This is a genomic window from Flavobacterium sp. (genome assembly GCF_039595935.1).
Classification (GTDB): Bacteria; Bacteroidota; Bacteroidia; order Flavobacteriales; family Flavobacteriaceae; genus Flavobacterium.
This window is the reverse complement of the sequence record NZ_JBCNKR010000006.1, coordinates 980,414-1,211,099: the sequence shown is the minus strand read 5'-3', so window position 1 is coordinate 1,211,099 and position 230,686 is coordinate 980,414. Positions and strand designations below refer to the sequence as shown.

Below are 230,686 nucleotides of genomic sequence, written 5' to 3'. Positions count from 1 at the left end.
GTCTTGTCAGCCATTTTCCTTTTTCAGGATCTATGCCCAAATATTTCAAAACTTCACTTCCGAAGTGATTATCGTTTCGTTTAATTTTTCCGAAAGTAGAAAACTGTCTTAAAAAAACACCTTCAACTCCGGTTCTTTCGTTTAAAACAGTAACCGCTGCCGTATCAATATCCTGATCAATAGGTATAAATCCACCGGGTAGAGACCATATCTCCCCGTGCGGAACTTTTATCAAAAGTACCTTTAATTGATTATCATGAAAACCAAAAATTACGCAGTCTATAGAAAGTCCCGGTTGGTAATTTTCATTATTTTCTATAATAGATTTCAGCATTATAATTTTTATTAAGTATGCAATTTACTCCAAATTTTAAAAATTGATATACATTTTCATGAAACTGTTCTTTTAAATCTTTCAAATTAACAGAAATGCTATAAAGTGTACAAATCACAATTTTAGTTAAAATTACAAAATGAATCGAAAAAATAAGTACATTGCGTCATAATAACACATTTGAATATCAAATTGTTAAAATCAATATTTTAAGAAAGAAAAAGATTACATATTTATAATTTTGCGCTTTCTTTTAAAAATGAATGTTAGAATGTAATGAATGAGATTATGAGCAATCCACTAAAAAATATTAACAAAAAAATCAGAACCAAAATCTGGACTTCTTTCGGATTTGTTTCTAAGACTTATCTTTTAGAAGCTTCATTAAAATATAGTGAGGAGCAGGAAAGAATTTTCAACCAAATGATTGTTGAAACAGAAGCAAAAGATAAAAAAGCAAGACGTGAAGCTTTTGACAAAGCTTTATATGCCTCATATAAAGGAATTGGCGCTATGGATTTTATAAATACGGTTTTGAAATAATTCGAAACCTTCATAAAATCCATAACGCCAATTGTAATTGACATTCTATATTATTGTACTAATTCAAAATCTGATTTTAGTTTAATATCTGCTGACGAAGCTCCAATCATTACTTCAAAATCTCCCGGCTCAGCTGTCCATTCTAACTTATTATTGTAGAAAGAAAGTTTTTCTTTATCAATTGTAAATTCAATTGTTTTTGTTTCTCCCGCATTTAATTTCACTTTTTGGAAATCTCTTAATTCTAAAACCGGACGTACAACTGATCCAAATTTATCTTTGATATACAACTGAACCACTTCATCTCCGGCAGCTTTTCCAACGTTTGCTAATTGAAATGAAACTTTAATTGTTTCGTTGCTTGTGATTTTTGTTGAAGATAATTTCAATCCTGAGTAATCGAACTTAGTATAACTCAAACCATATCCGAAAGGAAATTTAGGAGAGTTTTTTAAATCGATATAAGCAGAAACATAGTTTTTTGAATCTTCGTTTTTAGCTGGTCTTCCTGTGCTAAAATGATTGTAGTAAATAGGAATCTGCCCTACTTCTCTTGGGAAAGTAATTGGTAATTTTCCTGACGGATTGTAATCTCCAAATAAAACATCAGCGATCGCATTTCCTGCTTCTGTACCTAACCACCAAGTATATACAATCGCCGGAACATTATCTGCTGTCCAATTGAAAACTAATGGTCTTCCTGCATTAATTAAAACAACAACCGGTTTTCCTGTTGCCTGAATTGCTTTTACTAAATCTTCCTGAACGCCTGGTAAATGAATATCGCTTCGGCTTTTTGCTTCACCGCTCATATCGTGTCTTTCACCAATACTTAAAATTACAACATCTGCTTGTTTTGCAGTTTCAACAGCTTCGGCAAAACCATCTTTATTATCTCCGGTAATGTCACAACCTTTTGCGTAAAGTAATTTTGTGTTTTTACCTACTTTGTTTTGTAAACCATCCCATTGCGAAACTACCCATTTATCGTAATTTACATCTGGAAGTTCAACAGACCAGAATCCCATATTGGCTTTGTATTCTTTTACCATTGGACCAATAAATGCGATTGTTTTTACATCTTTAGAGAGTGGTAATGTTTGATTTTCGTTTTTCAATAAAACGATACTTTTTTGTGCTACTTCACGAGCGGCTTTTCTGTTTGCCGGATTTGCTAAAACTTTCTCTGCTCTTTTATCATCAGAATATCGGTATGGATCGTCAAATAAACCTAATTCGAATTTCTTGCGAAGAATACGTTTTACTGCATCATCAACTAAATCAATAGAAACTCTGCCTTCTTTTATTAATTGTGCTAAGTTGTAACGGTATGCGTTACTTTCCATATCCATGTCACTTCCGGCAGTAATGGCAGAGTAAGCAGCTTCTTTAAGATCTTTTGAATACCCGTGAGCTACCATTTCTCCAATAGATCCCCAGTCAGAAACTACAAATCCCTGAAAATTCCATTTTCCTTTTAAGATATCTCTTTGTAAATGTGCATTTCCAGTTGCAGGAATTCCGTTTAAATCATTAAAAGAATTCATAAATGTTGCTGCTCCGGCGTCTAAAGCGGCTTTAAAAGGCGGTAAATACGTTTCAAGAAGCATTCTTTCGCTCATATCAACTGAGTTGTAATCTCTACCTCCAACTCCGGCTCCATAAGCTGCGAAGTGTTTTACGCAGGCCATAACCGAGTTTAAATCTCCTAATTTATTTCCCTGAAAACCTTTTACTCTTGCATAAGCAATTTTAGAACCTAAGTAAGTATCTTCTCCGGCACCTTCCATTACACGTCCCCAACGCGGATCACGGCTAATGTCTACCATTGGTGCAAATGTCCAGTGAATTCCGTTTGCAGAAGCTTCTTCTGCTGCAACTCTTGCTGCTAACTCTATAGCTTGCAAATCCCAGCTTGCCGCTTCGGCTAACGGTAATGGGAATGTTGTTTTGTAACCGTGAATAACGTCCTGACCAAACAACAACGGAATTTTAAGACGCGACTGCATCGCCAGCTCCTGATATTGTCTGGTATATTTTGTTCCGATGATGTTTAACATCGAACCCACTAAACCTGCTTTAATTTCGGCTTGTTTATTAGGGTTTATTGTAATTGGTCCTGTTGCCTGATTATCTCCGGTGTATTGATTAAGCTGACCAATTTTTTCTTCAATTGTCATTTTTTTCAACAGATCATTTACTTTCTGATCTATTGTCTGCTGCTGGGCTGTCGCAAAAAGCGAGACCATCAACAAGGCAAATGTGGTTATTTTTTTCATGAATTTAATTTTGGTTACCAAACGTAGGTTGCTACTGCACCTGCGTTTAGAGTAGTTGAAGTTTGTTTTTGATTGTATTTAATATTGAATGTTTCTACAGAAGTTCCGTCATTTTCTACAATCAGAACGATTTGTCCCGATGGCGTTTTGAAAGCTGCATTGTATAAATTTCCTGCAATATTACTTCCAATTCTCACAGAACCTTCCGGTATAAATTTAGAAGCATGTCCAATAATATAATACCCTACTTCACGCTTAACGTTTTGATTTTGGTCAATCATTAAAGCTCCTTTACAAGTTGAACATCCGCCTGGTGTAAATGGTTTGTAATATTCATCATTTGCCAATCCCCATGACAGAGCATTTTTACTCCAGTTACGCATTGAACCAATTACCACATTTTTTACACTCCATTTTAAATCATTTTCAAAACTGCTTCCTGATCCTGTATATTGTTCTGTAAAATATAAATCTTTGTTTGGAAATTCATTATGAACTGTGGTTAAAGCGCTGATATCGCCTTCGTATAAGTGAAAAGCTGAACCTGCAACAAACGGATTTGCTTTTGCATTTCTTAAAATTGTCAAAGGATATTCCGGTTTATTACAGTTGTGGTCATAAACTATAATTTTGGTTTTGATTTTGGCTTTCGCGAAAGCGGGACCCAGATGATTTCCAATAAAATCTGCCTGCTGCTCTGCCGGCATAAACATACTTGGGTTATTTCCCGGATGCAATGGCTCATTTTGTGGTGTAATCGCATCAATAACAATTCCGTGCGATTTCATTGCCTGAATATATTTTACAAAATATTCAGCGTAAACTCCGTAATATTTTGGCTGTAAACTTCCACCTTTTGAGCTTCCGTTGTCTTTCATCCAAACAGGCGGAGACCATGGAGAACCCATTATTTTTATGTTTGGATTTATTTTTAAGATTTCCTGTAAAACCGGAACTACGTCATTTAAATCCGGACCTAAATTAAAATGTTCCAGATTTAAGTCAGTTTGTCCTTCCGGCATATCATCATACGAAAAAACTTTTTCATTCAAATCTGAAGCTCCAATACTTATACGCAGATAACTTAAACCAATTGCATCATTTTTTCTGGAAAACAATTCCTGAAGCAATGCATCTCTTTTTGCTTTATCCAGTTTTAAAATCGCCTGTGCGCTTCCTCCTGTTAACGAAAATCCGAAACCTTCTATGGTTTGAAATTTTTCTGAAGGATTTACTTCAATGGTTGGGTTTGAATTAGTTTCTGTACTAAAAACTAAATCCTCTTGTTTTTTTAGTTTTGAAGTTTCATCAGTAGTTGTAATCCATGATTCTGCTTTTCCAGAATTGGATGCAACACTTTTTGAAGATCCGCATTTTATCTGCACAGCTATAAGCGGCAGTAAAAGGAGGATTTGAAGTTTTTTGTTGATGTTTTTCATTTTTAATCTATTTCTATTAAAACAGGTAAATGATCTGACGGATATTTTAAATCTTTAGAATCACTTAAAACTGCATGTTTTTGAATTGTAAGTCCGCTATTTTTTGAAATAAAAATATAATCCAGTAATAATGTAACGGGTTCATTATGTTTGAAATCATTAAATGTTCCTGATGGCCCAAAAGGTTTTTCTTTTGAAACATCTTTGGTATCATCCATTACTTTTTTAATTTCTTCAATTTGCGGCGTATTAGGTTCTGAGTTGAAATCACCCATTAAAAATGCCGGGTATTTCTTTGTGTTTAGTTCGTTTATTTTTTTCAAAACTAGCTGAACGCCCTTTACTCTTGCTTCATTCCCCATATGATCTAAATGAAGATTGAAAACCCAAAACGTTTTTTTCGTTTTTAAATCTTTAAAAAGTCCGTAAGTACAAACTCTGTTGCAGGCTGCATCCCAGCCTCTTGAAACTACATTTGGCGTTTGTGACAACCAAAATGTGTTTGATTCTAATACTTTAAAACGATCTTTTTTGTAATAAATCGTGCAGGCTTCTCCTAATCCTCCTTCTTCTCTTCCTATCCCAAATTTGTTATAATCTGGCAGAGCCGATGCAATATCTATTACCTGATTTGGTGTTGCTTCCTGCACTCCAAAAATTTCCGGACTATAAAATTGTATTTGAGCAGTGAAATAATCTTTTCGTTTTGGCCAGGCATTTTCTCCATCCGAAGCAACATCTAAACGAATGTTGTAGGTCATAATTTTTAAGTTCTGACCATAAAATGAAATGCTTACAAAAAGTAAGAATACTACTAAAATAAATTTATTTGTCTTTTTCATAATTTTTAAAATTTTAATCCGTAAAGCTAGTGCTTATATAGCTTTACAGAAAAAAAATAGTTTAAAACTTATGTTAATTATATACTCTCACGTAATCAACTTCAAAAATTGCGCTAGTGAAATTAGGGTCAACTGTTCCTCCAAAATTTCCTCCCATTGCTAAATTTAAAATCAGGAAAAAGTTTTGGTTAAATGGTGTTGAAGCCGAGTTTACATAAGTGTAAAATAAATTATCGTCTACATAAAACTTAATGCTTTCTGCACTCCACTCTGCTGCATAAATATGAAATTCTGTCGCTGAATTTGGAACTGTTATTGTTTTTGTATCAGGTGTATTTCCTGAACGTCCCGGCGAATGCAGTGAAGAATGATTTACGTCTGGATTGTTTCCAACTGATTCTAAAATATCAACTTCTCCGCATAACGGCCAGCCCGCTGTATCAATATTGTCTCCCAACATCCAGAAAGCAGGCCAGGTTCCGCCGCCAACAGGCAGTTTTGCACGGACTTCGGCACGACCGTATTTGAATGAAAATTTTCCTTTTGTAAGCATTCTTGTTGATGTATAGTGGCTTCCCATATACTCTTCTTTGATTGCTTTTATTTTTAGAGTTCCATTTGAGATAAATACATTTTCAGGACGTGATGTATAATATTCTAATTCATTATTTCCCCATCCGTCTCCGGTTCCGGTATTGTACCCCCATTTTGAAGAATTTGGAGCTCCGTCTACATCAAATTCATCTGACCAAAGAATTTTTCTGGCTACATAAATATTTACAGAAGATGTAGAACTAATAAATTGCCCTCCGGCATTGTAAGCCGAAACAATGATAGAATATGTTTTTGTTCCCGAAGCTGTAAAAGTATAGCTAAAATCTCCGCTTGTAATTTCTTTTAGCTGATTGTCTATTAAAACTTTATATGAAATGGCATTTGCTGCATTGATTTTTAAGTTTACTTTTCCGCTTCCATCTCCGTTAGGATTTGCCGCCGTTTTACCCACAACTTCTACCTGAACAGAAAGATTGGATGGAGCAGGATTTACCGGAGTATCATCTGAACTGTCATTTCCTCCACTGCAGGATTGAAAAATCAGCAATAACATAAATGCCAAAATTCCAGTTTTATTGATTATATTTTTGATGCTTTTCATAACTTATTATTTTTTAGAAACACTTTTTTTACCGTTCAAAAAATCTAAATAATTCAAATTGAATCCGCCTTTATCAAAAACTACTTTTATTTTATTTTCTCCTGATTTTAATTCAACATCAGATAAAATAATCGTTTTCCATTTATCATTTCCGCCAGTTGCAGGCAATGTTATTGTTTTTGATTTTTCTCCATTTGAAGTTTCTAAATGAAGTTGTCCTTCTGCACTTTCGCTTGAGTAACGAATTGCCACGTTGTATTTATTTTCTTTTTTTACCTGAGCAGTAAATTGCAGCCATTCTCCATCTTCAATAAATGAAACCTGATAACCATTTGATCCGGCATCTTTACAAGGCAGAATATCAACTCCGTCGTTGCGCATTACGTTTCCTTTATTCCACTGATCAAAAGTTCCAGTTGCAACTCTGTAATTCACAAAATCTTTATCAGAATAAGCAAAACCGTTTGTTCCTAAATCATATTGTGTTGCAATGATTTTTCCGGGAATTATGTGATTTTTGTAGGCTTTTGTATCGTTTGTCTGAACTTGTCTAAACATCGCATCGATTACGTCTGGCTTAACAGTTACGTTTTGCATTTTATAGTTGTCAGCCATTTTCATTAATGCTTTTTTCGAAAATTCTGGTGATGGTTTTGCTCCGCCATCTTTCCAGTATTTCAATAAAACATCATATTCCGGAATTTTGGTTACCGAGGTTACACCTGCAATATTTTCGATTTTTTTCATTGGCCAAAATGCCCATCCAATATTGTTGGTTTCTACTAAAGTCAAAGCATCTTTAAACCAAACGTTTGAATTTTCGCCGCTTTCTCCTAACCAAATCGGAACGTTATATTGTGTTCTGTAATCCAGCATTTTCTGGATTGATTCTTTGTCGTTATGATTCCAGTATTTATGAAAACTCAACGCCATGTTTTCATCCCATAAAGGGAAAATCCCGTTGTAATTATTTCCCCAGCAGTTTCCTTCGATAATTACTAAGTGATTAGTGTCGACTTCGCGAATTGCTTTTGTAACTGCAACCATTAAGTCTCTTAAAGGTCCGTTTGAATTTTCGTCGCAGCCATTTTTATTAGATCCGGTAAAACCCCAGTTTGGTTCGTTGATAATATCATAACCGCCAATCCACTGACTGTCTCTGTAACGAGAAGCCAGTTTTTTCCATAAAGCGATCATTTTTTTCTGATTGGCTTCACTCTGCCATAATGATGGTTTTGTGGTATCATAATCCGAAATTGCCGCATCGTTTCCTTGTCCGCCCGGTGCTGCATGCAAATCTAAAATTAAATAGATTTTGTTTGCTTCACACCATTTCAATAAATTATCAGTCATGGTAAAACCTTCTTCCATCCAGGTGATTTCACCATTTTTTTCCTGCTCAATTGGCGGAGTATAAAGGTTATAATGCATTGGAAGACGAATCGAATTGAATCCCCATTTTGCTAACGAATCAATGTCTCTTTTTGTGATTCCATTAGCTTTGTAAGCGGCATAAAATTCTTTCGTTCCTTGTTCACCAACAACGTCCTGAATTTTTTGTTTTATTTGATATTGCGGACTTGCAAAGGGCTGTGTTTGCAGCATATACCCTTCTTGAACCATCCATCCGCCAAGGCCAAGACCTCTTAAGATGATATTATTTCCGTTTCCATCAACAATTTTTTGTCCGTCTCTATGTAAAAATCCCTGTCCGAAAATTGTAAATGAAAATAAAAGCTGCAATGCTACTATTACTTTTTTCATTTGAAAAACTTTTTATTTCCGGTTAATTATTTCCACGTATAAGTTCCAACAGATCCTCCTCCTAAGGTAGTAGTTACCCATTTATCATTGAACTTGATATTGAAAGTTTCGGCTGTTGATCCGTCATTTTCTACAATTAAAACTTTATCGCCAGAAGGTGTTATAAAAGCAACATTTTGTAAGTTTCCGCCTGAAGTACTTGAAATTCTAACAGATCCTGCAGGAACAAATTTTGATGCATGTGCAATAATGTAATAAGCTACATTACGCTGGAAGCTTTCGCTGGAGGCTACTGTTAAAGCACCTTTACACATTGAACAACCACCATTTGTATGAGGTTGAAAAGCACCATCATTTGCTAAATTCCATTCTAATGCATTTTTGCTATAGTTACGCATTGAACCGATTACTACATTTCGAACGTGCCATTTTAAATCCCCTCCAAAATCACCTGCTGATGATGTCCATTGTTCTGTGAAATACACATTTTTTGTTGGATAAGAATTATAAACATTGCTAAGTGCACTGATATCTCCTGCATATAAATGGAAAGCCGATCCGTCTACAAATGGAAAAGCATCGGCATCAGCCAAAATTGCTTTTGGGTAGTCTGGTCTATCACAATTATGATCGTAAGCAATAATTTTTACACTTAGGTTTGCAGCTTTAAAAGCAGGTCCTAGATTATTTTTAATAAAGTTAGCCTGTTCTGCTGCTGACATATACATACTTGGGTTGTTTCCGTCATGTAATGGTTCATTTTGAGGAGTTACGGCGTCTATTGTAATTCCTTCAGCTTTCATTTGCTGAATGTATTTTACAAAATATTTAGCGTAAACATCATAATATTGTGTTTGTAATTTTCCTCCAACAAAACTGTCTTTGTCTTTCATCCAAATCGGCGCTGACCAAGGTGTAGCCAGAATTAAAATCTTTGGGTTAATTGCCAGAATTTCTTTTAAAAGTGCAATTACTCCTGCTTTATCTTTATCTAAACTGAATTTTGCTAAAGTTAAATCTGTTTCTCCGGTTGCAAGATCATCATAAGTAAAAGGTTCTGCATTTAAGTCAGATGCTCCGATACTTATTCTAAGATAACTTACTCCAATTGAATTAGCGCCTGTACCAAATAATTCCTGTAAAAGTGCGCTTTTTTTAGCAGCCGTTAATTTATTAATTACGTCAGCACTTCCTCCAGTTAATGTGTATCCAAAACCGTCAACTGTTTGATATTTTTGAGAAGCGTTAACTTCTATGTTTGTATACATGTTTACTGCTGTTCCAAATCCTAGTGTTCCGGTTTGCTTTGCCAGCAATACGCTTTGATCTCCTTTTGTCAACCAAAAATCAACATCATTTGTTACTACAACCGGTGGATTTACCACTGGTGGATTTACTACAGGATCTACGGCATCGTTTGAAGAAGAGCATCCTATTTGTGAAAAAACTGCTGCTGAAAAGAACAGTATTTTTATAGTGTTTTTAATGTTTAGTTTCATTTTAATAGTTTTTTAGGTTCAGCATTTAGTATACAATAGTTTGTATAGCGTGTGCCGGAATAGTTATAGTATTTTGTTTATTGTGGTTTATTATGGTGTAAACAATCTCATTATCTGATTGGTTCATGACAATTGTAACTACTTTGTCATCAGAATTTTTAAAAGATGTGCTTATTAGTTTGTTATCGCTAACAGTCTCCAATATTCTTTTTGCTTTTGGCTGAATGAATTTTGAGAAATGTCCAATGTAATAGTACATCGGTGTATAGATTAATTCGTCTTTTGTTGTATCAGCATGAATTGGTGAAAAACAAAAATTTCCAACATGATTTGGTCCTCCGTTTTGATCCAGAAGAATATTCCAGTCTGTCCAACCAACGGTTCCATTATTAAAATCGTTGATCATGTTAAGTCCGTATCTTTCTGCATTTCCCCAAAACTGAAATCTTGAAGCATCAAATTTTTCGATACAGCCTTCTGTAAAAAGTAAATTTTTATTTGGAAAAACTTTGTGAACTTCACCTACTGCTTCAAATTTAGGTGTACCTCCATTCCATGTTTCATACCAGTGAAATCCAATTCCCCATGCGTATTTTGAAACTGCAGGGTCAGAAAAAACAAGATTGGCTCTTTTGGTTAGCATGTCTCCGCGATTGTGATCCCAGATAATTACATTTTTAGAACTTAATCCTTCTTTTTCTAAAGTTGGCCCAAGAAAGTTTTTTAGAAAATCTCTCTCCGCCTCGGGAGTATATATGCAAGATTCCCATCTTTGTTTTGCCATTGGCTCATTTTGAATCGTTAATCCCCAAACCGGAATTCCTTCTTTTTCATAAGCTTTTATAAATTTGACATAGTAGTTTGCCCATGACTGAGCAAATTCAGGCAACAAAACGCCGCCGTGCAAAATATCATTATTGTCTTTCATGAAAGCTGGGGGACTCCATGGACTAACAAATAACGTTAATTTCCCGCCGGCTGTTTCAATTGCGCTTTTTATTAATGGAATTCTATATTTTCGATCGTGATCAATGTTGAAGGTTTTTAAATCTTTATCACCTTCGGCTACATAAGTGTAACTGTCACTGCTAAAATCGCAGCTATGAATATTTGTTCTTGCTAGTGTATAACCAATTCCTTTGTTTTTATCGTAGTAAGCAGTTAAAAATTCCTGCTGTTTTTTTGGAGATAGTTTAGCAAAAACTTCTGCGCTTGCATCTGTAATGGCGCCGCCAATTCCTAAAAAAGTCTGATCTGTTTTTTCCGTATCTAAAGTAATAGAAACTGATGATTTTGTTTGTTGTGATGAAGTATTTGAAATTAAATTATCTGATAATGATAATCTCAAATTGGTATTTTCGGCTGTAGTATAAACCTTAATTTTGTTGTTTGTTTGGGATGCAGAAACAGTTGATCCGTTTGCAGTTTTTGATGTTGAACAACTTACTTGCAAAATTATTATTGAAACTAATAAGATTCTATTGATGGTTTTCATTGTTACTTCAAAAAGCATTTGAAATTAAAAAAATTAAGGGCTGAATTGGATGATTCAAGCCAGCCCTCTTCTGTTAACTCAAAAAATATTAATAAACAAGCGTTTGTATAGCATGTGCAGGAATTTTAACTATTGTTTTTTCTGCCGCTATTATCAAATTATATGTAATTTCTTTATCTGTTTTATTCATTACGATTGTTGCCATTGTGCCATCAGTATTTAAAAACGATGTGCTTAAAAGACCGCTTCTGCTTACTGCAGAACTTACTCTTCTGGCATTTAAACGAATGAATTTTGAAAAATGTCCAATGTAATAATATGATGGTGTGTAAATTAATTCTCCAGTTGTTGTGTCAGCATGGATTGGTGCGAAACAGAAATTTCCAACGTGATTTGGTCCTCCATTTTGATCTAACAAAATATTCCAGTCTGTCCATCCAACAGTTCCGTTATTGAAATCATTGATCATAGAAATTCCGTAACGTTCTCCGTTACCCCAAAACTGATATTTTGCAGCATCGAATTTTTCAACACATCCTTCTGTAAACAAAAGCTTTTTGTCTGGATAAGCCTCATTTACTTTTCCTACGTTATCAAACATTGGGTCTCCTCCTGACCAGTTTTCATACCAGTGAAAACCCATTCCCCAAACATATTTTGCTGCTTCAGGATCAGAATAAATTACGTTTGCTCTGTAATTCATTAAGTCACGATTGTGATCCCAAACGATGATTTTTTTATCTCCTAGTTTTTCTCTTTTTAAAGTTGGTCCAAGGAAATTTTTAATAAAATCTCTTTCAGCTTCAGCTGTATAAATACAAGACTCCCAAGTTTGAACCGCCATTGGTTCATTTTGAGTTGAAGTTCCCCAAATCGGAATTCCTTCTTTCTCATATTCTTTTATAAACTTCGCATAAAAGTTTGCCCAGGTTTGATAATATTCAGGTAATAATGTTCCGCCTTTTAATACGTTTCCGTTGCTTTTCATAAAAGCATTTGGAGACCAAGGCGCTGCATATGTTAATAATTTTCCTCCGGCAGTCTGGATTGCCTGCTTAATTAACGGAATACGAAATTGTCTATCATGATCAATAGAAAACGTTTTTAATTCTTTATCACCTTCTTTGATATAAGAGTAGCTTCCACTGCTAAAATCAGAGCTCTGTATCGTGGTTCTTAGCAAAGAATAGCCAATTCCTTTTTGTTTATCGTAGTAGGCATTTAAGAATTCTGTTTGCTTTTCTTTTGAAAGCTTAGCAAAAATTTCAGCACTCGCATCAGTTATTGCACCTCCAATTCCCATAAAGGTTTGAAACTTTTTCGTCGGTTCTACAAAAACAGAAATCTCCGTTTCAAGAGGCTGTTTTGATGCTGAAAAAGTCAGATTATCTGTTGATGTTAATCTTAGGTTTGAGTTTTCAGCGGTTGTATAAACCGTAATTTTTTTTCCGTTGGTTGTAAATTCTTTCTTTGCTTTTGTCTGCTGTGCAAGAGCAGAAACTGTGAACAAAAAGCATAGAAACTTTATAGTATTTTTTTTCATTCTATTTCCTTATTTTTTTAATTCTAAAAAGAAGTTTTTTTCAGAAACTCATTTTCTGACTGCGTAAGGATTTAAAAATAGCCCATACTCATAATGATTATGGGCTATTTACAACCAAACTTAAACTTAACTTAAACTTTTATTTTCCTCTCATTTCAATTCTGCTCACAGTAATTCCATCTTTTGTGAAAGTGTTACCACCAGAACGAATTACTAAATAAATTTTGCCTGTAGTGTCAAATTTTACAACATTTGAAACAGAAGCCGTGGCGTCGTTTTTAACGCAGCCTACTGAAGAAAGTCTACCTGTAAAAGCTGCTTTTGCACAACCATCCCAAGTACTTAGACCCATTACTTTGTTGTCTTTGTATTCAACACCATCTTTAGGTGCAGATTTACCAGCATATACTTCAAACCATGTTTCATCTGATCCGCTTGGACAAGAAACCAACATATCAATCGTATACTCTTTGTCTTTTACAACATCAATTGCCTGATAAATTCCTTCTTGAGCCCATCCTCCAGGAGAATGTATTGTCGCAGTTCCATTACTAAATGACCAAAATGCGGCACCAGTAGTACTTAACTTTGCAGATGACCATTGAGCAATATCTGCAGCATCATTAAAGAATCCTCCTTTAACTAAATTTGGTTTAGAAGGATCGGATGTTGCCACTACAATATCATGAGAAACATTAGCTGTAGCACCTCCTGCAGCAATAGCTGTGTGAGTAACTGTATAAGTTCCGGCATCCGGTAAAACAATTTCTTCAGTCATTTTGCCCATATAGGCTCCATACCCGATATTCCATTTAGATGAAATAACTCCATTTTCTTGAGCAGTTAAAAGATAAGTATTAACTTTTCCTGCAACAGGAGTAACTGTAAATGAAGCATCAACATTTGTTGCTGTTAAACCGTTATTAGCAGGATCATCGTCACAGCTAGTAAGCGAACCTAATGCTATAGCAAGCATCAGGTAAGCACCTCTTTTTAAAATTATACTTAGGTTCATTTCTTTTTGGTTTTTGGTTAGATAGTTGTTTTTTTTATTGGTAGTTAGGGTTCTGTTTCAATTTAGTCCCTGTTAACTCTACATAAGGAATTGGGAAAATCTCATCAGTACCAGCATTGAATCCTCTGTCAGATAATGCAGCAGCAGCATCTCCCCATCTTACTAAGTCAAAGAATCTGTGTCCTTCTCCAGCAAGCTCCATTCTTCTTTCATTTTTAATTGCTGCTAATGTTACAGGAACAGAAGCAAGACCAACTCTAGCTCTTACTGCATCTAATAAAGCCTGAGCTCTAGCTCCAGTAGCACCTAGTGCTTCAGCTTCTAATAAGTAAGTATCTGCTAATCTGATAACATATGAGTTTTGTTTGTAGTTCAACTCAGCAGCTCCACCACCTGTACGTACATCTGTTTTTCTCGGTAAAAATTTATTCAAGAAATAACCTGTGTCTTGGTAACCAGGAATATAATCTGCTTTTCCAGCTGCTTTTAAAGCTTTTAAATCAAAAATAGTAGCTGCAAATCTTGGGTCATTTTTCATTGCATCGTAAAGTTTTTGTGTAGGTACACTGAAACTCCATCCAGAAGGAAGATCCGCTGCAGTAGAGTTTGCAGGTCTAGAATAACCTCTAGGCCCAACCATTACGTTTAATGAGTTTCCTTCATCTCTTCCAGAACCCCAGAATCCCCAATCAGAGTTTCCTGCACTAGTGTGAGACACTTCAAGAAGTGATTCAGCATTAAATTTATTAGCAACTACCCATAAATCATCGAAATCTGCTAATAAGTGATTTCCATATTGATTTGGCTGTCCAGGTGTACCGTTTACCTGAGCAAGAATAGCAGCAGCTTCTGCATTTTTCCCGTCATATAAATACACTTTCCCAAGGATTGCCTGAGCAGCTCCTCTTGTTAAACGACCTGATCCTGTAGCTGCATCAACTGTAGTTGGTAAAGCAGGAATAGCTTCAACTAAATCTTTTTCGATTTGAGCGTAAACAGCTGTTGGTGCAGACTGCTCTACATTTAACATTGTTGAAGTTGTAAGAGGCTCAAGAATTAATGGAATGTTTTTGAACATTCTTACTAAGTTGAAATAGTATAATGCTCTTAATGCTTTAGCTTCACCTGTGAATCTAACTTTTAAAGCATCAGACATATTAACTCCGTCCATTTTAGATAACAAAACGTTTGCTCTGTAAATACCTTGGTAGTGATCATTCCAGAAACTTCCCGGAATGATTAATGAAGTTAATGAGTGAGTTGAGAAGTTTTGAATCCCCTGACCATCAGAAGCTCCACCACCTCCAGCGTAGAAATCATCTGATCCAGCATTCATCATTGCAACCATGTTTTCAAAACCACCTGTGTTTTTTCTCAAAGGATCGTAAACCCCAACAAGAGCTGATGTAGCCTGTTGCTCATCTTTGTAGTAACTAGTTGATAAGAAAGATCCTTTTGGTTCTATACTTACGAAGTCTTCAGAACAAGCTCCTCCTAAAGCAGCCAAAGCTACTACAGCATATATATATCTAAATTTATTTTTCATGATTCTTTAATTATTAAAATTGTACGTTCGCTCCAAGCATGAATGTTCTTGCTTGTGGATAAACACCTCTGTCTACACCAAATACCTGACCTCCAATTTCTGGATCGTATCCTGTATATTTTGTAATAGTGTATAAGTTCTCACCTGTTAAGTAGAAACGAATTTTGTCTGCTCCAATTTTTGTAGAAAGATTAACTGGAAGAGTATATCCTACCTGAACAATTTTCAAACGAGCATAATCTCCACTTTCTAAATAGAAATCAGACATTTTGCTGAAGTTACCGTTACTATCATTGTTAGCAAGTCTTGGGTAGTCATTTGAAGTTCCTTCTCCTGTCCAACGACCTAAAGCTTCTGTTTGATAGTTAGCATTCAAGATATCTAATCTGCGTAATCCCTGGAAGATTTTGCTTCCTGCAGCACCTTGAACGAATGTCATAAAATCAAATCCTTTGTAATCTAAGTTTAATGTTAAACCGAAAGTATATTTAGGAATACTTGTTCCTAAGAATTGTTTGTCATCATCAGAAATAGATCCGTCACCATTTGAATCAACCCAACGGAAATCCCCTGGTTTAGCATTTGGCTGAATTAAACCTCCTGCAGCATTTGTATAAGCATTGATCTCAGCTTGATTTTGGAAAATTCCTGCTGTTTTGTATCCGTAGAATTCATTGTATGAATGACCTACCTGAGTTCTTGTTACAGGCCCCATAGATTGGAAAGAAGCGTCTCCAATAATGAATTGATTGTCTTTACCTACGTAAGTAATTTCATTTTTCAAGTAAGCTACGTTTCCGTTCACTCCTAAGTTAAAATCACCTAATTTTTTCTTCCAGCTTAATTCAAACTCCACACCGCTGTTGTTCATATCAGCAACGTTTGCCCATGGCTGTTCTGCAACCCCAACATATCCTGGAATTACAACTGGTCTTAAGATACCTGTTGTTTTCTTTTTATAGAAGTCTAAAGTTACAGTAAAATCATTAAATAATCTTGCATCAAGACCAATACTTGCCTGAGAAGTTTCTTCCCATTTCAAATCAGGGTTGTCAAGAGTTACGTTAGCATAACCTGTAGTAATAGCACCAGTGTTTCCGAAAGAATAGTTATAACCTCCTGATACTAATGAAATATATCTAAAGTCAGCTACCTGATCGTTACCTACAATTCCGTAACCTCCTCTAAGTTTTAATGTATTAACTACATTGTTTTCTTTCCAGAAACCTTCTTTTGAAACTACCCATCCTAAAGAGAATGAAGGGAAAACTCCAAATTTATGATTTTCTCCAAAACGAGTTGATCCATCACGACGAATAACCCCTGTTACAAGATATTTCTCCATATAATCGTAGTTTAAACGACCAAATAAAGAAGTTACTTTATGCTGAATGAAATCATCTGTAGCACTGTTTCTGTCTGCTTGTGGAATATCAAATTTGAAAGAAGCATCTTTATAACTTGTAATAGGTAAACCAAACATTGTAGCTCCTACATATCCACCAATATTGTCAACATAAGATCCCTGACCAGCTAAAACGCTTACGTTGTGATCTCCAAATTTGTTTGAGTAAGTAATAACGTTCTCTATGTTCCAGTTGAATGATTTGTTATTGTTTTGGTAATAACTGTTTTTAAGAACATTCACGTTTGCACTTAAGAAATATACAGGAGTAAATCCTTGGTCTCCCCAGTATGAAAGTTTACCTCCTAATGTAGATCTAACTTTTAAATGTGGAGTAATAAGAGCTTCTAAGTAAGCATTACCTACGAAATCATCAGACCATCCATATCTTCCTAATCTTGTTTGGATGTATCCTAATGGGTTTGTCATCTCCTGACCAACAACGCTAGAAATTCCATAAGGATTTCCGTTTGCATCGCGAACTACAGGGTTTGTAGAGTAAGGAGCAGCATTTGCAACAGCAGGATCTGTAACTACAATTGGAGTTAATGGATCAAGGTTGATAGCAGAACTTAAAGGACCTCCAAACTCACTGTTTGTATTTCCGATTCCCACAGTTTTTTGTCTTGTATAACCAAAAGTCTGTCCGAAATTGAAATATTTAGAAATTTTATGAGAAGAGTTTAAACGGAAATTCTTTTTAGTATAGTTAGAAATTTCTGTTGCAACGATACCTTCTTGATCCTGAATACCAAATGAAGCATAGAAAGTAGAGAATTCTCCACCACCACTAATACTTAATTCGTGAGTGTATCTGAAAGCGCTGTCATTAAAAATAGCATCTTGCCAGTTTGTTCCTTTACCAAATGCAGCTGGGTTAGAATATAAAATTCCTCCTCCATCAGCAACTGATTTTTCGTTCATAATAGTAGCATACTCAGTAGCATTCAATAAATCTAATTTTTTTGCTGGAGAAGATACACCTGCAAAACCATTATAGTTTACTGTAATTTTTCCTGATTTACCTTTTTTAGTTGTAACTAAGATAACCCCAGTTGCAGCACGTGTACCATAAATAGCAGCAGACGCAGCATCTTTAAGTACCTCAATAGACTCAATGTCTGACTGATTTAAGTAACCAATTCCACCAGCATCAACAACGTTACCGTCAACAACCCAAAGAGGATTATTTCCACCGTCACCAAAAGTTGTAATACCACGTACACGGATTGTAGATCCTGCACCTGGCTGACCTGAACTTGAAGCGATAGTTACACCGGCAACACGCCCTTGTAATGCTTGTTCAACTCTTCCGTTTGGCACTTTCTCTAAATCAGCAGCTTTTACACTAGAAATTGCACCTGTAACTACTGCTTTCTTTTGAGTTCCGTAACCTACTACCACAACCTCATTTAATGATTGTGATTCTGGCTTTAATTGAATTGTAATTTTTGTTCTTCCGTTTACAGCTTCAGATACTGTAGCGTATCCTATAAAAGTAACTGTCAAAACTCCGTTTGAAGGCACTTGAATTTGGAATTTCCCGTCAAAATCTGACGCCGTCGACTTTGTTGTACCCTTTAATACAACAGTTGCGCCCGGAACCGGCATTCCACTCTCATCGTTTATCATTCCATTTACCGTGACATCCTGAGCCACAGCTATAACCGAGAATAACAAAGACGAAACACAAAAAATAAGTAATTTTGTTAATTTCATTTTTCTAAAAATTTTGGTTAATTAATTAGTAATTTGATGCAATAATAATGTTATTTTTTTACTATCAGCATTTAATTTTCCTTACAAAAACACATCAAACTAAAATTTTATACATTACAAAAACACATCATTTTTTTTATAAAAATTTGATTTACAATATTTTAAAAATAAAAAATAAGATGTTATCAAAATGTTAATTGCAAAAATAAACACTACAATTATATAAGATTGCTTATTTTTATGAACGAAATGCTTTTCTACAACGTGATAGTAGTGTAAAAAATTTCGTAAACACCTATAAACAAACGATTTACCAATAAAAAAATAAAAAAATTCGAATAATTAATGAAATTAGCAAAATCATATTTTTATATTACTTTTTTTACATTATTCACAATATCATTTTTTGGCCAGGTAAAAAACATCGGCCTGCCAGATGTAAGAAATTACAAGCGAAATGAATATAAAGGAGGAACTCAAAACTGGAATATCGATCAGGATAAAAACGGAAATCTGTATTTTGCCAATAATAATGGACTTTTACAATTTGACGGGGCATCCTGGAGAAAATATCCTCTGCCAAATCTAACTTCTGTCAGATGTTTAAAAATTGATAAATCCGGGAAAATTTTCGTTGGGGGTTATAACGAATTCGGATATTTTGAACCTAATAATAAAGGAAAACTTCAATACACCTCTTTAGCTAAAAAAGTAGACAAGAATAAAATCAAAATAATTGACTTTATCTGGAAAATACATTCATTTAATAATCAAACTATTTTTCAGTCATTTGCCAGAGCTTATATATTTACAAATGGCAAATTATCTATCCTAAAAGCACCTAAGCGATTTCAGTTTTCATTTGTTGTAAACAACAAACTCTATTTTCAAGATGTTGAAAAAGGAATTCTAGAATATAAAAACGGCAAACTTTATACTCTGCCAAATACGACAAGCTTAAACAATACCGAAATCTGGGCCATGTATTCTATCGGAAAAAACAAGACTTTAATTATCACGCTTGAAAAAGGATTGTTTATATATGAAAACAATATTGTTAAACCATGGAATACAGAAGCTAACAGCTTTGTAAAAAAGAACAACTCCTTAGGAGGGGTAATTATAAATAACAAATTCATCGTTTTAAATTCGGTACTAGACGGAATTGCCATCAGTGACTTTGATGGAAAAATAATTCAGCATATTAATAGAAAAAAAGGGCTTCAGAATAATACGGTTTTAACTTCATTTATTGACAACAAAAACAATTTATGGCTAGGACTTGATAACGGTATTACTTTCGTTAATGAAAGCTCTCCCTTTACTTACTTTGGTTTTAGCTATGATATTAGTACCGTATATGCATCAGTCATTCATCAGGGCAATCTTTACGTTGCAACGAATCAGGGTGTTTTTTATCACGCCTGGAACAACAGTTTCAAAGAAGATGTTTTTAAACTTGTTGAAGGTACAACCGCACAGTCATGGAATGTACAGGTAATAGATAATGAATTAATTTGCGCCAACAATAGAGGTGCTCTTATTATTAGAGGCGGACAAGTAACCAATATAATAGATTCTAAAGGATATTTTGGCTTCAAAAAAATCCCTAATCATGATGGCTTTCTTATTGGTTCGAATTATGACGGATTTGCGATTTTTCAAAAAACAGCTAATGGTTTTGTTTACAAAAATCAAGTCGCAGGTTTTGATAAATCTTCCAATAGTTTTGAACTGGATCAGTCTTATTTATGGCTTAAAAAAGATGAATCTATATATAGAATGACTTTAAGCGAAGATTTAAAACGATTTTCAACCATCAAAAAAATAGATCAATTAACTCCAAAATACAAGAACATCGGCAGCCTCCAAAAAATTGACGGTCGAGTGTATTTTCAAACTAATAATCATTTTTTTAAATATTCTACAGAACAGGAGATTTTTTATGAAGACAAGAACATGAGTAGTCTTTTTAAAAACATTCCTGTTATAAATGCATTAAGCGAAGATTCACAATCTAATTTATGGTATGCGTATGATGAATCTTTAGGAGTTTTAATGAAACAAAATAACGGATATAAAAATATTGTTGCGCCTTTCTCTAATCTTACAGGTAACTTGGTAAGCAATTATTTATCTGTAAATACAATAGATTCTAAAAATATTTTCATTGGATTAACAGATGGTTTAGCACATTATGATTCTGAACTATTAAACAACTTTGTTACGAAACCAAGAGCTTTTATCCGCAGTTTTTCATTTCCGGGTGACACTATAATTCTGGGAAATAACCAAAGTAAAAAAGAAAATATACATATACCGTATTCTTCAAACCATGTCCGCTTTACATTTTCGTCTCCAACTTATGAAAATTTGGAAAACGTTCAATTTTCGTATCAGTTAGAGCCTTTTGATGACAAATGGAGCAATTGGTCGACAATTTCTATAAAAGAGTATACAAACTTGCGAGAAGGTGATTATGTGATGAATGTAAAAGTGAGAAACAGCTACGGAGTACAATCTGAGCCATCGACAATCTCGTTTACAGTTTCTCCGCCTTGGTACAGACACTTTTTAGCTCTGATATTGTATTTTATTCTATTGATAATTGCAATTTATGTTACTTCTAGCAGAATCAAAATGAAGATTAGAAAGAACAAATACTATGAAACAATAGAACAAAGAAGACTTTATCTTGAAAAAGAGTCCAGAATTAGGCAGGAACAATATGACCTTGAAAAAGAAATTGAAAAATTGAAGAATGACAAGCTTCAGATTAAAATCTTAGCAAAAGATAAAGAACTAGTAAATAATTCATTACAAGTTGTAAAGAAAAATAAAATCTTAAACGGGATTATTCACAAACTAAAAGAAATTGATATCGAAGCTTTAGACGATTCAACAAAATTCCAGGTTAGCAAACTGAATAAGAGCATTGTAAAAGAGGTAAATACAGATAAAAGCTGGAAAGATTTAGAAAAACACATCAAAAACGTGCATTTTGAGTTCTTAAAACGCTTAAAAGAAAAATATCCAACTATTTCTCCTCGCGAACTCGATTTATCGACTTATTTATTAATGAATATGTCAACAAAAGAAATAGCCGAGATTATGAATATTTCGACCGGCGGCGTTGAATTAGCCCGTTATCGTCTTAGAAAGAAACTCGGTTTAAACAAAAAAGAAAACCTGATTGGTTTCTTAATGAGTATATAAGCAAAAGGCCTTCTGTAACAGAAGGCCTTTTTTATGAAATATATTCTAAAGTTCGTTCAAGAGCCATTCCTCTTGAACCCTTTATCAATATCGTATTATCTTTAAAGTTTATTGTTTTTAAAAATTCTGCAAAAGCATCAAATGTCTCAAAAAATATAACCTTGTCGTTTTCGATTTTATTTTCGTAGAATGATTTCCCAATTAAATAGCAAATTGATTCAGTTTGACCTAATAAAGAATCAACAATAATTTTATGTTCTTGTTTGCTTTCATCTCCTAGCTCAAACATATCACCAAGAATCATTATTTTATTTTGATTTTCTAATTGCAGAAAATTAGTAATTGCCACAGCCATACTACTAGGATTTGCATTGTATGCATCAAGAATAATATCATTAGAACCTTTTTTTAACAATTGAGATCTATTATTCTCCGGAATATAATTTTCAATTGCATGTTTTATAGCACTTTCATCGACCTCAAAGTATTTTCCAATCGCTGCAGCCGCATTAATATTATTAGCATTATAAAGTCCAATTAAATGTGATTTAATCGCAAAATCATTGTAATTAATAACCACAAAAGGATTTGCCTGAATATCTTTAATATTCAAATCGGCATTTTCTTTATTAATGCCAAAAGTAAAAGACTTGATACCGTTTGATCTTTCGATTTGTATGGGATCTTCAAGATTTACAAAAGCAATTTTATTGTTTTTTGTCAAATATTGATACATTTCGCTTTTGCCTTCAATAACACCCTGAACACCTCCAAAACCTTCTAAATGTGCTTTCCCAAAATTGGTAATATATCCGAAATCCGGCTGGGCAATTGCACATAAAAATTCAATTTCTTTTTTATGGTTCGCCCCCATTTCAACGATTCCTATTTCAGTTTCTTTTGTAAAAGAAAGCAAAGTTAAAGGAACACCAATATGATTATTTAAATTTCCAATAGTAGCTTTGGTTTTAAACTTTTGCGACAAAACAATGTTTATAAGCTCTTTTGTGGTTGTTTTTCCATTGCTTCCGGTAAGAGCAACAATAGGCAGTTTCAAATAATTACGATGGAATTTTGCAAGTTCCTGAAGCGTTTCTAAGCTATTATTAACCAAAATAGTTCTTTCATCTATAAAATAAGAATCATTGTCAATAATAACATACAAAGCACCTAAATCAAGTGCCTGCTGAGCAAAAGTATTGGCATCAAAATTTTCGCCTTTTATAGCAAAAAACATAGAATCTTTTTCAATTTTTCGTGTATCAATCGAAAGAGATCTGCATTTTAAAAACAAGTTATGAATTTCCTGAATATTCATTTATAAATTATTTATGGAGTATAAAAATAGAAAAAAGCAATAAAAAAATTCCAAATTCCGTACTGAAATATTCAGCTTTTGGAATTTGGAATTTTTTTAATTGAAATTTCTAAATCTTAATTTCTTGGTGATTTTCTTCTTTCAGTTTTAGCACCTACTCTAGACATTGCACATCTAAATCCAATGTAATCAGTTGCCATATCTTGAGGGAAGTATCTTCTTTGAGCCGGATCTAACCAGTAAGCTCTGTCTCTCCAAGAACCTCCTTTGTAAACTCTTACTTTATCATCGATTAAAGTAGTACGTTTACTAGAGTTATCATATTTTCTAATCATTTTACCTAAACTGTCAACAGTTACATTGTGTTTAGGAGAGTTGTACATAGCCTGATCTGGTTTTGGACCTGATTCAGAATCTCCAAAGTCAAAGAATCTTGAAGATTGTTTATCACCATCTCTATAGTTGATGTTGTCGCTTGTACTAAAGTTTTGTCTTAAGTAAGTTTCCTGCTCGTCAACCGGAACCTGAGCAATTTCTCCAGGAAGGTTTCTAGCGATAACTTTACCGTTACTTAAAGTATCGTATTTGATTGAAGCAGTAGTAACGATTTCAATTTTACCATCTTTACCAATTTTGTTTTTAGCATATTGGTTACCTCTATAGTAGTTAAAGTCGTTAGCTTCGTTATCAATAATAGGTCTGTAAACATCGGCAACCCATTCTGCTACGTTACCTGCCATATCGTAAAGACCGAAATCATTTGCAGCATAACTTTTTACTTTATTAGTGATATCAGCACCGTCATCAGACCATCCTGCAATTCCACCGTAATCACCGTTTCCTTGTTTAAAGTTAGCCAATTGATCCCCTTTGTTTTTACGTTTAGCTGAACGTGTATAATCTCCAGACCAAGGATATTTCTTTTGTCCTTTGTAAATATTGTATTCTCTTTGTCCTACATCAGCAGCAGCAGCATATTCCCACTCTGCTTCGGTAGGAAGTCTGTACTCAGGTAAGATAATCCCTGAAGAACGTTGTGCGTACACATTTTTCTCTTCAACAGCACCATCTTTTCCAGGTTTAGTTCTTTTTCCTGATGGGTTTTTCTTTAAAACTAATTCCTCATTTCCTCCATAAGTTGAAGTTGGAGAAGCTACATAAGTTTCAGTATTAAATATACTTTCTGCACTTACATCCTGAGTTTTAGCACCTTTTTTAAGATATCCGTTTTTCTCTAAAACAGCCTCGTTTACACGGTCTGTTCTCCATTTACTAAATTCAACAGCCTGAATCCAGTTAACACCAACTACTGGGTAATCAGCATAAGATGGATGTCTTAAATAGTTATTAGTCATCGTTTCGTTGTAACCTAAACGATTTCTCCAAACTAATGTATCTGGCGATGCACCTTCGTAAATATTCTTGTAATTTTCTTCTGTTGGAGGGAAAACTTTCTTTAACCACTCTAGGTATTCTAAGTACATACCATTGGTAACTTCGGTTTCATCCATGTAGAATGATTGAACGTGTTGCTGAGTTGGCGTGTTATTCCAATCGTGCATAACATCATCCTGTACTTTACCCATTGTAAACGTACCTCCTTCAACAAAAACTAAACCAGGTCCAGCCTGTTGTTTTTTTCCAGCATTTCTAGCAGCTGTTCCATTCTGACTATCTACATCCCAACCTGTTGCTCTAGAAGCATGGCTCGAACTCGATTTTTTGCTACAACTAGCCGTGCCCAACATCAATACCATTGACATCATTAATTGCAAGACTACAATTTTGTTTACTTTCATACTCATTCTTAGGTGATAAATTTAGGTGCTGCAATATAATAATTAACATTTAATTAGCAACATCTGTTCTAATAATTTTATTTAGCTGTTTTTTACCAGAAAATAACCTTTAGTTACGAACGCAAAAATATACTTTTTATTATTTACTGTAACATGAAATACTATATTTTTACTTACTAATTTTTTTTTAATTAAATTTCGGTTTTTAAACTAATGAAACACACCGTAATCCTATACCTATTTCTAATTCCAATCTTATCATTTTCCCAGATAAATGGGAGCTTTACGCTCGATTGGCAGACCAAAAAAGAGATGAATTACGGCGACAACAAAATCATTATTCCGTACTTTTCAGGAAACGCATTTCGCTTCGACATTACTAAAAAAAGTATCAGTCTGCTGCTTAATTTGAATCAATCCAGCGTTGCAGGCAACAGTTTAATCGAAATTACAAACGTCAATTTTGAGTCAATTTCAAGAGCTGATTTAGGGGATTTAGCAGTAGAAAATATCCCAAATAAGCCAAATGAATCTCTAAAAATTACCACTTCGAGAGACAAAAAACAGTTATTTCTTAATCTTTTCCCAATTATTAAAGACGGAAATGGTTTCAAACGCATACGATCTTTTTCTTACAATATCAGCAATTCAGCAGCAAAAAGCAGTTCATCTATATATCAAAAGTCAGCAGTTATTTCAAACTCTGTTTTAGCCTCTGGAGACTGGTATCGATTTTATGTAGAAAAATCAGGTGTTTATAAAATATCAAGATCTTTTCTACAAAGCCTTGGATTTGACCCGGGTAAAGCAGATCCAAGAAAGATTAAAATTTACGGAAACGGAGGCAGAATGCTCCCGCTTGTTAATAACACCTATTATCCGGAAGATTTAATGGAAAATGCTATCCAGATTATTGGAGAAAGCGACGGAACTTTTAACAATGATGATTACATTCTTTTTTATGCTGAAGGCGTCGATAATTGGAACAGCGAAAGCCAGACAAACCTGAACCTTTATAGCAATAAGTCATATTATTATATTACGACAGCAGGAGGTGACGGAAAAAGAATTTCAAATTTTAATCAACCAACCGGAAACAGCACATTAGAACTCAATACGTTTGATGACTATCAATATCATGAAATTGACCAGACCAATATTGTACACTTAGGCCGTCAGTGGCTGGGCGAATCTTTTGATATTAATCAAGAACAGGATTTTACTTTTAGTTTCCCAAATCTTGACACTTCTGTACCTGTGAAAATTGAATTAAATGCCGCTTCGGCTGCTTTTACCCCTACTTCATTTGCAATTTCTGCTAACGGACAAAATATTGGAACTTTAAATTTCGCAAGCTTAAGTGCTAGTTCAGAAATCAAATATTTAACGCAAAAACTACCCGTAAACACCACATTTACAGGAGCAGAAAGCATTACTATTAAATTAACTTATAATAATAATGGAGTTCCCGGCTCAAAAGGATATTTAGACTACATCAATCTAGTCGCAAAAAGAAGACTTCTCGGAACCGGAAAACAATTCAAATTTCAATATAATTTAGCAGGTTCAACAACAGGAATTGCCAATTATACTGTCGCAAATGCCTCGGGAATTTCTCAAATTTGGGACATTACAGACCTATATAATGTATTAAAAATCGAAAATGCGAATCAGACGTCTTTTAGTTTTAAAGCTAATCTGGGCGAAATCAGAACTTATGTCGCAATAGATGCCGCAGATTATTACACGCCTTTAAAAGAAAGCCAGTCTAAACTTGTGAATCAAAACTTAAAAGGTACTCTTTTCAGAAACAATCAAAACAGTTTTCAGGATATCGATTATGCTATTATAACACCGAAAGTTCTGGCTTCTCAGGCCGAAAAACTGGCTGTTTTTCATCGCAGTAATTCAAATTTAAACGTAAAAGTTATTTCTTTAGAAGATATCTATCAGGAGTTTTCATCTGGAAAACAAGATATTGCAGCTATTAGAAACTGCGTTAAATACATTTACGACAATGCTTCTTCAACCGATAAAAGAATAAAATATCTAAATTTATTTGGAGACGCTTCTTACGATTATAAAGATCGTGTTTCGAACAACACGAATATTGTACCTATATATCAATCCTTAACCAGTAATTCTACAGGCGAAGCTTCATTTGCATCTGATGACTTTTTCGGACTTATGGATGCTAATGAAGGAATTGTTGCTTATCCTTTTGACGGAATTGATATCGCCGTGGGCCGAATGCTGGTTTCAGACAATTCGCAGGCTCAGGAAATGGTGAATAAAGTTTTAGAATATCATGATACAAAATCTTACGGCAACTGGAGAAACAATTTCGTTTTATTAAGCGATGATTCAGACCAAAGTTCTGATGCTTCATTACAAGCACGTCAAAATAACCTAGCTGATGTTATCGCCACCGAAAAACCTTTTTTAAATGTTGATAAAATCTTTTTAGATGCTTACACACAAGAAGCTTCTGCCGGAGGATCAAGATATCCAAAAGCAAGAACCGACTTTTTTAACGCTTTCGAAAAAGGTGCTTTAGTTTTTAATTATTTAGGTCACGGAGGTGAAGACGGACTTGCCGGCGAAAGAATTTGGGAAAAATCAGACGGACAAAACCTGAATAATCAATACAAATACCCATTATTTATTACCATTACCTGCGAATTTTCAAGATTTGACGACCCTACACGTCCAACTGCCGGCGAATATACATATTGGAATCCAAAAGGCGGGGCCATTTCTATGTTAACTACTATTCGTGAAATTGGCCAGTTCAATGCCGAAAATTTCAACGATAGCTTAAGCAAAAACCTGCTATCTTATGACTCAAATCAATATAATAGTATTGCTGAATCTCTTAGAATTTCAAAAAATGAAAATCCAAGTTCTGCCAGTAATGTTGTTGTATATATAGGAGACCCTGCTTTGATGTTAGCAATCCCGAAACCACGAATTAATTTAACGAAAGTAAACGATATTGTGATTTCGAAGCCAATTCCGGATTTTAAATCACTATCAAAAATTAAAATTTCAGGAGAAATAACAGACGAAAATAATGTTCTTTTAAGTAATTACAACGGTGAACTTGCAACTGCTATTTTCGACAAAATGATAACTACTTCGACACTAAATAATGATGGATATAGCCCTGCAATGTCATTCAAAACCCTAGGAGAAACAATATTTAGAGGCAATGCTTCTGTAACCAACGGCCAGTTTGAATTTAGCTTTGTTGTTCCAAGAGATATCCGCATACCTGTCGACAACGGACGCATCAGTTTTTATGCTAAAAAAAATCAAACACTTGAAAACCAAACGGGTTATAATAACACCATAAAAATTGGAGGAATAAATGAAAATGCACCTCAGGACAATATAAGTCCAAAAGTTAAGTTATATATGAACGATGAAACTTTTGTGTCCGGAGGAATTACAAATGCATCGCCTTTTCTTTTGGCATTTTTAGAAGATGAAAATGGTATAAATACTGCCAGCGGAATTGGTCATGATATTATAGCAGTTCTGGATGGAGACGTGAGCAATCCTTATATTTTGAATGATTATTATCAAACAAAATTAGATGATTATACAAACGGAAATTTACGTTTTCCGCTTAGAAATTTATCTGCAGGACTTCATACAATTAGTTTTACGGCATGGGATGTTTATAACAATCCCGTAACAAGCGAAATACAATTTGTGGTTATAGGCGACGAAGAATTAAAGTTAACACACGTTTTAAATTATCCGAATCCTTTTTCAACCTACACACAGTTTTGGTTTTCGCACAACAGACCTTATGAACCTTTAGATGTACAGGTTCAGGTCATGACAATTACAGGAAAAGTGGTTTGGACAAAAAACCAAATCATTACAACAGAAGGTTTTTTATCCAGAGAGATAACATGGGACGGAAAGGATGATTTTGGAGACCGAATTGGAAAAGGAGTTTACATTTATAAACTCACTGTAAGGTCTAGTTTAACAAATAAAAAAGCAGAAAAATACGAAAAATTGGTCATTCTATAAAAATATATATATTTGTAACATAAATACCATTAAGTCCCAAAAATGAGAAAAATATCACTTTTACTAATTTGTTTATTAGTCATTTCCTTCGCAAAAGCCCAAAATATTGAGCGCCCTATTACAACAGGAGTTCCTTTCTTACTAGTAGCAGCTGATGCGAGAGCTGCAGGTTTAGCAGATCAAGGCGTTGCCACATCATCAGATGTTTTTTCTCAACAATGGAATCCGGCAAAATATGCCTTTGCAGAAGACGCACAAGGGCTTTCTATCAGCTACACACCTTATTTAACCGATCTTGCGAATGATATTTCACTTGGTCAGCTAACGTATTACAACAAAATCAATGAAAAAAGTGCTTTTGGAGCAAGTTTCCGCTATTTTGGTTTTGGAGGAATCGAATTAAGAGAAACAGGCGACCCTAACGAAGCAACCAGAGAAGTAAGTCCAAACGAATTTGCTCTAGACGGATCTTACTCACTAAAATTAAGTGAAACATTCTCGATGGCTGTTGCGGGGAGATATATTAGGTCTAACCTGAAAATTCCTTCTGGAGAAGTAGATGCTTCTGCAGCAAGTTCTTTTGCTGTTGACGTGGCTGGTTTCTATCAATCAGAAGAAATCGCTTACCAGGATTTCAACGGAAGATGGAGAGCTGGTTTCAATATTCAAAACTTAGGACCAAAAATCAGTTATGATAATGACGATTTAAGCTCAAACTTTTTACCGGCTAATTTAAGACTAGGTGGTGGCTTTGATTTTATATTTGATGACTATAACAAACTTGGGGTAAGTGTAGAGTTTACAAAACTTTTAGTTCCAACTCCTCCGGGACCCGGAACTCCGGTTGACGCAAACGGAGACGGCGATTTTACAGATCCGGAAGATATTTCACAATCAGAAGCAGACGCAATTAGCTATAATAAATATAAAGACACGGGCTGGGTAGAAGGAATTTTTAAATCATTTGGAGATGCACCTGATGGTTTCAGTGAAGAATTAAAAGAAATAACGTATAGTGCCGCTGCTGAATATATGTATCAGGACTCTTTCGCAATGCGTTTAGGATATTACCACGAAAGCCCAATGAAAGGAGCTAAACAGTTTTTCTCTTTAGGAGCAGGTTTTAAATACAATATCATGAGAATTGATGTTTCGTATTTATTTTCAGCATCAAAAGTTAAAAATCCTTTAGAAAATACACTTCGTTTCTCTTTAACCTTTAACTTTGGCGACAAATACGAAACGTACTAAATAAAAAACATACAAAAACAATTACAATCCAAATTTCTGAAGTTTAGAAATTTGGATTTTTTTTCCCCTATAAAAATGAAAGAAATAAGCATTACATCGTCATTTACCATTTACGACAGCATCAATGAACTTTCAAAAGATATTCAGGATTTAATGAATCAGGCTGTTCAAATTCGTAAAAAAGCCTATGCGCCCTATTCACAATTTAGAGTTGGTGCCGCACTTCTTCTTGATAACGGACAGGTAATTCTAGGTTCAAATCAGGAAAACGCTGCTTATCCGTCGGGATTATGCGCAGAAAGAACGGCGATTTTTTATGCAGGAAGTGCTTATCCTGAAGCAAAAATTTTAAAAATGGCTATCACAGCAGCTTCAGACACGAATCAAACCAAAGCACCTATTCCGCCGTGTGGTTCTTGCCGTCAGTCAATTGCAGAATATGAAATAAAGCAGGATACCCCTATCGAAATTTATTTTATGGGAGAAATTGGCGAAGTTTACAAATCAGCATCCCTAAAAAATTTACTCCCTTTTATGTTTGATAAAAAGTTCTTGTAAAAAAAAGCCAAAAAGTATCGTTTAAATTTTAGTTCTTAAATGTAATGTCTTATTTTTGCATCCCGACCTTTCGGGCGCAAATTTGTGGGAGGAAACTATTTTGCGGTAAAGGCACAATAATCGATAACACAAACAACTTTAGCAAAAGAAAGAATTCAGATGAAAGAAGTTACAAAAGAGGTATATTTAAAGTGGTATGAAGACATGCTGCTTTGGAGAAAGTTTGAAGACAAACTTGCAGCATTATACATTCAACAAAAAGTTAGAGGTTTTCTACACCTATATAATGGTCAAGAAGCTGTATTAGCGGGTGCATTGCACGCTATGGACTTGACGAAAGACAAAATGATTACTGCTTACAGAAACCACGTGCAGCCAATTGGTATGGGAGTTGATCCTAAAAACGTAATGGCTGAACTTTTAGGAAAAGCGACAGGAACTTCTAAAGGTATGGGAGGTTCTATGCACATTTTCTCTAAAGAACATGGTTTTTATGGCGGACACGGAATCGTGGGTGCTCAAATTCCTGTAGGAGCTGGTATTGCTTTTGCAGATAAATATTTCAACACAGGCGGTGTTACCTTAACTTATTTTGGTGACGGAGCTGCCAGACAAGGTTCTTTACACGAAGCTTTCAACATGGCAATGTTATGGAAACTTCCAGTTGTATTTATCGTTGAAAACAACGGTTATGCAATGGGTACTTCTGTAGAAAGAACTGCAAACCACACTGACATCTGGAAATTAGGTTTAGGTTACGAAATGCCTTGCGGACCTGTTGACGGAATGAATCCTGTAAAAGTTGCTGAAGCAATGCATGAAGCTATGGAAAGAGCTCGTCGTGGAGACGGACCAACTTTCCTTGAAATGAAAACGTACCGTTACAGAGGACACTCTATGTCTGATGCTCAATTATACCGTTCTAAAGAAGAGGTTGAAGAGTACAAAAAAATCGACCCGATTACACAAGTTCTTGATGTAATCTTAGATCAAAAATATGCTACAGAAGCAGAAATCGAAGTAATTGACCAAAGAGTTAAAGACTTAGTTGAAGAATGTGCGAAATTCGCTGAAGAATCTCCATATCCAGACTTACAACAATTATACGATGTAGTATACGCACAAGAAGACTATCCATTTACACCTCATAAATTATAATAGATCATGGCAATTAAAGTAACTATGCCTCGTTTGAGCGATACTATGACGGAAGGAACGGTAGCAACATGGCTTAAAAAAGTAGGCGACAAAGTAAGCGAAGGTGATATCTTAGCTGAAATTGAAACAGATAAAGCAACAATGGAGTTCGAATCTTTTAACGAAGGAACTCTTTTACATATCGGAATTCAGGCTGGAGAAACTGCTCCGGTTGATTCATTATTAGCCATCATTGGTAACGAAGGAGAAGATATTTCTGCTCTTTTAGCTGGTGGTGCTGCTGCTGCCGAAGCTCCAAAAGCGGATGCTCCAGCTGCTGAAGCAAAAACTGAAACTGCTGCTCCTGCAAAAGCTGCAGCTGAATTACCAAAAGGTGTTGTTGTAGTAACAATGCCTCGTTTGAGTGATACAATGACAGAAGGTACAGTGGCAACCTGGTTGAAAAAAGTGGGCGATACTGTAGCTGAAGGAGATATTTTAGCCGAAATTGAAACTGACAAAGCTACTATGGAGTTTGAGTCTTTCAATGCCGGAACATTATTATACATCGGAATTCAGGAAGGAAACACTGCTCCTGTTGACAGTTTATTAGCTATCATTGGACCTGCAGGAACTGACATCTCTGGAATCGCTGATAACTTTACTGCCGGAGGCGCTGCAACTGCTAGTGCTCCTGCTGCAGAAGAAACAAAAGCTGCTCCTGCTGCTGCACAAGCTACAGAAGCTGTTGCTGAAACTTCTTCAAATGGAGGAAGAATTTTAGCTTCACCATTAGCTAAGAAAATTGCTTCTGACAAAGGAATTCAATTATCACAAGTTAAAGGATCTGGAGAAAACGGACGTATCGTAAAAAGCGATATCGAAAACTTTACTCCATCTGCACAAGCACAAACTACAACTTCTGCACCAGCCGCTAAACAAGAAACTGCTGCTCCTGCTGCAAAAATATTTGTTCCTGCGGGAGAAGTTTACACAGAAGAGATCAAAAACTCTCAAATGCGTAAAATCATTGCTAAACGTTTATCTGAGTCATTATTTACAGCTCCTCACTACAACTTAGTGATCGAAGTAAGTATGGACGAAGCTATGCAGGCAAGAACTGCTATCAACAGCGTTCCTGATACAAAAGTGTCTTTCAACGATATGGTAATCAAAGCTTGTGCTTTAGCATTGAAAAAACACCCAAAAATCAACTCTACCTGGAAAGAAGATGCTATCATCATCAACCACCACGTAAACATTGGTGTTGCTGTAGCTGTTGAAGACGGATTAGTTGTTCCTGTATTGAAATTTACTGATGCCATGAGTTTATCTCAAATTGGCGGCGCAGTAAGAGATCTTGCCGGAAGAGCTAAAAACAAAAAACTTGGGCCACAAGAAATGGAAGGAAGTACTTTTACAGTATCTAACCTTGGTATGTTTGGTATCACTGAATTCAATTCAATTATCAACCAGCCAAACTCTGCCATCCTTTCTGTAGGCGCAATTGTTGAGAAACCAGTAGTTAAAAACGGTCAAATCGTAGTTGGAAACACAATGATGTTATCATTAGCTTGTGATCACAGAACAATTGACGGTGCAACTGGCGCTCAGTTCTTACAAACATTAAAACAATACATCGAAAGTCCAGTTACAATGTTGGCATAATTCAGCTTTGTCAGTCTGAGCGAAGTCGAAGACACACAAAGCCGATCGAATGTAATTCATAATTAAATCCCGTTTTGTTTATTCAGAACGGGATTTTTTGTTTAATTTTCATCCTCAAATTCAAAAACTCACAAAATGAAGAAACTAGTTCTTGCCGCTTTGTTTCTGACGGCTATAGCCTGCCAGAAAAAAGAAAGTACAGAAAAAACTACTGCTATTGTTGATGAACACAGCTATTCTAAACCAGAACTTGCTGTTGCAAAACATCTTGATCTTGATATCAAAGTCGATTTTGACACTCAAACCATTTCAGGAAAAGCGTCATGGACTATTGATAACATCAGCAAAGGAAATGAGATAATCTTCGACGAAAACACTTTAAATATTACCAAAGTAACTTTAGGTGATGACGAAAAAGAAACAAAATTTGAGCTTGGAAAAGATGTCGAATTTCATGGAAAACCGCTTCATATTACAATTGAGCCAAATACAACTAAAGTAAATATTTACTACAACACAACTAAAGATGGTGTTGCATTACAATGGCTAAAACCAGAACAAACGGCAGACAAAAAGAAACCTTTTGTTTTTTCTCAGGGAGAAAGCGTTTGGTCACGTACGTGGATTCCTTGTCAGGATTCGCCAGGAATTCGTTTTACTTACAATGCAAAAGTTACAGTTCCTAAAGATTTATTGGCGGTTATGAGCGCAGTAAATCCACAGAAGAAAAACGATACTGGCGTTTACACTTTCAAACAAGACAAAGCGATTCCATCTTATTTAATGGCTATTGCCGTTGGAGATATCGAATTTCAAGCTATCGACAAGAGAACCGGAGTTTACGCAGAACCATCAATGCTGAAAAAATCGGCTTGGGAATTTGCCGAGCTTGGCAATATGGTCAATGCCGCTGAGAAATTATACGGACCATACAGATGGGGACGTTACGATGTATTGGTTTTACCTCCAAGTTTCCCTTATGGCGGAATGGAGAATCCAAATTTAACTTTCTTAACTCCGGGAGTAATCGCAGGAGATCGCTCTCTGACAAGTTTATTGGCGCATGAATTAGGCCATAGCTGGAGCGGAAATTTAGTTACAAACGCTACATGGGATGATATTTGGTTAAACGAAGGTTTTACTACTTATGTTGAACACAGAATTGGCGAAGCTATTTTTGGAAAGAAAGAATTTGACATGCAAAACGTTATTACCAACAAAGACCTGGTTGACAACGTTGCCGAATATGGTGATACAAATCCTGACACAAGATTAAAAGTAAGTCTTACAGGGAGAAATCCTGATGATGGTATCAGCCAGATTCCTTACGTTAAAGGATATTCATTTTTAAGAGTTATTGAAAACGCTGTGGGACGTGATAAATTTGATCCGTTTATTAAGAATTACTTCGATTCTCATGCATTTCAATCTATTACAACAGAAGATTTTGTTAAGTATTTAAACGAAAATCTTATTAAAGGAGACAAAGCTTTAGCAGATAAAATCCAATTAGACAACTGGATTTACAAACCGGGAATTCCGTCAAATATTCTTCCTGTAAGTTCAGCAGAATTTGATGCTATTGACGCGATTCAAAAAAGCTGGAGAGAAACCGGCGTTACTGGTTTAAGCAAAAAAATCACAACTACTGCCGAAAAACAGCATTTTATAGATCATCTTCCTGCTGATATTACAGCAAAAGAAATGGAAGCAATTGATAAAGAATTCAACTTTACAAAAGGTGGTAATTTCATTATCAAACGTCAATGGTTTGTTCAGGCAATTCGTCATCAGTACAAAGCTGCCGATCCGGCAATTGAACAATTTTTGATTGGAATCAGCAGAACAGGATCTGTAATGATGCTTTATAAAGAAATGGTTAAAACTCCGGAAGGAAAAGTTTGGGCTAAACAGATTTTTGACAAAGCAAAATCTGGTTATCATGCGACAACTATTCAGGCAGTTGAAGGTGTTTTGAAATAAAAAACAACCACAAAAATTCCGTTTACAATTTTATATCCCGTAGGGATTACATATCGGTAGAAAAAAAATGCGATCGTTCCTATTGTCCCATCAGGGACTATACATTACAGCGAATAGTTTAGTCCCTGACGGGACAAATAATCATAATGCATAATATTTTTTCTACCGATATGTAATCCCTTCGGGATAAATCATAATTATTTAATCCCCGATTACGAATGTAAATGGGGATTTTTTCATTCAAAAAACTATCCAGGGAAAATTATCCATCACATAGCGTACATTCTCCATGTTCTAAAATCTGTAATCGTCGCACCTTTGTAATGTTAAAAGACAATAACAAATAACAACATTAAAAATTAAATAAGATGGCACGATTAACAGCATTAAACCCAGAAGAAGTAACAGGAAAAACTAAAGATTTATTCAACGCAGTTCAGGCAAAATTAGGCGTTGTACCTAACATGATGAGAACAATGGGAAATTCTCCAGCGGTTCTTGAAGGATATTTAAATTTTAGCGGTGCATTAAGCCACGGAAAATTAAGTGCCAAAACAGGAGAATTAATTGCTCTGGCCGTTTCAGAAAGTAATTCATGTGATTATTGTTTAGCTGCTCACACTTTCATTGGAGAAAAATTAATAAAAGCAGATCCTGAAGTTTTAAAAGCAGCAAGATTAGGAAATTCTGCCGACGCAAAAACAGAAGCAATTTTACAATTAGCCAAAACATTAATCAGAAAATATGGTTTAGTAAACGACGAAGATGTAAACAAAGCTAAAAACGCAGGAGTTTCTGATGCTGAAATTGCAGAAACTATCGGACATGTAGCTTTAAATGTTTTAACAAACTACTTTAACAATACAGCAAATACAGTAATTGACTTTCCGGCTGTTTAATTAAAAGTTACACAATCATCATAACAAAAAACAAGCTATAGAGATAGTTGTGAATTCATTTCATGACTATCTTTATATTTTCAAAACCAAAACAAAATTATGAGTTCTCAAAATGTTTTCACTTTAATAAATCCGCAGAATGGCAATCTAGCATTCAAAATTCTTCCTTTTGATGATAACAGCCATTTTGATCATTTACAGCGAAACAATTATTACTCTTTAATTTGGGTCACAAAAGGAAACGGTAAAGTAAAAGCCGATTTTGCAGAACATCATTTTGAAGAAAACTCTCTTCTCGCCTTTTCTCCTTATCAGCCTTTTATGCTTTGCGTAAACGAGCCAATTGAAGGAATTGCCATTCATTTTCATCCTGACTTTTACTGCATTCACATGCATCAAAAAGAGGTTTCATGCAATGGCGTTTTGTTCAATAATATCTATCAGCCGCCTTATGTTCAGGTTCCGAAACAAGCAGAACAGACATTTAAAATGGTGATTGAACAAATGAAATCCGAAATTCAGAATGCAGAATTAGCTCAATATGAATTATTGATTTCATACTTAAAAATCTTTTTAATCACAGCTTCAAGATTAAAAACAGAACAGCTGGAAGAAATAAAATCATTTAAAGACTCAAAAGAACCTGTAATTCTTCAAAATTTAAAAGACGCAATCGAACTGAATTTTAAAACTAAACATTCAGCCGGAAATTATGCCGAATTATTAAATATTTCTCCTAAAGCATTAGCAAAAATATCCAAGAATTATTTCAATAAAACCTTAACCGATTTAATTTCGGAACGAATCATTATTGAAGCCAAAAGAGAATTGTACCTGACTAATAAAACGGTAAAAGAGATTGCTTACGAATTAGGTTATGATGACGAACATTATTTCAGTCGTTTTTTTAAAACCAATGCAGACGTTTCACCTCAAATTTATCGGGAAACTGTTGGTTTTGGCAAAATGGACACTTAAAGTTTGCAGTCGCAGTTTTCAGTCGCAGTCCGCTGATTACTGTAAACTGTTACTTATTACTTGTTTTTTGCTTCAATCCATTTTGACATGTACATGGTGCTTTTAAACGCATGATGTTGCAGCAAATTTCCCATAAAATTATGCAGACGATGGCTTGTTGAATCAACTAAGAGCGAATTCACCAAATCAATTAAAGTATCCGAATATTTATCTTTCTGATAACATTCATTAATAATAGCAATACCGTTTTTTTGAGCTTGTTTCCAAAGATTTTCATTCTGATAAAGCAAAACCGCTTTTTCAGCATATTCCTTCGGATTATCTTCAATACAACCATTCCAGGGCAAATCAGCATGCATCGCCTCAGAACCAATTGAAGTTGTTACACTTGGAGTTCCGCATTGCATCGCTTCTAATAATTTCCCTTTTAAACCAGCTCCAAAACGAATTGGCGCCAAAACAATTCTTGCTTTTTTAACAATTTCATTTGCATCTTCTGCCCTTCCCATGATATAAAAACCATTTTTAGGCTGATGCAATTGTAAAACTTTTTGCGACGGATATGCGCCGTAAATTTCTAAAACAGCTTCTGGAAAATCCTTTCTAATAAGTGACCAAATTGCTTCTTTTAAATACTGAACCGTATTCCAATTAGGTTCGTGAAGAAAATTTCCAATGAAAACAAAATTCTTACGATCTTCAAAAGATGGAAGTTCCTGAAGATCATTTTCAGTCATTTTTTCAACTAAAAAAGGAAGATAAAACAGTAAATCTGAGTTTATTTTAAAATTTTTCGTCAGGATATTCATTTCAAATTCAGAAATAATCAAAGACAAATCACATCTTAAAATACTCGCAATTTCTCTTTTAGCAACTTCTTCAGATAATAAATCAGGAATTTTAAACTTTCTGTTTTCTTTAAAAGCTTTTTGACGTGCTGTTCGCAAACAATGTAAATCCTCAGTGTCAAGAATTCGAATTGCTTTTGGACAATGCTCTGTCACTCTCCAGCCAAACTGTTCTTCAATCATAAAACGATCAAACAAGACAACATCTGGATTTAATTCAATTACAAAATCATCAAAACTGGATGAATTTAGTTCGATGCTTTTTTTGATTACTCCATTTTCAGACAAATCAACCATAAAATCACTATCCTGAGCCGCGCTTGCAAATGTAATTTCGAATCCATTTTCTTTAAAAATAGAAATTAACTGCATCATCCTTCCTCCTGCTGCTGAAGAATTTGGCTCCGGCCAGACAAACCCAATAATTAAAAGTTTTTTTAGCTGATTCATCGTAATTGGTTTCAACTTACAAAATAATGCTTTTTTCCGCGCAATCACACGAGATTTCCTGATTTTTAGTAATAAAAAACACTAATTTTGCAAGAACTAAATGCTGGGAAATTATGTTGGGATTAAAATTAGCTACAGACCCTCGCTGGGTCAATATCGTTGAGTCAAATATCGAAGAAATTTTAACGGATCACGCCTGGTGCGAACAAAAAGCAGCTTCAAATGCTATTAGTATCGTAACCTATAACTCTGAAATCGAAGAATTAGTAACCGAAATGCTTGTTATTGCAAGAGAAGAATTAGAGCATTTTCAAATGGTTCATGACATTATAAAACAACGCGGTCTTACTTTAGGACGCGAACGAAAAGATCATTACGTTAATGAACTTTTTAAATTTATGAAAAAAGACGGAAGCCGACGCGATGCGCTTTGCGACCGTTTATTGTTTTCTGCCATGATCGAAGCCCGAAGCTGTGAGCGTTTTAAAGTACTTTCTGAAAATATAAAAGACGAAGAACTGGCTAAATTTTATCGTGATTTAATGATTTCTGAAGCTGGTCACTACACCACTTTTTTAGGTTTTGCCAGAAAATATCAGGACAATATAGACATCGATAAACGATGGAAAGAATGGATCGAATATGAAGGTTCTATTATTACCAATTATGGTAAAAGTGAAACCGTTCACGGATAAACTGTACTCTCTATTTTCATTCTATTTTATATTAAACACCACAATTCGTTATGACAAAAAGTAAATCCAGATCAATCGTATTTAAAATTGCGAAGTATTTAGGGATAACTTTCGCTGTTATTTTAGGATTATTATTTTTAACGCCAATTGTTTTTGAAGATCAGATCAAAGAACAGATCAAAAAAACGGCCAACGAAAGATTAAGCGCTGAGCTTAACTATTCTGATGTTTCAGTTTCATTTTTTCGCCATTTCCCTTCTTTAACCTTAACCTTAGACAATTTAAGCTTAAATGGCTCTGCACCATATAAAACCGAAAAGTTTATTACTGCAAAAGAAGTTTCTTTTGGGATAAATGTTGCCAGTTTAATTTTTAGTAAATCGGTAAAAATTGACCAGATATATTTATCGGATTCTTTTATAAATGTAAAAGTGAATCCAAACGGAGAAGCGAATTATAATATTTACAAATCTCAAAAACAGGCTTCAAAATCTAAAGACAGCAGCGATACTGCTTTAAAACTAGAGCGAATCGAAATTTTAAACAGTAAAATTATTTACGATGATCAATCTACAAAAGTACATTTTGATGCATTAGGTTTTAATTATCTGGGAAAAGGCGATTTAAACAAAGCCGTTTTTGATTTATATTCGAAGGCAAAAATTGAAAAGCTAAACATTATCTATGAAGACGAACCGTATTTAATGAACAAAAAAGTCGATGCTGATTTAATTACAAAAGTAAACATCAACTCTTTGTCTTTTTTCTTCCAGCAGAACAACCTTAAAATCAATCAGCTTTTGGTCGATTTTAAAGGAAAATTTGACATCTTGAAAGATGGCTATAATATGGATTTTGTTATAAAATCAGACAATAGCGATTTGTATCATGTATTTACTGCTTTTCCGCCAAAATACATTACCTGGCTTTCTAAAACAGAATTAAAAGGAAACACCAATCTTCTTTTTACTTTAAAAGGAAATTACATCACGTCACAAAACATTGCACCCGATTTGAATTTGGATGTAAAAATTGACAACGGATTTGTCAATTATGAGAAAAGTGCTTTTCCGGTTTCAAATTTGAATTTAGATGTTAAAACAAAAGTTCCGTCATTAAACCCTGATCTTTTAACAGTTGATGCTAAAAATGTTTCTTTAAACATCAATCAGGATTATTTAAAATCAAAATTCTTTATAAAAGGCGCCAATACTCCTGAAATCAATGCCGATTTTAAAGCTAAAATGGACCTTGCTAAATTAACAAAGGCATTAGGAATTCCGGATGTTGAATTAAAAGGATCGCTTGCGGGAGATATTCAGGCGAACGGTAAATACGATCAAAAAAACAAACTTTTCCCTATTACAAAAGGAGTTTTTGATTTAGAAAACGGATATCTAAAAACGAAATATTATCCAAACCCAATTACGAATATTGTTATTAAATCTAAAATCGACAATCAAAAAGGAACTTTTGACGACTTAAAAATTAAGCTAAAACCAGCTCAGTTTACCTTTGAAGGAAAACCGGTTTTTGTAGAAGCTGATTTAAGTGATTTTAATGATTTAACGTACGACATTAAAGCCAAAGGCGAACTGGATGTAAACAAAATCTACAAAGTGTTTTCTCAAAAAGGATTGGATTTAGACGGTTTTATTAAAGCTGATTTAGCTCTTAAAGGAAAACAAAGTGACGCCGAAAAAGGAAATTACAGCAAATTAAATAACAAAGGAACTCTTGAATTAAGAAACATTGGGGTAACTTCAGAATATCTTCCTAAAAAGTTCATTATTAAAGAAGGGATTTTCAAAATCAATCAGGATAAAATGTCTTTCAATAACTTTTTGGCCGCATACGGGCAGTCTGATTTTAAAATGAATGGCTACCTGCAAAATGTTTTTAATTACGCAACTACAAATACAGGCGTTTTAAAAGGCTCTTTTAAAGTTTCTGCGAGATATATTAATGTAGACGAGTTTATGTCGAATACAACAACAGATGCATCTGTAAACAAAAGTTCTGCTCCAAAACCAGAAACAAAAAATGAAGCCAAACAAACAGGCGTTATAATTATCCCGACAAATTTAAACTTACAGTTGCTGGCAAATGCTCAAAAAGTAAATTTTGACAAACTGAATCTTCAAAATGCTACAGGACATTTAACTATGAATAAAGGTAAATTGACGATGCAAAATACTGGCTTTAATTTAATTGGCTGTAATGTTGTTATGAATGCCAATTATCAAGCTGTAACACCTCAAAAAGCAAATTTCGATTATACAATTAAAGCATCAGACTTTGATATTAAAAGAGCTTATAACGAGATCGAAGTTTTTAGAAAAATGGCGAGTGCCGCCGAAAAAGCGCAGGGAATTGTTTCTTTAGATTATCAGTTAAAAGGCCGCTTAAACGGAAATATGGAACCCGTTTATCCTTCATTAGTTGGTGGTGGTGTACTTTCTGTAAAAGATGTAAAAGTGCGAGGCTTGAAAATGTTTAATGCCGTAAGCAAACAAACAAGCTCTGAATCGATGAAAAATCCTGACGTTTCAAAAGTTGACATCAAAAGTACGATCAAGAATAATATCATGACCGTAGAGCGTTTTAAATTTAAGTTTGCCGGCTTTAGACCAAGAATCGAAGGAACAACAAGTCTTGACGGAAAACTAAACTTAAAGATGCGTTTAGGATTACCTCCATTTGGCATATTCGGAATTCCGTTAACCGTTACCGGAACTCAGGATAATCCTAAAGTAAAAGTAGGACGTAAAACCGAGGATTTGGAGGAAACTAAGGATACTGAATAGAAATTTCTATTTTTTTAAATTACAAAATTTAAAACTTCAAATTCCAATTTAAAAATACACATCGACCTTTGTCAAAGTTTAAAACTTTGACAAAGGTTTTTTTTCTTGCCTAAACAGAAACCCGACAGGTTTTAAAAACCTGTCGGGTTTAGAAACAAAAAACTATACAAATTCTAATAAAACAAAAAACCCGATCTTTTCAGAACGGGTTTTTTATAAAAGTAAATCTTTATAAAATATTAAGCCTCGAATGGGATAATAGATACATAAGATTTGTTATCTCTTTTCTTTTGGAACTTAACAACTCCATCAACTTTTGCATGCAAAGTGTGATCTTTACTAATGTAAACGTTTTCACCTGGATTGTGTTTTGAACCTCTTTGTCTAACGATGATGTTACCAGCAATAGCAGCTTGTCCACCATAAATCTTAACGCCTAAACGTTTTGATTCTGATTCTCTACCATTCTTCGAACTACCGACACCTTTCTTGTGAGCCATGACGTATGAGTTTAAATATTGTTATTATTCTTTAGTAGCTTCTTTCTTTGCTTTTGGAGCTGCTTTTTTAGCTTTTGGAGCTTCTACTTCTTCAGTAGCTGTTTCTTCTGCTACAACCGCTTTTTTAGCTGCTGCTTTTTTAGTTCCTCCTGCTGCAGTAATACCTTCAATTACAATTTGTGTAAGATATTGTCTGTGACCATTTCTTTTTTTGTATCCTTTTCTTCTTTTCTTTTTGAAAACGATAACTTTATCACCTTTTAAGTGTTGTAACACTTTAGCTTCTACTGAAGCACCTTCTATAGCTGGGGCGCCTAAAGTTACATTTCCGTTGTCATCTAATAAAAGAACTTTGTCAAAAGAAACTTTTGAACCTTCTTCGTTAGCTAAACGGTGAACATAAACCTTTAAGTCTTTGCTTACTTTAAATTGTTGCCCTGCTATCTCTACGATTGCATACATACCAAATTGATTTATTGATTTTTAAGGTTGCAAATATACAACTAATAATTTACTGTGCAATCTCTTGCAATAAAAATATTTACAGCCCTTTAACCACTGTTTTTCAAGGCTTTTTTAAATTTATCAAAGCTATTTAGGGGTAAAAGATTGTTAAATTGCGTTCAAAACAAAGACAAATCGCTAAATGCTAATTAAAAAAAGTTATTTTTGATGTAACAAAATCAACTCTTTTCTACCTATCCTATTTACAGGTACTATAATTTTATTAATCTTTATGAAAAATTCAATAATGATGTTAAGTGCAGCACTAATGCTTGGCGGAGTAGCTCATGCTCAAAAAGTAGTTTTTGAAGAATACAATTTAGACAATGGCATGCATGTTATTCTGCATAACGACCCATCAGCTCCGGTAGTTATTACTTCTGTAATGTACCATGTTGGTTCAAAAGACGAACGCCCGGACAGAACTGGTTTTGCACATTTCTTCGAACATTTATTATTTGAAGGCACTCAAAATATAAAACGCGGCGAATGGATGAAAATCGTAACCGCAAATGGAGGCGTTAACAATGCTAATACATCTGACGACAGAACGTATTATTACGAAGTTTTTCCATCAAATAATTTAGAATTAGGTTTATGGATGGAATCTGAAAGATTAATGCATCCAATTATTAATAAAATTGGAGTTGAAACGCAAAATGAAGTTGTAAAAGAAGAAAAAAGAATGCGTTACGACAATCAGCCTTACGGAAACATTCTTCCGGAAGTTAAAAAAAATATGTTCAAAAATCATCCATATCGCTGGACAACTATAGGTTCTATGAAAGATCTTGATGCGGCAACTCTTGAAGAATTTCAGGCATTCAATAAAAAATTCTATACACCAAATAATGCGGTTTTAGTTGTTGCCGGAGATTTTGATAAAACGAAAGCAAAAGAATGGATTCAGAAATATTTTGGACCAATTCCGAAAGGGGAAGATGTAAAAAAACAAACTTACGTTGAAGAACCTATAACTCAAACCATAAAAGCAACTTATGAAGACCCGAACATTCAGATTCCGATGGTTGTTGCTTCGTACAGAACGCCTTCAATGAAAACCAGAGATGCCAGAGTTTTAGACCTGATTTCATCTTATTTAAGCGATGGCAAAAGCTCAAAATTGTACAAAAAAATTGTTGATGACAAAAAAATGGCACTTCAAATTGGAGCTGTTGGTTTTAGTCAGGAAGATTACGGAACTTATATATTATATGGTTTGCCAATGGCACCAAATACTACCGCCGATATTTTAAAAGAAATGGATGAAGAAATCGTGAAAATCCAAACCGATTTGATTTCTGAAAAAGATTACGAAAAATTGCAAAACAAATTCGATAATAACTTTGTAAATGCCAATTCGAGTGTAGAAGGAATTGCCGAAAATCTGGCTTCGTATTATCTGCTTTATGGAGATGTAAATTTAATTAATACAGAAATTGATATTTACCATTCAATTACCAGAGAAGAAATCAGAGAAGTGGCAAAAAAATATCTAAACCCAAATCAGCGCTTAATTTTAGATTATGTTCCTTCTTCAAAATCTCAAAACTAAGAATACCGAATCATGAAAAATCTACATAATTTTTTAATCATTTTATTCCTAACTGGAATTATGCAAGCACAAGATCGTCCACAACCAAAACCAGGAAATCCACCTGTAGTTAATATTAAAAAACCTCAAACCTTTGTTTTGGCAAACGGTATGAAAGTTCTGGTTGTTGAAAACCATAAATTACCCCGAGTAAGTTTTAATCTTACTTTAGACAATGCTCCTTTTACCGAAGGAAATAAAAAAGGCGTTGACGAATTAACAAGCAGTTTAATTGGTAACGGAACTAAAAAAACGACAAAAGAAGCTTTTAATGAAGAGATTGATTTTTATGGTGCCAACATAAACTTTACTTCACAAGGAGCTTTTGCCAGTTCGCTATCCAAATATTCAGGGCGAGTTTTAGAACTTTTGGCAGAAGGTGCTTTACAACCTAATTTCACACAAACTGAATTCGATAAAGAAAAAGCAAAATTACTTGAAGGGCTTAAAGCCGATGAAAAAAGTGTTCCTGCCATCGCAAATCGTGTAGTTGATGTTTTGGCTTTCGGAAGAAATCATCCTAACGGTGAATATCTTTCTGAAGAAACAGTAAAGAATGTAACACTAGAAGATGTTCAAAAAAATTACGCCACTTATTTTGTTCCTGAAAACGCTTATTTAGTTGTTATTGGTGATGTAAAATTCAAAGAAACAAAAGCTTCGGTTGAAAAACTTTTTGGCGGATGGAAAAAACAAGCCGCCCCAAAAAACACATATCCAAATCCGGAAAATGCTGCTAAACTTCAAATTGATTTTGTAGATGTTCCAAATGCCGTTCAGTCTGAAATTGCACTGGTAAACACTGTAAATTTACGAATGAGCGATCCTGATTTTTTCCCGGCTGTTGTTGCAAATCAAATTTTAGGAGGTGATTTCAACAGTTACCTAAACATGAATCTGCGCGAAAAAAATGCGTGGACTTATGGAGCAAATTCAAGTATTGGAGCAAATAAATATGTAGGCAAATTTAAAGCTTCATCGGCTGTTAGAAATACAGTTACAGACAGCGCTGTTGTGCAGTTTATAAAAGAAATTAAAAGAATTCGCACCGAAAGAGTTGATCCTGAAGTTTTAAGAAATGTAAAAGCCGGATACATTGGCCGATTTGTAATGCAGGTCGAAAAACCTCAGGCCGTAGCACGTTATGCTTTAAATATTGAAACTGAAAAACTTCCGGCAGATTTCTATGAAAAATATATTCAAACAATAAATAATGTAACGGCCGATGATATTTATCGCGTTGCTAACAAGTATTTTTTACTTGACAACATGCGAATTGTAATTGTTGGAAAAGGTTCTGATGTAATTACCGGTTTAGAAAAACTTCAAATTCCGATTTATTATTTTGATAAATACGGAAACCCGGTTGAAAAACCTGTTGTTAAAAAAGATGCTCCAACAAATATTACAGCAAAAACTGTTTTTGAAAATTACATCAAAGCTATTGGAGGCGAAAAAGCAGTTTCAGCTGTAAAAACGCTTTATATGAACGGAACTACAACTATTCCGCAAGCTCCTACTCCGCTTACTTTTACATCTAAATTAGATGCTAAAGGAAAAATGATGGTTTCGCTTTCTATGGGAAGTATGAATTTAATGAAACAGGTTGTAAACGAAAAAGGTGCTTATATTGAGCAGCAAGGCCAGCGAAAAAATCTTGAAGGCGAAGACCTTAAAGATATGAAAGCAAACGCTGCTCCATTCGAAGAATTGCAATTATTAGTAAAAAGAACTGATTTAAAAGTAGACAGTATCGAGCCTATTAACGGAAAAGATGCCTATGCTATAAAAGATGGTAAAACCACTTATTTCTATGATGTAAAATCGGGATTGAAAGTAGCAGAATCTAAAGTTCGCGAACAAGGCGGAAAATCAGTTACGCAAATCACAAATTTTAACGATTACAGAGAAGTAAAAGGCGTAAAAGTTCCTTTTAACTTAGTTCAGAATATTGGTTTTGAATTGGATATTAAAATGTCTGATATTAAGATAAACGAAGGAGTTTCTGAGGCAGATTTTTTATAAAGGTTCAAAGTTACAAAGAAACAAAGGGACAAAGGCTCTGAGAGACTAAGCTGCTAAGGTTCTAAGATTTTTTTTCATAGGCTTTGTCAAAGTTTAAAACTTTGACAAAGCTTTTTTATATTACATCCTATTTTGTCAGGCTGAGCGTAGTCGAAGCCCCGCGCTAGTTGGCAAACCCTTCGACTTCGCTCAGGGTGACAAACTAACTCATAACTCATAATTCAAAATCACTTCTTAGCCGATAAATAAACTCCAATTAAAATAACAAAAGCACCAAAAAACTGAATCGGAGTAAGCATTTCATTATCTAATAATCCCCAGAAAAAAGCAACAATCGGAATTAAATACGTTACTGATGTTGCAAAAACTGGAGACGAAATCTGGATAAGTTTAAAGAACAAAACATTAGCAATTCCGGTACCTAAAACACCTAATATCATGACAAAGAAAATAGAATGCTGCGTAACTTCAAAAGTTAGTTTTTGAGAAATATCTGTTGTGCTTAAAATAATCAACGCCGGGATTAATAAAACAGTAAAGTTTCCTGTTGTAATACTTACCGAATTCAAATCAGGAAGATATCTTTTAATCAAATTGACATTTATAGCATAACAAAGAGTCGCTATTACAACTAAACCCACATAATAATAGTTTTGTCCCGGATGTGCTGATGCTCCGCTTAAAACCAGAAGCAAACATCCGATTAAACCAATAAAAACACCCAAAACCTGTCGTTTTTGAAATTGGATTCCAAAAAAGATAATTCCTAAGACCAAAGTGTTTAAAGGCGTAAGCGAATTTAAAATGGCAACAATTGAACTGTCAACTTCAGTTTCTGCGATAGCAAAAAGATAAGCCGGCGTAAATGTTCCAAAAAAAGAAGTCAAAGCCACAAATCGCCATTGACGGGCCGTAATCTTTTTTAAACTTTTAAACCCAACTATCAATAAAAATAAGGCTGCAAAAATGATTCGGAAAGAACCCACCTGAATCGCGGTTAAACCAACTAATCCTCTTTTGATTAAAATAAAAGAACTTCCCCAAATTAAGGACAATACAAGCAAGTAAGCCCATTTTAATTGTTTTGCATCCATATAAATTATTTTACTGCAAATTTGTACTATTTTTATGAACTGACCTCTCGTTTTTTATTAATTTTGCAAACATTCTAGTACACAATTATTCAATTAAATTTATAGATAATGAAATTCACAAAAATCATAGCTTCATTAGCAATTGCAGGTTTAGTATTTGTAAGCTGTAAAAAAGAAGAAGATAAAAATCTGGCTAATATCAAACCTTTAGAAACTGCTTCTAAAGAACATAAAGCAATCGCTGCTGAAAATGTACAAACGGCAAGTTTTGAAATCGAAGGTATGACTTGCGCGATGGGATGTGCCAAAACTATTGAAAAAAAATTATCTGATTTAGAAGGAGTTGAAAAAGCTGCTGTAGATTTTGACAAAAAAACGGCAACAATTACTTTTGACAAAACAGTTCAAAATCAAGAATCTTTAACTAGAATCGTTCAGGAAACCGGAGACGGTAAAACATATAAAGTTTCGAATTTTAAATCTTAAATTTTAAACTTTGATAATCATAAAAAGGCATTTATATTTGAATGCCTTTTTTAATTTATATTTGTCGAAAACTTACAAAATCAAGTACATTTAAGAAATGATGTGACAATTCTTAAACTTAACTTGATGTTTGCATCTGCATGAAATCTAGCTGGTAAATTTTAAAAAATGAATAATAATTTAAATGTAGAGATTTTTAATAAAGGAGTATTAAAATCTAAATGTGATTATGTATTTATTGATTATTATTTTGATGATGATGACAATAATGAAGTCTATTTACTTTATTTATATAATGTAAAAAATATAATGCCCTGGAATTTAACAAAAGGTGAATCATTTATTATTTCTTCAAAATTGATACGACATGATCTAGAAGTTCAGGACATTTCGTTTTTAAAAATTACTCCTTTACACAATAGAAATTTTGGAATCACAAATAATATAGAAATTGAATGTACTATAGACTTTGATTTTTACGACGAATCTAATTTAACAGCTAAAGAATATAATCAAGATGTGATAGATCTTTATTTCTTTTGGGATAACGATAAAGATTTTTTGAAATATCGAAAAAACCAATTGTTATATACTAGAGCTGCATTACGTTATTCGGGAGTTCCTCAGTATATACCAAATGATAAACATATAGTAATTGATGGCAATTCTATTTCCGGAATTTTTGATTTATATAATAATTTAGCCGAACAACTTTTAGGAAATAAAACTTATATCGCTAGTACACTAGATGGTTTACAAGATTCATTGGTAGTTTCAAATATTGACAAAAATTCAAACACGAACACAATTGAATTATTAAATCATGATATTTTGAAAAAAACTTTAAATGTTCGATTAGACGACTATTTGGAAATTTTTATTGAAATTTTAAAAAGCTTTGGTTTTAATATCATAATGAAAGATTAAAATTGAATTCTTTTGTATTATTTCCATTTCAGAGTTTCCATTAAACGCTGCATATCATTTTTAATATAACTTGCTGCAGGCATAATCGAATCGAAATTTGGTTTTGCATAAAAATAAACCGATCCGGTTATAAAATGTTTTGTACTATCGGTAACATAAAACTGAGAGTTTGTCGCAGCATTTCCGTCAACCTTATAAAACATTCCGTAAACCTTTTTTTCAGGGTTTATATACGGTTGTTCTAAAATATCATCGGCTTTTATTACGTGTTCGTAAGTTAGTTTTTGAGCGTCTTTTAAAAGTTTTTCAATATTGCCATTAACAGGTTTATAGGTCAAATAAATAGTGGCTTTCATTTTTGGATACGTTATTGCAAATCCGCAGTTTTTTTCGCCTTTTATAATTGCTCCTTCATTCATTTCAAAAGTAAAAGGACAGGTATTTTCAAAATTTGCATATTTTGCCTGCGGATAATCCAATCTGAGAAAGCCGGCTGGTTTTGGCAGCACTTCATCTTTACAGCTTACCACTGTTAAAGTCAGCAAAATTGCCATAACCGAAATCATTCTTTTAAACATTATTCTATTGTTACTTTAATTTGTTTTACACGCTTTTTATCAACGGTTTCTATTGTAAAAACACAATTTTCAAAAGCTACTTTTTGATCTTTTTTCGGGAAATTCCCTAAAATTTCTAAAATAAATCCAGCCAGGGTTTCAGCTTCACCTTTGTGAGATTCAAAAACATCTTCATCAACATCAACAATTCTGTAAAAATCTTTTAGGTTTATTTTCCCTTCAAAAAGAAAATTCTTTTCATCTATTTGGGAGAAATTCAAATTCTCATCATCAAATTCATCACTTATATCACCTACAATTTCTTCAATTACATCTTCTAAAGAAACCAAACCTGAAGTTCCTCCATATTCATCTACAACAATGGCCAAATGGCTTTTTAAACTCTGAAAATCTTTTAATAAATTATCCAGTTTTTTATTCTCAGGAACAAAAAACGCTTCTCTTATTATCGACGCCCAGTCAAAATTGTCTTTATCAATATGCGGCAACAGATCTTTTACAAACAAAACGCCTTCTATCTGATCAATATTATCTCTGTAAACCGGAATTCTCGAAAATCCTTTTTCGATTATTTTAGGATAAATTACAGCAAAAGGTTCTGTTATTTCTAATGCAAATATATCAATCCTTGGACTCATAACCTGCTTTGTATCAGTATTCCCAAAAGAAACAATTCCTTCTAAAATTTTCTGTTCTTCTGTTGATGTTCCTTCAGAATCTGTTAGTTCCAGCGCCTGAGAAAGCTGATTGATAGAAAAATTATTCTTTTGTTTTCCTAATTTATTGTGCAAATATAGAGTAACGCTTCGCATAGGCAAACTTATTGGCGACAGTAATTTGTCTAAAATAGAAATGGAGTACGCAAAACGTTTGGCAAACTTTATATTATTTCGGCTCGCATAGACTTTTGGCAGCACTTCTCCGAATAATAAAATGAGAGTGGTAACCAGAATTACTTCTAAAATAAATTTTAAAACCGGAGATTCTACGCCGGCAAAAATATTTCGGCCAATAAACGAGAACAGAATAACGACGCCAATATTTAAAAAATTATTGGCGACTAATAAAGTTGCTAAAAGTTTTTTGGGTTTATCTAAAAGATCAGAAATAATTTTCCCTTTAGAGAGATTTTCCTGAATCGTATCGTCGATGTCTTTTTGAGATAAAGAAAATAGTGCGACTTCTGCACCTGAAACAATTGCCGACAAAAACAGCAAAATAAATATTCCGACAAAACCAATTATTAAATTGATGTCTAAAGTTGTGGTAAGAAATAAACTGGGCTCCGGGTCCAAATTACATAAGATTAGTTAAACAATCAAAAAGGCAGGTCGTTTATTGGCAAGCCTTCGTTTGGTGCATCAAAGTTAACATTTTTTGCAGGTTCCTGATCGTGGTTCGGTTTGTGATTTACAGTATCTTTTTTGGTAGTCAGAAAAGTAAATTCTGTAACCTGAATCTCTGTTGTATATTTTGTAGTTCCGTCCTCAGCCTGCCACTGCCTAGATTTGATACGTCCTTCAACATATATTTTATCCCCTTTAGAAAGGTATTTTTCGCAAATTTCGGCTGCTTTGTTGCGTACAACTAAATTATGCCACTCTGTAGAAGTTATTTTTTCATTGGTCGACTTGTTAATATACACTTCATTTGTAGCCAGCTGAAAGCGCCCAATACAGTTCCCTCCATCAAAATAATGCATTTTTACATCATCGCCTAAATGCCCGATAAGCATGACTTTATTTAATGTTCCATTCATAATTAATAGTGGTATTTCTACCAAAGATACATTTTTTTAGCAATTTATTTCCTGCTTTTCTATAAAATTATAAATTACGATAGGAAAAGGAAAGGTTTTCAAAGTTTTAAGATCAATTCCATTTTCAATCACTTCTTTTATTTTTATTTTCCAAAATTGAATATGAAGATGCTGATGCGAAAGCTTATGAATTATAGTTTCTTCACTGCATTCTTCTACACCTATTATAGTATAAGAAGAAAACAGACCATTTTTTAATTCTTTTGCGACATAATCAAAATCAACAATTTCATTAGTCTCCAAAAGCGGAAATTCGTAGAGATTGTGCCAGATTCCTTTTGCTGTTCTTTTTTGGATACTGGTATTTCCTAAAACATCTTCGAGAATAAAATAATTAAAAAATCGATTGGTAACCTTTATTTTCTTAGACTTTACAGGCAATGAATTCACTTTCTTTTTCTGTAATGCCAGACAACTGCTGTTAAAAACACAAATTGAACAATTAGGATTTTTAGGCACACACTGCAACGCTCCAAATTCCATAATCGCCTGATTAAAAACAGCCGGATCATCTTTTGACATTAATTCAGAAGCCAATTGGGTAAATTCTTTTTTTGTGGCCGGAAGCGCAATATCCGATTCAATATCAAAATAGCGCGAAAGAACCCTAAATACATTTCCGTCTACCACAGGAACGGCTTCATTATAAGAGAAAGAAGCGATTGCGGCGGCCGTATATTCTCCTACTCCTTTTAAATTAAGAAGGTCTTTATAAGTAGAAGGAAAGTTCCCATTTAGATCATTAGCAATGTGTTGAGCCGTTTGATGCAGATTTCGGGCACGGGAATAATACCCTAGTCCCTGCCAAAGTTTTAAAACCTGTTCTTCAGATGCATTTGCGAGATCAAAAACAGTTGGAAATTCTTGAGTAAAAGCAAAAAAGTAAGGCATTCCCTGCACAACTCTGGTTTGCTGCAAGCATAATTTCTGAGAGCCAAATATGGTACGGATTGGTCGTTTTTCGCCATGGAAGATCCCTTTTATTTTGTAAATACCATTTTATCAGCGTGTTATGAAAATTCATCTCGAAATACTTAAAATGCAAAAGTAAATGTTTATGTAATTAAAATTTAACGAATTAGCTTGATTAATTCTTTTTTTAATTCCTATATTTGCAAACTCAAAAAAATAGTACACCATTTATAAAATTAAATAGGAAAGAAAATGACGAAAGCAGATATCGTAGCAAAAATTTCAGAGAAATTAGGTCTTGAAAAAGGAGATGTTCAAGCAACTGTAGAATCTTTTATGGAAGAAGTTAAAATTTCTTTAGAAACAGGAGACAATGTTTACCTAAGAGGTTTTGGTAGTTTTATCGTTAAAACCAGAGCTGAAAAAACTGGTAGAAACATTTCTAAAAACACTACAATTAAAATTCCAGCACACAACATCCCTGCGTTTAAACCTGCAAAAGTATTTGTAGAAGGAGTTAAAACTAACAACGAAGCAAAATAATATTAATTAACATAAATCTGACACGATATGCCAAGTGGTAAAAAAAGAAAGAGACATAAGGTAGCTACTCACAAAAGAAAGAAAAGAGCGAGAGCTAACCGCCACAAAAAGAAAAAGTAGTTTTAAACTACTTTTTTCTTTTTAAACGTTCATTGAAATTGAAAAAAGATAAAAGAGAAAAGAAAATAGAGATAGACGACGAAAAATCTATTCTCTTTACTCTATTCTCTACTAATCTTCTTTCACCGGGTTAATACCTGTTAAAAATATTGTTTAATCCATCTGTAGATAAGATTTTAGATTTTAGATTTCAGATTTTAGATTTTTATTAAGTCTATATTCTATACTCTATACTCTATTTTCTGAAAAAACAGATAAAAATTTACAGTGTGAATAAAGAGTTAATCATTAGATCTAGTTCTGAAGCCGTAGATTTTGCCTTATTAAAAGATGGAAAACTAATTGAATTACACAAAGAAGAAGAAAAAAGCAACTTTCAGGTTGGTGATATTTTTATCGCCAAAATCAGAAAACCAGTTGCCGGACTTAACGCTGCTTTTGTGAATGTAGGTTTCGAAAAAGATGCCTTTTTACATTATCACGATTTGGGTCCAAATCTAGCTTCTCAGCTGAAATTCATAAAACTTGTAAGCGCAGGTAAATTAAAAGATTTCTCCCTAAAAACCTTTCAGTTTGAAAAAGAGATTGACAAAGATGGCATCATTACTGATATTTTAAGTGCCAATCAATCTGTCTTAGTTCAGGTAGTTAAAGAACCTATATCGACCAAAGGCCCAAGAATAAGTGCTGAGCTTTCTCTTGCCGGAAGATTTATTGTTCTAGTTCCTTTTTCTGATCGCGTTTCTATTTCTCAAAAAATAGAAGACAAAAAAGAAAAGGATCGTCTAAAAAAACTTGTTCTATCGATCAAACCTAAAGGATTTGGTGTTATTGTTCGTACAGTAGCCGAAGGCAAAAACGTAGCCGAATTAGAAAAAGATTTGCAGAACCTGCTTGGCAGATGGTCTGCAATGTGTAAAAAATTACCAACTGCTCATCATCCATCAAAAGTATTAGGAGAGCTTAACAGAGCTTCTTCGATATTAAGAGATGTATTTAATGATACCTTCAGCGGTATTCAAATAGATGATGAAGAGTTGTTCCACCAAACGAAGGAATATCTGCAGGAAATTGCACCTTCAAAACAATCAATTGTCAAGTTTTATCAATCAAATGATACTCCGATTTTTGAGAAATACAATATAGAGAGACAAATCAAAACTTCTTTTGGCAGAACTGTTTCCATGAGTAAAGGTGCTTATCTTATTATAGAACACACTGAAGCTCTGCACGTTATTGACGTAAACAGCGGAAACCGTTCAAATAAAGCAACCAACCAGGAAGACACAGCCATGGAAGTGAATATGATTGCCGCAGCAGAAATTGCCAGACAACTGCGTCTGCGTGATATGGGCGGAATAATCGTAGTTGATTTTATCGATATGTCTAATCCAGAAAACAGGAAAGTTTTGTTCGACTTCTTGCGAGAAGAAATGAGCGACGATAAAGCAAAACATAAAATATTACCGCCAAGTAAATTTGGACTTGTTCAGATTACCAGACAGCGAGTAAGACCAGAAGTTAATATAAAAACCAGAGAGGAAGATCCTAACAAACACAATGGCGAAATTGAAGCTCCAATTTTAATCATTGACAGGATTACCGCTGATTTAGAAAGACTTTTAAAAACCCACAAAAAAGTTGTGTTAAACACACATCCGTTTGTGGCTGCATACCTCAGCAAAGGTTTTCCATCATTACGTTCAAAATGGTTTTTTGAACATAAAAAATGGGTGAAAATCATACCTCGTGACGCTTACACGTACTTAGAATACCATTTCTACGACAACAAAGGAAATGTTATTTCAGAATAAAAAACATAAAACCGTCTCGTTAAAAAAACGAGACGGTTTTTTTGTGGATTTTTTTTCCGCCACGAATTCACGAATTAATTTTTATAATAATTCGTGAATTCGTGGCGGAAATTTATATTCAAAACTATATTGAAAAATTTATTTTGAATACTATTGTCACCCTGAGGGAAGTCGAAGGGCGCTCAAATTGGTCCGTGGGCTTCGACTTCCCTCAGGGTGACAATTCAATACGTTACTATTCCCTCACAATTTCAATTTTTCTTCGAATTTCATTTCCAAATGCATCTACAATCGTTATGTAATGTATTCCCGTTGTTGGCGTAATCGGTAATTCATGAAAGGTTTTTGTTGTGGCTTTATATACGTCATCAACATACCAAAACAATTCTTTATCTCTTTCAGAATAAGCCACTTTTAAAATTACGGGTTGTACATTACTATTAAAATCTTTTGTTAAATAGATCTTACTATTGGCTTTTGGATAAATAAAATCCATTGTTGTGGTCTGCGTTCCTTCACAGCCTTCTTTAAATGGAGGCAGCGGCAGATATTCTATATGCTGGCTTTTGTAATACCACGCCATAACCGGAGGCAGTACAAACCAGTTTTTAGTAACAATATTATCGATATTCTCACAACTGCTGTTTACTTGGAATTGCTCTGTTTTGTCTAAATGAATGGTTCTGTGATACGGACAGACTTTTGTCGATTTCCCTTTTTTGGTAACCCATTGTTTAATTTTCGGACAATTGTCTTTTGCCAGATAACCACTTAAACGACAAACTTCAACTTCTTCTAAATCTTTATAAGGCGTATCAAACCATTTTTGTCTTGGCAGTAAATTAAAAACATCGAATAAAATCGGCGCTGCACTGGTAACTCCTGTCAAAGTCGGACGCCCTTCTCCTGTTGCATTTCCAACCCAAATTCCGACTACATATCTTGAATTGGTTCCAATTGCCCATGCATCCCGGTTTCCGAAACTGGTTCCTGTTTTCCAAGCAATTTTCAATGAGCTGTCATAAAATTTCCATGCTTCATCTCCTTCTGGCCTGTTAACCTCTTCCATTGCGTTGTAAGTCAACCAAATTGATCCAGCGCCCAAAATATTCTTTTGATCGGTTTCGGATCCAAAATCGGGCTTAAAATCGTTTTTATAATTTAACTCGGCAAATTCATTTGTTCTGTATTTTGCCTGATGCTTAATAAAATAATTTAAGGTTGAAGATAAATTGGCGTATGTTCTGCATAAATCCCATAAGTTACTTTCGGCACCTCCCAAAATAAGAGACAAACCATAATGATCTGGAGTTTTATTAATGTTTTTTAATTTAAATTTTTGAAGTTCTTCATAAAACTTATTTACACTAAATTCCTGTAACATCAACACAGCAGGAATATTCAATGAACGCGACAATGCACGATGCGCCGGAACTGCACCGTCAAAAGTCAGATTAAAGTTTTGAGGTGTATAACCTGAAATCTGTGTTGGAATATCTGCTACTAAAGTATTTGGCAATAATTCGCCATCATCTAGCATAGCGCCATATAATAGCGGTTTCAGGATACTTCCTGTACTTCTTGGCGCATCTATAATATCGACATCTTTTTGATGATCTCTGTCAGCCGGAGAATTCCCTACATAACTCATTACATTTCTGTTTTGAACATCAATTACCAAAATCGCCAGATTATGAACTTCGTTTTGTTTGTATTGATTGTAATAATATCTCGCAATTTGATTGACACGATTTTGCAGAGCGTAATCAATTGTGGTTTTTACTCTTGTTCCTTCTTCATTTTTTGCTACTCTCTGCAATAAATGCGATGCAATCTGCGGCAAATCATAAGGTTTTTGAGGCAAAGGTTCTTCTATAGACAATTCATATGTCTGTTTGTCGATAACGCCTTCTTGATGAAGTTTTAATAAAAGTCGGTTTCGTTTGTTGAGTAATTTTATCTGATTTTTTCCTGGATAAATTAAACTTGGAGCATTCGGCAAAACAGCTAAAACAGCATTTTCAGCCCAAGATAATTGATTGGACTGAACGCCAAAATAACGCCATGAAGCCATTTCCAATCCCACAACGTTTCCTCCAAACGGCGCATGGGCGGCATACATTTCGAGAATTTCGTTTTTAGAATATCCTAGTTCTAATCTTGTAGCGAAAATTATTTCGAGAATTTTTTCGAGATAGGTTCTGTTTTTTCCTTTTCTGGATAATCGTATTACTTGCTGTGTCAATGTACTTCCGCCTCGAACTACTTTTCCTGCTTTTCTGTTTTGTTTAAAAGCATTAATCATCGCTCCCGGATTGAATCCCGGATGTTTGTAGAAATATTCATCTTCAAAATAAACGATACATTTCTTGAATTTGTCCGGCACGCTGTCCTGCGCAGGAAAACGCCATTGTCCGTCGCGGGCAATTTTAGCTCCGAGCAGTTCGCCTTCTTTGCTTTCTATAACGGTAGAATAAGGTTCTTTAAACAAAGTTCGGGGTATCGAAAAATAGTAAATCAGCAAAAGCACAAATGCAATTGCTGATTTTATTTTGTTTCTTTTTATCCAATTTAGAATGCGTTGGAAAAACGCTATAAGTTTATTTTTCAAGACTGATTTTATTTAACCGCAAAGTTTTTTTGCACGCAGATTTAGCAGATTTGGCAGATTTTCTTTTTGATCTGCTTAAATCTGCTAAATCTGCGTGAAACTTTATTTTACCACCTCAACCCAAAATCCTTTTGTTCTGGCTAAGAATGTATTATCGTACATCGCTTCGCATTGCAAGCCTGGCAAATAATAATTCCCTAAATATGATGCGTTTAACAATATTCTGAAAACTTTCGTTTCTCTGCTTGCCAGACTGAAATAGAAATTCGTTCTGTCATCACGAATATCGATATAATCCGCAATATTATTTACAGCGTCTCCATAATCTGTAAAACGGGTATTTACGATTTCGAATCCAGAAGGCAGGATCTGTGATAAAGCAACATTCCGAACTCTTTCATTTCGCTCGTTTTTAATCGTAACCTCAGCAACAAATTCAGTTCCCTGATTTATTCTAGAAACATTAATTACACTTCCTTTTCTGTTTTTAAAGACAATACTTGCCGAAACATCATTCTGAGTTGCATTTTCTTGTCCTACTGGTAAAATTCCTGTATTTAATACACGAACATAAACCGTATTATTTTTATTGTTTTTAAGCGTAATACTGTTTGTACCAGAAGCAACAGACAAACTACGATCTGCCACTGATTTACCTGTGTTTATCGTCTCTCCCTTTCCGTTTTTAGCAAACTGTATATTGATTCCTTTAGATCCATTGCCTATCGCAAATTTCGACATTGAATATAAACAATAAGCCGTTGTCTGTGTACTCATCCATTGATTGGCCGACATTTCTTTGGCTAATTTTGAAGCCATAGTAAACGCTTTTTGTTTTTGACCTAAAAGCAGCATCGTTTCAAGTGCCATCGCTCTGTTTCTTTCGCTTGAACCATAATAGTAATAATTATAATTATCAGAACCATCAATGCTAGTGCGTAAGAGCAAGTTCTGTCCAGCCGATTTCTGCCCTGCTAAAACATAAGCCGCTGCTAGACGAAGCATACTTTCATTCGAAATACCTTTAGTTTCACGCAATCTGTTCATTGATGATAAATCGGCATTACCTGCTAAAGCCAGCGTGTATAATCTGTAAGCCTGTGCCAGATCATTTCCGTATTTTGGTTCAAAACGCCATTGTTTAGCTTCTTTTTGCTGATATGACAGCCATTTTGATTTAAAATTAATTGGCAGTATATATCCTTTTTTCTCTGCTTCAATTAAGAAATGTCCGGCGTATGAAGTTCCCCAATCGTCTGGAACTGCATTTCCCTGCCAGTAAGGCAATCCGCCATTTGATAGTTGGAAATTTCCTAATCTGGCGATTCCGGCTGCAATATTTTTTTGAATTAAATCTTTGCGTTTCGCATCAATATCAGCAACGTCACTTAAGAACAATTGCGGAAATACAGAAGATGTTGTCTGCTCTACACAACCGTGCGGATACTGAATTAAAAACTGCAGTCTTCCATTCAAATTCATCGAAGGCATTGATGAAACTTCTAATCTCGCTTTATTACTTCCTGCCACTCCAAAGGTTTTCCACGAAAGTGTTTTTGAACTATTTGGTCCTAAAACAACATCGGTAAAGGTACTCGTCACCGGGTTCGGATTGGTCATGTCAATTTCAACATCGTAAGTTGATTTTTCACTTCCAGATGTTGCTACAACCTGAACTTTTGCAATTCCGGTTGCAGAACCTACTACCAAATTAAAATAGGCCATTTTCTCATCCGGCTGTGCAAAATTCAGTTTCTGAACAGCGCTTCCTGCTACTTTTAATCCGTTACTTGTTTTCACCTGAATCGTTACATTTTTGACTTTACTCTCAGTGGCAAAAACCGTAACCGGAAGTGTCACTTTTTCTGATGGCGAAATTTTTCTTGGTAATGAAGCTAAAACCATCAACGGACTCTTAACCTGTGTTGCTTTTTCAACGCTTCCGTAAGCACTTGTTGCGGCATCACCGGCTACTACCATAGTTCTGACAGAACCAATATATTTAGGCAGTTTTAATTGATGTGACTTTGTTTCTCCTTTTTCTAATTTAAATGGTCCATAATACAATACAACTGGTTTGAAACGGTTTGCTTTTTTAGCTTTTCCACCGCCTAAATCCTGATCTCCTCCAATACTGAAAATCTGATTTATTTTTCCACCGTAAGCTCCAATTACATCATCGTAAACGTCCCATGTTTTTACTCCCAAAGCTTCACGAACGTAGAAACTATCCCATGCATTTGGCGTTTTAAAACGAGTTAAATCCAGAAGACCTTCATCGACAACTGCGATTGTATACGTCATTTCTTTTCCTGATTTCTCTCCTACTTTTACCGTAAAAGGCTGTTCAGGTCTTAATACATCCGACATATTTAACGTTGGTGCCAAAATCGTGTTTTTGTCCACCACTTCGATAGGAACAATTCCGTACATACGAATCGGCGAATCATTTTTGGTTGAAGCGTGAGGCTGTAATAATGTAATATTAAAATACACGTTTGGCGCCATTGCTCCTGTAATTGGAACTTCAACTTTTGTTTCTCCTTTTTTAGTCTCAGTCCAAATAGTCTGCACTACTCTTGATCCGTTTTCGATTGAAATTAACGCACGTCCGCCTTCACTTGAAGGAAAAGAAATCTGAGCTTTTTCGCCTACTGCATAGTTTTTCTTATCAGTAGAAAAAACTAACATATTTGCGGTTGAAGCATCTCTGTTTCTTGTTTTTCCAGACCAAATCGGCCAGTCGATATTTACAGTTAAAGAAGTCGCGTGCCCACTTTCTCCATCTTCAACACGAATTAAATAGCGTCCCCATTCTTCATCGGTTAAAGCAAATTGAAAACTTCCTTTTCCGCTTGAATCAGTATTAATTACAACAGATTTATACGATGTTGTTGAATTTGAAGAGTTATAATTCGACAAGTTATCATTTGAAGAATCCCACCACCATCTCCAGTCAACTTTATAAATTCTGACTTCCAGATTTCTAACAGATTTTGGTCTTCCGTTTTCATCTACCGTTACCACTTCAAAACGATTGTTTGTTCTCGTTTCAAGCATATTGTATTTGTTCAGTTCCGGCGATTTTAATCCCACATACGTTTTGTACGGAGAATAAGTTGTCGACATAACATCGGTACTAAAATCTCCTCCTTCTTCATACACTTTTGTAATGAAAGCTGCGCGAAGCATTCCCGGAGCCTGTCCTTGCAATCTTGGCTGAATATTTACAGCTGCTTTTCCGCTTTCGTTTAATTTACCTGAAAAAACATTAATTTCTTCTGTACTAAACTGACGTGTTAAATCATCAAAAGTATATTTTTCATAACCTTTAAAAGTGGTGCCTTGCTGAGAGAATTTAGCCTGTATTTCTACATTTAAATTCTTAGCAATCGCTCCGTGAAGCCAGGTTACTTCCAGATTATCTGTATTTGGATAAGATGCCGAAAGTGTTTTTCTGCTGAATGTATTTTTGATTTTTAAACGATTTGGTTTGATCGTTTCTATTTTAATACTTTTATAGAATTTGGCCCCGCCAACGCTCACCATAGCTTCCCAGTTTCCTGTTGGCGCATCTTGGTTTGTTGGTACTATAAAAGCATAATGGTTTAAATCGTTTGTTTTTTGAACCGTTTGATAAACTGTTTTACCATTCGGATCATTTAATCTAAATTTAATTGGATGTGATTTCGGAAGTTTATTCGCTGCATCATTTAAAATGAAAGACAAATACAAATTATCTCCCGGGCGCCAAACGCCTCTTTCTCCGTAAATAAAGCCTTTTAAACCTTTTTGTAAAGTCTCTCCGGCAACATCAAAATTGCTGACAGACAAAGATTGTCCGTCATCAAGTTTCACATAAGTTGACTGATCTCCTAAAGTTACAATTGCAAAATAAGCGAATTTATCCAGCTGAAATGATGCAATTCCTTCGCTGCTGGTTGCCTCAGTAGCAATTTTCTGTTGTTGGAAGTTGTATAAATCTACCCTTGCATTTGATACAGGTTCTGTAGTTACGATATTGTTTACGGCAAATAAATACGATTTATTCTCGCCTCTTTTGGCAATAACTCCTAAATCTGAAGCTAAAATATTAGTCGCAATTTTCGCATTATAAAAATACGATCCAGAACACGGATCTTCGCTTTCTCTCCAGTCATAATCGTCATAATAGGAATACTCATCATAAGAGTTACCGCTGTAATTCACATCATTTTCATCTACTTCTTCTTCCTCAGTTTCATCATCACCTGAATCTGATGTTTCGCATTTATAAAGAGAATATTTCTTTTTGTATACAAATTCAACTCTGTAAATCGCTCCCGGTTCCGGCTTAATAATTTTAGATAAATCTAAAGCATAGGTATTCCATTTCGAAAGATTTACGAGCGTACTTTCCCTTAAATTAAGCGTAGTTTTAGCAACAGGCTGTGCAACTTTTTTAAGGTTTTGTCCGCCGTTTAATTCGTTATATTGTAAAAACTGCAGAATATTATTCTTGTAAATTTTATACACTTTTACATCAACGGCACTTAAGTTTACGGCTTCGAAATTTAATTTTAAATTATTTGAACTTGGCAGAATCGTTCCATTTTTTACAAAGCGGATATTTGGTTTTATCTGGTCAAAAGAAATTTTCTCAGAATAATTAGATTCTAATTTTTTACCATACTGGCTTTCGATTCCTTCAAAAACTTCAAGTAACAATTCTCCGGTAACTACCTGCTGCGGTTCTTCATCCGGCACATACTCAACGGCTTCTTCTGCAACAGCGGCAGCTGAATCTACGGCAACAGCGGCTGAATCAACCACTACCGCTGCCGAATCTACGGCAACTGCTTCGGGTTCTTCTTGAACTACAACTGTAACTGGTTTTTCTTCTTTAGGAGCATTTTGGTTTGTAAAATATACTTTCAGTAAATTTCCTTGCGTAGAAAATTTCAGGTTATTAGTGTTCTGAATCGAAACCAATCCGGCAAAATCCTGTCCTTTTTCCAAAGGTTCAGAAAAGTTAATTAAAACCTGTTGATTGTTTCCATCCGGAACCTCAACCTTTATTACTTTAAATTCGTTGATGCTCGTAATCGGGAAATCGATTTGTCCTTTCTGATCAATATCAAAATCACTTCCATCGTAAATGATTTCTAAGTTTGAGGCTTCTGACTGACGCTGAATGCTGTCAATTATAAAACGGAACTCTTTTGCAGGACCGTTTGTTTTTTCAAACTTAATTTTAAGATTATTTCCGTTATGTTTTGCTTCGACAAGTTTTTGAGCCGTTTCCAAATCAATATTATCTGCTGTTTTTAATACGCAGTTTAAATATTGATATTCTTTGCTGTACGACTGAATATCGAATGTATTGATAGTAAAATCCTGTTTTACCGTTTTTACTGTAAAATTGAATTTAGAAAGCTCTTTTTCTTTGTCTTTTGGAATGGCAGTTAGTTTATCTAAGTTTAAAGTAACCTGATATTCTGTTCCCATTTTGAGTTTTTTCTCCGGAATAAAAGCTAAAGTATTAGTCGAAAGTGCTACAACTTTTCCGCTCACACTTGGTGAAATATCAAACAAATCGTCGTCTAATTCCTGATTGGGTTTCCAGTCGTTTTTATCAAAAGCCAAAACTACACGAATATCAGAATCTGCCGAGACAATTCCGCCTGTAAAACTGGTTATGTAATCTTTGAATAATGAAAAATCCGAATTGAAATCTGCAGCTGATTTTCTGCCGCAGGATTGAAAAATAAAGAACACAAAAAATACGAGAACTAAACCTTTTGCTTTCACTTTTATTTAGAGTTAATTGGTTAAAAAACTGGTAATTTAACACGCCTTGCAGTTAAAAACCATAACTGCAAAATGAGATTTAAATTATGTTAAAAGTAAAATATTTTCCGGTTTCTTTAAGAAGAAAATTCTCTAGTATTCATTATTTAACTTTTGTTGAAGTCTACAAGGTGTTGTGGGAATGACTAGAAGTAAATTTCGACTCTTTTGATAAGATTATTTCCTTCTCTCCAGAAAGAAACGTTTCATTAAATCAGCTGCTTCATTGGCCATTACTCCCGAAACTACAGTCGTTTTTGGGTGAAGTTTTGTTCCCATATTCAGAAATCCGCGTTGTTCGTCGCGTGCACCAAAAACGATTTTAGAAATCTGGCTCCAGTACAAAGCGCCAGCACACATTTGGCAAGGTTCAAGCGTTACGTAAAGCGTACAATCTTTTAAATATTTTCCACCAAGGAAGTTTGCAGCAGCGGTAATGGACTGCATTTCGGCGTGAGCGGTTACGTCGTTGAGTAATTCTGTCAAATTATGACTTCTTGCTATTACCTTATCTGCCACAACAATAACGGCTCCAACAGGAATTTCGCCTTTTTCAAAAGCTGCTTCGGCCTCCTGCAAAGCCTTTTTCATAAAATATTCGTCGGTGAAAGGATTTTCCATAATTGCAAAAATAGGATTTTTAGAACGTATTTTTTATTACATTTAATTTTTGATATTTGAATATGGAAAGAAATTACAAAATCAGCATTCCCGAGCTATGTAAAGAAGATTGGAACAAAATGACGCCAAACGAAAATGGTCGTTTCTGTATGAGCTGTTCTAAAACGGTTACTGATTTTACTTCTATGCTTCCAGAGGAAATTCAGCATTTTTTTATTCAGAATCAGAATAATGCTATTTGCGGAAGATTTAAAAATTCGCAATTAGAAACAATAACAATTCAAATTCCGAGTCAGGTTTTATATACACAAACCAATTATTATAAAATGTTTGTTCTGGCAATGTTTATTTCTATGGGAACAACTCTATTTAGCTGTTCTGATAAAGATGGAAATAAAAACAAAATTGATAAAATTGAAATTATTGACAATACAGAGCAAAATGAAAACGAATTTGTGTCTAAATGTTATGGACATCAAATCGAATCTAAAAAAGTAAGCCCGGAAAAACCTGCTCAAAGTACCATGATGGGAATGATAGCTCCTGCTAATCCTATCCAAACAGGATCTTTTGTGTATCATACAATATATAATTCGAAAGATTTAGATGTTTTGCCAGTTCCTGAAAATGGAATACAAAAGTTTTATGCTTTTTTTGCTAAAAATTATAACACTCCTAATCTAACAGAAAAGTTTAACGGAGAAATTGAGGTCTTATTGGTTGTTGAAGAAGATGGCAGTTTAAGTAATTTTACAATCGGTAAAAACATACCAAAAGAAATAGAAGAAGAAACTATAAGGGTTTTAGAAAAAGCACCAAAATGGATTCCTGGAAAATTAAAAAATCGTATTGTCAGATCTACTTACGTTTTACCGATTACAATTAAATAATGAATAAAGAACTTAAAATAACGATTCAAAAAACAGCACTAGTCACTTTGTTTTTGATTGTTGGGAACTGTTTGTTCAGCTGCCAGAAGAAAGACGAAAAACAGCAAAAAACAAATACGGTTCAGGCTGTAAAAGATACTGTTGTAAAAAAACAGGCTGTTGTTGAAGAAATTGCCAAAGATAAAAATGACAAAGCAGATTCTAAAGTTTCTATTCCATCAAAAACAGATAAGGCAAAAGCTGTAAAATCAATAGAAAGCAAACTTTCAAAATCTGGAAAAACAGATGCTAATAAAAATACCCCCCAAAAAGTAGTCGTTAAAGCTGCTCCTTCCGGAGAAGTTGTATCTGAAACCAATGCAGAATTTCCGGGCGGAATTGATCAGTTTTATACTTTTTTTCAAAAGGAATTTAAAAAACCTGCAAATGCAGAATTTTATAAACTCAAAATAAATCTGGCATTTGCGATAGAAAAAAACGGTTATGTATCTTTTCTTCAATCTGACCCTCCTATTAACGATGTAACACAACAAGAAATTATACGAGTTTTAAATTCCTGCCCAAAATGGCAGCCGGGAGAATCTAATGACAAAAAAGTAAAGAGACAATATTCTTTACCCATTGTATTGCAATAGTCCTCACAATAAAATTCAATTTAAAACCGTAAATTTGCTTTTTTCCATACAATGAAAAGCGATTTACTCTCAAACATATACAATCCCGCCGATTTACGTCTTTTAAAAGAAGAACAGCTTACTCAGGTTGCTCAGGAATTGCGTCAGTTTATTATTGATGTGGTTTCTGTAAAAGAAGGTCATTTAGGCGCCAGTTTGGGCGTTGTTGAACTGACGATTGCGCTGCATTATGTATTTAATACTCCCGAAGATTTATTGGTTTGGGATGTTGGACATCAAGCTTACGGACATAAAATTTTAACCGAAAGAAGAGAAAATTTCCATACTAACAGACAGCTTGGAGGAATTTCGGGTTTTCCAAAAAGAGCCGAAAGTATTTACGATACTTTTGGTGTGGGACATTCTTCGACTTCTATTTCGGCAGCACTCGGAATGGCAATTGCTTCTAAACTAAAAGGCGATTCAGAAAAACAACATATAGCCGTTATTGGCGATGCTTCTATCGCAAGCGGAATGGCTTTTGAAGGTTTAAACCACGCCGGAGTTACAGATGCTAATATTCTTGTAATTTTAAACGACAATGCTATTGGAATTGACCCAAGTGTTGGTGCATTAAAAAAATATCTCACGGCTGTTAAAAACGGAAAAAATCCGAAACAGAATAACATTATAAAATCACTGAATTTTGATTATTCCGGTCCTATTGACGGGCATGATTTTCCAACTTTGATTAAAGAGTTAAATCGTTTAAAAAAAATTAAAGGCCCAAAATTCCTTCATATTGTTACCACAAAAGGAAAGGGTTTACAGCAAGCTGAGGAAAATCAGGTGAAATATCATGCACCTGGGAAATTTGATGCTTCGACTGGAGAAATTCATTTAAAATCTGAAGAAAATCTTCCGCCTAAATATCAGGATGTCTTTGGTTTAACTATTTTAGATTTAGCCAAAAAAAATGAAAAAATAATTGGGATCACACCTGCAATGCCATCTGGAAGTTCATTAAAATTTATGATGAATGAACTGCCGGAACGTGCTTTTGATGTGGGAATTGCCGAGCAACATGCCGTAACGCTTGCCGCCGGAATGGCGACTCAGGGCATGATCGTTTATTGTAATATTTACTCGACATTTTTACAGCGCGCTTACGATCAGGTTATTCATGACGTTGCCTTGCAGAATTTACCGGTTATTTTTTGTTTAGACAGAGCTGGTTTGGTGGGAGAAGATGGCGCAACGCATCATGGAGTTTTTGACATTTCATATCTGCGTTCTATTCCAAATTTGATTATTTATGCGCCAATTAATGAAATTGCACTTCAAAACATTTTATATACGGCTCAATTAGGTCTGAATAATCCTATTGCAATTCGATATCCGAGAGGCCGAGGCGTATTGCCAAATTGGGAAGTAGAAAATTTCGGACATTATGAAACGATTAAAATTGGCGAAGGAAACTGCTTAAAAACAGGAACTACAACAGCTGTTTTATCTACCGGATCAATTGGGAATAATGTTATCGAAGCTTTAAAAGAATGTCATAATTCTGATGCCATTGCTCACTACGACTTTGGCTTTATTAAACCCTTAGATACAAAGCTTTTAAACACTATTTTCTCTAGTTTTGAAAGTATAATTACCATTGAAGACGGAGTAAAAAAAGGTGGTTTTGGAAGCGCAGTTTTAGAATTTGCGGCCACGAACAACTTCAAAAACAAGGTTGAAATTCTGGGTATTCCTGACGAATTTATTGAGCACGGAAGCGTGCTTCAACAACAACAATTGTGTAAAATTGACGTTAAAAGTTTGATAAATCTTTTTTCAAACGGTTCAAAATAATTATTTTGCAACACCAAAAAATAAAATACGCCTAATGAAATTATTACGTTCTGCCCTTTTGCTTTTGTTACTTTTGTGCTCTACAAAAAACTTTGCACAACTTATACAAACAACACTCGATCCCAATCAATTACCAAAACCGCCATCAAACTGGACTAAGAAAAATCAATTAGGTTTTGACATTTCAGAAATTGCTTTTGTAAACTGGAGTGCCGGGGGAACAAGTTCTATTTCAGGTTTATTTAAGGGTGAATTTGGACGAACTTATGCAAAAGGAAACCACAAATGGGTTAACGAACTTATCGTTAAATACGGTTTAAATAAACAAGACGGGACTGAGCTTAGAAAAACTGACGACGCTCTTTTAGTAAACTCTACTTACGGATTTAGAAAAGATACGGTCTCAAACTGGTATTATTCTGCCAAGTTTAATTTCAATACACAATTTACAAACGGTTACAATTATCCAAACCGTGATATTGCAATCTCTAAACCTTTTGCACCAGCTTATATCTTTCTGGGAGCCGGAGCTGAGAATTCAAATAAAAAGAAAAACAGAACTTTTTACTTCTCTCCTATTACGTTAAAAACAACTTTAGTATTAGACCAATATCTGGCAAATCAAGGTTCTTTTGGTGTTAAGAAAGCGGTTTATGCACCAGATCCTTTAGATCCTAATAATCAGATTTTAGTTCAGGAAGGTCAAAAAGTAAAAGCAGAGTTTGGTATTCTTTTTACCGGATATATGAAAAACGAAATATATAAAAATGTTTTTTACGAAAACAGACTGAGTTTATATACCGATTATTTAAACCGTTTTGGTAATGTCGATATTGATTATGATACTCGTTTAGATCTTGTTGTAAACGCTTATGTAAAAGCAAATATTGGCGTTCATTTAGTATATGATGACGATATTAAAACCAAAAAAGATGTCGTTGATCCTGTTACCGGAACAACTTCTCAGGTTAACGACGGCCCAAGAATGCAATTGCGTCAGGTACTTGGAGTTGGTTTGGTTTATGCTTTTCAATAAAATCTTAAGCCGAAAGTCTTAAAGCCAAAAGTTGAAAGTCATAAATTTAAGAACTTGAGTGAGTTAAATTGATTTTTTTTGGAATTACATAAAACTTGCACTGCATAATAATAATATTTTTTTCAACTTTTGACTTTAAGACTTTCGGCTTTATGACTTTTTAACTTACTTATTTTTTCTTCCTTGAATCATTTCATATAACTCTAATGCATTTCCATCCGTTAAAAGCGAAACATAGTGGCATATATGAAGCAGACGCTCGTATAAATTTTCTTTTTCTAAATAATGTTTTTCCGGCAGCATTTTTAAAATCAGTTTATCATAATTTGAGGCTGTTCCTTCATATTTGTTATTGAATGCGGTTATAAACTTATCCAGCAAAGTTTGAATAATCTGATAACCGACAATTTCTTTCTCGATAACTTCACGGCTCTGATAGATTTTTTCAACACTTAAGTTGATAATATCATTCATCTGCGCTTTGTACTTGCTTTTATCTGTTAAAGCAAAAGGGAAATTTCCGGCCAGAATTGCTTCTTCATTCTCAACAAAAACATCTACAGCGTCATTAATCAAGGAATTAATTGCTAATGCGCGCAAATAGCTGATTCTGTCTTCCTTGGTTTCCAGTAATTTATATTTGGCAACACCAATATTATCTTTTACCAGTTTAATTAAATACTCTAAAGCATAATCTTCAGAAACCAAACCAAGATTTATTCCGTCTTCAAAATCGATAATTGTGTAGCAAATATCATCAGCAGCTTCAACCAAATAAGCCAAAGGATGTCTTTCAAAACCAATATCGCCATCTTCTTTATTTGGAATCATTCCCATATCTTCTGCAACTTCTTCAAAAAAGGCTTTATCAGACTGGAAGAAACCGTATTTTTTATCGGCAATATTGTTCGTTGGTTTTTTCGGAAGACTTTCTTTAGGATATTTCATAAAAGCGCCCAAGGTTGCGTATGAAATTCTAAGCCCGCCTTCAATTCCCGGACGACTTCCTGTTAAGACAGAAAATCCGTTTGCATTTCCTTCAAAATCAATTAAATCCTGCCATTGTTTAGCAGTCAATTTATCTTTGAATTTTAATCCTTTTCCGCTTGAGAAATATTCCCCAATGGCTTTTTCACCTGAATGTCCAAAAGGCGGATTTCCGATATCATGTGCTAATGAAGCCGCAGCCACAATTGCTCCGAAATCATTCATATGATAACCGTGAATTTCTTTTAAATAAGGATATTTTTCGATGATTTTTTTCCCAACCAAACGTCCTAAAGATCTTCCTACAACAGAAACTTCTAAACTATGTGTTAAACGCGTATGTACAAAATCTGTTTTTGAAAGCGGAATTACCTGGGTTTTATCCTGTAAAGATCGAAATGCCGCAGAGAATATAATTCGGTCATAATCGACCTCAAAACCTAATCGTGTGTCATCTTGTTCTACACGTAATCTTTTGCTTGTATCGCCTTGACGTTTTAATGATAAAAGTTGTTCCCAGTTCATTTTACTATTTTAGATTGTAGATTATTGATTTTAGATTTGAGGATTCTAAGATCAAAAATACATTTTATTTTAAGATAAAAATAGGCTATGGATTAAGTTTTATTCGCCACTAATTCACTAATTAACACAAATCATTATGCTTAAATTAATTCGTGAAAATTTGTGAAATTCGTGGCAAAAATTTAAAGATTAAGCATATAAAAAAATCCATTTTAATCTGTGTAATCTGTGGCTAAAAATCAAAATTCTAATGCTTTTTTCAATAATTCAACTTCTATATCCAACCTATTGGCAGTTTCTATAAATTCTTTAGCTTCGCTCGGTAATAATCTTAATGCCATTTATTTATCATAAATATCTTCTTTCAAAAATATAAAAAAGCACCCCGTTTGGAGTGCTTTCTGAAATTGAATATAAAACTTAAGATTAGAAGTTTTTAGAGATTCCAATGTTAAATGTTTGTCCGAAGTTGAAGTTGAAATTGCTAACATCCGGACCATTGTTATCGTAGCTATAAGTATTGTAACCTAAACCACCAATGCTAAAGTTTAAACCAAAACCTTGTTTCATGTTAATGAAAAGAGCTGGAGTAATACCTACATACATTCCGTCTGCTTTGTATTTTGTGTAGTTTGGTCCTACATAATCTTTCTCAGTTCTGTTTTGGATACCAGCTCCTAAATCAGCAAATACAGAGAAAGTTTGGTTTAATGGCACAGAGTAACGTACAAATGCTCCAATTTTGAAATCATTAGTTTTGTACTCATTGATTCCTTGATCATTTTTTGAAGAAGCTACAGTAAATTCACCCCCTACTGTCCAGTTTTCGTGAAATTGGTAACCTACTTTTGGAGAAAAACTAAATTGATTGCTTTTAGTTTCAGAATTAGTGTAATCAGTTGTTTCAGAAGAATAAGCAACGTTTCCACCTACTAAGATTGTACCTTTTTGTGCGTTTGCAAAACTGCAGATAGCTAAAGCAGCCATCACTAGAATTTTTTTCATGATTTGGGTATTTTTTAATTTTAGCATTTCATTAACAAGAACAATGCCGTGAATACTGGGCTCTTTAATTTTTTTTATAATTACTTTAGAAGATTATTTTTAGTAATCGAGACTATTTCTGTTTACTTTTGTAGCAAATAAAAAATCATGTCGATAGAAGTAAACAGTATATCAAAAAGTTACGGAGAGCAAAAAGCTTTAAATGAAATTTCTTTTAAAATTGAAAAGGGAGAAATAGTTGGATTTCTGGGTCCAAACGGAGCTGGAAAATCTACTTTAATGAAAATTTTGACCACTTATTTACTTGCCGACAGCGGCTCAGCCCTTGTAAATGGTCACGATGTCATGACAAACACAAAAGCAGTACAGCAGTCGATTGGTTATTTACCAGAGCATAATCCGTTGTATTTGGATTTGTATGTTCGTGAGTATTTGGCTTTTAATGCCGATGTTTATAACGTGCCAAAATCAAGAATTGATGAAGTAATTCAACTGACAGGACTGACACCGGAAAGTCATAAAAAGATCAGTCAGCTCTCTAAAGGATACCGCCAGCGTGTGGGACTTGCCAACGCTTTACTACACAATCCTGATGTTTTAATTTTAGATGAACCAACTACTGGTCTGGATCCGAATCAGTTAATGGAAATTAGAAATGTCATCAAAAATATTGGAAAAGATAAAACCATTTTTCTTTCGACACATATTATGCAGGAAGTCGAAGCAATTTGCGACCGTGTCATAATTATTGATAAAGGACAAATCGTTGCGGATAACAAATTAGACCATTTAGTTACTGCAAACAAAGAGCAAGTTATTGAGGTTGAGTTTGATTATAAAGTTGAAGAACAACTTTTAGCAAAACTTGAAAATATTTCTTCGTACAAAAATACACATGACATGACCTGGGAACTGACTTTTATTACAGATAAAGACATGCGCCCTGCCATTTTTGATTTTGCTTCAGAAAATGGTTTAAAAACTTTACAATTAAATCAAAAAAATAAAAATCTAGAAGCTGTCTTTAGAGAAATTACTAAATAAGTATTCCGTTTACAGTCTCAGTTTTCAGTTTTAAAACCAATTTATTCTTTTAACGCGAATAAATTGGTTTTTCTTTTTAATAAAATCTCTTGTTTTAAACTCTTCCTTTCTTGTTATCAAACAATTACTATTTTATTGAATATTTTTTATTTATTTTTATTTAGACTTGTTATAAATAATATTATATTTGCAACAGATAATTGAATTAGACATTGGTCTTAAATCTATAGAATATAATTTGATCCCTTGAAACTTGTTTTTTTGTTTTTTATTTTTTTTGAAAAAAGAGCCTGCTAAATTTAGCAGGCTCTTTTATTCTTATATTATAAATTTTCAAGAATTGTTTTCATTTCTTCTATAACAATTCTAATATCTTCTTCTGTCGTTCGCCAGTTTACGAATGAAGCACGAATTCCTTTTTTATTCTCATAAAAAGTAGGTGTCATAAATACTTTTCCGGTATCATTCAGCTGAGTTAAAAATGAAGCAACTTTCTCTTGGTTTTCATTTCCTTTTAAAGTAAAACAAACATTGTTTAATCGAATTGGTGCTAAAAGCTCAAATCTTCCGTCATCGGCCAATGCATTTCCAAAATGAAGTGCCAGCAATGTGCTTTTTTCAATTAAATCCTGAAAACCTTCTTTCCCATAAGCTACTAAAGAAAACCAAACCGGAAGCGCTCTTAAACGTCTTGAATTTTCAGGAACTACATTTAGGTAATTAAAATTCTCCAAAGCATTTCCTAAATAAGGTGCATTTGAATTTTGGAAAGTTTCGATCTGTAAATTGATATGCTCTTTTTTAACTAAATAAAAAGCGCTTTCATAAGGTACATTCAGCCATTTATGACAATCAATTGTGATACTGTCTGCTTCTTCCCAGCCTTTTACGAAATGTTTGTATTTTTCTGAAACTGCTGCAAAACCTCCAAAAGCACCGTCAATATGCCACCAGAAATTGTATTTTTCTTTTAGTTTAGTAATCGCTTCAAAATCATCAAAATCGGCTGTATTTACCGTTCCTGCACTTGAAATCAGGATGAAAGGTTTTCCGTTTAAAGCTTTAATTTTTTCCTCTAAATCGGTCAAATCCAAAGCTTCGCGATTTCCTTCAATAGTTTTTACAACCGTATAATTCTGACTCCCGATTCCTAACATCGACAATGATTTTACAGAAGAAGAATGCGGCGTTGCCGTTAAAATATTGATGGTTTCAGAAATTCCGTTTTTAGCAAAATCTTTTCCAAACTGTTTTCCAAACCATTGTCTGGCAACAGCCAAACTCGTAAAATTTGACATAGTTGCTCCGGTAACAAATCCGCCTAAAAACGAATCAGGAAGTTCTAATAATTGAAGCAATAAATTAATCGTTTCAAATTCTATTAAAGCTGAATTTCCACCCTGCGAAGTTACAGACTGCGTATTTTGATCGTAAACCGATGCCAGCCAGTCGCCTACAATAGAAGCAGGTGTTGAACCTCCCGTAACAAATCCCCAATAACGCGGACCGGGTGATGAAACTAATAAAGGAGCTAGTCGTTCTTTAAACTCTTTTAGAGCTTCTTCAGAACCTAACCCTAATTCGTTCAGATGACGTTTCGGATCAATAGTTTCTTTATTTGAAGTTGAAATCGTATTCAGATTATTCAGGAAATCAATTCCCTGCAGTTTTGCTTTTTCTAAAATATTTTCGAAATTATTAAGATCGTGCTGTAATATTGAATTCATAGTATAGATTTTTAAAGTCATAAAGTCGAAAGTCATAAAGTCAAAAGTTAAGGGCTTTATGACTTTCGACTTTACAACTTTTGACTATTATATTTAAGCTACCATTTGGTCTTTTCTGAAAATCTGGAAACCATCATAGAACAAATTACATCTCCATTTGCGTTTAATAAAGTAGCAATTGGGTCAACGAGAGTTCCGAGAATCATAGCAACCGGAAGCGCTTGTTCCATTGGAAAACCATAAACTGTTATGGCCAGAATTTCGCCTATATAACCTCCATTTGGGATTCCGCCTTCAACAATCGAAACTATAACTGTAATTCCGAGAGCCAGAAGAATTGTCATCGGATCTGAAAAATCTTTCCCAAACATGGCAAACAAAAAAGTTATTTTTAAAATGGAGGACATACTCGAACCGTCTTTATGTAAAGGCCCTCCAAGCGGAATTACCAGATTTCTAACGTGTGCCGGAATTCCCATTTTTTCTGCCGCAGTTAAATTGGCAGGAATCGTTGCAATACTGCTGCAGGTTCCTACTGCCGTTAAAGATGGAGTTATATTATTACTCCAAAAAACTTTAAAAGCACGTTTTCCGCCAGCAACGAGTGCATATAAACTAAAGAAGACAAAGAAATAAAACACACAGGCAGCATAATAAACCGCCATAGGTTTTGCATAAACTCCCAGCAATTGTGGTCCAAAAACTCCAACCTGATAAGCGAAATAAGCTCCTAAACCTATTGGAGCAGATTTCATGATGATGTTTAAAAGCTGCTTCATTACTTCATTTCCCGAATCGAGAAAACTCTTGAAAGCATTTCCTTTTTCTCCCGCTTGTAAGGTTGCAAAACCCACTAAAAAAGAGAAAATAATCAATGCCAGCATACTTTTTCGAGATAATAATTCGAAGAAATCATTAGCAGTAAGCAGTTTCGCAATTTGATCTCCTGCTGATCCTGAGGTTACTTCTTCAAACGGAACTTTGGCAATTGCTATATCTTCATGGATTGGAAAAAGATAAACAGCACAAATCATCACAATGGCCGAAATTAAAATGGTAGCGAGAAAAACCAATACCATTATGACAAACAGTTTTCCTAGCTTTTCTGTTCTTTCCAGATTCGCAACCGAAGAACCAATCGTGAAAAAAATAAGCGGAATAATCGCTGTGAAAAGTAAATTCAGGAAAATATCACCCAAAGGTTTTATGATCAAAACATCTTCCCCAAACACTAACCCGAAAATACTTCCGATTATAATACCGCCCAAAAGCCATAAAATACTGCTGTAATTCTGTAAAAAATTGATTTTCTTAACTTCCATAACTGTTGTGGATTATAATTCAGAAAGATTGATAATAAAAAATGAAAGTACTCAAAAAATGTAAGAATTAATCATTTTTTTTTCGCCACAGATTAAAATGATTTACACAGATTTGAATGTGAATAAATTAATTCGTGGAAATTTGAAATTAGTTGCAAAAGAAAAAAATCCTTTTAATCTGTGTAATCTGTGGCAAAACTTTATTTCTCCAGCACAATAGTCGTAAAAGCTCTTTCGACCAATTCGCCGGTTTTACTTTTTACTTTTTCAGTCTGGGTTTCAGTGTAAACGATTTTAAAATCTGATTTTTTGATCAAATTCTGCGCTTTTTCCGTGCTGTACAATTCAAATTCAAATTGGGTAAAAGGCAGTGTTTTCATGAAATCTTCTTCGGCAAATGTCAAACAAAAAGTACCGCTTGGTTTTAAAACTCTGTAGATTTCTGAAAGCAATTCTTCAGGTTTTTGCCAGAAATAAATCGTATTTATGGTAAATATTTTATCGAATAATCCATCTTCAAACGGAATCGTATTTCCGTCATAAAGTGAAAAGAAAGCCTGTTTTTGGGAAACAAAATTTCGATTGATCTGTCGCGCTTCCTGAAACATCAGTTCCGACATTTCCAGTCCGTAGTATTTTAGTTTTTCCGCTTGTTCAAATAGAAATTCAACATGCCCTGCGTTTCCGTGGCCTAGTTCCAGAATTCTATTTTCCTTTGAAATATTTAGATTTTGAATGGAATGCTTGGTCATATTGATGTTTGTTTCGTTCATCATATTTCCCATTTCAATTCCTTTTTCTCCCGATGGATGTTTTAGTTGTGAGGCGATGGCTTGTAGTTCTTCATTTTTCATGACTGTAAAATTTAAATTCCAAAATTTTAAAATTGCTTCGCCAATTCGCTTACGCTCGGGTCCAAATTCCAAGACCGCCTTCTTAGTTCTCTACAACTTTGTCAAAGTTTTAAACTTTGACAAAGTTCCTCGCAATGACATTAAAAAACCTTACTTGCGATCTGGCGGATATTCTCAGATTTACCCATTGAATAATAATGTAAAAACGGAACTCCTGCGGCTTTTAATTCTAATGACTGCTGAATCGCCCATTCGATTCCGACTTGTTTGATTTCAGCATTGTTTTTGCATTTATCAACAGCATCAATTAAATCTTCAGGCAAATCGATTCTGAAAATCTGTGGTAAAACTTGTAAATGTCTTTGAACAGCAATTGGTTTAATTCCAGGAATAATCGGAATGGTGATGCCCATTTCTCTTGCTTTTTCTACAAAGGCAAAATATTTTGAGTTGTCAAAAAACATCTGTGTTACCACATAATCTGCTCCTGCGTCTACTTTTTCTTTTAATCGTTTTAAATCTGATTGTAAAGAAGGAGATTCTAAATGCTTTTCAGGATAACCCGCAACACCAATACAGAAATCTGCTTTATTATCTGTATCCATTAATTCATGTAGATATTTTCCACAATTTAAATCTTTGATTTGACGAACCAAATCAACTGCGTAATGATTACCACCAGCTTTTGGCACAAAAGATTGTTCGTCTTTCATTGCATCGCCTCGAAGCGCCATTACATTATTGATTCCTAAATATTGACAATCAACCAGCATATATTCGGTTTCTTCCTGCGTAAATCCGCCGCAAAGCAAATGCGGAACAGTATCAACATTGTATTTATGTTTTATAGAAGCGCAGATTCCAAGCGTTCCCGGACGCATACGAGTCAGTTTTTTGTCCAAAAGTCCATTACCGCGATCAATATAAATGTACTCTTCACGAGAAGTGGTTACATCAATAAATGGTGGTTTAAACTCCATTAATGGATCAATATTATCGTATAATTCCTGAATGCTTTTCCCTTTTTGAGGCGGAATAATTTCAAATGAGAATAATGTTTTCCCTTTGGCGTTTTCTATATGTTCTGTTACTTTCATTAGTTTTTAGTTGATGGTTGATGGTTGATGGTTGATGGTTCTTTCGGAACTCAACAATTACAATCTCAACTATATTATTTTTTTATAGTAGTTAATAAAACCGTTTAATAACTTTTTACAAATCTGAATCTGACTAAGCGCTATGTTAAAATTATTTTCTTCAATATATTTTTGATCTAATGCTAGATAAAATTGAGTTTCTAATTCATATAGTGATCCTCTAGATATATGAAGAAAATGTATTGTTTCTTTTGAAGTCTGCCTTCTGCTATATTTGATGGTATTGAAATCGCAGCTCTCATTTGATTTGTCAATCCAAATAATTCTTCTTTTGGAAACAATTTTGAAAAATCATACAACAAATTCACCAACTTACGCGCTTCCATCCAAACTTCCAATTTACTGTATTCCATTTTTTTTATAGTTGTTTGTTGATGGTTGATAGTTGTTGGCATTTCGCGTTCAAACCTATCAACCAAAAACCATCAACCATCAACTATTCTAGTCTGCTATATTAGGGTTTAACCATTTCATTGCGTAATCAAGCGGTACATTTCGGCGTTTGGCGTAATCTGTAACCTGATCTTCTTTTATTTTTCCGAGTCCGAAATAACGGCTTTTTGGATTTCCGAAGTAATATCCTGAAACCGATGAAGCCGGCCACATTGCCATACTTTCTGTTAGTTTCACTCCAATTTGTTTTTCAACATCTAAGAGTTTCCAGATTGTTGGTTTTTCCAAGTGATCTGGACAAGCCGGATAACCCGGAGCCGGACGAATTCCTTTATAAGTTTCTTTGATCAATTCTTCGTTGGTTAAAGATTCCTCTGAATCGTAACCCCAGAAATCCTTACGAACTCTCTCGTGAAGATATTCGGCGAAAGCCTCGGCAAAACGATCGGCAAGCGCTTTCACCATAATCGAATTATAATCGTCTAGATTCTTTTCATATTCAGCAGCCCATTCATCTACACCAAAACCGGTTGTTACGCAGAAAGCTCCCATATAATCTTCAATTCCGCTTTCTTTTGGCAGAATAAAATCGGCTAAAGCAATATTTGGAGCGCCTTTTGTTTTTTGCGACTGCTGACGAAGCGTTAAGAATTTCTCTAATACTTTTCCGTTTTCATCACGCAATTCGATATCGTCATCATCCACCTGATTCGCAGGGAAAATTCCGTAAATACCTTTTGCTTTTAGTTTTTTCTCAGCCAAAATAACTTTCAGCATCGCCTGAGCATCATTAAAAACAGATGTCGCTTCTTTACCCACAATCTCATCGGTTAAAATTGTCGGATATTTTCCATACAATTCCCAAGTCTGGAAAAAAGGTGTCCAGTCGATATACGGAACCAAAACATCCAATTCTACTTCGATGGTTTGTGCGCCAATTGTTTTTGGTTTTACCGGAGTATATTCAGACCAATCCAATTGTAATTTGTTTTTACGAGCATCTTCAATCGTCAGGAAGTTTTTATCTCTTGAACGATTTAAGAACGTTTCTCTAAACGAATCGTATTCTGCACGAATATCTGCCGCATATATTTTTCTATTATGATCTAACAGATTTCCTGCAACAGTAACGGCTCTCGAAGCATCGTTTACGTGAATTACAGTTTCTCTGTATTGAGGTGCAATTTTCACGGCAGTATGCGCACGCGAAGTGGTTGCTCCTCCAATCATAATTGGGATTTTAATATCTTGTTTGTCTAATTCTTTGGCTAAATATACCATTTCGTCAAGCGAAGGCGTGATCAGTCCGCTTAATCCAATGATATCTACTTCATGTTCAATCGCCGCTGCAATGATTTTTTCCGGAGGCACCATAACACCAAGATCTACAATCTCGTAGTTATTACAAGCCAAAACTACCGAAACGATGTTTTTACCAATATCGTGAACGTCGCCTTTTACGGTTGCCATCAGGATTTTTCCATTTCCTTGTTTGTCTCCGGCTTGCTTGCTGGCTTCAATAAATGGCAATAAATAAGCAACCGCTTTTTTCATTACACGTGCCGATTTTACAACCTGAGGCAAGAACATTTTTCCGCTTCCGAATAAATCTCCAACCACATTCATACCAGCCATTAAGTTAATCTCAATAACTTCAATTGGTTTTGTTGCTGTCAAACGCGCTTCTTCAACATCTTCTTCAATAAAAGCATCGATTCCTTTTACCAATGAATGTGTAATACGCTCCTGAACAGTTCCAAAACGCCACTCCTGAACCGTTTTTTCGTCGCTTTTTGCTTCCCCTTTTACACTTTCAGCAAAATCCAAAAGTCTTTCGGTTGCATCGTCGCGTCTATCTAAAATTACGTCTTCAACGTATTCTAATAAGTCTTTCGGAATATCATCGTAAATCGTAAGCATTTCCGGATTTACAATTCCCATTGTCATTCCTTCTTTAATCGCGTGGTATAAAAACACAGAATGCATGGCTTCACGAACGGTATCATTTCCTCTAAAAGAAAACGAAACGTTACTTACTCCACCACTAATATGTGCGTGCGGAAGATTTTCGCGAACCCATTTTGTTCCTCTAAAGAAATCCAATGCGTTCAATCTATGCTCTTCCATTCCCGTTGCAACTGGGAAAATATTCAAATCGAAAATAATGTCCTGTGGAGGAAACCCAACTTTGTTCACCAAAATATCATACGAACGCGCACAAATCTCCACTCTACGATCGTAATTATCGGCCTGACCTACTTCGTCAAAAGCCATAACAATCGCCGCCGCTCCGTAACGTTTGATTAATTTGGCGTGATGAATAAAAGCTTCTTCTCCTTCTTTTAACGAAATCGAGTTTACAACGCTTTTTCCTTGTACTACTTTTAGACCAGCTTCAATGATTTCCCATTTCGAACTGTCGATCATAATCGGCACTCTCGAAATATCTGGTTCTGCAGCAATTAAATTCAAAAATTTGGTCATTGCCGTAACACCGTCAAGCATTCCTTCATCCATATTAATATCGATGATCTGTGCTCCACCTTCTACCTGCTGTCTTGCAATATCAAGTGCCTCGTCATATTTCTCTTCCTTGATTAATCTTAGGAATTTTCTTGAACCTGTTACGTTTGTACGCTCACCAACATTCACGAAAACACTTTCCGGCGTAATAATCAACGGTTCTAATCCTGATAATACAAGGTCTCTTCTTTTTTCTGTCATTTCTTTCTAAGTTACTAAGATCCTGAGATACTAAGGTTCTAAGTTTTTTATTCTATTTTCTTTCCTGCGAGGTTTTTAAAACCTTGTAGGTATATTCGTTTTCAATATTTTAATTTGGGCGTGTCCTTCGGCCGGGCTATCCGTTACAAGTCCTCGCACTTCCTTCGTCAGGCTGTGGGCTTTTCACTTCTATCCCTCACGCAACATTACGTTTCATAACAAATTTATATCTCGAAATTATTCCCATTTTTCTTTCTCTATGTATTTACATGTAACTCCCGCATCATAGAAATAATATTTTGTTTTTGTAAAACCTGCTTTTACAAGAGTTAAAGAATCTGGTTGTAACTCTTCTCCCAAAACAATGTAATTTTGCTCAGGATTATTTAAATCATATTTTACTTTATAAAACTTATTTACAAGTCCATAATTTTGACTAGAAACCTCTGATAAAATTTTCCTATCTGAATAGAAATAATATTTTAAATAATCTCTTTTCCCTTCGCGTTCAATTCTAGTTACAAATCCAATCGTTTCTCCTTTGAATGTCTTTTTATAGTCATTATATTTATCAGCATTTTTAATTGAAAAAATGATGAAAATTAATATCCCAATAAAAATTACAATCCCTGCTACTCTTTCAGATTTACCTTCTATCATTTTTTACACTAAACCTGGCGCCACTCTAGGCTTATAATCCTTTGCAACCTCAGCCATTAATCGAATATGATCTGGAGTTGTTCCGCAACAACCTCCGATGATATTGATTAAATTATCCTCTAAATATTCTTTAATGAAAGCCTGTGTTTGCTCTGGTGTTTCATCGTATTGTCCGAAAGCGTTTGGCAATCCTGCGTTTGGATGCGCCGAAACATTAAAGCTTGTATTATGTGCTAATGTTTTCAAATACGGCTTCAGCAAATCGGCTCCAAGAGCGCAATTGAATCCAACGCTTAATAACGGAATATGTGAAACTGAAATCCAAAACGCTTCAACGGTTTGTCCAGAAAGTGTTCTTCCTGAAGCATCTGTAATCGTTCCTGAAACCATGATTGGAATATCAAGATTTCGTTCTTCTTTTACTTCTTCAATTGCAAAAAGTGCTGCTTTTGCGTTTAATGTATCAAAGATTGTTTCTACTAAAAGTAAATCACAGCCACCGTCCATTAAAGCTTCTGCTTGTTGTTTGTACGCAATTCGTAAATCGTCAAACGTTACGGCTCTGTAACCTGGATCATTTACGTCTGGCGACATACTTGCTGTACGGTTTGTAGGTCCGATTGAACCGGCAACGAAACGTGGTTTCTCCGGATTTTTTGCGGTAAACTCATCGGCAACCTCGCGCGCGAGTTTTGCCGATTCATAGTTTAACTCGTAAACCAAATCTTCCATGTGATAATCGGCCATACCGATTGTCGTTCCTGAGAAGGTGTTGGTTTCTACGATGTCAGCACCAGCTTCAAAATAAGCGGCATGTACATCGCGGATTGCTTGTGGTTGTGTTAGGGATAGTAAATCGTTGTTTCCTTTTAACGGATGTGGGAAATCTTTGAAACGCTCTCCTCTGAAATCTTCTTCTGAGAAATTATAGCGTTGCAACATTGTTCCCATTGCTCCGTCAAGGATTAGGATATTTTTTTTTATTGCTTCTTGAATTGTTATTGCCATGTTGTTTTCTTTTAGCTACTAAGACGCTAAGGTTCTAAGATGCTAAGTTTTTTTATTATGATTGTGAAGTTAAACCTAACAGGTCTGCTTCGATATTTTTTCACTTTGGTTCCAAAAACTCACTATTGCTGGCTCATTAGCCCCGATTGAAGTGGAAATCCTTTTGTTTTTTTCTTTAAAAAACAAAAGATTGCAACGAAAAGCGGGAACTATTGAAAGCAAAAATGCGCCAATGATTCGCTCCTGATACAGAATCTGTTTCAGTAAATATTATATGTTATCGAGAAAAGTTTTGAGAAATACGAGTATGTATTTGTGTTATCTATCTTTAATACTGGAAAATGTCGTATAAAGTAGAATTTAGCACCTTCTTTATGATAAAGGGTTGCTAAGGTTTCATCGGGTCTATCCCTCCGCCTTTCGTGATAACGAACAATAATTTTAAGAACAGTGCAAAGGTATGAAATAGGGTTTCGATTTGCAAATGTTTTTTTCTAAGGTTCTGAGGGACTGAGATGCTAAGGTTCTAAGGTTTTTCTTTTATATAATTTTAGCTCCGGAGGAGCATAATATTTATAGAAAACAATCTACACAACGCAAAAGCTCCAGCGGAGCGACATATATTTCGCTCCGCTGGAGCTCTTTCTCAAACGACATCAAATTTATTCTATAAATATGTCATCCCTCCGGGATTAATAAAAAAAGCCCAAACTAAAAGTTTGAGCTTTCTATATAAAAAAACCTTAGCGTCTTAGTCCCTTAGAACCTCAGCACCTTCGATTAAACAATCGCCTTCACAACCGCTTTTGGAGCTTCTTTACGAGTTCCGTCGAAACCGTCTACACCCGATACTGTTGTGTATTTCAATACGTATTTTTTACCTGGGTTGATGATTCCGTATGCAGCCTGGCACATTAAAGTTGCTTCGTGGAAACCGCAAAGGATTAATTTTAATTTTCCTGGGTATGTATTTACGTCTCCAATAGCAAAGATTCCCGGAATATTAGTTTGGTAATCTAACGCATTATTTACTTTAATGGCATTTTTCTCGATTTCTAATCCCCAGTCTCCAATTGGACCTAATTTTGGTGTTAATCCGAAAAGTGGAATGAAATAGTCGCAGTCGATTTTACGGTGTGCGCCGTTTTCTTCAATATCTAATGATTCAACATGCTCAGCACCGTTGATTCCGATAACTTCAGCTGGCGTGATCAATTTGATTTTTCCTGCTGATTTTAATTCCTGTACTTTTTCTACAGAATCTAAAGCTCCTCTAAATTCGTTTCTTCTGTGGATTAAAGTTACTTCTGAAGCTACATTTGCCAAGAAAATTGACCAGTCTAATGCTGAATCTCCTCCTCCTGCAATAACAACTCTTTTATCTCTGAATTTCTCAGGATTTTTGATGAAGTATTTTACTCCTTTATCTTCATAAAACTCGATATCTTCGATAAGTGGTTTACGAGGCTCAAAACTTCCTAAACCTCCAGCGATTGCGATAACTGGCGCGTGGAATTTAGTTCCTTTGTTTGATGTTACAATGAAAGTCCCGTCTTCTTGCTTTTCAACTGTTTCAGCACGTTCTCCTAAAGTAAATCCTGGCTCAAATTGTTTGATTTGCTCCATTAATCCGTCAACTAAATCTCCGGCTAATACTTCTGGGAATCCAGGAATATCATAAATTGGCTTTTTTGGATATAACTCTGATAGTTGTCCTCCTGGTTGTGGAAGCGCATCTAAAATGTGGCATTTTAATTTTAACAATCCTGCCTCAAATACGGCAAATAAACCTGTTGGCCCTGCTCCAATTATAAGTATATCTGTTTTAATCATTATGTTGTTGTTTATAATCATTCTTAATAACGCAAAGAAACGAATAAATCCTTGTACTTTCAATGATTTTTATCATTAATTTCTTTCCGAAACTTTTTTACTCTTTATTTTTTAATGAAGAGGTAATCTCATTCATCCTTTTAACTTTTTCTTCAAAATTGCCTTTAAGCGTTTTTCGGTATTCATTCAGATTCTCAACCATTTGGTTGATATCTTCCGGAATTACTTCTTCGAAAAACTCACGCAATCTTTTTGCTGTTGTCGGTGATTTTCCGTTTGTCGAAATGGCTATTTTGACATTTCCTTTTGTTACGATTCCGCCTAAATAATAGTCACATAAATCTGGCGTATCTGCTATGTTGCAAATCAAATAACGTTCTCTCGCTAAATCGTAAACTCTTTTATTTACTTTCAAATCGTCTGTACAGGCAATTACCATGTGACGTTTTTTGAGCATTTTCTTTTTAAACTTCGATCTTGTTAATGTTATCGAAGGATGCTTTTCGGCCAAAACTTTTATTTCTAAATGAAATTCTTTTGCCACTACCTCAACATTTGCATTCGGACTTGACTTAAGCAAGAAAGAAAGCTTTTCCAGACCGACATTTCCTCCGCCTACAATCAGAACATTTAAATTGTGAAGCTTTAGAAATATTGGATATAATTCGTTTTGTTCCATTTTAATTTAATTTCATCTAAACAAAATTATACCTTTTTGTTCTTAAATCTACCTTTTAAAAATTAAGAGCTTTCTTAATTTTCTTCTTACCATTAAGTTATTAAGGAAGATTAAGCATCGCTTTATTAACTTCATGCTCTTAATGGTAAAATTATAACGAATAGAATTCGATGATTTATATTTTATCTTACGATTTCTTTTGATAGAAATTCTTCGTAAAAACCTTTTAGTTTATGGCTTTCGCGGACAACTTCCCCTAAAACAATAATAGCTGGCGAACCTAATTCTTTTTCTTTTACAACTTCTAAAATCGAATCTACTGTTCCAATGCCCACTTTTTCTTCCGTTGTTGTTCCGTTTTGAATGATTGCAACGGGTAAATTTCCTTTATCTTCTTTCTGAAACAAATCGATGATTTGAGGCAATTTGTGCATTCCCATCAAAATCACAACGGTTGCTGATGATTTCGCTGATAAGGCAATATCTGAAGATAATTTTCTATCAGAAGTTGTGCCTGTGATTGCCCAAAAGCTTTCTGAAATGCCTCTTTTGGTAATTGAAATTCCCTGACTTGCCGGAACTGCAACTACTGATGAAATTCCTGGAACTACGATTGTTTCTATTCCGAAACTTTCTGCAAAATCAATTTCTTCGCCACCTCTTCCAAAAATAAATGGATCTCCGCCTTTTAATCTCACAACGTTTCCATAAGTCAAGGCATTATCTACAATCAATTGATTAATCTGATCCTGCGTGTAGGCATGATTTCCGATTCTTTTTCCAACAAAAATTCGAATCGCATTTTTTGGTGCATAATCCAGAATTTCTTCATTGGCCAAAGCATCGTATAAAACCACATTTGCTTCAGCCAATGCCTTTACAGCTTTCAGCGTCAGTAAATCGGGATCGCCCGGACCTGCACCGACTAAAGTTATTTTGGGTTTTATATTATGCATTTGCTAATTCCTGTGCTCTGAAAGTTTCGATTTTATCAAAGAAAACTGTTGCTTGTGCAATGTAATCTTTAGCGAAAGCTTCAGATGGTTCATTTTTATTGATTTGGTAAACCAAATCTTTAAAAGTTGAGTTTAATTCTATTTTACTAGTTTCGATGAAAACTGTATCAAACAAATCAACGATTCCTGCGTGGTGGTTTGTTTTTTGGTTTTCTGCCAATAACAATGCTTTTGCACCGTTTACAAATCCTGCATAAGCATGATAAATAGCATCTGACCATTTTTTCTCGTTGAAAGATTCCTGAGCCAGGATCAATTTTTCTTTAGCTTCAAATAATAATGTCGCTACTAAATCGATCACCACTCCGGCACATTCTCCAACTCCAACTGCTTTTACGTAATTGTCTGCGTTACCCCAATCCACAAAATCAGCTTCTGTTAAATTTGTTACATCTGCATACGGTTTTAAGATTTCGTAGAAATATTTTTCTCCTTTTGTATCATAATAATCTAGGAATTTTTGTCCGCTTCCGTTGGCATCAAAATCATTTAAGATGGTACGCAACGCATCCGGACCTCTACGGCTAGGTACTTTGATTACTTTATCAGCAAAACGTCCTGCTCCGTTTCCTAATCTTCCTCCACCTAATAAAACCTGTAAAGCCGGAGCTACCAGTTTTCCTGAGTTGATAGACATTCCCTGAAATCCAATTGCAGACATATTATGTTGTCCGCAGGCATTCATACAGCCTGAAATTTTAATTTCGATTTCACGGTTGTTTAAATACTGAGGATATTCTGTACTTAAAACTCTTTCTAATTCTTCTGCAATACCGGTACTACTTGCAATCCCCAAATTACAAGTATCAGTACCCGGACATGCCGTAATATCTCCAACTGAATTATATCCTAATTGAACAAAGTCAAGTTTGGCTAATTCTTGATAAAAGAAAGGAAGATTCTCTTCTTTTATGTTTCGTATTACAATATTTTGACGCAATGAAAAACGCAATTCATTTGCTCCGTAATTTTTAATTAAATCGGCTAATAATCTGGCTTTATCAGTATAAAAATCGCCTAATAAAACTTTGATTCCAATCGCATAATAACCATCTTGTTTCTGTTTAATTACATTCGATTTTTTCCACGCTTCATACGCTTCTGTATCTTCGATTGTAACTTGCGGAACTTCTAATAACGGTTCTGTAATTGGTCCGTCGAAAGCGGTTGTATCTATTTCGTATGTTTCAAATGCGATGGCTTTTTTCTCTTTTTCAACCAAATCAAGGAAAACATCTTTCCCCATTTCTTTGATTAAGAATTTCATACGCGCTTTCATTCTTTTTGCACGCTCTCCGTATCTGTCGAAAATACGAATGATTCCTTCTGCTGTTGGAATGATTTCGTTTACGGGAACAAATTCTGAAAGCAATTCAGCATGTGCTGGCTGAGATCCTAAACCTCCTCCGAACATGATTTTGAAACCTTTTTGTCCGTCTTTAATTTTCGGAATAAATCCTAAATCATGCAAATAACTCAAAGCCGTATCTTCGTCTGAAGATGAGAACGAAATTTTAAATTTACGTCCCATTTCCTGACAGATTGGGTTTCTTAACAAATATTGAAAAAGTCCGTGTGCATAAGGCGAAACATCAAATGGTTCGTTTACGTCAACTCCAGCCAATTCGCTTCCTGTGATATTTCTAACGGTGTTTCCACAAGCTTCACGAAGTGTAATATCGTCTTTAGCCAAATCTGCCCAAAGTTCAGGTGTTCTGTCTAAACTCACATAGTGAATCTGAATATCCTGACGTGTTGTAATGTGCAAACGTCCTGTAGAATATTCATCAGACACTTCTGTAATTCTTCTTAACTGCTCGCTGGTCACTTTTCCATAAGGCAATTTGATACGAATCATCTGAACGCCTTCCTGACGCTGACCGTAGATTCCACGCGCTAAACGAAGACTACGAAAACGCTCATCATCAATTTTTCCTCCGCGGAATAAGTGAATCTTTTTTTCTAATTCGATAATCTCCTTCTGAACTACCGGATTTTCTATTTCTGTTCTAAAACTTTCCATTTCTTTTTAGTTTGTAGTTTATTGTTGGTTGTTTATAGTTGGTTGTTGACAGCAGAACTATCAACTAAAAACCACAAACCATCAACTATCTAATGAAACCTACTCCTGCTGTTGTGTTTGTTGCTGTATCAATTAAGATGAAAGCTCCGTTTGATTTGTTTTCGTTGTACGGATCAAAATATAACGGTTTGCTTAATTTGATGCTCACTTCTCCGATTTCGTTAATTGCTAATTGTGTTGCCGGAGTTGTTCCTGAATAATCTGTTGCAATAGTATTTTTGATGCTTTCTACTTTTGCTAAAACTCTGTTTGTATTATGTTGTACCAAGTATTTTGTTCCTGGAACGAGTTTTTTGCTGTCCATCCAGCAAACTGTTGTCGTAATATCTTTTTCAATTTTTGGAAGCTCATCTGATTTTACAATCATATCACCTCTCGTTACATTGATATCATTTTCTAATTCGATTGTAATTGAAGAACCTGCTGTAGCTTCATCAAATTGCTTATCAAAAAAGTGAATTTTAGATACTTTTGATTCTGTTAAAGAAGGAAGAACTGTTACCGCATCTCCAACTTTAATAGAGTTTCCGTATAATTTTCCAGCATATCCTCTGAAATCGTGATATTCGTCTGTTTTTGGACGAATAACCGTCTGAACTGGGAAACGTGCTTTTCCTGCTTCGTAAACATCATGAGAATGTAATCCTTCTAAATGTTCTAAAACAGTTTGTCCTTCGTACCAAGGCATATTCTCCGATTTATCCACAACGTTTCCACCATTGATTGCACTTAACGGAATATAACTTACGTTTTGCTCTTTGAAAGTACTTTTTGCATTTAAAGCCTCAAAATCAGCTTTGATTTTATTGAAAACTTCTTCTGAATAATCAACTAAGTCCATTTTGTTGATGGCAACGATTACTTCTTTTACTCTCAATAAATTATTGATAAAAAAGTGACGGTAAGTCTGCTCTATAACACCTTTTCTGGCATCAATCAAAATAATAGAAACCTGAGAAGTCGAAGCTCCCGTAACCATGTTTCTTGTATATTCTACGTGACCAGGAGTATCGGCAATAATGTAACTTTTCTTTGCAGTCGAAAAATAAATGTGCGCAACGTCAATCGTGATTCCTTGCTCTCTTTCTGCTACTAATCCATCAGTTGCCAAAGAAAAATCTAAGTAATCATAACCTTTTTGTTTACTGCTTTTTTCGATTGCTTCTATTTTATCAGTCGTCAACGATTTTGTATCGTACAATAATCTTCCGATCAAAGTACTTTTTCCGTCATCTACACTTCCTGCTGTTGCTATTTTTAAAACGTCCATTCTGTAATATTTTGTTTCAGGTTTAAAGTTTCAAGTTTTCTGTTGAAACTTATAATCCGTATGTTTTTGTTTTCTTGATTTTTACTTTTAAAATTCCTAGTTCTGAATTGCATTCATAATTCAAAACTCACAACTCATAATTATTAAAAGTATCCTTGTTGTTTTCTCTTTTCCATTGCAGCTTCAGAACGTTTATCATCGATTCTGGCTCCTCTTTCAGAAATGGTTGATGATCTGATTTCTCCAACTACTTCTTCGATTGTTGCTGCGTAAGATTCAACAGCCGCTGTACAGCTCATATCTCCAACGGTTCTGAAGCGAACAATTCTTTCTTCTATTTGTTCGTCTTCTTCTTGGTACACAAAAGGAGAATGTGACCAGATTAAACCGTCTCTCAAAAAAACTTTTCTTTTATGTGAGAAATAGATTGACGGAATCTCGATTTTTTCTTTTTCGATATAACTCCAAACATCTAATTCTGTCCAGTTTGAAATTGGGAAAACACGAACGTTTTGACCATTTTCAATTTTTCCATTTAAAATATCAAACAACTCAGGTCTCTGATTTTTTTCGTCCCATTGTCCGAAATCATCACGAACAGAGAAAATACGTTCTTTAGCTCTTGCTTTTTCTTCATCACGACGCGCACCACCAATACAAGCATCAAACTTAAATTCTTCAATTGCATCTAAAAGTGTTGTTGTTTGTAAACTGTTACGGCTTGAATATTTTCCAGTTTCTTCAACTACTTTTCCTTCATCAATAGCATCCTGAACATTACGAACAATCAACTCTAAACCTAATTCTTCTACTAATTTATCTCTGAAAGCAATTGTTTCAGGAAAATTATGTCCCGTATCTACGTGCAAAAGAGGAAACGGAATCTTAGCAGGGAAAAATGCTTTTTGCGCTAAACGCACTAATGTGATAGAATCTTTTCCTCCTGAGAAAAGTAAAACCGGTTTGTCAAACTGTGAAATTACTTCTCTGAAAATGTATATCGCTTCACTCTCTAAAGCGTTTGTTTTTAATACTGAACTCATTGTTTTTTTGTTTGATATTTTTGTTGTTTCAAGTTTTAGGTTTTAAGTTGTGAGTTACTCTAAAACTTTCCGCTATTTATTCTATTCTTTATTCTTCATCGGGTTAAACCCATAAAATATAAATTCCTTTTCTATTTCCCCCGGATTAAAATCCGGCGCTACAACATGAATCGTTCCTTCGGAACTTTAAATCTATATTCTATAATCTATTTTCTAAAAGAAAGTCTTGCCTCTTGCTTCTACCTATTCTTTTTTCGCACTGTGAAGCCCGCATTCTTTATGGCTTGATTCCCACCACCATCTTCCGGCTCTGATATCTTCTCCCGGGAAAATCGCTCTGGTGCAAGGTGCGCATCCAATACTTACGAAACCTTGTTTGTGTAAAGCATTTTGCGGAACATTGTTTTCTGACAAATACGTTTCAACTTCTTCTAAAGTCCATTTTAGCAACGGATTGAATTTGATGATTTCGAAACCTCCATCATATTCAAACAAACTTAAATCTTGTCTGTTTTCTGATTGTTCTGCTCTTAAACCCGTAATCCAAACTGAATTTCCTGCCAAGGCTTTTCGTAACGGAACCACTTTTCGAATAAAACAGCATTCTTTTCTGTTTTCAACTGAATCGTAAAAACTATTTGGTCCTTTTGTTTGAAGCAGATTTTCTACTGAAGCCGCTTCCGGAAAATAAACTTCGATTGGTCTTTTGTATTTTTTTAATGTTTTATGAAAAACATCATATGTTTCCTGAAATAATCTTCCGGTATCTAAAGTAAACACCTTAATATCTGTGTTACTTTTTGCAATAAAATCGGTAATTACCTGATCTTCCTGTCCAAAAGAAGTCGAAAAAATTACTTTTCCCGGAAATTCTTTTGCTAAAAAAACTAAGGTTTCGTCAAGCGAAAAAGCTGCAGTTTTTTCTAATAATTCTTGTACAATACTCGCACTCATAAATCTCTCCTTTCTAAAATTATCTCTTACAATAACTTAGATAATGTTTTTAAACTCAATAATATAATTAGAATCCCAACCGCAACCATCATTGGTTTTCTTTTGATTTTGTTCACTAAATAAGCAGCTAAAGGCGCTGAAACTACTCCTCCTAAAATCAATCCAATGATTACCTGCCAACCGTGGATTCCTCCAAAAAGCATGAAAGTAATTCCGCTTGCAAATGAAATCGCAAACTCAGCTGCGTTTACTGAACCAATTGTATATCTAGGATTTCTTCCTCTTCCTAATAAAGTAGAAGTTACAATTGGCCCCCAGCCTCCGCCTCCAACAGAATCCATAAATCCGCCGAAAACAGCTAAAGCGCCTAACTTCTTCGTTTTCTTTTTTACAATATTCTTTTTTAACGCTTTTCTGATAATGATAACCGCCAAAATAATCATGTAAACCGCAATAAAAGGCTTAATAATGTCGCCGTCAATTACATCAGACAATAAATAAGCTCCAGTAATTGAACCTAAAACTCCCGGAATTAATAAATGCTTTACCAGTTTTTTATTGATGTTCCCAAAACGATGATGGGAAAGTGCCGATGCTCCCGTTGTAAACATTTCTGAAACGTGAACTGCTGTACTGCTCACAACTGGCGGAACTCCGTAAGCTAATAAAAACGACGTTGAAGTTGCTCCATATCCCATTCCTAAAGTTCCATCAACCAATTGAGCAAAAACTCCAATGGCAAAAAATACTAAGAACTCTTCATTAAAACCATCCACAAATCCATCCCACGTAAATTCAGCGTGATGATTGTATATTAATACAGATAATAAACCTACTAGTAAAACAACAGGAATTCCAATCCAAAGCTTTTCTTTAAAAGAATCAGCACTATTTATTTTCAGTTCTTTCTCCATATTTAACATGTTTAAATTTGCTTCATACCTATTACCCTATCGGGTTAGTAGATTACTTTGCAAAAATACTACTTATTTCTAAATTACAAAGCAATATTATTATTTTTTTAAAGTCTTAAATCTTCATTTATCACATTCTAAAAGAGAGCTTTAAGAATTTTGTAGTATAATTTCACAAATAACACTGTAATGCAAGATATTTCAACATTTTATGAGGTAAAAACGTTTGTTTATTAAATACCTTTTTCTAATCTCTACAATGTCGATAGGATTATTGTAAAATTATTGTATTTTAGCGCCAAATATTTTTTCATGGATTTTCAAATAGGTCTTGTAATTGCAGGTTTAGCAGTTGGTTTTATTGTTGGATTAACTGGTGTTGGCGGAGGTTCTTTAATGACTCCTATTTTGTTATTTTTTAATATCCCACCAACAACTGCAGTAGGAACCGATTTATTATACGCAGCATTTACTAAAGCCGGAGGTGTTTTTGTACATAACAAAAAAGGAAATATTAACTGGAAAATTACAGGCTGGCTAACCCTTGGCAGTGTTCCTGCTTCTTTACTAACTTTATGGATCTTAAACAGTATTAAAACAGATATTGAAACCATAAACGGTGTTATTAAATACAGTTTAGGATGGGCATTACTTTTTACTTCTGTTGCTATTATATTCAAACAAAGAATTTTAAAATTCTCTCAAAAACATGCTGGTGATAAATTTCATAGCGAAAGCACAACTCAAAATGCTCTTACTGTTGGAATTGGTGTACTATTAGGCGCAACAGTTACTTTAACTTCTATTGGGGCTGGTGCTTTAGGAACTGTCACTTTATTTTTTCTTTATCCACTTTTGCCAACGCCTCGTTTGGTTGGGACTGAGATTGCACATGCTGTTCCTTTGACATTGGTTGCCGGAATCGGACATGCTTCTATGGGAAATTTAGATTTAGGTTTATTAGGACAATTATTAATGGGATCACTTCCAGGAATCTATATGGGAAGTATGTTGAGCGGAAAAGTTCCGGATCAGTTTCTTAGAAACGCTATCGCAGTAATGCTTTTCATTGCCGGATATAAGTTGATTTTTTAGCAGATATTTATTAAACCATTAAGTTATATAAGCTCAATTTAGACTCTATCGATAGTTTTTTAAATGAACTTATATAACTTATATGGTGAAAAATTAAAAAGCAATATCTGCCAAAGAATTACTTTCTAATATTTTAAGTGTATTGTCTCTAACTTCGGTCATTAAACGTCTGGCTGCACAGGTAGATTCATCGTCACAGTCATCACATTTTTCATAAAAATTATGACTTGCACAAGGCAGTAACGCAATTGGTCCTTCAAGAATTCGGTAGACTTTGGCCATACTAATATCTTTTGGGTCTTTTATCAGATAATAACCGCCGCCTTTTCCTTTTTTTGCACCAAGAAATCCTGAATTACGAAGCAGCAACAAGATGCTTTCCAGAAATTTAATCGAAATATGTTCGTTTTTAGCAATTTCGGCAATTTGAACCGGTTCGTTATTTTCGCGTCTGGCTAAATAAGTCAAAGCTTTAATCCCGTATTTAGTTTTCTTTGAAAGCACTATTTTTTATTTTAGTTCAGGCTGAGGTTTTTTAGATTTTTTCTAAAATAAATCAGCTTTATATTTTTCTGCAACAAAAATAGACTTTTTAAATGAGAAAACTAACAGCTGAATAGTTAAATTCTACTAAATCCATCAAATTACTTCGTTATTTCCAATTAAATTGAACTCATGAAATAGTTTTACTTCTCTTTCTAATTCTTTTTTATTGACTACGTAAGTATCAGAAATTGAATCGTGCCAGCCTCTGCTCCCTAAAAAAGAAAGAGCGTCAAAAGGGATCAATCGGCATAATGTTCTCTTAAAAATAGTTCCGAAAGAAGGTTTTTGTCCATTTTCATCTACTACAATAGTTCCTGTAATAAACTTTCCTAATGATCTTCCGAAAATTCCTTCTGAAAAAGAATAATAAAAAATACAAATTGCCACAAAAAGAATCTGCCCTTCAAAATCGCTCATATTACCCAGCCAATACATTAAACCTCCTAAACCAAAAAGGTTTGCAATAAGCGCCATAACAATGCCAAAGACAAATATTAAACAGAACACTACAATAATGTCCACAATATAATTGGCAAATCGGCTGCCGCCAGAAGCTAATAATTTTTCATCAAGAATGTAAGTAGAGTTACTCATGGTAAGTTTATTAAATTGGTTATTAATGATTTTTGAGTTTCATTCCAAACAAAAATATACTTTTTACCAACACCACAAAAAAAAGAATGACGATTTTTAACAGTAATAAAATTACAGTCAAAAATCGCCATTATATACTCAAATCTGATATCTAAAGTCAGAAATATAAATATTAACCTAAAGCTTGTTTTAAATCAGCAATTACATCTTCTACGGTTTCTAAACCTACAGAAACACGAACTAAACCTTGCGTGATTCCAACAGCCAATTGATCTTCTTCAGATAATTTACTATGTGTTGTAGAAGCCGGATGTGTAACAATTGATCTCGTGTCTCCAATATTTGCTGATAACGAACAAAGTTTAATTGAATTCAGGAATTTTCTTCCCGCTTCAATTCCGCCTTTAATTTCAAACGCAATAATGTTTCCGCCATGTTTCATCTGTTTTTTAGCGATTTCATATTGTGGATGCGATTTCAGGAACGGATATTTTACACTGTTTACGTTTGGATGACTTTCTAAAAACTCAGCTACTTTCAATGCATTTTCGCAATGTCTTTCTACACGAATGGCTAAAGTTTCTAAACTTTTTGATAAAACCCATGCATTAAACGGTGACAAAGCCGGACCTGTATTTCTAGAAAATAAATAAATCTGTCTGATTAAATCTTCGCTTCCAACAGTAACACCGCCTAAAACACGTCCTTGTCCGTCGATTAATTTGGTTGCTGAATGCACTACTAAATGAGCCCCAAATTTAATTGGCTGCTGTAAATATGGCGTTGCAAAACAGTTATCGATAATTAAAATCAGGTTATGTTTTTTGGCGATATCTCCCAACAATTGCAAATCAATTACATCTACACCAGGATTTGTTGGTGATTCTGCATATAATATTTTTGTATTTGGTTTTATTAAACTTTCGATCGTTTCCGGCTTATTGATTTCAAAATAAGAAGTTTCGATATTCCATTTTGGAAAATACGTCATAAACAAAGCATGCGTTGAACCAAAAACGCTGCTTGCAGAAACAATATGATCTCCTGCATTTAATAAAGCTGCAAAAGTCGAATAAACCGCTGCCATTCCGGTTGCAAATGCATAACCAGCCTCAGCTCCTTCCATTTTGCAGATTTTATCCACAAATTCTGTCGTGTTCGGGTTGCTGAAACGGCTGTAAATATTTCTTTCTTTTTCTTCTGTAAAAGAAGCTCTCATATCTTCGGCATCTTCAAAAACAAAACTTGACGATAGGTACAAAGGCACCGAATGTTCCAGATACTGAGATCTTTCTAATTGTGTTCTAATGGCTTGTGTCTCAAAACCAAATTCTTCTGTATTCATTGTGTTGTTTTTTTGTTTTTTTTGTTTCAAGTTTCAGGTTTCGAGTTTTAAAACTGAAATCTAAACTTAAACAAGTCAATTATTTATGCACAATCTGAGCATTTTCTAATTATCTAATTGACTAATTATCTAATTTATAAAGCTTCGTTGTTTAGTACAACTTTGTAGCTAATTGTTGCTGTTGGTTCAACTGTTTTGGCAACTGAGCAGTATTTCTCAAAAGAAAGCTGAGCGGCTTTTTTTGCTTTATCCGGATTGATTTCTCCTTCTAAATAAAAAACCACATCGATTTCTTTAAAAGGTTTTGCCTCTTCAATCTGTACACGCGTTCCTTCAACCTCAGCGTTAAAAGAAGTGATTTCCTGACGCTGTTTTTTCAAAATCGAAATCATATCAATTGCGCTGCATCCTGCAACGCCCATTAATACCAATTCCATTGGACTTGCACCTAAATCGCTTCCGCCAAATTCGGCTCTGCTGTCAACGTCAACTACATGCCCGCGCTCATTTTTTACTTTAAAATGAAATGCGTCATTTACTCTGTTTAAAGTTACTTTCATTGTGTTGTTATTTTTTTGTTTTTGTTTGAATTCAAATCTTAAATCTAAACTCTAAAATCTGCAATCTAAAATCACTTTTACCCTTTATCAGATAATCTCAAAATATCTCCGAAAACTCCTCTCGCCGTAACAGCAGAGCCTGCACCAGCTCCCTGAATAACGATTGGACGATCTCCGTAAGATTCTGTATAAATTTCGAAGAAAGAATCTGAACCTTTTAATCCGCCTAATGCAGTATCTTTTGGCACTGAAACTAATTTAACTTCAAGATTTCCTTTGTCATTTTGCAAATCTCCAGACAATTCACCAATGTATCTTAATACGTGATTTGGTTGTTGATCTGTTTTTATTTTCTCATAAATTGGGTCGAATTCTTTTAATTTAGTCAAGAAATCGGCAACATTTCCTTCGCGTAAATGTTCCGGAATTAGATTTTGAATTGAAATTTCTTCAAACTCATTTTGCAAATCTAATTCTCTTGCCAAAATCAATAATTTTCTTCCCACATCATTTCCGCATAAATCCTCACGAGGATCTGGTTCTGTATATCCGTTATCAATGGCTTCTTTCAGAATTTCGCTAAACGGAACATCTTTTGCAGAGAAATTATTGAATAAATAACTCAATGTTCCTGAGAAAACTCCTTTGATTTTTGTGATGTTTTCACCAGAAAGATGCAGTAATTTAATTGTATCAATTAAAGGTAAACCCGCACCAACATTGGTTTCGTATAAATAATTCTTTTGGTTTTCTGCCAAAGCTTTTCTCAATTCTTTATAAAAACCATACGTCAATGTATTCGCTACTTTATTTGAAGAAATTAAATCGAAACTACTTTCTACAAGCGGAACATAATTTTCTACAAATGATGCACTTGCGGTATTATCAATCGCAATTAAGTTTTCTAAATGATACTCATTTGCGTAAGCGATAATATCTTTAATTGTATACGCTTCGCCTTTTGTTTCAATGTCGTTTTTCCAGCTTGAAGTTACGCCATTTTTATTTAAAAGAAGCTTTTTAGAATTCGCAATTGCGAAAACATTCAGCTTAATATCTTTTCGTTTTTCAATTGATGAAGCCGATTCTAAAATTTGATTGATCAAAGTTCCGCCCACTAATCCGTGCCCGAAAATTGCAATGTTGATTTTTTTAGAAACTCCAAAAATCTCTCCGTGAATTACGTTTAAAGCTTTTGTCAGTTCTTCTTTTTTCACAACCAAACTCACGTTTTTACCCGTAACCGTATTGTTGAATAAAATTGGAACGATTTTGTTTTTGATTAAAGCCGTGTAAGGTTTGTGGAAAGTACTCAAATCCTGCCCGATAATCGAAATTACAGATACATTATCCGTAACCGTAATCTGGTTTACGTCTTTAGAATAAAAGTCATTTTCGAATTCTTTTTCTAACTCCACCATGGCAAGCGTTGCTTTGTCTTTTGCCACAACCAATCCGATTCCTCTTTCAGAAGAACCTTGCGAAATGATACTTACGCTGATGTTGTGATCGCCCATTACTTTAAAAATTCGGGCATCGACTCCGGCTTTTCCTAGTAATCCGCGTCCTTCAAGATTTACAAGCGAAACATTTTCTAAAACAGAAAGTGTTTTAATTCCTTCTTTTGAGAATTTGAAGTGATTAATGTTCCGTGGTTTTCGTGATTGAATGTATTTAAAATACGAAGCGGAATATTTTTTTCTAATAATGGAATAATCGTCTTTGCATGCAAAATTGTCGCTCCAAAATTCGCTAATTCGTTTGCTTCATTAAATGATAAATATTCGATTTTTTTAGCATCGGCAACTAGATCAGGATTTGCTGTGTAGATTCCGTCAACGTGTGTGAAGTTTTGAAGTTCTTCGGCATCAAGATAATTAGCAATTAACGAAGCTGTATAATTGCTTCCGTTTCTTCCTAAAGTTGTGGTGTCGTTGTTGTTGTTTGAACCAATGAAACCTGTAACGATATTTACCGTTTCTCCGTTATGCAATTTGAAATAGTTGATAACGTTTTTCTTCGAAAGTTGTTCCAAAGGCTGAGCGTCACCAAATTTAGAATCGGTTTTTAGTAATTCTCTTGTATCCACAAAATTGGCAGGAATTCCTTTTTCAACTAAAATTGAAGTCAATAATTTAGCCGAAAGCAATTCACCTTTTGATAAAATCTGATCTTTGATTTTATTACTGTAATCGCCAATAAGACTTACTCCTTCGAATAATTTATCTAAAATATTAAATTCTTCAGATAAATCAACTTTCGGATAATCTGAAGTTTGGTATGCTTTAAAACTTTCTAAAAGCGGTTTGTAGTTTCCGTTTTTAGCCGCAATTCTTAAGATATCTTCTAATTCATCTGTCGCATTTCCGCGTGCAGAAACGACCACGGCAATTTTTTCGCCTTGATTTACTTTATCAGAAATGATTGAAACTACTTTGTTAAGTCCTTCTCCGTTTGATAATGATTTACCACCAAATTTTAATATTTTCATTTTATTTTGCTATTGTTTCTGCCTTAAAAATTCCGGCAAGTAAATGATCTAATTGTTTGTACTCGATTAAAAAAGCGTCATGTCCGTGAATCGAATCAATTTCGCTGTAAAAAACATTGTTTTTAAATTTCTTTAATTCATTGTAAGTTTCCAGATTTTCTTTTGGTGTAAAAAACAAATCTGAATTGATTGCAACGATATGAATCGCAGCATTTGATTTGGATATTAACGTTTCGAAATCCTCACTATTTCTGGTAATATCTATGGTTTTAAGCAGCTGGTTCATCAATTTATAAGATGCTAATTGATAGCGCTGCTGTAATTTTTTTCCGTGATGTGCCAGCCAGCTTTCGATATTAAAAATCAAAAGATCCTGATTGATAGTTCTCTGAAATTTCTCTTTAAATGATTCCGGTGAGCGGTAACACAACATAGCATGGATTCTCGCATCTTCGATTGGTTTTGAAGAATTATTCAGAATTTGCTCTTGCAGAAAACAATTGGCAATCATCCAGTCGGTCGATTTCCAGTCTGTTGCAATCGGAATTAAATGTTCTGTAATGTTGGGTTCTAAAGCCAGGATTTCCCAGGCAACGCCGCCACCGACAGAACCGCCGATTATGGCAAATACCTTTTCTATACTTAAAGCTTTTAAGCCTTTGATGAAGATTTTGGCAATATCTCTGGTTGTAAAATCCTGATAATTTTCGATTAGGAAAGAATCGTTTCCGTTTCCGGGAACATTAAACGCCAGAACGGTATATTGATTAGTATCGATAGTTTTTGCTTCGCCTATTAAATCATTCCACCAGCCATTCACACCGGTAACATTTGCGTTTCCGGTTAAGGCGTGATTTACCAAAACGATTGGAGCAGTATACAGCGGTTTACCAGCAAGTGTAAAACTTAACGGTAGCGACGAATACAATGCACCACTTTCGGTGATGAAATCTTGAATTATAATAGGACTTGGTATATTTTCCAATTTCAAATCTTTTTTACTTTTTGATTTGTATGTGGAAATATTAGAAAGAAAGTCTAGAGTTTGAAACTAGAAAAAATTCTTGTTGTTATCTTTCCACGTTTGGGCGTGGTAGAATGCAGCACCTTCTTCGAATTAACGAAGGGTTGCTAAGGATTCATCGGGTCTAATCCCTCCTCCTTTCTTTATAACATTTCAATACGTTTTTGAACTTAACGGTGCAAATTAACTACTAATTTCTTAAACTAACAAATTTTATCGAAACTGATTCTTCAATTTCTTAAACATTATTCAATCAGAAACTTTTGTACGCACAAAATTACCGAACGTTATGCCCAGTAAAGTCATGCAGGTTTTAACCTATTTTATGGCTGCTTTTCAAGTTAGATGAAAAGGGTTTCATTTTCTTTTGAATACATCAAAAACAATAATGAATTTGGTGCTTTTTTTACCGCTTTTTGATCTGTTTCAGTTACACCGAAACTTGGGTGGATTAATTCGTTTGCCGGCGGCGGATTGTTTCTTTCAGCTTTGATGTTTCTGTATGTTGAAAGTTTTTTTCTTAAGTAAGTAATTGCGCTCATATTATTAAGTTTAAGTTAGTTATTGTAATCTTTATTTTTTCTTTAATTCTTTGTTATCCTGCCAAAAGGAATAAAAAAACCCTTTTGGATTTTTAATACCAAAAGGGTCTAAGTTTTTATACAACTTATATATACTTTTAGTATCAACAGACGCGTACACAAATACGTGCGACATTAAACATCTTGTTCATCTGTAGGGACTTATTCATTTGCGATTTGACTGTTATTTTAAAAAAATCTTGCATTTATTTTTCTTTAAAAAGCTTTTCAGATTTTGATTAGGATCTCAAAAGCGTATATTTATTTTAACAAATAATCCTGTGTTTTTACCAGTTTTTACTTGTCTTACAAATGTGCGAATTATTTTCGAATATTCCAAGTTACAAAAGCCTTATTTTTCTTAAAAAACGTTAAAAAACAGCTTTTTACCGTTAAAAAACATCTTACAAAATTACAATTTGAACAAAAGAAAGTTTTGTCTTACAAAAAATTAACTAACTTTAGTTTCAATCTATCAAAGAACTACTAATATTAAAGCCACTTTTACAGCCAGACAGCTTCTTTATTTTTAATTTTTTCGGCTACTTTTAAAATGTCTGTTATCAAACCTCTTGAAATGGCTTGTTTGCATGGCGGTGCACTCTGAATTACGATGGGTGTGTTGGCATACGATTGTGTATAAATTTCAAAAATTGAATCGGAACCTTTTAGCTGGCCAATTGCAGATGTTGCCGGTTCTGAAACTAATTTTACTTCAAGAGTATTTTTCTCAACATCAAATTCTCCTATATATCGTAAGACATGATTGTCTTTTTGGGTTATTTTGGCAATTTTAAACGATTTATCAATGGCATCTTTATTCAGAATTCCATTTTTTTCTAAATGTTCTTCTCTAATGAGAGGATGGATTTTGATATCTGAGAATTCAAATTCTTTACCTATTTCTCTTGTCAGGATTAATAATTTTCTTGCTGTATCATTCCCTGATAAATCTTCTTTAAATGTAGAACGCATTAATCCTAAAAGACTGGCATCTTTCAAAATAGATGAAAAAGTATTTTCTTCGGCAGAAAAACGATTAAAAACATAGCTTAGATTATCAGAGAATACGCCTCTGATTTTCGTTATTTTTTCTCCTGAATAATACAAATCTCTTAAAGTCTGCAAAACCGGAACTCCTGTATCAACGGAAGTTTCATAAAAAAACTCTTTGTCGTATTTCTTTAGATTTTCTCTTAATTGTTTATAAAGATCAATTGGAAGAGTATTAGCCTTTTTATTGACAGCAACAATATTAAATCCGTTTTCGATTAATGTATTATAATGTCCGATCAATTCTTCACTCGCAGTTGCATCGACAGCAATTAGATTTTCGAATTCATTTTCTTTTGCAAACTCTATAATATCTTCAACTCTAAAGGGTACGGCCAATTCTCTAAAATTGGTTTCCCAGGAATATCCAACTCCTTCTTTCTCAAAAAAGGCAACTGTAGAATTTGTAATTATCGGAAAATGAAAATCGACATTTTTGCTTTGCAGAAAAAACTCCTGACTTTCTATAATCTGATTGATTAATGTACTTCCTATATTTCCTATTCCAAATAGGATAATATTTATTTTAAGCTTTGACATAATTTTAATTTTTAAAATATATCTGTGTTATTGAAACCATATAAGTAATGTAAGTTCATTTAATGCAAAGCATTTTAATGATAGTTGGGGCTAAATACGTAGACGCACTGCGGTGCGCCTCTACATATGGTAAAATCTTTTTTCATAAAAAATCACCTCTAGCAGAACTCACGCTGCTAAAGGCAATTTTTCAAACAAAAAACAAAAAAACCTAATTTTTATTGATACTGTACTGCGACTGTGTTACGCTTTCAAAAACCGATTGTAAATCGGCAATTAAATCTTCAACATCTTCAATTCCAACAGAAAGTCGGACTAAATCTTTTGTAACTCCGGTAGCTAATTGTTCTTCTTCTGACAATTGCTGATGCGTCGTGCTCGCCGGGTGGATAATCAGCGATTTGGTATCACCAATATTAGCCAGAAGTGAGAACAATCTTGTTTCGTCTACCACTTTTTTAGCGGCATCAAAACCTCCTTTTAATCCAAAAGTGATAATTCCGCTTTGGCCTTCAGGAAGATATTCTTTTGCTAAATCATAATATTTATTTGATTTTAAACCTGGGTAATTTACCCAGACTACCTCATCTTGTTTCTCTAACCATTCAGCCAGAGCCAAAGCATTTTCGCTGTGTTTTTTAATTCGGATAGGAAGTGTTTCTAATCCCTGAATAATCTGGAATGCATTAAATGGGCTTAATGCTGCTCCAAAATCACGCAGCCCTTCGATTCTTGCTTTTGCAATAAAGGCTGCATTTCCTAATGCTTCATGATATACTAATCCATGATATCCGGCAGAAGGTTCTGTAAATTCAGAGAATTTTCCGTTGGCCCAGTCAAAATTTCCGGCATCGATAATCGCGCCTCCTAATGACGTTCCGTTTCCGGCTATATATTTTGTTAAAGAGTGAATTACAATATCGGCACCGTATTTAATCGGGTTTAATAAATAAGGTGTCGCAACTGTATTGTCTACTATAAAGGGCACTTTGAATGCTTTGGCTTGTGCCGAAATTCCTTTTAAATCTAATACGTCTAATTTTGGATTTCCTAAAGATTCTACAAAGAATGCTCTGGTATTTTCTTTTGCTGCTTTTGTGAAGTTTTCAGGATTTGAAGGATCGACAAAAGTGGTTGTAATTCCTAATCGCGGTAAGGTTACACTTAATAAGTTATAAGTTCCGCCGTATAAACTGTTTGATGCTACTATATGATCGCCCGCTCTCAATAAAGTCAATAAAGCAGTTGAAATTGCTGATGCACCCGATGCTGTCACTACAGCTCCAATTCCGCCTTCGAGTGCAGCTAAACGTTGTTCTAAAACATCATTTGTCGGGTTATTTAATCGGGTGTAAATAAATCCGGCTTCGGCAAGACCAAATAAATTGGCCGCATGATCGGCGTTATTAAATACATATGATGATGTCTGGTAAATTGGCACTGCTCTTGTTCCTGAATTTTTAGTAACATCGTGCCCTGCGTGTAATGCGTTGGTTGCAAATTTTTGTGTGCTCATGATTTCTTAGTTTTTTAAATATTGTTAATACTTATATATTGTAATTGATATTGGTTTTTGAAATTGAAATTATGAATGGATTTAAGCAAAAGAAAATTCTCGTTCGAGTTCAGGATCATACATTTGAAACAATAATGATTTTTGAACTTTTCTATCCTGCTCTGCATTTATTCTTCTAATTTCTCTTGATATTTCTTCAGATTTAATATTGTCTTTTTGAGAATCGTTTCTCAATAAATATTCGACTGCTATGGAATTTAATGTTTTCATGATTTTTAATTTAAAGTATTGAAATGAAAAAAGCCCTTTCGGATGGCGACCAAAAGGGCTTATAGCTTAACTATAACAAAGATTGTATCTTTCACTTTTGGCAACAGCAAGGTTGGATGCACATTTGCATCACACTACAACACATCATATTTTTTCCTGCTATTGTTTTCATTGTAATTAAAAATTAATTCATTTTTAAACTCGACTAATTCGATAGAGTAAATGTAATAAGTATTTTTTTAACTGCCAAATAAAATTTTGATATTTAACAATAAATTTTTGTAAGTCACTAAAATCAAGCCTTTCAGCTGACTAAATTATTCTGAAAGGTTGCCACTCCCGATAGCTATCGGGATAAAAGATTACATTGATTTTAAAAATCAGTGCTAATTCGTTTAATCCCATATCCCGATAGCTATCGGGAGTGGCCTATATTTTCTTTAGAATTTAAAGCTCAAACGTGCAAAACCAAATCTTCCGTTTAATCCAAACTGCGATACAGCTCTTGAGTATGCAAACTGATTTGCGTTTGACAAATCTGTACTTGGTGCCGGAGATAAAGTTGGAGTTGTATTTGTGAAAGCCGGAGTTGATGGATTATTTCTGTCCGGATAAACATCTCCTATATTATTAAAGCCAACTGTTGCTCTAAAATGTTCATTGATTTGATATCCGAAAGATAAATCGGTAACCAGTTTTGCACTGTATTCCGGATGTTCGTATACCGAAGCAAATCCATCTAAATTAACATCTGTTGCACCCGGATCTGTTACTTTTCCGAAATAACTGTTTCTTAAATAAATGTCCAGTTTTTTAATGCTGAAAGTTGTGGTTAAGTTCGCTTTCAATTTTGGAATTGCTTCTTCTAAATACACTCGGCTTGACTCAGGAAAAAATGAATATATATAAGGATCGCCTCCTGCATTAACAATAGACTGCGGAATATGCAAATCTCCTACTCTTTTTGTCTCATTGTAACTTAAAGCAAAATCATTTCTGATAACAAAATCCTGAATCACATCATATTTTTGAGAAATTACAACATCAATTCCTTTCGTTTCTGAGTCGATTCCGTTTGTCCAGAACGAAGCTCTTTCTACACCTTTTGTATCAAAAGCCTGTTGAAACAAAGTCAAAGCTTCTGCCTGCTGCGGAGAAGTTGCTGCCGCAATCTGAGCGTCTGTTGGTCTTGAATATTGACCTGTTAAAACAATTCTGTCGTTGATTCTGGTGAAATAAGCATCGGTGGCAATTGTAATATTGGCTTCTGGGATTTTAAATGTAAATCCTGTACTGATGCTTTTTGATTTCTCTGGTTTTAAATTTTCTACACCAATACTTTTTGCTGCCTGAGAATCATTTGTAAAATAGCCAACCTGATATGGCGAACCATTAATAAACTGTGTTGAACTGCTTTCGAAATATTTCTGTTGTAAAGACGGCGCTCTAAAACCTGTTTGTCCAGAAATTCTCCAGTTGATATTTTCGTTTAATTTTAAAAGAGAAGCTAATTTAAAATTAATTGTGCTTCCAAAATCTGAATAGTTTTCATAACGTGCCGCACCATTTACAAGCCAGTTTTCTGTCGCGTTTAATTCTAAATCCAGATAAGCTGCGCCGCTTCGTCTGTCTCTTTCTTTAGCATCTGAAGGCTGAAATCCTGAGAATCCCTGGGCTCCTGCTCCGCGTTTGTTTCCGAAGAAATCAGTCACAATTAAAGGTGAATTGCTTGGCAGAATTCCAGAAACCAAAGCTCCGTTTACATCATATAATCCGTAGGAAGCTTCTTCTCCTTGTTTAATTTGGTAATTTTCATATCTGAATTCGCCTCCAAAAGCAACGTTTAAACCAGAAAGAAAATCAAATTTTCTGCTGAAATCTAAATTGGTTGTACTTTGCAAAAAAGAAACTTTTCCAGCATCAAAACTTGTTGGAGAATTTACGCCCAAAGTGGCATTGATAGTATTGTTTACATCATATTTAAAAGAGTTTGTTCCAAGGTTCGAACTCAAATCAGTATCAAAACCAAATAATTGTGTATTTACTCCAAGTGCTGCAGAAGCATCTAAAATTCCAGATTCAATTTCTGGTAAAAATCCGTTTTCATACACTTGCGTGAAAGTTCCGGAACCATTTGGCAATCTGTTAAAAGCATACGATTTTCCATCTCTATATGATACTCCACCAAATGAATATAATGAAGTTGTTTCTGTTAAAGGATATTTTGCATTATAATACGCTTGTCCAGAAGCGAGTTCTGACTGACCAACACTCATATTATAGTCGGCTCTTTCCTGATTTCTATAAGCTAATTCATTATTAGTTACATCAAAATTTAGCGCTGTCTGCAATTGTGCAATTGTTGTTGCAGATGAAATTGCATTTTGCTGTGCCGGTGTAAAATAACTTACCTGCGGCGCATATTGCTGTATCGTACTTATAATTTGTGCCGAATTTGGAGTTGTATTGATATTGCTAAAAAGTGAATTGATCTGAACTCCGTTTTGCGCGGCTCTGTTTTCTACAGCATTGTAAGCATTAAAAATGGCATTGCTTCTAATTCCTGCGCGACTTGTGGCTTGTCTTGTTACAGCAGTTCCAGTAACATTTAAAAAACTTCCCGGTTTCCCTAATGAAGTTCCGTAGTTTAAATCGACCTGAACGGTTTGTCCGTCTGCTCCGCCTTTAAAGTTGTTAGATCCCGAAGATAAATTAGTTCCGTATTGAATTCCTCCTGAAAGATAATTGGCATTCTTTTTTAGAACAATATTGATTACTCCGGCAATCGCATCAGAACCGTATTGTGCTGCAGCTCCGTCTCTTAAAACTTCGATTCTTTCAATGGCGAAAGATGGAATCGCATTTAAATCTGTACCGACAGATCCTCTTCCCGGCGATCCGTTTATGTTTACTAAAGCACTTGTATGTCTTCGCTTTCCGTTTACTAAAATTAAAACCTGATCCGGGCCTAAACCTCTTAATTGTGCTGGGTCAACGTGGTCTGTTGCATCGGCAGTTGATGTTGCGTTACTGGTAAAAGATGGCGCAACATAATTTAAAATCTGCGTTACACTGGTTTGCGGCGCTCCTTTTGTTATTTCAGAAATATTAAAAACATCAACCGGAACCGGTACATCTGTTTTTACTCTGTTTTTATTTCTGGTTCCAATTACGGTGACTTCTGATAATTCATTATTTTTTAAAGTATCCTGCTCCGTTTTATTATCCTGAGCATAAAGGCCTGAAAATGTCAAAAGACCTAAAACGATTAGTACATTTTTCTTCATTTCTTTTTTACTGATTAATTAGTGTTTTTGGCTTAAAAAAAATTCTTACAAGTTTATTTTTGAAACAAAAAAACCTCTGCTTCTGGCAGAGGTTCTATATATGTTGTTGAAAATAAACTACAATAGAGTCTCTGCGGATAGCTCCGGCATCTTACAAGACATCATATTGCAAATTGTAAATTTCATTTTGTTCTGTTATTTTAACGAGGCAAATTTGCGAAGTATTTTTTAACTGACCAAACAAAAACCAAAATATTTTCTATTACCCTATCAAATTAGTATATTACTGTTAAATTTCTGCTATAAAAAATAAAAAAAGTTGAACTTTAATTTGCAAATCAAAATGGTTTTATACCTTTGCACGCGAATACAGAGGAAAAATTTGAACTGATTGCAACCTCTTCATAATGAAATAATTCGTTATGAATGCTGAAACCAAGATTTCAGTAGTAAAAAATGCTAAAGCAGGTATTCTCCTTTAGCACTTTCAGCAATTACTTTTCCTCGCTTAATGTTAATTTAATAAATTATTATGGCTTATTTATTTACGTCAGAATCTGTTAGTGAAGGGCATCCAGACAAAGTTGCAGATCAAATTTCGGATGCATTAATTGACAACTTTCTGGCATTTGATGCTGACTCAAAAGTAGCTTGTGAAACTTTGGTTACTACTGGTCAGGTTATTTTAGCAGGTGAGGTAAAATCGAATACTTATCTTGATGTACAGCAAATTGCACGTGAGGTAATCCGTAAAATTGGATATACTAAAAGTGAATATATGTTTGAAGCGAATTCTTGTGGAATTCTTTCAGCAATTCACGAGCAGTCTGCAGACATTAACCAAGGTGTTGACAGAGCTAAGCCAGAAGAGCAAGGTGCTGGAGATCAGGGAATGATGTTTGGTTACGCTACAAACGAAACTGAAAACTACATGCCATTGGCATTAGATTTATCTCATAAATTATTACAAGAGTTAGCTATTTTAAGACGTGAAAACAAAGAAATCACGTATTTACGTCCGGATGCTAAATCTCAGGTTACTTTAGAATACAGCGACGATAACAAACCAACTCGTATTGATGCGATTGTTATTTCAACTCAGCATGATGATTTTGATGAAGAAGCGGCAATGCTTGCTAAAATCAAAAAAGATATTGTTGAAATTTTGATTCCAAGAATTATCGCTAAAAACCCTAAACACGCACATTTATTCAACGATAAAATCAACTACCATATTAACCCAACAGGAAAATTCGTTATTGGAGGACCTCACGGAGATACTGGTTTAACAGGAAGAAAAATTATCGTTGATACTTACGGTGGAAAAGGTGCTCACGGTGGTGGTGCATTCTCTGGAAAAGATCCAAGTAAAGTGGATAGAAGTGCTGCTTATGCAACTCGTCATATCGCTAAAAACTTAGTTGCTGCTGGCGTTGCTGACGAAATCTTAGTTCAGGTTTCTTACGCTATTGGAGTTGCTGAGCCAATGGGAATTTTCATTGAAACTTACGGAACTTCTAAAGTAAATTTAACTAACGGTGAAATCGCTAAAAAAGTAGAGTCTATCTTTGATATGCGTCCTTACTTTATCGAGCAAAGATTAAAATTAAGAAACCCTATTTACAGCGAAACGGCTGCTTATGGACACATGGGACGTAAACCAGAAACGGTTACTAAAACTTTCTCTGCTCCGGGCGGAAACGAAAAAACAGTTACTGTTGAGTTGTTTACATGGGAAAAACTTGATTTTGTTGATCAGGTAAAAGCTGCTTTTGGATTATAATTCAGATTTTTAGACTGACTTAGATCGTTAGACATCTTAGTCTTAAATATAAAAAATCCGATTTCTAAAATTTAGAAATCGGATTTTTATTTATGCTCTGTAACGTAATCTATTAATACGTTCCGTTTTGCATTTTTGATAAGGTCTCTTTTATCTCGCCTGCTGTTACTTCTTCAACATCAGCATTTGTATATTTTACAGCTAAAGTCTGCGTTGCGATTGCTTTTTCTTTTTGACCGTCTTTATAATACAACTGCGCCAAAGTGTCTAAATAATACGGATTGTTTTTTGTTACCGCTAAACTGTATTCAGACCATTTAATAGCGTCTTTTATAAAGCTTGAATTTTGAGGTTTCAACACAACATTCCATGCTGCATTGTTACAAAGATTTGAATGGTAATCTTTAAATGAGCTCCATGCATTATAATAATCCGAAGAAGTATTCAAATCAGAATACATAACATCTAATTTTTCTATCGGACTCGCTGCTTTTAAATTTGAATCAAAGTAAGTCGTAAATTCTCTTAAAAAAGTGGTATTTGAAGTGTCTTTATCTTCACCTTCTGCTAAATATGTAAAATAATTTCGGTACGAATCAAAGTTGCCTTTGCCTAAAGAAATGATTTTTTTATAAACTGAAATGTTCTTCTCTTTGTTTTTTTCTCCCGAAACATCTTCTTGAGAAATATAAGTATTAGCTTGTAATGCCGATGATATTTCAGAAATTACATTTCCTAAAACATGAATTTCTCCTTCTTTATTATTGAATGTTGTACGTTCAGCCTCAATAGCATCAGAATGTTTTAACAAATAATCAATCGCTAAATAATCTGTATCGTTAAGAATTCTGTCTTCATTAAAAAGTTGTTTTGTAAATCCCTGATTCTTGATTTCTTTTACAATTGTTTCTACCAGATACATATTGGGTTTTGTATCTTTTTGGTGCGCTTCAATCAGTTTTTTCCAGGTTTGAGCTACTTCTTTTTTATCAAGCTTCGCAGCTTTTGTTACTACAAATTCTGTTGGATTATCTACTGTCACGTCATAATCTGAATCGTAATCGTATGACGTTTCTAATAAAGCTGCTTTATTAAAAGCCTGTATTAAATCAGCGTCTGCCGCTTTTTTATTTTTGAATACTTTATCAATAGAAAGAAAAGCATCTGCACGCTGCAGCTTTCTGTAAAAATCGCCATAATAGCTAAACTGATATGATTTGTCTGATAAATCAGATTTTGCAACTGCTAATACATCGCCGTTTCCATTTAAAACAACTACACTCGGATCATTTGTTATCTTATTATTTTTGAGCCATTTTTTGTCATCAGATCCAGCCAGATAATAATTGAAAACGTCGTATTGAGGATTATAGGCGTCGTACATATTGTATCCTGTTTGTGTTTCCTGATCTTTTACAAAAGCATCAAAACTTTCTTTTATCGATTTGTTTTTACTATCAGCCAAAACAACTAAATATTTATTTGTGCTTCCTTTAGTCGATTCAAGTGCTTTTTTAAGATTGTTTTCAATTTTTAATTTAAAATTAAAATTGGAATAAACTGGCGAAGCCATTTCAGTATTAGTTGATAAAGGTGGATACAACGTTGTATCAACAGCAACTCCAGTTCCATAATCTTCTTTTCCCGGATAAGTCCAGTTTGAAACGATTTCACTTTGAAGAGGAACAACTTTAGAAGGCTTTACAGGTTGCACTTCTTTTTCATTTAAAAACACTAACGGGTTTTTTCCTCCTTTTTCAGAAATTTTCAACTCGTTTGTTTTCTTATCATAAAATCCGGCAATTTTCAAATCACCTAAAACTTCCAATTCATAATTGATTGTCACTTCAGAAGCATCTTTGGGTAAAGCATATTTATAAACATTGCTTTTTCCGTTATATTCTTCGTAAACTAAATATAAAAAGTCTGTTTTTTCGATTTCAAATTCCAAATCTGTTTTTTCCCAATCTGGATCTGATTTTGCTTTAATATCCGAAAGTTTTTGATATTGAACTGTTTCTGAACCTTTTTGTGTTCCTATATAAAAAGAATAATAAGACGGATCTAAAAATTTAATTTTAATCTTTTTTGCTTTTTTATCTGTTGCAAAAGAAAGATCAAATCTGTTTTCTGATTTTGTTGTATTAATGAAATTTAAGGAATCTCCTTTAATTTCGTAACCTCCCGTGTAGAAAACCAATTCATATTTATTATCATCTAATAAATTTAATTTGATTTTCTGTCCTTTGTTTGTAGATAGATAAGTTCCTTTTTCGATGCCTTTTGTTTGAGAATAAGACATAAAAATTCCCGAAGTAAATAGTAATAAACTCCAAATAAAATTGCGCATATTATAAAAATTTGGCTGTTAATATCAGCGTAAAGATATTTCATTCTTATTTAAAATAACAGCTTAATCTTTAAATTTCAGTAAATTCTGATTATAAGTTATATTTCATCGAAAAGATGATGTAACGCGGCTGTACTGTGTATTGAGAAACTCGTGTAGAAAATTGTGAGAAATTGTCGTCATTGAGATATCTGGTGTTTAACAAATTAGTTGCAGATACTTTATACTCCCATTTACTGTTTTTCTTTTGATAAATTAAACTTGCACTTAGGAAATCATATTCGTTGTCAACGGTTTTATCTCCATTATAATAATGATAAAATTCATACTCAGACACAAATGAAAAACTATCCAGAAAATAATAATCTAATCGGGCGAAAGGTTTGTCTGTATAAAAAGTTGAACCGCTGTATTTATTGACTAAAAGATTGTAACCAAACTCAATATTAGGCAGATTTTTATAATTAGTCGACGCTCTCACGGTATAACTCTGCACAAAACTTTCTGTCGTTGCTAACTGGTTATTTTGAATATTATTGAATTTTGACCAGTTTAAACTTGCATTTGCAGAAGCTTTGTAATTCTTTAAAAATGAACGTCCGTAAGCTCCCATTCCGGAAAAAGTTTCATCAGCTAAATTTGAATTATATGGAACCGAAGACTGATTAATTCCGTCAAAATTAGCTTCTGTTTTAATCGCATCCACTTTTCTCGTGTAAGTTGCATTTGCAAAAATGTTCTCAAAATTGAACATGTTATACTTAAAATAACGAAGCGAATGCACTTGCGAAGTTGCATTTTCTAAGGCACGATTTCCTCGAAATAAACTGCTGTAATCAGATAAAACGTAACCCTCTGCTAATTGATTAATATCTGTAAAATCATTCGTTAAAGAGAAATTATACGTCAGCGTTTCTGATTTTTTGATTTGATACAAGGCAAAGAAATCGGGTAATATTTTAGTGAAGTTTTGAGAATAATCTGTTCCTAACTGTCCGTTTGTCATTTGATACGTATGCAGACTTACTCCCGGCGTGAAAGTAAATTTTCCGGTTAGAATTTTATAATGAAATCCCACAAAAGCATCATTAAACCTATAATCTACGTCATTGTTATTTTCAGCTGTATTTAGATCATTTCTGTTTCCATTATCTAGCATCTGAAAAATATGAGAATTGAAGTTCTGATACGAATACGTATTTCCTAAAGTAACATTGAAGTTGCTTTTTGGCGTAATCATATAATAGTAATCCAGCTTCGCATCAAGTTTATTAGTTTTTACAAATCGGTTTTGATTTAAATCATTGCGATTCTGACCTGAAATGTAACCCGAAAAATCAAACGGCTGCGACTTAAGGTTTGCATTATAAAACGGATTTTCGTCCTGATATAAGTGCTGCATTTCAAAAGCAAAAATATTTTTTTCACTTTGTGTGTAATACAAATTCAAATTTTGATTGATCGAAGTTGGATCCTGTTTTTTCCCTGTTAAAATAGTTTCGACTGCCGAAACATTATTTACTACAGATTCACGAAGCAAATCAGTATCCTCATCTTGTTTTGATATTTTCGTTAAAACGTCATAATCAAACTGAAGTTTAGCATTAGGTTTATAAGTTGAACTTAGTTTAAACAATCCTAAATTGTTTTTTTGATGCGTTAATTCATCTCTTTTCTGCTGATCTCCAGAGTCTAAAATTGTAGTTTGAGATTTGGTTTCTAAATCTGTTTTTGAAGAAGAAAGAATTCCAAAACCGCTTAAAGTCCAAGATTTTGTTGGCGAATAAGAAAAATTGGTTGCACCAAATTTGGTTTCGATTTCCTTGGCGCGATTATTTCTTAAAACCGAAATTCCTAAATCATTCGACGAAACATTAAAAGCACTTCCGCCTTTTTTCATTAAATTTTTAAATCCGCCTGTAAATTTAAAATAATCCTGAGCCGTAAGAGGCAATTCTCCAATATTATTAAAATTGGTAATTAAATTAATGCTGTATTCCGGGCTGTAATAAAATAATTTTGGGTTTATGATATATCGGCTGTCGAGTTCTGCAACGCCAATCCCGGCAGTTACATCTCCAAACCAAAAGTTCTTTTTACCTTCTTTCAGCTTAATATTCATCGCCACATTTTCCTGATCGTTTTCTAAACCTTTTAATTGACTTACTTCATTAAAGTTCCTTAAAACCTGAACTTTATCAATAGCATCGGCAGGAATATTTTTAACGCCAAGTTTGGTATCTCCGTCAAAAAAATCTTTTCCCTCAACCATCAATTTGCTTACTTTTTTTCCTTCAACTTCGATTTCTCCATCGGCATTTACCTCAACGCCCGGAAGTTTTTTCAGGACATCTTCGAGTTTTCGCTCTGTTCCGGTTTTAAAAGAATCGGCATTATAAACTATCGTATCACCTTTTATAGAAACCGGCATTTCACGAACGATTTCAACTCCTTCTAATTCAATTCCTGCACCGTCTAAAACTATATTTTGAGCAATATTTTCAGTTTTGGTCGAAACGGCAATTTCTTTCGACTTCATTCCCAGATAACTTACTTTTACTGTGTACGAAGCATTTGGTTTTAAAGTCAGTTGAAATTTTCCTTTATCATTAGTAATTCCGTATGAATCCATGGCTTTCGTGGCATTGTTTACAGCCATAATATTGGCCATTTCCAACGGATTTTTTTGTTCGTCCTGAATAAATCCATCAAAACGAATACTCTGCGAAAAGGATATTGAAGTAATTAAAAAGGCAAATAAAAAAAGTATCTTATTCATTATAAGAATATTGAATTTGGATTTTGGAATTTGAAACTTGGAATTTATGTAAAAATTTTATCTCCCCATTGGCGGCGGACCTCCAGCTCTTCCACGGTTCATTTCTCTAAATTCTTCCATTTTTTTAATTACTGTAGTATCGTAATCTTTCTGCGAAATTACTTTGCCTTTTTTAGATGGTTTTATCTCAACTTTTTCTTTAGAATTTAAAACAATTTTCGAGCATAAAATAACTGTTTTTCCGTCGTTGATTTCTAAAATCAAACCAGGAAGTCCCCAATAACTTTCCGGCCCCTGATTTACCGGAATTTCAGGCGTATACCAAGCCGTTACGACAATTTCTTTTGGTATCTCGAAGTTATCTTCAAAATTTGTTTTAACATCTCCGGAAGTCTTTTTGGCTTCATCCTTTTTTTCGTCGTTATTTTTTGGTCTGAAATTTCTAAAATCGGTTTTACTCGCTTCTTTTACGGCTGTTGCCTTAAAACAATTATAACCGCCAATTAGTTTGGTTTCCTGTTCAAGTTTCCAGTTTAATTTTGGCAGAGAATCAACAACCAGAAATTCTTTCCCCATAAATTCTTTATCAACTGTGTAGGTTTTGCTTTTTACATCTTTATAAAAAGTGCCGCCGCCGCCCATAAAAGAGTTCATCATCATTCGCATTCCGCCGCCTTGCTGTCCGGGAGTTTCCAGTTTTTCTTCTTCTTTATAAATAGAAGCCGTTTTATCAAAATTTAATATAAAAGTTTTCTCGAGCATGTTTTTCATTCGCTCTTCTATAGTTTTTTGCATCTCTGGCGTTATGTCGCGGTTTCCGGCTCTCATTCCTTCAAATTTTGGAGCCTGGGTTTTTGACTCGTAAACGGCCATTCCCTGAAAATCTTTTTGCGCCTGTACCTGACTAAAAGCAAGTACTAAAAATAAATATGTTAGTTTTTTCATGTGGTTATATTTAATAAGGTTGTAGAGTCTGGTAAAACCTACATTCCAAATTTATTACTAATTTTAAAATACTGAAAGTTAAATATATCAATGCCAAAATGGTATCGACAAAATCGCATCTTTGTAAGACTATTGTAATTTACAAAGGTTTAAGTTCAAAAAACAGCTAAAACTCAATTTTTTACTCCAGTTTTTGTACTTTGGCTTATCGAAATTATATTATTATGAGTAAAACAATGCGCCAAATTTTATTACTGCTTTTTATTGCGTGTTGGTTTTCGACTTTTTTTGGGCAAAGCCAAAAAGTGAATGCTTCCTTAATTTCTACATTTAAAATTGATGCGGATGAATTTATAGGTTATGATTCTTTTGGATATTCTTATCAGGTAAAAAACAATGTTTTCAGCAAAATAAAAGGAAGCGAAATTTTTGAATATAAAAATGTTTCATTGGGAAATATTACTAAAGTTGATATTCAGAATCCGCTAAAAATTGTATTGTTTTACGAAGATTTCAACAGCGTTATTTTACTCGATAATCAACTGAATAAAATTACTGAGATTAATTTTTCGCAGAATTCAAATCCAATTGTTGTTAGCGCTATCGGAATGTCAACGCAAAACCAGCTTTGGATTTTTAATACATTAAATCAGCAGATTTGTCTTTTTGATTATTTAAAAAATGAATACAAAACAGTTTCTGTTCCTTTAACTGAAAGCATAAAATATTACCAAACCGACTTTAATACTTTTTATTGGATTGATAAAAAAAACAATTGGTTTTCCTGCGATATTTTCGGAAAAATATCCAGTTTAGGAAATGCACCGGATTTTGATAAAATTGAAATAATTTCGGCTAAGAAAATCATTTTCAGTAAAGCTAACTTATTGTATTTGAGAGAAAATACTAACACAGCTTATGAAATTGAAATTTTAGAAAAAACGTTTGACAAATTCTATTACAAAGACCAAATTTTATCTATTTTTACAGCTAAAGAAATTGTAAATTATAAAATCGTAACACCGTAATGCACATAGCGATAGCAGGAAATATAGGCGCAGGAAAAACTACATTAACCAAATTATTAGCCAAACATTTTAAATGGGAACCTCATTATGAAGATGTGGTTGATAATCCGTATTTAGATGATTTTTACCACCAAATGGAGCGCTGGTCGTTTAATTTACAGATTTATTTCCTAAACAGTCGTTTCCGTCAGGTTTTACAGATTCGTGAAAGCGGAAAAAAAATCATTCAGGACAGAACAATTTATGAGGATGCTCATATTTTTGCTCCCAATTTATATGCAATGGGATTGATGACAAGCCGTGATTTTGAAAATTATACGTCTTTATTCGAATTAATGGAATCTTTGGTAAAAGCGCCGGATTTATTGATTTATTTGAGAAGTTCAATTCCAAATCTTGTTGGACAAATCCACAAACGCGGTCGTGAGTATGAAAACTCAATTTCTATCGATTATTTAAGCCGTTTGAACGAAAGATATGAAGCCTGGATTCAGACTTACACGAAAGGAAGATTACTTATTATTGATGTTGACAATATCAATTTTGTTGACAATCCTGAAGATTTAGGAGATATCATTAATAGAATTGATGCTGAGTTGAACGGGTTGTTTTAGAACATGGATTTCACAGATTTATACGAAATAAAAAATGCCTCTAAAATTTATTTAGAGGTATTTTTTTTATAAAATTTAAAGCCAGAGATTATTATTTATTATTTGTTAGATTGAATCGTGATATATAGTCCCTACGGGACATTATTCCAACTACTTTTATTTTTTCTACCGATATTTAACTCCTAAAGGAGTATGTTTTTGGTTCTTTTACCAAGTTTAATTCTTAAAAGAGTTAATTTCTATTCTTTACCAAATATTTAATTCCTAAAAAATATGATTCTCTATTCTTTACCCCAATATTTAATCTCAAAGAAGTATAACTCTCTCTATACAATATCAAATATTTAATCCCTAATGATATATCTCGTAGAGATTATATATCGGTAGAACATTATCACACCACCAAACATTTGTCCCGTAGGGACTATATCGAGTTTTTTCTTCAATACGAAATTCATTAAATAAAAAAATGCCTCTAAAAATATTTAGAGGCATTTCTGTTTTAAGAAGTTTTATCAAAATTGTTATTTCGCAGCTTCAACTTTTGCCAGAACTTCTTCTTCTGTTCCTTCAAAAACTTCTGTTGTGGTTTTGCCGTTTTCTGTTTTGGTAACAGTTCCGGTAGTTTTTCCGTTTATGTTTTTAACTTCAACTTTAACCGATTTTTGCTCATAATTTGCAGCAGAATATTTTCCGTTTGCATCAAAATGAGCTAGACATTTTGCGGTTTCTTCTTCAGAACAGCCTTTTTCTTTACACATTTTAATACATTCTTCTTTTGTCATTCCAGACAAGTCTCCGCATTTAGACATTCCAGCATGCATTTCTGTTTTTGCACAGCAAGAAGATTTTCCTGCGATATCTGATGAAGAATGTCCTTCACCTAAAATTGGTGCAATTACCAATCCTATCAAGCAAGTTAACTTAATTAAGATGTTCATTGAAGGTCCTGAAGTATCTTTAAACGGATCTCCAACTGTATCTCCGGTTACTGCGGCTTTATGCGCATCAGAACCTTTATATGTCATTTCTCCGTTGATCATAACTCCAGCTTCAAAAGATTTTTTAGCATTGTCCCACGCTCCTCCGGCATTGTTTTGGAAAACTGCCCAAAGAACTCCGGAAACGGTTACTCCAGCCATATATCCACCTAACATTTCAGCAATTAACTGATTATTATCTGAGTAAACTAATTTTCCTAAAAGTACAATTGCAATTGGAAAACCAATCGTTAAAACTCCCGGAAGCATCATTTCTCTTAAAGCAGCTTTTGTCGAAATTTCAACACATTTTCCGTATTCCGGTTTTCCAGTTCCTTCCATAATTCCGGCAATTTCTTTAAACTGACGACGTACTTCATAAACCATATCCATTGCTGCTTTTCCTACAGAATTCATCGCTAACGCTGAGAAAACTACCGGAATCATTCCGCCGACAAATAACATAGCTAAAACAGGCGCTTTAAAAATATTGATTCCGTCAATTCCGGTAAACGTTACATACGCTGCAAATAACGCTAATGAAGTTAATGCTGCAGATGCGATTGCAAATCCTTTTCCAGTTGCTGCAGTTGTGTTTCCTACTGAATCTAAAATATCGGTTCTGGTACGAACTTCTTTTGGTAATTCGCTCATTTCGGCGATTCCTCCTGCATTATCAGAAATTGGTCCAAAAGCATCAATTGCCAATTGCATTGCTGTTGTTGCCATCATTGCCGAAGCTGCCAAAGCAACTCCATAAAATCCTGCTAAAACATACGAAATCCAGATTGCGATGGCAAACAATAAAACAGTTGGAAATGTAGAAATCATTCCTGTTGCCAAACCTGCAATAACGTTTGTTCCTGCTCCTGTGGATGATTTTTGAACAATGGCCAAAACTGGTTTTGTTCCTAATCCTGTATAATATTCTGTTACGGATGAAATAGCTCCACCTACAACTAATCCGACTAATGTCGCATAAAAAACACGCATCGATGAAATGGCTTTTGATCCTTCTCCAAAGAAAGTCATCTGCATCGTTTCCGGAAGCATGTGCTGCACTAAAAAGAAACAGGCTACAGCTGTTAAGGCAATTGAGACCCAGTTTCCTATATTTAATGCTTTTTGTACTTGTGCTTCTTTTGCATTATCATCTGATATTTTGACTAAAGTTGTTCCGATGATAGAAAATAAAATTCCGAAACCGGCAATTGCCATTGGAAGTAAAATTGGACCAATTCCGCCAAAAGCATCATTGATACTTCCACCCATATCTTTAATCACATAGTTCCCAAGAACCATTGCCGCTAAAACGGTTGCTACGTAAGATCCGAATAAATCGGCTCCCATTCCGGCAACGTCACCCACGTTATCACCAACGTTATCAGCAATTGTGGCTGGGTTACGAGGATCATCTTCCGGAATTCCTGCTTCTACTTTACCCACTAAATCGGCACCCACATCGGCAGCTTTTGTGTATATTCCACCTCCAACACGTGCAAACAATGCAATTGATTCTGCTCCAAGTGAAAATCCTGCTAAGGTTTCCAGAACTACAGTCATTGTATCAGTGTCTTTCCAGACTCCGTCAGAAAATAAATTAAAGAAAATTATAAAGAAAGCGGTTAAACCTAAAACAGCTAAACCGGCAACGCCTAATCCCATTACGGTTCCTCCGCCAAAAGAAACTTTTAACGCCTGAGGTAAACTGGTACGTGCGGCCTGAGTAGTTCTAACGTTTGTTTTGGTCGCTATTTTCATACCTATATTACCGGCATAAGCTGAAAATAATGCGCCAAAAATAAATGCAATTACGATTAATAAATGTGTTTTTACACCTGGAATAAATGTAATTCCTGCCAAAGCTAAACTGGCAATAATTACAAAGATGGTTAGAAGTTTATATTCTGCTTTGAGGAAGGCTAATGCTCCTTCGTAGATGTAATCTGAAATCTCTTTCATCTTACCGTCTCCGGCATCTTGTTTTAACACCCAACTCCTTTTTATTCCCATGAAAAGTAATCCTAAAACTGCCATAACTATAGGCAGGTAAATCATAAATGCATTCATAATTACTAATGGTTTTGGTTAATAGTCAACAAACTAACTAAAACGAATTTAAACAAAAAAGCAATACTCCTGACGGAGTATTGCTTTTTTTATAAAATATGAATGCTTTAATTATTTAATGCTAAATAATCCGGCTGGTTTATTTTCAATATCATCAAAACGTTTAGTGCACTCAGCAATAATTGCGTAAGCTTCTTTTACATCTCCCCATCCTTCAACATCTACTTTTTTGTTTTCAAGATCTTTATAAACCTGGAAGAAGTGCTCGATTTCTTTTACTAAGTGTGGGTTAATATCAGAAAGATCGTTTAATGAATTCCAGATTGGATCTGAAACTGGTACACAAATAATTTTCTCGTCTGGTCCTTTGTCATCTGCCATGTGGAAAACTCCGATTGGCTTAACTTCCATAACACATCCAGGGAAAGTTGGTTCGTTTACTAAAACCAATACATCAAGAGGGTCACCGTCAAGAGCCAAAGTTTCAGGAATAAATCCGTAATCTGCCGGGTACATCATTGAAGAGAATAACATTCTGTCGAAACGCATTCTTTTGATTTCAAAATCGTACTCATATTTATTTCTGCTTCCTCTTGGTATTTCGATCAATACATCGAAAGTCGTTAGTTTGTCTGCGGTCATTTTCGTTTTTTATTATATCTATAATTTCGGTTGCAAAAGTAAGCAAAGAATCCTTTTTTACAATAAAAAACCATGTAATATCTACATTAAGTTTTTAAAAATTAGGCATTAAAAAGTTATTTTCCTATTTCGTTTGGTTAAATAATGATGCCATAGAAGATATGTCGCATAAGATCGGTATGGACTCCACTCTTGCGCATACTTTTCCATCTCCAGTTTATCATGAATATTAAACAGTTCTTTGATTGTATTTATCACTGCGATATCACCAAGTGGAATCAAATCTGGCTCCTGAAGACAGAACATTAAGTAGATATCGATGGTCCAGTTTCCAATACCTTTTAACTTAATTAATTCTTCCCGAACCTGCTGAGCTGATTTTGAAGCTAAACTTTCAATGTCTAATTCTTTATTTAAAACCGCTTCTGCTAAAATTTTAATGTATTTTGTTTTCTGGCGACTGACACCTAAATTTCTAAATTCCTCATCAGACAAAATTGCCATGTTTTCAGGAGTACAATTTTTATATGCTTTGATTTTTAAAAATGTGGCTTTGGCCGAATCTATAGAAACCTGCTGCTCCAGAATTAATAAAACGAGCGTTTCAAAACCTTGCGGGCGCTTAGGAATCTGGGGCAATCCGTATTTTGCTATAATTTCCTGAAATACCGGATTTTTGGAAGATAAAAAATCGATGGCGTCTTGCATAGTCGAAGGATTTATACCTCAACAAATTTATATTTTAATTCGATAGTAAAATTTTATAAATCTAAATCTTCTATCAATTCATCGTTTAAAGTACCTGAGCAGATTTCTCTAACTTCTCCTGTCATTCTGATATTAAAATTAGAGTCTACATTTATTTTTAATGTACCCCCCTGCATTTTAATCGTGATGTTTTCATCTACTAAATCTTTCTTTTTCATTACACTTGCAACCGCACAAGATGAACTTCCGGACGCTAATGTAAATCCTGCTCCTCTTTCCCAAATTAGTACTTCAACTTCGTTTCGGTTAATGACTTTGGCAAACTGAACATTGATTCGATTTGGAAACATTTCGTGGTTTTCTAAATAAGGGCCAAATTGTTTGATCTCATCAATACTTAAATCTTCTTTAAGAATAACACAATGCGGGTTTCCAACAGAAACACAGTTCACTTCAAAAGTTTTACCATTTGCTTCAATTGCAGCGTTGTCGACTTCCGGAGTTTTAAATTTTGTAGGTATTAATTCTGATTGAAAAATTGCCTGTCCCATATCAACAGTTACAATTTTTGCTTTATTATTGACAACTTCTTCGATTGTAGCTTTAACGATTCCGCCTTTAGTTTCAACCGTAAATTCTTTTTTATCAATTATTCCATAATCAAAAACATACTTGCAGAATATACGCAATCCGTTCCCGCTTTTCTCAGCTTCAGAACCATCTGGATTAAATATTTGTAAACCTATATCAGCACGATTTGAATCAACAAGCAAAAGAATACCATCTGAACCAATTCCGAAATTGACATTGCATATTCTTTTTATCGCCTTATCAGTTAGTTCAAATGAAATATTTTTACTATCCAGTACTATATATTCATTTCCCAGACCATGAGTTTTTACAAAGAAATTCTTGTTCATGTTGTTTAATTGTTGAGTTAATTCGACTAGAAATAGAATCCGAAAGATCCTTTTATAGCAAATTTATTAGCATCAGGCATATTCAAATAACTGCCTCTCCAGGAAAAATCAAGTCTGAAAACTTTGAAGATATTTCCAATTCCTGCATTATATTCCCAATATACGTTTTCCGGTGCGTTATATGGCAGTCCAGAAGCATTAATGGCGCGGTTAGCATCAGAAATAGTTCCGTGTACAGCTTTAACACCTATAAATTCTCTCCAGTTCAGTTTTCTCATAAATGGAACTCTGGCAAACAATCTTCCCCCAAAATCATGATTCCATTGCAACGTAGTATATTGATCGGTTACGAATTCGTAGAAGTTCAGGTTACTGAATGTATTTTCAATCGTAAAATAAGTCTGGTTACCCGGAATCACACTCATTAATCCTAACGGAATTGTACCGAATGTTTTTCCTGTTTCTAAAATAATATTTGATCTTCCCAAGGGTCCAATAATAATTGGCTGTTTGTAAAAAACCTGAATTTTTTCGTATGCAAAATCGCTGTCAAAAACACCTTTTAAACCATAACTAAAATTAACAAAGAAATGACTAAACGGACTGTCAACTAAATCACGTTCAACTCCGTAACCAATAGTTTTACGGTTTGGCATATATTCAAACTGAATATTGGCTTCTGATTGTTTTACATCACTTTTCACAACTCCCATCGGATCTGCGGCAGTGGGTAAAGTGGTGTAATAATCTAAACTAAATGTTTTCGATGCCGATTCTAATGTTCGATAAGAAAGCCCTGCCTGAACAACAAAATTCTTTTTAGGCTCCATTTCGACTGAAATGTTACTTAAATTGATATTGGTCAGTTTTCCGTTACTTCCCGTTGTAAACAAAGCAGAAGAAGCGAAACTTCGTCCTAAAATATCATTCGTCGTAGTTAAACTGGCTCCAATTTGTTCAATATCACGCCTGTTTCCTCCGGAAATAATGACACGTTTTTTCTTATCGACCATCCATTTTCCTGAAACGCCGTATTTGAATTTATTATCATCAAATCCGTAAGCTGTATAGGCTTGTATACGCCACGGGTCATTTGGTCCAAAATAAGTTCGGCCTCCAACTCGAAGTCTTAAACCTTCAACTTCATTATATCCAAATGTGGAGAAAATTGGTCCATAATCGAAATTTTTAAATTCGACATAACCACTTCCTAAAATAGAGACGAGATTATAAATCTGCTTAAATCGCTTGACGGTTTGAAGCGTATCGAGCATTTTATAAATACCAGCTTCATCTTTATTTAATTTTTCAAAACGATTTTCTTCCCAAAATTCCGGCGGTCGTTCATAGACCGCATTGTCTATGAAATTGACTTCTTCTTTATAGAATTTTTCCGGTTTTTGGATGTTGAATTTATGGTTTCTGAATAAAGTCGTTCGTTTTCCGTAAACTCCTTTTGATTTTTCTTTTTTGTTCAAAGCAAAATCAGACATCATATAATCACGTGTCAAAAGGAAAACAGAATCGTTTTCTACTTCAAATTCCTGTTCAATATAAATATCTTTTACCCAGTTAATATTGGCACTTTTAGTTACGCCCATATTAATTTTTTTGATTGCAAAAGTGGTGTCGTTTACCCAGAAATCTCCTTTAAAAGTCAATTCGTTTTTACGCCTCGGATAAAAAACAATATTAAAACACCATTTTTTATCTATAAAAGCACTGTCTTTTAAAACATAATTGTAAACGTCAATTCCGGTTCTTGAAAGCGGACTTGTAAAGCTTTTATCAAAAAATTTAAGGTGATTATCGTAAATATTATAATCTGAATAAAGATCTTTTACGAAAGCTAAAATCTGCTGATTTCCGTTGAAACCAGACATTTTATTTCCTGTTAGATTTTCTTTTACCTTTTTTAATTTATTATCTCCATAAACATCATAAACAGATTCGTTGATGAAAATTGGCAGATAGGTTTTTCCGGTAACATCTGAAGTATCAACATGATTAAAGACAAACTCCATTCCTTTAAAAAGTTTGTTTTTCATGAAAGCACTATCAATTGTATTCATGTCAAACTCAACTTTTTCATACTTCTGCATTTGATATTGATTAAATTGGTAAAGTCCGTTTTTACGTTTTCTTTCCCATATTTTTCTCAAAATATCAATCGCAGGATTGTTCTTTTTGGATGTTTTTCCAGTATAAATTACAACTTCGTTTAAGGCCTGAGGTTCGCTTAAAACAATTTTAAAATCATAATTTACTGCTTTTTCCAAAGGAACTTCTTTATCTGAAAATCCTGCAGAACTTACTAATAATGCTGTATAAGTATTTGGAGATTCAAGATAGAAACGACCGTCTTCATTAGAAACGATTCCGGTGTTTGAACCTTTAAAAACAACATTTGCAAAAGGTATAGGTTGATTAGACTTGTCCAAAACAACTCCACTCACCTTAGTTTGTGCAGTAGCAATAGCCGCAAATGCGAATACAAAAAACAGGCTGAGTAAAATTATTCTTTTCATTGTCTGGGCAAAAAAAAACTTCATCAATTAACTAATGAATGATGAAGTTTTTGAGTATTTTAAATATGTATTACTTGTATAACACTTTTTTAACTGCTTTTACTACATCACCAGCGTTTGGCAGCCAGTCTTTTAATAAAACCGGAGAGTAAGGTGCAGGAGTATCTGCAGTTGTAATACGTTGAATTGGTGCATCAAGGAAATCAAATGCCTGCTCTTGAACAATGTAAGTGATTTCAGAAGAAAGGCTGGCAACCGGCCAAGCTTCTTCAAGAATTACTAAACGATTAGTTTTTTTAACCGATTTAAGAATTGCATCTTTATCCATTGGACGAACTGTTCTTAAGTCGATAATCTCACAAGAAATTCCTTCTTTAGCTAATTCATCAGCAGCGATAAAAGCTTCTTTAATGATTTTTCCGAATGAAACGATTGTTACATCAGTTCCTTCACGTTTAACATCAGCAACACCTAGAGGAATTGTGTACTCTCCGTCTGGCACTTCGCCTTTGTCTCCGTACATTTGCTCAGATTCCATGAAAATAACAGGGTCATTATCACGAATCGCTGATTTTAATAAACCTTTTGCATCGTAAGGAGTTGAAGGTACAACAACTTTAAGACCTGGAGTATTTGCAAACCAGTTTTCTAAAGCCTGAGAGTGAGTAGCTCCTAATTGACCAGCAGAAGCAGTTGGTCCGCGGAAAACGATAGGCACATTAAATTGTCCTCCTGTCATTTGACGCATTTTAGCAGCGTTATTTATGATTTGATCAATACCAACTAAACAGAAGTTGAATGTCATATATTCTACAATAGGACGGTTTCCGTTCATTGCAGAACCTACTGCAATTCCTGAAAAACCAAGCTCAGCAATTGGAGTATCGATTACTCTTTTTTCACCAAACTCAGCAAGCATTCCTTTTGAAGCTTTATAAGCTCCGTTGTATTCTGCAACCTCTTCTCCCATTAAATATATGGATTCATCGCGACGCATTTCTTCGCTCATCGCTTCACAAATGGCCTCTCTAAATTGTATTGTTCTCATATTTTATATTGTATGTTGAATTTTCTGAAGAGCAAAAATAAATATTTTAAATAACTTAAAAGCAAAAATTGAATTTAAAATCGCATCCAGTTCTTTCTCTGTTTAGCTTTAATGTGTTTTAAAGTTCACTATAACATTTACGAAATCGATATAATAGACATATAACCCACACTTAACTTTATTAAAAACATTTTTTCGACAAACTTTTACCTATTTGTTTAATTCCTGTTTCTTCGAAATTCTGAGATCAAAACGTCAAAATTCAAAAAATAGTATCTGAGACAGGAAAATTAAATCAGTCGGAGGCTCATAAATATTGCAAAATTCCTAACAATCAGACAAGATACCTCTTTTTTTATTTTTAGATTCCGATGAAAATCGCTCAAAATCACAGAATCTTCGAAATCGTAATAGTTTTAAAAAATATTATGCATGCATAGTATAATTATTCCAAATTAAATTCTAAATTTGTAAAAGCATATTACAAATTCAAAATATATACTTTTATGAAAATACTAGTTTGCATCAGCCACGTGCCTGATACTACTTCAAAAATTAACTTTACCAACGGTGATTCAGAATTTGACACTAATGGTGTACAATATGTAATTAATCCTAATGACGAATTTGGTTTAACTCGTGCCATTTGGTTTCAGGAGCAGCAAGGTGCAACCGTAACAGTTGTAAATGTTGGAGGAACTGATACTGAACCGACTTTACGTAAAGCTTTGGCTATTGGTGCAAACGAAGCTATTCGTGTTAATGCTAACCCAACTGACGGATTTTTTGTTGCAAAACAATTGGCAGAAGTAATCAAAAACGGAGGATACGATTTAGTAATTGCAGGAAAAGAATCTCTTGATTATAATGGCGGAATGGTTCCTGGTATGATTGCCGGTATTTTAGGTTCTAACTTCTTAAACTCTTGTACAAGTTTAACTGTAGACGGAAATAATGTAAAAGCAGTTCGTGAAATCGATGGTGGGAAAGAAACTGTAAGCACTACTCTACCTCTAATTATTGGTGGACAAAAAGGTCTTGTTGAAGAAAAAGATTTGCGTATTCCGAACATGAGAGGAATTATGACAGCAAGAACTAAAGCCTTAACTATTCTTGAGCCAGTTGATGCTGCTGTAAATACAAAAGCAGTAAAATTTGAAAAACCAGCTCCTAAATCAGCAGTGAAATTAGTTTCTGCAGATAATTTAGATGAGTTAATCAATTTATTACACAACGAAGCGAAGGTTATTTAAGATTGTAGAGTTTAGATTTTAGATTGCTGATTGAACAGCTCTAAAGTCTTTCGCTCATTAAAATCAAAAATCTTTAATCTGAAATAAGAATCATTTTTAGATTTCAATTTTCAAAAAATCTGAAATCTAAAATCTAAAATCTAAAATTATTATGTCAATATTAATATATGCAGAATCTGCAGAAGGAAAATTTAAAAAAGTAGCTTTCGAATTAGCTTCTTACGCTAAGAAAGTAGCAGAATCATTAGGAACAACTGTTACTGCTTTAACAGTAAATATCAGCGACGTTAGTGAATTATCTAAATACGGAGTTGATAAAGTTTTAAAAGTAAACAACGATAAATTAGCTGGTTTTACTGCAAAGGCTTACGCTGATGTAATTAAACAAGCTGCTGAAAAAGAAGGAACAAAAGTAGTTTTACTTTCTTCTACTACAGATAGTATTTATCTTTCATCATTAGTTGCAGTAGCTTTAAATGCTGGTTTTGCTTCAAATGTTGTTGGATTACCGGTTAGTACTTCTCCTTTTCAGGTAAAAAGAAATGCTTTCTCAAACAAAGCTTTCAACATTACACAAATCGATACAGATGTAAAAGTGCTTGGATTGGCTAAAAACTCATACGGAATTTTTGAAAGTGCAGGAGCCGCTGCTGCAGAAGATTTTAATCCAACTATAGGAGACAATGATTTTGGCGTAAAAGTAGAATCTGTTGAAAAAGTAACCGGAAAAGTTTCTATTGCTGATGCTGATATCGTAGTTTCTGGCGGACGTGGACTAAAAGGTCCGGAAAACTGGGGATTAGTTGAAAATTTAGCTGAAGTTTTAGGTGCTGCAACAGCATGTTCTAAACCAGTTTCTGATTTAGGATGGAGACCTCACAGCGAGCACGTTGGACAAACAGGAAAACCTGTAGCTACAAACTTATACATTGCAATTGGTATCTCTGGAGCAATCCAGCACATTGCAGGAATCAACTCTTCAAAGGTAAAAGTTGTAATCAATAATGATCCTGAAGCGCCTTTCTTTAAAGTTGCTGATTACGGAATTGTTGGTGATGCTTTCGAAATTGTACCTAAATTAACAGAGAAATTAAAAGCTTTTAAAGCTCAGCATTCTTAATTCAAGAATTCTCTTCAAAATATTGCTGCCTAAAAACAAGATATTGTATCTTTGTTTATAGGCAGCTTTTTTGTTCCATATTTTTTGATTAAAATTGCACCTTTATTTTCCAAACAAATAAAGCATTAAAATGAGGCACTAAGTGCCTTTTTTACAAACACATATGAGTCTAGTAAAACTATCCATAAAAGGAATTTCATATAGTCAAACCCAAAATGGCGCTTATGCCTTAATTTTAAATGAGGTTGACGGTGAAAGAAAATTACCTATCGTTATTGGTGCTTTTGAAGCCCAGTCAATAGCTATTGCCTTAGAAAAAGAAATAAAACCTCCTCGTCCGTTAACACACGATTTATTTAAAAACTTTGCCGAAAGATTTGACATTGTGGTAAAACAGGTTATCATTCACAAATTGGTTGACGGTGTTTTTTATTCAAGTTTGATTTGCGAAAGAGATAAAATCGAAGAAATTATCGATGCCAGAACTTCTGATGCTATTGCATTGGCTTTACGTTTCAACGCTCCTATTTTTACTTATAAAAACATTTTGGACAAAGCCGGAATTTACTTAAAATCAAACTCTTCAGATTCAGATCAGGGATCTCAGGAAATTGATGACGTACTTTCTAATCCGGAAACTTTCGGACATGAAGAAGAAACGAATCAATCTGGCGATGTGTACTCAAAACACACTTTACAAGAATTAAACGATCTTTTAGATCAGGCCGTTTCACAAGAAGATTACGAAAAAGCAGCTAAAATTAGAGACGAAATCTCTAGAAGATAGTTTTTAAGGCTGTAAGCCGTAAGCTTTAGGCTATAAGCTTAAAGCGTAAAACACAAGAAAGCATTAAAACTGCTAAAAAAGCTTAAAGCCTAAAGCTTAAAGCCTAAAGCAAAAAAAAGCCTAAAGCAACAATGAAACAATACTTAGATTTAGTAAAACACGTTTTAGAAAACGGCAATCAAAAAGGAGACCGTACCGGAACCGGAACCAAAAGTGTTTTTGGCTACCAGATGCGTTTTGATTTAAGTGAAGGTTTCCCAATGGTTACAACCAAAAAGCTACATTTAAAGTCAATTATATACGAATTACTTTGGTTCTTAAAAGGAGATACTAATGTTAAATATCTTCAGGAAAACGGAGTAAAAATCTGGGATGAATGGGCAGATTCTAATGGTGATTTAGGACCTGTTTACGGACATCAATGGAGAAACTGGAATAGTGAGGAAATCGATCAGATTTCGGAATTAATTACAGAATTAAAAACAAATCCAAACAGCCGAAGAATGCTGGTTTCTGCATGGAACCCTTCTGTTTTACCAGATACTAAAAAATCTTTTGAGGAGAATGTGGCCAATAACAAAGCAGCATTACCTCCATGTCACGCCTTTTTTCAGTTTTATGTAGCGGCTCCAGATTTAGAAAAAGGAGAAACAAAAGGGAAATTATCTTGCCAATTGTACCAAAGAAGCGCCGATATATTTTTGGGAGTTCCTTTTAATATTGCTTCTTACGCATTATTAACCATGATGATTGCACAGGTTTGCGATTTAGAACCCGGAGATTTTATTCACACTTTTGGTGATGCACATATTTACAATAATCATTTTGAGCAATTGGAACTGCAATTAACACGCGAACCAAAACCATTACCAAAAATGATTTTGAATCCGGAGATTAAAAACATTTTTGATTTTGATTTCAATGATTTCACATTAGTAGATTACGATCCGCATCCAGCGATAAAAGGCAGTGTTGCAGTATAATTATAAAAAAATCCGCTTAAAAAATAAGCGGATTTTTTTATACAACTAAAACACCGTTTTCACTTCCGGCATAATCATTCCATTTGTAAAAATCAGCTTCCGGATCGTTAACGTATTTACCATCGATTACGTATTTAAATTCGTAAATCGCATCTTTAACCAAATCGTAAGTAGCTTTAAAGGTTCCGTTTTTTAACTTACTTAATACTCCTTCTGAAGGATTCCAGTTATTAAAATCGCCAACGACTGCTGCCGAATCAGCATCTTTAGCATCAATAGAAAATGTAACTTTAACAACAGGCTTCGTTTTGATAAATTGTTTTTTCAAAGACATAACTATTTAGTTTTTAGATTTATAACTCTAAATTAATTAAATTCGGCTGAACATCCACTATACCCTTAATCGATTTACGATAATACCAAAAACAGCATATAGTTTTAGCTTTATCCATAATTTAAAGTACTAAAAATTTTACATTTCAAATTAACAAACCCTTTTATGAGAAATATTCTACAATCAAAAATATTGTCTTTCAAAAATAAATTTTAACTTTATAATCTGATTTTTATCTTATGGAAAAAGAAGTACACGAACAATACGAGTATGCCAGAAGACGATTGAGGCAAAAGAAAGTTTTATACTTTCATTTTGTTCTTTTCCTGTTAGGAAGTTTATTTTTATTTATTGCCAATAAATTTTTTGGTTTTGGTGAAGGAACAACTCAAAACTGGTGTATTTGGGGTATTACTATCTGGCTTTTTATTTTCATCTTACATTTCATAAAAGTTTATATAACAGATCGGTTTATGAATAAAAAATGGGAAAGAGAGCAAATTGACCGTCTTGTTGCCCTTCAGCAAAAAAGAATCAGTCAATTAGAATCTAAAATAAACGAAGACACCGAGAATAAAATTTAGTTAAAGCATACCATGATTATAATGATAGCGGCCGTTGCCGAAAACAATGCTCTTGGAAAAAACAATGAATTAGTGTGGCATCTGCCAAATGATTTCAAAAGATTTAAATCACTTACGACTAATCATCATATTATAATGGGAAGAAAAACTTTTGAAAGTTTTCCTAAACCTTTGCCAAACAGAACTCATATTGTCATAACACGACAGGCTGATTACAATCCGGAAGGCTGCATTGTTGTCGACAGCATGGAAAAAGCTATTGAAGCTTGTCCTGAAAATGAAGACTCTTATATCATTGGAGGAGGCGAGATTTATACTTTAGGACTGCCTTTTGCTGATATAATTGAAATTACTAAAGTTCATCATACTTTTGACGCAGATGCATTTTTCCCTAAAATCAACAAAAGCGAATGGCAGTTAGTCGAGTCTGAAGAAAATTTCAAAGATGAAAAACATCTTTACGACTACACTTATGAAACTTACATTAGAAAATAAATAAAAAAACACCCTCTTGTGGAGGATGTTTTTTAGAGAACGATTGATTTTTTTAGTCTTGACTTGCTCAAGAAAATAGTTTTTGTAAAATCACAAATGCCCAAAAACATTTGAAATAACTGAATAACATTAATGTTAAATTGAGAACAAGTCTCAAAAGCGCCTTTAATAACAAATACCACTAAGATATTAAAGGCAAGAAAATTAAAATTTCCAAAAACAAATTTAATCCTAAGAACGTACTTCGCACTTTTAAAATAGTATTCCCCCAAGAACAACACTTTAAAACTACTTACTTGAACAAACAACTGTCAGTGCAAAAAAAACAGTGATTTGATTAAGTCAAGATGAAATCATCAATCATTAAAATTTCATCATTTTTACTTTGACAAAGTTGTGCATAAAATCAACACAGCACAATACCAACTTCTGGTGATTTAAAAAAAATACCCACTTTTGGTGATGGCCTAAAGACTTTTTAAACCTCTTTCCTGAGCCTCTTTAAAACATTTAATTGACATTTTAAAAAACTCAATTACAGTTAAAGTAGATTGTTTATATTTGCGTAAATTATAATAATGTCTGAAAAAATAACTCCATATAAAGACTCTTCTTTAGGAAAGAAAGAGCAGGTTGCCCAAATGTTTGATAACATTTCCGGGAACTACGATAATTTGAATCGCGTAATTTCATTTGGTATTGATACGAAATGGCGAAAAAAAGTATTGAAAATAGTTTCTGATTCTAAACCAAAAGTGATTCTTGATATCGCTACCGGAACCGGAGATCTTGCTATTTTAATGGCAAAAACGAATGCAGAAAAGATTATTGGTCTTGATATTTCTGCCGGAATGCTTGAAGTTGGAAAAAAGAAAGTTGAAGAAAGAAAATTATCAAATGTTATCGATTTAGTTCTTGGCGACTCAGAAAATATTCCTTTTGAAGACAATTATTTTGATGCAATTACTGTAGGTTTTGGTGTTCGTAATTTTGAAAACTTAGAAAAAGGTTTTGCTGAAATTTTACGAGTTTTAAAACCAAATGGTGTATTTGTAATTCTGGAAACTTCTGTTCCTGATAAAACACCATATAAACAAGGCTACAAATTTTACACTAAAAATATACTCCCGGTTATTGGAAAATTGTTTTCAAAAGACAATTCAGCATACGGTTATTTATCTGAATCTGCTGCCGTTTTTCCTTATGGAGAAGCGTTAAACAATATTTTGAGAAAAACTGGGTTTATAGATGTTGTAGCAATGCCGCAAACTTTTGGTGTAGCAACCATTTATTCAGCATCTAAGAAATAGTATGAAAAAAATTGTAATCGTAATTTTACTGGTCTTAACGACTAAAGGATACTCTCAATTTGCTAAAAGTATGTTTAGCAAAGATCCTATTATTAACCTTGAAAACTGGCAGAAACAGCGCGTTTATTTTGGTTACTATTTAGGTTTTAATAGTTTTGATTTTAAATTTGATTACAAAAATCCCGTACAAAATGATATTCAGGTAAAAAAAACAACTGGATTTAATGTGGGTGTCGTAGCCGATTTACGACTTCAGGAATATATTAATTTACGTTTCGAACCAGGTCTTTATTATACAAAACGAGACTTATATTTTCCGGGAGTAGGAAATTTAGAAAAAGATTATCTGCGAGAAGTAAATAGTACTTATATTCATTTTCCGCTGTTACTTAAATTTTCATCTCTTCGTACCGGAAACATACGCCCATACTTAGTTGGAGGAATGTCTACTACTTTAAATTTATCAAGTAATTCAAGTTCTCAGGATGATAACTTCGAAGGGAAATTTAGAGTAAAACAATGGACTGCTGCTTATGAGCTTGGTTTTGGAATTGATTTCTTTACTGAATATTTCATTTTCTCTCCTTCTGTAAGAGGAATGTTTGGTATAACTGATGAATTAATTCGTGATAAACCAATAAATGGCCCAAGTCCCTGGACAGACAATATCGATTCGATGAAGTCAAGAGCGATTTTAATAAATTTCACATTTCATTAAAACAATTTCTTAACTATTTCGTTTAAATTCACTTAGAATAATTGCTGTTGCTGTAGCTACATTTAAACTTTCTGTTTTTTGCAGCTCTCCAAATCTCGGAATTGTAATTCGGCTGGTAACTATTTTTTCAATTTCTGCAGAAATTCCATTGGCTTCATTACCCATAATAATGATTCCGTTTTGAGGCAGGTTTAATTGATAAATATTTTCACCATCCATAAAAGTTCCAAAAACAGGAAGTTCTGTTTGGCTTAAAAAAGTTTTCAGGTCAACATAGCTTACATTTACTCTTGTTATAGAGCCCATTGTAGCCTGTACTACTTTTGGATTATAAATGTCGACTGTTTCTTTTGAACAAACAATTTGTTTGATTCCAAACCAGTCACAAAGGCGCATTATGGTTCCTAAATTTCCAGGATCACGAATATCGTCTAATGCAAGAATTAAACCTGAATTTATAATTTGATTTTCTGTAGGCATTTTAAAAACTGCCAAACAGGAATTTGGAGTAGTTAAAGCACTTATTTTTTTCAGTTCTTGTTCATTAATAAGAGTTCGTTTTGTAGATTGAACTTCTTTAAAATCATCCTGAGTAGTGTATAAATGTTCTAATTCAAAATTGGATTGCAGCAATTCATGAATTACTTTTACTCCTTCGGCAAAAAATAATTGATTTGCAAAACGCTGTTTTTTTTGATGCAAGCCTGATATAAGCTTTATTTGGTTTTTACTAACCATAAAATAAATGTACTTTTGAATTAAATATTAAAAAACACTTGAAAAATAATTCCACAAAAATAACAGCATTTATTCTAATAGCAATACTTATTTGCGCTTGTAATGCTGTAAAAAGAGTTCCTGATGGAAAAAACCTTCTCGTAAAAAATAATATTCTAGTAAACGGAAAGTCTACAAATGACGAAAACGCATCTAATCAGTTGTACCAAAAACCTAATGGTACTTTATTAGGATATAAACTTCGTTTAAATTTATATAATCTTGCTAATTTGAATCCTGATTCGACTTATCAGGCAAAATTCAAAAACAATCCGGGTTTATATGAACGTCAGGCAAAATTTTTATCTGCAAAACAAGTAGAGCGACTTGGCCAGTCTTTTTTATATAAAGGAATTCACGAATTCTTAAAAAATACCGGAGAACCGCCTGTCATTATCGATACTGTCAGAACTAAAAAATCTTTACAGCGCTTAAAGTTTTACTACTTTAACAATGGTTATTTTAATGTTGTAACAGATTATACTATCGATAGTATTGCCCGCAAAAAAGCACAAATAAACTACAATATTACAACAGGTCCGGCGTATATCCTTGACACCATTAAAACCAAAATCCTGACTCCGGCACTTGATTCTTTATATAGAGCCAATCCTGAGTCTTCATTTTTAAAATCCGGAAATCAATACAAGACCACTGATTTTGAAGATGAAAAAAACCGAATTACAACGTATTACAGAAATCATGGGGCTTATTTTTTCCAGCCAACGTACGTAACTTTTGACATTGATACCATTGGCAAAAAAAACAAAGCCGATGTTACCTTAATCATTAACAACAATACTATACAAGAAAGAGATTCAAGCAGAACTGAGCCTTTTAAACTGTACACTATCAGCGATGTAAATATTTATACTGATTATTCTCCTGCTAATGCAAAAACTAAAATCAACGATAGTACAACTTACAATAACTTTAATTTGTACAGTTATAAAAAATTAAAATATAAACCACGCGCTATTACAGACGCAATATTTATTACAAAAGGAAATACTTATTCTGATACGAGAACTACACTTTCTTCAAGATATTTGAATAACCTTAAAATTTTCAATTATCCTTCTATACAATATGAAGTCGATAAACGTGATTCGACTGCTCAGTCTTTGATTGCCAATGTTTATTTAACACCGAGAAAAAAATACAGTTTTGGAGCCACGTTAGATTTAACACATTCTAATATTCAGGATTTCGGAATTGGCGCCAGTATATCTGAAACTATTCGTAATGTTTTTAACAGGGCCGAAACTTTAGAAATTTCAGCTCGTGCCAACATTGGTTCTTCAAAAGACATGGCGAATCCAAACAATAATTTTTTCAACGTTTCTGAATATGGTTTGGATTTAAAACTAAACTTTCCGAGAATCCTAATGCCTTTTGGAACAGAAAAAATTATTCCGAAGAGGATGATTCCTTCTACCTCAATTGCGGCCGGTTTTTCTAAACAGCAAAATATCGGTTTAGATAAAGAGAATTTTACTGGCGGTATATCTTACAACTGGACCCCTAAGAGACGTAATACTGTAAAATTTGATTTATTGAATGCTCAATATGTCCGAAATCTAAATCCGAATAATTATTTCAATGTATATAAATCATCTTATAATGAATTGAACGGCATTGGTAAGGATTACAATACCAATGTTTCCAACTGGGGAGAATATCCGGAACAACAAGCCGAGAAAAACTTAACGATACCAACCGGAACTACAAATTTCACAAATGAGGTATTGACAGGCCAGACTGCTCTAAACCCTGGAGATCCAGAGTATAAAGATGTTGAAAGTATCGAAGAAAGAAGGATTCGTTTGACTGAAAATGATTTTATCTTATCATCAAGTTATACTTTTACCAAAACCACTAAAACTGATTTAGCAGATAACACTTTTTATCAGTTTAAAACAAAACTAGAGTCTGCCGGAACTTTATTATCAGCAGTTGCGAAAGTTGGAAATTTAACAAAAAATGCAAACGGAAGTTATGAGATCTTCAATTTAGCTTACGCTGAATATATTAAAGGAGAATTTGATTATATAAAACACTGGGATTTTGGAAAAGAAAAGGTATTAGCCGTAAGAAGCTTTTTTGGAATGGCAATTCCGTTTGGAAACTCTAATTACATTCCTTTTTCACGAAGTTACTATGCAGGAGGTTCAAACGATAACAGAGCATGGCAGCCTTACTCTCTTGGTCCCGGAAGCACAAATGCTTTAAACGATTTTAATGAGGCCAATATGAAAATTGCACTTAGTGCAGAATATCGTTTTAAAATTTTTGGTGATGTTAAAGGAGCTCTCTTTGCAGATGCAGGAAATATCTGGAATGTGCTCGATAATGTAATCGACAACAAAGCAAAATTCAACAGCTTAAACGATTTAGATGAAATTGCTTTGGGTTCAGGATTTGGTTTGCGATACGATTTGAGCTTTTTTGTTATTCGTTTAGATTTAGGCTTTAAGACTTATAATCCGGCACATGAGAAGGGCGACCGATGGTTTAAAGAGTACAATTTTGGACACTCGGTTTTAAATTTTGGTATAAATTATCCGTTCTAATGCTAATTAATTCTTATTTTTGCAACCTAAAAACTAAAAACAACTATAAAAAAAATTAAAATGGCACACAACATTAAACCAGGAGTAGCTACAGGAGATCAGGTTCAGGAGATTTTTAATTATGCAAAAGAAAAAGGATTTGCTTTACCAGCAGTAAACGTTACTGGTTCAAGCACAATCAACGGAGTTCTTGAAACTGCAGCAAAACTAAATGCGCCAGTTATTATTCAATTTTCAAACGGAGGAGCACAATTTAACGCTGGAAAAGGTTTATCTAACGCAGGTGAAAAAGCAGCTATCGCTGGTGGTATCGCCGGAGCAAAACATATTCATACTTTAGCAGAGGCTTACGGTGCAACTGTAATTTTACACACTGACCACTGTGCTAAAAAATTATTACCTTGGATTGATGGTTTATTAGATGCTTCTGAAAAACATTTTGCAGAAACAGGAAAACCATTATTCAGTTCTCACATGATCGATTTGTCTGAGGAGCCAATCGAAGAGAACATTGAAATCTGTAAAGAATATTTAGCTAGAATGAGCAAAATGGGAATGACATTAGAAATCGAACTTGGTATTACAGGTGGTGAAGAAGATGGCGTTGACAACTCAGACGTAGACAGCTCAAAATTATACACTCAGCCAGAAGAAGTAGCTTATGCTTACGAAGAATTATCTAAAGTAAGTCCTAAATTTACAATTGCTGCTGCTTTTGGAAACGTTCACGGTGTTTACAAACCAGGAAACGTAAAATTAACTCCAAAAATCTTAAAAAATTCTCAGGATTTCGTACAAAACAAATTCAACACAGGACACAACCCAGTTGATTTCGTTTTCCACGGAGGTTCAGGTTCTACACTTGAAGAAATCAGAGAAGGAATCAGCTACGGAGTTATCAAAATGAATATCGATACAGATTTACAATTTGCATACACTGAAGGAATCCGTGATTACATGGTAAACAATCTTGATTATTTAAAATCTCAAATTGGAAATCCAGAAGGTCCAGATGCTCCAAACAAAAAATATTACGATCCAAGAAGATGGGTTCGTGAAAGCGAAGTAACATTCAACGCAAGACTTGAACAAGCTTTTGCTGACTTAAACAATGTGAATACACTATAATTTTAGATCTCTGATTTTAGATTTTAGATTTCTTTCTGGAATCTAAAGTCTAAAATCTTAAATCTTAAATCTTAAATTTTAAAAAATGGCTTGGTTTAAAAGACAAGAAAAAGGGATTACGACCGCTACAGAAGATAAGATGGACGTTCCGAAAGGATTGTGGTACAAATCTCCTACTGGAAAAATTATTGATGCAGACGAATTAGCTAGAAATTTATTCGTAAGCCCTGAAGATGATTTTCACGTTCGAATTGGAAGCGCAACCTATTTTGAAATTTTATTCGACAACAACGAATTTGTTGAGTTAGATAAAAACATGACTTCTAAAGATCCTCTGCACTTTGTGGATACAAAGAAATATGCAGAAAGATTGAAAGATGTTATGGAAAAAACTCATCTTAAAGACGCTGTACGTACGGGAGTAGGAAAATCTAAAGGAAGAGAACTTGTAATCTGCTGTATGGATTTTGCCTTTATTGGTGGATCTATGGGAGCGGTTGTAGGTGAAAAAATTGCAAGAGGTATTGATCACGCGATCAAAAATAAACTGCCTTTTGTAATGATCTCTAAATCTGGTGGAGCTCGTATGATGGAAGCTGCTTATTCGCTTATGCAATTAGCAAAAACATCTGTAAAATTAGCTCAATTAGCTGAAGCTAAATTACCATACATTTCTCTTTGTACTGACCCAACAACGGGTGGAACAACTGCATCTTACGCAATGTTAGGAGACATCAACATCTCTGAGCCGGGCGCTTTGATTGGTTTCGCTGGTCCTCGTGTTGTTCGTGACACTACAGGAAAAGATTTACCAGAAGGTTTCCAAACTGCTGAGTTCTTATTAGAACACGGTTTCTTAGACTTTATCACGCCTAGAAAAGAATTGAAAGATAAGATTAACTTATATATCGATTTGATTCAGAATAATGATATTAGAAAATAAGTTTTGAAACTATTTTCTTCAAATACAAAATCCCAGAAAGCAATTTTCTGGGATTTTTTTATGTATAAATATGTCGTTCCTACGGAACTTTTGAATGCGGGAATTTATTTTCTTAACGGAATAAATTCCGTTGCTACCGATATTTAATTCCTACGAAATTTATTCAAGAATTATAAGCTTAAAACTTAATTGCACGAAATTTAGTCTTCAAAGCACGTCTAAGCTCAGCATTTGAGAATTAAAAAACTTCACCCGTCTCCTCTTTGCTCCTCTGAACCTTCAAGAAAAAACCTTAGAATCTTAGCAACTCAGAACCTTAGCGTCTTAAAAAATCACATTCCTGTTCTAATTGCCTCAACAGGATCAAGATTTGCAGCAGAGACCGCCGGAAGAATTCCTGAAATTAACCCTATAAGCGCAGCTAGTCCAGTGCCTAAAAGAATATTTCCAAGACTTAAAACAAACTCAAAATCAAGCAGCTTTGTTAAGATAACTGAAATTCCCCAAACCATTAACAAACCTATAATTCCTCCAATTACAGAAAGAATTATCGCTTCAAACAAAAACTGAAATAATATAAATCGGTTTTTGGCTCCTAATGATTTTTGAATCCCTATTAAATTTGTTCTTTCTTTAACCGAAACAAACATAATGTTGGCAATTCCGAAACCACCGACTAAAAGAGAAAATCCGCTGATAATCCAGCCTACTACATTCATCTGACCTAAGATTCCGTCAATAAAATCAGTAAATCCGGAAAGTATATTGATAAAAAAGTTATCTATTTCTCCCGCTTTCATACCGCGAATTGTGCGCAGTTTTTGAGTAACTTCAGCTTTATACGCTTCCATATCAACACCTTTTGTGGGTTTTAAAACAATCATTGGAGTCATGGCATCGCTGTCGCCATACATTCGTCTTAAAAAATTTGCCGGCAGATAAACTGATGTGTCGTTACTATCGCCAAAAAAACCAGCTCCTTGTTTAGCCATAACGCCAATAACATTAAAACGCTGGCCATAAAGACGGATATTTTTTCCAATCGGATCCATTGAACCAAAAAGTCCTTCTGCAATATCATATCCTAAAACAATAACCGCTGTTCCTGAATTCGATTCAGATTCGTTATAAAACCTTCCTTTATCAAAACTCAAACCGTCAATATCTCCCATTTCAAACGAAGAAGGATTAACTCTAACATCCGCAACCGTTTTTGAATCATACTTTAAAGTTTCTTTATTTACCCAAAGCTGATACCCAATTTGATCGGTGTTATTGAGAGAGTTTTTCAATCCGATATATTCATCATATTTTACATTTGGAAATTGTTCTCTCTTCCATTGCGGAATTTCCGAAGGTCCAAAGCTAAATTTCATTAAATAAATTGTATTTTTATCTAAACTGCTCAAGTCTTTAGAGATTTTTTTATCTAAAGAATCAACAGCGGCTAAAACAGCTATAATTGAAAAAATACCAATAGTAACGCCCAATAATGACAACAGGGTGCGCAATTTATTATTTCGCAAAGCGTTTATGGCAAAACTTAGACTTTCTTTTAACAATCTTAAATAAAGAAGCATATTGTAATATTTTTCAACAAAGTAAAATTCAATAATTTAAAAACAAAAACCTAATAAAAGTTAACTTACTCATCAGTAGATTTTTTTAAGAGAATGTTACATTAAAATCTTTTAAAATAATATAGAAAAAAACTACTTTTGCAGTCTGAAAATCATAACTACACAATGAGCACAACTAAAAAAATACAATCAGCGTTAATATCTGTTTTTTCGAAAGATGGATTAGAGCCAATCGTTAGAAAATTACACGAGCAAAACGTAACACTTTACTCAACTGGAGGAACAGAAGATTTCATTAAAAACCTTGGAATTCCGGTAGTTCCTGTTGAAGACATTACTTCTTTTCCTGAAATTCTTGGAGGAAGAGTAAAAACTTTGCACCCAAAAATTTTTGGTGGAATTTTGAATCGTCAGGATAATGAAAGTGATGTTCAGCAAATGAAAGAATTTGACATTCCTCAAATTGATTTAGTGATTGTTGATTTGTATCCTTTTGAAAAAACAGTTGCTTCAGGTGCAAGTGAGCAGGATATCATCGAAAAAATTGACATCGGCGGAATTTCATTAATTCGTGCTGCTGCAAAAAACTTCAAAGATACTGTAATCGTAGCTTCTGTTAATGAATACAGCCTGCTTTTAGATTTAATTACAGAACAAAACGGAGCTACAACTTTAGAAAACAGAAGATTGCTTGCTTCAAAAGCTTTCCATGTTTCATCTCACTATGATGGAGCTATCTTTAATTATTTCAATACTGATGAAACAATTTACAAAGAAAGCATTGCAAACGGACAAGTTTTAAGATATGGAGAAAATCCACACCAAAAAGGATTTTTCTTTGGAGATTTTGATGCTATGTTCAAAAAAGTCCACGGAAAAGAGTTATCTTACAATAATTTATTAGATGTTGATGCTGCTGTAAACTTAATTGCTGAGTTTAAAACTGACGGACCAACATTTGCTATCTTGAAACATAACAATGCATGTGGTTTAGCTTCAAGAAAAACAATCAGCGAAGCTTATTTAGCGGCTTTGGCTTGTGATCCAACATCAGCTTTTGGAGGTGTTTTAATTTCAAACACAAAAATTGATTTAGAAACAGCTCAGGAAATTAATAAATTATTCTGCGAAGTTGTAATCGCTCCAGCTTATGATGATGAGGCAATTACAGTTTTACAAGAAAAGAAAAACAGAATTATTTTAGTTCAAAATGAAGTTGAATTACCATCTCGTCAAGTAAGAACTTGTCTTAATGGTTTGTTAATTCAGGACAGAAATAATATTACAGATAATAAAGAGCATTTAAAAACCGTTACAATTACAGAACCTACTGCTCAGGAGATCGAAGATTTGATCTTTGCTTCTAAAATTTGCAAGAACACAAAATCAAATACGATTGTGTTTGCAAAAAACGGAACATTGATTTCTTCAGGTACAGGTCAGACTTCAAGAGTCGATGCTTTAATACAAGCTGTTGACAAAGCAAAGGCTTTTGGATTTGATTTAAACGGTGCTTCGATGGCAAGTGATGCATTTTTCCCATTTCCGGATTGTGTAGAATTAGCAAAAAAAGTAGGAATAACCGCAGTAATTCAGCCAGGAGGTTCGATAAAAGATGAATTAAGCATAAATTATTGCAATGAAAATAATCTTGCAATGGTATTTACAGGAACACGTCATTTTAAACATTAATTTGTTTAACTTTGTTCGATAAATTATTTTATAACATTTTAAACCCCTAAAAAACTTATGGGATTTTTTGATTTCATGACCGAGGATATTGCGATAGACCTTGGAACCGCAAACACTTTAATCATTCATAATGATAAAGTTGTTATTGATAGTCCGTCTATTGTAGCACGCGATAGAGTATCAGGCAAAATCATTGCTGTTGGTAAAGAGGCCAACATGATGCAAGGTAAAACGCATGAAAACATCAAGACCATAAGGCCGTTAAAAGATGGTGTAATTGCCGATTTCGATGCTTCGGAAAAAATGATCAATATGTTCATTAAAAGTATTCCTGCATTGAAAAAAAGAATGTTTACCCCTGCATTAAGAATGGTGGTATGTATTCCTTCTGGTATTACTGAGGTGGAGATGAGAGCGGTAAAAGAATCTTGTGAAAGAGTAAACGGAAAAGAAGTTTACCTAATTCACGAGCCTATGGCAGCAGCAATTGGTATTGGTATCGATATCATGCAGCCAAAAGGAAATATGATTGTTGATATCGGGGGTGGTACAACAGAAATTGCAGTTATTGCATTGGGCGGAATTGTTTGCGACAAATCTGTAAAAATTGCGGGTGACGTTTTCACAAATGATATCGTTTATTACATGCGTACACAACACAACCTTTTCGTAGGAGAAAGTACTGCTGAGAAAATTAAAATTCAAATTGGTGCAGCTATCGAAGATCTTGACGGACCACCAGAAGATATGTCTGTTCAAGGTAGAGACTTACTTACAGGTAAACCTAAACAAGTTGACGTTTCTTACCGTGAAATCGCAAAAGCGTTAGACAAATCTATTCAGCGTATTGAAGATGCAGTAATGGAAACATTATCTCAAACTCCTCCTGAGTTAGCGGCAGATATTTACAACACCGGTATTTATTTAGCTGGTGGAGGTTCTATGTTAAGAGGTCTTGATAAACGTATTTCGCAAAAAACAGATTTACCTGTTTACATTGCTGAAGATCCGTTAAGAGCTGTTGTTCGCGGTACAGGAATGGCCCTTAAAAACATTGCAAAATTTAAAAGCATCTTAATCAAATAAGATTCAAAAAATAACAATCAAAATACTTTTATTAGGGTTAAATTTCTCATATTTAACCCTAATAAAACTTGAAACCTTTAAGCATATCCTGAAACAAAATAACCAGACAAGAAATGCAGCAAATTTTTAATTTCATTATAAGAAACAGTAATCGATTACTGTTTTTGCTGCTTTTAGGTATTTCGTTGACTCTCACAATTCAATCGCATTCCTATCACAGAAGCAGAGTAATCAGTTCAGCTAATTTTTTAAGCGGAGGTGTTTACGAAAAAATCAACCATGTTAACGAATACTTGAATTTAAGAACTGAAAATGACGAACTTGTACTTGAAAACGCAAGGTTAAAAAGTCTTTTATTCAACAAAGAAGACACTACAAAAGCACCGCTGCCTGACAGTATAAAAGGTGTAAAACCAGCCGATATTATTGTTTCAAAAGTGATTCATAACTCTTATAACACACATGAAAACTATATCACGCTTAATTCCGGAAAAAACGAAGGAGTTAAACAAGACATGGGTGTTATTAATAGTTTAGGAATTATTGGTGTAATCGACAATACTTCGGCAAATTACTCGACTGTGGTGAGTATTTTGAATATGAAATCACAGATTAATGCTAAAATAAAAAAATCAAACCATTTTGGTTCTTTAACCTGGAACGGAAAAAACACAGGATTTGTTCAGCTGGAAGATGTTCCTAGATTAGCCTCTATTAGAAAAGGTGACACCATTGTTACCGGAGGACAGTCAGTAATTTTCCCGGAAGGAATAAACATTGGTACAGTTGACAAAATATTTATTAAAACTGGTACTAGTTACTATGTCATAAATGTTAAATTATTTAATGATATGACCAACTTAGGTCACGTTTACATTATTAAAAGTAAAGACAGAGAAGAACTTATTAATTTAGAAAACAAAAGCAAAGAAAAAGATGAGTAGCGCTTTGTTAGTAAATATCTTTCGATTCATTATGCTTCTGGCAATTCAGGTTGTTATTTTCAACAACATGAATTTTTTAGGGTATATAAGTCCTTTTCCATACATTTTATACATAATCTTGTATCCTGTAAACAGTAACAGATCTGGTTTAATAATTTCCAGCTTTTTGTTAGGATTAGTAATGGATATGTTTTGTAATTCGGGTGGAATTCATGCAACGGCTTGTGTTATCCTGTCTTATTACCGACCGTATATCTTTAAGTTCTCATTTGGTTTGAGTTATGAATATCAAACTATTAAACTAAATGAATCCTTAACTCCGGAAAGGTTCTCGTTCATATTAGTTTCTGTTTTACTACACCACATTGTATTATTTACATTAGAAGCTTTTCAGTTTAAGTTTATATTCGACATTTTACTACGAACGTTATTTAGTTCTATTTTTACAATAATCACTTCAATTATAATAATTTATATTATTAAGCCCAATAAACGATGAGAAAAGTTCTGCTGCCCTCTTTAATTATTATTGCAGCATCTTTGCTAGTGATTCGAATATTTTATTTGCAGATTATCGATGATTCATTCAAATTGAAATCAGAAAATAATGCGATTAAAAAAGTCTATGACTATCCTGAGCGAGGATATATTTACGATCGAAACGGCAAATTATTAGTTGCCAATCAGGCATCATATGATATCATGGTAATTCCAAGAGATGTTAAGGAGAATCTTAACATCCCTGAGTTTTGTGCTCTTTTAAATATTACCAGAGAAGAATATGATAAAAGAATTGCAAAGGCTAAAGTTTACAGTCCGAGACTTCCATCTGTATTTTTATCACAACTTAATAAAACCGAATTCGCTGCTTTTCAGGAAAAAATTAGAAAGTACGAAGGCTTCTATTTCCAGAAACGTTCTCTTCGTGATTACGAAGTAGATTACGGTGCCAATATTTTTGGTTTCATTACTCAGGTAAACGAAAAACAAATCGCAAAAAACCCATATTATAATAGTGGGGATTTAATTGGAAAACAAGGCGTTGAAGAAAGCTATGAAAATATTTTACGTGGTGTAAAAGGTGTAAAATATATTCAAAAAGACAAATACAACCGAGAAATTGGTGCTTATAAAGAAGGAAAATACGATACCATTGCCGTAGCCGGAGAAGATATCAATTTAACTATTGATGCCGAACTTCAAAAATATGGTGAAGAATTAATGATTAATAAAAGAGGTGGAATTGTTGCCATTGAACCAAAAACTGGTGAAATTCTGGCATTAGTAACTGCTCCTTCTTATGATCCGGGTATTTTGGTTGGAAGACAAAGATCTAAAAATTACACACTTTTATATCACGATTCAATTGCTAAACCTTTATACGACAGAGGTCTTTTAGCAGAGTATCCTCCGGGTTCTCCATTTAAAATATTAACTGGTTTAGTAGCTTTACAGGAAGGAGTTGTAGACGAACAAACTACTTTTATGTGCCATCACGGATTTAGTTACGGAGGTGGTCGTTTTATGAAATGTCACGGTTTTGGCCCTCATCAATTGCATAATGGAATTTATAATTCTTGTAATACATATTTTGGACAAGCTTATATGCTTACAATTAATAAATATAAAGATCCGGGGCAGGCTGTTGATGTTTGGAGTGGTCACGTAAAAAGTTTTGGTTTAGGTCAGTTTATGGGATATGATTTGCCAACAGGTAAAAAAGGAAATATTCCAACTTCAAAAACATATAAGAGAATTTATCCAAACGGAGGCTGGAGAAGTACAACAATTGTGTCAAACGCAATTGGCCAGGGAGAGGTTTTAATGACTCCTATTCAGCTTGCTAATATGATGGCAACCGTTGCCAATCAGGGATATTATTATACTCCTCATATTATTAAAAAAATTGAAGGTGAAAAAATTGATCCGAAGTTCACAACAAAACACGTAACCACAATTGATCAAAAATATTTCCCGCCGGTTATCAGCGGTTTATTTGATGTTTACAACAAAGGTACGGCTTACGCTCTTAAAGTAAACGGAATTGATATTTGCGGAAAAACAGGTACGGCAGAAAACTTTGCTAAAATTAACGGTAAAAGAACTCAGCTTAAAGACCACTCTATTTTTGTGGCATTTGCACCAAAAGACAATCCAAAAATTGCCATTGCAGTTATGATTGAAAATGGAGGTTTTGGAGCAACAGTTGCGGGTCCGATTGCGAGTTTAATGATCGAAAAGTATTTAAGAAAGAAAATCACCAGAACTGATTTAGAAGTTCGAGTTTTAAATAAAAGCTTTGCGAGCGAGTATGCAAAATTAGGAGGAATGAATGAAGCTAGCGCAATCGAATCAACACCAAAAGATTCTGTTTTGAAAGCTAAAATTGTAGTTCCAAAAACAGTAACGCCAAAGACTGAAGTTAAAAAAACACCAATAGACACTACTAAAAAGAATTAAGAAAGATTATTTCAAATGAAAAATCAAAGTGTAAAAAATAACATTGACTGGATAAGTGTCTTTATCTACATTGCGCTGGTAGTGTTAGGATGGCTAAATATTTACTCATCCTCATTATTATCGACTGATGGTACCTATCAAAAACAATTAATCTTTATTGGATGTACAATTCCTTTAATTTTTGTTGTGCTTTTTGTTGATGGAAAATTTTACGAAAAATATGCGAGTATAATCTTTGCTGTATCTCTCTTATCTTTGGCTGGTTTATTCTTATTCGGAAAAACGATTGCCGGTCAGCGCTGTTGGTATGCCATAGGAAGCTTTACACTTCAGCCATCTGAATTTGCAAAAGCAGCTACTTCATTGGCATTAGCCAAATACTTAAGTGACACGCAAATTAATTTAAAAGAAACAAACAGGCAATTGCAGGCTCTGGCCATTGTTTTCCTGCCTGTTATGCTTATTTTACCGCAGCCGGATCCTGGAAGTGCCTTAATTTACAGCGTTTTCATTTTAGTATTATTTAGAGAAGGATTGCCATCTTGGTATGTCTGGACTGGTTTTATTACAATTTTATTATTTGTACTAACACTCGTTTTAGAGCCTTATGTTGTTATTTTGATCGCATTAGGCGTTTTAATCATTATACATTTTAAAGGCAGGGCTGTCGATAGAAATATTCTAATGAGCGGCATTTTATTAGTTCTAATTTCAGGATTTGTTCTTTCTGTAGATTATGTATTTGATAATGTTTTCAAACAGCACCATAGAGACCGTTTTAATATTCTGTTAGGAAAAACGGTCGACATGAAAGGTATTGGTTATAACACAAACCAGTCTGAAATTGCAATTGGATCCGGAGGATGGATTGGAAAAGGTTTCTTAGAGGGCACACAAACTAAAGGAGGATTCGTTCCTGAACAACATACCGATTATATCTTTACAACAGTTGGTGAAGAATGGGGATTTGCAGGCTCTTTAGTAGTTATTTTACTTTTTACAGGTTTATTTTTAAGAGTAATTTATTTAGCTGAAAGACAAAAAACCAAATTTAGCAGGGTTTATGGTTATTGTGTCGCCGGAATTCTGTTTATACATTTCTTTGTAAATATTGCAATGGTTGTTGGTATTTTCCCAACAATTGGTGTACCTCTGCCTTTCTTTTCTTATGGAGGTTCGGGACTTTGGGGATTCACCATTTTGCTGTTTATATTCTTAAAAATGGATGCTAATAAAGTAAATGAATGGTAATTTTTATAATTGTTAATTGTTAATTGATAGAAATTTATCCTCACAAATGTGATTTTAAAATATAGTCTACATCAATGCTGGACATAAAAATACAAGAGTTACATTTTATTTATACCTATACAAAATTAACCTCTTAAGATATTGAATAAAAAAAAGTCCGAAGTTTAAAGCTTCGGACTTTTTTATTTTTGAGTTATCGATTATATTTCTTCACTTGGTCTTTTTTTCAAAAGTTTTAATAAAACCGGGAATGTAGAAATAATGATGATTATAATGATAATATATTCGATATGTTCTTTTAAATCAATTCCTTTTTTCAAGAATACACCATATAAATAATGGCCTGCAAAAATTAGAATAAATGACCATAAAAAAGAACTCAAAATATTATAAAACATAAATTTCTTTTTATCCATAGAAACTATTCCGGCAATAATTGGAGCGAAAGTTCTAAAGATTGGAAGGAAACGCGCATAGATAATTGCTTTTCCACCGTACTTTTCAAAGAAATCTTTTGATTGTAAAAGGTATTTTTTCTTAAACCAAAAAGTATCTTCTTTTTTAAACAAATAATAACCACTTTTTGCTCCGAACCAGTAACCGGTCATGTTTCCAAAAACTCCCATCATTGCAACAGCAAATGAAAGTAAAAATACATTGATGAAATCTCCGGGAATATAAACAACATTTTGAATTAAATCGCGGCTGTAAATACCAGCTAAGAAAAGTAAACTATCTCCTGGCAGAAAAAAACCTGCGAAAAGTCCTGTTTCAGCAAAAACAATAAACAAGACAATAAATAACCCAATCTCAAAACCTCCGATACTTAAAGTTATATAGAATTCAGGGTTTAGCAGCTGGGTCCATTCAAAATTATTCATAAAACGAATTTGGTTATACTTATAAGTTTGTGAAATTAACAATTATTTACCTTAACCACAATTAAAAGCCATATTTTAAAGATAAATTAACTATTAAAAAAGCCCGAAGATTAATCGGGCTTTTAAAATTATTTTTCACGTTCGTACTTACAACAAGAATGTAAATTGTCATAATCTGCGTCTGCAGCTTTGACTTCTTTTGTGTCATGCCCAACTTTTGCAATAGCTTTGTTCAAATCCTGAGTCGATGATTTTTCTTCATTCAAAATTACAGACAGCTGATGTGTATCGATATCCCAAGAAGCCGTTTTTACGCCCGGAACTCCAAACGCCGCTTTCTCAATACGTTTCTTGCACTGTTCGCAATTTCCGTTAACTTCTACAGTATATTTTAAATTCTTATTTTTTTTAGTTTGAGCCTGAGCTGAAAATCCTAAAAAAGTAATCATTGTAATTAAAATCAAATTTTTCATTTTCTGTTATTTAGTATTATAAATTTATTATTGTTATTAATTATTTTATTTTAAAACGCAGTCCGGCGTAATACATTTGTCCAAAAATTGGCGCATAAGCAACAGAAGCATCAAAATTGGGTCCAAAAGGATTATCAGCACCTAAAATTGCTTTTTGCTGTTTATAGTTTCCAATATTTTCTCCACCAACATATACTTCAAAAACTGGTGAAAATACTCTGGTAACCTGAGCATTCATAACTGCATACGAAGGAGAAAAATCAGGAAACTGATCTGCTGCAGGATTTGAAGCCGTATACGGAAGCTGTTGTTTTCCTGACCAGTTAAAAGTGTAATCAAACTTCCATTGCTTGTCATTATTTAAAGTCGTTTCATATTCTAAATTGCCTAAAAAACGATGTTTTGCCTGAAGCGGACGTTGAAAAGTTCCTCTTAAATAATCGGTTTGAATGTCGTAATATTTATAAGCTGTTCTCAAATTCAAATTGTGAATTAGTTCATAATTAAATTCTATCTGAAGACTATTTGCAAAAGAATTTCCTTTTAAATTATAAAACAAAACCTCTTGCGGACTCTGCATCAAATCGACAACTGCCTGATTCTGAAAATCAGTTCTGTAAATATCAAATCCTGCTTCAGCATTTTTATTAAAAAGTTTAAATTTCTGCGAAAAACTAAGTCCGTAATTCCATGCAATTTCCGGATTTAAACCATAAATTTTTCCATTATTATCTAAAATTGAAAACATTCTGGAACTGGCGAAAAGCTGTTGATTCTCAGCAAAAATATTAGCAGAACGTTTTCCTCTTCCTGCAGAAAAACGAATTACGCCATTTTTCCACGGATTGTATCGCACATGTACACGAGGCGTTGCAAAAAAACCTAAACGATTATGATTATCAACTCTTCCACCCAAAATTATGCTGAAGTTATCTGTATTATCATACGTATATTCGAAAAATGCCCCAATAGAATTATCAATTCGGCTATAATCAGTAACATTTACAAATTCCTGATACTGATCGTATGAAAAATTCAAACCCGTCGTAAATTTATGCATCGTATTATTGATAATCGAATTGAAAATCAAATTCGAATAAAAACTATTCTGATGAATATCATATTGATTTAAACCAAAATACGAATCTTGTTTATGACTATTGAAAGCATTTTGAAAACCAATACTTTGATACGGCATATCTTTAAAAACGTAACCTATTTTGGTTGAAACATCAAAACGTTCCGTATTGATTTCAGATCCCCAGTGATTGGTTGTTCCTCTATCCCGATCTTTATCAAAATCAACTTCTCCGGTTTGTTTTTTATCATTCATATATCTGAAATTGATAAAACTTACCAAACCACTTTCGGCATCATAATATTGGTATCGGTTTAAAATATTGATTTGTTTTCCTAACGGATTATCTAGAAATCCATCATTATTCATGTCATTTTTTGCAACACGGGTATTTCCATGAACAAACAAACTGGTGGCCCATTTGTCTGATAATTTTTTATTGAAATGCGTATTCAGTTCAAATCTTGAATCGGTAGAACCATAAGCATTCAAGAAAAACGGAATATCGTTTAATGGTTTTAAAAGCTCGGTATTTATTTGTCCCGAAATACTTTCATAACCATTTATAACACTCCCCGCTCCCTTTGTAATCTGAACACTTTCAATCCATGTCCCGGGTGTAAATGACAATCCATAAGCCTGAGATGCCCCTCGAACTGAAGGAATATTTTCTTCGGTAATCATTAAATACGGACTTGTTAAACCCAGCATTTTGATTTGTTTTGTTCCGGTTAAGGCATCTGAAAAATTCACATCAATTGATGGATTTGTCTCGAAACTTTCGGCTAAATTACAACAGGCGGCTTTTAAAAGCTCTTTGCTTGTAATTAAAGACGTATTGGCTGTAAGGCTATAGGATTTTTTAATTCCTTTTTGCTTTTTGGTGATTTTTACTTCTTCCAGATTTTCTTGTGAAAACACTGAAAAAGAGAGCAAAAACATCATATAAAGCATGATATTTTTTGGCATAAAAAAAGATTTTAATGTTATTTAGAAATTTCTGTTTTGCTATTTCTCTAAAAAGAAATACAAACAGTTTGATACAAGCCATGTAAAAAAGGCTTGATTCTAAACATTAAAATCAGGAATAAAAAATGTATTGATTGTATAACTTGAATAAGGGGGGCGCATTGGCATCAGAATAATACGAAACAATCTGATTGTTTTTGAAATTTGGAATTGACAAAAAAGCAATCGGTTTGTATTCCTGAATTACTGCCGGAAATGCAAGCTGAAAGAAGAAAATTTTGAAAGTTGCATCGCTTGACTTTTTTTCAAATTTTACAACTTTATCCTTACAGCATGATGATTTTTTTTCATTATCACCACAGCATTTTTTCTCTGGTGATGCAGAAACTGAAGTGTTTAATGAGATCGAAGCAATTTTTCCTCCACAATAATGCACATCAAAAGCAAACCCAATGTTGGAAACCAACAATAGGAACGCTAAAAATAATACTGTGCACTTTTTTAATCTCATTTTGCAAAAGTATTTAAAAAGCCTCAAATAAAAATTAAATGAAATGTTATTTTTTTGAATTCTGCAGCTGATAATAAAATGCCGGAATAAATAAAATTACAAATATGGGCTGGATTATAAATCTTCGAACATAGAATAAAAGCCAGCTCTTTTCCTCAAAATATTCCACAATAATAAAAAACATTCCGAAAAGTATAACCGAGAAAAATAAGTATAGAATAGAGCTAAAAATTAAAATCCCTTTATCCTTAAAAAGTGTATAGATAAGAATAAGAGACAAAGCTGTATTGAGTGCAAAACGAAATAAGAGATTTAAAAAAAGCTTAAACGAATCAAATTCTGGCAATTTTATTTTATTAAAATCCGATTCAAAATATTCTAAAAAAGGATCGTAAAACAAGGTGTTTTCAAAAGCTCTTATGAGTCCGAAACATAAAATAACAATAACCGAAGTAAAAATTTTACCTTCTTGTTCTATTATTCTATTTAGCATATTTAGAAAATTTATTAACCCAAATTACCCATAATATAAAAACACTTCCATAAATAACCAACGGAAAAAGAACACCATGTAAAAGATGATTTTTTTCTGGAAAATGATATAATAAAATGGTCAGTAATGCGATTCGGGCAATATTTAAGAGGTAGATAAAAACAATTCCGAATAAGATATAATACACGGTAACTTTAAAATTGCCTGAAAAAGCAAGTACAAAAGAAATAAATAAGATAATAACACTTACAGCATTACAGCCTTCGATAATTCGAACGATAGACTGGTTATTATATACAACTTCCAGCCATGCATTTGAAAGGCTTTTTTGAACTTTTACGCCATAATTAAACACGTTAAGCAACTGTTCAACATTACGACCGACTAAGTTGGTAATTCCGTCGACTTCATCAGCTTTAAAACTGTTCAAATAAAATTTATATAATAGCGTTAATGCAATATAAGCTGCAAAAAAAGTACCTATAAAAATTAAAAACGGCTTGAATTGGGCTAAATATTTTTTCAACAGATTTTTTTTTCAAATTTATGTATTTTTTGAGTTTAGCTTTAAATACTTTTGTATAAAATTTTCAAATCATGACATTTCAAGAATTACAACCAAAAATAAGCGCTATAGTTGCTGATAATAATAAAGTTAGAGACGAAAAACTATTAGCAGTCTGCCAATTATTAAACGAAAATGTAGAATACTACAACTGGGTAGGATTTTATTTTGCCAATCACGAAAACAAAACACTTCATTTAGGACCTTATGTTGGTGCTGAAACCGATCATACTGTAATTCCGTTTGGGAAAGGAATCTGCGGACAAGTTGCCGAAAGCAATACCAATTTTGTTGTTCCGGATGTTAAAGCTCAGGACAATTATATTGCCTGCAGTTTAACTGTAAAATCTGAAATTGTGGTTCCGCTTTTTGTGAACGGAGTAAATATTGGTCAAATTGATATTGACAGCCACGTGATTGATCCTTTTACTGAGGCTGATGAAAGATTTCTTGAATTTGTGAATCAGGAAGTTGCTAAATTGTTCTAGAAGCCCTATTTTTATTATAGAAAATAGATCTGAATGAAAAAAAGTGTCATAATAGTATTCCTGCTTCTGATTTCAGTTAATCTATCTGCACAAATTAACATGGTCTCGAAAAAAATTTTTCTGGACTCGTTAAATCGCGAAACTACGCCCGAAAACGGCTGTTATACCAGGGTAATTACCAATTATTCGCAAAAAAGTGTACGATATGTTGTAACTGATTTTTACAAAAACGGAAGAAAGAAAATGACAGGCGCTACTTTAGACAGAGATATTTTAAAAAAAGATGGCGAGTTTATTTACTATTACAAAAACGGAGCAAAAGAATCTGTAGTAAATTATTCTGAGGATCATAAATCCGGTAAAGAAATCAACTGGTATGAAAACCAAAGTAAAAAGTCTGAGAAACAAAACACTTGGGATCCGAAAACAAAAAAATCTCAAACCTTAGTTCTTAATTTCTGGAATCAGGACAAAACACAAACTGTAACAGACGGAAATGGAGAATATGAGGAAACTGATGGTTTTATAACTCAAAAAGGAACTCTTAAAGACGGATTGAAACAAGGTGTCTGGCAAGGAAATGATGCCGCCCGCAAAATTTCTTTTACTGATAATTACGACAAAGGAATTCTAATTTCCGGAACAAGTATAGGAGAAAACAATGTAACGCTTTCCTATTCTTCACTAACGGAAAAACAAACTGGTAAGAAACTTCCGAAATCAAAATAGAGCTGACAAAAACTAAAAGGTTACTATTATTTTTTATTTTTATTGTAACATCCTAAAAGAGATTATTTTAAAACAAAAAAGACTTCTTAAAATCATTAAAAAAGAAAATATCATGCCTTATTTTAAGATTCTTTTATTTTTGTTTGATTCTTTTGTTTTTTTAATCTAATTTTGCACCCGTCTTACAAAAGCTGTATGACATACATAAAAATCATTAAATAATATTGGAATGTATTTAACTAAAGAAAAGAAAGAAGAAATTTTTGCACAACACGGTGGTGCTACAAACACAGGAAGTGCAGAAGGTCAAATCGCATTGTTCACTTACAGAATTTCACACTTAACTGAGCATTTGAAAAAAAATCGTCACGATTACAACACTGAGCGTTCTCTTGTACTATTAGTAGGTAAAAGAAGAGCTTTGTTGGATTACTTGAAAAAGAAAGATATCAACAGATATCGTGAGATTATCAAAGTATTGAATATCAGAAAATAATCAATATAGAAAAGAGGTGCGAGAGTGCCTCTTTTTGTTTTTACATTACACGCATTTTTACAAGAAAAAAAGTTTGGTTTTTCATTGGGTTTTAGACAACAACAACTACACACAACAACTACAACACAACTAAAACCCATTGTATAATCAAAAAGGAAAAATTTATGATTCCACAAGTTTCACAAGAAATTATCGATTTGGGAGATGGAAGAAGCATCTCAATCGAAACAGGTAAATTAGCAAAACAAGCTGATGGTTCAGTTGTTGTACGTTTAGGAAACTGTATGCTTTTAGCAACAGCAGTTTCTGCAAGAACATCAAACCCGGGTGTAGACTTTTTACCATTAACGGTAGATTACCGTGAAAAATTCGCTGCTGCGGGACGTTTCCCAGGAGGATTTTTCAAAAGAGAAGCAAGACCAAGCGACAGCGAAGTATTAACAATGAGATTAGTTGACCGTGTTTTACGTCCGCTTTTCCCAGACGATTACCACGCTGAAACTCAGGTTATGATTCAATTAATGTCTCATGACGACAACGTTATGCCAGACGCATTAGCTGGTTTAGCGGCATCTGCAGCTTTAGCAGTTTCAGATATTCCATTTTATAACTTAATTTCTGAAGTACGTGTTGCTCGTATCGACGGAAAATTAGTAATCAACCCAAGTAGAGAAGAATTAGAAAAATCTGATATCGACATGATGATTGGAGCTTCTTTAGATTCTGTTGCCATGGTTGAAGGTGAGATGAAAGAAATCTCTGAGGCTGAAATGGTTGAAGCTATTAAATTTGCTCATGAAGCTATTAAAGTTCAAATCGAAGCGCAACAGCGTTTAAGAGCTAAATTAAGCTCTCAGGAATACAGAACTTACGAAGGAGAAGTTGAAGACGAAGCTGTTTATGCAAAAGTAAAAGCTGTCGCTTACGATAAATGTTATGCAATTGCTCAGGAAGCTTCTGGAAAAGCAGAAAGAGGTGAAAAATTTGCAGCTGTAAAAGAAGAAGCAAAAGCTTTGTTTACAGAAGAAGAATATGCTGAAAATGCAGATCTTGCAGGTTTAGTTGGAAAATATTTCTACAAAACAAACAAAGAAGCTGTTCGTAATGTAATTCTTGAAAAAGGAATTCGTTTAGACGGAAGAAAAACTACAGAAATCAGACCAATCTGGTGTGAAACTGATTATTTACCATCTGTTCACGGATCTTCTTTATTTACACGTGGAGAAACTCAGGCTTTGGCGACAGTAACTCTTGGAACTTCAAGAGAGGCTAACCAAATCGATTCTCCATCTGAACAAGGTGAAGAAAAATTCTACTTACACTATAACTTCCCTCCTTTCTCTACTGGTGAAGCAAAACCACTAAGAGGAACTTCAAGAAGAGAAGTTGGTCACGGTAACTTAGCTCAAAGAGCATTAAAAAATATGATCCCTGCAGATTGTCCTTATACAATTCGTGTGGTTTCTGAAGTTTTAGAATCTAATGGTTCTTCTTCTATGGCAACGGTTTGCGCAGGAACAATGGCACTTATGGATGCTGGTGTTCAAATGACAAAACCAGTTTCTGGTATTGCTATGGGATTAATTACTGACGGTGAGAAATTTGCTGTATTGTCTGATATCTTAGGAGATGAAGATCACTTAGGAGATATGGACTTTAAAGTAACCGGAACTGCTGATGGTATTACTGCTTGCCAAATGGATATCAAAATCGAAGGATTACGTTATGATATCATGGAACAAGCTTTAGCACAAGCTCGTGACGGACGTTTACACATTTTAGGAAAATTAACTGAGACTATCGCTGCTCCAAGAGCTGACGTTAAAGCTCATGCACCAAAAATCATTACCAGAACTATTCCTGGAAACTTTATTGGAGCATTAATAGGACCTGGAGGAAAAGTAATTCAGGAATTACAAAAAGCTACAGGAACTACTATTGTTATCAACGAAGTTGATGAGCAAGGAGTTGTTGAAATTTTAGGAACTGATCCGGAAGGTATCAAAACTGTATTGGCTAAGATTGATGCTTTAACTTTCAAACCACAAGTTGGAGAAGCTTACGAAGTGAAAGTTATTAAAATGCTTGATTTTGGAGCTGTTGTAGAATATACTGCTGCACCAGGAAACGAAGTGTTACTTCACGTATCTGAATTGGCTTGGGAACGTACAGAAAATGTTGCTGACGTAGTTAAAATGGGAGATGTTTTTCAAGTGAAATACTTAGGAGTTGACCCTAAAACTAAAAAAGAAAAAGTGTCTAAAAAAGCACTTGTTCCAAGACCTCCACGTGAGGAGAAAAAAGAGTAATCAGATCTTAGTTTACTAAAGGTTTATTCATAGAAAACCCCAATTCATTCAGTTGAATTGGGGTTTTTAAATTTAATTATCCTACTTTGGGTTTCCCATTTTATGCAAATGTGTAAAATGAGAAATCATCATTTCAAATAATGTTTTATGATGATAAGGTTGTTTGTATTCTTTTGTGGTTTGCTCAATTATTGAATTTATCTCGCTATAACTTGTATGGCATATATTCGGAAAAAGATGATGAGCTGCATGACAGTTTGAACCTCCACTTAAAAATCTCGCCCACCCTTTGTCTGCATCCCAATCACAACTAGTATGAAGTTGATGAACTGCCCAGGTATGCTCAAGAAATTCTCCTTCAGGCTGTGGATAATCAGCACCATCAAAAAAATGCGTACCAACAAGCATTATAATAAAAACCATAGATGTAAAAGCACTGGCGCTAAAATAACTCCAAACAATAAAACTCCATGAAAAGTGAGAATATAATATTGGAAAAACTAAAACTAAAGAGAAATAAAATATTTTATACAATACAAACCTGAAATACAATTCAATTTTTGGCATGCCTCTTTTCATCCAGTCATATTCATTTGAAAATAAATATACCCAATCACTCATAAAAACAGAATGAAGCAAAGTAAACATATAAACAAATGGCGCATAATAAGCTTGATATTTATGTTTAGGTTTCCAAGGATGTGTCGGGCTCAATCTCAAAAAAGGATTTTTATCAATATCAATATCGCTTCCTTCTACATTTGCATATAAATGATGTGAACGTATATGTCTCAATCCCCAAAGTAATGGATCGATTCCAACAGTAAGAAAACTAAAAAAATGCAATACAGAGTTCGCTTTTTTGTTTTTAAATGCTGTATTATGAGATGCATCGTGCCCAAAACTGAAACCTATTAACAATCCTGATAACTGAAAGACAACATATAATAACCAAAAAATCATTTTATTGATTGAACCCGAAAAAAGCAATGAATAAGACAAATAACAAACTAATGTCCAAAATAATCCTTTAAACCAAAATCGGGAATCTCCATAAGAAATAATTTTCCCTTGAAGTTGTCCATGAACTCGTTGTTTTAGTGTAGAAAAAAAGAGTTTTTCCTCTTCAGATTTATTAAAATATTTAGCTTTCATAAAAGTATCTTTTTAAAATTACAAGACAAACCTATCGCATTTATCGCATATCAATTTGTGTAAACCAATAAAACATTTTTATATATTTGTGATTATCACAAATCATGAAACATCAGGAATCTTTTTTAAAGGCAATTCGAAGCAAAATCTCAAAGTCACATTCTTTGATAGATGAAATTGCTGCTATTCTGGAAATCAGTTATGATGCATCGCATCGAAGAATATCCCAAAAAAGTAAATTCTCCATAGATGAAACCATAAAACTGGCCAATCATTTTAATATCTCTCTTGATAATTTATTTTCTAAAAAAGGAAAAGTAATTGTAGACAAAACAATCGAAATTGAAACGTTAAAAGATATGCTTGAGTATTTTAAATCCTCGGCAGAAAACATCGAAGCATTAACAAAGAACAAAAAAACCAAACTTTTTTATTCGGCCAAAGACATTCCGCTGTTTTACTTTATGGACGGAACTATTTTGTCAAAATTTAAAGCTTTTGTATGGCTGAATCTTTTAAATACTAATCAAAAAAAAGTCGCTTTTGAAAACTTTGTAATCGATGAATCCTTTACAGAATACATGCAGAAGTTAAAAAATGTATACGAAAATACTTTTGTAAATGAAGTCTGGAACGATACTACCATAAACAGCAGTCTTCAGCAGATTTTATATTTTTACGAAGCTGGTTTATTAAGTTTGAAAAGTGCGAATGCTCTTTGTGTCGATTTAAAAAGGATTATTAATGTTATAAAAGCAAAATGCAATGAGCCTAATGATAAATTTTCGATTTATTACAATGAGCTTATATTACTAAACAACAATATGCTTCTCGAAACAGATGAGAAACTAACAATGTTTATTCCTTATACACTTTTGGGTTATTTTATTACTGACAATGAAGAGAGCTGTAACAACGTTCACAAGTTTTTTAAGCAGCAAATTCTCAACTCTATTCCTTTAGGCCAATCCGGCATTAAAGAGCAGAATCTTTTTTTTAATCGTGCTGTTCGCAAAATAGATTATTATATCGAAAAGATAAACTCGCAGGTTGATTTACAATTTTAAACAAAATTTCTTCGTGATTAATTGATTCAATTATTCAAACTTATTTTCTTTTTCTAAATGATAATTGTAAAATTTTATCGATGAACGACATAAAATCGAAAAATTAACCAAAAAAACACGACAATCTTTATTTTTTTTTAAAGAAATAAAATATCTTTAACCCACCAAAAATAAAATTATTAACCCTAACAAACCTTATTATGGACTTTAATGTCATTCAAATCACAAGAATTAATACAGAACCATTTTCTTTTACAGACAAAACCAACATTACTTTTCCAGTCCCACCTTTAGCTTCGGCAAAACTTTACGATAACAATGGAGTAAAAACATTAAAAATCTGTGCTACTTTATACATCAACTCAAAAGATTCACAAAATCCTCTAATTGGAACATTAACTGAACATGTTAATATTGTTGAAGTTTATTTTGATTATGACTGGGATGAGGAAACACCTGAAACATATGATGTATGGTATGCTGAGATAGATTATACTTCTCAAAGTGTAGAAAATATCACCACAGTAATGTCTTATTTAAGAGATATTGATCCTGAAACATCTAGAGGTACTGAAACATCTGTAGGTCGCTAAAACCTCAAAGCAAATATTTTAACCAACATCGTTTATTGACATTATTAACAGATTCACTAAACGATGTTTCCTCATTGTATAATCTTTTGTTGTTAATTACAAAAAAATAAGTAATGCTTATAATTAGATTTTTTTTTAATTTATTGATTATTTGCTCTCCTTTCTTATTGTTTTCACAGTCATCCAATAAACAGTTAAATGAAGCATTAAAGAAAAAAGAGAGAGAATTCAAAAATGAATTAAATTTCAGCAAGGCATCTAACTTTTTTATTAAAAAAAATTGGGACTCGACTTTAGTCAGTTCAATGAAACATTTAAACAATAGCAAAAATAAGGAACTTATAGACTATTGCCACTTTTTCAGAGGGTATAGTTTCATTGAAAAAAAATTATTCAGAGAAGCAAAATTTGAATTAAACTTGATTTCCAAAAAATTTGAATTCTATCCCTTAGTAATTAAAAACTTAGGAGATGCATCAATAGAATTAAAAGAATTTGAAAAAGCAATTATATATTTTAAAAAAATAGAAAGCCTTAGATTAAATAATCAAGGATTAAAAATAGGACTTATTTACCAAAATTTAGGAATTTGTCATTTACATCTAAATAATTTTACTAAAGCAGAAGAATATCTTTTTAAAAGTTTAAAAATTCTGGAAGCAGAAGAAAATATTGTAAATTTATTTTGCATTTATAATGATATTGCAAACTTATATTATATCCAATATAAAGATCAGCAGGCTATTCCTTATTTTGAAAAAGCATATAATTTATCAAAAAAAATATCTGATTTTGATATAAAAAGAAAAGCTTCTTTGAACATGTCTGTTGTAGAAGAAAATAAGGGCGATTATAAGAAGTCATTAATTTACAGAAAAGAATCGGGTCAATGGAAAGATTCTTTAAACAATCAAAGCAAAATTTGGGCTTTAGCAGATTATGAGAAAAAATTCGCCGTAGCTCAAAAACAAAAACAAATTAAAGTTCTTGAAGTAGAAAATAAACTAAAAAACACACAAAGAAATGCTTTGTTTTTCTCTGCAATTGGCTTATTGCTAATTTTAACCGGAGGTGTTTATTTGTATGCACAAAAAGTAAAAAATGGTAAAACTATTTTACGCCAAAAAAACAAACTTGATGAATTAAACGCCACAAAAGACCAACTCTTTTCTATTGTAAGTCACGATTTACGTTCGTCTGTAAATGCTTTAAAAACCAGTAATTCTAAATTATCGTCTACGCTTGAAACTAAAAATTACGATGAATTAAATCATTTAATTCTTCAAAACAGCAGTATTGCAAATGGCACTTACAGTTTATTAGACAATTTATTACACTGGGCATTGCTGCAAACTAAACAATTGTATTTTAATAAAGAATCGGTTCATTTACATTCTATTGTACAGCAAATTGCATATAATTATAAGCCCTTATTACTCGAAAAATCTATTACATTCGAAAATTCTGTTTCTAAAAATATCTTTCTCTTTGTTGACCTTGATTCTTTAAAAATTGTATTTAGAAATTTATTAGATAATGCTATTAAATTTTCAAACGAAAACGGACAAATCAACTTCTCAGCAATTGACTTAGATTCAGATTTTTGTCAGGTTATAATTCAGGATTCCGGAATTGGAATGAGCGAAAAAACGATCAGCGAATTACTTCAGGAAGGAGAATTATTGGCTAAAAAAGGGAATTCAGAAATTATTGGAACCGGTTTAGGTTTACAATTATGCAAACAAATGATAAAGAAGAATAACGGAACGTTTACTATCGAAAGCGAGCCCGGCAAAGGAACTAAAATGATATTGACATTCCCAAAAACTAAATGAAATGGATAATATTAATGTATTAATTATAGAAGATACTCAGGAACAAAGTGATGCACTGGTAAAAGTATTAACAGACCACAATTATAACATTGCGGGTGTTGCTGTTAATTATACTGATGCGTTAAAACTTTTTTATGAAAAACCTGTTGATGTAATTATTATCGATGTTTTTCTGGATGGAAAACCAGACGGTATAACCTTTGCAGAATCTATTAATATAATTCCGCATGCATCGAAACCTTTTGTGTTTTTAACAAGTTCTCAGGATAGACAGATTTTTGAAAGAGCAAAACTTACAAAACCTTTCAGTTTTTTAATGAAGCCTTTCAACGAACTTGAAATTTTATATGCTATAGAAATGGCTGTCGAGAAGTTTTATGAGCAGACAAATGTTTTTTTGAGCGAAGAACAAAATACCGTCATCAGCAACGATTCTTTGTTTATAAAGAAGAAAAATTCCTTAAAAAAAGTAAATCTCGAAGACATTCTATACATTGAAGTTGAAGAGCGTTACTGCAATATTATTACTGAAAAAGAAAAATTTGTAATTCTAATTTCACTAACCAAAATAAGTGATCTTCTGGATAAAAATAAGTTCATAAAAACACATCGTAACACCATTGTAAATACCGAAAAGATTGAAGAAATTATCCTGGCGGATAATCTTATTATCCTTAAAGGAAATCACAAAATAAATTTAAGCGACACTTATAAAGATTTCATAAAAAAGATGAATATTTTATCATAGCTAATCATCTAAATTTCAATATCAATCCTCTTATTTAAGAGGATTTTTTTTATGCTTTTTGAAATAAAAACTCTTAGCAGAAATGCTTTTCACAGACTTCATGACATTTAAAAAGGCTTTCGTGACATTTTCACATTTATAAAGTGAGATCAAAATTACTTTTACCTCGCACAAATCAAAAAATAGATGAAGATAGCATTAACGAGACAACCTGAAATGAAAATTTTGCCAACTATAAAAAAAATAAAAAACAATCCATGGATTGGAATTGTAGTTTCTTTGGCAATTATAATTCCTTGCTTATATAGAATTTTAGACGACGTAACCGTTTTTAGATTTGAATATATTTTATTAGCCATCGCGTTTCCAATTTACATCAGATCACTAAAAAAAATATTCGACGAGATCCTTAATAATACTGATGATTTCTAAAATTAAACTTAAAATACACTAATTCTAATTCCGCTCAGATTATTCGTTAAAAACCCTAAATCATTATTATGATTTGGGGTTTTTGTTGTAAATAAAATAACATTTTATCACAATTTAACAGATATACGTTTTGTTTATAACCTTTTTTTAATAAATTTGAAAACCCCCACAACAAATCACTAAAATCCACAGAATCCTTTGAAAAATTATCAAAAAAAGTCCGCTTTCCTCATTTTATTTGGATTATTCTTAAACATTTATGTTATTCATAGCCAAACAAATAACGATGTAAACGTTTACAATTGGTTTGACAAAACAGTTGGCAAAGACAACCTAGACCTGAATAACGGAGTACCACACACAAATCCGTACAAAGCTATTGGAGACAGCCATTTATATCTAATAGATAAGTATGAAATTGGAAAAATTAACTTCGATGGGCAGAAATATTACGATGTAAAACTTAAATATGACGTTTACAGAGATATTTTGGTTCTAAATCCATACGGAGAATCTGAAAACATCGGAATTAATCTTAACCAAAGTAAAATTTCATCCTTTTCAATTCTGGACAAAAATTTTGTGAAAATTGAAAAGAAAAATGAAACTGTTCCGGAATTTGTTCCTGGCTATTACGAAGAAAGTAATATCGCTGCTGATTTTACTTTTTATATAAAACACCACAAAGACATTCAAAAAACTGTTTTAGAAAGTGGTATATTCTATAGTTTTAAAGAAAACAACTCTTTTTTTATTGATTTTAAAAACACCATTTATCCTATTAAAGGAAAGAATGATATTATCAAACTGTTCCCAGAACAGAAAAAACAAATCAATGGTTTTTATTTACTGAACAGAGAGTTAAAAAAATCTGATCAAGATCAATTTATGAAAAATTTGATGAAATACATTTCTAACTCTCTTGCAATTCAAACCAAATAAGACAAATGAAAAAAATTTTACTCGCCTTTATTATTTTATTCTCATTTCAATTGTCTTTTGCACAAAATTCCAATGAGAAATTATCAATTACATTTAAAGATGAAACTTTAGAAAATGCCCTAAAACGCATTGAAACTGCAACATCCTATAAGTTTTATTTTGATCCAACTTGGATTAATTCGAATAAAGAATTAATTTCAGGAGTTTATACTGATGCTAAAATCGACGATGTTCTTAATTCGATTTTGAGCAAAACTGATTTGAATTATATTGTTTTAAAAAACAAAGTAATTCTAACACTTAACAGTACAATTCACGATACGCTTCCATCAAATTATTTTACTGATGCCCCGGCAGAAACCAATCAAAATAACGGAAATGATGGTACAGATAATCCTGTATTTTATCAGCAGTATGATTCGCTAAATAGTTATAGCGTAACCAAAAAAGCTGCAATTGTTTTTATTGGTAAAGAAAACAAAGACAACATCAAAAAAACGTATACAGTTACTGGTTCTGTAAAAAATGAAGAAACCGGAAAAGCTGAACCTAATATTTACATTAGAGTAAGAGGAAAAAACATTAATACCTCTAGTGATCTTGACGGAAATTACAGTTTACAGCTTCCGAGAGGAATAAATGTTATCGAAGTAAAATCATTAAGCCACAAAGAAGTAGTGAGAACTTTAATGGTTTATGACGATGGAAAATTCGACATTGGAATTAATGAAAAATCAAATCAATTAGACGAGGTTGTAATTAAAAAGAAAGGACAAAAAACAACAGAAACAACCGTTTCAGGATTAGTTTCAATTGATATTGAAGGAATTAAAAACGTTCCGTTGATTCTTGGAGAAAGAGATATCCTTAAAGTTGCAACCACATTTCCTGGTATTAAAACCACAGGAGAAGGATCGGCAGGATTTAACGTGCGAGGTGGAAAAGACGACCAAAACCTTATACTTTTAGACAATGCGGTTTTGTATAATCCGCAGCATTTTTTAGGTTTTTTCTCGGCTATAAACCCTTATACAGCAAAGAAAGCAGATATTTACAAAGGAAGTATTCCGGCAGATTTTGGAGGAAGATTATCATCTGTATTTGACATTACGACAAAAAACGGAAATCCTGAAAAATTCTCTGGTGAAGGAGCAATTGGGCCAATTACTTCGAACCTTACATTGAGTATGCCAATCGAAAAAAATAAATCAAGTATTATTTTTGGAGGCCGTGCTACCTATTCTGATTGGATTTTAAAATCTCTGGATGATAAAAATTTAAAAAACAGTCAAGCTGGATTTTATGATGGAATTTTAAAATACAACAATCAAATTAATGCTAATAACAATCTTGAAGCTACAGCTTATTACAGCCATGACCGTTTTAGTTTAAGTTCAGATTCAATTTATAAATACAGCAACAGACTTGCTTCTTTAAAATGGGATCATACTTTTAGCAAAAAAAGCAAAGCGGCATTAATTTTTACAAACAGTGAGTACAAGTTTAATATCGATTATGATTCAGATGATATTAATGCATTTGATTTTGGATATAAAGTAAATGAGTCTCAACTTCAGTTAAAACTGAATTACCAATTAAATCCAAAACATACTTTATCTTACGGTATTGCAAGCAAATTATATAACATTTCACCAGGTTATCAGCATCCAAAAAAACCGGAAGCTACTTTAATATCTACAGACATAGAGAAAGAAAGGGCGCTAGAATCTGCTGTTTATCTGGCTGATAGCTATAAATTTAGTGATAAATTATTAGTTGATTTGGGATTAAGATATTCGTTTTATGCGTCTTTAGGAGAAGCTGATGTGAATTCTTATCAACCCGGTCTGCCTTTAAGTGACGAAACGGTAACAGGAACTACTCATTATAACAAAAATGAGGTTATAAAAACGTACGGCGGACTTGAGCCTCGTTTAGCTGCACGTTATTTTATTACTGAAGATTTTTCTATCAAAGCAGGATATGATGTAACTCGTCAATATATTCACCTTTTATCAAGCAACGTTACACAATCTCCAACTGATACCTGGAAATTGTCTGATTCTAATGTAAAACCACAAACGGCACAACAAGTTTCTTTAGGTCTTTTTAAAACATTAAACGACGAAGAATACGAAGTAAGTCTTGAAGGATACTACAAAAAATCAAAAAACATTTTGGATTACAAAGTTGGAGCACAGCTTTTATTGAACCAAAATGTAGAAACGGAATTATTACAAGGCGAAGGAAAGGCTTATGGAGTTGAGTTATTATTAAAGAAATCTACCGGAAGATTAAACGGATGGATTGGTTATACGTATTCACGTTCATTTATTAAATTGGATAGCCAGTTTAGTTCAGAAATTGTAAATAATGGAAACTATTTTCCTGCAAATTTTGACAAGCCTCACGATTTAAGTGCTATTTTAAATTATAGATTTACAAAACGTTATAGTTTATCTTCTAATTTCTTATACCAAACAGGAAGACCAATTACGTATCCTATTGGTAAGTTCCAATATGGAAATTCAGAATACACTCTATATAGTGATAGAAATGCTTACAGAATTCCAGATTATATTCGTTTAGATATAGGTCTTAACATCGAAGGTAATCACAAAATCAAAAAGTTAGCGCATAGTTTCTGGAACATTTCAATTTATAATGTTTTAGGAAGAAACAATCCATACTCAATTTATTTTGTGACAGATCAAAACGGAAAAGTAAAAGGATATAAAACGTCTATTTTCTCAATTCCGGTACCAAGTATTACTTATAATTTTAAATTCTAATTCTATTTAGGATGAAAAATTTTAAACTACATAGTATTCTCCTTCTCTTATCAGCTTTTATTTTAAATGGCTGCACAGAAGCATATCCATTATTGACGAATACTTACGAAGAAGCATTGGTTGTTGAAACTACAATAACGAACGAACTAAAAAATCAGGAAATAAAACTTACCAAGACGGCTAGATTCGAAGATGAAAAATATCTTCCTGAAACCGGCGCCGAAGTTTATATAACTGATAACTCTGGAAACAGATATGATTTTGAAGATCAGTCAGACAAATATGTTTCGACTGTTGCTTTTCAAGCCGTACCCGGAATTCAGTACCAACTGCACATTAACACAAAAGATGGCAGATCTTTTGTGTCATCACCAGAAGTACTTTCTACTGTAACCCCAATGGAAAGTGTTAAAGCTGCTGTAGAAAAAGACAAAGAGGATAAAAGAGGAGTTGGCATTAGGGTCAATAGCTTTGATCCTACCAATAAATCGCATTATTACAGATACGAGTATGAGGAAACCTATAAAGTTGTAGCACCAAAATGGGTTCGTACCAAAGCAGTCATCAATGCAAATGGGGCATTAACTTTTATCGACAATGATCCTAATACAAGAATTTGTTATGGAAATAAAAAAAGCACAGACCTGCTTTTATTAAGTACGAACGATTTAAAAGAAGATCGTGTTGATTATTTAATTCGCTTTATAAGCGATCAGGATTACATTATTACAACCCGATACAGTATATTGGTAACGCAGTATGTAGAAAGTTTAGCTGCATTTAATTATTATAGAACACTAAAAAAAATATCCGGAAGTGCGAGTCTTTTATCTCCAACACAACCCGGAATTGTATTAGGTAATATCAAATCTGTAAAAAATCCAAGTGATAAAGTAATCGGATATTTTGATGTGGCCTCAATATCAATCGAGAGAATATATTTTAATTATGATGATCTATTTCTAGGTGAAGCTCCTCCTCCATTTTATACAGATTGTCAGGAATTTTGCTACGCTGATTATCCTTTTAGTCCAGATCCATGTACACATTCTCCTCCTTTTACAGATGATGTAATGCTAGGCATTGTTAACTATTATTTAAATGGTCGATTTTATTATTGGGTGTATGCACCATGTGGAGATTGTACTACAATAGCATCAAATGTAAAACCAGTGTTTTGGGTAGATTAAAAAAAGCTTTTCAATATAAAACTACAAAGAACTATTTCGAAACTATATCATGAATATATCTTATAAAAAAATATTATTAATTTTAATTATCTGCTTTTTAGCAAATGGCTGCACAGAAACATATCCATTGCTAACAAACACATATGAAGAGGCTATCGTTGTAGAAGCATCTTTAACCAATGAACTTAAAAACCAGCAAATTAAAATAACGAAAACTTCTCGGTTTGAAGACACCTCAATAAAGGTTGAGACAGGAGCAGAAGTAATCGTTAAAGACGATCAAAATAACTCATACTTATTTGAAGAAAAATCCGGTGTTTATGTCTCACAAACTATATTTCAAATTTTATCAGGCAGACAATATACTTTAACAATTAAAACTAAAGACGGGAATGTATATGAATCTAGTCATGAAACACTGACAACCGTAAGTCCAATTCAAAGCGTCGTACCATCAGTTGTAACAAATAAGGACAATCAGACTGGGATTCAAATTAATGTTAACAGTTATGATCCTACCAGAACTTCAAAATATTATCGTTTTGAATATGAAGAAAGCTATAAAATTATAGCTCCAAGATGGTCATTATCTAAATTAATAGTTACTGGTCCACAATCTGTAGAACTAATTCCTAACCCTTCCAATACCAGAACTTGTTATACAACTAAAAACTCAACAGATATTATTTTATTAAATACAAATGATCTAAACGAAGATCGAGTAAATCTCCCAATTCGTTTTATTGAAGAAAATAATTATATCATCGGTCATCGATACAGCATTTTAGTTAAACAATATGTTGAAAATTTAGCTGCTTACAATTTTCATAAAACAATGAGAGATATAGCCAGTTCTGCAAGTGTTCTATCTCCTAAACAACCAGGAGTACTTTCTGGAAATATAAAATGTATTAGTGATTCTAACGTAAAAGTTATTGGATATTTTGATGTGGCAACAGTTTCAGAACAAAGAATATTTTTTAATTATACTGATTTATTTCCCGGAAGACCATCTCCATATTTTAATACTTGTGAAGATATTCCTTTTAAATTTTGTTTTGACGGAGAAGATTGTAATGCAGAATCTATGATCTATAATGTTGAAAGAAACTTTATGACTTATTTTTCTAATGCCGGATCAAGTTATATCCTAGTAGACGCCGTATGCGGAGACTGTACATCATTTTCATCTAACGTAAAACCTTCATTTTGGATAGACTAAAACACATAATTTTATTGTTTGTATTAATTAATACACAATTTAACAGAGCACAACAAACGATTGCTGTAGATGAAACTATTTTCATCCATACGAATGCGACAACACTTATTTCTGGTGAAACTTTATTGTATAAAATTTATTGTTTAAAATCAACCGACAAAACTCCAAGCAACATTAGTAAAGTTGCTTATGTAGAATTAGTTGACGATACTAAGAAATCTGTTTTTAAAACAAAAATTTCATTGGAAAATGCAAGCGGACAAGGCGATTATTTCATTCCTACTACTTTAAAAACAGGCAGCTATAAATTAGTTGGTTACACAAACTGGATGCTGAATAAACCTCTTTCTGAATTATTTCAATTAAACATTAACATTGTAAATCCATATAAAGTAGACGAAAAAACGGTTGCTGCAAACATTTTAGCAAACGGGACCAATACTGTTGATGAAAGTTCAGCTAATCAAAACGTAACACTTAAACTGAATAAAAAAACGTTTACAAACCGTGAATTAGTCGATTTAAAAATTTTGTCATCAAATGCTAATTTTACTGATGGAACTTATTCTTTATCCGTTAGAAAATTAGATAATATTCCAACTCAAAATCAAATTTCTGCAGTCAAATTTGCCTCAAATGTTTCTTATCCGGTTGTATTAGATCTGCAAAAACAAGATCAAAAAATAATTCTGCCAGAACTTAGAGGTGAAATTATTTCAGGTAAAATTTCAGCAAAAAACAAAACAGACAAAGTAGAGAACGTTTCAATAGGATTATCAATTCCTGGAAAATCATTTGCTTTTGAAGTAGTAAAAACAGACGTATCTGGTAACTTTATTTTCAATGTAAATAAAACTTTTTACACATCTAATATCGTTATTCAAATTATTGACGAAAAAGCAAATAACTATGACATCGCGATAAATAATGCTCCAGAAATTGATTACGCTCAAGTATCTTTTGAAAAAGATTCCAAGCTATCTTATACCTTTAAAGAAAGCCTTTTAGAAAGATCGATTTCAAGTCAGGTTGAAAATGCTTATTATCATAAAAAAGTAGATAATATTGAGAAAGCTTCCACTTATGAACCTTTCTATTATTCTACTGTAAAAGAATATATTCTGGACGATTATACACGTTTTAAAACTTTAAAAGAAACAATAACAGAAGTTGCCGTAGAAATTTATTCTAAGCAAAAGGATGATAAATTGTACCTGCATGTAAATGATCCAAGTGTTTTTCCACAGCTGCCGGAATCTGCACTTGTTTTGGTTGACGGATTGTATTTAGAAAACCAAAATGATCTTTTAAATTACAACATGAAAAATGTATACAAAATTGAGCTTGTTGTAGGTAGATATTATGTAGGTTCAAAATCATTTAACGGTTTAGTTAGTTTCACCACTTTTGATAAAGATTTTAAAAGCACACAAAATGGTTCTTTCATTGTAAAACCAACTATTTTAAGACCACAGCCAAAAAAGATTTACAACAAAGTGAAATACGAAAGCACGGCCGATAATCAAAGAATTCCAGATTTTAGAAATCAATTATTATGGAATCCTGATGTGCAGTTAAACCAGGATTCTGAAACTTCATTTTATACTTCAGATCTTTCCGGTACTTTTGAAATAAGACTGGAAGGTTTTACCAAAAGCGGGCTTCCGGTTTCTATTAAAGAAAATATTGAAGTACAAAATACGACAGCAAACTAATTGAAATAAAAAATAAAAAAAACATAACACACTGATAACCTGTCTGTTTTTAGACAGGTTTTTTGTTTTTCGAAAAAAACAAAAAAAAATTGATACAAATTGTAACTTTTTTGATACTTGATACGTATAACTACTTGGACACTTAAAAAATGAGGAGACAAATAAAATGAGACAACTTAAAATCACCAAGCAGGTAACCAATCGTGAAACTGCATCGTTAGATAAATATCTACAAGAAATCGGAAAAGTTGACCTGATTACCGCTGATGAAGAGGTAGAATTAGCACAAAGAATAAAGGCTGGTGATCAAAGAGCTTTAGAGAAATTAACAAAAGCCAACCTACGTTTCGTTGTATCGGTTGCTAAACAATATCAAAATCAAGGTTTAACTCTTCCTGATTTAATTAATGAAGGAAACTTAGGTCTTATCAAAGCTGCTCAGCGTTTTGATGAAACTCGTGGTTTTAAATTCATTTCTTATGCTGTATGGTGGATTCGTCAATCGATCCTTCAGGCTCTTGCAGAACAATCACGTATTGTTCGTTTACCATTAAACAAAATTGGTTCTATCAATAAAATCAACAAAATGTATGCTTTATTAGAGCAGTCTAATGAGCGTCCGCCTTCTGCTGAGGAAATTGCAAAAGAACTAGACATGACTGTAAATGACGTAAAAGAGTCTATGAAAAACTCTGGCCGTCACTTATCAATGGATGCACCTCTTGTTGAAGGTGAAGATTCTAACCTTTATGACGTATTACGTTCTGGAGAATCTCCAAACCCAGACAGAGAGTTAATTCACGAATCATTACGTACTGAAATCGAGCGTTCATTAGAAACATTAACGCCAAGAGAGGCAGATGTTGTACGTTTGTATTTTGGTCTTGGCGATCAGCACCCAATGACTTTAGAAGAAATTGGAGAAACTTTCGACTTAACTCGTGAGCGTGTTCGTCAGATTAAAGAAAAAGCAATCCGTAGATTGAAACACACTTCTAGAAGTAAAATCCTTAAAACTTATTTAGGATAACAATATTAAATTTCAATTTTTAAAATCCCAGATTACAATTGGCTTGGAATTTGGTTATTTTAAATTGGAATTTTATCCCAAACAACAGTTTGATTGACTGTTCGTTTTTTGATTGATGATTGAAACTCCGGCTGATTACCGGAGTTTTTTATTTTTATTCTTTTTTTTAACGCAAAGTGCACAAAGGTTTTTCGCAAAGTGCACAAAGATATTTTCACTGTTAATCCAAAAGTTTTCAAAGAATACAAAGCTTTGTAAACTTTGTATTCTCAAATAATTTTAATTAAACTTTAGCGAACTTTGCGAAAAACCTTTGTGCACTTTGCGGTTAAATTACCACGCACCGCATAAAAAAAATTATCTTTGTAATAAAAACAACATAACTACACAATGAAAAATACATTTATTGCTCCTTCTGTTCTTGCGGCTGATTTTGCCAATTTACAACGTGATATCGAAATGATAAATAATAGTCAGGCCGACTGGTTTCATATTGATATTATGGATGGAGTTTTTGTTCCGAATATCTCTTTCGGAATGCCGGTTTTAGAAGCTATTTCTAAGCATGCAAAAAAATACATTGATGTACACTTGATGATTATCGATCCTGATCGTTACATTAAAACATTTGCTGATTTAGGCGCAAATGGCTTAACAGTACATTACGAAGCCTGCACGCATTTACACAGAACTCTTCAGGCAATAAAAGCCGAAGGAATGAAAGCCGGAGTTGCGATTAACCCGCATACCAATATCGATTTACTTGAAGATGTAATTAACGATATTGATCTGGTTTGTATAATGAGTGTAAATCCTGGTTTTGGAGGACAGTCCTTTATCGAAAATACATATGCTAAAGTTCAAAAACTAAAAGCATTAATTACACGAAAAAATGCCTCAACTTTAATCGAAATTGATGGCGGTGTAACCAATAAAAATGCTAAACAATTAGTAGAAGCCGGAGCAGATGTTTTAGTTGCCGGAAGCTTTGTCTTTAAAGCCGAAAATCCAATTGAAACAATTGCTGACTTAAAAGTCCTTACTGCTTTTTAAGTTTTTTAGATTTGGAAAAAAGTCAATTCCGGTCATTTTTTCTAAAGTTTCGATAGGAACTACAAAATCATAAATAGGCTTATCGCTATCTTCATTTGGAACTAAGAACGCAATTGCTTTATGTTCTTTTCCGGATTTAGCCAAAACAATTTTATAAAAATATTTAGGAACAGAAACTTTTTCTGTTCCTATTTTTTTATCTGTATCTTTCAATATTCCCCCCGTAACTACATAAATATCATTGTATTTATCTGCCCAATAACGCGTTTTTTGTTCGATTCTGTTCCAAATTCCACTATTAAAATCATGTCTTTGCGGAGAAATATTTGACGTATAAAATGTATCATTATAGGCATCTTCACTAAATTCCATATCTCCGGCAGGACAAAGATGTCCTTTATCATATCCTGATTTTTTATAGTTTCTCCAATCAGCAGAACCTGTTGACACTTTTGGATCTTCAATAAAATAAGGACGTTTATAGTTTCCGTTTTTCAGATATTCTTTCTTTAATTCATAAGCAACCCACTCTGCCTGTTCAAATTTTTCATTATAAGAAAGAGTGTAATATTTATGTTCAACAATTTGCCCTGTGGTCGATGTAGGCTGATACGAAACGGGGTATAGCGATCCAGTATTGCTTTGGTCAGAAACAAAAGAATTCTGTTTCTGTACAATTTCAGTATTCACTTCATTTTCTTTTTTACAAGAAAACAGCAACAGACTTAGGAAACCGCAAACTAAAATATTTCTCATAAATATCATTATTTTAAATTTAAAAAAAACGCTTCAAAAATTACTTTAAGAAGCGTTTTAATAACAAATTAAATGTCTAAAATTTTTAAGATTTTACCAATTTATCCTTTTTCATTTTAGATGAAACCCCAGCTTTTACATATGATTTGCTTTGTAAATCATCTAAAACATTTAAAGCCTCTTCAACATAAACATCTTTAGATAATGCTTGGTGCCATGACTCTCTTTTTTCTTTTAAAGTTGCATCATTGTTCATTTCAGCTTCTTCATAAGGCAATGATTTAAAAACTAAATTGTTTTTGTAATCAGAAATTGGTTTGTATTTTTTTCCTTCATTTTCAACCTGTTCCTGAGTTAGTTTAAAACTATTAATGTTCAGGCTGTATGTGTTTTCTTTATTCTTAGTATCAATCCATTTTGCATTGTCTTCAATTAATTTGAATTGAGGATTTTGCGCAATTCTCATTCTACTTTTTTCGATAGCTTTACCAAAGTTCTCGTTAGAAGTCCACGTACTGTAATCAGCCGGATCAATTTTATCCCATGGCATTGCATTGTCAATATCACGCTCTCCCATTTTTAAGTAAGCATAACGATCTGGCATCACAACGTCACTGTGAACTCCTTCTAATTGCGTAGAACCTCCATTAATTCTATAGAATTTTTGACCTGTAATTTTCAAAGCACCCAAATCACCGTAATTTGCATTACGAACAAATTGGTTCAAATCCAATACATTTTGCACCGTTCCTTTACCGTAAGTTTGTTTACTTCCGATGATAACCCCACGTTTGTAATCCTGAATTGCAGCCGCTAAAATTTCTGAAGCCGAAGCAGAGAAACTGTTAACCATAATTACCAATGGTCCGTCCCACTCTATCTTTTTATCTTTATCGTATAAAACTTCTTTTTTCTTTCCGGCAGATTTTACCTGAACAATTGGTCCTTCTTCTATAAATAAACCTGCAATATCAACAACTGTAGAAAGAGATCCTCCACCATCATCACGAACATCAAGGACGATACCGTTTACATTTTCTTTTTTCAGTCTTTCAACTTCAAGAGCAATATCTTTTCCGGCATCTCGGCCATCTTTGTTTTCAAAATCGATATAGAATTTAGGCAGGTAAATAACCCCGTATTTCAATCCGTTTTTCTCAACAATACTAGATTTTGCATATGTTTCTTCAATTTCAACAACATCTCTGATAATTGAAATTACCTTAATACTTCCGTCAACTTTTTTTACGGTAAGTTTTACTTCAGTTCCTTTATGACCTTTGATTTTTTTCACAACATCATCAAGACGCATTCCTACTACATCAACAGGTTCTTCGTTTCCTTGAGCTACTTTTAAAATTAAATCTCCAGCTTCAAGTTGTTTTCCTTTCCATGCCGGTCCACCGGAAATTAACTCATCAATTTGAGTAAAATCATTTTTCTTAGTTAATCTTGCACCAATTCCTTCCAGTTTTCCGCTGATATTTACATCAAAACGATCTTTTTCTTCTGGAGCAAAATAACTTGTATGCGGATCAAAACGTGTCATAATTGAATTCAAATACACTGAGAACCAGTAATCTTTATTCAAATCTTTAATAACACTAAAATTATCGTCTAAAGACTTTAATGAACTTTCGCGAGTTTCTTTTTCTAAAGTTTCAAAAGATTTTTCCTGATACGCAGGATCTTTTTCTTTTTCTCTTCTTCAATTTTTTGTTTCGTTACAAGCGAAGAAAGTGTAGATAACTTAATTTGTTTTCTCCATCTTTCATTAATTTCAGTCAAATTTTTAGCATACGGAAGATTCTCATAATCTGCATTAAAAGTCTCTTCGGTATTGTAATTAAAAGGCTGTGCTAAAATAGTTTTGTAACGTTTTTTGCTTTCTTCCATTCTTTTCATCAGCCTTGTATACGTCAGATTAAAGAATGTTAAGTCTTTATTCAAAAACTGATCGTCCAGCATCAGCTCATATTGCTTAAATTCATCAATATCAGACTGCAGGAAAAATCTCTTCGAAGGGTCTAAAGCTTCGATGTAGTCTTTAAAAATACCTTTTGAAAACTCGTCATTTATTTCAGCCGGGCTGTAGTGTCCTTTATCAATAACGAAAGCCAGTAATTCTAAAAGTGTCTTGTCTCTATTTGGATCCGGATCATCATTCTTGTCAGCATTAATCTTAAAAGCAAACAGGGTCAAAGACAAGCATAATACGGCTATAAGTATTTTATAATTTCTTTTCATAAACTTAATAATAGCATTCATCAAATTTTTTAATCTAAGTTACGGTAAAAACTATGCCAACATGCCAAGATCAGTATAATTTTTTGTTAAAGATATAAAAATGTTTCTTGCTTAAAAGGCTTCTGAAATTTAGTTTACAATTTTTATTTATTTGTTAGTATTCTACCAAAATCTGTTATTACATTTGCTATAACAAGCTTTAATTTTGATAAATCAAAAATGAAAAACGCAGCATGAAAGACGAAAAACCTTTAATATTGGTAACTAATGACGACGGAATTCTTGCTCCCGGAATCAGAGCTTTAATAAGTGTTATGGAAACTATTGGCGATGTTGTGGTGGTTGCTCCCGATAAACCTCAAAGTGCAATGGGTCACGCGATTACAATAAACAATACTTTATTTTTAGATAAAATTTCTAAAGAGGATGACATAATTACCGAATACAGCTGCTCAGGAACGCCTGTTGACTGTGTAAAATTGGCAGTAAATGAAATCTTAAAAAGAAAGCCCGATTTATGTGTTTCTGGAATTAATCACGGTTCAAACTCTTCTATCAATGTAATTTATTCAGGAACAATGAGTGCGGCTGTTGAAGCAGGAATTGAAGGAATTCAGGCAATTGGTTTCTCTCTTTTAGACTTTGACTGGAATGCTGATTTTGAACCTGTAAAATCTTTTGTGAAGAAAATAGCTTTAGAAACTTTAAAAAATAAACTTCCGCCCGGAGTCGTTTTAAATGTTAACTTTCCGAAATTGAGTGAAAAAGAAATCAAGGGAATCAAAATCTGCCGTCAGGCGAAAGCGTATTATGCTCAGAAATTTGATAAAAGACAAACTCCTTACGGTAAAGATTATTACTGGTTAACAGGGAAATTTACCAACGAAGATAATGGTGAAGATACAGACGAATGGGCACTTGAAAACGGATATATTTCGGTCGTTCCCGTTCAGTTTGACTTAACCGCACATCATACAATGCAGCAACTTAACACCTGGAAATTAAATGGATAATAAAAAAGAAATCTTAATTGGATTTTTGGTCGGAATTTTTACTTCGCTTCTCGGAAGTTATTTGTTCATCACTTTTTTTACAAAGTTTGATATTTCGACAGGAATTCAAGCCCTAAGACAAATGGGTTATATAGGAAAAGTAATTACAATTGGAACCGTTTTAGACCTTGCCGTTTTTTTACTTCTTTTACAAAGAAATAAAGAAATGATGGCGCGAGGCGTGATTTTGGCGGTGATTGTTCTTGCTATTTCGACTATAATTATTTAAATCCTATCTTTGTGCTGCAATAAAAATTCGTTGATATGAAATATTACATAATAGCTGGCGAAGCTTCTGGAGATTTACACGGTTCAAATTTAATGAAAGCATTATACGAGGAAGATCCTCAGGCAGACATTAGATTTTGGGGTGGTGATTTAATGCAAAAAGCCGGCGGAACATTAGTAAAACACTATCGCGAATTAGCTTTTATGGGTTTTGTTGAAGTTGTTTTTAACTTAAAAACGATTTTGAATAATATCAAAATCTGTAAAAAAGACATCTCTGAGTTTAAACCGGATGTGATTATTTTTATTGATTATCCAGGCTTTAATATGCGTATTGCAAAATGGGCTAAAGAACTGAATTACAAAACACATTATTACATTTCTCCTCAAATCTGGGCCTGGAAGGAAAATCGTATCAATGCTATAAAACAAGACGTCGATAAGATGTTTGTTATTCTTCCTTTTGAAAAAAGTTTCTACGAAGACAAACATCATTTTCCTGTAGATTTTGTCGGGCATCCTTTGATCGATGCTATTCAAAATCAGCCTGCTTTTAATGAAGCTGCTTTTAGAGCCGAACATAATTTAGGAGAAAAACCTATTATTGCCGTTTTACCTGGAAGCCGTAAACAGGAAATTACCAAAATGCTAAGCGTAATGCTGAGCGTTGTTGATGATTTTCAGGATTATGAATTTGTTATTGCCGGTGCGCCAAGTCAGGATTATGAATTTTATCAGCAGTTTATTAAAAACAAAAACATCGCATTTGTCTCAAACAAAACTTATGATTTGCTTCGTTCATCGACAGCTGCATTAGTAACTTCAGGAACTGCAACTTTAGAAACGGCACTTTTTAAAGTTCCGGAAGTGGTTTGTTATAAAGGAAGCGAGGTTTCGTATCAAATTGCTAAACGAATTATTACTTTAAAATATATTTCGCTTGTTAATTTAATTATGGATCAGGAAGTTGTTACCGAATTAATTCAGGGCGACTGCAATACAAAACGCATTAAAGAAGAATTAAACAAATTACTTGAACCTTCGCATCGCGAAAAACTGCTTAAAGATTATGATGTTTTAGAGCAAAAACTAGGCGGAGTTGGTGCAAGCAAAAAAACTGCTAAATTGATTGTTGCCGATTTAAAATCTTAAATATTTCTGTTTTGAAAAAGGTATTCGTTTTTCTTATTCTATCAATCGTATTGGTTTCATGTAAATCGACGTCGACTGCTGTAAGCAAAAGTGAGCCAAAAAAAGAAAACAACAGATCTCTTGTTAAGAATTTAATTGAAACGGCAACAGATAATATTGGTGTAAAATACAAAGCGGGCGGAACTACAAAAAACGGTTTTGACTGCTCTGGATTAGTCTACAATACTTTTGAATCTGAAAACATAAAGTTGCCAAGAAGTTCTTACGAACAGGCAAAAGTTGGAAAAGTGATTCCGCTTAATGATGCTAAAAAAGGCGATTTGATTTTCTTTAAAACCAATAAAAGCAAACAAATCAATCATGTAGGTCTTATTGTAGAAGTAAATTTAGATGAAATAAAATTTGTACATTCTTCTACCTCAAAAGGCGTCATTATTTCTTCTACCAAAGAAGCGTATTATAAAAATTCATTCGAACAGGTAAACAGAATACTCGAATAGTTTTTCATAAAACATATTTATTTTCTTACAAAATTTTAATACTTTTAGCCCATGAAAGTATTAGATTTTCCTTTAATAAAAATTACGATCGCTTTTCTTTTCGGAATTTTAGTTTCTTATTATTGCTGGCCTTCAATCGAAGTTTCACTTGCATTTCTTGGAATAAGCAGCATACTATTCTGTATTTTCTATTTTATTTCGAAGAAAAATAAAACAAGCAATATTTTATTTGGGATATGCAGTTATTTTATTTCGTTTTCAATCGGAATCTGCGTTTTGATTTTTCATACTGATACTTTTGATAAATCAAATTATACACATTCAAAAACAGTATTTGAGAAACCTCAGTTTATCACTTTTACATTACGTGAAAAGCTCAAAAGTAATGATTATAATGACCGCTATATTGGACTCATAAACAGCATAGACAAACAAATTTATTCTGGAAAAATTATTGTAAATTTTCAAAAAGACAGCCTTCAAAATCCTTTGATAATTGGAAACATAATACAGGTTAAAACGACTTTACAAAAAACATCATCCAGTAAAAATCCAAATCAGTTTGATTATGCAAAATACTTAGCCGATAAACAGATTTATGCTCAGCTATATTGCCAAAAATCTGAAATAAAGATTAACGAGAATATTAAAAAAGATATTTGGTATTATTCGGGACGTTTGCACTCAACTATTCTAAAGAATCTCCAAAATGCCAATTTTAGTAAAGATGAAATGAATGTCGCACTGGCATTGATTTTGGGACAACAGCAGGAAATTTCATCCGATATAATAAAAGATTATCAGTACTCGGGAGCTACACATGTTCTTTCGGTTTCGGGACTGCATGTTGGTTTTATAATGCTTTTTATAATGTTTATTCTAAAACCAATTCCCAATACCAGAAAAGGTTCGGCAATAAAATTAATTTCGATTTTAATTTCATTGGCTGGCTTTGCCGTTATCTCCGGATTATCTCCTTCTGTACTGCGATCTGTTGTAATGTTTTCGTTTGTTGCAATTGGAAATCATTTACGCCGGAGCGGCAATATTTATCACACTTTATTGGTTTCCATTTTATTGATATTGCTTTTTGAACCTTATTTTTTATTTGATGTTGGTTTTCAATTAAGTTACCTGGCGTTGTTTTTTATTGTTTGGCTGCAGCCGATTTTAAAGAAAATCTGGTCGCCAAAAAACAAAATAGCAATTTATATCTGGGATGCATTAACAGTTTCATTCGCTGCACAAATTGGCACTTTGCCTTTATGCCTTTATTATTTCCATCAATTCCCGGGATTGTTTTTTGTTACCAATATTATAATTCTTCCTGTTTTATCTTTCATTATGATTGCAGGAATTATCGTTATGATTTTTGCCATTTTCAAAAGTCCGCCGGAAATTCTGGTTTATATTTTTGAAAAAAGTATTTTTATACTAAACAAAATGATTCATTATGTTGCATCATTTGAATCTTTTGTAATTCAGGATATCAGCTTTAATTTTTATTATTTAATTACACTTTACTTCTTAATTATAAGTGCAACAATTTGGTCAAAGAAACCAAGTTTCAATAAACTTGCGATTGTATTTGTTTCAATAATTTCTGTACAGCTTTCTTTTATTTATACTAAAAGAGAAACAGCAAGCCAAAAAGAATTAATTGTTTATAATGCCAAAAAGAACACATTAATTTCGAAAAGATTTGGCAGAGAAATTACACTGTTTACCCGCGATACTACTATAGAGAAAAGTTCTAAGAGTAATACTTTTAATTCTTATTTGGTTGGTAATTTTAGTATTTTGAATAAATCTCAGCAAATTAAAAATGTTTTATTTTTTAATGGAAAAAAGATCGCAATAATAGACAGTTCCGGCGTTTATGAAAATACTGTTCAGCCGGATATTTTAGTTCTGACTCAGTCTCCTAAAATAAATTTTGAAAGGCTTTTACAAGAAACACATCCACAAATTATTATTGCCGACGGATCAAATTCGTACGCAATTCAAAAAATGTGGAAAGAAAGCTGTGAGAAAAAAAATATCCCTTTTCATGCCACTGCTGAAAAGGGATTTTATAGATTGAACTAGTCTTTTATTCAGGGTTTAAAATCAAATTAGAATCGGTTATAAAAGCTTTTACACCATTCGAATTATACGGAAGCCTGCCTAATAAATCAAAAGCGGTTTTGCCTTTTCTGATAGCAGCATTGGCATAACAAACTTCGGGCAAGTCTATAACTCCAAATGCATTTTTCAATTTAATGTTTTGTTCTTTAGCTTCGCTCGACATTGCAGCATCAGACAAATCAAGTTTTAATAGAATCACATTTTTGCGAGACCATTTCTCAAAGTCTAATGTCCTAAACACCTCTTTTTCCAGGCTTTCGGGAGCAGTAGCTGCCGTAAATAAAATTAAAAGTGGTTTTCTTTCTTCATTGCTTATGTTAATCGCGTCGGTTATACTGGTTTTCCATTCTAAACTTTGCGATTTAGCTAAAAATGTTACTAGAAAAAATAGCAGGATAAGTAGTTTTCGGGTCATAGTTTTATTGGTTTTGGGTTGGTTAATAAAACTAAATTAACACAAAACCAACATCAAACAACCGTCTTTAAAACAAATAGTTACAAAAAAACAGCATTAAAATGAATTTGATTTTTTAAGGTTTAAAATTTGAAAAAAATGAAAATTTTTCCATTCTAAAATATTAAATGTATAATTTACATTTCAGCTTGTTTAAAAAAAATATCCCTTTTCAACCAAAATTGAAAAGGGATTCTACAAATTAAACTAAGAAAACTTAATTTAAAGTTATTATTCGCTTGGGTGCAGGATATTATTTGATTCTGCAATCCATGCTTTTGCTCCTCCAGGCTTATATGCAATTTTTCCAAGGGCGCTAAAAGTTGTTTTGTTTTTTCTTATTGAAGCCATTGCGTAACATACTTGTGGCAATTCATCAACTCCGAATGCATTCTTCAATTTAATGTTCTGCTCTTTATCACCATCTGAAGCTGTCGCATCAGATAAATCTAATTTTACAAGAATGACATTATCACGCGACCAAACTGCAAAATCCGGCGTTTTAAAGATTTCATTTTGAAGATTTTCTGGTACACCTGAGGCAGTGAATAAAATTAACATTGGTTTTCTTTCTTCATTACTAATTGCGATTGCATCAGTCATGTTTGTTCTCCATGCAAGTGTTTGTGCCTGCATGAAAAATGAACCTAAAAAAAACAGTAGGATAAGTAATTTTTTAGTCATATTATATCGGTTTTGGTTAGTATAGCATGACGAAATTAACACAATATTTTAATTATCCAAATTTAATTACATCAAAAATTACATTATATGTTTTTTTATTTATAAATTAATATTGAAATAATAATTTAATGATGACAAATGAAAATCTTTTCTTACTAAACAAAAAAACTCCTTACAAAATTGTAAGGAGTTTTAATATATAATTTAATATTTCTTAATTGTTTATTTAAGATTTTTTAGGATGAACAATGCTTTCCGCAACGGTTAACCAAGCAGAAGGACCTCCGGCAACATAACCTGTTTTTCCAAGTCCCTTAAAGTTAATTCTTCCATCTCTTGTTTCAGCACTTGTAAAGAATACTGTTGGAAATCCCTGAATACCAAATGCTTGTTGCAGTTCGTTATTTTGATTTTTAAGCTCTGGCGTTTGAGGCACAGCTCTTGGATAATCTAATTCAACTAAAACAACATTATCAGCAGCCCATTTTTTAAATTCGGCAGTTTTTAAAACTTCGTTTTGCAAACGAATGCACCATCCGCACCAGTCACTTCCTGTAAAAAACATCAGCATTGGCTTTTGCTCCTTATTACTTACTGTGATCGCTTCTTTAACATCAGTATACCATTTTAGTTCCTGAGCCTGACTAGCAAATGCTCCAACTACAAAAAAAGCTATTAATAATATTCTTTTCATAACAAGTTATTTTTGGCAAATTTAAACAAAAAATGAATTGAAAAAACATGCACTATTTTACTTCCTGCATTAACCTTCTAATTAACGGAGTTAAAACAATAAATGCTACACCCGCAATTAAAGAATACAATGCCAATTGGTAATAACCATCAGTATAAGCAATAAGCTTAGACATTAACGTTGTTCCTGTGTTAGCATCAGATATTTCGGCACCTAATTTTCCGGCAGCAAATTGTCCGAAGGCACTAGAAAGAAACCACAATCCCATCATCATTCCAAACAAACGTTTAGGAGATAATTTTGTAATTACTGACATTCCGATCGGACCGATACATAATTCACCAAGGGTATATACTAAATATCCTAAAGCAAATACATCAAGCGAACTCAACCCATCCTGACCTACAAAAAATCTGGCACTGTAGAAAATAAAGAAACCGGCTGCCAGTAAAATAAACGAGTATCCGAATTTAATAACAGTATTAGGCTCTAATTTTCTTTTAGCAAGGTAAATCCATAATAGCCCTACTAGCGGACTGAAGATAATAACGTAAAGCGAATTTATACTATTATTTACAACGTTTGGATCGATATGGAAAAACAACATTTTGCTTGACAAATTATCTTTTGCAAATAAAGACAATGATCCTCCAGATTGCTCTGAAATGGCCATAAACATGAAATACCCAAAGATAAATACAAATGCAGCTAAAAGTTTAATCTGTTGTTTGCTATCTTTTATCATGATTAGTTCGTAGACAAAATATGCTAATGCCACTACTCCCATTGTATACATGAAATACTCTGTATAATCAGAATTAATTACCATTATATAAACGAAAGGTATAACCAAAAATGAACCCACATATACAGCGATTTCGCGTAAAGTACGTTTTTTAGGCTCATAATTTTCTAAAGGAGAATTTCCAATTGGTGCTAAATGCTTTTTTGTTAAAAGGAAAGTTATTACTCCAATTACCATAACAATAGCCGCAGAAAGAAAACAAAGACTCCATGAATAGTTTTTTCCTAAGTAAATTGGTATCGCGCCGCCAAGCATTCCTCCAATATTAATTCCGGCGTAAAACAATCCGTAACCTGCGTCACGACGACCGTCATTTTCATGATACAACTCTCCTACCATCGAAGAAACATTCGGCTTAAAGAAACCTGTTCCGATAATAGAAAGTGTTATTCCATAATAGAAGAAATCATGAGGAGAAGCCGCAATAAGCAAATTCCCTAAAATCATTACAATTCCTCCAAAAAGAAGTGACTTTTTAAATCCTAATATTTTATCAGCGAAAATTCCGCCAATAAAAGTAAATGCGTAAACAAATGCCTGAATAGCACCGTATTGTAAATTTGCTTTTCCTTCAACTAAACCTAATTGGTCTACCATAAAAAAAGCTAAAACCCCGCGCATTCCGTAGAAACAAAAACGTTCCCACATTTCAACCAAAAACAAGTACCACAATTGTTTTGGGTACTTGCCTTTAAAATTTTGAATTTCCTCTAAAGCTGTAATATTGTTTTCCATCTTATCTAACACCATGCATCATTTTTTTCAACAATGGAGTCAAAGCAAATAATATAATTGCCGCAATACCAGTAAGAACAACAAATACCATAAAGAACTCATATAAATTATGAATTTCAAATCCTGCAAAAATAGGATTATGATCACTAATTTGATGTTGATCTAATAATGCTAATTGTTCTGCTGTAGGTGTTATTTTTTTGTCTAAAACTGCCTGAAGATCGATCCCTAATTCTTTTGCTTTTGCAAATTTATCTCCAGTTGCCGGAAGTATAGAACCCAAAGTACCTCCTAAAGCATAACCTGATGCATTAGACAAGAAAAATACTCCGTATAATAATGATGCAAAACGTTTTGGCGATAATTTACCTACTAATGATAAACCAATTGGAGATAAACATAACTCTGCACAAGTATTTAAGAAATATAACAAGATCAACCATTTTACAAGTAATAATCCTGAAGTTCCTAAAAATGAAACTTGAGTAGCAATCATGAAGAAACTTATTGAAATGATTACTAATCCAGCAGCCAATTTTACTGGCGAAATTGGTTCTTTATCTTTTGCTCTTAAGAAATCCCAAAGAACACTAAACGGAACTGCCATTACTACAACAAAAAGTCCGTTAAAAATCTGAACCATCGATGGCGGCATTAACCATCCAAAGAAATGTCTGTCTGTTTGGTTATCCGCAATAAAAGTCAATGAGGAACCTGCCTGCTCAAATGCTGCCCAGAAGAAAACAATAAAGAAGGAAACGATATAAATTACAATAATTCTGTCTCTTTCTATTTTAGTCAATGATGTATCAGAAATAATTAATCCCGCTAATGCCAAACCACTTGAATAGATCAAAGTGTAAATTAAATTCTGACCAACTACATAATGAAAAAAGAATCCTAAAGCAATAAATGCCGCTCCTGCAATTACTAATGATTTAGAAGAGAAATTTGCTTTTTGAGCTTCTCCTTCTTCAAAATCTTCTGCTACATTTTTAGAAGGCAAACCTCCTAAAGGTCTTCCTTCCGGAGAAACCACATATTTGTTTTTTAAGAAATAGAAAAGAATTGTTCCAATAAGCATTGCTCCAGAAGCTGCCATAAAACCCCATCTGAATGCATGAATATCTCTAATTCCTCCTGCATCTTTCACATCTCCTAATAACGGACAAATTGACTGCCCTAAGAAAGCTCCAATATTAATACCCATGTAAAAAATAGTGAAAGCAGTATCTAATTTTGTTTTTTCTTGTTTTGGATACAAACTTCCAACCATACTAGAAATATTTGGTTTGAAGAATCCATTACCAAAAACAATTACACCTAATCCGCAATACATAATAGCTTTCGCTAATGCCAAATTAGATTCAAAAACACTTCCACTGGTAAATAACAACATTTGTCCTATTGCCATTAACAATCCACCTAATAAGATACAATTTCTGTTTCCTAAAAAACGATCGGCAATAAAACCTCCAAGCATTGGAGTTAAATAACAAAGTCCAAGGAAACCTCCATAAATTAGTGAAGCTTCTTCTTCCTTCATTAATAATGAATTCACAAGAAATAAAGTTAATAAAGCTCGCATTCCATAGAAATTGAATCTCTCCCACATCTCCGTTCCAAACAATACCCAAAGTCCTTTTGGATGCCCAGTTTTTACTTGAGTTTCTCCCATATTATTCATTATTTTTTAAGGTTAATACTTTTTAAATTATAAATTTTCTTTGATGAAATTTGTCATCTTATTGTAAAGCTGAATTCTCGTTTTTCCGCCATAAATGCCATGGTTTTTATCTGGATAAATTTGAGAATCAAACTGTTTATTAGCCTGAATTAATGCTTCCATCATCTGCATTGAATTTTGCACATGTACGTTATCATCACCAGAACCGTGAATCAATAAAAATTTACCTTTCAATTTATCAACGTGGTTTATAGGAGAGTTTTGGTCGTATCCACTTGCATTTTCCTGCGGAGTCTGCATGTATCTTTCTGTGTAAACGCTGTCATAAAATCTCCAGTTTGTAACCGGAGCAACAGCAATTGCCATTTTAAATACATCATTCCCCTGGAAGATACAGTTAGAAGCCATAAAACCTCCATAACTCCATCCGAAAATTCCAATTCTTGAAGCATCAACATAAGGATATGCTCCAATTACTTTTGCAGCATCAATTTGATCTTCAACTTCGTATTTTCCTAATTCTTTCTGAGTTACTTTTTTGAAATCAGCACCTTTAAAACCAGTTCCTCTACCATCAACGCAAGCTACGATATAACCTTGCTGAGTAAGAGATAAAAACCAGTAATCGTCGCTGTTATTCCAGTCGTTGTTTACCTGTTGAGATCCAGGGCCAGAATATTGGTACATGAAAACAGGATATTTTTTAGAAGGATCAAAATCTTTTGGTTTTAAAATCCAAGCATTCAATTCGTTTCCTTTAGCCGTTTTTAAAACAAAAAATTCTTTTGCAGGAAGATTATATGCTTTTAATTTATCAGCAAGAGCCTGATTATTTTCGATAACCTGAATTTCTTTTCCTGTTTTAGCCTCATTTAAAGTATAAGTCGTAGGTACTAAATTACTTGAGAATGTTGTAATGAAATATTGGAAATTAGGACTGAAAGTTGCCGCACTAGTTCCAACTTTTGTAGTCAAACGAGTTTTATTTTTCCCGTCTAAACCAATTCTGTAAATATCTCTGTTGATAGAACCATTTTCTGTAGACTGGTAGAAAATAGTTTTTGTTTTTTCGTCGAAACCGTAATAAGAAACAACTTCCCAGTTTCCTTTTGTAACTTGATTTTTAAGTTTTCCGGTTTTATCATAAACATAAATATGATTGAAACCATCTTTTTCGCTAGTCCAGATGAAACTGTTATCTTTTAAGAAAGTTAAGTTATCCGTAACATCTACGTAAGCTTTGTCTTTTTCATTTAAAACCACTTTTGCTGCAGCTGTAGTTCCGTCAATAAATAATAAATCAAGATTATCCTGATGACGGTTTAAAACCTGAGCAGATAAAGTGTTATTATCGTTTGTCCATTGTAATCTGGCAATGTAGAAATCATTGTAATTTCCTAATTCAACTTTTTTAGAAGTATTTCCTGCAGCATCATAAATATGTAAAGAAACTTCAGAGTTTTTCTCTCCAGCTTTAGGATATTTAAAAGTTTCGATTGTTGGATATAAATCTTTTTGAAGATTGACATTGAAAACTCAGGAACCTGGCTTTCATCAAAACGAATATAAGCTAATTTTTTACTGTCTTTACTCCAGTCGAATGCGCGTACAAAAGCAAATTCTTCTTCATAAACCCAGTCAGTAATACCGTTTATAACTGCATTTTTCTTTCCATCTGTAGTAACAGCAGTAGATTTTTTTGAAGCTACATCATAAACATACAAATTGTTTTCTTTAGCATAAGCGATTTTTGTTCCGTCTGGAGAAAAAGTCGGCTCCTGAATTTGAAAATCAACAAGTTTTGTTAAAGATTTAGAAGCGATATCGTATAAATAATAATCTGCTGTAAAAGAGTGACGGAAGATTTGGTTAGAATTACAAGCAATTAAAATCTTTTTTTCTGAAGCATCGAAGGTGTAGCTGTCAATTCCGTCTGAAAGTTCTTTGAAGTTTTTTGTATCAATTAAATTTGATACTTTTTTCAGGGTTGCAAAATCATATAAATCAATCTGCATTGTTCTGCTTGCCTGATCAACATTTAAAACAGTATATTGATTTGTATTTTTTAAAGATTGCAATTCGTCCATTCCTTTTGCCCGAAATGCTCCACTATAAATGTTTTCGACTGTTATTTTTTGCTGCCCGAAAACCGATGCAACTATAAATAAAAGTACTACAGTAATTTTACTTGTATTCATTATAATTATTTTAAATATAAAAAGAGCCCAATTTTAGTAAAAAAAATAAACATAATACACATTTTAAGTGTTAAATGTTAAAAAAAATAACGATTGCGTATTTTCAAATTTAAAATACATAGCAAACAAAACTCTTAAAATAGTATCTTTGCCGCAACATTATTATTTAATATATTGAGAATGAACAACGCTGTTGCCGGATTTTCTAAATTATCCAAAAAAGAAAAAATTAACTGGATCGCCAACGAATATTTTTCGACTCCCGAAGAGGCTTTGAATATTATAAGAAATTACTGGAATTCAGATGAAAAGCTACAGCAGCTGCACGATGAATTTATTGAGAATACTATTACCAATTTATATATTCCGCTTGGGGTTGCGCCTAATTTTTTGATCAACGGGAAGTACAAAACGATACCAATGGCAATTGAGGAAAGCTCAGTTGTTGCCGCTGCATCAAAAGCCGCAAAATTTTGGGCTACACGCGGAGGTTTTAAAGCTACAATAATTGATACTGAAAAAATTGGTCAGGTTCATTTTAATTTTAATGGTGATGCTGAAAAATTGCATTCTTTTTTTGAACAAATAAAACCTAAGTTTTTTTCTGAAACGCAAAGCATTACTAAAAAAATGCAGGAACGCGGCGGCGGAATTTTAGATATTCAGTTAAAAGACAAGAGAAATTTACTCGAAAATTACTTTCAGCTTCATGCTGCTTTTGAAACCAAAGACAGTATGGGCGCTAATTTTATCAATTCGTGTTTAGAGCAGTTTGCAGCAACTTTAAAAGAAGAATTTCAAAACTCTGATTTGTTTTCTGAAGATGATACACTAACGGTTATTATGAGCATTTTATCTAATTATGTTCCAAATTGTCTTGTAAGAGCCGAAGTATCTTGTCCAATTGAAGACTTAGCAGAAAAACATATTCCAAATCCGCAAGAATTTGCCGAGCGTTTTGTTCAGGCTGTTCAAATTGCCGAAATTGAACCTTTTAGAGCCGTAACACATAATAAAGGAATCATGAATGGTGTTGATGCTGTAGTATTAGCAACCGGAAATGATTTTAGAGCTGTCGAAGCCGGAGTTCATGCTTATGCTTCAAAAAATGGACAATATGCAAGTTTATCTCACGCTAAAATCGAAAACGGAATTTTTACTTTCTGGCTTGAAATTCCTTTGGCTTTAGGAACTGTAGGCGGATTAACATCTCTTCATCCTCTGGTAAAATTATGTTTAGAAATGCTTGAAAAACCTTCTGCCAAAGAGTTGATGGAAATTACAGCAGTAGCAGGTTTAGCGCAAAATTTTGCCGCACTACGTTCTTTAACTACAACCGGAATCCAGGAAGGACACATGAAAATGCATCTTAATAATATCATCAATCAATTTGAAGCTACAGACGAGGAACGACATTTAATTAAAGCTCATTTTAAAAAAACTGCCGTTTCACACAGTGCTGTAGTGGAATTCATTGAAAGTTTAAGAAAATAAAACAAATAAAAATCCCAAAAATATAGTCTCAAAATAAAAACCCAAATCCCAACGATAATTGGAGTTTGGATTTTAAAATATTGGATTTTTTAAAATTAAAGTATGTCAACAACCTTTTATAGTAACGGAAAATTATTCATCTCTGGAGAATATTTAGTTTTAGATGGTGCCGATGCATTTGCATTACCAACAAAATTTGGTCAAAATTTAATTGTTGAAGATTCCGGAAATCAAATAATCGAATGGAAGAGTTATGATTACGACAACAAACTTTGGTTTGAAACTTCTATCTCATTTGATGAAGTTATAAACAACGTAAATTCTGAAGTTGAAACTGTAAAAACAACGTTGATTAATATTCTTCATGAAGCATACGTTTTAAATCCTGAATTTATTCAAAAATCTAACGGATACGCGATCACAACAAATCTGACTTTTCCAAGAAATTGGGGATTGGGAACTTCTTCTACTTTAATTAATAATATTGCACAGTGGACAAAAATCAATGCCTTTACGCTATTGAGAAATAGTTTTGGCGGAAGTGGTTATGATATTGCCTGCGCACAAAACAATACTCCTATTATATACAGAATAGAAAATAATTTTGTTGAGCCTGTGGTTTTTAATCCTGATTTTACAAAAAACATCTTTTTTGTTTATCTCAATAAAAAACAAAATAGTAAAACTGCCATACATGCTTATAATAAACATAAAGATCAAAATTTAGCCAAAAGTGTAGTTGAAAACAATAAGATTACTAAAACCATTTTGAATGCTAAATCTTTAAATGAGTTTGCCCATGCTATAGAAAAACACGAAATTCATTTAAGCAATATTCTGGAAATACGAACTATTAAAGAAATTGCTTTTCCTGATTTTAACGGCACAATTAAGAGTTTAGGTGCCTGGGGAGGAGATTTTGTAATGGTCATTTCAAAAGAAAACCCGAAGGACTATTTTGTATCAAGGGGCTACGATACAATACTTTCTTATGATGAAATGATATTACAAGAGTAGTAGGATTTTTAAAAAACTAAATTAAAAATTAACTTTTTGATCGCTAAGGTGCTCTGCTTCCAGACGCCTTACCTTTTCGTTTTCCTGTTCGTTAGATTCTATAAGTGTGTTGTGCAGACGCTCGGCCATTTTTTCTATACTATTTGTAATAGAATCATATACGAGTTCCATTCTCCGGTGTTTTTCTTCTTTAACAGCTTTCAAAACATCCTCCACAAAAAACTTGTCGTACTTTTCAGCTACTGAATCACGTGTGTTGGTTAGTCGAATAACATAATCATTACTTAAAATAGTAACTTTAAAATGTTGTTCTTCATTACTTAAGTAATATTTACCGCCCAATTCATCAACATTGATATCAGTACTGCTAACTTTTAAAAGTTCCGTAATTATCCCAAAAATATGATTTTCAATTTTGGAATACACTTTAGGTTTTCTTCTTAAAAAATTAAACATATAAAACATTAAATGCCTGATTATTAAAGTAATTAATTTACCGTTCTCTCTCTATCTTTATTCAAGATTGGCGCGTAAAAAAAGTTTAAAGGTGTTAAAAATTAAAATTCGGACAAATTAACTGTAATAATTTGAATATCACAAGTTTTTTAAATTATATTTCGATTATTCCCATATAGTTAAGAAAATACATAAAGCATTTACTACAAAACATTGTAAGAATTATTATAAAAAAAAGAAAACCCGAAACATTCAATCGAACGTTTCGGGTTTTTATTTAGTTTATTACTAAAAACTAGTAATTAAATTGTAGTCTGTTGTCTTCAATTTTAGCATTAGCTTTCAATGCTGGTAAAATTCTGCTAGCGTCTGATGCGCTTTGAGCTTTTACTTTAGCAACATATTCAGCATGGTTTGCAATTGCAGGAGCTTTTACTGTGCTTACATTTTTTACAACATAAACTCCAGTGTTTCCTTCAATTGGCGCAGAAATTTTATTCGCTGCTAATGCAAATGCATTTCCTACTACTTTTGGCTCTTGTCCAACTCCACCTGGTAAAACAGGGTTATCAAGAGTTACATTTGTAGCTTGCTGTACTGCAACACCAGCGCTTTTAGCAATAGCTTCAAGGCTTGAACCTGTCATTTTAGCTTTTAAAATTTCAGCTTTTTTCTTGTTTTTCAAGATTGGTTCTACGTAAGGTCTTGCCATAGTAACAGAAACTAAACCAGATTTGTTTTCGCTTTTGTATTGAGCAATTACGTGACCAACATTAGCGATTTCAAAACGTTTTACATCTCCAGTACTTGTTTCTTTATCAAATGCCCATCTGATGATGTTTCTTTGGTTTCCTAATGGTCCAAATTGTTCATCCATAGCTTTTGCAGAAACCGGAGCCGCCACTTTTAAACCTAATTCTTTTGCAGCAGCAGCAAAATCTTTATCTGCAGCAGCTTGTTCGAATTTAGTAGCTAATGTAAATACTTTATCAGAAGTAGCTTCAGAAGGCGCAATTTTTTGAGCAATTGTAGCTAAACGAATACCGTCTTGTTTGTCTGTAATTTTGATAATGTGAAATCCGAAAGGAGTTTCTACTAAACCAACTTTACCAATACCATTATTGAATACAAAATCATTGAATGGTTTTACCATTTGTCCTGGGCTGAAATATCCTAAATCTCCACCTTGTTGTGCAGATGAATCATCAGAAGCTGTAAATGCAAGCATCATGAAACTGTCTGGATTAGCCTGAACCTGAGCTAAGATTTCATCAGCTTTAGCTTTTGCTTCTTCTTTAGTTCTTTTTTCTTTTGGTGTAGCCTGAGCTCCAGTATAAGAAATTAAAATATGGCTTGCTTTTGCATTAACTCCAGCTTTAAATCCTAAAGATTTAGAGATAGCGTAATATTTTCCGTATACATAAGGACCATAAATTGCTCCGGCTGGCAAACTGAATAATTTATCAGCATCTACCGCTGGCAAAGCATTTTTAGGAACATAAGTAGAATCGTAAGGAACATCAGAATTTGAGTTTACAAACTCAGCAATGTTTGTTGCGTTTTTAAAACCAGGTAGTGTATCGTTTTTACCTGTTTTTGCATTGTACTCTACTCTACCGTTTAATAAAGCTGTTATTTTAGCTTTAATATCAGCTTCATCTTCTTTAGAAGCTTTGTCTTCTACTAATACGTATTGAATTTCACGAGTTTCATCCGCTTTGAATTTTTTCTCGTTTTTCTTCATATAATCTACGATATCTGAATCAGAAATTTTTACTTCACTGTCTTTGATAGAAGAATATAATGCTCCGGCATAAGCAAAGTTAACTTTATTAGCTTCCATTTCATACTTCAACTTTCCTTCACTAGCAGTTGTATAAAGTCCAGATTTTACTAAAGTACTATAGATTTGGTATTTTGCGTTTAACTCAGCGTCAACCTCTTTTGCAGCGATATATTGTTCTGCTTCTGGATTTGCTTTAACATAGTCTTTGAATTTTGCTACATCAAACATTCCGGCTGCATTTAAAAACGCAGGGTTTTTTCCAATATTTGGATCTGCTTTTAGAACTTCAAGTAAGTGTTTTTCACCAACTCTCAATCCTAATTTATCAAACTGAGTTGATAATAATGCGATTGAAACTTCTTGATCCCAAACTCTGTTTGCAGCTTCAGTGGAAGTAATTCCTTGACCACTTTTTTCAAGATTACTAACTTTAACTCTAAAGTCTTCAAATGAAATATCTTTTCCATCGATGCTTCCTACATCTTTTGAACTTTGACCAAATGTTCCTCTATTAAATAGATCTTGTATTATAAATGCTAATAATGCAAGCGCAATAACTCCTATCAATAAAGCGGAACGTTGTCTAATTTTTGCTAAAACTGCCATTTTTATTATCGTTAATTTTATATTCAGTTTGCGAAAATACAATTATCTAGTTAATAACAATACAACTAGCGTTTTATTTTGCACAAATTTTTTTAATTATTTAAAAAATCACTCTTTTATTGTCAATTTAACCAGCTCAATTTTCTTGTTTGACGCCTGTTCTATCACAAAATGATACTTATCAATGATTATTTTATCGCCTTTTTGCGGAATTTCTTTGGTAGAATTCACAATAAATCCGCCCAAAGTTCCGTACGAATCTTCTTCGGGAATCATTAATTTATAGGTCTCATTCAAATACTCAACATCTAATCTGGTCGAAAACAAATATTTACCTTCTCCTAATTCCTGCTCTATTAATTCTTCGTCTAAATCATGTTCATCTTCGATTTCTCCAAATAGTTCTTCCACTATATCTTCGATTGTTATAATTCCTGATGTTCCTCCGTATTCATCTAAAACTACGGCTACATTTTTTCTCTTTTTAATTAAAAGATTTAAAGCGTCTTTTATTAAAATGGTTTCAGGAACAAACTCAACTGTCATTAAAACAGATTTTATGGTTTGTGGTTTTTTAAATAAATCGAATGAATGCACATAGCCTACAATATCGTCGAGGGAGTTTTGGCTTACCACAATTTTTGAATATCCTGTTTCGATAAAAAGCTCTTTTAAATCTGAAACTGTATCAAATAAATCAATTGCAACTATCTCTGTACGAGGCGTCATAATATCACGGGCTTTTACGCCTGAGAATTCTAACGCATTCTGAAAGATCTGAATTTCTGAATCGACTTCATCATCATCTTCTACAGAATTCATTTGTTCTGTAATATAATTTCCCAGTTCTACTTTACTAAAATAAAGCTGCACATGGTCTCCTTCTGTTTTAAAAAATTTCTTTAAAACAAAATCAGAAATCCATATAAAAAATGTAGAGATATAATAAAACAGTCTGTAAAAAAGATAGGCCGGAACTGCAAATACCTTAATTAATGAATTGGCATAAATTTGAAAAAAGACTTTAGGAAAAAACTCAGCGGTAATTAAAACTATAAAGGTTGAAATTAAAGTTTGAACCAGAACCGTGGTTAAATTAGAAAATTGAAATCCACAATCAATTATCCATTTAAGAGCAACGTCTCCCATATAAAATCCATAAATAACCAATGCGACATTGTTACCAATAAGCATTGATGCGATAAATTTTGAAGGATTTTCGGTAAGTTTCGTTAATATTTGAGACGAAAAGTTATCTTGTTTTTTCTCAATTCCAAGATAAATTTTGTTTGAGGAAATAAAAGCTATTTCCATTCCCGAAAAAAAGGCAGATAGTATTAAACACAATATTATAATACTAACTTCCATTTTTTATTGTTTTTTATTACGATCATCAAATTTCTTGACAAATTTTCTTCTGAAGAAAAACATAAAAATCGCCATACCAGCAATTACAAAGCTTAAAGGATAAGCATCGTTATTTTCGTTTAATTTAACCGCTCCGTCATAAATAAAGTAAACAGCAAATAATACGTAAACGTATTGTGTATATTTTAAGTAACCCATAATCTATATTTTATCATCATTTGATTCAATTTCACCACTTATTCGCTGTGAATTGATTACTTTGAAATCTTTACTAAAATCAATTCCCTGTCCAAAAGAAATCCCTTTAGCATCTGTAAGTTTAAATTTTCTTTCGGTATAAAACCACTCATTTTTCTGGTCAAAATACAATTGTTCTGTTTCGAGAACCTGACCTGCTTCTGATGTTATTCTAACTTTTCCCTGCAAATCAATTATACCGGTATTTTTATATGAAACCGCATAATTTGCCTTTATAAAGGTACGTTTTTGTTTTTTGTCGTATAATGTAACGTCGATGCCTTTTGGGAATTCTGTAAAAGGAAAATCAAGATTTGAATAATCGAGCATTTTTGGACTAATCAAAACTCCTGTTATTCTTCCTGAATCGGTATATTTAATATTTACGGTATCGGCATCACTTCCCGGAACAAATTCTGAGAAATTAATTTTCTGAACTTCTTTAAAATTACTTTCGCATCCAAAAACAGTGTCACAGCAAAAACTGTGACAACGTTTATAATATATCTCTTTGGTAAATTCATTTGCCAAATGTAGTAAATTGTGATGAGCTTATGAAACCATAAATTTCATGTTTAGTTGAATTTGCTCTTCACAAACCATCTATCATTAAATGAGAAGCTTAAACTAAAGTTTACATAATTTTCTTTAACCAAACCTGCAGAAGTTGTTCCTCTTTTTCCAAATTCAACTCCAAGGTTTACATTTGAAAATGTTCCTGTAATAGGAAATCCGGCACCTAGCGACATCCCTACATCGTTTATATCCTGATTGTTTACTACTAAACCAAGTTTTTCATATTTAAAACCGGCTCTATAAGTAATTCTGTTAAAATAACTTGCAAATGAACTATAATTAGGAACGTAATATCCACCTACAGCGTATTTAGTATATTTTTCGTATTTAACATTTGGGCTTGAGTTATAGTAATTAGCAAGTTCTCCTGCTCCCTGAAAAGCCAGACTTGTTCCTACTAACCATTTTCTTGCCTCACCTATACCCGCTCCGATAGTTAATTTGTTAGGTAATTTTAAATCTGTATCTACTTTATCTCCAGTTACTGCATCTGGATCTCCGTCTACTTCAATCATTCTGCTGCTAACTGAATTTAATGTGCTTCCGAAAGTATAATTCAAACTAGTATAAACATTTAATTTCTTAGAAATTTTAGTTTGATACATTGTTCCGATGTTAAAGTTTACACCCGACAACTCAGAAGTGTTTGTTTCTCTACTGGCATTTTGAACACCTGTAATCGCTTCGATAGTTGTTGTGGTAATTTTTCCGAAGTTATATTGCAAATCGGCTCCAATATTCCATTTTGGCGTTATTTTGTATCCTAAACCAAAGAAGACTTTATTTACCCCGCCTTTTCCTTCAAGCTGGCTGCTAACGGCTCCTTCAGCAGTATTGATATCTGAAATTTTATATCCTACAGATGATAATGGAACTAAACCAAATCCGGCTCCAAATTTCCCCATCGGAATTCCTAATGCTAAATAATCAAATGTAGATCGTTGCGCTTTTGAAGATTCTGAACTGCTCTTAATATTATTAACAGCAAAAGTCCCTCCAACAGAAAATGTAGTTTGACCAAGGCTGGCATAACTTGCCGGGTTTTCAATATTCAGGTGAATACTATCCTGTTCAACTGCAACTCCTGCCATAGATCTGTTTTCAAGAGTTCCTTTAAATCTTGTATCTCCAATTCCGTAAAAAGAATAAGGAGAAGAAGTACCTTGCTGAGCAAATGAAACGAACGAGATAAGCAAACAAGCACTTATTATAATTTTTTTAATCATTGTCGATTTTATATTGAAATGTTTGGTTCAAACTTTCCAGTAGGAAATTTGAATTGGCAAATATGGTATTTTTTAATCGTTTAGCCAAAAATTCTGCATCTCCTCCCGTTAAAATTATTATAAAATTTGAAAAATTCACCCGATATTCATCGATAAAACCATCAATCTCATAGACGAATCCGTTAACAACTCCGGAATGTATAGCTTGTGCAGTTGAGTTTCCAATGTACGAATCCGGTGCTTCTAAAGCCAGCAAAGGCAGTCTGGCCGTGAAATTGTGCAAAGATTCATAACGCAAACGAAGACCCGGAGAAATAGCTCCGCCCAGATAATTGTCATTTTCGTCGATAAAATCGTAGGTTATACAAGTTCCTGCATCAATAACCAGTCTGTTTTGTTTTGGAAATTGTAAAGTTGCACCCGCTGCCAAAATCATTCTGTCGATTCCTAATGTTTTGGGTGTTGCGTATTTATTATGGAAAGGAAAAATGTCTTCGTGTGTAAAAAAATGAACATTGAGCTGGTTTTCGAAAGTTAAAAAGGCTTGTTTTTCGACATTTCCCACAGATGCTACTACTAAATCAGAGCAACTCTGATATTTTTTTAAAATTTCTGTAATCTTTTTTTCGAGTTCATTTCTCTCAAAAATAAAGTTTTCAAGAACAGTACTTCCTTCAAAGACAGCAGCTTTAATTCGAGTATTACCAACATCAACTGTTAAAACCATTTTTATTTTTTTACCATTGCGAAGATACGAATTGATTTTTTTAAAAAAATCTTTTGGATAAACGAAAAATGATTCTATCTTTGCACCCGCAATACGCACAAAACGGTACCTTAGCTCAGATGGTAGAGCAATGGACTGAAAATCCATGTGTCCCTGGTTCGATCCCTGGAGGTACCACAAAACCCGAATAGAAATATTCGGGTTTTTTGTTTTTTATATTTCTTAAACTAACAATTTTACTTATAATAGTTACGATCCATTATTTCAAATACATCCTGAATTAATTTAATATTATTGTCTGAAGTTTTTATTTCGTACGGATGATTCATAGGTGAATAATATTGAATTATTTTTTCATTATTATACCTTATAACTAATATGTATAATGATGCATGTCCATGATCTCTTACACAATTTTGATAATAGCTCTCTTTTTTTAAAATTTCTAAGATATTTTTCAGACGCATTTTTTCTTCTAAAGAAAAAATTATCGCTTCAGTTGAATTTTCTCTTGTTTTGACAGCATTAAATCCTTTATCGAAATCAACTATCATAAATGTAGATCCTTGAACACCTTCAATCCAACGATACATAAGTATTCCGTTTTTTATTTTATCAAAATCTTCAAACTGATTAATATTGAAATTCGAAGAAGAATAAAATGCTTTATAACTTAAAGCCAAATCTTCTGGAGGAGCAATTAAAACACTACATTCATTATTATGTACTAACTCTTTTTGAGTTACACATCCGTTTAAGATAATGAAAAAAATTAATGCCCCAATTACCTTTTTCATAATAATTTTAAAACTTTTACTCGCATTTGATTCACTTCAAATATAAATTAAACAGTTAAATCTTATAAGTTAAATTTTAAATAGTTTTTGTTAAAAAAGTATTAACTAAATAAAAAAATATCTATTATATTCGTGAAATCGTATTTTAATTTTTTATTTATTATCAAAAACACAGAGCGTTTTTTATGGGTAAAAATTCTACAAAAGGTATTTGGAAAGTAATTTCCGCATCTTCTATGGGAACAATGATCGAATGGTATGACTTCTATATTTTTGGAAGTTTAGCCGTCGTAATTTCAACAAAGTTCTTTCCGAGTGACAATCCTACCGCAGCATTTTTATCAACTCTGGCCACTTTTGCTGCCGGATTTGTAGTGAGACCTTTCGGCGCTTTGTTTTTTGGCAGACTTGGCGATATCATTGGCAGAAAATATACTTTCATGGCTACTTTATTATTAATGGGCGGCTCTACTTTTTTAATTGGCTGTATTCCAAGTTATGAAACTATTGGTTTTCTCGCACCTTTATTAGTTTTAATTCTTCGTTTATTACAAGGGCTAGCACTTGGCGGAGAATACGGCGGAGCTGCTACTTATGTTGCCGAACATGCTCCAGTTGGCCAAAAAGGATATTGGACTTCCTGGATTCAAACCACTGCAACTGTGGGTTTATTTATTTCTTTAATGGTAATTCTGGCTACCAAAAATGTGCTTTCGAGTGAAGCCTTTGATTCATGGGGCTGGCGTGTCCCGTTTTGGGTTTCAATTGTAATGGTAGGGATTTCGTATTTAATCCGAAAAAATATGGATGAATCTCCGGTTTTTGCAAAAGCTAAAAAGGAAGGAACTACCAGTAAAAATCCATTAAAAGAAAGTTTCGGGAACAGATATAATCTAAAGTTTGTTTTACTGGCGTTATTTGGCGCTACAATGGGACAAGGTGTTATTTGGTATACCGGACAATTTTATGCTATGAGTTTTATGAAAACGGTTATGAACGTTGAATCTTCTCAGGTTGACAGTTTACTGGGAATTGCTCTTTTGTTAGGAACTCCTTTTTTTATTGTTTTTGGATGGCTGAGTGATAAAGTGGGTAGAAAATATATTATGATGCTGGGAATGTTGATTGCCATTTTTTCTTATAGGTCCATTTATAAAGAAATGTACACAATTACTGATTTAAGTTATAAAACCGAAATCGTAGAAAAAACCATACAAGACATTCAAAAAACAGCAAATAATGATATAATCACCACTGTTTCAAAAACCTACACTGATGGAACTACGTATATCGAAAAGAAAACAGATTTTGCTAATAAGAAAAAATCACAAATTAGTGTTTCGATCAATATAAATTCAAGCGATGAATGGACTTTGATTTTTTGGGTTTTCCTTCAGGTGATATTTGTTACTATGGTTTATGGTCCTATTGCAGCATTTTTGGTGGAGATGTTTCCAACAAAAATCAGATACACCTCAATGTCACTTCCGTACCATGTGGGTAATGGAATTTTTGGAGGTTTACTGCCTGCGATTTCGACCTATCTTGTAACACATTCTAAAACAGCAGGAAATACTGATTTTTATCTTGACGGACTTTGGTATCCTATTATTATTGCTTCAATCTGTTTTGTAATTGGAATAGTATACGTTGACAACAAAAATAAATTTAATCATCTTTAATACTTTAAGAACATGAATACAATCAAACAAGCTCTAGGCGTTTTATGGGTTATATTAGCAGTTGCGGCCGCTTATTTTTGCGTGTTTGAATTTGGCTTACCTAAATTATTATCAGATCAGCAAGATGATTTAGTTTTTGGGATTATCATTCTTTTTATCCTTACGCCTCTTATTGTTTTGGGATTGGGGACTTTTGGCTATTTTGCCGTTATTGGAGAATACAACGAGAAAAAGAAATAAACAAAAACAATAAACAACTAAACCAGAAAAGGGCTGTCTATTTTTCAATAGAACAGCCCTTTTTCATTACTAACCAAACCAAATTTTTAATCTGTCAGATTATATTTTATTTTTTAATGAACTTCATTACCTGAACTTTGTTGTTTTCATCAGAAGCTTTTACGATATACAAACCGGTTTGTAATTCGCTTACGCCAAATTGAAAATCAGTATTTCCGTTAGAATTAAAGCTTTTCACCAATTGCCCTGAAATTGAATAAACCTGAACTTTTGCAAAAGCATTATTTAAAGTAAAATAATTTGAAACCGGATTTGGGTACAAACTCACTGAACTTCCTTTTTCAAAATCATCGATAGCAAGATTTGCCGTTTTGTTACCATAAATTCTATATTCGCCAGCAGGCAAACTTATTGCTGCATTTACATCAGTAACATTTATTGTTGTGTTGTCCATTAAATTGTACCAAGTTCCTGTGTATGGAAAACCAGTTGCTACATTTTGTGCCGAAGTATCAAAATTGGCTAAAATAACTACGTCTTTTAATTGTGTTGATGATAAGCTCGCATTTGTAATTTTTATATTTTGTGTTAATGAGTTCGCATTTGTCATTGTTGGTGTTCCTAAAAAGACAGGCTCAACGGTTTTAAGCGTTATCATTTTTGCCCAATCGTTATAAATTTTATTACGATTTGAATCTCCTAACCAATTATTTACCCATTGCGGCTGTGGTTTTGTATCTAATTTACAATCTCCTGAAAGCGTTGCAGATGCATCGTTTACCGTTCCGTCATTACAAGTATAAATAGATTTTTCCCATCCTAATTCTCCAAAATGCCAAATCATTTTTGGTCCCGGAACCAATAATGAAACTGCTCCAATAGCCGACATTCTTGATAGAGCTGTATTTAATGTTTTTACATTATATGCTCCGTTTGAAGCTCCGTATTGTACATTTTTATACATTAATCTTTCTTCATCATGACTTTCTGCATATCCCATCAAACGATTTGCTGTAAAACCACGACTTGCACTTGTCATTCTTGAGATATTACTGCTTGAAGCATATCCCATTGACAATTGATTGTACTGATCTGTCATTTTACCCCACATCATAATTCCTTTACTTGGCGTTTCGGTAATTCTGTAATTTGCCCATTGCTGTTCTTCTGTATCTGTTCCTAAGTGTTCAAAAATAGTATAATGTGTTGGGTCTAAACTCCAGGAATAATCTGCATATTTCTTTAGAATATCAACTCTGTCCTGCTGATATCCATTAGTACAAGATTCATCAGATGCAGTACAAGCCTGAGTAAATCCTTTGGTTAAATCCCAACGGAAGCCATCAATTTTATATTCTTCTATCCATTGTTTAATAACACGGTTAACATAATACTGTGTTTTTAGCGATTGATGATTAAAATCTTCACCAACACTATAAGTATGTTTTGCGACTGTATTAAAATATGGATTTTCTGCTGTTGGAGATCCAAAACCGTCTCCATCAGGATCGTTCATCCACATTCTTACCATTGGATTTCTTCCGAAAGCGTGATTCAAGGCAACATCAAGAATGACAGCAATTCCGTTTTGGTGGCACAGGTCGATTAATTCTTTTAATTTATCAGATGTTCCATAAAATTTGTCTAAAGCCATGTGAAACGAAGTATTGTAACCCCAGCTTTCATTGCCTTCAAATTCCATTACCGGCATTAATTCGATTGCATTTATTTTTAGATTTTTAAAATAATCAATCTTATCTATCAAACTTTGATAGTTACGAGCAGCGTCAAAATCGCGAACTAAAACTTCGTAAACTACCAGTTTTTCTTTTGCTGGTTTTACAAAGTTTGTTACCTGCCAATTATAAGGAGTTTGTCCCGTTTTAAGAACTGTAACTTCAAATTGTTGTCCTGCAGGATAACTCGGAATATTTGGATAAGAAGCCGCAGGAATTCCCGAATCATCATAAGGAGATAAAACCAAAGTCGAATATGGATCGGCAGTTTTTACCAATGAAGGAGAATTAGCAAGAGGAGTTGTATCTACAACCCAATATTGATAGGTATTGTTTACTCCAGAAACCAAGCCTGTTATTTCTAACCAAAACTTACCAGATGTCGGATCTTTTTTCATGGCATACGCCGAAGTTGGCTGCCAGTTATTGAAGCTTCCCGCAACGTAAACAAAATCTTTTAAAGGCGCATCCAAAACCAAAGTTGCTTTTGTAGCATCTGCAGCATTATAATTAATTCCGTCAACCAAACCAGCAGGCATTGCTTCAGAAACAGTATTCGGATTTACTACAACCGAAAACTTTTTTGAAATTGTTACACCACTTTGAGTTGCTAACAATTCATAACTCTGATTATTTGTTAAACCAGAAGCCATATAAGAATAGCTAGATGTACTTGAATTAGTATTAATTACAACTCCATTTGCTTTTAGAGAATAACTTGCAGCTCCGTTTGTATTTGTTGCCGTAATATTAAAGTTAGATCCTGATGAAATAATTGTTGCGCTATTTTCAATAGGAGAAGTTAATGTTACCTGAAAAGATCCTACTTCAACTAAAATATCCTGAGATTTTTTATCGCCAGTTCCGTTTTTAGCTTTAATTAAAAATCCAATTCTTCCAATTCCTGTTGTATTGTAATAAGTTGTTGGAACAATTGTTTTTGTATAAGTATCTGTAGCAGAATTATAGGTAAACTTGCTCGCTTCTGTTGAGTTTTCCCAAGAACCATTATCAGGAGTACCTTTTTGTGTGGTATCATTAGTGTCAAAAGCCCACGCCCACATATAAAGAGAATGATCTGTAACTCCCCATGTAGCTTCATTAATACTACTTCCATTAATTGTAATGGTTATAGAAGTAGTCTCTTCAAAAGACGCAGGGCTAACAGAATAAGTAACCGTTTGCTGCTGTGCAAATGAAAACACAGACAACAAAAGGAAAAATAAGAGTAAAGTTTTTTTCATAATAATTCGGTTAGTTAATTATTAAAAAAGGGCTATCTGAAGATAGCCCCTTTTGTATATTACATCAGAAACTAGTCTAATGTTATAGTTTTTGCACCATTGTCAATTGTTAGAACTCTTGGTCCAGTTGGTCCAGTATATTTAAAGTTACTGTCACCATCATTAGCATTTACTAACTCCGGATCGATAGTAAATCCTGCATTTGAATAGTAAGTATAGTTATGGCTAGCATCCCAGTTACCATCGCTTGTAAAGTTGTTTCCTAAGAACTCTCTAAATGCTTCTCCGCTTTTAAGAACAATAGTTACTTTATAAACATTTGTTGTACCAACTACTAATGGGAATTCAGTTTCAGCATCGCCAGCCCATGTCCATCCACCTGGAGTTGCAGCTCCAACTAACCAGTGAGAACTTGCTAATGGTACGTGGTATGGAGTAGCAGTAATTGTATAAACATTAGAGTACTGAGGAAGTCCAGAAGCTCCTACAACAGCTTTAATACGAATATCAACTTTGTTTGCTTCTTTTTCAACAAAACCTCCATTAACTAATGCAGAGTTTAACTCAGATACTGTTAAAGCTACAAATCTTTCTGTAGTATTTGTAACAGTTACAGGCGTTGCGAAGTTTGTTCCCTGTTTTGCAACTTCTACAGTGTAATTTACAACTGTTTGTGCGCTATATGATGCATCATCCCATACAACAGTCGTTGCTACTTCATTTTCAGTTTCTTTAGAAAGAACAATACTGAAATCAGATTTTGGGGTTAATAAAACCGGAGCAGTTGTAGCTTCGATTACTGGTCTGTCTTCAACGTCATCTGCATTACATGAAACTGCTAAAACACCGATGAAAGCGATTAAGATTTTATGTATATTTTTCATTTTTAATATTTTTATAAGGTTAGTTAGTATCCTGGATTTTGTTTTAAAGTTGGGTTTGCTTGTATGATTCTAGAAGGAATTGGCATTAAATCTCTATAAGACTCTGTAGCAATTCCGTTTATAGAACCACCTTTCCATTGCCAGATTTTAGAGGCTCCAGTAAATTTACCAAAACGAATTAAATCAGTTCTTCTGTGGCATTCCCAGAATAATTCTCTTCCTCTTTCATCTAAAATAAAATCAAGAGTTAATTGAGATGCATTAATTGTAGCTGCATTTGCTCTTGTACGAAGCTGGTTAATATAGCCAACAGCAGTTCCTGTATTTGCAGATGCTGCCCCTCTTGCTGCCGCTTCAGCATACATTAAATATACATCAGACAATCTAAACATTGGGAAATCTGTATCAGGAATATCGTTTCTTTGTGCCGCAGAACCATCAGATTTTTTGTTGATGTATTTCGTTACTGCATAACCATCTGTAAAAGTTCCAACATTTTTAATATCTTTTGACTGACCATTTGTATAGAAAGTTCCTCTCTTATCTCCAGTTGCAGTTTCATCAGGGAATAAATTCACAAACTCTCTACGAGTTCTGATTCCCTGCCATCCACCATCCATACCTCTAGATGATGCATCCATACTTCCACCGATAGAAGCGTGAAGGATAAAACTCATTCCTCCTCCAGTTGCTCTGATAGCGTTTCCATCACTGATAACTGGGAAAATAAATTCAGACTGAGCGCCATTCACATCATTATCAGCAGAGAATAAATAACTGTAAGGTACATTTGCAAATGTATATCCTGAATTATTAATGATATCCGCACAAACAGTACCTGCATCATTAAATTTGTCAACTCCAGTATAAACTTTTGAATTTAAGTAAAGCTGAGCTAATAAAAATTTAGCGGCAGTTTTGTCAACTCTTCCATATTCATTTGATCTTGGAGCGGCTAAGCTATTATCTAGATCTTTTAATTCTGATTCAACAAAAGCAAAAACTTCAGCTCTTGATTTTTGCACAGGATAAAAGAATCCAACCGGATCAGCTTCAGTTGTAATAGGCACATTTCCAAACAAATCCATTAAATTATAATAAGAAAAAGCTCTTAAAAACCGTGCTTCAGCTCTAAATGTAGCAATGTCAGCTTTTAAATTAGCATCAACACCTCTTGCAGTTAGCTTTTCATCAGTAGTTTGTCTTAAAAATTCATTAGCAACACTAATTTCATAAAATGCTCTAGAATATGTTCCTGCTAAAAACTCATTTGCAGGAGACCAGGTTTGAGAATTCAATGTTGGTAATGTCCCATCTGCCCATGCAATAATTGCTTCATCTGTAGTAAATTCCTGTGTTACAAAAAGTAAACGTAAGTAACTACTAAAATCTCCTCCAATTCCAGAAATATCTGGCTGACCGTCACCATCATTACCTCCAACATACAAACCAGCATATAATTTTGCTAAAACTTGTTTATATGATGCCGGATCCTGAAAGAACTGCTCTGATAAAAATTCATCATCATCTCCCGGAGTAACATCCAAGTCGCTCGTACATGAAGTAAGCGTCATATTTAATCCTAAAACAAGTAGGAAAAAATAAGATATATATTTAAATGATATTTTCATTTTGTGTGTTTTTAAAATTTGTTTTTTCAATATTCTACTAGAAGCTTGCATTTACTCCAAACAAGAAAGTTCTAGCTCTTGGATACACGTTGTTATCGATTCCGTTGAATCTTTCAGGATCTAAACCATTATATTTCGTAAGTACAAAAACATTCTGAACTCCCGCTGTAAATCTCAAAGAAGCAGCTTTAATTAACGATTTATCAAAAGTATACCCAAGTGTGATATTATCTAATTTTATAAAAGAGGCATCTTTTATATAGTAGTTAGATAAATAACGTTGTGTGCCATTATCTTCATATCTAAAACCTGTGTTTAGATAATCTGCACTCACATTTGATAAATCTGTATCTCTTCTTAATGCAGCATCAGAATATCCTAAATTAGAACTTACGTTATCGAAAATATAATTTCCTAAACTTGCTCTCCAGTTCATTGTAAAATCAAACTTTTTGTAGTTTAAAGTAGAGAACAAACCAAAAGTATAATCTGGAGCTGGTTTGTGGAATCTGTAACGATCTGAACCGTCAATTTTTCCATCACCATTTCTATCTACATAAGCACCCGCAATTGGTTTTTTATTTGAATCATATAATTGTTCATATACCAGAAATGACCTTGGAGCATACCCTACAGAGTTAACCTGAATTTGATTTCCAGATCCTCCTGCAATATTGTCTCCAGTTAAGTAACCCTGAAAACCAGGAACTGTAGTTCCTAAATTATCGATTTTTTGATCAATGTAAGTAGTATTAAAAGCAACATTCCAAGTTAAATTATCACTTTTAATAATATCAGACTGAATATTGAATTCAATACCTTTAGTCCTTACACTACCAATATTATATGTTCCTGAATTTCTAATATTTGCTCCGTCAGGTACTACTACATCTGCTAATAAATCACTTGATTTTTTATCAAAATAGTTTACTGTTCCAGTAATTCTGTCATTAAGAAATCCGAAATCAACACCCACATTCATCTCCGCTAATTCTTCCCATTTAATATTTTCATTATATCCTTCTGGTCTTGCAGTAGAATAAACCTGACCGCCAAAAATATACTGTGTATTAATTGTTCCAAGAGTTACTCTTCTTAAATAATCGTAAGCTGCAGTAATATCTTGCTGACCAGTTGTTCCATATCCAAATCTTAATTTAAGACTTGACAAAGTTTGATTATCTTTTAAGAAAGATTCTTCTGCTACATTCCACGCTAAAGCAACTCCTCCGAAATCTCCCCATCTGTATTTTTCTGAAAAACGAGAACTTCCGTCTCTTCTGTAATTCAGAGTTACCAAGTATCTGCTGTCATATCCTAAATTAACACGACCGAAATAAGACTGTAAATTAATGTCTGGACTTGTATTAACATCTGTATTAGGATTTGGCTGTCTCAACTCTCCAGATTGGTATCTTTCTCTTTGAAACAATTGATAGTTATAACCACCAGTAGCATCAATTTTAAATTTGCCTAAATCTTTAGTATAATTAAAATAAGCGTTCAAGTTTTTATTTTGAAGCATATCTGTATATTTAGAATAGTTTCCTAAATTCACATAGTCAGGACCATTAAATGGTTTTGGCTGATATCCTAAAATACTTTCTGTACTTACTGTAGTATTTCCGTTACTGTCAAATCTGTCGATTCCAGCTTCTACAACTGCTCTTAAATCTTCAAAGAAGTGAAATTTATAATCTAATCTAACATTTCCCCATTTTCTTGTTGAAGTAGCTCTTCTTTGATCTTGATTTAATCTTGCTACAGGGTTTCTTGCTGGTAATAATGGCACATTTCCATTAGATTCTAACCATTCGAAATATCCCCCGTAACGAGAACCTGCCTCATAAACTGATTGTGTTGGATCATATCCTATAGCACTTCCAATTACAGCTCCTTCGTCTTGAAATTGATTTTTACCAAAAGATAAGTTTCCGTTAACATCGATTTTTAAGTGATTATCAAATAAAACAGGATTTAACGATATCGATGTCGTAGTTCTTTCAAAAGAAGTGTTTCTTAGGATTCCAGGATTATCAACATTACCAACAGATAATCTAACAGGTAATTTATCAAATAAAGCTCCACTTACAGAGATATTGTTGTTGGTTGTTAAAGCAGTGTGGAAAATTTCATCCTGCCAATTTGTATTTGCTGTACCTAATAATGCTTTTTGAGCAGCAGACCCTTTTTCGTTAACTAACGCACGAAACTGATCAGCATCTAAAACATCAACTTGGTTTGCAACCGTGTTAATACCAACCTGAGAACTGAAATTAACTTTTACACCACCTTTTGCACCTTTTTTAGTAGTAATAACAATTACACCACTCGCAGCACGAGATCCGTAAATAGCCGCTGCAGATGCATCTTTTAATACTGTAAATGACTCAATGTCATTAGGGTCAATTGTAGATAAAATACTTGTAGCTCCACTAGGAACATCGTTAGTCAAAGGAAGTCCGTCTAAAACGATTAACGGCTCATTTGAAGCACTTAAAGAAGATCCTCCACGAATTCTGATATCCGCTTTTGCTCCAGGAGCTCCTCCTCCAACTACGTTTACACCAGAGATACGACCACTGATTAAACTTTCCGGAGTTACGTTGATCCCTTTGTTAAATTCTTTAGCAGAAATTTGAGATACAGATCCTGTTGCGTCTTTTTTCTTAACAGTACCGTAACCTACCTGTACAACAACCTCTTTAAGTTGATTAGTATCTTCTTCTAAAGAAACGTTAAGAGTTTTTTGTCCGGTGTAATCAATCGTTTGCGTTTTATAACCAATAAAAGAAACTACAATTTTGTTTCCGCTTTTAACATTTGACAGCTGGTAATTTCCATCAAATCCCGTAGATGCACCATTTGGAGCTCCCTGTACATTTACATTTACTCCCGGTATTGGCTGACCTGTTGCTTTATCTACAACAGTCCCGCTTAGCGTGTTTTGAGCTAACACAGTAAACGGCAACAATAGGAATAAAAATAACAACTTTTTGTAAATTGTTTTCATACTTTTTGTTTAAATTAGTTTGAGTTTGTGATTGTTAGTTAAGTTTTTAATTTTACTTCGAATTTCAAAATTATGAATTTATTAACATGCTCGACCAGACACAATTTTTATTGCTTTACGAAAACGTGGTAGTGTTGAAAACTTTCTATATTTTGTAATCTTTTAGCGTTAAAATTGTCAATTATAAAAATTTCAGATACCTTTATTATTAATTAGATTTTTTTCAATCCTCGCCATGAAACGCAAAATAACCTTAAAACAGATTGCAAAGGAACTTGACGTATCTATTTCAACTGTCTCAAAATCATTAAGAAACAGCCTTGAAATTGGAGAAGAAACACGTTTAAAAGTTCAGGCTTTTGCAAAGTTTTACAACTATAAACCCAACAATATTGCCCTTAGTTTAAAAAACCGAAAAACCAAAAGTATCGGCATTATCATTCCGGAAATTGTACATTATTTTTTCTCTACTGTAATCAACGGAATTGAACAGGTTGCTAACGAACATGGCTATAGTGTAGTGATCTGTTTGTCTGATGATTCCTTTGATAAAGAAGTCCTAAATATGGAAATGTTAGCCAACGGAAGCATCGATGGTTTTATCATGTCTCTCTCCAAAGAAACTCAGTTTAAAGGCGATTTTCACCACATTACCGAAGTTATCAATCAAGGAATGCCGGTTGTAATGTTTGACCGCGTTACCAATGATATATTATGCGATAAAGTAATTATTGATGATAAAGCAGCTGCGTATGAAGCTGTTCAAAGTTTAATTGACAGCGGACGAAAAAAAATCGCCCTGGTAACAACTGTAGATTATGTAAGTGTTGGTAAACTAAGAACCGATGGTTATGAAAAAGCACTTTTAGATAATGGAATTCCGTTCAATGAAGATTTAATTATTAAAATTGAAGATGTAGATACTTGCGAAATTACCATTAGTCAGCTTTTACACGACAGAGCCTTTGATGCTGTTTTTGCTGTAAATGAGCTTTTTGCAGTAACAATTATCAAAACGGCATCAAAAATGGGATTAAAAGTTCCTGAAGATTTAGCGGTTATTGCTTTTACTGACGGAATCATCTCAAAATATTCAACTCCAAGTATCACAACAGTAAGTCAAAGTGGCGAAAAAATGGGAAATAAAGCCGCTAAAATGCTTATTGAAAGACTTGAAGCAGAACACGATGATGACGAAGAGGAAAACGAAAACTACACAACAGAAGTTATAGAAACACATCTCATAAAAAGGGAATCTACTGACTAAAATTCTTAAAATCAACACATTCTAAAGCCATAAAAAACATTTATGGCTTTTTTATTAGCTTTAATAAAAAAATAATTTATACTTTTACGCCCGTCAAGGCTTTTAGTTTTACTTCGAAAAGAACAAAGTTTTGATAAGCAAAGCGCTTATCGTATAATTTTCAAATTACGATAATGGAAAAGCGTAAATTAAGTTTCTGGGAAATTTGGAACATGAGTTTCGGTTTCTTAGGAATACAATTCGGTTTTGCACTGCAAAATGCAAACACTTCTAGAATTTTTGAAACCCTTGGTGCTAAAATTGACGAAATTCCGATTTTATGGATTGCAGCTCCTGTTTCAGGATTAATAATTCAACCTGTTATTGGTTATTTTAGTGACAGAACCTGGACTCGTTTAGGAAGACGCCGGCCGTATTTTTTAATTGGAGCCGTTTTGTCTTCAATCGCATTATTCGTTATGCCCAACTCTCCTACTTTATGGATTGCGGCAGGAACATTATGGATAATGGATGCTTCAATAAATGTTTCTATGGAACCGTTTCGAGCTTTAGTTGGTGATAATTTACCAGACGAACAGCGTGCATTAGGTTTTGTAATGCAAAGTTTCTTTATTGGTACAGGTGCCGTCGTGGGGTCTATTTTACCTTATCTTTTCGCAAATTTATCTGATTTAAGCAATGTTGCTCCTAAAGGAATTATTCCAGACACCGTGAAATGGTCATTCTATATTGGCGGAATCGTTTTTCTACTTTCCGTTTTATGGACTGTTTTTAAAACAACCGAATACACTCCTGAAGAACTTCTAGCATTTGAAGCTAACAGTAAAAAAAACACAGAAGATATATCTAATTTAGAAGCTGAATCAGGCGTTACGACTAAAAAACAATTGCTTTTAGGATTATTATTTGCTGGCATTGGAGGATTAATTTCGTTTTTAATTTTTGAAAACAGCCTTGCTAAAGAATTATATATTCTTTTTGTAGGTCTAATTTTTATGGGTGTTTTATTTGTAATTGCATCTCAATTACGTACAAAAAAAGTTCAGAACGGTTTTACCATAATCATGACCGATTTATTGAATATGCCCAAAACAATGCAAAAATTAGCCTGGGTTCAGTTTTTCTCTTGGTTTGCGCTTTTCTCAATGTGGATTTATACGACACAAGCTGTTACAACACATCTTTTTCACACAACAGATACAACTACCAAAATTTACAATGATGCTGCTGACTGGGTTTCAGTATTATTTACGGTTTATAACGGAATTGCCGCTGCAGTAGCTTTCTTATTACCCGTTATTGCAAAAAGAATAGGCATTAGAGCAACACATTTACTGGCCTTATGCGCTGGAGGTGTTGGTTTAATTTCGATTTATTTTATTGGTGATAAGCAAATGCTAATTCTTCCAATGTTGGGAGTTGGGATCGCTTGGGCAAGTATTTTATCAATGCCTTATGCCATGTTATCTGGAGCTTTGCCTGCGGCCAAAATGGGATATTACATGGGCGTTTTTAACTTTTTCGTAGTAATTCCGCAAATCGTAGCCGCTACGATATTAGGATTTGTAATCAAACAATTCTTCCATAATGAACCTATTTACGCTCTAATAATTGGAGGTATCTCAATGATTTTCGCAGGATTATTGACTCTTAGGGTAAATAGTAAAACTAAAATTGAAATCCATGAATAATAAAAAAGCATTCATCTTCGATCTTGATGGAGTGATCGTTGATACCGCTAAATACCACTTTTTAGCATGGCAGAAAATCGCCAAATCGCTAAATATAAATTTTACGCATGAAGACAACGAACTTTTAAAAGGAGTTAGCCGCGTTCGTTCTTTAGACATTATACTTGGATTAGGAAATGTTCAGGCTTCTCAGGAAGACAAAGACAAATGGCTGATTCAAAAAAACGAAGATTACTTATCTTATTTAGTTGACATGGATGAAAGTGAGGTTCTTCCAGGGGTTTTAAAAGTCCTAAAGCTATTAAAAGATAAAAAACAAGGAATTGCATTAGGTTCTGCCAGTAAAAATGCAAGACCAATTCTAGAAAAAACAGGCGTTCTGTCTTACTTCGATGTTATTGTTGACGGAAATGACGTTACCAATGCAAAACCAGATCCTGAAGTTTTCTTAAAAGCGGCTCAATTATTAAATATTGATCCAAAAAATTCAATCGTATTTGAGGATTCTGTTGCTGGAATTCAGGCAGCAAACATAGGAAAAATGGTTAGCGTAGGAATTGGTGAGGAAAAAGTTCTACATGAAGCCCATTACATTTTTAAAGATTTCACCGAAATCGACCCAAGCTTTATCAACGACTTAATTAGTAAATAAGAAACTCGATAATTATCTAATTATCAAATTGGCACATTTTCTAATTAAAAAATTACCAAACTTAAACAAATGAATCAAGATTATATAAAACCAGACAATTGGTCCATTATCGAAGAAGGATTTGATGCCGAAAGAGTCAAATCGTCTGAAAGTCTTTTTAGTATCGGTAACGGCGCTATGGGACAACGCGCCAATTTTGAAGAATCCTATTCCGCAGAAACTTTCCAAGGAAGTTATATCGCTGGAATTTACTATCCAGACAAAACAAAAGTGGGCTGGTGGAAAAACGGTTACCCGAAATATTTTGCCAAAGTTTTAAACGCTCCAAACTGGATTGGAATTGACATTGAAATCAACGAAGAAAATCTTGATTTAAATACATGTACCGAAGTTAAAAACTTCCGCAGAGAATTGAATATGAAAGAAGGATGGTACAATCGTTCTTTTGAAGCAGTTCTAAAAAACGGAACTGAAATCGCTGTAAACGTTCGTCGTTTTCTTTCATTAGATTTAGACGAAGCCGGAATCATTAAATACGATATTACACCTTTAAATAAAGATGCAAAAATCGTTTACAAACCATACGTTGACGCTGGTGTAACCAATGAAGATGCGAACTGGGAAGAAAAATTCTGGGAACCGCTTGAAGTAAAAAAAGGCACAAACGAAGCTTTTGTAACGGCACAAACATTTAAAACGCATTTCAAGGTTACGACTTTCATGCACAATACGATTTTGGCAAACGGAGAAAACATTAATGTTTCGCCATCAACAATCGATTCAACAATCGATAAAGTTCAGTACACTTATGGAACCATTATTGCAAAAGGACAAACCTCATCTATCCAAAAAATTGGAGGTTATACAGTTTCTTTAAATCACGAAAATACTTTGGCTGCAGCCGAAAAAGTAATTAGATCTACTGTAAATTTAGGATATGATACTTTACTTCAAAATCAAATTGAAGCTTGGGCAAAAATCTGGGAAATGTCAGATATTACAATCGAAGGCGATGTAAAAGCACAACAGGGAATTCGTTTCAATATTTTCCAATTAAACCAAACCTATTCAGGAAAAGATTCTCGTTTAAATATCGGACCAAAAGGTTTCACTGGAGAAAAATACGGTGGATCTACTTATTGGGACACTGAGGCTTATTGTATTCCGTTTTATATGGCGACAAAAGACCAGCAGGTTGCAAGAAACTTATTGACGTATCGTTACAATCAATTAGACAAAGCGATTGAAAATGCTAAGGATAATTTAGGTTTCAAAAACGGTGCAGCATTGTACCCGATGGTGACCATGAACGGTGAAGAATGCCACAACGAATGGGAAATCACACACGAAGAAATCCACAGAAATGGTGCGATTGCTTTTGCCATTTACAACTATAACCGTTATACGGGCGATTACTCTTATATTCCAGAAAAAGGTTTAGAAGTTTTAATCGGAATTGCACGTTTTTGGCATCAAAGAGCTTCTTTTTCAAAAGAAAAAAATCAGTATGTGATTCTTGGAGTTACAGGGCCAAACGAATACGAAAACAACATCAACAATAATTTCTACACGAATTATATTGCAAAATGGTGCATTGATTTTGCCGCAGATCAAATCAATAAAGTGGCGTTGGAATATCCGGCAGATCACAAAAGAGTGATGGAAAAAGTTACTCTTTCACCAGCAGAAATTCAAGAGTGGAAAAAAGTTGCCGACAATATGTATTTCCCAGTTTCTGAAGAACTTGGGATTTATTTACAACAAGATGGTTTCTTAGATAAAGAATTAGTTCCTGTAAAAAATTTAGATAAATCACAGCGTCCAATCAACCAAAAATGGTCTTGGGATCGCGTGTTGCGTTCGCCATACATCAAACAGGCAGACGTATTACAAGGTTTTTATTTCTTCGAAGATCATTTTTCAAAAGAAGAATTAAAACGCAATTTTGAGTTTTACGAATCGTTTACAGTTCACGAAAGTTCGCTTTCGCCTTGCGTTCACTCGATTCAGGCTGCAGCTTTAGACAAAATGGACATGGCTTATACTTTCTATTTAAGAACTTCTCGTTTAGATTTAGACGATTATAATAAAGAAGTGGAAGAAGGTTGTCATATCACGTCAATGGCGGGAACTTGGATGAGTATTGTAGAAGGTTTTGGAGGAATGCGTGTTAAAAATGACCAATTGCATTTCTCTCCAAAAATTCCAAAAGAATGGAAAGGTTATACATTCAAAATCAATTTCAGGAATCAAATTTTGAAAGTATCTGTAAATCATGACGAAACAACTTTTACTGTAGATGGCGATCAAGATTTAACAATTATCGTTAATGGAAAACCTGTAATTGCAAGTAAATTTGTACAAATAAATTAAATTACAATACACTAAAAATCTAAAAAACATGAAAAACTTATTTTTCGCAAGTTTAATTTTGTTTGCGTTCAGCACCGTTGCAAAAGCGCAGCAATTAAAATCACCCGAAGGCAAGTTCGTAATGGAATTTTCTCTTCAAAACGACGGAACTCCAGTTTACAATTTAAAATACAAAAATAAAGAAGTTATTAAAACCAGTAAATTAGGTCTTGAACTTAAAGATGATAAAAAATCTTTATTGAATGACTTTACGATTGTAGACACCAAAACTTCTACTTTTGATGAAACTTGGAAACCAGTTTGGGGAGAAGTAGATCACATCAGAAATCATTATAATGAACTGGCTGTAACTTTAAACCAAAAAAGTACCGACAGACAAATCGTAATCCGTTTCCGTTTATTTGATGACGGACTTGGATTCCGTTATGAATTTCCAGCGCAAAAGAACCTTACTTACTTTGTAATTAAAGAAGAAAGATCTCAATTTGCGATGACTGGAGATCACACCGCTTTCTGGATTCCTGGAGATTATGATACTCAGGAATACGATTATACAAAATCAAAATTATCTGAAATCAGAGGTTTATCTCAAAAGGCATATACAGCAAACGTTTCGCAAAAATCTTTTTCTCCAACAGGAGTTCAGACTTCTTTGATGTTAAAAACGGCTGACGGAATCTACATCAACTTACACGAAGCAGCTTTAATTGACTATTCTTGTATGCACTTGAATTTAGATGATAAAAACTTAGTTTTCGAATCTTGGTTAACGCCAGATGCAAAAGGAGACAAAGGTCATATGCAGGCGCCAAATCACTCTCCTTGGAGAACGATTATGGTAAGCGATGATGCTAGAGAAATCTTAGCTTCAAAAATGACGTACAACTTAAACGATCCGTCTAAAATTGAAAATACTTCTTGGATTAAACCAGTAAAATACGTTGGTGTTTGGTGGGAAATGATTACAGGAAAAAGCTCTTGGTCGTACACAAATGATTTTCCAACAGTTCAATTGGGAGTTTCTGATTTTTCAAAAGCAAAACCAAACGGAACACACGGTGCAAACAATGCTAACGTAAAAAAATACATTGACTTCGCTGCTGCAAATGGTTTCGATGCTGTTTTGGTTGAAGGATGGAACGAAGGCTGGGAAGACTGGTTTGGACACTCTAAAGATTATGTTTTTGATTTCTTAACTCCTTACCCAGATTTTGATGTAAAAGGTCTTCATGAATACGCAAAATCTAAAGGTGTAAAAATCATCATGCACCACGAAACTTCAGGATCTGTGCGTAACTACGAGCGCCATATGGATGCAGCTTACAAATTCATGAACGATAACGGGTATGATGCTGTAAAAAGCGGTTATGTAGGTGATATTTTGCCAAGAGGTGAAAACCACTACAGCCAATGGATTGTAAACCACTATCAATACGCTATCGAAAAAGCAGCTGATTATAAAATTATGGTGAACGCTCACGAAGCGGTTCGCCCGACAGGAATTGCAAGAACGTATCCAAACTTAATTGGAAACGAAGCAGCAAGAGGAACAGAATACCAAGCTTTTGGAGGTTCTAAACCAAATCACGTAACGGTTTTACCATTTACACGTTTAATTGGAGGTCCAATGGATTATACGCCTGGAATCTTCGAAATGGATATCAGTAAAATGAATCCTGATAACAAATCGCATGTAAACAGTACAATTGCAAACCAATTGGCATTATACGTTACTATGTACAGCCCATTGCAAATGGCAGCTGATACTCCGGAAAACTACAACCGTTTTCCAGATGCATTTCAATTCATTAAAGATGTGGCTGTAGACTGGTCAGAAAGTAAATATATTGAAGCTGAACCAGGAGATTTTATCACCGTTGCCCGTAAAGCAAAAGGAACAAACAACTGGTTTATCGGGAACGTAAACGGAGAAACTCCACGTACATCAAACATCGATTTCAGTTTCCTTGAAAAAGGAAAAAAATACACAGCAACAATTTATGCTGATGCAAAAGATGCGCATTACAAAACAAATCCGCAAGCTTATACAATTAAGAAAATTGCTGTAACAAGCAAATCAAAATTATCGCAGCTTTCTGCTCCGGGCGGAGGATATGCAATAAGCGTTATTGAAACCAAATAACACCCTTAAAAGACAAGTAATTATCCCCAAAATTGCTTGTCTTTTTTTAATCTCTTATAGTTGTCCTGCAAGGTTTATAAAACCTTGTAGGTCTTCTAAAAACTTTACTTTACTCAATTCATACCTACAAGGTTTTATAAACCTTGCAGGAAATCGAACTAAAAAGAAAAACTATGAACAACCTAAAAATAAACCACCTTGTTTATAAATTAGCCTTAATGGTTTTGTTGTTTTCCGCTTCCGCGAAAGCGCAAATCCAAAAAGTAGAACCGCCATTTTGGTATGCAGGAATGAAAAATCCGGAACTGCAGATTATGTTCTACGGAAAAAACATTTCACAATATGAAGCTTCAGTTTCAAACAATGTTGTGATTAAAAATGTAGAAAAAACAGAAAACCCAAACTACCTTTTCGTAACCATCGATACAAAAGATGTAAAAGCTTCTGAATTGGTTTTCTCTTTCAAAAACAATAATAAAGTTGCTTTTAAACAAAAATATGTTCTGAAAGAAAGAAGAGCTAATTCGGCAGACAGAAAAAGTTACGATGCATCGGATTTGATTTACTTAATCATGCCGGATCGTTTTGCTAACGGAAATCCTAAAAACGACAGCGATCCTGTTTTAACTGAAAAAGTAAACCGTGCAGAACCAGGCGGACGTCACGGCGGTGATATCGAAGGAATCATCAAAAATCTAGATTATATTTCGTCTCTTGGTGCAACGACAATTTGGAGTACGCCTTTATGCGAAGACAACGACAAACAGCATTCGTATCATACGTACGGACAATCTGATGTTTACAAAATCGATCCTCGTTACGGAACAAATGACGATTACGCACGTCTTTCTGCAGAAATGCACAAAAAGAATATGAAACTGGTTATGGATTATGTAACGAATCACTGGGGAATTACGCACTGGATGATGAGTGATATTCCAACTAAAACTTGGTTCAATCAATTTGAAAATTTTACTCAAACACATCACAGACGTGAAGTAATTACAGATATTCATGCTTCAAAAACAGATCAGGAAGTTTGTGTTGACGGCTGGTTTGTACCTTCAATGCCCGATTTGAATTTAAGAAATCCTCTTGTTGAAAAATATTTAACTCAAAACGCTATTTGGTGGATTGAATTTGCGAATCTTGACGGTTTCCGCGTAGATACTTATAATTACTCAGATAAAACTGCGATGGCAAATTGGGCAAAATCAATTACAGATGAATATCCGAATTTTAATATTGTGGGTGAAATCTGGATGCACAATCAAGCGAATTTAGCTTTTTGGCAGAAAGACAGTAAAATTGGTGCAATTGAAAACTACAATTCAAATCTTCCAACTGTAATGGATTTTACGCTTCAAAGTCAGATTACTTCTACTTTCAACGAAAATGAACCAAGCTGGGACAACGGACTGATTAAATTCTACAACAATTTTGCAATGGATTTTCTATATCCAAACACTAATAACATTTTAGTTTTTTCAGAAAATCACGACACCGATCGTATGAACGATAAGTTCAAATATGATTTACCAAAATACAAACTGGCAATGACTTTATTGGCAACTGTTCGTGGAATTCCGCAAATCTATTACGGTTCAGAAATCGGAATGGGCGGTGATAAAGGAAAAGGCGGAGATGCCGATATTCGTCAGGATTTCCCAGGCGGATGGGCTGGCGATAAAAACAACGCTTTTACGGCAGCAGGAAGAACTAAAGAACAAGCAGCTTTTTTTGATTTCTCTTCAAAATTATTCAACTGGAGAAAAACAAATGAAGCGGTTCATTTCGGAAAAATGACGCATTATATTCCTGAAAACAATACTTATGTGTATTTTAGATATACAGATACTAAAACGGTTATGGTTGTTTTCAATAATAATGGAAAAGAGCAAGTTGTAAAAACAAATCGTTTTAAAGAAAGCATCAAAAGCTTTAAATCAGGAAAAGATGTTATTACAGGAAAAACATTTGATTTAGCTTCTGAAATTACTTTAGAACCAAAATCGGCTTTGGTTTTAGAATTGGAATAGGCCTAACCGCAAAGTTCGCAAAGACAAGCGCAAAGTTCGCAATATTTTTTGCCACAGATTAATAGATTATCACAGATTTAAAATCATTTTAATCTTTTAATCTGTGGCAAAATTTCAACAATATGTATGGTAGAGACGCACAGCAGTGCGTCTCCGCAAAGTTTATCCGCCACGAATTTCACAAATTTCCACGAATTAATTATCCATATTTAAATTTGTGAAATTCGTGAATTCGTGGCGGAACTTTTTTATTATAAATCTTCGTTAAATTTGAAATAAATGAAAAAATACATTTTCCTTTTTTTATCTTTAGTATACTTAACATTGAGTTGTTCTGGCTCAAAATCAGTTACAATGAATAATACTTCAAAAACACCTTTCGTTTGGGAAGGAGCAAATGTTTATTTTTTACTTACAGATCGTTTTTACAACGGCGACACTTCAAACGATGTCAATTTTAACCGAACCAAGACTCCCGGAAAACTCCGCGGATTTGAAGGCGGAGACATCATCGGAATCACTAAAAAAATCGAATCAGGATATTTTGAGAAATTAGGAATCAATGCCATTTGGCTTACGCCGATTGTCGAACAAATTCACGATGGGGTTGATGAAGGAACCGGATTGAGTTACGGTTTTCACGGTTATTGGGCAAAAGACTGGACGGCTCTTGATCCTAATTTCGGGACCAAAGAAGACTTAGCAAGTCTGGTAAAAAAAGCACACGAAAAAGGAATCAGAATAGTTTTAGATGGCGTAATAAACCACACAGGTCCAGTCACTCCCGAAGATCCTGTTTGGCCTTCAGATTGGGTTAGAACTGGTGTAGTTTGTGATTACAAATCGTTTGAAAATACAACGATGTGTACTTTGGTAGAAAATCTTCCAGACGTGAAAACCGAAAGCACTCAAAATGTAGAATTACCTCCTTTTTTAATCGAAAAATGGAAAAAAGAAGGTCGTTATGAAAAAGAAATTGCTTCATTAGATGAATTCTTCAAAAGAACTGGATATCCAAGAAGTCCGAAATATTACATTATAAAATGGCTTACCGATTATATTGTAGAATTCGGAATTGACGGCTATCGTGCCGATACAGTAAAACATACCGAAGAAGGCGTTTGGGCTGACTTTAAAAAGGAATGTGAATACGCTTTTGAAACTTGGAAAAAACATCATCCGATGCAGGTTTTAGACCAAAACCCATTTTATACAATCGCTGAAGTTTACGGTTACGGAATCAGCGGCGGACAAGATTATGATTTTGGTGATCGAAAAGTGAACTATTTCCAAAACGGTTTTAACAGCATGATCAATTTTGAATTTAAATGGAATGCCGCTCAAAGCGATTATGAAGGTTTATTTTCGAAATATTCGAATGCTTTAAATAATGATCTAAAAGGATATTCGGTCCTTAATTATATGTCTTCTCACGACGACGGTCAGCCTTTTGATGCCAATAGAACAAAAAGCATCGAAACAGCCAATAAACTATTGCTTTCTCCAGGAATGTCTCAAGTTTATTATGGCGACGAATCGAATCGTTCTTTAGTAATTGAAGGTACAAACGGTGATGCCACTTTACGTTCGAATATGAATTGGGACGATATTCAAAACAATCCTGAAACGCAGAAAACACTTTTGCATTGGCAGAAATTAGGTCAATTTAGAAGAAATCATCCTGCAGTTGGAGCGGGCGTTCACAAACTAATTAATCCGTATCCTTATACTTTTTCTAGAATATTTACCAAAGGTGCTTTTATAGATAAAGTTGTTATGGGAGTAGATTTACCAAAGGGCAGAAAAGAACTTCCTGTTGGCGATATCTTCCCAAACGGAATAAAACTAAAAGATACTTACTCAAATGAGGAAGTTGAAGTTATTGATGGAAAAGTGATTATCGACAATGATTTTGATATTGCTTTATTAGAAGAGATTTAAAACTTAACCGCAAAGGTCGCAAGGGAAAATCGCAAGGTTCGCAAAGGTTTATAAAATCTTTGCGAACCTTTTTAATATAAATAAAAAAACTTGTGCCCTTTGCGTAAAACTTTGCGACCTTTGCGGTTAGAAAAAACACTGCAAAATGCTAAAAATTGCACATCGAGGCGCCAAAGCCTATGAACCTGAAAATACTTTACAAGCTTTCCAAAAAGCCTTAGATTTAAATTCAGACGGAATTGAACTCGACGTTCATTTGAGCGCTGATGGGTATATAATCGTAATTCACGACGAAACCATCGATAGAACCACTAACGGAAAAGGAGAAGTAAACACTTTTACTTTAGCAGAATTAAAATCATTTTTGATTGATGGAAAATATCAAATTCCAACTTTAATCGAAGTTTTTGATTTGGTTGACAAAAAATGCATGATCAATATCGAATTAAAAGGCTTAGGAACTGCACCGAAAGTTGTCAACTTAATTGAAGAATATATTTCAAAAAAAGACTGGAATTACAATCAATTCATAATTTCAAGTTTTGATTGGAATATGCTGGAGGAAACATCGAATTTAAATCCAAATATTCCAATTGGTGTTTTAACAGAAGAAAACCTTGATACCGCTCTGGCTTTCGCCGAAAAAATCAAAGCAAAAGCCATTAATCCTGATTTTAATTTATTGAATGCTGAAAATGTTCAAAAAATGCAGCAAAAAGGATTTCTGGTTTTACCTTGGACAGTAAACACAAAAGAAGACATTCAAAAAGCAAAAAGTTATAATGTAAACGGAATTATCTCAGATAATCCAGACAAAATATAAAATCAGCTACGAGAAACTTTGTCAAAGTTCATCAGGATTCAATAAAAAATTCGTGAATTCGTGGCTAACAAAAAAATATGATCAAAAATTTCGACATAATCATCGTTGGCGGAGGCGCTGCAGGTTTTTTTACCGCAATTAATATTGCAGAGAAAAATCCGAAACTGAAAATCGCCATTTTAGAAAGAGGAAAAGAAGTACTTTCTAAAGTGCGCGTTTCTGGCGGCGGACGATGCAATGTTACGCACGCTTGTTTTGAACCCAACGAATTAGTAAAATTTTATCCTCGCGGCGAAAAAGAACTTCGAGGTCCATTTCATCAGTTTTGTTCTGGAGATACTATCGAATGGTTTGAAAAACATGGCGTCGAATTAAAAATTGAAGAAGACGGAAGAATGTTTCCTGTTTCCAATTCGTCTCAAACTATTATTGACTGTTTCCTTAAAGCAACTGAAAAACTAGGCATAAAAGTGCTGACTGGACAAAGCGTTCAGTCGATTTTCAAAAAAGAAAATCACTGGAAAATTGATACTCAAACCGATAATTACGCTACCGAAAAATTAGTAATGGCAACGGGAAGCAATCCAAAAATCTGGGAAATGCTTCAGGAACATGGACATGCTATTGTAAGTCCCGTCCCTTCCCTATTTACTTTCAACATCAAAGACTCCAGAATTAAGGAATTACCTGGCGTTGCGGCACAAATTACTGTTCATGTAAAAGATACCAAACTAGAATCGACAGGACCTTTGTTGATTACACATTGGGGAATGAGTGGGCCAGCGATTTTAAAACTTTCGGCTTGGGGCGCGCGTATTCTGCATGATAAAAATTATCAGTTTACAATTTTTGTAAATTGGTTAAATGATGTTGATACCGAAGATGCCGAAAAAATCCTAAAAGATTTAAAGCAAGAACACGCTAAAAAAGCAGTTTCAAAAAAATCTCCTTTTGACTTTCCGAATCGTTTGTGGGAAAGTTTGGTTTTGGCTTCGGGAATTGATTCTGAAACAAAATGGGCAGATTTATCTAAAAATCAATTACAGAATCTGACTTCGCAACTCACAAAAGCGGAATTTAAAGTCAACGGAAAAAGTACTTTCAAGGAAGAATTTGTAACGGCTGGCGGAATCGATTTAAAAGAAATCAATTTCAAAACCATGGAAAGCAAAATTCACGAAAACCTTTATTTTGCTGGTGAAATTGTAAATATAGACGCTATTACTGGCGGATTTAATTTTCAGAATGCCTGGACAAGCGGGTTTATTCTGGCTCAAAATATTTAATACAAAATGAAATTTAAAGGAATTATCTTTGATTTAGACGGAACTTTGGTCAACTCATTACACGACATTTCAGATGCGATGAACAAAGTACTTACCGCTCTAAGTTACCCTACACATGATTACGATACTTATCAATATTTTATCGGAAGTGGTTTAAGAAATTTGGTCAGCAAAGCTTTGCCGGCAACAAACAATTCTGATGATGAAATCGAAAGTTGTTTTGAATGTATGGTCGATGAATACACTAAAATCTGTACGCTGAAAACAAAACCGTATGAAGGAATTATTGAATTGTTAGAAAAACTGACTTCAAAAAACATCAAAATGGCTGTTTTCTCCAACAAAGCAGACGAATTAACCAAGAAAATAGCAACGGAATTATTTCCAAAACAATTCGATACAGCAGTTGGTTTGAGCACAGAAGAACTTAAAAAACCAAATCCGTTTGAAGCAATTGAAATCAGCAAAAAATGGAATTTAAAACCTGAAGAAATTCTTTTTGTAGGCGATTCTGATATTGACATGAAAACGGCTGTAAATGCCAATATGTTCCCTGTTGGCGTAACTTGGGGCTACAGAACCGAAGAAGAATTAAAAAACAGCGGTGCAAAAGTGGTTATTAATAACGCCTCGGAATTGGTAGACATTCTGTAAAAATCATGAATCCTTCTTTAAAAAAACAAATTTTGGCTATCGCTTCGTTTTCTGAAAAAGAAATTGAAATGATTGATAATTGTTTTCAATATGAAAATTTTACTGCTAAAGAATTTCTTTCTGAAATGGGAAAAACCAGCAGTAAAATCTTTTTTATTGTTGAAGGTTTGGCGCGTGTTTATTACTTAAAAGACGGAAAAGAAATTACCACTTACTTAAGCTGTGATGACGGTTTTATTGCATCGTATTCCAGTTTTATAAACCAATCTGTTTCTTTTGAAAATATCCAATGTATCGAAGACTGTGAAGTTCTTTCTATCACTTTCGAAAAAATGCAATTTTTGTATAACGAAATTCCAAATTGGGAACGTGTCGGAAGAATTCTCGCCGAGCAGAATTATCTTTGCATGGCAGATCGTGTTTTAAAACTTCAAATGATTCCTGCCAAAGAAAAATACCAGACTTTTTTAGCTTCGGCTCCAGCCAAAATAATTCAACGAACGCCTTTAATTTACATCGCCTCTTTTCTTGGAATAACTCCAGAGTCGCTGAGCAGAATCCGTCAGAACATTTCTTAACATTTATCAAGTGAGTTGAAGAACGGAATTCAAATCTTTGCCAAAATAAAATTTGAAAAAGATGAAGAATATTGCCAAAGACGTTTACCAAATTCCCTTATTTCCAAGAAACGCCATAAATTGTTATTTGATTGAAGATGTTTTAATTGATGCCGGAATTCGCAGTTCAGCATATACAATTTTAAAAGCAATTAAAGACAAAACCGTCAACAAACACGCCTTAACTCACGCTCACGCTGATCATCAAGGAAGCAGTAAAACAATCTGCGAAACTTTGAATATTCCGCTTTTATGCAGTGAACCCGAAAGAGAATTCGCCGAGAACGGAAACGTAATTACAGAATACCCAAATCCGAATCATTTAATTTCAAAATTTCAGAAAAACTTCTGGGCAGGAAAAGGAACTCCTGTTTCTCAAACCTTAAAAGAAGGTGATCAAATTGGCGGATTAACGGTTATTGAAACTCCCGGACATTCTAAAGGTCATTTGTCTTTTTTCAGAGAAAAAGACGGCGTTTTAATCGTTGGTGATGTTATGACAAATATGAATTTGCTCACTACAAAAGTTGGCCTTCACGAACCGCCGCATTTATTTACTTCAGATCAAGAAACGAATAGAAAATCAATATTAAAACTGGCTTCCTTAAAACCTAAAATATTATGTTTTGGTCATGGGCCGGTTTTATTTAATAATGGCGAATTAGAAAAGTTCTGTTCGAAATTACTATAACATTCTTAACAAGAATTTACATGTTCTGTAAGTTTTCGTTAAGAGTATTCTAATAATTTTACTCTCAACTAATTAATCCTTATGAAAGTAAAATTACTAACCACAATTTCTTTTTTCACTTATCAGCTAAGTATTTCTCAAAATGAAAAATTATTAAACGGAAAAGTTCTTTCACAGAATATTCCGCTTAATAAAGTAGAAGTAATTAATAAAACTGCCAAAACCAGTACAAGAACAAACGAATTTGGCGAATTTTCGATTCTGGTGCGTCCACAAGACAGTCTGCTTTTTTTCTCCAAAGATTATTTTTTCAAACGGTTAAAAATTTTTCAGGAAAATATAGATCAAAATAATATCGTTGTAAATATGATTTTAAAGCCAGAAGAATTAGATGAGGTTGTAATTACAAAAATAAAATTTCCTCATGTTGGTCCTTCTCAGGAAGTTTCGGATTCGATCGCATTACAGAGAGCTTCTCGTGATTTACGAAAATATACTGGCGTCTATGATGGTACTATTACAAATGGAATGAATTTTATGGCAATGGGAACAGGTATTTTAGGCTTGTTTAAAAAAGAAGACGCCACGAAGCAAAAACCTAAAAAGAAAACTCCCGAATTGGATTTCATAACATTCGTAGAAGCAACTTGTCCTTTAGATTATTTTACCAAAGATTTAAAATTAAGTCCGGATAAAAAGGCACTTTTCCTTCAATTTTGTGAAGCCGACCCACAATCGGCAGTTATTTTAAAAAAGAAAAATATACTTTACACAATGGATTTTTTATTTGCTAAAAACGAAGAATTTAAGAAGTTGAAATAGTTTTTTTCAACTTCTTCCATTTTATAAATACCACTGCAAAAACTATTAATACCATAAATAGAATTATTGACAAAACGATTAAACCTGTTTCTATTTGATAAACGTAATCTAAATCAATGCCCTTTTTAGTTTCTCTAAGAAATTTAAGTTTCCTGCCAAATTCTATTGTTTTTCCTTGATAATATGCTGCCTTTCCCTGAGCGCTAAAGACCATTCTTGCAACAATTAAATCATTATCAAATCCATAAACTCTTGCTTTATTATAAATTCGAAGTGCATTTTCATGTTCTCCAATTAACTGTACAAGATTTCCTAATTCAAAAAGTAAAATAGAAATAATTTCATCTTTTGGTCCAATAAATGACATTCTCTCATTTACCTGAAAATAAATTTCCTTTGCTAATTTTTCTATTTCTTCTTTAGTTAATTTAGTCTCAGGGCTGCCAGCAGTTCCGAAATTAGTATTGATTAAAAATTGCCCTTTAAGATTAGATGAATTCAGAATCTTAGCTTCTAATATTTTTAAATGAAGCCATTCAGAACCATTATGAGATTTCGGGTTTATTTCGATTGATTTTTTAATCCAATTATAAGCTTTTTGATTTTCTCCCATTAACTCATAAAGCGTCCCTAAATTTGATGCTGTAGAATATCTATTAGGATTTGTTTTTTCAATATTCAAATACAAATTTAAAGCTTCGTCGTATTTTTTCTGAATAATTAAGACATAACCTTTATCAGATAAATAATCGATATCATTCGTTTTTTTGTACAAACTATCAAGTTCTTTTAGTGTTCTAGGGAAATCTGCAGTAACGAAATTATGACCATGAGGAACCAGCCCTCTGTAATCGAGATAAGCATAAGCTCCGTTTTTAAGAATCTTGGTTTCGCCATTCAAACATGCAAAAGTTTTAAAAGAGATTAAAACCAAGACAACAACAAAAAACTTCAATTTATTCATAAAGTATATTACGTAAAGAATTAAACTTAAAACCTGAAACTAAAACATCTATTTATTCAACCACCAAATACTAGCATTCAAAACAGCTGCAAAGGCAACCCAAGCTAAATAAGGAATCAATAAATAACCTGAGATTTTATTAATTCTGATGAATTTTAAATAAGTTTCATAAATCATAAGCCATAAAAGAATAATTTCTATTAAAGCCAAAAGAGGGTTTTTCAATCCGAAAAATAAATAAGACCAAATCGCATTGAGCGTTAACTGAATCAAAAAGAAAAGAAGTGCTGTTTTTACTTTTTCGGTTTGCACTTTTATTTTGTCCCAAACTAAAGCCGCAGCTATCGCCATAAAAATATAAAGTATTGTCCAGACCGGCATAAAAATCCAATTTGGCGGATTAAAAACGGGTTTTACAATAGTTGGATACCAGCTTTCTACACTCGGTCTCGTTACTGTACTTGCAGAATATCCTACTGCTAAACAAATAATTAAGGCTATTATAATTTTAACGATCTTGTTCATTTTCATAAATTTTGTATCCAAAAATAATCAAAAGAAATTTGGAAAACCATATAAGTATATAAGTTCATTTTAATAAAGTCTACTTATAATTTCTTATATAACTTACATGGTAAAATATTTTAAAAACTATCTTTGCCAAAATTTATATTTCATGTTTACAGCAGCTGATTTTATTCCAAATAAATATACTTCAACAATCGAAAACGGGAACTTTGAGTGGAGTGCTCCAAGCAATATAGCATTAGTAAAATATTGGGGAAAAAAAGACAATCAGATTCCGGCAAATCCTTCGGTAAGTTTTACTCTGAATAATTGTAAAACAATCACAAAACTGGGATTTGAAAAACGAGACACTTCGACTTCGCTCAGCGTGACAAATAGATTTTCTTTTGATTTACTTTTTGAAGGAAAACCAAAAGAAGATTTCAAACCAAAAATTCAGAAGTTTTTAGAAAGAGTTGAAGTTTATCTGCCGTTTTTAAAAGACTATCATTTTACAATTGATACGCAGAATACATTTCCGCACAGTTCCGGAATTGCTTCTTCGGCATCCGGAATGGCAGCTTTGGCAATGAATTTTATGAGTTTGGAGAAATTGTTAAATCCGGAAATGACGGATGAATACTTTTATCAAAAAGCATCATTTTTAGCACGTTTAGGTTCAGGAAGTGCCTGCCGAAGCGTAAAAGGAAATGTTGTTGTTTGGGGAAATCAAGAAAATATTGAAGGAAGTTCTGATTTATTTGGAGTTGAATTTCCGTACGTTATTCATGAAAATTTCAAGAATTATCAAGATACTATTTTATTGGTTGATAAAGGTGAAAAACAAGTTTCGAGTACAGTTGGGCATGATTTAATGCACAATCATCCGTATGCTGAAAGACGTTTTGAACAAGCACACGAAAATCTGGATAAATTAATTGCCATTTTTGAAAGTGGAAATCTGGAAGAATTCATCAAAGTTGTAGAAAGTGAAGCACTTACTTTGCACGCTATGATGATGACATCAATGCCCTATTTCATTTTGATGAAACCTAACACGCTGCAAATCATAAATGCGATCTGGAAATTTAGACGAGAAACTCAGATTCCAGTATGTTTTACGCTTGATGCCGGTGCAAATGTGCATGTGCTTTATCCCGAAAACGTTAGCGAAAAAGTATTACAATTTATTCAGGACGAATTAGTTGTATTTTGTCAGAATCGTCAGTACATTTGCGACAAAATTGGAAACGGATCAATTGCATTATAATTTTGCGTATCTTTAATTAAAATTTTGATTATGGACATTCAATTTGAAAAGCTCGAAGTGATAAAAATACTGGAAGAAACAAATGATCCCTTAATCATTAAAGAAGTCAAAAAATTATTGACTGAAATGAAAAAAGATTGGTGGAATGATTTGACTGATGCACAAAAAGCAGATATAGCTCAAAGTGAATTAGAAATTGAAAGAGGAGAATATATTAGTTATGAAGATATGATGAAAAAATATAGATAATATTTTTAAACATACTTCTACAATCTTTTACCAGACAAGACCCAAATAAAATAAAAAAGACATAAAATAAATCATGAAAGGACCATTATTTTACTCAAAAATATTACTCTTTGGAGAATACGGAATTATCCGCGACTCTAAAGGACTTTCTATTCCTTATAATTTTTATAATGGTGCATTAAAGAAATCTGAAGAACCTTCGGCTGAAGCTATTGCATCAAACAAAAGTTTACAAAGCTTTGCTGCTTATCTTGAAGTTTTACAGACTCAGCAGCCAGAATTGGTTACTTTTGATTTAGAAACTCTAAAAAATGATGTCGAAACCGGAATGTATTTCGATTCTAGTATTCCACAAGGATACGGTGTTGGAAGCAGCGGTGCGCTTGTTGCGGCTATTTATGACAAATATGCTACAAACAAAATCACGGTTTTAGAGAATTTGACACGCGAAAAACTATTACAGTTAAAAAATATATTTTCTCAAATGGAGAGTTTTTTCCACGGAAAAAGTTCTGGTTTAGATCCATTAAACAGCTATTTGAGTATTCCGATTTTAATTAATTCTAAAGATAATATTGAAGCGACCGGAATTCCGACTCAAAGTTTTGACGGAAAAGGCGCTGTATTTTTGTTAGACTCAGGGATTGTTGGTGAAACTGCGCCAATGGTTAACATTTTTATGGAAAACTTAAAGGATAAAGGTTTCCGTACTATGCTTAAAAACCAATTCGTAAAATATACTGACGCTTGTGTAGAAAACTTTTTACATGGCGACATGAAGTCTTTGTTTACCAATACCAAGAAACTTTCTAAAGTTGTTTTAAATAACTTTAAACCAATGATTCCGGAGCAATTTCACGGAATCTGGCAGCACGGCATTGACACAAACGATTATTATTTAAAACTTTGTGGTTCTGGCGGAGGCGGCTATATTCTTGGTTTTACTGAAGATTTAGAACGTGCCAAAGTTTCTTTAAAAGACTATAAACTAGAAGTCGTTTATCAGTTTTAAACCTTAAAAAGCCGAAGTTATTTGAGTAGATTTTCATAAGTATTCATACTAAAAAGTTATTGATTATGAAAAGTATTTTAAAAATAATTAAAGCAACATTTTTAGGAGGGATTCTGTTTTTAGCGCCTTTAGTTGTACTTCTTGTTATTCTCGAAAAAGGATACGGAATAATTCAAAAAATTACTTTACCGCTTGTAAACAATCTGCCCAAAGTACATGTTTTAGGGATTGCGCTTCAGGAACTTATTGGAACTTTAATTCTAATTATTATTTGTTTTGCGGCAGGTTTACTGGCCAGAACTGCCGGAGCAAAAAAACTGATTTATAAATTAGAAAATGGAGTTTTAAGTTTTGTTCCCGGATATTCATTTATGAAAAACATGAATGAAAATATTATGGGATTAGAATCTAACGAAAACTTAAAAGTTATTTTAGTCCCTACTGATGCCGGATTGCAATTTGCTTTTTTAATAGAACAAATAGACGAAAATAAGTTTACTGTTTTTGTTCCGGACGCACCAAATCCGTGGAGCGGCTCAGTTTGCTTCGTCGAGAAGAAAGATATACAAGAAATTGATATCACACAAAAACAAGCTTTGGCCTGCATTCGAAAATTAGGTTACGGCTCTAAAGATTTGTTAAAAAACAAGCTCTAAATTTCAGATTTAAAAAATAACTTTTACCTTCAAATTAAATTTAATCCACAACCAATAATCTATGTTAAGCAGACAGCACAAACTTTTAGTAATGAAAATTGTTAGTTTGTTTTCTGTAGTACGCGGTTATAATATTCCGATTATTGTTCTGGCACAATATTTATCGGCGATTTTTATTCTGGCTCCAGAAAAAAGAGCTTTAGATATCTTACTTGATTTTTATTTGTTTTTAATTGTTTTTGCTTCGGCGATTACAATTGCTTCGGGATATATTATCAATAATTTTTACGACAGTCAGAAAGACTTAATCAATCGTCCAAATAAATCAATGCTCGACAGATTGGTAAGTCAAAAAACAAAACTTACCGTTTATTTCAGTCTGAATTTTTTGGCAGTTTTAATGGCATCAATTGTTTCCTGGCGTGCTTTTTTTTTCTTTTCCGCTTATATTTTCCTGATTTGGTTTTACTCTCATAAAATAAAAAAATATCCAATTGTTGGGAATTTAACAGCGGCTTTTATGGCGGTAATTCCGTTTTTTGCCATTTTATTATATTTCTACAATTCGATTTCTTTTGAAGAAATTGAAAATCACAGAAGTCATTTTGCAGTAATTTCAGCACACGCTATGTTTTTGTTTTTATTGCTTTTGATTCGGGAAATGATAAAAGATTTAGAGAATTTAAAAGGTGATTTGGCTAATGATTATCACACTATTCCGATTACGTATAACGAAAAAGTTTCCAAGCAGATTATTACTGTTTTGACATTATTAACCATTATTCCGGTTTACATTTTGGTAAATATTTACGATGTAGGATATATGGATATTTATTTCTACGTATGTTTTGTTGTTTTGATATTTTTTCTGCTTTATTTGTGGAGATCAAATTCTAAAGAACAATTTTTATTATTGCATAATGTTTTGAAATTTCTGATTGTTTCAGGCGTTTTCTGCATTGTTTTAATTAATCCGAGTATTTTGTGGCACGGAAGGCAATTGATTTCTAATTACTAACTTTTTTATTCCTCAAAGATTCACAAAGTTTCCGCAGAGATTCACAAAATTTTTTCTTGGCTTTGTGTGGCTTTGTGCAAACT

The 230,686-nt window shown here is 33.6% G+C and carries 176 protein-coding genes, 1 tRNA gene, 6 pseudogenes and 2 riboswitches (1 of these 185 only partly in view); of the genes and pseudogenes, 88 read left to right on the top strand and 95 right to left on the bottom strand.

The window, feature by feature from the left end:
* Positions 1 to 334, bottom strand: partial view of an NUDIX domain-containing protein gene (locus ABDW27_RS15035; protein ID WP_343696646.1) — the start only. 422 nt of this gene lie to the left of the window's left edge; 334 of the gene's 756 nt are visible here — the first part of the coding sequence; it begins with the start codon at positions 332 to 334; its stop codon lies beyond the left edge, outside the window.
* A gap of 288 nt (positions 335 to 622) precedes the next feature.
* On the opposite strand from ABDW27_RS15035, the gene ABDW27_RS15030 reads away from it, so the two are divergent.
* Complete coding sequence (locus tag ABDW27_RS15030; protein ID WP_343696645.1) at positions 623 to 877, top strand: hypothetical protein; 255 nt, start codon at positions 623 to 625, stop codon at positions 875 to 877.
* Between the two features lie 50 nt (positions 878 to 927).
* Here ABDW27_RS15030 and ABDW27_RS15025 read toward each other — a convergent pair whose 3' ends face one another.
* From ABDW27_RS15025 to ABDW27_RS14975, 11 genes are all read right to left on the bottom strand, one after another.
* Positions 928 to 3,156 (bottom strand): glycoside hydrolase family 3 N-terminal domain-containing protein, encoded by a 2,229-nt coding sequence (locus ABDW27_RS15025; protein WP_343696644.1) that lies wholly within the window; start codon positions 3,154 to 3,156, stop codon positions 928 to 930.
* 14 nt (positions 3,157 to 3,170) lie between these two features.
* Entirely contained in the window at positions 3,171 to 4,595 is a 1,425-nt protein-coding gene (locus tag ABDW27_RS15020; RefSeq protein WP_343696643.1) for a glycoside hydrolase family 30 beta sandwich domain-containing protein, read from the bottom strand.
* A gap of 2 nt (positions 4,596 to 4,597) precedes the next feature.
* Positions 4,598 to 5,437, bottom strand: coding sequence for an endonuclease/exonuclease/phosphatase family protein (locus ABDW27_RS15015; RefSeq protein ID WP_343696642.1), 840 nt, complete (start codon positions 5,435 to 5,437; stop codon positions 4,598 to 4,600).
* Between the two features lie 73 nt (positions 5,438 to 5,510).
* The gene (locus tag ABDW27_RS15010; protein WP_073412802.1) at positions 5,511 to 6,593 is read right to left on the bottom strand and encodes a glycoside hydrolase family 16 protein; all 1,083 of its coding nucleotides are present in this window, start codon (positions 6,591 to 6,593) and stop codon (positions 5,511 to 5,513) included.
* A gap of 6 nt (positions 6,594 to 6,599) precedes the next feature.
* Entirely contained in the window at positions 6,600 to 8,357 is a 1,758-nt protein-coding gene (locus tag ABDW27_RS15005; protein WP_343696641.1) for a cellulase family glycosylhydrolase, read from the bottom strand.
* Between the two features lie 26 nt (positions 8,358 to 8,383).
* Positions 8,384 to 9,856 carry a glycoside hydrolase family 30 beta sandwich domain-containing protein gene (locus ABDW27_RS15000; RefSeq protein WP_343696640.1) on the bottom strand — a complete coding sequence of 491 codons (1,473 nt, stop codon included), beginning with the start codon at positions 9,854 to 9,856 and terminating at the stop codon, positions 8,384 to 8,386.
* 25 nt (positions 9,857 to 9,881) lie between these two features.
* Complete coding sequence (locus tag ABDW27_RS14995) at positions 9,882 to 11,369, bottom strand: glycoside hydrolase family 30 protein (protein ID WP_343696639.1); 1,488 nt, start codon at positions 11,367 to 11,369, stop codon at positions 9,882 to 9,884.
* A 70-nt stretch (positions 11,370 to 11,439) separates the two neighbouring features.
* Positions 11,440 to 12,894: a glycoside hydrolase family 30 protein gene (locus tag ABDW27_RS14990; protein WP_343696638.1), complete on the bottom strand. Its 1,455-nt coding sequence runs from the start codon at positions 12,892 to 12,894 to the stop codon at positions 11,440 to 11,442.
* Positions 12,895 to 13,033: 139 nt separating this feature from the next.
* The gene (locus ABDW27_RS14985; protein ID WP_343696637.1) at positions 13,034 to 13,909 is read right to left on the bottom strand and encodes a hypothetical protein; all 876 of its coding nucleotides are present in this window, start codon (positions 13,907 to 13,909) and stop codon (positions 13,034 to 13,036) included.
* Between the two features lie 34 nt (positions 13,910 to 13,943).
* Entirely contained in the window at positions 13,944 to 15,455 is a 1,512-nt protein-coding gene (locus tag ABDW27_RS14980; RefSeq protein WP_343696636.1) for a RagB/SusD family nutrient uptake outer membrane protein, read from the bottom strand.
* Between the two features lie 13 nt (positions 15,456 to 15,468).
* The gene (locus ABDW27_RS14975; protein WP_343696635.1) at positions 15,469 to 18,579 is read right to left on the bottom strand and encodes a TonB-dependent receptor; all 3,111 of its coding nucleotides are present in this window, start codon (positions 18,577 to 18,579) and stop codon (positions 15,469 to 15,471) included.
* Positions 18,580 to 18,924: 345 nt separating this feature from the next.
* On the opposite strand from ABDW27_RS14975, the gene ABDW27_RS14970 reads away from it, so the two are divergent.
* A complete protein-coding gene (locus tag ABDW27_RS14970) occupies positions 18,925 to 21,795 on the top strand; it encodes a triple tyrosine motif-containing protein (protein ID WP_343696634.1) in 2,871 nt (956 codons plus the stop codon).
* 31 nt (positions 21,796 to 21,826) lie between these two features.
* Here ABDW27_RS14970 and murF read toward each other — a convergent pair whose 3' ends face one another.
* Positions 21,827 to 23,113 (bottom strand): UDP-N-acetylmuramoyl-tripeptide--D-alanyl-D-alanine ligase, encoded by a 1,287-nt coding sequence (gene murF / locus ABDW27_RS14965; protein WP_343696633.1) that lies wholly within the window; start codon positions 23,111 to 23,113, stop codon positions 21,827 to 21,829.
* A gap of 116 nt (positions 23,114 to 23,229) precedes the next feature.
* Positions 23,230 to 24,912: a gliding motility lipoprotein GldJ gene (gene gldJ / locus ABDW27_RS14960; RefSeq protein WP_343696632.1), complete on the bottom strand. Its 1,683-nt coding sequence runs from the start codon at positions 24,910 to 24,912 to the stop codon at positions 23,230 to 23,232.
* 213 nt (positions 24,913 to 25,125) lie between these two features.
* Between gldJ and porU the strand changes: the two genes are divergently transcribed.
* The 8 genes from porU (at position 25,126) to ABDW27_RS14920 (ending at position 37,433) form a co-directional block, all read left to right on the top strand.
* Positions 25,126 to 28,959 (top strand): type IX secretion system sortase PorU, encoded by a 3,834-nt coding sequence (porU, locus tag ABDW27_RS14955; protein WP_343696631.1) that lies wholly within the window; start codon positions 25,126 to 25,128, stop codon positions 28,957 to 28,959.
* A 42-nt stretch (positions 28,960 to 29,001) separates the two neighbouring features.
* Positions 29,002 to 30,210 (top strand): type IX secretion system outer membrane channel protein PorV, encoded by a 1,209-nt coding sequence (gene porV, locus ABDW27_RS14950; protein ID WP_343696630.1) that lies wholly within the window; start codon positions 29,002 to 29,004, stop codon positions 30,208 to 30,210.
* Between the two features lie 75 nt (positions 30,211 to 30,285).
* A complete protein-coding gene (gene cdd, locus ABDW27_RS14945) occupies positions 30,286 to 30,768 on the top strand; it encodes a cytidine deaminase (protein WP_343696629.1) in 483 nt (160 codons plus the stop codon).
* Between the two features lie 159 nt (positions 30,769 to 30,927).
* Complete coding sequence (gene pdhA, locus ABDW27_RS14940; protein WP_343696628.1) at positions 30,928 to 31,926, top strand: pyruvate dehydrogenase (acetyl-transferring) E1 component subunit alpha; 999 nt, start codon at positions 30,928 to 30,930, stop codon at positions 31,924 to 31,926.
* Positions 31,927 to 31,932: 6 nt separating this feature from the next.
* The gene (locus tag ABDW27_RS14935; protein WP_343696627.1) at positions 31,933 to 33,573 is read left to right on the top strand and encodes a 2-oxo acid dehydrogenase subunit E2; all 1,641 of its coding nucleotides are present in this window, start codon (positions 31,933 to 31,935) and stop codon (positions 33,571 to 33,573) included.
* A 135-nt stretch (positions 33,574 to 33,708) separates the two neighbouring features.
* Complete coding sequence (locus tag ABDW27_RS14930; protein WP_343696626.1) at positions 33,709 to 35,556, top strand: leukotriene A4 hydrolase C-terminal domain-containing protein; 1,848 nt, start codon at positions 33,709 to 33,711, stop codon at positions 35,554 to 35,556.
* Between the two features lie 368 nt (positions 35,557 to 35,924).
* Positions 35,925 to 36,455, top strand: a complete 531-nt coding sequence (locus ABDW27_RS14925; protein WP_343696625.1) for a carboxymuconolactone decarboxylase family protein — start codon at positions 35,925 to 35,927, stop codon at positions 36,453 to 36,455.
* 99 nt (positions 36,456 to 36,554) lie between these two features.
* Positions 36,555 to 37,433: a helix-turn-helix domain-containing protein gene (locus ABDW27_RS14920; RefSeq protein WP_343696624.1), complete on the top strand. Its 879-nt coding sequence runs from the start codon at positions 36,555 to 36,557 to the stop codon at positions 37,431 to 37,433.
* Positions 37,434 to 37,489: 56 nt separating this feature from the next.
* Here the strand turns inward: ABDW27_RS14920 and ABDW27_RS14915 are convergent, their stop codons facing one another.
* A complete protein-coding gene (locus ABDW27_RS14915; protein WP_343696623.1) occupies positions 37,490 to 38,731 on the bottom strand; it encodes a glycosyltransferase in 1,242 nt (413 codons plus the stop codon).
* Between the two features lie 113 nt (positions 38,732 to 38,844).
* On the opposite strand from ABDW27_RS14915, the gene ABDW27_RS14910 reads away from it, so the two are divergent.
* Both ABDW27_RS14910 and ABDW27_RS14905 read left to right on the top strand, forming a co-directional pair.
* On the top strand, positions 38,845 to 39,426 hold the full coding sequence (locus tag ABDW27_RS14910; RefSeq protein WP_343696622.1) for a tRNA-(ms[2]io[6]A)-hydroxylase: 582 nt from the start codon (positions 38,845 to 38,847) through the stop codon (positions 39,424 to 39,426).
* Between the two features lie 50 nt (positions 39,427 to 39,476).
* Positions 39,477 to 42,233 carry an AsmA-like C-terminal region-containing protein gene (locus ABDW27_RS14905; protein ID WP_343696621.1) on the top strand — a complete coding sequence of 919 codons (2,757 nt, stop codon included), beginning with the start codon at positions 39,477 to 39,479 and terminating at the stop codon, positions 42,231 to 42,233.
* 239 nt (positions 42,234 to 42,472) lie between these two features.
* Here the strand turns inward: ABDW27_RS14905 and rpmA are convergent, their stop codons facing one another.
* Both rpmA and rplU read right to left on the bottom strand, forming a co-directional pair.
* Positions 42,473 to 42,733: a 50S ribosomal protein L27 gene (gene rpmA / locus ABDW27_RS14900; protein WP_008466657.1), complete on the bottom strand. Its 261-nt coding sequence runs from the start codon at positions 42,731 to 42,733 to the stop codon at positions 42,473 to 42,475.
* A 24-nt stretch (positions 42,734 to 42,757) separates the two neighbouring features.
* The gene (gene rplU, locus ABDW27_RS14895) at positions 42,758 to 43,195 is read right to left on the bottom strand and encodes a 50S ribosomal protein L21 (RefSeq protein ID WP_343696620.1); all 438 of its coding nucleotides are present in this window, start codon (positions 43,193 to 43,195) and stop codon (positions 42,758 to 42,760) included.
* Between the two features lie 274 nt (positions 43,196 to 43,469).
* Here rplU and ABDW27_RS14890 point away from each other — a divergent pair, with 274 nt between their 5' ends.
* On the top strand, positions 43,470 to 44,792 hold the full coding sequence (locus tag ABDW27_RS14890) for a pitrilysin family protein (protein ID WP_343696619.1): 1,323 nt from the start codon (positions 43,470 to 43,472) through the stop codon (positions 44,790 to 44,792).
* A gap of 12 nt (positions 44,793 to 44,804) precedes the next feature.
* A complete protein-coding gene (locus ABDW27_RS14885) occupies positions 44,805 to 46,856 on the top strand; it encodes a pitrilysin family protein (RefSeq protein ID WP_343696618.1) in 2,052 nt (683 codons plus the stop codon).
* Between the two features lie 227 nt (positions 46,857 to 47,083).
* On the opposite strand, the gene ABDW27_RS14880 is transcribed toward ABDW27_RS14885, so the two are convergent.
* Positions 47,084 to 47,950, bottom strand: coding sequence for an EamA family transporter (locus ABDW27_RS14880; RefSeq protein WP_343696617.1), 867 nt, complete (start codon positions 47,948 to 47,950; stop codon positions 47,084 to 47,086).
* A gap of 108 nt (positions 47,951 to 48,058) precedes the next feature.
* Here ABDW27_RS14880 and ABDW27_RS14875 point away from each other — a divergent pair, with 108 nt between their 5' ends.
* Positions 48,059 to 48,436: a heavy metal-associated domain-containing protein gene (locus tag ABDW27_RS14875; RefSeq protein WP_343696616.1), complete on the top strand. Its 378-nt coding sequence runs from the start codon at positions 48,059 to 48,061 to the stop codon at positions 48,434 to 48,436.
* Positions 48,437 to 48,604: 168 nt separating this feature from the next.
* Complete coding sequence (locus ABDW27_RS14870) at positions 48,605 to 49,363, top strand: hypothetical protein (RefSeq protein WP_343696615.1); 759 nt, start codon at positions 48,605 to 48,607, stop codon at positions 49,361 to 49,363.
* Between the two features lie 17 nt (positions 49,364 to 49,380).
* On the opposite strand, the gene gldD is transcribed toward ABDW27_RS14870, so the two are convergent.
* The 4 genes and pseudogenes from gldD to mutY all read right to left on the bottom strand — a co-directional run bounded on the left by gldD (position 49,381) and on the right by mutY (position 52,784).
* A complete protein-coding gene (gldD, locus tag ABDW27_RS14865) occupies positions 49,381 to 49,941 on the bottom strand; it encodes a gliding motility lipoprotein GldD (protein ID WP_343696614.1) in 561 nt (186 codons plus the stop codon).
* The gene (locus ABDW27_RS14860) at positions 49,941 to 51,236 is read right to left on the bottom strand and encodes a gliding motility-associated protein GldE (RefSeq protein WP_343696613.1); all 1,296 of its coding nucleotides are present in this window, start codon (positions 51,234 to 51,236) and stop codon (positions 49,941 to 49,943) included. Before ABDW27_RS14860 ends, gldD begins: the two co-directional genes overlap by 1 nt.
* 23 nt (positions 51,237 to 51,259) lie before the next feature.
* A complete protein-coding gene (gene ssb / locus ABDW27_RS14855) occupies positions 51,260 to 51,700 on the bottom strand; it encodes a single-stranded DNA-binding protein (RefSeq protein WP_343696612.1) in 441 nt (146 codons plus the stop codon).
* Positions 51,701 to 51,736: 36 nt separating this feature from the next.
* Positions 51,737 to 52,784: pseudogene (gene mutY / locus ABDW27_RS14850) on the bottom strand (A/G-specific adenine glycosylase).
* A gap of 140 nt (positions 52,785 to 52,924) precedes the next feature.
* On the opposite strand from mutY, the gene ABDW27_RS14845 reads away from it, so the two are divergent.
* Complete coding sequence (locus ABDW27_RS14845; protein ID WP_193846671.1) at positions 52,925 to 53,215, top strand: HU family DNA-binding protein; 291 nt, start codon at positions 52,925 to 52,927, stop codon at positions 53,213 to 53,215.
* Between the two features lie 389 nt (positions 53,216 to 53,604).
* Complete coding sequence (locus ABDW27_RS14840) at positions 53,605 to 55,149, top strand: ribonuclease E/G (protein WP_343696611.1); 1,545 nt, start codon at positions 53,605 to 53,607, stop codon at positions 55,147 to 55,149.
* Between the two features lie 235 nt (positions 55,150 to 55,384).
* Here the strand turns inward: ABDW27_RS14840 and pbpC are convergent, their stop codons facing one another.
* The 3 genes from pbpC to ABDW27_RS14825 all read right to left on the bottom strand — a co-directional run bounded on the left by pbpC (position 55,385) and on the right by ABDW27_RS14825 (position 64,210).
* A complete protein-coding gene (gene pbpC, locus ABDW27_RS14835; RefSeq protein ID WP_343696610.1) occupies positions 55,385 to 57,760 on the bottom strand; it encodes a penicillin-binding protein 1C in 2,376 nt (791 codons plus the stop codon).
* 102 nt (positions 57,761 to 57,862) lie between these two features.
* The gene (locus ABDW27_RS14830) at positions 57,863 to 63,550 is read right to left on the bottom strand and encodes an MG2 domain-containing protein (RefSeq protein ID WP_343696609.1); all 5,688 of its coding nucleotides are present in this window, start codon (positions 63,548 to 63,550) and stop codon (positions 57,863 to 57,865) included.
* 216 nt (positions 63,551 to 63,766) lie between these two features.
* On the bottom strand, positions 63,767 to 64,210 hold the full coding sequence (locus ABDW27_RS14825; RefSeq protein WP_119789230.1) for a nucleoside deaminase: 444 nt from the start codon (positions 64,208 to 64,210) through the stop codon (positions 63,767 to 63,769).
* A gap of 62 nt (positions 64,211 to 64,272) precedes the next feature.
* On the opposite strand from ABDW27_RS14825, the gene ABDW27_RS14820 reads away from it, so the two are divergent.
* Genes ABDW27_RS14820 through ABDW27_RS14805 form a run of 4 tightly spaced genes read left to right on the top strand, consistent with a single transcriptional unit; the run spans position 64,273 to position 68,610 of the window.
* Positions 64,273 to 65,100, top strand: a complete 828-nt coding sequence (locus tag ABDW27_RS14820; protein WP_343696608.1) for an energy transducer TonB — start codon at positions 64,273 to 64,275, stop codon at positions 65,098 to 65,100.
* Entirely contained in the window at positions 65,100 to 65,735 is a 636-nt protein-coding gene (locus ABDW27_RS14815) for a hypothetical protein (protein ID WP_343696607.1), read from the top strand. Before ABDW27_RS14820 ends, ABDW27_RS14815 begins: the two co-directional genes overlap by 1 nt.
* Before the next feature lie 51 nt (positions 65,736 to 65,786).
* Positions 65,787 to 67,574, top strand: coding sequence for a 1-deoxy-D-xylulose-5-phosphate synthase (locus ABDW27_RS14810; RefSeq protein WP_343696606.1), 1,788 nt, complete (start codon positions 65,787 to 65,789; stop codon positions 67,572 to 67,574).
* A 34-nt stretch (positions 67,575 to 67,608) separates the two neighbouring features.
* Positions 67,609 to 68,610: a DUF3078 domain-containing protein gene (locus ABDW27_RS14805; RefSeq protein WP_343696605.1), complete on the top strand. Its 1,002-nt coding sequence runs from the start codon at positions 67,609 to 67,611 to the stop codon at positions 68,608 to 68,610.
* Positions 68,611 to 68,775: 165 nt separating this feature from the next.
* Here ABDW27_RS14805 and ABDW27_RS14800 read toward each other — a convergent pair whose 3' ends face one another.
* Together ABDW27_RS14800 and ABDW27_RS14795 are read right to left on the bottom strand one after the other, a co-directional pair.
* Positions 68,776 to 70,122 (bottom strand): deoxyguanosinetriphosphate triphosphohydrolase, encoded by a 1,347-nt coding sequence (locus ABDW27_RS14800; protein WP_343696604.1) that lies wholly within the window; start codon positions 70,120 to 70,122, stop codon positions 68,776 to 68,778.
* Between the two features lie 426 nt (positions 70,123 to 70,548).
* Complete coding sequence (locus ABDW27_RS14795) at positions 70,549 to 71,127, bottom strand: outer membrane beta-barrel protein (RefSeq protein WP_343696603.1); 579 nt, start codon at positions 71,125 to 71,127, stop codon at positions 70,549 to 70,551.
* Between the two features lie 147 nt (positions 71,128 to 71,274).
* On the opposite strand from ABDW27_RS14795, the gene gldA reads away from it, so the two are divergent.
* Entirely contained in the window at positions 71,275 to 72,171 is an 897-nt protein-coding gene (gene gldA, locus ABDW27_RS14790; RefSeq protein WP_343696602.1) for a gliding motility-associated ABC transporter ATP-binding subunit GldA, read from the top strand.
* A gap of 323 nt (positions 72,172 to 72,494) precedes the next feature.
* Here gldA and ABDW27_RS14785 read toward each other — a convergent pair whose 3' ends face one another.
* From ABDW27_RS14785 to ABDW27_RS14710, 16 genes and pseudogenes are all read right to left on the bottom strand, one after another.
* Positions 72,495 to 73,898, bottom strand: a complete 1,404-nt coding sequence (locus ABDW27_RS14785; protein ID WP_343696601.1) for a pyridoxal-dependent decarboxylase — start codon at positions 73,896 to 73,898, stop codon at positions 72,495 to 72,497.
* Between the two features lie 98 nt (positions 73,899 to 73,996).
* The gene (locus ABDW27_RS14780; RefSeq protein WP_343696600.1) at positions 73,997 to 75,220 is read right to left on the bottom strand and encodes a dicarboxylate/amino acid:cation symporter; all 1,224 of its coding nucleotides are present in this window, start codon (positions 75,218 to 75,220) and stop codon (positions 73,997 to 73,999) included.
* Between the two features lie 200 nt (positions 75,221 to 75,420).
* On the bottom strand, positions 75,421 to 76,074 hold the full coding sequence (locus tag ABDW27_RS14775; RefSeq protein ID WP_343696599.1) for a class I SAM-dependent methyltransferase: 654 nt from the start codon (positions 76,072 to 76,074) through the stop codon (positions 75,421 to 75,423).
* A 140-nt stretch (positions 76,075 to 76,214) separates the two neighbouring features.
* Positions 76,215 to 77,171, bottom strand: coding sequence for a methylenetetrahydrofolate reductase [NAD(P)H] (gene metF, locus ABDW27_RS14770; protein ID WP_343696598.1), 957 nt, complete (start codon positions 77,169 to 77,171; stop codon positions 76,215 to 76,217).
* 69 nt (positions 77,172 to 77,240) lie between these two features.
* Positions 77,241 to 77,557: pseudogene (locus tag ABDW27_RS14765) on the bottom strand (four helix bundle protein).
* 115 nt (positions 77,558 to 77,672) lie between these two features.
* Positions 77,673 to 80,348: a methionine synthase gene (gene metH, locus ABDW27_RS14760; RefSeq protein WP_343696597.1), complete on the bottom strand. Its 2,676-nt coding sequence runs from the start codon at positions 80,346 to 80,348 to the stop codon at positions 77,673 to 77,675.
* A 237-nt stretch (positions 80,349 to 80,585) separates the two neighbouring features.
* On the bottom strand, positions 80,586 to 81,008 hold the full coding sequence (locus ABDW27_RS14755; RefSeq protein ID WP_343696596.1) for a hypothetical protein: 423 nt from the start codon (positions 81,006 to 81,008) through the stop codon (positions 80,586 to 80,588).
* A gap of 3 nt (positions 81,009 to 81,011) precedes the next feature.
* Positions 81,012 to 82,016, bottom strand: coding sequence for a homocysteine S-methyltransferase family protein (locus ABDW27_RS14750; RefSeq protein ID WP_343696595.1), 1,005 nt, complete (start codon positions 82,014 to 82,016; stop codon positions 81,012 to 81,014).
* Between the two features lie 315 nt (positions 82,017 to 82,331).
* Positions 82,332 to 82,448: riboswitch (SAM riboswitch) on the bottom strand.
* A gap of 348 nt (positions 82,449 to 82,796) precedes the next feature.
* Complete coding sequence (locus ABDW27_RS14745; protein ID WP_274252254.1) at positions 82,797 to 83,849, bottom strand: NAD(P)/FAD-dependent oxidoreductase; 1,053 nt, start codon at positions 83,847 to 83,849, stop codon at positions 82,797 to 82,799.
* A 97-nt stretch (positions 83,850 to 83,946) separates the two neighbouring features.
* The gene (locus ABDW27_RS14740; protein ID WP_343696594.1) at positions 83,947 to 84,528 is read right to left on the bottom strand and encodes a bifunctional precorrin-2 dehydrogenase/sirohydrochlorin ferrochelatase; all 582 of its coding nucleotides are present in this window, start codon (positions 84,526 to 84,528) and stop codon (positions 83,947 to 83,949) included.
* A 182-nt stretch (positions 84,529 to 84,710) separates the two neighbouring features.
* On the bottom strand, positions 84,711 to 85,484 hold the full coding sequence (gene cobA, locus ABDW27_RS14735) for a uroporphyrinogen-III C-methyltransferase (protein ID WP_343696593.1): 774 nt from the start codon (positions 85,482 to 85,484) through the stop codon (positions 84,711 to 84,713).
* Positions 85,477 to 87,567 carry a HEPN domain-containing protein gene (locus ABDW27_RS14730; RefSeq protein WP_343696592.1) on the bottom strand — a complete coding sequence of 697 codons (2,091 nt, stop codon included), beginning with the start codon at positions 87,565 to 87,567 and terminating at the stop codon, positions 85,477 to 85,479. Before ABDW27_RS14730 ends, cobA begins: the two co-directional genes overlap by 8 nt.
* A gap of 85 nt (positions 87,568 to 87,652) precedes the next feature.
* Positions 87,653 to 88,897, bottom strand: coding sequence for a GTP-binding protein (locus ABDW27_RS14725; RefSeq protein WP_343696591.1), 1,245 nt, complete (start codon positions 88,895 to 88,897; stop codon positions 87,653 to 87,655).
* A 143-nt stretch (positions 88,898 to 89,040) separates the two neighbouring features.
* Complete coding sequence (gene cysD / locus ABDW27_RS14720; RefSeq protein ID WP_262489180.1) at positions 89,041 to 89,958, bottom strand: sulfate adenylyltransferase subunit CysD; 918 nt, start codon at positions 89,956 to 89,958, stop codon at positions 89,041 to 89,043.
* A gap of 225 nt (positions 89,959 to 90,183) precedes the next feature.
* Positions 90,184 to 90,894 (bottom strand): phosphoadenylyl-sulfate reductase, encoded by a 711-nt coding sequence (locus ABDW27_RS14715; RefSeq protein WP_343696590.1) that lies wholly within the window; start codon positions 90,892 to 90,894, stop codon positions 90,184 to 90,186.
* 26 nt (positions 90,895 to 90,920) lie between these two features.
* Positions 90,921 to 91,808, bottom strand: coding sequence for a sulfite exporter TauE/SafE family protein (locus ABDW27_RS14710; protein ID WP_343696589.1), 888 nt, complete (start codon positions 91,806 to 91,808; stop codon positions 90,921 to 90,923).
* Positions 91,809 to 92,120: 312 nt separating this feature from the next.
* On the opposite strand from ABDW27_RS14710, the gene ABDW27_RS14705 reads away from it, so the two are divergent.
* Positions 92,121 to 92,903 carry a sulfite exporter TauE/SafE family protein gene (locus tag ABDW27_RS14705; RefSeq protein WP_343696588.1) on the top strand — a complete coding sequence of 261 codons (783 nt, stop codon included), beginning with the start codon at positions 92,121 to 92,123 and terminating at the stop codon, positions 92,901 to 92,903.
* Between the two features lie 93 nt (positions 92,904 to 92,996).
* On the opposite strand, the gene ABDW27_RS14700 is transcribed toward ABDW27_RS14705, so the two are convergent.
* From ABDW27_RS14700 to ABDW27_RS14650, 11 genes and pseudogenes are all read right to left on the bottom strand, one after another.
* Positions 92,997 to 93,407 (bottom strand): Rrf2 family transcriptional regulator, encoded by a 411-nt coding sequence (locus ABDW27_RS14700; protein WP_073412918.1) that lies wholly within the window; start codon positions 93,405 to 93,407, stop codon positions 92,997 to 92,999.
* A 135-nt stretch (positions 93,408 to 93,542) separates the two neighbouring features.
* Positions 93,543 to 94,043 carry an RDD family protein gene (locus tag ABDW27_RS14695; protein WP_343696587.1) on the bottom strand — a complete coding sequence of 167 codons (501 nt, stop codon included), beginning with the start codon at positions 94,041 to 94,043 and terminating at the stop codon, positions 93,543 to 93,545.
* Between the two features lie 172 nt (positions 94,044 to 94,215).
* Complete coding sequence (locus tag ABDW27_RS14690; protein ID WP_343696586.1) at positions 94,216 to 95,388, bottom strand: aminotransferase class I/II-fold pyridoxal phosphate-dependent enzyme; 1,173 nt, start codon at positions 95,386 to 95,388, stop codon at positions 94,216 to 94,218.
* Between the two features lie 134 nt (positions 95,389 to 95,522).
* A complete protein-coding gene (locus ABDW27_RS14685; protein WP_073413581.1) occupies positions 95,523 to 95,948 on the bottom strand; it encodes an OsmC family protein in 426 nt (141 codons plus the stop codon).
* A 77-nt stretch (positions 95,949 to 96,025) separates the two neighbouring features.
* A pseudogene (thrA, locus tag ABDW27_RS14680) lies at positions 96,026 to 98,439 on the bottom strand (bifunctional aspartate kinase/homoserine dehydrogenase I).
* A gap of 1 nt (position 98,440) precedes the next feature.
* Positions 98,441 to 99,430 carry an alpha/beta fold hydrolase gene (locus tag ABDW27_RS14675; RefSeq protein ID WP_343696585.1) on the bottom strand — a complete coding sequence of 330 codons (990 nt, stop codon included), beginning with the start codon at positions 99,428 to 99,430 and terminating at the stop codon, positions 98,441 to 98,443.
* Positions 99,431 to 99,506: 76 nt separating this feature from the next.
* A riboswitch (SAM riboswitch) is annotated at positions 99,507 to 99,615 on the bottom strand.
* Between the two features lie 189 nt (positions 99,616 to 99,804).
* Entirely contained in the window at positions 99,805 to 100,005 is a 201-nt protein-coding gene (locus tag ABDW27_RS14670) for a hypothetical protein (protein ID WP_343696584.1), read from the bottom strand.
* A 543-nt stretch (positions 100,006 to 100,548) separates the two neighbouring features.
* Positions 100,549 to 101,637, bottom strand: a complete 1,089-nt coding sequence (locus ABDW27_RS14665) for an aspartate kinase (RefSeq protein ID WP_343696583.1) — start codon at positions 101,635 to 101,637, stop codon at positions 100,549 to 100,551.
* Positions 101,638 to 101,848: 211 nt separating this feature from the next.
* On the bottom strand, positions 101,849 to 103,153 hold the full coding sequence (locus ABDW27_RS14660; RefSeq protein ID WP_343696582.1) for an O-acetylhomoserine aminocarboxypropyltransferase/cysteine synthase family protein: 1,305 nt from the start codon (positions 103,151 to 103,153) through the stop codon (positions 101,849 to 101,851).
* Positions 103,154 to 103,234: 81 nt separating this feature from the next.
* The gene (locus tag ABDW27_RS14655; RefSeq protein WP_073412926.1) at positions 103,235 to 103,423 is read right to left on the bottom strand and encodes a hypothetical protein; all 189 of its coding nucleotides are present in this window, start codon (positions 103,421 to 103,423) and stop codon (positions 103,235 to 103,237) included.
* 440 nt (positions 103,424 to 103,863) lie between these two features.
* Positions 103,864 to 106,710, bottom strand: coding sequence for a TonB-dependent receptor (locus ABDW27_RS14650; protein WP_343696581.1), 2,847 nt, complete (start codon positions 106,708 to 106,710; stop codon positions 103,864 to 103,866).
* Between the two features lie 532 nt (positions 106,711 to 107,242).
* Here ABDW27_RS14650 and metK point away from each other — a divergent pair.
* The gene (gene metK / locus ABDW27_RS14645; RefSeq protein ID WP_073412928.1) at positions 107,243 to 108,493 is read left to right on the top strand and encodes a methionine adenosyltransferase; all 1,251 of its coding nucleotides are present in this window, start codon (positions 107,243 to 107,245) and stop codon (positions 108,491 to 108,493) included.
* 112 nt (positions 108,494 to 108,605) lie between these two features.
* Here the strand turns inward: metK and ABDW27_RS14640 are convergent, their stop codons facing one another.
* The 3 genes from ABDW27_RS14640 to ABDW27_RS14630 form a co-directional block, all read right to left on the bottom strand.
* Positions 108,606 to 110,843 (bottom strand): hypothetical protein, encoded by a 2,238-nt coding sequence (locus ABDW27_RS14640; protein ID WP_343696580.1) that lies wholly within the window; start codon positions 110,841 to 110,843, stop codon positions 108,606 to 108,608.
* Between the two features lie 91 nt (positions 110,844 to 110,934).
* Complete coding sequence (locus ABDW27_RS14635; protein WP_343696579.1) at positions 110,935 to 113,622, bottom strand: carboxypeptidase-like regulatory domain-containing protein; 2,688 nt, start codon at positions 113,620 to 113,622, stop codon at positions 110,935 to 110,937.
* Between the two features lie 57 nt (positions 113,623 to 113,679).
* Positions 113,680 to 114,567 (bottom strand): GLPGLI family protein, encoded by an 888-nt coding sequence (locus ABDW27_RS14630; protein WP_343696578.1) that lies wholly within the window; start codon positions 114,565 to 114,567, stop codon positions 113,680 to 113,682.
* Between the two features lie 224 nt (positions 114,568 to 114,791).
* On the opposite strand from ABDW27_RS14630, the gene ABDW27_RS14625 reads away from it, so the two are divergent.
* Together ABDW27_RS14625 and ABDW27_RS14620 are read left to right on the top strand one after the other, a co-directional pair.
* Entirely contained in the window at positions 114,792 to 115,595 is an 804-nt protein-coding gene (locus tag ABDW27_RS14625; RefSeq protein ID WP_343696577.1) for a hypothetical protein, read from the top strand.
* Positions 115,595 to 116,209: a deoxynucleoside kinase gene (locus tag ABDW27_RS14620; RefSeq protein ID WP_343696576.1), complete on the top strand. Its 615-nt coding sequence runs from the start codon at positions 115,595 to 115,597 to the stop codon at positions 116,207 to 116,209. The genes ABDW27_RS14625 and ABDW27_RS14620 overlap by 1 nt, the downstream gene beginning before the upstream one ends.
* 524 nt (positions 116,210 to 116,733) lie before the next feature.
* On the opposite strand, the gene ABDW27_RS14615 is transcribed toward ABDW27_RS14620, so the two are convergent.
* The 6 genes from ABDW27_RS14615 to ABDW27_RS14590 all read right to left on the bottom strand — a co-directional run bounded on the left by ABDW27_RS14615 (position 116,734) and on the right by ABDW27_RS14590 (position 125,105).
* Entirely contained in the window at positions 116,734 to 119,259 is a 2,526-nt protein-coding gene (locus ABDW27_RS14615) for a sodium-translocating pyrophosphatase (RefSeq protein ID WP_343696575.1), read from the bottom strand.
* Between the two features lie 111 nt (positions 119,260 to 119,370).
* A complete protein-coding gene (locus ABDW27_RS14610; RefSeq protein ID WP_073412934.1) occupies positions 119,371 to 119,901 on the bottom strand; it encodes an inorganic diphosphatase in 531 nt (176 codons plus the stop codon).
* A 108-nt stretch (positions 119,902 to 120,009) separates the two neighbouring features.
* The gene (locus ABDW27_RS14605; protein ID WP_343696574.1) at positions 120,010 to 120,609 is read right to left on the bottom strand and encodes a DNA-3-methyladenine glycosylase 2 family protein; all 600 of its coding nucleotides are present in this window, start codon (positions 120,607 to 120,609) and stop codon (positions 120,010 to 120,012) included.
* Positions 120,610 to 120,662: 53 nt separating this feature from the next.
* Positions 120,663 to 121,529, bottom strand: a complete 867-nt coding sequence (gene dapF / locus ABDW27_RS14600) for a diaminopimelate epimerase (protein ID WP_343696573.1) — start codon at positions 121,527 to 121,529, stop codon at positions 120,663 to 120,665.
* 26 nt (positions 121,530 to 121,555) lie between these two features.
* Entirely contained in the window at positions 121,556 to 124,057 is a 2,502-nt protein-coding gene (locus tag ABDW27_RS14595; protein ID WP_343696572.1) for a DUF5686 family protein, read from the bottom strand.
* Between the two features lie 70 nt (positions 124,058 to 124,127).
* The gene (locus tag ABDW27_RS14590; RefSeq protein ID WP_073412940.1) at positions 124,128 to 125,105 is read right to left on the bottom strand and encodes a pyruvate dehydrogenase complex E1 component subunit beta; all 978 of its coding nucleotides are present in this window, start codon (positions 125,103 to 125,105) and stop codon (positions 124,128 to 124,130) included.
* Between the two features lie 506 nt (positions 125,106 to 125,611).
* Between ABDW27_RS14590 and ABDW27_RS14585 the strand changes: the two genes are divergently transcribed.
* The 4 genes from ABDW27_RS14585 (at position 125,612) to ABDW27_RS14570 (ending at position 129,248) form a co-directional block, all read left to right on the top strand.
* A complete protein-coding gene (locus ABDW27_RS14585; RefSeq protein WP_343696571.1) occupies positions 125,612 to 126,358 on the top strand; it encodes an electron transfer flavoprotein subunit beta/FixA family protein in 747 nt (248 codons plus the stop codon).
* A gap of 151 nt (positions 126,359 to 126,509) precedes the next feature.
* Complete coding sequence (locus ABDW27_RS14580; RefSeq protein ID WP_343696570.1) at positions 126,510 to 127,478, top strand: electron transfer flavoprotein subunit alpha/FixB family protein; 969 nt, start codon at positions 126,510 to 126,512, stop codon at positions 127,476 to 127,478.
* 163 nt (positions 127,479 to 127,641) lie between these two features.
* Positions 127,642 to 128,265: a bifunctional nuclease family protein gene (locus tag ABDW27_RS14575; protein WP_343696569.1), complete on the top strand. Its 624-nt coding sequence runs from the start codon at positions 127,642 to 127,644 to the stop codon at positions 128,263 to 128,265.
* Between the two features lie 131 nt (positions 128,266 to 128,396).
* Positions 128,397 to 129,248: a thymidylate synthase gene (locus ABDW27_RS14570; protein ID WP_343696568.1), complete on the top strand. Its 852-nt coding sequence runs from the start codon at positions 128,397 to 128,399 to the stop codon at positions 129,246 to 129,248.
* A 37-nt stretch (positions 129,249 to 129,285) separates the two neighbouring features.
* Here the strand turns inward: ABDW27_RS14570 and ABDW27_RS14565 are convergent, their stop codons facing one another.
* A complete protein-coding gene (locus ABDW27_RS14565) occupies positions 129,286 to 129,582 on the bottom strand; it encodes an isoamylase early set domain-containing protein (protein WP_343696567.1) in 297 nt (98 codons plus the stop codon).
* Positions 129,583 to 129,821: 239 nt separating this feature from the next.
* On the opposite strand from ABDW27_RS14565, the gene ABDW27_RS14560 reads away from it, so the two are divergent.
* The 4 genes from ABDW27_RS14560 (at position 129,822) to ABDW27_RS14545 (ending at position 132,689) form a co-directional block, all read left to right on the top strand.
* Positions 129,822 to 130,166 (top strand): 2TM domain-containing protein, encoded by a 345-nt coding sequence (locus tag ABDW27_RS14560; protein WP_343696566.1) that lies wholly within the window; start codon positions 129,822 to 129,824, stop codon positions 130,164 to 130,166.
* Between the two features lie 12 nt (positions 130,167 to 130,178).
* The gene (locus ABDW27_RS14555) at positions 130,179 to 130,661 is read left to right on the top strand and encodes a dihydrofolate reductase (RefSeq protein WP_343696565.1); all 483 of its coding nucleotides are present in this window, start codon (positions 130,179 to 130,181) and stop codon (positions 130,659 to 130,661) included.
* A 578-nt stretch (positions 130,662 to 131,239) separates the two neighbouring features.
* The gene (gene ubiE / locus ABDW27_RS14550) at positions 131,240 to 131,971 is read left to right on the top strand and encodes a bifunctional demethylmenaquinone methyltransferase/2-methoxy-6-polyprenyl-1,4-benzoquinol methylase UbiE (protein WP_343696564.1); all 732 of its coding nucleotides are present in this window, start codon (positions 131,240 to 131,242) and stop codon (positions 131,969 to 131,971) included.
* 1 nt (position 131,972) lies between these two features.
* Entirely contained in the window at positions 131,973 to 132,689 is a 717-nt protein-coding gene (locus ABDW27_RS14545; RefSeq protein WP_343696563.1) for a porin family protein, read from the top strand.
* 9 nt (positions 132,690 to 132,698) lie between these two features.
* Here the strand turns inward: ABDW27_RS14545 and ABDW27_RS14540 are convergent, their stop codons facing one another.
* Positions 132,699 to 133,427, bottom strand: a complete 729-nt coding sequence (locus tag ABDW27_RS14540) for an RNA methyltransferase (RefSeq protein ID WP_343696562.1) — start codon at positions 133,425 to 133,427, stop codon at positions 132,699 to 132,701.
* Between the two features lie 38 nt (positions 133,428 to 133,465).
* On the opposite strand from ABDW27_RS14540, the gene ABDW27_RS14535 reads away from it, so the two are divergent.
* The 3 genes from ABDW27_RS14535 to accD all read left to right on the top strand — a co-directional run bounded on the left by ABDW27_RS14535 (position 133,466) and on the right by accD (position 138,110).
* Positions 133,466 to 136,039, top strand: coding sequence for a BamA/TamA family outer membrane protein (locus tag ABDW27_RS14535; RefSeq protein WP_343696561.1), 2,574 nt, complete (start codon positions 133,466 to 133,468; stop codon positions 136,037 to 136,039).
* Positions 136,040 to 136,099: 60 nt separating this feature from the next.
* Entirely contained in the window at positions 136,100 to 137,167 is a 1,068-nt protein-coding gene (gene fbaA, locus ABDW27_RS14530) for a class II fructose-bisphosphate aldolase (protein ID WP_343696560.1), read from the top strand.
* 85 nt (positions 137,168 to 137,252) lie between these two features.
* Positions 137,253 to 138,110, top strand: coding sequence for an acetyl-CoA carboxylase, carboxyltransferase subunit beta (gene accD / locus ABDW27_RS14525; protein WP_135221320.1), 858 nt, complete (start codon positions 137,253 to 137,255; stop codon positions 138,108 to 138,110).
* Between the two features lie 332 nt (positions 138,111 to 138,442).
* Here the strand turns inward: accD and ABDW27_RS14520 are convergent, their stop codons facing one another.
* Positions 138,443 to 139,690 (bottom strand): ABC transporter permease, encoded by a 1,248-nt coding sequence (locus tag ABDW27_RS14520; RefSeq protein ID WP_343696559.1) that lies wholly within the window; start codon positions 139,688 to 139,690, stop codon positions 138,443 to 138,445.
* Between the two features lie 165 nt (positions 139,691 to 139,855).
* Between ABDW27_RS14520 and purH the strand changes: the two genes are divergently transcribed.
* The 6 genes from purH to rodA all read left to right on the top strand — a co-directional run bounded on the left by purH (position 139,856) and on the right by rodA (position 147,123).
* Positions 139,856 to 141,382: a bifunctional phosphoribosylaminoimidazolecarboxamide formyltransferase/IMP cyclohydrolase gene (gene purH, locus ABDW27_RS14515; protein WP_343696558.1), complete on the top strand. Its 1,527-nt coding sequence runs from the start codon at positions 139,856 to 139,858 to the stop codon at positions 141,380 to 141,382.
* Between the two features lie 57 nt (positions 141,383 to 141,439).
* Positions 141,440 to 142,468, top strand: coding sequence for a rod shape-determining protein (locus ABDW27_RS14510; protein ID WP_008466528.1), 1,029 nt, complete (start codon positions 141,440 to 141,442; stop codon positions 142,466 to 142,468).
* Between the two features lie 113 nt (positions 142,469 to 142,581).
* Complete coding sequence (gene mreC / locus ABDW27_RS14505) at positions 142,582 to 143,412, top strand: rod shape-determining protein MreC (protein ID WP_343696557.1); 831 nt, start codon at positions 142,582 to 142,584, stop codon at positions 143,410 to 143,412.
* Positions 143,405 to 143,911 carry a rod shape-determining protein MreD gene (locus ABDW27_RS14500; protein WP_343696556.1) on the top strand — a complete coding sequence of 169 codons (507 nt, stop codon included), beginning with the start codon at positions 143,405 to 143,407 and terminating at the stop codon, positions 143,909 to 143,911. Before mreC ends, ABDW27_RS14500 begins: the two co-directional genes overlap by 8 nt.
* The gene (mrdA, locus tag ABDW27_RS14495; RefSeq protein ID WP_343696555.1) at positions 143,908 to 145,872 is read left to right on the top strand and encodes a penicillin-binding protein 2; all 1,965 of its coding nucleotides are present in this window, start codon (positions 143,908 to 143,910) and stop codon (positions 145,870 to 145,872) included. Before ABDW27_RS14500 ends, mrdA begins: the two co-directional genes overlap by 4 nt.
* 15 nt (positions 145,873 to 145,887) lie before the next feature.
* Positions 145,888 to 147,123, top strand: a complete 1,236-nt coding sequence (gene rodA / locus ABDW27_RS14490; RefSeq protein WP_343696554.1) for a rod shape-determining protein RodA — start codon at positions 145,888 to 145,890, stop codon at positions 147,121 to 147,123.
* 200 nt (positions 147,124 to 147,323) lie between these two features.
* Here the strand turns inward: rodA and ABDW27_RS14485 are convergent, their stop codons facing one another.
* From ABDW27_RS14485 to xrtF, 6 genes are all read right to left on the bottom strand, one after another.
* Positions 147,324 to 148,004 carry a VTT domain-containing protein gene (locus tag ABDW27_RS14485; RefSeq protein WP_343696553.1) on the bottom strand — a complete coding sequence of 227 codons (681 nt, stop codon included), beginning with the start codon at positions 148,002 to 148,004 and terminating at the stop codon, positions 147,324 to 147,326.
* 128 nt (positions 148,005 to 148,132) lie between these two features.
* The gene (locus ABDW27_RS14480; protein WP_343696552.1) at positions 148,133 to 148,477 is read right to left on the bottom strand and encodes a heavy-metal-associated domain-containing protein; all 345 of its coding nucleotides are present in this window, start codon (positions 148,475 to 148,477) and stop codon (positions 148,133 to 148,135) included.
* A gap of 40 nt (positions 148,478 to 148,517) precedes the next feature.
* The gene (locus ABDW27_RS14475; RefSeq protein ID WP_343696551.1) at positions 148,518 to 150,524 is read right to left on the bottom strand and encodes a TonB-dependent receptor plug domain-containing protein; all 2,007 of its coding nucleotides are present in this window, start codon (positions 150,522 to 150,524) and stop codon (positions 148,518 to 148,520) included.
* A gap of 112 nt (positions 150,525 to 150,636) precedes the next feature.
* Positions 150,637 to 151,035 (bottom strand): hypothetical protein, encoded by a 399-nt coding sequence (locus tag ABDW27_RS14470; RefSeq protein ID WP_343696550.1) that lies wholly within the window; start codon positions 151,033 to 151,035, stop codon positions 150,637 to 150,639.
* Positions 151,036 to 151,081: 46 nt separating this feature from the next.
* On the bottom strand, positions 151,082 to 151,528 hold the full coding sequence (locus tag ABDW27_RS14465; RefSeq protein ID WP_343696549.1) for an exosortase F system-associated protein: 447 nt from the start codon (positions 151,526 to 151,528) through the stop codon (positions 151,082 to 151,084).
* Complete coding sequence (xrtF, locus tag ABDW27_RS14460; RefSeq protein ID WP_343696548.1) at positions 151,518 to 152,054, bottom strand: exosortase family protein XrtF; 537 nt, start codon at positions 152,052 to 152,054, stop codon at positions 151,518 to 151,520. The genes ABDW27_RS14465 and xrtF overlap by 11 nt, the downstream gene beginning before the upstream one ends.
* A 71-nt stretch (positions 152,055 to 152,125) precedes the next feature.
* Between xrtF and ABDW27_RS14455 the strand changes: the two genes are divergently transcribed.
* From ABDW27_RS14455 to ABDW27_RS14440, 4 genes are all read left to right on the top strand, one after another.
* A complete protein-coding gene (locus ABDW27_RS14455) occupies positions 152,126 to 152,581 on the top strand; it encodes a GAF domain-containing protein (protein ID WP_343696547.1) in 456 nt (151 codons plus the stop codon).
* Between the two features lie 33 nt (positions 152,582 to 152,614).
* Positions 152,615 to 153,310: a hypothetical protein gene (locus ABDW27_RS14450; protein ID WP_343696546.1), complete on the top strand. Its 696-nt coding sequence runs from the start codon at positions 152,615 to 152,617 to the stop codon at positions 153,308 to 153,310.
* Between the two features lie 229 nt (positions 153,311 to 153,539).
* Positions 153,540 to 153,806, top strand: coding sequence for a 30S ribosomal protein S15 (gene rpsO / locus ABDW27_RS14445; protein WP_008466503.1), 267 nt, complete (start codon positions 153,540 to 153,542; stop codon positions 153,804 to 153,806).
* Between the two features lie 164 nt (positions 153,807 to 153,970).
* Positions 153,971 to 156,115: a polyribonucleotide nucleotidyltransferase gene (locus tag ABDW27_RS14440; protein ID WP_343696545.1), complete on the top strand. Its 2,145-nt coding sequence runs from the start codon at positions 153,971 to 153,973 to the stop codon at positions 156,113 to 156,115.
* Between the two features lie 81 nt (positions 156,116 to 156,196).
* Here the strand turns inward: ABDW27_RS14440 and ABDW27_RS14435 are convergent, their stop codons facing one another.
* Positions 156,197 to 157,270, bottom strand: coding sequence for a fatty acid desaturase (locus ABDW27_RS14435; protein ID WP_343696544.1), 1,074 nt, complete (start codon positions 157,268 to 157,270; stop codon positions 156,197 to 156,199).
* 104 nt (positions 157,271 to 157,374) lie between these two features.
* Here ABDW27_RS14435 and ABDW27_RS14430 point away from each other — a divergent pair, with 104 nt between their 5' ends.
* The 12 genes from ABDW27_RS14430 to rpe all read left to right on the top strand — a co-directional run bounded on the left by ABDW27_RS14430 (position 157,375) and on the right by rpe (position 171,889).
* Positions 157,375 to 158,337: a hypothetical protein gene (locus tag ABDW27_RS14430; protein WP_343696543.1), complete on the top strand. Its 963-nt coding sequence runs from the start codon at positions 157,375 to 157,377 to the stop codon at positions 158,335 to 158,337.
* Between the two features lie 200 nt (positions 158,338 to 158,537).
* The gene (locus tag ABDW27_RS14425; protein WP_343696542.1) at positions 158,538 to 158,930 is read left to right on the top strand and encodes a hypothetical protein; all 393 of its coding nucleotides are present in this window, start codon (positions 158,538 to 158,540) and stop codon (positions 158,928 to 158,930) included.
* A gap of 419 nt (positions 158,931 to 159,349) precedes the next feature.
* Positions 159,350 to 160,765, top strand: coding sequence for a tetratricopeptide repeat-containing sensor histidine kinase (locus ABDW27_RS14420; RefSeq protein ID WP_343696541.1), 1,416 nt, complete (start codon positions 159,350 to 159,352; stop codon positions 160,763 to 160,765).
* Between the two features lies 1 nt (position 160,766).
* Complete coding sequence (locus ABDW27_RS14415; RefSeq protein ID WP_343696540.1) at positions 160,767 to 161,513, top strand: response regulator transcription factor; 747 nt, start codon at positions 160,767 to 160,769, stop codon at positions 161,511 to 161,513.
* Between the two features lie 186 nt (positions 161,514 to 161,699).
* Positions 161,700 to 161,945, top strand: a complete 246-nt coding sequence (locus ABDW27_RS14410; protein WP_343696539.1) for a hypothetical protein — start codon at positions 161,700 to 161,702, stop codon at positions 161,943 to 161,945.
* Positions 161,946 to 162,143: 198 nt separating this feature from the next.
* Entirely contained in the window at positions 162,144 to 162,887 is a 744-nt protein-coding gene (locus ABDW27_RS14405; RefSeq protein ID WP_343696538.1) for a hypothetical protein, read from the top strand.
* 5 nt (positions 162,888 to 162,892) lie between these two features.
* The gene (locus ABDW27_RS14400; RefSeq protein WP_343696537.1) at positions 162,893 to 165,679 is read left to right on the top strand and encodes a TonB-dependent receptor; all 2,787 of its coding nucleotides are present in this window, start codon (positions 162,893 to 162,895) and stop codon (positions 165,677 to 165,679) included.
* A gap of 11 nt (positions 165,680 to 165,690) precedes the next feature.
* Positions 165,691 to 166,869, top strand: a complete 1,179-nt coding sequence (locus ABDW27_RS14395) for a DUF4249 domain-containing protein (RefSeq protein WP_343696536.1) — start codon at positions 165,691 to 165,693, stop codon at positions 166,867 to 166,869.
* 127 nt (positions 166,870 to 166,996) lie between these two features.
* Entirely contained in the window at positions 166,997 to 168,091 is a 1,095-nt protein-coding gene (locus tag ABDW27_RS14390) for a DUF4249 domain-containing protein (RefSeq protein ID WP_343696535.1), read from the top strand.
* On the top strand, positions 168,079 to 169,806 hold the full coding sequence (locus ABDW27_RS14385) for a hypothetical protein (RefSeq protein WP_343696534.1): 1,728 nt from the start codon (positions 168,079 to 168,081) through the stop codon (positions 169,804 to 169,806). Before ABDW27_RS14390 ends, ABDW27_RS14385 begins: the two co-directional genes overlap by 13 nt.
* Positions 169,807 to 169,972: 166 nt before the next feature.
* A complete protein-coding gene (locus ABDW27_RS14380; protein WP_007804760.1) occupies positions 169,973 to 170,836 on the top strand; it encodes a sigma-70 family RNA polymerase sigma factor in 864 nt (287 codons plus the stop codon).
* A gap of 390 nt (positions 170,837 to 171,226) precedes the next feature.
* Entirely contained in the window at positions 171,227 to 171,889 is a 663-nt protein-coding gene (rpe, locus tag ABDW27_RS14375; protein WP_343696533.1) for a ribulose-phosphate 3-epimerase, read from the top strand.
* Here rpe and ABDW27_RS14370 read toward each other — a convergent pair.
* Positions 171,866 to 172,645, bottom strand: a complete 780-nt coding sequence (locus tag ABDW27_RS14370) for a DNA/RNA non-specific endonuclease (RefSeq protein ID WP_343696532.1) — start codon at positions 172,643 to 172,645, stop codon at positions 171,866 to 171,868. The genes rpe and ABDW27_RS14370 overlap by 24 nt on opposite strands.
* Positions 172,646 to 172,730: 85 nt before the next feature.
* Positions 172,731 to 174,913 (bottom strand): annotated as a pseudogene (locus ABDW27_RS14365) (carboxy terminal-processing peptidase).
* Positions 174,914 to 175,125: 212 nt separating this feature from the next.
* Between ABDW27_RS14365 and surE the strand changes: the two are divergent.
* Genes surE through ABDW27_RS14340 form a run of 5 tightly spaced genes read left to right on the top strand, consistent with a single transcriptional unit; the run spans position 175,126 to position 179,912 of the window.
* Positions 175,126 to 175,905 (top strand): 5'/3'-nucleotidase SurE, encoded by a 780-nt coding sequence (gene surE / locus ABDW27_RS14360; RefSeq protein WP_343696531.1) that lies wholly within the window; start codon positions 175,126 to 175,128, stop codon positions 175,903 to 175,905.
* The gene (locus ABDW27_RS14355; protein ID WP_343696530.1) at positions 175,898 to 176,173 is read left to right on the top strand and encodes a hypothetical protein; all 276 of its coding nucleotides are present in this window, start codon (positions 175,898 to 175,900) and stop codon (positions 176,171 to 176,173) included. The genes surE and ABDW27_RS14355 overlap by 8 nt, the downstream gene beginning before the upstream one ends.
* A gap of 35 nt (positions 176,174 to 176,208) precedes the next feature.
* Positions 176,209 to 177,324, top strand: a complete 1,116-nt coding sequence (gene lpxB, locus ABDW27_RS14350) for a lipid-A-disaccharide synthase (protein WP_343696529.1) — start codon at positions 176,209 to 176,211, stop codon at positions 177,322 to 177,324.
* Between the two features lie 11 nt (positions 177,325 to 177,335).
* A complete protein-coding gene (locus ABDW27_RS14345; RefSeq protein WP_343696528.1) occupies positions 177,336 to 177,824 on the top strand; it encodes a C40 family peptidase in 489 nt (162 codons plus the stop codon).
* Between the two features lie 51 nt (positions 177,825 to 177,875).
* Positions 177,876 to 179,912, top strand: coding sequence for a ComEC/Rec2 family competence protein (locus ABDW27_RS14340; protein WP_343696527.1), 2,037 nt, complete (start codon positions 177,876 to 177,878; stop codon positions 179,910 to 179,912).
* Positions 179,913 to 179,916: 4 nt separating this feature from the next.
* Here ABDW27_RS14340 and ABDW27_RS14335 read toward each other — a convergent pair whose 3' ends face one another.
* From ABDW27_RS14335 to ABDW27_RS14310, 6 genes and pseudogenes are all read right to left on the bottom strand, one after another.
* Complete coding sequence (locus tag ABDW27_RS14335; RefSeq protein ID WP_343696526.1) at positions 179,917 to 180,366, bottom strand: thioredoxin family protein; 450 nt, start codon at positions 180,364 to 180,366, stop codon at positions 179,917 to 179,919.
* A gap of 270 nt (positions 180,367 to 180,636) precedes the next feature.
* The gene (locus tag ABDW27_RS14330) at positions 180,637 to 181,089 is read right to left on the bottom strand and encodes a thioredoxin family protein (protein ID WP_343696525.1); all 453 of its coding nucleotides are present in this window, start codon (positions 181,087 to 181,089) and stop codon (positions 180,637 to 180,639) included.
* Between the two features lie 226 nt (positions 181,090 to 181,315).
* A complete protein-coding gene (locus ABDW27_RS14325; RefSeq protein ID WP_073413038.1) occupies positions 181,316 to 181,783 on the bottom strand; it encodes a thioredoxin family protein in 468 nt (155 codons plus the stop codon).
* A gap of 52 nt (positions 181,784 to 181,835) precedes the next feature.
* On the bottom strand, positions 181,836 to 183,323 hold the full coding sequence (locus tag ABDW27_RS14320; RefSeq protein ID WP_343698137.1) for a peptide MFS transporter: 1,488 nt from the start codon (positions 183,321 to 183,323) through the stop codon (positions 181,836 to 181,838).
* Between the two features lies 1 nt (position 183,324).
* A complete protein-coding gene (locus ABDW27_RS14315) occupies positions 183,325 to 185,001 on the bottom strand; it encodes a peptide MFS transporter (RefSeq protein ID WP_343696524.1) in 1,677 nt (558 codons plus the stop codon).
* Between the two features lie 36 nt (positions 185,002 to 185,037).
* A pseudogene (locus ABDW27_RS14310) lies at positions 185,038 to 187,208 on the bottom strand (S9 family peptidase).
* 180 nt (positions 187,209 to 187,388) lie between these two features.
* Here ABDW27_RS14310 and ABDW27_RS14305 point away from each other — a divergent pair.
* Positions 187,389 to 188,702 (top strand): hydroxymethylglutaryl-CoA reductase, degradative, encoded by a 1,314-nt coding sequence (locus ABDW27_RS14305; RefSeq protein WP_343696523.1) that lies wholly within the window; start codon positions 187,389 to 187,391, stop codon positions 188,700 to 188,702.
* 102 nt (positions 188,703 to 188,804) lie between these two features.
* Entirely contained in the window at positions 188,805 to 189,719 is a 915-nt protein-coding gene (locus tag ABDW27_RS14300) for a GYDIA family GHMP kinase (protein ID WP_343696522.1), read from the top strand.
* A 21-nt stretch (positions 189,720 to 189,740) separates the two neighbouring features.
* On the opposite strand, the gene ABDW27_RS14295 is transcribed toward ABDW27_RS14300, so the two are convergent.
* From ABDW27_RS14295 to ABDW27_RS14265, 7 genes and pseudogenes are all read right to left on the bottom strand, one after another.
* Entirely contained in the window at positions 189,741 to 190,175 is a 435-nt protein-coding gene (locus ABDW27_RS14295; protein ID WP_343696521.1) for a hypothetical protein, read from the bottom strand.
* A 295-nt stretch (positions 190,176 to 190,470) separates the two neighbouring features.
* On the bottom strand, positions 190,471 to 192,567 hold the full coding sequence (locus ABDW27_RS14290) for a peptidylprolyl isomerase (RefSeq protein WP_343696520.1): 2,097 nt from the start codon (positions 192,565 to 192,567) through the stop codon (positions 190,471 to 190,473).
* Positions 192,568 to 192,675: 108 nt separating this feature from the next.
* Positions 192,676 to 193,935 (bottom strand): hemolysin family protein, encoded by a 1,260-nt coding sequence (locus tag ABDW27_RS14285; protein ID WP_343696519.1) that lies wholly within the window; start codon positions 193,933 to 193,935, stop codon positions 192,676 to 192,678.
* A gap of 3 nt (positions 193,936 to 193,938) precedes the next feature.
* Complete coding sequence (locus ABDW27_RS14280) at positions 193,939 to 194,133, bottom strand: hypothetical protein (RefSeq protein ID WP_343696518.1); 195 nt, start codon at positions 194,131 to 194,133, stop codon at positions 193,939 to 193,941.
* A gap of 3 nt (positions 194,134 to 194,136) precedes the next feature.
* Positions 194,137 to 194,696: pseudogene (gene lptC, locus ABDW27_RS14275) on the bottom strand (LPS export ABC transporter periplasmic protein LptC).
* 51 nt (positions 194,697 to 194,747) lie between these two features.
* Positions 194,748 to 195,974, bottom strand: a complete 1,227-nt coding sequence (locus tag ABDW27_RS14270; RefSeq protein ID WP_343696517.1) for a hypothetical protein — start codon at positions 195,972 to 195,974, stop codon at positions 194,748 to 194,750.
* The gene (locus ABDW27_RS14265; RefSeq protein WP_343696516.1) at positions 195,967 to 196,701 is read right to left on the bottom strand and encodes a type III pantothenate kinase; all 735 of its coding nucleotides are present in this window, start codon (positions 196,699 to 196,701) and stop codon (positions 195,967 to 195,969) included. Before ABDW27_RS14265 ends, ABDW27_RS14270 begins: the two co-directional genes overlap by 8 nt.
* Positions 196,702 to 196,805: 104 nt before the next feature.
* On the opposite strand from ABDW27_RS14265, the gene ABDW27_RS14260 reads away from it, so the two are divergent.
* Positions 196,806 to 196,878: transfer RNA gene (locus ABDW27_RS14260), tRNA-Phe, on the top strand.
* 59 nt (positions 196,879 to 196,937) lie between these two features.
* On the opposite strand, the gene ABDW27_RS14255 is transcribed toward ABDW27_RS14260, so the two are convergent.
* Entirely contained in the window at positions 196,938 to 197,498 is a 561-nt protein-coding gene (locus tag ABDW27_RS14255) for a hypothetical protein (RefSeq protein WP_343696515.1), read from the bottom strand.
* A gap of 185 nt (positions 197,499 to 197,683) precedes the next feature.
* Between ABDW27_RS14255 and ABDW27_RS14250 the strand changes: the two genes are divergently transcribed.
* Positions 197,684 to 199,180 (top strand): MFS transporter, encoded by a 1,497-nt coding sequence (locus tag ABDW27_RS14250; protein WP_343696514.1) that lies wholly within the window; start codon positions 197,684 to 197,686, stop codon positions 199,178 to 199,180.
* 12 nt (positions 199,181 to 199,192) lie between these two features.
* Entirely contained in the window at positions 199,193 to 199,420 is a 228-nt protein-coding gene (locus ABDW27_RS14245; RefSeq protein ID WP_343696513.1) for a DUF6814 family protein, read from the top strand.
* 106 nt (positions 199,421 to 199,526) lie between these two features.
* On the opposite strand, the gene ABDW27_RS14240 is transcribed toward ABDW27_RS14245, so the two are convergent.
* From ABDW27_RS14240 to ABDW27_RS14225, 4 genes are all read right to left on the bottom strand, one after another.
* Positions 199,527 to 202,400, bottom strand: coding sequence for an alpha-amylase family glycosyl hydrolase (locus tag ABDW27_RS14240; RefSeq protein ID WP_343696512.1), 2,874 nt, complete (start codon positions 202,398 to 202,400; stop codon positions 199,527 to 199,529).
* Positions 202,401 to 202,471: 71 nt separating this feature from the next.
* Positions 202,472 to 203,284, bottom strand: a complete 813-nt coding sequence (locus ABDW27_RS14235) for a SusE domain-containing protein (RefSeq protein WP_343696511.1) — start codon at positions 203,282 to 203,284, stop codon at positions 202,472 to 202,474.
* A 23-nt stretch (positions 203,285 to 203,307) separates the two neighbouring features.
* On the bottom strand, positions 203,308 to 204,915 hold the full coding sequence (locus tag ABDW27_RS14230; RefSeq protein ID WP_343696510.1) for a RagB/SusD family nutrient uptake outer membrane protein: 1,608 nt from the start codon (positions 204,913 to 204,915) through the stop codon (positions 203,308 to 203,310).
* 37 nt (positions 204,916 to 204,952) lie between these two features.
* Positions 204,953 to 207,928 (bottom strand): TonB-dependent receptor, encoded by a 2,976-nt coding sequence (locus tag ABDW27_RS14225; RefSeq protein ID WP_343696509.1) that lies wholly within the window; start codon positions 207,926 to 207,928, stop codon positions 204,953 to 204,955.
* 235 nt (positions 207,929 to 208,163) lie between these two features.
* Here ABDW27_RS14225 and ABDW27_RS14220 point away from each other — a divergent pair, with 235 nt between their 5' ends.
* The 13 genes from ABDW27_RS14220 to ABDW27_RS14160 all read left to right on the top strand — a co-directional run bounded on the left by ABDW27_RS14220 (position 208,164) and on the right by ABDW27_RS14160 (position 224,927).
* A complete protein-coding gene (locus tag ABDW27_RS14220; protein ID WP_073413069.1) occupies positions 208,164 to 209,195 on the top strand; it encodes a LacI family DNA-binding transcriptional regulator in 1,032 nt (343 codons plus the stop codon).
* Between the two features lie 173 nt (positions 209,196 to 209,368).
* Entirely contained in the window at positions 209,369 to 210,886 is a 1,518-nt protein-coding gene (locus tag ABDW27_RS14215) for an MFS transporter (protein WP_343696508.1), read from the top strand.
* Positions 210,879 to 211,538, top strand: a complete 660-nt coding sequence (gene pgmB / locus ABDW27_RS14210) for a beta-phosphoglucomutase (RefSeq protein WP_343696507.1) — start codon at positions 210,879 to 210,881, stop codon at positions 211,536 to 211,538. Before ABDW27_RS14215 ends, pgmB begins: the two co-directional genes overlap by 8 nt.
* 69 nt (positions 211,539 to 211,607) lie before the next feature.
* Positions 211,608 to 213,911, top strand: coding sequence for a glycoside hydrolase family 65 protein (locus tag ABDW27_RS14205; RefSeq protein WP_343696506.1), 2,304 nt, complete (start codon positions 211,608 to 211,610; stop codon positions 213,909 to 213,911).
* 28 nt (positions 213,912 to 213,939) lie between these two features.
* Positions 213,940 to 216,054: a glycoside hydrolase family 97 protein gene (locus ABDW27_RS14200; protein ID WP_343696505.1), complete on the top strand. Its 2,115-nt coding sequence runs from the start codon at positions 213,940 to 213,942 to the stop codon at positions 216,052 to 216,054.
* A 173-nt stretch (positions 216,055 to 216,227) separates the two neighbouring features.
* The gene (locus ABDW27_RS14195) at positions 216,228 to 218,093 is read left to right on the top strand and encodes a glycoside hydrolase family 13 protein (protein WP_343696504.1); all 1,866 of its coding nucleotides are present in this window, start codon (positions 216,228 to 216,230) and stop codon (positions 218,091 to 218,093) included.
* A gap of 279 nt (positions 218,094 to 218,372) precedes the next feature.
* Positions 218,373 to 220,034, top strand: coding sequence for an alpha-amylase family glycosyl hydrolase (locus ABDW27_RS14190; protein ID WP_343696503.1), 1,662 nt, complete (start codon positions 218,373 to 218,375; stop codon positions 220,032 to 220,034).
* A 145-nt stretch (positions 220,035 to 220,179) separates the two neighbouring features.
* Positions 220,180 to 220,857 (top strand): glycerophosphodiester phosphodiesterase family protein, encoded by a 678-nt coding sequence (locus ABDW27_RS14185; protein ID WP_343696502.1) that lies wholly within the window; start codon positions 220,180 to 220,182, stop codon positions 220,855 to 220,857.
* A gap of 77 nt (positions 220,858 to 220,934) precedes the next feature.
* Positions 220,935 to 222,143, top strand: a complete 1,209-nt coding sequence (locus tag ABDW27_RS14180) for an NAD(P)/FAD-dependent oxidoreductase (RefSeq protein ID WP_343696501.1) — start codon at positions 220,935 to 220,937, stop codon at positions 222,141 to 222,143.
* Positions 222,144 to 222,149: 6 nt separating this feature from the next.
* Entirely contained in the window at positions 222,150 to 222,797 is a 648-nt protein-coding gene (locus ABDW27_RS14175) for an HAD family hydrolase (RefSeq protein ID WP_343696500.1), read from the top strand.
* Between the two features lie 5 nt (positions 222,798 to 222,802).
* On the top strand, positions 222,803 to 223,375 hold the full coding sequence (locus ABDW27_RS14170; protein ID WP_343696499.1) for a Crp/Fnr family transcriptional regulator: 573 nt from the start codon (positions 222,803 to 222,805) through the stop codon (positions 223,373 to 223,375).
* Between the two features lie 61 nt (positions 223,376 to 223,436).
* The gene (locus ABDW27_RS14165) at positions 223,437 to 224,105 is read left to right on the top strand and encodes an MBL fold metallo-hydrolase (protein WP_343696498.1); all 669 of its coding nucleotides are present in this window, start codon (positions 223,437 to 223,439) and stop codon (positions 224,103 to 224,105) included.
* A gap of 81 nt (positions 224,106 to 224,186) precedes the next feature.
* On the top strand, positions 224,187 to 224,927 hold the full coding sequence (locus ABDW27_RS14160; protein ID WP_343696497.1) for a hypothetical protein: 741 nt from the start codon (positions 224,187 to 224,189) through the stop codon (positions 224,925 to 224,927).
* Here ABDW27_RS14160 and ABDW27_RS14155 read toward each other — a convergent pair.
* Both ABDW27_RS14155 and ABDW27_RS14150 read right to left on the bottom strand, forming a co-directional pair.
* Entirely contained in the window at positions 224,911 to 225,828 is a 918-nt protein-coding gene (locus ABDW27_RS14155; RefSeq protein WP_343696496.1) for a tetratricopeptide repeat protein, read from the bottom strand. The genes ABDW27_RS14160 and ABDW27_RS14155 overlap by 17 nt on opposite strands.
* Positions 225,829 to 225,939: 111 nt before the next feature.
* Positions 225,940 to 226,416 carry a TspO/MBR family protein gene (locus ABDW27_RS14150; RefSeq protein ID WP_343696495.1) on the bottom strand — a complete coding sequence of 159 codons (477 nt, stop codon included), beginning with the start codon at positions 226,414 to 226,416 and terminating at the stop codon, positions 225,940 to 225,942.
* 151 nt (positions 226,417 to 226,567) lie between these two features.
* Here ABDW27_RS14150 and ABDW27_RS14145 point away from each other — a divergent pair, with 151 nt between their 5' ends.
* The 5 genes from ABDW27_RS14145 to ABDW27_RS14125 all read left to right on the top strand — a co-directional run bounded on the left by ABDW27_RS14145 (position 226,568) and on the right by ABDW27_RS14125 (position 230,603).
* Positions 226,568 to 227,668: a diphosphomevalonate decarboxylase gene (locus tag ABDW27_RS14145; protein WP_343696494.1), complete on the top strand. Its 1,101-nt coding sequence runs from the start codon at positions 226,568 to 226,570 to the stop codon at positions 227,666 to 227,668.
* Between the two features lie 30 nt (positions 227,669 to 227,698).
* The gene (locus tag ABDW27_RS14140) at positions 227,699 to 227,917 is read left to right on the top strand and encodes a hypothetical protein (protein WP_343696493.1); all 219 of its coding nucleotides are present in this window, start codon (positions 227,699 to 227,701) and stop codon (positions 227,915 to 227,917) included.
* A 73-nt stretch (positions 227,918 to 227,990) separates the two neighbouring features.
* The gene (locus ABDW27_RS14135; protein WP_343696492.1) at positions 227,991 to 228,929 is read left to right on the top strand and encodes a mevalonate kinase; all 939 of its coding nucleotides are present in this window, start codon (positions 227,991 to 227,993) and stop codon (positions 228,927 to 228,929) included.
* A 65-nt stretch (positions 228,930 to 228,994) separates the two neighbouring features.
* Complete coding sequence (locus ABDW27_RS14130) at positions 228,995 to 229,585, top strand: DUF502 domain-containing protein (protein WP_343696491.1); 591 nt, start codon at positions 228,995 to 228,997, stop codon at positions 229,583 to 229,585.
* Positions 229,586 to 229,646: 61 nt separating this feature from the next.
* Positions 229,647 to 230,603, top strand: coding sequence for a geranylgeranylglycerol-phosphate geranylgeranyltransferase (locus tag ABDW27_RS14125; RefSeq protein ID WP_343696490.1), 957 nt, complete (start codon positions 229,647 to 229,649; stop codon positions 230,601 to 230,603).
* Positions 230,604 to 230,686: the final 83 nt, after the last annotated feature.

Coding starts and splice junctions, on each gene's coding strand:
- ABDW27_RS15030 (WP_343696645.1), top strand. CDS start 623: ATGAGCAATCCACTAAAAAATATTAACAAAAAAATCAGAACCAAAATC.
- ABDW27_RS15025 (WP_343696644.1), bottom strand. CDS start 3,156: ATGAAAAAAATAACCACATTTGCCTTGTTGATGGTCTCGCTTTTTGCG.
- ABDW27_RS15020 (WP_343696643.1), bottom strand. CDS start 4,595: ATGAAAAACATCAACAAAAAACTTCAAATCCTCCTTTTACTGCCGCTT.
- ABDW27_RS15015 (WP_343696642.1), bottom strand. CDS start 5,437: ATGAAAAAGACAAATAAATTTATTTTAGTAGTATTCTTACTTTTTGTA.
- ABDW27_RS15010 (WP_073412802.1), bottom strand. CDS start 6,593: ATGAAAAGCATCAAAAATATAATCAATAAAACTGGAATTTTGGCATTT.
- ABDW27_RS15005 (WP_343696641.1), bottom strand. CDS start 8,357: ATGAAAAAAGTAATAGTAGCATTGCAGCTTTTATTTTCATTTACAATT.
- ABDW27_RS15000 (WP_343696640.1), bottom strand. CDS start 9,856: ATGAAACTAAACATTAAAAACACTATAAAAATACTGTTCTTTTCAGCA.
- ABDW27_RS14995 (WP_343696639.1), bottom strand. CDS start 11,369: ATGCTTTTTGAAGTAACAATGAAAACCATCAATAGAATCTTATTAGTT.
- ABDW27_RS14990 (WP_343696638.1), bottom strand. CDS start 12,894: ATGAAAAAAAATACTATAAAGTTTCTATGCTTTTTGTTCACAGTTTCT.
- ABDW27_RS14985 (WP_343696637.1), bottom strand. CDS start 13,909: ATGAACCTAAGTATAATTTTAAAAAGAGGTGCTTACCTGATGCTTGCT.
- ABDW27_RS14980 (WP_343696636.1), bottom strand. CDS start 15,455: ATGAAAAATAAATTTAGATATATATATGCTGTAGTAGCTTTGGCTGCT.
- ABDW27_RS14975 (WP_343696635.1), bottom strand. CDS start 18,579: ATGAAATTAACAAAATTACTTATTTTTTGTGTTTCGTCTTTGTTATTC.
- ABDW27_RS14970 (WP_343696634.1), top strand. CDS start 18,925: ATGAAATTAGCAAAATCATATTTTTATATTACTTTTTTTACATTATTC.
- murF (WP_343696633.1), bottom strand. CDS start 23,113: ATGAATATTCAGGAAATTCATAACTTGTTTTTAAAATGCAGATCTCTT.
- gldJ (WP_343696632.1), bottom strand. CDS start 24,912: ATGAAAGTAAACAAAATTGTAGTCTTGCAATTAATGATGTCAATGGTA.
- porU (WP_343696631.1), top strand. CDS start 25,126: ATGAAACACACCGTAATCCTATACCTATTTCTAATTCCAATCTTATCA.
- porV (WP_343696630.1), top strand. CDS start 29,002: ATGAGAAAAATATCACTTTTACTAATTTGTTTATTAGTCATTTCCTTC.
- cdd (WP_343696629.1), top strand. CDS start 30,286: ATGAAAGAAATAAGCATTACATCGTCATTTACCATTTACGACAGCATC.
- pdhA (WP_343696628.1), top strand. CDS start 30,928: ATGAAAGAAGTTACAAAAGAGGTATATTTAAAGTGGTATGAAGACATG.
- ABDW27_RS14935 (WP_343696627.1), top strand. CDS start 31,933: ATGGCAATTAAAGTAACTATGCCTCGTTTGAGCGATACTATGACGGAA.
- ABDW27_RS14930 (WP_343696626.1), top strand. CDS start 33,709: ATGAAGAAACTAGTTCTTGCCGCTTTGTTTCTGACGGCTATAGCCTGC.
- ABDW27_RS14925 (WP_343696625.1), top strand. CDS start 35,925: ATGGCACGATTAACAGCATTAAACCCAGAAGAAGTAACAGGAAAAACT.
- ABDW27_RS14920 (WP_343696624.1), top strand. CDS start 36,555: ATGAGTTCTCAAAATGTTTTCACTTTAATAAATCCGCAGAATGGCAAT.
- ABDW27_RS14915 (WP_343696623.1), bottom strand. CDS start 38,731: ATGAATCAGCTAAAAAAACTTTTAATTATTGGGTTTGTCTGGCCGGAG.
- ABDW27_RS14910 (WP_343696622.1), top strand. CDS start 38,845: ATGTTGGGATTAAAATTAGCTACAGACCCTCGCTGGGTCAATATCGTT.
- ABDW27_RS14905 (WP_343696621.1), top strand. CDS start 39,477: ATGACAAAAAGTAAATCCAGATCAATCGTATTTAAAATTGCGAAGTAT.
- rpmA (WP_008466657.1), bottom strand. CDS start 42,733: ATGGCTCACAAGAAAGGTGTCGGTAGTTCGAAGAATGGTAGAGAATCA.
- rplU (WP_343696620.1), bottom strand. CDS start 43,195: ATGTATGCAATCGTAGAGATAGCAGGGCAACAATTTAAAGTAAGCAAA.
- ABDW27_RS14890 (WP_343696619.1), top strand. CDS start 43,470: ATGAAAAATTCAATAATGATGTTAAGTGCAGCACTAATGCTTGGCGGA.
- ABDW27_RS14885 (WP_343696618.1), top strand. CDS start 44,805: ATGAAAAATCTACATAATTTTTTAATCATTTTATTCCTAACTGGAATT.
- ABDW27_RS14880 (WP_343696617.1), bottom strand. CDS start 47,950: ATGGATGCAAAACAATTAAAATGGGCTTACTTGCTTGTATTGTCCTTA.
- ABDW27_RS14875 (WP_343696616.1), top strand. CDS start 48,059: ATGAAATTCACAAAAATCATAGCTTCATTAGCAATTGCAGGTTTAGTA.
- ABDW27_RS14870 (WP_343696615.1), top strand. CDS start 48,605: ATGAATAATAATTTAAATGTAGAGATTTTTAATAAAGGAGTATTAAAA.
- gldD (WP_343696614.1), bottom strand. CDS start 49,941: ATGTTTAAAAGAATGATTTCGGTTATGGCAATTTTGCTGACTTTAACA.
- ssb (WP_343696612.1), bottom strand. CDS start 51,700: ATGAATGGAACATTAAATAAAGTCATGCTTATCGGGCATTTAGGCGAT.
- ABDW27_RS14845 (WP_193846671.1), top strand. CDS start 52,925: ATGACGAAAGCAGATATCGTAGCAAAAATTTCAGAGAAATTAGGTCTT.
- ABDW27_RS14825 (WP_119789230.1), bottom strand. CDS start 64,210: ATGGAAAATCCTTTCACCGACGAATATTTTATGAAAAAGGCTTTGCAG.
- ABDW27_RS14820 (WP_343696608.1), top strand. CDS start 64,273: ATGGAAAGAAATTACAAAATCAGCATTCCCGAGCTATGTAAAGAAGAT.
- ABDW27_RS14815 (WP_343696607.1), top strand. CDS start 65,100: ATGAATAAAGAACTTAAAATAACGATTCAAAAAACAGCACTAGTCACT.
- ABDW27_RS14810 (WP_343696606.1), top strand. CDS start 65,787: ATGAAAAGCGATTTACTCTCAAACATATACAATCCCGCCGATTTACGT.
- ABDW27_RS14805 (WP_343696605.1), top strand. CDS start 67,609: ATGAAATTATTACGTTCTGCCCTTTTGCTTTTGTTACTTTTGTGCTCT.
- ABDW27_RS14800 (WP_343696604.1), bottom strand. CDS start 70,122: ATGAACTGGGAACAACTTTTATCATTAAAACGTCAAGGCGATACAAGC.
- ABDW27_RS14795 (WP_343696603.1), bottom strand. CDS start 71,127: ATGAAAAAAATTCTAGTGATGGCTGCTTTAGCTATCTGCAGTTTTGCA.
- gldA (WP_343696602.1), top strand. CDS start 71,275: ATGTCGATAGAAGTAAACAGTATATCAAAAAGTTACGGAGAGCAAAAA.
- ABDW27_RS14785 (WP_343696601.1), bottom strand. CDS start 73,898: ATGAATTCAATATTACAGCACGATCTTAATAATTTCGAAAATATTTTA.
- ABDW27_RS14780 (WP_343696600.1), bottom strand. CDS start 75,220: ATGGAAGTTAAGAAAATCAATTTTTTACAGAATTACAGCAGTATTTTA.
- ABDW27_RS14775 (WP_343696599.1), bottom strand. CDS start 76,074: ATGAAAAATGAAGAACTACAAGCCATCGCCTCACAACTAAAACATCCA.
- metF (WP_343696598.1), bottom strand. CDS start 77,171: ATGAAAGTAACAGAACATATAGAAAACGCCAAAGGGAAAACATTATTC.
- metH (WP_343696597.1), bottom strand. CDS start 80,348: ATGACAGAAAAAAGAAGAGACCTTGTATTATCAGGATTAGAACCGTTG.
- ABDW27_RS14755 (WP_343696596.1), bottom strand. CDS start 81,008: ATGATAGAAGGTAAATCTGAAAGAGTAGCAGGGATTGTAATTTTTATT.
- ABDW27_RS14750 (WP_343696595.1), bottom strand. CDS start 82,016: ATGGCAATAACAATTCAAGAAGCAATAAAAAAAAATATCCTAATCCTT.
- ABDW27_RS14745 (WP_274252254.1), bottom strand. CDS start 83,849: ATGATTAAAACAGATATACTTATAATTGGAGCAGGGCCAACAGGTTTA.
- ABDW27_RS14740 (WP_343696594.1), bottom strand. CDS start 84,528: ATGGAACAAAACGAATTATATCCAATATTTCTAAAGCTTCACAATTTA.
- cobA (WP_343696593.1), bottom strand. CDS start 85,484: ATGCATAATATAAAACCCAAAATAACTTTAGTCGGTGCAGGTCCGGGC.
- ABDW27_RS14730 (WP_343696592.1), bottom strand. CDS start 87,567: ATGGAAAGTTTTAGAACAGAAATAGAAAATCCGGTAGTTCAGAAGGAG.
- ABDW27_RS14725 (WP_343696591.1), bottom strand. CDS start 88,897: ATGGACGTTTTAAAAATAGCAACAGCAGGAAGTGTAGATGACGGAAAA.
- ABDW27_RS14715 (WP_343696590.1), bottom strand. CDS start 90,894: ATGAGTGCGAGTATTGTACAAGAATTATTAGAAAAAACTGCAGCTTTT.
- ABDW27_RS14710 (WP_343696589.1), bottom strand. CDS start 91,808: ATGGAGAAAGAACTGAAAATAAATAGTGCTGATTCTTTTAAAGAAAAG.
- ABDW27_RS14705 (WP_343696588.1), top strand. CDS start 92,121: ATGGATTTTCAAATAGGTCTTGTAATTGCAGGTTTAGCAGTTGGTTTT.
- ABDW27_RS14695 (WP_343696587.1), bottom strand. CDS start 94,043: ATGAGTAACTCTACTTACATTCTTGATGAAAAATTATTAGCTTCTGGC.
- ABDW27_RS14690 (WP_343696586.1), bottom strand. CDS start 95,388: ATGAATACAGAAGAATTTGGTTTTGAGACACAAGCCATTAGAACACAA.
- ABDW27_RS14685 (WP_073413581.1), bottom strand. CDS start 95,948: ATGAAAGTAACTTTAAACAGAGTAAATGACGCATTTCATTTTAAAGTA.
- ABDW27_RS14670 (WP_343696584.1), bottom strand. CDS start 100,005: ATGAGCGCAATTACTTACTTAAGAAAAAAACTTTCAACATACAGAAAC.
- ABDW27_RS14665 (WP_343696583.1), bottom strand. CDS start 101,637: ATGTCAAAGCTTAAAATAAATATTATCCTATTTGGAATAGGAAATATA.
- ABDW27_RS14660 (WP_343696582.1), bottom strand. CDS start 103,153: ATGAGCACACAAAAATTTGCAACCAACGCATTACACGCAGGGCACGAT.
- ABDW27_RS14655 (WP_073412926.1), bottom strand. CDS start 103,423: ATGAAAACATTAAATTCCATAGCAGTCGAATATTTATTGAGAAACGAT.
- ABDW27_RS14650 (WP_343696581.1), bottom strand. CDS start 106,710: ATGAAGAAAAATGTACTAATCGTTTTAGGTCTTTTGACATTTTCAGGC.
- metK (WP_073412928.1), top strand. CDS start 107,243: ATGGCTTATTTATTTACGTCAGAATCTGTTAGTGAAGGGCATCCAGAC.
- ABDW27_RS14640 (WP_343696580.1), bottom strand. CDS start 110,843: ATGCGCAATTTTATTTGGAGTTTATTACTATTTACTTCGGGAATTTTT.
- ABDW27_RS14635 (WP_343696579.1), bottom strand. CDS start 113,622: ATGAATAAGATACTTTTTTTATTTGCCTTTTTAATTACTTCAATATCC.
- ABDW27_RS14630 (WP_343696578.1), bottom strand. CDS start 114,567: ATGAAAAAACTAACATATTTATTTTTAGTACTTGCTTTTAGTCAGGTA.
- ABDW27_RS14625 (WP_343696577.1), top strand. CDS start 114,792: ATGAGTAAAACAATGCGCCAAATTTTATTACTGCTTTTTATTGCGTGT.
- ABDW27_RS14620 (WP_343696576.1), top strand. CDS start 115,595: ATGCACATAGCGATAGCAGGAAATATAGGCGCAGGAAAAACTACATTA.
- ABDW27_RS14615 (WP_343696575.1), bottom strand. CDS start 119,259: ATGAATGCATTTATGATTTACCTGCCTATAGTTATGGCAGTTTTAGGA.
- ABDW27_RS14610 (WP_073412934.1), bottom strand. CDS start 119,901: ATGACCGCAGACAAACTAACGACTTTCGATGTATTGATCGAAATACCA.
- ABDW27_RS14605 (WP_343696574.1), bottom strand. CDS start 120,609: ATGCAAGACGCCATCGATTTTTTATCTTCCAAAAATCCGGTATTTCAG.
- dapF (WP_343696573.1), bottom strand. CDS start 121,529: ATGAACAAGAATTTCTTTGTAAAAACTCATGGTCTGGGAAATGAATAT.
- ABDW27_RS14595 (WP_343696572.1), bottom strand. CDS start 124,057: ATGAAAAGAATAATTTTACTCAGCCTGTTTTTTGTATTCGCATTTGCG.
- ABDW27_RS14590 (WP_073412940.1), bottom strand. CDS start 125,105: ATGAGAACAATACAATTTAGAGAGGCCATTTGTGAAGCGATGAGCGAA.
- ABDW27_RS14585 (WP_343696571.1), top strand. CDS start 125,612: ATGAAAATACTAGTTTGCATCAGCCACGTGCCTGATACTACTTCAAAA.
- ABDW27_RS14580 (WP_343696570.1), top strand. CDS start 126,510: ATGTCAATATTAATATATGCAGAATCTGCAGAAGGAAAATTTAAAAAA.
- ABDW27_RS14575 (WP_343696569.1), top strand. CDS start 127,642: ATGAGTCTAGTAAAACTATCCATAAAAGGAATTTCATATAGTCAAACC.
- ABDW27_RS14570 (WP_343696568.1), top strand. CDS start 128,397: ATGAAACAATACTTAGATTTAGTAAAACACGTTTTAGAAAACGGCAAT.
- ABDW27_RS14565 (WP_343696567.1), bottom strand. CDS start 129,582: ATGTCTTTGAAAAAACAATTTATCAAAACGAAGCCTGTTGTTAAAGTT.
- ABDW27_RS14560 (WP_343696566.1), top strand. CDS start 129,822: ATGGAAAAAGAAGTACACGAACAATACGAGTATGCCAGAAGACGATTG.
- ABDW27_RS14555 (WP_343696565.1), top strand. CDS start 130,179: ATGATTATAATGATAGCGGCCGTTGCCGAAAACAATGCTCTTGGAAAA.
- ubiE (WP_343696564.1), top strand. CDS start 131,240: ATGTCTGAAAAAATAACTCCATATAAAGACTCTTCTTTAGGAAAGAAA.
- ABDW27_RS14545 (WP_343696563.1), top strand. CDS start 131,973: ATGAAAAAAATTGTAATCGTAATTTTACTGGTCTTAACGACTAAAGGA.
- ABDW27_RS14540 (WP_343696562.1), bottom strand. CDS start 133,427: ATGGTTAGTAAAAACCAAATAAAGCTTATATCAGGCTTGCATCAAAAA.
- fbaA (WP_343696560.1), top strand. CDS start 136,100: ATGGCACACAACATTAAACCAGGAGTAGCTACAGGAGATCAGGTTCAG.
- accD (WP_135221320.1), top strand. CDS start 137,253: ATGGCTTGGTTTAAAAGACAAGAAAAAGGGATTACGACCGCTACAGAA.
- ABDW27_RS14520 (WP_343696559.1), bottom strand. CDS start 139,690: ATGCTTCTTTATTTAAGATTGTTAAAAGAAAGTCTAAGTTTTGCCATA.
- purH (WP_343696558.1), top strand. CDS start 139,856: ATGAGCACAACTAAAAAAATACAATCAGCGTTAATATCTGTTTTTTCG.
- ABDW27_RS14510 (WP_008466528.1), top strand. CDS start 141,440: ATGGGATTTTTTGATTTCATGACCGAGGATATTGCGATAGACCTTGGA.
- mreC (WP_343696557.1), top strand. CDS start 142,582: ATGCAGCAAATTTTTAATTTCATTATAAGAAACAGTAATCGATTACTG.
- ABDW27_RS14500 (WP_343696556.1), top strand. CDS start 143,405: ATGAGTAGCGCTTTGTTAGTAAATATCTTTCGATTCATTATGCTTCTG.
- mrdA (WP_343696555.1), top strand. CDS start 143,908: ATGAGAAAAGTTCTGCTGCCCTCTTTAATTATTATTGCAGCATCTTTG.
- rodA (WP_343696554.1), top strand. CDS start 145,888: ATGAAAAATCAAAGTGTAAAAAATAACATTGACTGGATAAGTGTCTTT.
- ABDW27_RS14485 (WP_343696553.1), bottom strand. CDS start 148,004: ATGAATAATTTTGAATGGACCCAGCTGCTAAACCCTGAATTCTATATA.
- ABDW27_RS14480 (WP_343696552.1), bottom strand. CDS start 148,477: ATGAAAAATTTGATTTTAATTACAATGATTACTTTTTTAGGATTTTCA.
- ABDW27_RS14475 (WP_343696551.1), bottom strand. CDS start 150,524: ATGCCAAAAAATATCATGCTTTATATGATGTTTTTGCTCTCTTTTTCA.
- ABDW27_RS14470 (WP_343696550.1), bottom strand. CDS start 151,035: ATGAGATTAAAAAAGTGCACAGTATTATTTTTAGCGTTCCTATTGTTG.
- ABDW27_RS14465 (WP_343696549.1), bottom strand. CDS start 151,528: ATGCTAAATAGAATAATAGAACAAGAAGGTAAAATTTTTACTTCGGTT.
- ABDW27_RS14455 (WP_343696547.1), top strand. CDS start 152,126: ATGACATTTCAAGAATTACAACCAAAAATAAGCGCTATAGTTGCTGAT.
- ABDW27_RS14450 (WP_343696546.1), top strand. CDS start 152,615: ATGAAAAAAAGTGTCATAATAGTATTCCTGCTTCTGATTTCAGTTAAT.
- rpsO (WP_008466503.1), top strand. CDS start 153,540: ATGTATTTAACTAAAGAAAAGAAAGAAGAAATTTTTGCACAACACGGT.
- ABDW27_RS14440 (WP_343696545.1), top strand. CDS start 153,971: ATGATTCCACAAGTTTCACAAGAAATTATCGATTTGGGAGATGGAAGA.
- ABDW27_RS14435 (WP_343696544.1), bottom strand. CDS start 157,270: ATGAAAGCTAAATATTTTAATAAATCTGAAGAGGAAAAACTCTTTTTT.
- ABDW27_RS14430 (WP_343696543.1), top strand. CDS start 157,375: ATGAAACATCAGGAATCTTTTTTAAAGGCAATTCGAAGCAAAATCTCA.
- ABDW27_RS14425 (WP_343696542.1), top strand. CDS start 158,538: ATGGACTTTAATGTCATTCAAATCACAAGAATTAATACAGAACCATTT.
- ABDW27_RS14415 (WP_343696540.1), top strand. CDS start 160,767: ATGGATAATATTAATGTATTAATTATAGAAGATACTCAGGAACAAAGT.
- ABDW27_RS14410 (WP_343696539.1), top strand. CDS start 161,700: ATGAAGATAGCATTAACGAGACAACCTGAAATGAAAATTTTGCCAACT.
- ABDW27_RS14400 (WP_343696537.1), top strand. CDS start 162,893: ATGAAAAAAATTTTACTCGCCTTTATTATTTTATTCTCATTTCAATTG.
- ABDW27_RS14395 (WP_343696536.1), top strand. CDS start 165,691: ATGAAAAATTTTAAACTACATAGTATTCTCCTTCTCTTATCAGCTTTT.
- ABDW27_RS14380 (WP_007804760.1), top strand. CDS start 169,973: ATGAGACAACTTAAAATCACCAAGCAGGTAACCAATCGTGAAACTGCA.
- rpe (WP_343696533.1), top strand. CDS start 171,227: ATGAAAAATACATTTATTGCTCCTTCTGTTCTTGCGGCTGATTTTGCC.
- ABDW27_RS14370 (WP_343696532.1), bottom strand. CDS start 172,645: ATGAGAAATATTTTAGTTTGCGGTTTCCTAAGTCTGTTGCTGTTTTCT.
- surE (WP_343696531.1), top strand. CDS start 175,126: ATGAAAGACGAAAAACCTTTAATATTGGTAACTAATGACGACGGAATT.
- ABDW27_RS14355 (WP_343696530.1), top strand. CDS start 175,898: ATGGATAATAAAAAAGAAATCTTAATTGGATTTTTGGTCGGAATTTTT.
- lpxB (WP_343696529.1), top strand. CDS start 176,209: ATGAAATATTACATAATAGCTGGCGAAGCTTCTGGAGATTTACACGGT.
- ABDW27_RS14340 (WP_343696527.1), top strand. CDS start 177,876: ATGAAAGTATTAGATTTTCCTTTAATAAAAATTACGATCGCTTTTCTT.
- ABDW27_RS14335 (WP_343696526.1), bottom strand. CDS start 180,366: ATGACCCGAAAACTACTTATCCTGCTATTTTTTCTAGTAACATTTTTA.
- ABDW27_RS14330 (WP_343696525.1), bottom strand. CDS start 181,089: ATGACTAAAAAATTACTTATCCTACTGTTTTTTTTAGGTTCATTTTTC.
- ABDW27_RS14325 (WP_073413038.1), bottom strand. CDS start 181,783: ATGAAAAGAATATTATTAATAGCTTTTTTTGTAGTTGGAGCATTTGCT.
- ABDW27_RS14320 (WP_343698137.1), bottom strand. CDS start 183,323: ATGGAAAACAATATTACAGCTTTAGAGGAAATTCAAAATTTTAAAGGC.
- ABDW27_RS14315 (WP_343696524.1), bottom strand. CDS start 185,001: ATGGGAGAAACTCAAGTAAAAACTGGGCATCCAAAAGGACTTTGGGTA.
- ABDW27_RS14305 (WP_343696523.1), top strand. CDS start 187,389: ATGAACAACGCTGTTGCCGGATTTTCTAAATTATCCAAAAAAGAAAAA.
- ABDW27_RS14300 (WP_343696522.1), top strand. CDS start 188,805: ATGTCAACAACCTTTTATAGTAACGGAAAATTATTCATCTCTGGAGAA.
- ABDW27_RS14295 (WP_343696521.1), bottom strand. CDS start 190,175: ATGTTTAATTTTTTAAGAAGAAAACCTAAAGTGTATTCCAAAATTGAA.
- ABDW27_RS14290 (WP_343696520.1), bottom strand. CDS start 192,567: ATGGCAGTTTTAGCAAAAATTAGACAACGTTCCGCTTTATTGATAGGA.
- ABDW27_RS14285 (WP_343696519.1), bottom strand. CDS start 193,935: ATGGAAGTTAGTATTATAATATTGTGTTTAATACTATCTGCCTTTTTT.
- ABDW27_RS14280 (WP_343696518.1), bottom strand. CDS start 194,133: ATGGGTTACTTAAAATATACACAATACGTTTACGTATTATTTGCTGTT.
- ABDW27_RS14270 (WP_343696517.1), bottom strand. CDS start 195,974: ATGATTAAAAAAATTATAATAAGTGCTTGTTTGCTTATCTCGTTCGTT.
- ABDW27_RS14265 (WP_343696516.1), bottom strand. CDS start 196,701: ATGGTTTTAACAGTTGATGTTGGTAATACTCGAATTAAAGCTGCTGTC.
- ABDW27_RS14255 (WP_343696515.1), bottom strand. CDS start 197,498: ATGAAAAAGGTAATTGGGGCATTAATTTTTTTCATTATCTTAAACGGA.
- ABDW27_RS14250 (WP_343696514.1), top strand. CDS start 197,684: ATGGGTAAAAATTCTACAAAAGGTATTTGGAAAGTAATTTCCGCATCT.
- ABDW27_RS14245 (WP_343696513.1), top strand. CDS start 199,193: ATGAATACAATCAAACAAGCTCTAGGCGTTTTATGGGTTATATTAGCA.
- ABDW27_RS14240 (WP_343696512.1), bottom strand. CDS start 202,400: ATGAAAAAAACTTTACTCTTATTTTTCCTTTTGTTGTCTGTGTTTTCA.
- ABDW27_RS14235 (WP_343696511.1), bottom strand. CDS start 203,284: ATGAAAAATATACATAAAATCTTAATCGCTTTCATCGGTGTTTTAGCA.
- ABDW27_RS14230 (WP_343696510.1), bottom strand. CDS start 204,915: ATGAAAATATCATTTAAATATATATCTTATTTTTTCCTACTTGTTTTA.
- ABDW27_RS14225 (WP_343696509.1), bottom strand. CDS start 207,928: ATGAAAACAATTTACAAAAAGTTGTTATTTTTATTCCTATTGTTGCCG.
- ABDW27_RS14220 (WP_073413069.1), top strand. CDS start 208,164: ATGAAACGCAAAATAACCTTAAAACAGATTGCAAAGGAACTTGACGTA.
- ABDW27_RS14215 (WP_343696508.1), top strand. CDS start 209,369: ATGGAAAAGCGTAAATTAAGTTTCTGGGAAATTTGGAACATGAGTTTC.
- pgmB (WP_343696507.1), top strand. CDS start 210,879: ATGAATAATAAAAAAGCATTCATCTTCGATCTTGATGGAGTGATCGTT.
- ABDW27_RS14205 (WP_343696506.1), top strand. CDS start 211,608: ATGAATCAAGATTATATAAAACCAGACAATTGGTCCATTATCGAAGAA.
- ABDW27_RS14200 (WP_343696505.1), top strand. CDS start 213,940: ATGAAAAACTTATTTTTCGCAAGTTTAATTTTGTTTGCGTTCAGCACC.
- ABDW27_RS14195 (WP_343696504.1), top strand. CDS start 216,228: ATGAACAACCTAAAAATAAACCACCTTGTTTATAAATTAGCCTTAATG.
- ABDW27_RS14190 (WP_343696503.1), top strand. CDS start 218,373: ATGAAAAAATACATTTTCCTTTTTTTATCTTTAGTATACTTAACATTG.
- ABDW27_RS14185 (WP_343696502.1), top strand. CDS start 220,180: ATGCTAAAAATTGCACATCGAGGCGCCAAAGCCTATGAACCTGAAAAT.
- ABDW27_RS14180 (WP_343696501.1), top strand. CDS start 220,935: ATGATCAAAAATTTCGACATAATCATCGTTGGCGGAGGCGCTGCAGGT.
- ABDW27_RS14175 (WP_343696500.1), top strand. CDS start 222,150: ATGAAATTTAAAGGAATTATCTTTGATTTAGACGGAACTTTGGTCAAC.
- ABDW27_RS14170 (WP_343696499.1), top strand. CDS start 222,803: ATGAATCCTTCTTTAAAAAAACAAATTTTGGCTATCGCTTCGTTTTCT.
- ABDW27_RS14165 (WP_343696498.1), top strand. CDS start 223,437: ATGAAGAATATTGCCAAAGACGTTTACCAAATTCCCTTATTTCCAAGA.
- ABDW27_RS14160 (WP_343696497.1), top strand. CDS start 224,187: ATGAAAGTAAAATTACTAACCACAATTTCTTTTTTCACTTATCAGCTA.
- ABDW27_RS14150 (WP_343696495.1), bottom strand. CDS start 226,416: ATGAACAAGATCGTTAAAATTATAATAGCCTTAATTATTTGTTTAGCA.
- ABDW27_RS14145 (WP_343696494.1), top strand. CDS start 226,568: ATGTTTACAGCAGCTGATTTTATTCCAAATAAATATACTTCAACAATC.
- ABDW27_RS14140 (WP_343696493.1), top strand. CDS start 227,699: ATGGACATTCAATTTGAAAAGCTCGAAGTGATAAAAATACTGGAAGAA.
- ABDW27_RS14135 (WP_343696492.1), top strand. CDS start 227,991: ATGAAAGGACCATTATTTTACTCAAAAATATTACTCTTTGGAGAATAC.
- ABDW27_RS14130 (WP_343696491.1), top strand. CDS start 228,995: ATGAAAAGTATTTTAAAAATAATTAAAGCAACATTTTTAGGAGGGATT.
- ABDW27_RS14125 (WP_343696490.1), top strand. CDS start 229,647: ATGTTAAGCAGACAGCACAAACTTTTAGTAATGAAAATTGTTAGTTTG.